Raw genomic sequence first — 230,686 nt, 5'->3', positions numbered from 1 at the left:
AAGGCGATACGTCAACTCGGCGTGTCAATCACGCACGACCGGCCGGACCTTGCCCACAAGGTCCGGCCGGATGTGTGTATGGTCACTTTGCGGCACTCGGTCAACTCGCCTCGAACGTAACCCTTCGACCGATTCGCACACCGGTGAAACCTGTCGTGCGACGGCCGTACGCCCTTGACAGCGGGATGTTTCATTGCCGACACATCGGGCCGGGTCCGGCGGATTGTGTTGCTGCGGACGCCCGACACGCCATAGAGTCGCCAACCGTCGGCATGGTGCCACGCTGACCTTGTCTAGAAGTTTCCTGGTCACCAAGGAGGTAAGACGACTTGTGAATGAGTCGACATTTGCTCCCGGGGGTGGTCAACCAGGAATGCCTACGCGGGGCCCGGGTTCCGCGGGGCTCGAGGCTGTCGGCTCCGTCGCTGTCCGAACCTTCGCAGCCCACCAGAGCCAGACCAGCCCCCACATGGCTCTGTCAGCACACCAGAGCATGGACGGTCATCACGTGAACGCCATGGCCGGCGACGGAAGTGGCGCGCCCCACAACCACTTCGCCGACTACGACGAACTGCCCGACGGGCACTTCTACGACCCCGACGCCGAGTACGAGCCCGACCCGGAGTACGCGGCCACCCTCGCGCCCGACGCCGCACGGCAGCGCCGTGAACGCGTCGGTCCGACCGGGCGCCCGCTGCCGTACTTCCCGATCCCGGGACCGCTGACGGACCACGGCCCCGCGAAGATCATCGCGATGTGCAACCAGAAGGGCGGCGTCGGCAAGACCACGTCGACCATCAACCTGGGTGCCGCGCTCGCGGAGTACGGACGCCGGGTGCTGCTCGTGGACTTCGACCCGCAGGGCGCGCTGTCGGTCGGCCTCGGTGTCAATCCGATGGAGCTCGACCTCACGGTCTACAACCTGCTCATGGAGCGGGGCATGTCGGCCGACGAGGTCCTCCTGAAGACGGCGGTCCCCAACATGGACCTGCTGCCCAGCAACATCGACCTGTCCGCCGCCGAGGTGCAGTTGGTCTCGGAGGTCGCGCGCGAGTCGACCCTCCAGCGGGCGCTGAAGCCGCTGATGGACGACTACGACTACATCGTCATCGACTGTCAGCCCTCGCTCGGTCTGCTGACCGTGAACGCGCTGACGGCCGCGCACAAGGTGATCGTGCCGCTGGAGTGCGAGTTCTTCGCGCTGCGCGGGGTGGCGCTGCTGACCGAGACCATCGAGAAGGTCCAGGAGCGGCTCAACCCCGAACTGGAGCTGGACGGCATCCTCGCGACGATGTACGACTCCCGCACGGTGCACAGCCGTGAGGTGCTGGCGCGGGTCGTCGAGGCCTTCGACGATCACGTCTACCACACGGTCATCGGGCGCACGGTCCGCTTCCCGGAGACCACGGTCGCCGGTGAGCCGATCACCACGTACGCATCCAACTCCGTCGGCGCCGCCGCCTATCGTCAGCTCGCCAGGGAGGTGCTCGCCCGGTGTCACGCCGAGTGAGTCTGCCGGGGGCCGACGAACTCTTCCGTACGACAGGGGGAACGGCGCTTCAGCCGTCCGCACCCCGGCGCCAGGCCAACGGCGAGGCCCGGGTGCCCGCGCCGGCGGGCGAGAGCGACGGGACGGCCGCGGGCTCGGCCTCGGGTGAGGACGCGCCCCAGTCCGTGCCCGCGCAGGCCGGGGACGGCGAGGGCGCGGAGCATGTGGCGGCCGACGCGGAGCAGAGCGACGCGGAGTCCCGCAGCCGGGGCGCGGAGCGGTCCGCGCGCCGGCAGGGGGTACCGCCGCAGGAAGGTTCTGCCTCCGCCTCAGCCTCAGCCGAGGGGCAGTCGCGCAAGCGGGGCCGGGCGGCGGCCCGCCGGCCCAGCGGCCGTGAGCGCCACGACGAGAAGATCACCGTGTATGTCTCCGCCGAGGAACTGATGGACCTGGAGCACGCCCGGCTGGTGCTCCGCGGTGAGCACGGCCTGGCCGTGGACCGGGGCCGGATCGTGCGCGAGGCGGTCGCCGTGGTCCTCGCCGACCTGGAGACCCGCGGGGACGCCAGCATCCTCGTACGACGGCTGCGCGGGCGGTAGCGGTAGCCTGCGAGGGCCATGACCTCGAACAACGCCCCCACCCCCGGCCCCCGCCGCCGCACCTTGGGCCGGGGCCCGGGCACGGCGCCTCCGGAAACGGGTCCAGCCGTTGCCCCGACGCCGGAAACGGCCCCGGCGCCCGAAGCGGGCCAGGCGGCAGAGGGCAACCCTGGGCCCGAGTCGGCCCCCGAAGCGGGCCCGGCGGCAGGGGCCGACCCGGTACCCGAGACCGGCCTTGCGGCCGAGACCGAGTCCGGGGTCGAGTCGGCGGGTAGAACCGCGCAGGTCCCTGGGCCCGGGCCGGCCCCCGGCGTCGAACCGGCGGCCGAGGGCAAGGCGGCCGCCCCCGAGCCCGAACCGGTCCCTCTGCCCGGCAGGCTCCCCGAAGGGGGGCCGACTGCTGAGGCAGGGATTGCACTTGAACCCGATCTGGCTGCCGAGGCCGAGTCGGCCACTGGCACGGGGCCGGCCGCAGGGGTCCAGCCGATCTTTGAGGCTGGGCTGATTCCTGAGGTCGGGTGGCGCACCCAGGCCGGGGCGGCATCCGGGGCCGAGCCGGCCGCCGACGTCGATCTGGCTGCCGAGGCCGAGTCGGCCACTGGCATGGGGTTGGCCGCCGGGGCCCAGCCGGTCTTTGAGACTGGGTTGATCCCTGAGGCCGAGCGGGGCACTGAGGCCGGGGCGGCACCCGGGGCCCGGTCGGTCTTTAAGGCTGGGCTGATCCCTGAGGTCGGGCGGGGCACTGAGGCCGGGGCGGCACCCGGGTCCGAGCCTGCCGCCGACGCCGGTCTGGTCGCCGAGGTCAGGTCGGCCCCTGAAGTCGCTCCAGCGCCCGCAGCAGACCCCTCGTCCGAGCCGCGCCCTGAGGCCGGGGTGGTCCCCGGGGCCGAGTGGGCCGGTCAGGCTGGGCCGGGTGTCGAGTCCGGGAAAGTTTCTGAGGCCAAGTCGGGTGCGGGGACCAGGCCGGGCCCCGAGGGCGAGTCGGCCGCTGGAGCCGCGTCGATCCGCGAGTCCGCACCGCCCCTGGAGGCCACCGGCCTGGCTGCCGAGCCCGAGCTGGTCGGGGTGTCCCCGGCGGGCACTGGTGCCGATGTGCCCGACGGTGTTTTCAAGGTTCGGTTGGCGAACTTCGAGGGGCCGTTCGATCTGTTGCTTCAGCTCATTTCCAAGCACAAGTTGGATGTCACCGAGGTCGCGCTGTCCAAGGTGACCGATGAGTTCATGGCGCACATCCGGGCGATGGGGTCCGACTGGGATCTGGATCAGACGACCGAGTTCCTCGTGGTCGCGGCCACGCTGCTCGATCTGAAGGCGGCGCGGTTGCTGCCCGCCGCCGAGGTGGAGGACGAGGCCGATCTCGCGTTGCTGGAGGCGCGGGACCTGTTGTTCGCGCGGCTGCTCCAGTACCGGGCGTACAAGCAGGTCGCCGACATCTTCACGCATCGGCTCGACGTGGAAGCCCGGCGCTACCCCCGTACCGTCGGGCTCGAACCGCATCACGCCGAGCTGCTGCCCGACGTGGTCATCAGCATCGGCCCGGAGGGCTTCGCGCGGCTCGCGGTCAAGGCGATGCAGCCCCGGCCCAAGCCGCAGGTGTACGTCGACCACATCCACGCGCCGCTGGTCAGCGTGCAGGAACAGGCCGTGTTCGTGGTCGCGCGGCTGCGGGAGCTGGGCGAGGCCAGCTTCCGGACGCTGGTGGCGGACACCGACGACACCCTCACCGTCGTCGCCCGGTTCCTGGCGCTGCTGGAGCTGTACCGGGAGAAGGCGGTCGCCCTGGACCAGGAGACCGCGCTCGGGGAACTGCTGGTGCGCTGGACCGGAGGGGAGAGCGGCGAGACCCCGGTGGTCACCGACGAGTTCGACCGGCCGCCCGAAGAGCCCGAGAAGGAGAAGAAGCCGTGAGCAGCAGTGAGGAGACCGTCGCCGCGCTCGATCTCAAGCCCGCCCTCGAAGCCGTTCTCATGGTCGTGGACGAACCCGCGACCGAGGAGCACCTCGCGAAGATCCTGGAGCGGCCCCGGCGCCAGATCGGGGACGCGCTGCGGGAACTGGCCGACGAGTACACCGCACAGGGCCGCGGCTTCGAGCTGCGGTTCGTCGCCGGGGGCTGGCGTTTCTACACCCGCGCCGGGTACGCGCGTGCCGTCGAGCGGTTCGTGCTGGACGGGCAGCAGGCCCGGCTCACCCAGGCGGCCCTGGAGACGCTGGCCGTCGTCGCCTACCGGCAGCCGGTCAGCCGCAGCAGGGTCTCGGCGGTGCGCGGAGTCAACTGCGACGGGGTCATGCGCACCCTGCTCCAGCGCGGACTGGTCGAGGAGGCGGGCACGGAACCCGAATCAGGTGCGATCCTGTACAGGACGACGAACTACTTCCTGGAGCGGATGGGCCTGCGCGGTCTGGACGAGCTCCCGGAGCTCGCGCCCTTCCTCCCGGAGGCGGAGGCGATCGAGGCCGAGACCCAGGAAGCCGTACCGTCGTTCGATCCGGACGCCCCGGACGAGGACGACGGTCCCGGGGCGACCATGCCCAACACGACGACGACGGAACTTTGATGCGAAGCAGTGGCAGCGGTAGCGGAAGCGGTAGTGGTAAGAGCGGTGGGCGCGGTAACTACCGCGGGGCCGGGAACGGCAGGGACCAGAAGCAGGGCCAGGGTCAGGGCCGTCCCCGCAAGCCCCGTCCGGAGGAGCGCCGCTACGACGTGGGCCCCGGCGCGTCCCCGGACGGCCCCAAGTCCGGCCGCGGCGGCTCCGCGCGCGGTGGCGCCAAGGGCGGCCCCAAGCAGTCCCAGGGCGGCGGGCGCGGCCGTACCGCCCCCGCGCGCTCCCGTGAGTTCGACACCCGGGCCGAGGAGCGCAACCGCGAGCGGTACGCCGGCAAGAAGGACGTGAAGCTGCCCAAGACGTTCCCCGGCGCCGAGCAGGAGGGCGAGCGGCTGCAGAAGGTCCTGGCCCGCGCGGGCTACGGCTCCCGGCGCGCCTGCGAGGAGCTGATCGAGCAGGCCAGGGTCGAGGTCAACGGCGAGATCGTCCTGGAGCAGGGCAAGCGGGTCGACCCCGAGCGCGACGAGGTCAAGGTCGACGGCCTGACCGTCGCCACGCAGTCGTACCAGTTCTTCTCGCTGAACAAGCCCGCCGGTGTCGTCTCGACGATGGAGGACCCCGAGGGCCGGCAGTGCCTCGGGGACTACGTCACCAACCGCGAGACCCGGCTCTTCCACGTCGGCCGGCTCGACACCGAGACCGAGGGCGTCATCCTGCTCACCAACCACGGCGAGCTGGCCCACCGTCTCACGCACCCCAAGTACGGCGTGAAGAAGACCTACCTCGCGCACATCGTCGGCCCGATCCCGCGCGACCTGGGCAAGCAGCTCAAGGACGGCATCCAGCTCGAGGACGGCTACGCGCGCGCGGACCACTTCCGCGTCGTCGAGCAGACCGGCAAGAACTACCTCGTCGAGGTCACCCTCCACGAGGGCCGCAAGCACATCGTGCGCCGGATGCTGGCCGAGGCCGGCTTCCCGGTCGACAAGCTGGTGCGGGTCGCCTTCGGTCCGATCACCCTGGGCGACCAGAAGTCGGGCTGGCTGCGGCGGCTGTCCAACACGGAGGTCGGCATGCTGATGAAGGAGGTCGACCTCTAGGAGCGCCTCCAGCGGGGTCGTGACGGCCGGTACCGGGTTTTCCGGTACCGGCCGTCCCCGTTCCCGGTCCGGGGGCTCACAGGGGCTTGTGGGGACTCGACGCGAGCTTTATAGTCGTGGCGACTCTTAATCGCGCCGACTGTGGCGTCCCGAAGGAGGCGATTCCCCGATGGAGGGCTACGACAAGTACGCCCACGAGCCCTTCGCCGTCACCGTCGACCTCGCCGTGCTCACCCTGCGCGCGGGCGTGCTGCACGTGCTGCTCGTCGAGCGGGGGCAGGAGCCGTACGCCGGACAGTGGGCGCTGCCCGGGGGCTTCGTGCTGCCCGACGAGTCCGCCGAGAGCGCCGCCCGGCGGGAACTCGCCGAGGAGACCGGCCTCGCCGACGTCTCCGGGCTGCACCTGGAGCAACTGCGCACCTATAGCGAGCCCGGCCGCGACCCCCGGATGCGGGTCGTCTCCGTCGCCTTCGCCGCGCTGCTGCCGCACGGCCCCGAACCGGTCGGCGGCGGCGACGCGGCCCAGGCCCGCTGGCTGCCGTACGACAGCGCGGGGCCGCTCGCCTTCGACCACGACCGGATCCTGGCGGACGCCCACGACCGGGTCGGCGCCAAGCTGGAGTACACCTGCCTCGCCACCGCCTTCTGCCCGCCCGAGTTCACCCTCGGCGAGCTCCAGCGGGTCTACGAGACCGTGTGGGGGACGGCGCTCGACCGCCCCAACTTCCGCCGCAAGGTCCTCGCCACCCCGGGCTTCGTCGAACCCGTCCCCGGCGGCACCGCCCGGCTCACCGGCGGCCGCGGCAAACCCGCCGCCCTCTACCGCGCGGGCACCGCCACCGCGCTCCACCCGCCCCTGCTCCGCCCGCCCCGGGAAGGACACCCCGCATGACCGTCACGACCGACACCGGCGAACGCGCCACCGGATCCCTGATCGGGCTGGCCCTGGGGGACGCACTGGGGTTCCCTACGGAGTTCAACGACGTCCCGCAGATCCTCGCCAAGTGCGGGCCCTGGCGGGAGATGGAGCTGCCGGCGCGCGCCGTCGTCTCCGACGACACCCAGATGACGCTCGCGGTGGGGCGGGCCCTGCGCACCGCCATGGACCGGGGGCTGCTCGTGCCCTCGCGCCTCGTGCGGCCGCTGCGCGAGGAGTTCGTGGACTGGTACCAGTCACCGGAGAACAACCGCGCACCGGGCCGCACCTGCCTGACCGCGTGCAACCTGCTCAAGGACGAGCGGCTGGCCTGGCAGGACGCCAGCCAGATCGGCTCCAAGGGCTGCGGCGCCAACATGCGCGTCGCCCCCGTCGGCCTGGCGCCCGGACTCGGCGACGAGCAGCGGGCCGGGGCCGCCCAGCTCCAGTCCGCCCTCACCCACGGACACCCCACCGCGCTCGCCGCCTCCGACCTCACCGCCCACGCCGTACGGCTGCTCGCGCAGGGCACCGCGCCGTCCGCGCTGGTCGGGCTGCTGCGCACGTACGCGCTGGACAACCGCCGCGTCTACCACGAGCGCTGGCTCGGCGACCTGTGGACCCGCGCGCACGACCCGAGCGCGGAGCACTTCGTCGCGCGCGGCTGGGACGAGTGCCTCGGGGTGCTGGACCGGCTGGAGGCGGCGCTGCGCGCGCCCGATCCGGAGAGCGACCCCTGCCTCGCCACGGGGGAGGGGTGGATCGCGGAGGAGGCCATGGCCACCGGGCTGCTGTGCTTCCTGCTCTTCCCCGACGAGCCGGTCACCGCGCTGCGCCGGGCCGCCTGCTCCTCGGGCGACTCCGACTCCCTCGCCTGCCTGGCCGGCGCCTTCGCGGGCGCGTACGCCGGTGCCGGGGCATGGCCGAGGGCGTGGGCCGACCGGATCGAGTACCACGGGGAACTGGTGACGCTCGGGGCGCTCTGGGACCAGTGAACGGGCGCCTGGGTGTCAGGCCAGCGTGATCGAGCCGTCCGCGACGGTGATCTCCCTGGCCGGCAGCGGACTCGGCGCCGGACCGGCCACCACCGAGCCGTCGGCGATCCGGAACTCGCTCTTGTGACAAGGGCAGTTGATCGTGCCGTCGGCCACCGCGGCGACCGTGCAGCCCGCGTGGGTGCAGACGGCCGAGAACGCCTTGAAGTCGTCCTTCGCGGGCTGGGTGACGACGATCTTCTCGGCCGTGAAGATCTTGCCGCCGCCGACCGGGATCTCCGACGTCCGCGCCAGCACCTGGCCGGCGGAGGCGCTCGCGGCGCCCGAGTCCTGGTCCTGGCCGGAGCCGCCGGAGTCGCCGTCGCCGCACCCCGCGACGAGCGCCGCGGTCGCGCCGCCCGTCGCGAGGAGAACCGTGCGCCGGGTCGCGTCGAGGGTCATGTCGTCACTCCGAGGGTCGAAGGTGGTGGCACAGCAGGAGAATCTTCCCAAAGCGTACAGACGGCATGTCTCAGCGGGCGGTCGGCGGGCACGCCTCCCGGCGCGGGCTGACTAGGCTGGATGCGCAGCAGTCGTCCATCAGCACAAGGAGCAGCGCCGTGGCGGTACGAGCGGTCCGGGGAGCCGTCCAACTCGAACGCGACGAGGCCGGGCACATGGACGAGCAGGTCGGAGCGCTGCTCACCGCGGTCCTGGAGCGGAACTCCCTCGGTGTGGACGACCTGATCAGCATCTGGTTCACGGCCACGCCGGATCTGCACAGCGACTTCCCGGCGGCCGCCGCCCGCAAGCTGGGCATCGTCGACGTCCCGCTGATCTGCGCGCAGGAACTCGACATCGCCGGTGCCATGCCGCGGGTGGTGCGGATCCTCGCGCACGTCGAGTCCGACCGGACCCGCGCCGAGATCAGCCATGTCTACCTCGGTGCCGCGGCCGCCCTGCGCAAGGACATCGCCCAGTGAGGACCGCGCTCGTCATCGGAACCGGGCTCATCGGCACGTCCGCCGCCCTGGCCCTGGCCCAGCGGGGCGTCGTCGTCCATCTGGAGGACCACGACCCTGAGCAGGCCCGTACGGCCGCCGCGCTGGGCGCCGGCACGGACGAGGCGCCGGCCGGGCCGGTCGACCTCGCGGTGATCGCCGCGCCGCCGGCCCATGTGGCGGCCGTCCTCGCCGACGCGATGCGCCGGGGGGTGGCCCGCGGCTACCTCGACGTGGCCAGCGTCAAGGGCGGGCCGCGCCGGGAGCTGGAGGCGCTCGGCCTGGACCTGTCGGCGTACCTCGGCACCCATCCGATGTCCGGCCGGGAGAAGTCCGGGCCGCTGGCCGCGACCGGTGACCTCTTCGAGGGCCGCCCCTGGGTGCTCACCCCGACCCGGGACACCGACACCGAGGTGCTCAACCTCGCGCTGGAGCTGGTCTCGCACTGCCGGGCCGTGCCGGTCGTCATGGACGCCGACGCCCACGACCGCGCCGTCGCCCTGGTCTCCCACATGCCCCACCTGGTGTCCAGCCTGGTCGCGGCGCGCCTGGAGAACGCCGAGGAGGCCGCCGTACGGCTGTGCGGGCAGGGCATCCGGGACGTCACTCGGATCGCCGCGTCCGACCCCCGGATGTGGATCGACATCCTCTCCGCGAACCCCGGGCCGGTCGCCGACCTGCTCACCGATGTCGCCGCCGACCTGGACGAGACCGTGCGCGCGCTGCGGGCCCTCCAGTCCGCCGACGACGTCAAACGGCGCGAGGGCACGAGCGGCATCGAGGACGTGCTGCGGCGCGGCAACGCCGGCCAGGTCCGGGTCCCGGGCAAGCACGGGGCGGCACCGCGCGTGTACGAGGTCGTCGCGGTGCTCATCGACGACCAGCCGGGCCAGCTCGCCCGCATCTTCGCGGACGCCGGCCGGGCGGGCGTCAACATCGAGGACGTCCGCATCGAACACGCCACGGGCCAGCAGGCGGGCCTGGTCCAACTCATGGTCGAACCAAAGTCGGCCCCGACCTTGTCGGCGTCCTTGCGGGAGCGGGGTTGGGCGATCCGCCAGTAGGGCGGGCTGGCGGTGGTCCGTCCGGTGGTGGACCAGCGGGCCAGTGGACCGGCCCGCCAGGGGCTCGGCTGGCGGTGGCTCGGCCGGGCAGTGGTTCGGCCTTGCGGTGGAGAGACCTACCGGGGGGCTGGCGGTGGTCCGGCCCGGCGGCGGTGGTCCGGCGTGCCGGGGGCCCGGCTGGCGGCGGACCGGCCCGCCGATGGACTGGCCTGCGGTGGATCGGCCCGTCGGGGGACCGGTCGGCGGTGGCCCGCCAGGGCAACGGACCGGCCTTGCAGCAGACCGGCCCGCCAGGGGCTCGGCTGGCGTTGGTCCGGCCCGCCAGTGGACCGCCCCGGCGGCGGGCCAGCGGGCCAGTGGCCCGGACCGGCGGTGGTTCGGTCCGTCAGGGGAGCGGTCGAGGGTGGTCCGGGCGGGCAATAGGCCGGACCGGCAGTGGAGCGGCTCCTGGTGGGCCGGTGCGGCCGTGGAGCGGTCGTCGGTGGCGGTGCGGACCGTGGGCGCGGGCCATGGGGGCGGACCACGGCCGGGAGGGGGAGCGGTGGCCGGTAACCTTGTGCGGGGCACGTTTGCGCCCCGTACTCCCACCGCCCCGCACCAGGAAGGTGTCCCTCCGTGGAAAACGGCGCCGCCCAGCCCGTGATTGTCGCCATCGACGGCCCCTCGGGCACGGGCAAGTCGAGCACGTCCAAGGCCGTGGCCGCCCAGCTCGGGCTGAGCTACCTGGACACCGGCGCCCAGTACCGCGCGATCACCTGGTGGATGGTGACCAACGGCATCGACATCGAGGACCCCACCGCGATCGCCGCCGTCGCCGGCAAGCCGGAGATCGTCTCCGGCACCGACCCGGCCGGGCCCACGATCACCGTCGACGGCGTCGACGTGGCCGGCCCGATCCGCACCCAGGAGGTCACCTCGCAGGTCAGCGCGGTCAGCGCGGTCCCCGAGGTGCGCACCCGGATCACCGAGCTGCAGCGCTCGCTGGCCACCGCCGCCGAGCGCGGCATAGTCGTCGAGGGCCGCGACATCGGCACCACCGTGCTGCCCGACGCCGATCTGAAGATCTTCCTCACCGCCTCCCCGGAGGCCCGCGCCGCCCGCCGCAGCGGTGAGCTGAAGGGCGCGGACGTGCAGTCCACCCGCGAGGCCCTGATCAAGCGGGACGCGGCCGACTCCTCCCGCAAGACCTCCCCGCTCGCCAAGGCGGACGACGCCGTCGAGGTGGACACCACCGAGCTGACGCTGGCCCAGGTCATCGAGTGCGTCGTCACCCTCGTCGAGGAGAAGCGGGCCGCGAAGTGAGCGAGCTGCCGCCCTCCGTCAAGGGCGCCGAGGTCGGCAGACGCATCGGCGTCGGCCTGATGTACGGGCTGTGGAAGCCGCGGGTGCTGGGCTCCTGGCGGGTGCCCGCCACCGGCCCGGTGATCTTCGCCGTCAACCACTCCCACAACATCGACGGCCCGATGGTCATGGGCGTGGCGCCCCGGCCGACGCACTTCCTGATCAAGAAGGAGGCGTTCATCGGCCCGCTCGACCCGTTCCTGACCGGCATCGGCCAGCTCAAGGTCGACCGGCACAGCGCCGACCGCACCGCGATCACCCGCGCGCTGGGCGTGCTGGAGAACGGCGGGGTGCTCGGCATCTTCCCGGAGGGCACCCGGGGCGAGGGCGACTTCGCCGCCCTGCGCGCGGGCCTCGCCTACTTCGCGGTGCGCAGCGGCGCCCCGATCGTCCCCGTCGCCGTCCTGGGAAGTTCCGAGCGGCGCGGACGGTTGATCAAGGCGCTGCCCCCGCTGCGCTCCCGGGTCGACGTCGTCTTCGGCGACCCCTTCGAGGCGGGCGACGGCAGCGGCCGGCGGACCCGCAAGGCGCTGGACGAGGCGACCGAGCGCATCCAGAAGCAGCTCGCCGCCCATCTGGAAAACGCCAGGCGCCTGACCGGCCGCTGAGCGACACTGAATCAGTAGTGGACCAACCCGGGGAAAACGGACGTCCACCGATCACCACGATGAACGAGGTACGCACTTCATGAACGACGACCACCACTCCGAGGGCTCGGCCGAGCACGACCACGGAGCGCTTGGCGACGCCGAGTACGCGGAGTTCATGGAGCTCGCCGCGGAAGAGGGCTTCGACGTCGAGGACGTCGAGGGCGCCATCGAGGAGGCCGGTCACGGCCCGCTCCCGGTGCTCGCGGTCGTCGGCCGGCCCAACGTCGGCAAGTCGACCCTGGTCAACCGGATCATCGGCCGCCGTGAGGCGGTCGTCGAGGACAAGCCGGGCGTCACCCGCGACCGCGTCACCTACGAGGCCGAGTGGGCGGGCCGCCGCTTCAAGGTCGTCGACACCGGCGGCTGGGAGCAGGACGTCCTCGGCATCGACGCGTCCGTGGCCGCCCAGGCCGAGTTCGCGATCGAGGCCGCCGACGCGGTCGTCTTCGTCGTGGACGCCAAGGTCGGCGCCACCGACACCGACGAGGCGGTCGTACGGCTGCTGCGCAAGGCCGGCAAGCCCGTCGTGCTGGCCGCCAACAAGGTCGACGGCCCGAGCGGCGAGGCCGACGCGGCCTATCTGTGGTCCCTGGGCCTCGGCGAGCCGCACCCGGTCTCCGCGCTGCACGGCCGCGGCACCGGCGACATGCTGGACGCCGTCCTGGACGTGCTGCCGGACGCCCCCGCGCAGACCTTCGGCACCGCGGTCGGCGGCCCGCGCCGGATCGCCCTCATCGGCCGCCCGAACGTCGGCAAGTCCTCGCTGCTCAACAAGGTGGCGGGCGAGGAGCGCGTCGTCGTCAACGAGATCGCCGGCACCACCCGCGACCCGGTCGACGAGATGATCGAACTCGGCGGCGTCACCTGGAAGTTCGTCGACACCGCCGGTATCCGCAAGCGGGTCCACCTCCAGCAGGGCGCCGACTACTACGCCTCGCTGCGCACCGCGGCCGCCGTCGAGAAGGCCGAGGTGGCGGTCATCCTGATCGACGCCACCGAGCCCATCTCCGTGCAGGACCAGCGGATCGTCACGATGGCCGTCGAGGCGGGCCGCGCGATGGTCATCGCCTACAACAAGTGGGACAACCTCGACGAGGAGCGCCGCTACTACCTGGAGCGGGAGATCGAGACCGAGTTCGGCCAGGTCGCCTGGGCGCCCCGGGTGAACGTCTCGGCGCGCACCGGCCGCCACATGGAGAAGCTGGTCCCGGCGATCGAGACCGCCCTGGCCGGCTGGGAGACCCGGGTGCCGACGGGCCGGCTCAACGCCTTCCTCGGCGAGCTGGTCGCCGCCCACCCGCACCCGATCCGGGGCGGCAAGCAGCCGCGCATCCTCTTCGGCACCCAGGCCGGCACCAAGCCGCCGCGGTTCGTGCTCTTCGCCTCCGGCTTCATCGAGGCGGGCTACCGGCGCTTCATCGAGCGCCGGCTGCGCGAGGAGTTCGGCTTCGAGGGCACCCCGATCCACATCTCGGTGCGGGTGCGCGAGAAGCGCGGCAAGAAGAAGTAGCCGCGCGGGCGGACGACATGACGAAGGGCGGTTCCCCCTGACGGGGAGCCGCCCTTCGCCGTGACCGGTGCCGCCGTCGGCTCACAGGCCCCGGCGGGTGCCCGGCGGCAGCGCCGCGGGGACCGGCACGGGCACCATGGCCGTCGGGGTGTGCGCGGGCGCGTGGGACTGTGTCTGTGTCTGTCCCTGGGAGTGCGCCGGGGAGTGCTGCTGGCCGATCTGGCCGAGCTGGCCGACGCGCTGCCACTGCGACTGCTGCCGTGCGCTCTGCGCGCCCGCGCTGTAGGCGCTGTAGGAGTGGCTGAACGACCCCGGCCGGTGGTCGCCGTACGAGCCCGTGCTCTGCGGGATGCTGCCGAACGCGGTGAACCCCAGATCGTCCTCCCCGCTGCGGTCGCCCGGCAGCGAACGGAAGGTCTTGACGTACTCGGCGTAGAGCGCGTCGTAGATCGGCGTGGCCGATGGGCCGCCCTGGGGGTCCTGGGCCGGTCGCGCGGAGGGGACCGACGGGAGGGCCGGGCGGCGGGGAACGTCGTAGGTGTGCACACAGGTCCAAACGACCGCGCCCGGCAAGGGATGCGGCCGGGCGGCGGGGCGGGCGTCGCGAAGGGGGCGCGGGGAACCGCGCGGTCGGCCGGGGCGGCTGCGCGCCGGCGTGCGATCCGCGGTTCCCCGCCCCGGGCGCGGACTCAGGTCCCGGCGAGCGGCATCGCCGCGCCGACCAGCTTGCCGTTGGCGGCGGCCTTGTCGAGGGCGTCGCGCAGCAGGTCCTCCCGGGGCTGGCGGCCGATTGAGCCGACCGGCGCCGCGAACATCAGGACCTGCTGGTGCTTGTTGGCGGCCGCCCGCCAGCCCTCCGTCACCTGGAGCGGCTGGTGGGCCTGCCACCAGGCCACCGGCTGACCGCCGTTCGCCGAGGGCTGGAGCACGGCGTGGAGCTGGCCCATCGCGAGCAGCACGGACCAGCCGTGCTGCACCGGCGGCACCTCGGACAGCTCGCTGAGCGGCATGAAGCCCTGCTCGATGAGGAGCGGCAGGAAGTCGTCGCCGATCCCGACCGAGCCGGGGCGCACGATCGGCGAGGTCGGCTCGACCACCAGCGCCGGGTGCAACTCCCCGGCGATCAGGACGAGTCCGCTGGTCACGCCGAGCACGGCCTGTTCCGGGGCGACCTGGTTCGGGGCCATGTCGGCGCTGTCGCCGCTGATGGAGCGGACCGCGCCCTGGAGCTGCTCCTCCGTCACCTGGACGACCTGCGAGGGCAGACAGGTGGCGTGGGCGAAGGCGAGGACGGCGGTCTCGTCGCCGATGAACAGGACGGTGCTGGTGCGCTCGTGCTCGGAGTCGCCCGGGGTGCGGCAGGAGGTGCAGTCGTAACTGCCCGGGGCGTTGTCTCCGGCGAGCAGCCGGTTGGCTTCTTCGTCGCCGATCTCGGCGCGTACCTCGTCGCTGACGTCGAGCATGCGCGGCACGGGTGACTCCCTCGGAAGGCGGGGCGGTGGCGGGGCCGGGAGGGTCCCCGGCTCATGCAGACACAACGGGGGAGCTGTGGTGGGAGTCACGCTGCACACCCCAGGAAATCGAACCGCCGAACGCTGTCGGTCACGATCGGTGCGGAATCGGACACTCTTGGTCAAGTAACGGGGAGGTCACGGGAGTTGGTCCCGTGAGGTGACTCACAGGGCGGGCGCGGAGCGGTCCGACAAGTCCGGAAAACGAGGGATGAAGTAGGTGACGGAAATTGCCTATTACCTGCGGTAACGTTCAACTGACCTGCGACAACGGGGAGTTGGTTGATAACGGCTCGTCAGGCTCCCTAGATTGCTCCGCCGTGTGCAGCGAGCACCGCCCGGGAACGTCCGCCGGCCGCGCAGAGCCAGACAGCGCGCAGCACCATCGCCGGCGGACGGGGACGGAGCGCCACACCCGCGCAGATGTGCGGGAAGCGCCCCGCCCTGGGGGAGACCCGGGTCCGTAGAGAGGGAACCACATGTCCGAATGTGCCGATACCACCCGCGAAAGCACCCGCGAGACCACGCGCGCCACCGGAAGCACGGCGCGTACGACGGCGGTCCTGGCCGGGGCGGCGCTGCTCGCCCCCCTCGGACTGCTGGCCGCCACCGGCAACGCCGCGGCGGCCGACAGCGGGGTGTGGGACCGCATCGCCCAGTGCGAGAGCGGCGGCAACTGGCACATCAACACCGGCAACGGGTACTACGGCGGGCTCCAGTTCTCCGCCTCGACCTGGCGCGCGTACGGCGGCACCGCGTACGCGCCGACCGCCGACAAGGCCGGCAAGGCGCAGCAGATCGCTGTCGCCACGAAGGTCCAGAAGTCCCAGGGGTGGGGCGCGTGGCCGACCTGCTCGGCACGGGCCGGAGCGACCGGCAGCGCACCGGCGTCCGGAGCCTCGACCGCGTCGAAGCCGTCGAACGCGTCCAAGGCACAGAAGTCGCAGAAGCCGCAGAAGTCGCAGTCGTCCAAGCCGGCTCAGCGGTCCGCGCCGTCGAAGGCGCCCGAGCGGACCACCGGGAACACCTCCCGGGGCGCCTCGCGCGGTGACTACACCGTCCGCGCCGGCGACACCCTCAGCATCATCGCGGCCCGGCACGGGACCACCTGGCAGCGCCTGTACGCCGCCAACAAGGCCGTCATCGGCGGCGACCCCGACCTGATCATGCCCGGCCAGCGCCTCGCACTCTGAGCCCTCGCCCTCAGGGCCTCTCTTTCGGATCTTGCCGGGGGTCGCGGGGTCTGGCACGCACATCTGCGGCGTTGTCGTCGGTTGCCAACTCCCCCACGCTCGGCTGCGCTCGCGCGGGGGGACCCCCATCGCGTTGCCGCCCTCCTCCGCCTTGCAGCTGCACGCACCAGACCCCGCTCGGGCCCGCCGAGACGCGCCGCTGCTTGGAGCCGGCCAGATCCGAAAGAAAGGCCCTCGGGGCGCCGTAACGCCCCGTCCCGGTGTGCCCGCCGGGCGGGGCGTTCAGGTCGTCGGACCCGCCTGGTGCTTCTTCGGCTCGGGCTGCGGGATCTGCGCCGCGAACTCCGGGTAGCGCAGGTCGAACGCGGGGGACTCCGAGCGGATCTTGGGCAGCGCGGTGAAGTTGTGCCGCGGCGGCGGGCAGGAGGTCGCCCACTCCAGCGAACGGCCGTAGCCCCAGGGGTCGTCCACCTCGACCTTCCGGCCGTAGCGGGCGGTCTTCCAGACGTTGTAGAGGAACGGCAGGGTGGAGACGCCGAGCAGGAACGCGCCGATCGTGGAGACCGTGTTGAGCGCGGTGAAGCCGTCGGCGGCGAGATAGTCGGCGTACCGGCGCGGCATGCCCTCGGCGCCCAGCCAGTGCTGCACCAGGAACGTGAGGTGGAAGCCGACGAACAGCGTCCAGAAGTGGACCTTGCCGAGCCGTTCGTCCAGCAGCTTCCCGGTGAACTTGGGCCACCAGAAGTGGAAACCGCCGAAGACCGCGAAGACGACCGTGCCGAAGACGACGTAGTGGAAGTGGGCGACCACGAAGTACGAGTCGGAGACGTGGAAGTCCATCGGCGGCGACGCCAGGATCACCCCGGTCAGACCGCCGAACAGGAACGTCACCAGGAAGCCCGTCGCCCACAGCATCGGGGTCTCGAAGGAGATCGAGCCCTTGATCATGGTGCCGGTCCAGTTGAAGAACTTCACGCCCGTGGGCACCGCGATCAGAAAGCTCATCAGGGAGAAGTACGGCAGCAGCACCGCGCCCGTGACGAACATGTGGTGCGCCCACACGACGATCGACAGTCCGGTGATCGTCATCGTCGCGCCGACCAGCGTGAGGTAGCCGAAGATCGGCTTGCGGCAGAAGACCGGGATGATCTCGGTGATGATCCCGAAGAACGGCAGCGCGATGATGTAGACCTCGGGATGCCCGAAGAACCAGAACAGGTGCTGCCACAGCAGCGCCCCGCCGCTCGCCGCGTCGAACACCTGGGCGCCGAACCGCCGGTCCGCCTCCAGCACCAGCAGCGCGGCCGCCAGCACCGGGAACGCCATCAGGATCAGGATCGACGTGAAGAGCGTGTTCCAGACGAAGATCGGCATCCGGAACATGGTCATCCCGGGGGCGCGCATCCCGATGATCGTGGTGATGAAGTTGACCGCGCCGAGGATCGTGCCGAACCCGGCCAGCGCGAGCCCCATGATCCACAGATCGGGGCCGACCCCGGGTGAGTACTGCGCGCTGTTGAGCGGCGCGTAGGCGAACCAGCCGAACGACGCCGCGCCGCCCGGGGTCAGCAGCGAGCCGAGCACGATGAGCCCGCCGAAGAGGAACAGCCAGTACGAGAGCATGTTCAGCCGGGGGAAGGCGACGTCAGGGGCGCCGATCTGGAGCGGCATCAGCTCGTTGGCGAAGCCCGCGAAGGACGGGGTCGCGAACAGCAGCAGCATGATCGTGCCGTGCATCGTGAAGAGCTGGTTGAACTGCTCGTTGGTCACGATCTGGAGGCCGGGGCGGGCCAGCTCGGCCCGCATCAGCAGGGCCATCGCACCGCCGATCAGGAAGAACCCGAACGACGTGATCAGGTAGAGATGGCCGATCTTCTTGTGGTCGGTGGTGGTCAGCCAGTCGACGACCACCCGGCCCCGGGGCCGGCGTCCGGCCGGTGCGGGTGGGGCGGTCGCCGCCGCGGTGTCCGTCCGCATCGCCTCGCTCATTTCCTATGGGCCGTCAGCTCACGCGGACCCCTGCGGAATCCGGGAACAGGTGCCGGGGAGGGTTCTCCGGGCACTTTCCGCCGGGTTTATCGAGGGCGCCCGGCGACACGCGGGAATTACGTTCGAATACGCGCGGAAGGACTACGGGAACGGCTCGGAACCGATTGTCCGTGTGACGCTCGACGGGGTGTCCGAAGATGTCGTCCCGGCCGAAACGTGTGTCGTGATCCTGTGACAGAAGTGTGACCGGAGTGATCCACATCGCCGTTCCGGGTTCCCCGGCCGGGGTCCGCCGCCTAGCGTGGCGGTATGGCACCGATTCCCACTCCGCCAGCGGAGCCGAAGGACAGTCCGGACGGATATGTCGGCCTCGATGCCGACCGGGCCGAGCGGCTCGCCCGGGAGCGTGGCTGGTCCACGGTCCGCTCGCTCGCGCCGGGGACGATCGTCACCATGGAGTACCGCTTCGGGCGGCTGAACCTGGAGGTCCAGGACGGGCGCGTGGCCCGCGCCTGGAAGGGCTAGGACACCGCAGGACGGCTCAGGACGGCTCAGGACACCTCAGGGACACGGAGGCACGACGAAGGCCCCGGCATCCGGCGTCGTAGGGACGCCGGGGCCGGGGCCTTCGCGGTGCGGGACCTGGTGGTGCGTACCGGTGGTCCCGCCGTTCGTGGAGGTCAGCCGCCGGTCAGCGGGCGGGCCGTGGAGGCCGTGCCGCGCGGCAGCCGGTCGGGATGGGCCAGCCGGTCGGGGTGCGGGGGCCGGCGGCTGCCGACCGGGGTGACCGGGCTGCGTTCCGAGCGGCTGGTGTGCGGGCCCGGGGCCAGATAGACGGGGGAGCGGGCCGAACGGGCCGCCGTGAGCGACTCGCGGGCCGCCGTGGTCTCGTCCTGGACCGCGCCAAGGGGCGGGAACGGGACGGCGACCGGGACGGGTGCCGGGAACGTGCCGCGGGCGCGGTCGCGCAGCCGGTCGCGCAGGTCGAGGATCCGGGCCTCGGCGCGGGCGATCAGCGGCTCGCACCAGGGCAGCGCCAGCAGGATCAGCAGACCGGCGGCCCAGCCGAGGACCACGTCGCTCAGCCAGTGCGTGCCGAGGTAGACGGTGGTGAGGCCGACGCCCAGCGAGACCACCGCGGAGAGCGCGGACAGCCAGCGGCGGGCTCTCGGGGTGGAGGCCAGATAGGCCAGGATCCCCCAGGTCACGACCGCGTTGGCGGTGTGGCCGCTGGGGAATATATCGCCGCCCAGACCCATCTCGTTGGAGCCGATGGTGGTGGCGTAGTGCGGTCCGAGACGGCCCATGCCGATCTTGGCGGCGCCGACGGTGAGGTTCAGCAGCAGCAGCGAGACGCCCAGGGTGAGCAGCGGGCGCAGGGTGTGCTGCCGCCAGGATCTCCAGCCCAGCCAGGCCGCGACCATCACCGCGGTGGGGCCGCGCTGGCCGAGCACCACGTAGTAGTCCAGGAACGCGTGGATCTCGGGCCACTGCTGGTACGGCCGGAAGAACATGACCTGCCAGTCGAGGCGGACCAGCCACGAGGTGACCACCACGAGCCACACGATGGCGAGATAGAAGCCGAGGGTCGCCGAGAACAGCGCGACCCGGTGCCGGCTCATCTTCGGCACATCGATGTGGGCCGGTCGTTCCGGCTCACGGTCGAGCCTTGCGAACACCCGGTCCAGACGGGTGAGGTTTCGTTCGGTACGCACCTAAACGACGTTACAGCGAGTGAGCTGTGAACCCGGCCGATTCCGCGGCTTTGTGATGACGATGTGATGTGGGATTGCTCTCAGAAGGGCGCTAATTCCTGCGAAATCGCTAATGCTCGAACACCCTTCCCTTCAATTCCTTTGATCATTCGGGGGGTCGGTTTTAGTGTGCGTAGGAATTCGTTCACCAGAATCACGGGTTGAATTGCCCGGCCGTACGCCGGCGTCACGGCGGCCCCGAGCCGTTCAGCCACCACGCCCCGTACACGGCCGACGCCAGCGCGAGCCCCGCCGCGACCGGCACCGACCGGGAGGTCCGCAGCCGGGCCAGGGTCAGGGCCAGCGGGAACAGCAGCGGGAAGGCCGGCAGCAGCAGGCGCGGCTTCGAGCCGAAGTAGCTCGACGCGCACAGCGCCAGCGCCAGCACCGCGCCCGAGTACACCAGCAGCGGGAGCGGCTGACGGCCGCGCACGCAGACGACGTACAGCCACAGCAGCAGGGCGACGCCGACGGTCAGGCCGAGACCGGCCAGGGCGGACGGGAACGACGTGAACTTCTCGGCGACGAAGCGGGCGAAGGCGTACCCGCCGTCGAAGCCGTTGCGCCACCCCGCCTGGACGTCGAGATAGCCGAGCGGACCGTCGCCGGTGCGGTGGCCGACCCACAGGACGTACCCGGCGGTGCCGATGGGCGCGAGGAGCATGCCCAGGGCGCGCACGGCCGGACGGGCGCCGTCGGCTTCCCCTTCGCGCGGGAGCCGGGCTCCGGCGGGCTCGCCGGGGGCGTGCAGGGAGGTCCGCGCGCCGGACGCGCGCGCCGCGCTGCGGCTGCGCCCGAACGGGGCCGACGGCAGCGCACCCCGCTCCCGCAGGACGGACACCGCTCCCGCCGCCCAGACCGCCGCGACCACCGCGAGCCCCACCGGACGGGTCAGCCCGGCCAGCGACGCGAGCAGACCCGCGGTCACCCAGCGCCCGGTCAGCACCGCGTACAGCGACCAGGCGGCCAGCGCCGTGAACAGCGACTCGCTGTACGCCATGGACTGCACGATCCCGACCGGCAGCAGCGCCCACACGGCGACCGCGCAGACCCCGGCCCGACGGCCGTACAGCCGGTCGGCGACCGCGAAGATCCCCCAGGCCGCCGCGAACGAGGCGACCAGCGAGACCACGAAGCCCGCGCCGGCGTACGACAGCGGGGTCACCGCGTGCAGCGACCGCTCCAGCCACGGCAGCAGCGGGAAGAAGGCGAGATTGGAGTGGACGTCGCCGTTCGGCAGCCGGACCTCGTAGCCGTAGCCCAGCTCGGCCACCCTCGTGTACCACAGGGCGTCCCAGCGGGCGGTGAGCAGCGTGAACGCGCTCTTGTCGCGGGCGGCGCTCCACAGGAAGAGGGCGAGCAGGCCCAGGCCCCGCACCGCCGCGTACGCCAGCAGGGCGGGGGCCGCGCGGCGCAGGGCCGGGCGGCCGGGCGGCGCGGCACGGGTCTCAAGATCGGTCACGGGCTCGATTATCGGCGGGGGCCCGCGGCGGCCCGCCGGGCGGCCCGGAACGAGTGGCGTACGCCACATGAGTTCCCCGTGGAGTGTGAGAGGTCCGCCACGTGGCCGTGGCGCGAACTCGCGTACGCTGCGTTCCACTCGTGTTCGTTTGCGCGGGCCGGAGACCACCGCTCCTCTCCGGCCGAGCCGCGGGGAGTCCCCACCTCGTGAGCCCGCCGGACCGAGGGACACCTGGGAGGTACGTACATGTCCGGGACGACCACGGCCGCCGCTGGGCTGCGCCGTCGGGCGGCCGGGGCCGGTGCCAACCGCTGGGTCGTGCTCGTGGTGCTCTGCGTCAGCCTGCTCCTGGTCGCCGTCGACGCGACCGTGCTGCATGTCGCGGTGCCCGCCGTCACCGAGGACCTGCGACCCGGCGCCATCGAGCTGCTCTGGATCGTCGACACCTATCCACTCGTCTGCGCCGCCCTGCTGATCCTCTTCGGCACGCTCGGCGACCGCGTCGGCCGCCGAAGAGTCCTGCTGCTCGGCTACGCCCTGTTCGGTGTCGCCTCCGCGCTCGCGGCCTTCGCGCCCAACGCGCAGGTGCTGATCGTCGCGCGGGGGCTGCTCGGCGTCGGCGGTGCGATGATCATGCCGGCCACGCTGTCGATCCTGCGGCACGTCTTCCCCGACCGGCGGGAACGCGCGCTGGCCATCGGCATCTGGAGCGCGGTCGCCGCGGTCGGCGCGGCGGTCGGACCGCTGCTCGGCGGCTTCCTCCTCGAACACTTCTGGTGGGGTTCGGTCTTCCTGGTCAACATCCCGCTGATGCTGGTCAGCCTGCCGGTGGGGCGGCTGCTCCTGCCGGAGTCGCGCGGGTCCGTGGGCGGCCCCTGGGACGTGATCGGCGCGCTGATGGCGGCGGCCGGCCTGTTCGCCGTCGTCCTCGGCGTCAAGCGGCTGGGCGGCGGTGAGCTGGACGTCTTCACCGCGGTGCCGCTGGCGGTCGGCGCGGCGCTGCTGGTGCTGTTCGTGCGCCGTCAGCGGCGGCGGACGTACCCCCTGGTGGACCTGCGGATGTTCGCGCGGCCCGCGTTCAGCACCTCGGTGTGCTGCATCGTGCTCGCCATGCTGGCGCTGGTCGGGCTCGAACTGATCGCCGCGCAGTACCTCCAGCTCGTGCTGGGCCTCTCGCCGCTGGAGACCGGACTGCGGCTGCTGCCGCTGACCTTCGCGGCGATGGCCGCGGGCCTGGCCGGCGCCAAGCTGCTGCGCCGCTTCGGGCCCCGGCGGATGGTGAGCGGCGGTTTCTGTCTCACGGCCCTCGCGGTGCTGACGCTGACCGCGATGGGCCAGGCGGACAACGCCACCCTGCTGCTGCTCGGCTTCGTGCTGCTCGGGTTCGGCCTGGAGACCACGCTCTTCGCGGCCTACGAGTCGATGCTGAGCGAGGCCCCGCCGGAGCAGGCGGGCGGCGCGGCGGCGATCGGCGAGACCTCGTACCAGCTCGGGGCCGGGATCGGGATCGCCCTGCTCGGAAGCGTCATGAACGCGGCGTACGCGCCCGGACTCAGCTCCGTGCCCGGGGTGCCGGCGTCGGCGTCGGCCTCGGCGGGGCACTCGCTGGGGGAGGCGTACGAGGTCGCCGCACAGCTCGGCGGCCCGGCCGGGGCGGCCCTGCGCCGGGCGGCCCGGGAGTGCTTCGTGCACGGCCTGCACGTCACGCTGCTGGTGAGCGCGGGACTGCTGCTGCTTGGCGCGGTGATGGCCCTGCGGCTGCCCCGCGTGATGGTCTGCGAGCCCCCCACGGCGAAGACCGAGCCGGAAACGGAACGAGAGGTCGGCCTGCCCGCACCCCGGGAGGTCGTGGAGTCCCGCGTCTCGGCGTGATGCCCCCGCCTCCCGCGCGGCTCACCGGCCGTGGCGCACTGGACGTCCAAGGGGACGCGTCGTAACGTCGGGCGGGCATCGTGACTAGCGGTGCTAGTTTTCGTTTTCGCCGGAGGCTGTCGTATGTCCGCGTCCCCGAAGTCGCCGTTCGACCCCGTCGATCCGCTCGGCATCGACGATCTGCTGGAGCCGGAGGATCTCGCGGTCCGTGACACCGTGCGGAGCTGGGCGGCCGACCGTGTGCTGCCGTACGTCGCCGACTGGTACGAGAAGGGGGAGCTGCCGGGCATCCGGGAGCTGGCCCGGGAACTCGGCGGGATCGGGGCGCTCGGGATGTCGCTGAGCGGATACGGGTGCGCCGGGGCGAGTGCCGTGCAGTACGGGCTCGCGTGTCTGGAGCTGGAGGCCGCCGACTCCGGGATCCGTTCGCTGGTCTCCGTGCAGGGCTCGCTCGCCATGTACGCGATCCACCGGTTCGGCAGCGAGGAGCAGAAGCGGCGGTGGCTGCCGTCGATGGCCGCCGGTGAGGTCATCGGATGCTTCGGGCTGACCGAGCCCGACCACGGCTCCGACCCCGCCGGGATGCGCACCTTCGCCAAGCGGGACGGCTCGGACTGGGTGCTCGACGGCCGCAAGATGTGGATCACCAACGGCTCGGTGGCCGGTGTCGCCGTGGTGTGGGCACAGACCGAGGCGGGCGTCCGGGGATTCGTCGTCCCCACCGACAGCCCCGGCTTCTCGGCGCCCGAGATCAAACACAAGTGGTCGCTGCGGGCCAGCGTGACCAGCGAACTGGTGCTGGACGGCGTACGGCTGCCCGCCGACGCCGTGCTGCCCGAGGTCGTCGGGCTCAAGGGCCCGCTCGGCTGTCTGAACCACGCCCGCTACGGGATCGTCTGGGGCGCCATGGGGGCCGCGCGCGCCTGTTTCGAGACCGCCGTCGACTACGCGAAGACGCGCGAGCAGTTCGGGCGGCCCATCGGAGGGTTCCAGCTCACCCAGGCCAAGCTGGCGGACATGGCGGTCGAACTGCACAAGGGGATTCTGCTCGCCCACCATCTGGGGCGGCGCATGGACGCCGGCCGCCTGCGTCCCGAGCAGGTCAGCTTCGGCAAGCTCAACAACGTACGGGAGGCCATCGAGATCTGCCGTACGGCGCGGACGATCCTGGGGGCGAACGGGATCTCGCTGGAGTATCCGGTCATGCGGCACGCGACCAACCTGGAGTCCGTGCTCACCTACGAGGGCACCGTCGAGATGCACCAGCTCGTGCTGGGCAAGGCGCTCACCGGGCTCGACGCCTTCCGCTGACCCGCGCTCACCCCGGAGCGGGGCAGGGCCGGCGAGCGGCCCTGCCTCAGCTCTGGTTGAAGAAGCCGTCCGAGCGGCGGGCCGCCGGATCGCCGCTGACGATCTCCGTGTTGGACGGGGTCAGCAGGAACACCCGGGTCGAGACCCGCTCGATCGAACCGCGCAGTCCGAAGATCAGCCCGGCCGCGAAGTCGACGACGCGCTTGGCGTCGGCGGCCTCCATGGCCGTGAGGTTCATGATGACCGGCACGCCCTCGCGGAACAGTTCACCGATCGCCCGCGCGTCCCGGAAGCTGTCCGGGGTCACCGTGCCGATCCGGCGGCCCTTCTCCTCGGCCGTGTCCGAGGCGACCTTGACACGGGGGTCGGTCACCCACGCGTCTCCGGAGTCGGTCCCCTCGGAGTAGTCGTCGTCGTAGTAACGCTCGTCATCGTTGTCGTCGACGAGGCCAAGCCAGGCACTCGCCTTGCGCACCGATCCCATGGACGCCTCCTCTCACAGCGGTCTTTTCTGCTTTCCGCATCCCCATGGTCGTCCATGATGCGGATGTCGCGCCAAGTGGATAGACGCCGCGCGGGGGGTTTGTGACGGTACTGGTGCACGGCTCGTACGTCGAGAGCCCGCGTCCCCCAAGGGTCCTACCGTGCACGGCTGCTGACTGAGAGTGAAATATGACTCTTCATGGCGTACGGGTGAAGGTCGGGGCGTACGGGTGAACAGGACGGGCGGTTCCGGGGTGATGATCGGTCGATACGATGCGGCAGCCATGCGCACGTGACAGCAGCTTGCGGTTACCCGCATTTCCATCGTAGAACCCCGGGGGATCGTCGTGTTCGGAATCGTCAGGCCCTGTACCCACCGGCTCGGAGAGGGTCTCAAGGCCCAGTGGATGGCCCATCTGTGCGGCCTCTGTCTCGCGCTGCGCGGGGATCACGGCCAGTTCGCGCGGATCGTCACCAACTACGACGGCCTGCTCATCTCGGTGCTGACGGAAGCTCAGACCGAGCGGACCACGGCCGGCGGGCTGCGGCGTACGGCGGGACCGTGCCCGTTGCGCGGGATGCGCACCGCCTCCGTGGCCCAGGGCGAGGGCGCCCGGCTCGCGGCCGCCGTCTCGCTGGTGCTGGCCTCCGCCAAGGTCCGCGACCACGTCGCCGACGGGGACGGGCTGCTGAGGCGCCGTCCGGTCGCCGTCGCCGCCCGCCGGGTGGCCGCGAGCTGGGGCAGGGCGGGGGAGCGCAGCGGGGCCGCCGTGGGCTTCGACACCGCCGTCCTCGTCGACGCCGTGGACCGGCAGATCGGCATCGAGTCGCTGGCCGGGCCCGGCACTTCGCTGCTGACCGTCACCGAGCCCACCGAGACCGCCACCGCCGCCGCGTTCGCGCACACCGCCGTCCTGGCGGGCCGTCCCGGCAACGCCGTTCCGCTCGCCGAGGCGGGGCGGCTCTTCGGACGGCTGGCCCATCTGCTGGACGCCGTCGAGGACCGGGAGGCGGACGCGGCCGCCGGCGCCTGGAACCCGCTGACCGCGACCGGGACCCCGCTCACCGAGGCCCGGCGGCTCGCCGACGACGCCCTGCACGGCATCCGGCTGGCGCTCAAGGACGTCGAGTTCACCGACCGCCGCCTGGCACATCTGCTGCTCGCGCACGAGCTGGAGCGGTCCGTGGACCGGGCCTTCGGCACCCGGTCGTGCGGCCACGCGCACGGCCCCGACGGCGCCTTCGGACCCCCGACCGGCCCCTACGCCCCGCAGCAGCCGGGGGGTCCCGGCATGCCCGGCAACCCCTTCGGGGGCGAGCCGCCGCACCGGGACAAGCGCGGCCTGCTCGCCGGATGCGCCGTCGCCCTCGGGCTCTTCTGCACCTGCCAGGTGTGCTGCGCCGACCAGTACGAGGGTCCCTGGTCGCGGCGGAAGCGCGACGGCTGGTGCGGCGACTGCTGCAACTGCGACGGCAACTGCTGCGAGTGCGGCAACTGCTGTGACGGGTGCGACTGCTGCGACGGCTGCTGCTGCGACTGCTCGTGCTGACCGGGTGAGCAATCGGCGGCCCGCGGCCGTATCTCCTGTTCGAGGAGACGAACACCGCGCGGCCGCCGAGGCCCGGCGCGGTGCCGTCTCGGCGCGTAGCAGTGCGAAAGGAGCGGGGCCATGTCCGGGTGTGCGGACGACACCGTGCCCGTCGCCCTGAAGATCGTGGTGAGCGGGGGGCTCGGGGTGGGCAAGTCGGCCTTCGTCGGGGCCGTCTCCGAGATCGAGCCGCTCGGCACGGAGGCCCCGCTCACCCAGGTGCCGGTGGACATCGGGCCGTCGGACGCCGGGGGGCAGCGGGCGACGACCACCGTCGCCCTCGACTTCGGGCGCATCACCTTCGGCCCGGCCATCACCCTCTATCTGTTCGGCACGCCCGGGCAGTCCCGGTTCCGGTTCCTCTGGGACGACCTGGTGGACGGCGCCCTCGGCACGGTGGTCCTCGCGGACCCGCGCCGGATCGAGGAGTGCTCCTGGGCCGTCGACTACGTCGAGGCGCGCGGGGCGCCGTACGTCCTTGCCGTCAACCGGTTCGACGGCGCCGAGCGGACCGGCCCGGACGAGGTCCGCTCGGCGCTGGGGCTGGGCGCGGAGGTGCCCGTGCTGGAGTGCGACGCCCGCAGCGCCGACTCCGTACGGGAGGTGCTGGGCGCCCTGATGACCCGGGTGATCGGCGTCGTCGGCGACGACCCCGGGCGGCGGCCCGTGGCCGTGCGCTGACCCGACCGCCGGCGCACGGCCACGGACGCGGTCAGGAGGTGCCGATCTCCGGCGGGGAGATTTCCGACTTCGTCAGCGCCGAGTCCGTCGTCCCCCACTTCTTGAGGATCTTGGCGTAACTGCCGTCCTCGATCAGCTTGTTGACCGCGGCCTGGAAGGCCGGGGCCAGCTTCGTGCCCTTCTTGAAGGCGAAGCCGACGTCCAGACGGTGGAACTCGTTGAGGAACTTCACGCCCTCCTGGTGGTCCACCGCGTAGCGCAGGCCGTTGATGGTGGACATCACGACATCGCTGCGGCCCTGCTGGAGCGAGGACCAGATGGCCCCCTGCTCGCTGTAGGTCTGCACCCCGTACGCCTTCTTCCCGGCGTCGGCGCAGACGTGCTTGTTCTCCTCCAGCGTGGCCTCGAAGGTGGTGCCGGCGCCGGTGGCGATGTTCAGACCGCAGAGCTGCTTGAGGTCGGTCACCTCGCCGAGCTTGCTGTCCGCGCGGGTGGCGAAGCCCTGGCCGTCGTTGATGTAGGTGACGAAGTCGATCGTCTTCAGACGCTCGGTGGTGACGCCGAAGTTGCTGACGCCGAGGTCGTACTTGCCGCTGTCCAGCGCGGGCAGGATCGCCTCGAAGCTGGCCTGCTGCGTCTTGACCTCGATGCCGAGCACGTTCGCCACGGCCTCGGTGAAGTCGACGTCCTGGCCGGCGAGCGTCTTGCCGTCCTCCAGGAAGCCGGTGCCGGGCGGGGTGCTGCCGATGCTGATGCCGACGGTCACCTCGGTCACCCCGGACGGCAACAGGGCGGCCGCCGCCGGGTCCTTGCGGATCGCCGAGACGACGTCCTGGGTGGGGATCGCGTCCGGCTTCGCCGCCGTCTGCTCCTTGTCGTCGCCGGACGAGCCGGAGCCGCAGGCGGTGAGCAGCAGGGTCACCGAGGTGATCAGGGCAAAGGGGGTGAAAACGCGAGAACGGGCACGCGAAGGCATACGCATGAGGTGCGGTCTCCTGGCGGCAGAGTGAGCAACAGCAAGGCAGAAGAAGGGGTGTGCGCGAGGGGAGGGGTGCGCGTGTGAAGGCGGGGGGAGAACGCGAAAGGCGCCCGTCCGGTCAACGGAACGAGGCGCGCAGGGGGTCAGCTCAACAGGAGGAGGACCACACTCGACCGAAGTCGATGTGGGAGCGCGTGACCAGCCACTGCTGCGGATGCATGGGCCAAGTGGAACAGGTCCCCGGTTGCCCGTCAACCGAGTTGAGATGTACGGCTCACAGTGTGGACAGCCTTGACAGCGACGGGAAACGCCACCGTACTCTCGCTGTACGGCCCTGCTGAGGGGCTCGGCCGTAACTGCGCCGCGCGGCGCTCCGGCGCCTGGTGCGCCCGGTGTGTGAAGGCACCGACCCGTGTTCGACCTGACGCATCACGGAGCCTTCACATGTCTTCCGACACCCTCGCCAAAGCACCCGCGGCACCGGATCTGCCACGCGACACGGACACCCTGCCGATCGTCCCCCGACGCCGGTTCGGCCAGTGGGCGGCCGCCGTCGCCGTCCTCGTCCTCCTCGCGCTCGCCGTCAACTCGGTACTGCGCAACGAGGCGTTCCGCTGGGACGTCGTCGCCGACTACTTCACCTCCGACGCGGTGCTGCGCGGACTGTGGCTCACCCTGTGGCTGACGGCGGTGGTGATGGCGCTCGGATTCGCGCTGGGCACCCTGCTCGCCGCCGCCCGGCTCTCCGCCAACCCGGTGCTCAGAAGCGTCGCCTGGGGATACGTCTGGCTCTTCCGGTCCATCCCGATCCTGGTGCAGCTCCTGCTCTGGTTCAACATCGGGGCGCTGTACCCGCAGGTGTTCGGCGTGCGCACCGTCGACCTGTTCACACCGATCGTCGTCGCGATCATCGGACTCACCCTGCACGAGGCCGCCTACGCCGCCGAGGTGGTGCGCGGCGGCATCCTCTCCGTCGACCGCGGACAGATCGAGGCCGCGCAGGCGCTCGGGCTGAGCCGGTGGCGCCGCTGGTGGCGGATCGTGCTGCCGCAGGCCATGCGCGCCATCGTGCCGCCGGCCGGGAACATGCTGATCGGCACCCTCAAGGGCACCTCCATCGTCAGCGTCATCGCCGTCCAGGACCTGCTGTTCTCCGTGCAGCTCGTCTACCACCGCACCTACCAGGTCATCCCGCTGCTGATGGTGGCCACCGTCTGGTACACCCTCGTCACCTCGGTGCTCAGCGTCGGCCAGTACTACGTGGAGCGGCACTACGCGCGCGGGACGGGGACCGCGCGATGAGGCAGTCCCTGGTGATCGTCGGGGCCGGTCCGCGGGGGACCGGTCTCATCGAGCGGATCGCCGCCGGAGCGCCCGAACTGTACGCGGGTGAGGGCCTCGACATCCATCTCGTGGACCCGCACCCGCCGGGCGCCGGACGCATCTGGCGGGCCGCGCAGTCCCCGCTGCTGTGGATGAACTCGCACGCCGAGGACGTCACCATGTTCACCGACGAGACGGTGACCATGGACGGGCCGGTGCGCCCCGGGCCCACGCTCCACCAATGGGCCGGTGTCGACGGACGCCTCTTCGCCGACCGGCAGCTCCAGGGCGCCTATCTGCAATGGGTCCACGAGCGGGCCGTCGCCGCGCTGCCCCCGCAGATCACCGTCCATCACCATCCGCGCCGCGCGCTGCGGGTGAGCGGGCCGCGCCTGGGCCGCCAGCGGGTCTGGCTGGAGGGCGAGCCCCGGCCGCTCCTCGCCGACCTCGTCGTCCTCACCCTCGGCCATCTCGACGCCGAACTCGACGACGAGCAGCAGGAGTTGGCGGCCTACGCCGATGCGCACGGGCTCACCCATCTGCCGCCCGACTTCACCGCCGACAGCGATCTGTCCGCGCTGCGGCCCGGCGAACCCGTCCTGGTGCGCGGCTTCGGCCTCGCCTTCGTCGACCTGATGGTGCTGCTCACCGAGGGCCGCGGCGGCCGCCACGAGGGCGACACCTATGTGCCCTCCGGTCAGGAGCCGGTGCTGTACGTCGGATCGCGGCGCGGAGTGCCGTACCACTCGAAGATCGGTTACGACTGGACGGGGGAGCGGCCGCCGCTGCCGAGGTTCCTGGGGCCCGCCGAGATCGACGCGCTGCTGGCCCGGCCCGGCGGCTACGACTTCCGGCGGGACGTCTGGCCGCTGGTGGAGAAGGAGTTGGGCTTCGCCCACTACCACCGGCTGTTCACCGCCCACCCCGAGCGGACCGCGATGGCCTGGACGGACTTCGAGGAGAAGTACGCCGCCGGGGCCGGGGCGGCCGAGCGGGAGGCCCTGGTCGCCGCCGCCGTGCCCGACCCGCGCGACCGGCTCGACCTCGCCGCCCTCGACCGCCCGCTGGACGGCGTGCGCCACACCTCCCACGAGGAGTTCCAGGACGCGCTGCGCGCCTACGTCGAGAACGACCTCGACCGTCGCCACGACCCCGAGCACAGTGCCGACCTGGGCGTCTTCCTCGGACTGCTGTCCGTCTACGGGCAGTTGGTGCGGCTCGACGGCATCGGGTCCGGATGGCACGGGTTCTTCAGCTACCTCGCCTCCGGGCCGCCGGGACCCCGGCTGCGGCAGTTGCTCGCGCTCTCCCGGGCCGGCGTGCTGCGGTTCGTCGGCGCCGACATGACCGTACGGGCCGAGGACGGGGTGTTCCGGGCGTCGAGCCCGACCGTGCCCGGCTTCTCCGTCGAGGCGCGGGCGCTCGTCGAGGCCCGGCTGCCCGAACCCACCCTGCGGCGCGCCCTCGACCCGCTGCTGCGCGAACTGCACGCCGAGGGCGCCGGGGAGACGCCGGACGGTCTGCTCCGGGTGGACCGGACCGACGGCCGGATCCTCGACCGGGACGGCCGGCCGCACCCCCGCCGCTTCGCGCTCGGCCCGCACACCGACGCCCGCACCCCGGGCGCCTTCACCCGGCCCCGCACCGGCGGGCCCGCCTTCCGGCAGAACGACGCCACCGCACGGGCCGTCCTGGTGTTCCTGCGGGACCTCGGCACCGAAGCCGTCGCGTGATGAGCGTGATGAGCGTGATGAGCGAGACGCGTGTGACGCGTGTGACGCGACGCGTGAGGCGAACCCCCCACCAGCAGAAGGAATCCCCGCGATGAGCGTCATGGTCGACATCAGGTCCGTGCACAAGAGCTTCGGCTCGCTGGAGGTGCTCAAGGGCATCGACCTGTCGGTGCGCGCCGGCGAGGTCACCGTCGTCCTCGGTCCTTCCGGCTCCGGCAAGTCCACCCTGCTGCGCACCATCAACCATCTGGAGAAGGTGGACCGGGGCGCGATCAGCGTCGACGGCGCGCTGATCGGCTACCGCAGAGTGGGGGACAAGCTCCACGAACTGTCCGAGCGCGAGGTGCTGCGGCAGCGCACCCGGATCGGGTTCGTCTTCCAGAACTTCCATCTGTTCCCGCATCTCACGGTCCTCGACAACGTCGTCGAGGCGCCGGTGTCCGCGCTCAAGCGGCCCCGCCGGGTGGTGGTCGAGAGCGCGCGCCGGCTGCTGGACCGGGTGGGGCTCGCCGACAAGGCCGACGCCTACCCCCGCCATCTGTCCGGCGGTCAGCAGCAGCGGGTCGCCATCGCGCGGGCGCTCGCCCTGGAGCCGAAGCTGCTGCTCTTCGACGAGCCGACCTCCGCGCTCGACCCCGAACTGGTGGGCGAGGTCCTCGACGTCATCAGGGACCTGGCCGGGCAGGGCACCACGATGATCGTCGTCACGCACGAGATCGGGTTCGCCCGCGAGGTCGCCGACACGGTGGTCTTCATGGACGACGGCCGGATCGTCGAACAGGGCCCGCCGGGCGAGGTCCTGGACCGGCCGCGCGAGGACCGCACCCGGGCGTTCCTCTCCAAGGTCCTCTGAGATGGCGTCCGCACCCGGCCGGGGCCTGCTGCACCTGGCCGCCGCCGTCGACCTGCCCGGCGCGTACGACGCCGAGCCGTACGTGGAACTGACGCGGCTCGCCGAGCGCGGCGGGCTGGACTTCGTGACGCTGGACGACACCTTCGCCCGGCCCGGACCCGACGCGACGGCCGTTCTCGCCCGGGTGGCGCCCGCCACCCACCGGGTCGGCCTGGTGCCCACCGTCGCCGCCGCCGACCCGGACCGCGCGCGGGCGGCGATCACCACGCTGGACTGGATCAGCCGGGGACGCGCGGGGCGCCGGATCGACCTCGCCGCCGAGGGCGGCGAGCGGGAGGCGGGATCCTCTCCGCCCGGGGAGCGGCCGGTGCTGGTCGTCGACGCCACCGAGGAGGCCGTACGCCGGGCCGCCGCCCGCCATGCCGACGTGGCACTGGTGCGGGTGACGAGTCCCGCGCAGGCCCGTGCCGTGCGCGAGCAACTGTGGTCCGAGGCAGCGGAGTTCGGCCGGGATCCGGGCGGGCTGCGGGTCCTGGTCAGCCTGCTCGTCGACCTCGGGGCCGGCGAGCACGCCGCCGAACCGGGCCACGGCGGGGGCGGCCCCCGGCCCACGCCACGGGGTCCGCTCTACCGCGGCGGCCCCGTCGACCTCGCCGAACTGATCGCCTCCTGGCACCAGGAGGGCACCGCCGACGGCTTCCACCTCACCCCCGTCGAACCCCACCGCGATCTGGAACGCCTGGTCAACGGCACGGTCGCGCTGCTCCAGCACCGCGGACTGTTCCGCACCTTCTACCCGGGCAGCACCCTGCGCGAGCACCTCGGCCTGACCCGGACGAACGCCGGGCCGCGCACTCCGAGAAAGGACTCACTTCTATGACGACGGACGCGGCAGCCTCCTGGCGGCGGTGGCACGAGGACCGTACCGCCGCGGTCGCGGCGCCCTACGGGCCGCTGGCGCTCGCCGGTACCTGGTGGCTGGAAGACCATCCGGAGGGGCGACTTCCGGACATCCCCGGGACCTGGGTGGCCGAAGGGGAGGAAGTGGTGCTCACCGCGGCCGAGGGCGACGGGCTGAGCGTGGACGGAAAGCCGTTCGCCGGGACCGTACGGCTCGGTGCCGACACCGGAGCGCCGGAGGCGTCCCGGGTCGCGCTCGGCGGGCGGCGGCTGGTCGTGCTGGTGCGCGAAGCTGTCTGGGGCGTACGCGACTTCGACCCGGACGCCGAGGCCAGGCGCCGGTTCGCCGGGATCGAGGCCACCCCGCACGAGGACCGCTGGTCGGTGTCGGCCCGCTTCACCCCGTACGCCGAGGACCGCACCGTCCGGGTGCCGAACGCCGACGGGCGGGAGCGCGGGCTCGGGCTCGGCGGAGAGGTGGCCTTCACCCTCGACGGGCGGGAGCACACGCTCCAGGTCACCGTGCAGGGCGACGGTTCGCTGTGGGCGGTGTTCGCCGACGCCGGGAGCGGGGTGAGCAGCCATCGGTTCCGGTTCCTGTACCCCGGGGCGCCGGACGCGGACGGCCGGACGACGGTCGACTTCAACCGGGCCGTCCTGCCGCCGTGCGCCTTCTCCGACGCCTTCATCTGCCCCTTCCCGCCGCCGGGGAACACGCTGCCGGTGGAGATCGGGGCGGGGGAGCGCACCCTGCGCTGACCCTGCGCTGACCCGGCACGGGCGGATGCCCGACTCATGTGGTTCGTCCCCGAGGCCGGCGGCCGAAAGGTGCCCTTGCGCCTACCGGCCGTTCGGCCGAATACTCCCCCTCAGCGCTTGTCAGGTTCACGGCATGTCCGGAATCCGGGCGAACCCGCGGTCCTGGCTGCGCCTCACGGGCCCCGACCCCACGCGGGCCCCCGAATTCCCCTGGGAGGGAACGACACGTGAGGATCAAGCGCACCACCCCCACCAGTGGCATCACGAGACGGAGCCGGCTGATCGCCGTCACCACCGGCCTCGTGGCCGCGGCCGCCTTCGCCATCCCCCACGCGAACGCGGCGGACTCCCCCACCTTCAGCACCGCCCAGCTCAAGAGCGCGGGCGACGCGGTGCTCCAGGCCGACATCCCGGGCACCGCCTGGGCCGTCGACGCCAAGACCAACCGGCTTCTGGTGACCGTCGACAGCACGGTCTCCGACGCCGAGATCGCCCGGATCAAGGAGCAGGTGGGCGGCGACGCCGACGCGCTCACGATCAAGCACACCCCGGGCAAGTTCAACAAGCTGATCGCCGGCGGCGACGCCATCTACGGCGGCGGCTACCGCTGTTCGCTCGGCTTCAACGTGGTCAGCGGAAGCACCTACTACTTCCTGACCGCGGGACACTGCGCCGAGGTGGCCTCGACCTGGTACTCCAACTCCGGTCAGAGCACCGTGCTGGGCACCAACAGCGGCTACAGCTTCCCGACCAACGACTACGCGCTGGTCCGCTACACCAACTCCTCGGTCGCCAAGTCGGGCACCGCGGGCAACACCGACATCGTCAGCGCCGGCAACGCCAGCGTCGGCCAGTCGGTCATCCGGGACGGCTCCACGACCGGTATCCACACCGGCCGGGTGACCGCCCTGAACGCCACGGTCAACTACGGCGGCGGCGACGTGGTCTACCAGATGATCCAGACCAACGTCTGCGCCGAGGGCGGTGACTCCGGCGGCGCCCTCTACACCTCCGGCGGTGTCGCGCTCGGTCTGACCTCGGGCGGCAGCGGCAACTGCACCACGGGCGGCACGACCTTCTTCCAGCCCGTGACCGAGGCCCTGAGCCGCTACGGCGTCAGCGTCTTCTGATCCCTGAGCATCCGGCCCGGCCGGCCATCGGGTGAGCCCTCGCACGCAACCGGCGTGCGGGGGCTCACCCTTGCCCGCGGCCACGGGCGCCTTCGGGGGTGACACCGGATCTCCCCGGTGGTGAAGGGGGGTGAAGGTGCGGAGGGCGCGCGGTGGTCACCCTGTGCGCTTCCTCGGGGCGACCTTGTGTGCTCCCTGTGCAGTTGGGAAGAGTGGCTGCCCGTCAACCATCCTTCCGGCCCGTTCGGTTTCTTTGACCGACCGGCCGATCCCCCACAGGAGGACGCGAGTTGAAGCATCGACGCATACCCCGGCGACGGGCCGCCGTGACGGCCGCGGGCATAGCCGCGCTCGTCGCCGCGGGAGTCACCTTCCAGACCGCAAACGCCAGTGAGCCCGCCGGGACTTCACGGCCCACCACGCTCTCGGCGCTCGCCGCCGGACAGCTCGCCTCGACCCTCGGCGCGGATCTCGGCGCCGACGCGGCGGGTACCTACTACGACGCGAAGAGCCGCAGCCTCGTCGTGAACGTGCTCGACGAGAGCGCCGCCCGGGTCGCCGAGGCGGCCGGGGCCCGCGCCAGACTCGTCCAGAACTCCCTCGCCGAGCTGAAGAGCGCCCGGGCGACCCTCGCGGACGACGCGGCCGTGCCCGGTACCGCCTGGGTGAGCGACCCGCGCACCAACAAGGTCGTCGTCACCGCCGACCGCACCGTCTCCGACGCCGAGTGGGCCCAGCTCACCGAGGTGGTCGAGGGGCTCGGTAAGAAGGCCGAACTGCGGCGCACCAAGGGGGAGTTCAAACCCTTCGTGGCCGGCGGCGACGCCATCACCGGCGGCGGTGGCCGCTGCTCGCTCGGCTTCAACGTGGTCAAGGGCGGCGAGCCGTACTTCCTGACCGCGGGGCACTGCACGGAGTCCATCTCGACCTGGTCGGACTCCTCGGGCACCCGGATCGGCACCAACGAGTCCTCCAGCTTCCCCGGTGACGACTACGGCCTGGTCAAGTACACCGCCGACGTCGCCCACCCGAGCGAGGTGAACCTCTACAACGGCTCCACGCAGGCCATCACCGGCGCCGCCGAGGCCACCGTGGGCATGAAGGTCACCCGCAGCGGCTCCACCACCCAGGTCCACTCCGGCACGGTCACCGGTCTGGACGCCACCGTGAACTACGGCAACGGCGACATCGTCAACGGCCTGATCCAGACCGACGTCTGCGCCGAGCCCGGCGACAGCGGCGGCTCGCTCTTCTCGGGCAGCAGCGCGGTCGGCCTGACCTCCGGCGGCAGCGGCGACTGCACCTCGGGCGGGGAGACGTTCTTCCAGCCGGTGACGGAGGCACTGTCGGCGACCGGGACCCAGATCGGCTGACATTCCGCAGCATGTAAGGCTTTTGTGGAGGTCCCGCCCCGCGCGCGAGGGGCGGGACCTCGGCGTGTACGGGGTTCAGGCGGGTGTCCGGCGCCGGTCGCGTACGGCGGCCGCCAGCAGGGTGAGGGCGATCCCGCCGACCGCCCAGGCCGACAGGACGAGCAGCGAGGCGGTCATGTCGTTGCCCTCGAAGTAGGCGAGGGAGCGCGCCGACCAGGTGCCCGCGCCCGGGGGCAGCGCCGGGCCGATCGCCTTCCAGAACGGCGGCAGCAGCGGCGGCGGCAGGGCGCCGCCCGCGCTCGGGTTGCCCAGGATCACCACGAGCAGGATGGCCAGCCCGATCCCGGCGAGCCCGAAGAGGCCCTGGAAGGCCAGGGTCGCCGCGCCCACCGCGAAGACGATCAGCGTGCCGAGCCCCCACAGGGCGGCGAGGCTGCCCGGCAGGGCGCCCAGGACGGGTCCGACGATCAGCGCGCCGCCCAGTCCGGCCACCAGCGCGACGACGGCCATGGAGGCGAGCCGGATCACGGCGCGCCGGGGGGTGGAGCGGGTCGCGCCCGAGCTGATCGTCATGATCGACGCGCAGAGATAGCCGCCCACGCACCAGCCGACGGTCACATAGAAGGACGACAGTCCGTTGGCGTCCTGGCTGTCGGCGGGGGCCACGTCGACGGTGCGGACCGTGCGCGCCTCGGACTTGGTCAGGGTGGTGACGAGCGACTCCAGGGTGGCGGCCAGCACCCGTCCGCCGCCGGTGGCGACGAGCAGGGTGTCGGTGGTGCCGGACGGGTCGACGATCAGGGCGCCGTCGATGCTCCGGTCCATGATCTGCGCGCGGGCGCTCGCCCGGTCCGCCACCACGCGCGGGTCCAGGGGGTCGCCGGGCAGCCGCTCCAGACGGGTGACCGTCTGCTGGGCGGTGACCTGGGGCGCGACGACTCCGAAGGGCACGTCCTTGGGCCGCGGGTCGTGCAGCGCGCCGACGTAGGAGGCGATGAACAGCAGGGAGAGCGCGACCACGCCGATGACCAGGAGGGTGGCCCGGGGGGTGACGGCGTCCTTCACCTCGTCCAGGAAGGAGGGGGAGGGCGGGGGAGGAGAAGGGGCGCCGGTGCTCTGTGTCATGTCCCCACGGTCCGGGTGGGCGGTCGTTCCCGCAGGTGGGAGGCGCCCGAACGGCTGTCGTACAGATGTTCGGAATTTGGTCTATGGTGGGGGAGGGAGAGTTGGGAACTGATGTTCGATAGTGGAGGTGTGGATGCCCGGCTTCACACATCTGCACACCGTCTCCGGGTTCTCCCTGCGGTACGGCGCCTCGCATCCGGAGCGGCTGGCCGAGCGTGCCGCCGAGCGGGGCATGGACGCCCTCGCCCTCACCGACCGCGACACCCTCGCCGGTGCGGTCCGCTTCGCCAAAGCCTGTGCGAAGGCCGGAATCCGACCGCTCTTCGGGGTGAACCTCGCGACGGCCCCGCCCGAGCCCTCCCCCCGGGAGAGGCGCCGTGTCCCCGTGCGCGGCGGCGCCTTCGTCGACGAGTCGGCACCCCGGGTCACCTTCCTCGCCCGCGACGGCGCCCGCGGCTGGAGCGACCTGTGCCGGCTGGTGACCACCGCCCACGCCGACGCGGCCGCGCCCACCCCCCTGCTGCCCTGGTCCGGCAACCACGGTGACGCGCTGACCGTCCTGCTCGGCCCCGCCTCCGACGTCGGCCGCGCCCTCGCCGCGGGCCGCCCGGACCGGGCCGTGAGGCTGCTCGCCCCCTGGCGCGAGACCTACGGCGACGCCCTGCGGCTGGAGGCCGTCTGGCACGGCCGTACCGGCACCGGGCCCGGCTCCCTGCGGCTGGCCGCCCGCACCGTCGGCTTCGCCGCCGAGCAGCGGATCCGGCCGGTGCTCAGCAACGCCGTCCGCTACGCCGACCCCGGCCAGGGCCCGGTCGCCGACGTGCTGGACGCCGCCCGCCGGCTCGTCCCCGTCGACCCGGCCGGGGAACTCGACTCCGGGGAGGCGTGGCTGAAGGACGCGCCGGCCATGCTCGCGGCGGCGGAGCGGATCGTGGAGGCCGCGGGCTTCCGCCGGGACACCGCCCACCGGCTGCTGGAGCAGACCCGGGCGAGCGCCGCCGCGTGTCTGGTCGACCCGGAGGACGACCTCGGCATGGGCGCCGTCCACTTCCCCGAACCGCATCTCGTCGGCGCGGGCCGGCGCACCGCCCAGCGGGCGCTGGCCTCGCGGGCGGTGGCGGGCATGGTGCGGCGCGGCTACGACCGCTCGGCGGGGGCCCGGCGGTACTGGGAGCGGATGCACCACGAGCTGGACGTCATCGCCCACCACGGCTTCGCCTCCTACTTCCTGACGGTCGCTCAAGTCGTGGACGACGTACGGGACCTGGGTATCCGGGTCGCCGCGCGCGGCTCCGGCGCGGGCTCCCTGGTCAACCATCTCCTCGGCATCGCCCACGCCGATCCGGTCGAGCACGGGCTGCTGATGGAGCGCTTCCTGTCCAAGGAGCGGGTGGTGCTGCCCGACATCGACATCGACGTGGAGTCCGCGCGCCGGCTGGAGGTCTACCGGGCGGTCATCGGCCGCTTCGGCACCGAGCGGGTCGCCACCGTCGCGATGCCGGAGACGTACCGGGTGCGGCACGCCGTCCGGGACGTCGGCGCGGCGCTGTCCATGGACCCCGCCGAGATCGACCGGATCGCCAAGTCCTTCCCGCACATCCGCGCCCGCGACGCCCGCGCCGCGCTGGAGGAACTGCCCGAACTCCGGGAGCTGGCGGGGGAGAAGGAGAGGTACGGCAGGCTCTGGGAACTGGTCGAGGGCCTGGACGCGCTGCCGCGCGGGGTCGCCATGCACCCGTGCGGGGTGCTCCTGTCCGACGCCTCCCTGCTCTCCCGTACGCCGGTGGTGCCGACCAGCGGCGAGGGGTTCCCCATGGCGCAGTTCGACAAGGAGGACGTGGAGGACCTCGGGCTGCTCAAGCTGGACGTGCTGGGGGTGCGGATGCAGTCGGCGATGGCGCACGCGGTCGCGGAGGTGGCGCGGGCGACGGGGGAGCGGATCGACCTGGACGCGGTCGCGGACGGCGACCCGGCGACGTACCGGCTCGTGCGGTCCACCGAGACGCTGGGCTGCTTCCAGATCGAGTCGCCGGGTCAGCGCGATCTGGTGGGGCGGCTCCAGCCGGCCGATTTCCACGATCTGGTGGTCGACATCTCGCTCTTCCGGCCGGGGCCGGTCGCCGCCGACATGGTGCGGCCGTTCATCGAGGCCCGGCACGGGCGGGCGCCCGTCCGCTACCCGCACCCCGACCTGGAGGAACCGCTGAAAGGGACGTACGGGGTCGTCGTCTTCCACGAGCAGATCATCGACATCGTCGCGATCATGACCGGCTGCGGGCGCGGCGAGGCGGACCGGGTGCGGCGCGGGCTGTCCGACCCGGAGTCGCAGGGGCGGATCAAGGTGTGGTTCGCGCAACGCGCGGCGGCCCGCGGCTACGACGCGGAAACGATTCAGCGCACCTGGGAGATCGTCGAGGCGTTCGGGTCGTACGGCTTCTGCAAGGCGCACGCCGTCGCCTTCGCGGTGCCGACCTATCAGTCGGCGTGGCTGAAGGCGCACCACCCGGCCGCCTTCTACGCCGGGCTGCTCACCCACGACCCCGGGATGTACCCCAAGCGGCTGCTGCTGGCGGACGCGCGGCGGCGGGGGGTGCCGATCCTGCCGTTGGACGTGAACCGGTCGGGCGTCGCCCACCGTATCGAACTGGTGTCTGAATCAGGGGGGTCGGAGAGGTCGGGGAGTTCGAAGGGATCGGGGAGTTCGAAGGGATCGGAGGGGTCGGAGAGTTCGGAGGGCGCTCCGGGGCGCTGGGGGCTGCGGCTCGCCCTCTCCGACGTGCACGGCATCAGCGAGGCCGAGGCGGCCCGGGTCGCGGACGGGCAGCCGTACGCCTCGCTGCTGGACTTCTGGGAGCGGGCCCGGCCGAGCCGTCCGCTCGCCGGGCGGCTGGCGCAGGTCGGCGCGCTGGACGCGTTCGGCGCCAACCGGCGCGACCTCCAACTGCATCTGACCGAACTGCACCGGGGCGCGCGGGGCGCGGGCGGCGGCCAGCTCCCGCTGTCCGGCGGGCGGCGGACGGCCTCCGCCGGGCTGCCCGACCTCTCCCCGGCCGAACGGCTCAGCGCCGAGCTGGGCGTGCTGTCGATGGACACCTCGCGCCATCTGATGGACGACCACCGGGCCTTCCTGCGCGAGCTGGGAGTGGTGTCGGCGCGCCGGCTGCGGGAGACCCGGCACGGGGAGACCGTGCTGGTCGCGGGCGCCAAGGCGGCCACCCAGACGCCGCCGATCCGGTCCGGCAAGCGGGTCATCTTCACCACCCTCGACGACGGCACCGGCCTGGTCGACCTGGCCTTCTTCGACGACTCCCACGACGCCTGCGCCCACACCGTCTTCCACTCCTGGCTGCTGCTGGTGCGCGGGGTGGTGCAGCGGCGCGGGCCGCGCAGCCTCAGCGTGGTGGGCGCCGCCGCCTGGAACCTCGCCGAACTCGCCGAACTGCGCGACGGCGGCGGGCTGGACGAGGTGGCGGCCCGGCTGGCGGGGACGGACGGGGCCGAGGGATCCGACGGTGATCCGACCGGCGGCAGGCGCATCCGTCTGTCCACCGGATACGAACTGCATCCATGGGCCGATCTGCGCCCCGCGGGCGAGAACCCCGCGAAGACAAGGAAGTTGTGGCACCAGAGTCCGGGGAGTGCGGGATGACCATCCTCTGTGTACGGTTCGACCTGTCCGCGGCGCGGACAGCCGTCCTGCCGGAACTGCTCGGTCTGCTGGAGGAGTTCACCCCGGTCGTGGAGGCACTGCCGCCGGACGGGGCGCTGGCCGATCTGCGGGGCGCCGAACGGTACTTCGGGCGCGGCGCGGTCGAACTGGCGTCGGTGATCCGGGTCCGGGCCCTCGCCCGGTACGGCGTGGACTGCGCGATGGGCGCGGGGCCGGGCCCGATGCTGGCCCGGATGGCGCTGCGGGACGCCCGGCCGGGGGTGACCCGCGCGGTCCCCCGGGAGGGCGGACGGGACTTCCTCGCCGCGAAGCCGGTCGGCGCGCTGCCCGGCGTGGGCACCGCCACCGCCCGCACACTGTGCGAGTACGGCCTCGACACCCTGGGCCGGCTCGCCGACGCGCCCCTGTCCACGGTCCAGCGGCTGGTCGGCGCCCGCACCGGCCGGGACCTGCACGAGAAGGCGAACGGCGTCGACCGGGGCCGGGTCGTCCCGAACGCCGTCGCCGCCTCCCTGGCCACCGAACGCACCTTCGACCGCGACGAGTTGGACCCCGTCCGGCACCGCCGCGCCCTGCTGTCGGCCACCGAGGAACTGGGCACCCGGCTGCGCGCGGTCGAGAAGGTCTGCCGCGTCCTGACCCTCACCGTGCGCTACGCCGACCGCTCGTCCACCGTCCGCGGCCGCACCCTCAGGGAACCCACCGCGCACTCATCAGCCCTGACGGCGACGGCGTACGGCCTGTACGAGGCCCTCGGTCTCCAGCGCGCCCGGGTCCGCGCGCTCGCCCTGCGCGCCGAGTCCCTCACGCCCGCCGAACACGCCTCCCACCAGCTCACCTTCGACCCCGCGGACGAGAAGACCCGCCGCGTCGAACAGACCGCCGACCGCATCCGCGCGAAGTTCGGACCGGGAGCGGTGATACCGGGGGCGCTGGCGGCCTGACACACGCCTGCCGGGTGACGGTACGCCAGAAGGGCGTCACTTCGAACTAACACTGGAAGTTTTTACTGACGCGTAACTTCACACTTCTGCTACTCGTCCGTAACTTGATGATTGGACATCATCCTCGTGATCCGGATCACAGGGCGCTAGGTCATCGCATTCCCCTTGAGCCGCAAGGAGATCACACGATGCTGCCCTGGAAGCGTGTGCTCAGACCACTCGCCGCACTGCTGCTGGCCGCCGCCGCGGTCACGGTTCCCGCCTCCGCCGCCCACTCCGCACCCGCCGCCGCGACCACGTCGAGCGGCTGGAACGACTTCTCCTGCAAGCCGTCCTCCGCGCATCCGCGCCCCGTGGTTCTCGTCCACGGCACCCTCGCCAACTCGGTCGACAACTGGCTGGTCCTCGCGCCCTACTTGAAGGACCGCGGCTACTGCGTCTTCTCCCTGGACTACGGGCAGCTTCCCGGAGTCCCGTTCTTTCACGCCCTGGGCCCCATAGACAAGTCGGCCGCACAGCTTTCGGCCTATGTCGACAAGGTCCTCGCCGCGACGGGCGCCGCCAAGGCGGACCTCGTCGGGCACTCGCAGGGCGGCATGATGCCCCGCTACTACCTGAAGTTCCTCGGGGGCGCCGCCAAGGTGAACGCCCTGGTCGGCATCGCTCCCAACAACCACGGCACCACGCTCGGCGGCCTGACCAAGCTGCTGCCGTTCTTCCCCGGCGCCGAGGACCTCCTCAACGCCGCCACCCCGGCCCTCGCCCAGCAGGTCGTCGGCTCCGACTTCATGACCAGGCTCAACGCCGGCGGCGACACCGTCCCCGGGGTCCGCTACACCGTCATCGCCACCAGGTACGACGAGGTGGTGACGCCGTACCGGACGCAGTTCCTGACCGGTGACAACGTCAGGAACGTTCTCCTCCAGGACCTGTGCCCGCTCGATCTGTCCGAACACGCACTGATCGGGCTGGTCGACAAGATCGCCTTCCACGAGGTGGCCAACGCGCTCGACCCGGCCCGCGCCACCCCCACCACCTGCGCGTCCGTGCTGAGCTGACGGCGGGGGTTCCGCCGGGGCCTGTCCGGCCTGAGCCGCCGGTCAGGCCCCGGAGTCCACAGGGGCGCGGGACGCGTCAGGAGCGCGTCGCGCGCCGCCGCACCGAGGCGAACAGCAGCGCCGAGCCCAGCGCCAGGACGGCCGCGCCGCCCGTCGCGAGGTACGTGGTGCTGCTGTCGCCGCCGGTCTCGGCGAGGTTCTTGCCCGCGCCGGCGGCCTTCGGGGCATTGGGCTCCGCGGCGGCCGGGCTCTCCGTGGCTCCGGCGGCCGCGGAAGGGGTGGGGTCGGTCGTCGTGGTGGCGTCGTCGTCGCCGTGACCGCCGTGCTCGATCGTCGACTTGTCCGCGCCGTCCTCGATCTGCTCCTCCGAGGGGGCGGACGCCTCCGGCGCGGCACCCGAGCCCGAGCCGGAACCGGATGCGGAACCCGAGCCGGAGCCCGAACCGGACCCCGAGCCCCCGCCCGAGCCCCCGCTCGTGGCGCCGCCGAACGCGACGTCCGAGCAGGAGTAGAAGGCCTCCGGGCTGTCCGAGCGCTGCCAGACCGCGTACAGGAGCTGTCGGCCCGAGCGCTCGGGAAGCGTGCCGGAGAACGTGTAGAAGCCGCCCGCCGCGGCCGGGTCGGTGGCCGAGGCCACCGGGTGCTCCAGATCCAGGTCGGACCAGGCCAGCGGCCGCGCCGGGTCGTAACCGGCCTTGGTGAGATACACCTTGAAGGTGCCCTTGTGCGGCGCGGTCACCCGGTACTTGAACGTGTACGATCCGGCGCTCACGCTCGTCGCCGGCCAGTCGGCGCGGGCCAGGTCGAGCCCCTTGAACTCCGCGTTGTTCGCGCTGCACAGTTTGCCGTCCGGGATCAGCTCCTGGTGGCGGCCGTTCGCGTCGCCGATCCGGATGCCGTTCCAGTCGTACAGCGCCTGTGTCCCGCCGGCCGCGACCGCCGCCCGGCACGCGTCCGACTTCGGGCTCTCGGGACCCTCCGCGTAGCACTGCGCCACCCGGCTGACCGGGTCGCCCATCGACCCGTGCGCGGCCGCCGGCGTGGCGGACAGCGCGGTCAGGGCCAGCGGGGTCAGACCGAGGGCGGTGACGGCGGCGGCCGTGCGGCGTGCGGACATGGGGGAACTCCTCGGAACCGGGACCAGGGGTGGTGGGGACGGCACCGAGGTGCCGCCCGCCGGAACCAAGAAACCCCGAAAACGGCTGCTGGAGGAGGGCCGGAGCGATCTTTAGGGTGGGCTTAAGGAAGCGCTGAGACTGGGATCAGGAAGGTGACGTGCTGTCGTGGAGCAGTGACTCCAGGCCGCCCGCGACGGTCGCGAGCACCTCCAGTTCGTCCAGGGCGGTCACCGCGGCCGCCGCCGCGGCGGGGTCGCGGCCGGCCAGCCCGCTCTCCGCGAACTCGTCCTCGTCCAGCCGGAGCACCTCCGTGCCGTCGGCGGACCGCCACAGGTCGAGATCGAGGTCCTCCACGACCAGTTGGGCGCCCGAGAGCGTCGCGGGGCGGGTGACGTCGCAGTACCAGCCCTTCAGCGCGCCCGTCGCGGCCCGGACCTCCTTGACCGCGTACCAGCGGTCCCGCCAGTAGTACTCGGTGAACACGTCACCGGGTTCGAAGCGTACGAAGCCGAAGTCCCGTACGCCGTCCCCCGCCCAGGGGGCGCGCACCGCGATCCGGTTGCCGTCGTCGGAGAGCAGCTCGGCGGAGTAACGGATCTTCGTGCGGCCGCCCTTGACGAGGACGACCTCCAACGAGCCCACCGGCTCAGCCGAGTTCGCGGACATGGCGTACCTCCGATGCGTGGATCTCGTACCCGAACCAGGAGTTGATCGCGAGCATCGGCGCGTTGTCCGCGTCGTTGCCCGTGTGCGCCCGGGTGTACCCGGCCGCGCGGGCCCGGTGCAGGGAGGCGTTCTTGACGAGCTTGGCCAGGCCCCGGCCGCGGAAGGCGCGGGCCGTGCCGGTCATGCCCGTGGTGTAGGTGCGGGCGCCGTCGGTGCGGGCCGCGCTGAAGGCGACCGGGCGGCCGTCGGCCACGGCGACCGAGGTCAGCTCATGGTCCAGCAGGGGGTGCCGCCAGGTCTGCGCGAGCCATGCCTCGTAGTCCGACAACTCGGTGTCGATGTCGCCCGGTTCGTCGGACGCCGTCTCCGCGTCCAGCGCGAACAGCGGGCGCGGGTCGTCCGCGAAGTCGGCGGCCGTACGCAACTCCACACCGGGCGGCGGGTCTTGCAGCGGCGGCAGCTCGGCCCGCGCCAGGTCGAGGACCAGGAAGTGGGCGCGGCGGCTCGCCCGGTAGCCGTGCCGTTCGGCGAAGGCCCGGTTCCCCGGCTCGTCCAGGACCCAGGCGAACAGCTTCGTCGCCCCGTGGGCCGCGAGGTGCTCCTCGGCCGTCCGCGTCAGCAGGGTGCCCGCGCCCCGGCCGGTGCGCGCCGGGTCGACGTACACGTTGAGGAAGCCCTGGCCGGGCTCCGGGCTGTCGTGGACGAGCCCGATCTGCGCCGTGCCGACGATCTCGCCGTCCACCTCGGCGACCAGGGTGCGGACGTGGGCGTCCGGATCGGCGTGGGACAGGTCGTGCCGTACGGACCGCGCGGTGAAGAGCACATGGGGCAGCGCGCGATGGCGGACCCGGACGAAACCCTCGACGTCGGCGGTCGTGTCGGGGCGCAGAGCGCGCACGATGACGGTCATGTCGGCGCACGCTACGGCCGGTGCCGTCCCCGTGCCTCTCATTTTCCGCCCGGTGCGGGAGAATCGGACCGTGACCTTGAAGATCCACATCGATGAGGGTGTCGCGCCGTACGAGCAGGTGCGGGCGCAGATCGCGGAGCAGGCCCGGTCCGGAGCGCTGCCCGTCGGCTACCGGTTGCCGACGGTCCGGGGGCTCGCCGAGTCGCTGGGCCTCGCGGCGAACACCGTCGCCAAGGCGTACCGGGCGCTGGAGACCGACGGCGTGATCGAGACTCGCGGCCGCAACGGCACGTTCGTGGCGGCCGTCGGCCCCGCCGCCCAGCGGGAGGCCGCGGAGGCGGCGCGGACCTACGCCGAGCGGGCGGTGCGGCTGGGGCTCAGCGAGGAGGAGGCGGCGGCCGCGGTCCGGGACGCGCTGCGGGCGGCGTACGGCGACTGAGCCGGCGTACGGCGACCGAGCGGTGTATGGCGACCGACACGAGAAGCGGCGGGTCAGCGGCGGGACGCCAGCGCCCTCGGCGTGCGGGTCACCGTCAGCCGGGCCCGCCCGGCCGTCCTGCCGAAGAGGGCCGCGTCGCCCACCGCCGCGCCGCCGGGGTCGTTGTTGAAGTACGCGTACACGTCCTCGCCGTGGGACCAGGTGGTCGCGATGCGGTCGATCCAGGTCTCCAGGGCGTGCTGGCCGTAGCGCGGCCACGGCTGGGCGCGGCCCTCGTGGAAGCGGACGTAGCCGAAGCCGGCGGTCCGCCACAGCGGTCCTGCCGGGCGGGCCCGGACGTCGGCCCAGCACAGGGCCGCGCCCCGGGCCTCCAGGACCCGCCGCACGGCCGGGGTCCACCAGGACGGGTGCCGCGGTTCCACGGCGACCCGGGTGCCCTGCGGGAAGGCCGCCAGGCAGGTGTCCAGCAGCTCGGGGTCGGCGCGCAGGGTCGGCGGGAGCTGGAGGAGGACCGGGCCGAGGCGGGCGCCGAGGCCGGCCGCGTGGGTCATCAGGCGGTGGACGGGTTCCGCGGGGTCGTGCAGCCGTTTGATGTGGGTCAGATAGCGGCTGGCCTTGACCGCGACCACGAAATCCGGCGGCAGCCGCCCGGCCCAGGACGCGAAGGTCTCCCGGGACGGCAGCCGGTAGAAGGCGTTGTTGATCTCCACCGTGGCGAAATGCTCGGCGTACTCCTCCAGCCAGCGCCGCACGGGCACGTCGGCCGGGTACAGGACCTCACGCCAGTCCTTGTACTGCCAGCCGGAGGTGCCGACATACAGGGTCATACCTCCATGGAACCACTCCGGGCTCCCCTACAGGTAAAGCCCCGCGTCCGCCCCGGCGCGCGGCTCCGGCAGCGAGGTCGGAGACGTGCCCCGGCGCAGCGCGTACAGCTCCGCCAGCGTCGCGCCCTCGCGGCCGACGCCCTCCTCGGTGCCCAGCCAGTCGACGGCCTCCCGGCGGGTCAGCGGGCCGACCTCGATCCGGGCCAGACAGCGGCCCGGGCGGACCACGGCCGGGTGCAGCCGCTCCAGGTCCTCGTTGGTGGTGACGCCCACCAGGACGTTGCGGCCCTGGCCGAGCAGGCCGTCGGTGAGGTTCAGCAGCCGGGACAGCGCCTGGCCCGCGGTGTGCTTGGCCTCGCCGCGGATCAGTTCGTCGCAGTCCTCCAGGAGCAGCAGCCGCCAGCGGCCCTTGCCCGAGGAGTCCTCCTCGCCGATCGCGATGTCCATCAGATAGCCGACGTCGGAGAAGAGCCGCTCCGGGTCCAGTACGCAGTCCACCTGGCACCAGTCCCGCCAGGACCGGGCCAGGGTGCGCAGCGCCGAGGTCTTGCCGGTGCCGGGCGGGCCGTGCAGCAGGAGCAGCCGGCCCGCGATGCTCTCGGGGGTGGTGCCCATCAGGCGGTCCATCGCCTCGGCCACCGGTGCCGTGTAGTTGGGGCGGACCTCCTCCCAGGTGCCGGCGGAGATCTGGCGGGTCGTGCGGTGCGGGCCGCGCCGCGGGGAGACGTACCAGAACCCCATCGTCACGTTCTCCGGCTGGGGTTCGGGCTCGTCCGCCGCGCCGTCCGTCGCCTCGTTCAGCACCTGGGCGGCGAGTTCGGCGGTGGTCGCGGTGACCGTGACGTCCGCGCCGCGGTTCCAGCGGGAGATCAGCAGGGTCCAGCCGTCGCCCTCGGCGAGGGTGGCGCTGCGGTCCTCGTCGCGGGCGACGCGCAGCACCCGGGCGTGCGGCGGCAGCAGGGTCGCGCCGGAGCGGACCCGGTCGATGTTCGCCGCGTGCGAGTACGGCTGCTCGCCCGTCGCGAAGCGGCCGAGGAACAGCGCGTCGACGACATCGGACGGCGAGTCGGAGTCGTCGACGGTGAGCCGGATCGGCAGAGCGTCGTGTGGGAGCGCAGACATGCCGCCATGATCCGCCACGGGACCGCCCCGCGCACCCGGTTTCCGCAGTGCGCGCGGTGTGTCGCTTGTGCCGGATGAATCCGACGTTGCCCGATCGGTCCCGGCGGCCGCGCCGATCGGCTCCGCCGGGCGAGTTGAGACCGCTGCGGCAGTCGCCTGGGCAGGTCCTGGCGGACGCCGCCGCCGGGACCGACGGCGGCGTCCGCCGACAGAGACGGCCATGCGCCTGCTGCGGGGACCGGCCGCGTGCTCGCCGCGGATCGGTGCGCCCGCTGCGGGGCCCCGCTCACTCGCCGCGTGGGCTGCACGCGCTGGCGTGCTGGCCACCGTTGCCGGGGTCGGTCAACCGCTCGTCGCCGGGACTGGCTACGGGGGTTGTCCGCCGCCGGTCCCGGCCGCGTGCTTGCCGCCGCGAACAGACCTCCGCCCATCAGACCTCCGCCCATCCCCGCGAACGGCCCTGCGCCCGGTGCCGCGAAGAGCCCGCCGTCCGTCACCGTGAACAGCCCGCCGCCCGGCGCTCGGGCTCTGTCCGTCCGCGCGGCGCCGGGGCGATGGTTCAGCCGAAGCCGGCCGTCGCCCTGCTCCCCAGTCGTCGGGTGCGGCGGATCACCGCGTAGCCCTTGGTCAGGGTGCGGTCGCGGGCGAAGAGGTGGGTGAGGGCCCGGCCGTCCAGGAGGCGGGCGAACTCCTCGCCGGTGGTGGTGCGGCGTACGGTCACCCGGTGGAGGGCGTACGGGCCCTGAGCGCGGCGGGCGAGCGTGTTGCCGACGGCCAGGGCCTGGGCGAAGCCCAGTCGGCGCACCGCCGTGCGGACCCGGCGGCTGGAGTAGCCGTACGGATAGGCGAACGACAGTGGCGGCGTGCCCAGTTCGGCGGTCACGACCTCCCGGCAGCGGATCAGCTCGGCGCGCAGGTCCGCGTCGTCGAGCTGGTCGAGCTGCGGATGGGTGTGGCTGTGACCGCCGATCTCCACGCCCGCGTCCGCGAGTTCGCGCACCTGCGGCCAGTCCAGCATGGTGTCGAGCCCGCCGCCGGTGTCGTGGGCGCCCCGGATCCAGCCGGTGGAGACGAACAGCGTGGCCGGGAAGCCGTGTTCGGCGAGGGCGGGCAGGGCGTGCCGGTGCACGCCCTCGTAGCCGTCGTCGAAGGTGATCAGCACCGGGCGGCCGGGCAGCGGCCGTCCCGCCCGCCAACGGGCCGCCAGGTCGGCCGTGGTGAGCGGGGTGAGACCCCGCTCGGCGATCACCGCCATCTGCTCGGCGAACGCCTCGGGGGTGACCGACAGGGCACGGGTGGCGTCGTTCGGTTCGGCGGCTATCGCGTGGTACATGAGGATCGGAACGCGAGCCTCCGTCATGCCGCGTCACCCCGTTCCCGCGCCCCTTCCCGCGCCCTTTCCACCTCCGGTGCCGGTTCGATCCGTACGACCTCGAACGTCGTCCCGGCCCGGCGCGCCCGCAGGCTGCCGACGACGTACCCGCCGGCCGCCGTCAGCACCCCGGCGACGATCGCGCCCGCCCGCCGGGCCCCGCCGGGCCGGGCCAGCACCTGGTCGCGCAGCCCGCGCACCACCCCGGCAGGCAACACCCGCGTGGCGTACCGGCGTTCGGACTCCAGCCCCTTGTCGGTGCCGACGCTGCGCGCGACGAGCGCCTTGGACAGGCCCTCCGCGTAGGTGCGGGTGCGGAAGTAGCCGAAGTGCTCGCGCGCCTCGGGCACCTTGTGGTGGATCACCGCGCGGTCGTCCATCAGCAGGATCGCGTCGGGTCTCGCGCGGGTGAGCCGGATGCACAGGTCCGTCTCCTCGCCGCCCATCGGGCGTTTGTCGCCGTCGCGTCCGATGCCGGTGGCGAAGCCGCCCACGACGTCGAACGCGCTGCGCCGGAAGGAGGCGTTGCCGCCGAGGATGTTGCGGACCCGGACCCGGCCGTGCGGCAGGCCCCGGTAGGAGCAGCCCACCACCCAGTCGAACTCCTCGGGGAACCAGTCGGGCCGCCGGCCCGAGGACCACACGGGTTCGGCGCGGCCGCCGACGGCCAGCACCCGGGGATCGGAGTAGGGGTCGGCGAACCGCCGCAGCCAGTCCCGTTCGGCCACGGCGTCGTCGTCGAGGAAGGCGATGACCTCGCCCCGCGACCGGGCGATCCCGGTGTTGCGGCCGGCCGACAGACCGCGCGGGCCCGCGTTGGGCAGCACCCGCACCCCGTCGTCGTGCGCGTACTCCTTCGCCAGCCGGTCCAGGAGCGTCGGGTTGTGGTCGACGACCAGCAGGGTCTCCAGGGCCGGGTGGGACTGGGCGGCCACCGAGGCGACCGCCGCGAGGATGTCCTCCCAGCGGTCCTCGGTGTACACACAGATGACGACGGAGATGCCCAGCCCGGTGCCCGACTCGGTGCCCGACTCGGTGCCCAACCCGGTACCCGATTCAGTGCCCGGCGCGCTGTCCTGCCCGCTCAAGACACCTCCCCCCGGGCCGAGTCGAGCATCGGGGAGCGCCGGGCCGCGCGGCGCAGCGCACGCCGGTTGGACCGCTCCTTGAGGATCACCCGCAGCACCCGCAGCCCGTCGCGGACGGCGCGCAGATTGCTCACGCCGTGGATGCGCAGGTACTCGTGGCTGGGGATCTCCTGGACCTTGAGGCCGGCCTTGACGACCCGGATGTTCATCAGGGTCTCGACCTCGAAGCCCGTGCAGTCCAGCTCGATCTTGTCCAGGCAGTGCCGCCAGAACGCGTTGTAGCCGTAGCACAGATCGGTGTAGCGGGCGCCGAACTTGCGGTTGACGACGGCGCACAGCGCCCGGTTGCCGAGCCGCCGGATGAACGTCATGTCGTCGGTGCCGCCGCCGTTGGCGAAGCGGGAGCCCTTGGCGAAGTCCGCGCCGGAGACCAGCGCGGACACGTACGACACGATCTCGTTGCCGTCGGCCGAGCCGTCCGCGTCGACCATCACGATGATGTCGCCGCTGCACGCCTCGAACCCGGTGATCAGGGCGTCCCCCTTGCCGCGCCCCTGCTGTCCGACCACCTTGACGCCCGGCCACAGCTCCCGGGCCACCTCGACGGTGCCGTCGGTGGAGTTGCCGTCGACCAGGACCACTTCGTGGATCCAGTCCGGCAGGGTCTTGAAGACGTACGGAAGGTTCTCGGCCTCGTTCATCGCGGGGATGACCACGCTCACGGGCGGCGTGATGGCCAGATGCGAGGAGATGGGCCGGTAGGCGCCGACGGTCGTCGGAGCGTCGAGATCCCGCTCCGACTCCTGCTCCGATGTCGCCGGCTGAAGAACGGAACTCATGAGTCTGGTCCCTCTCGTCCGGTGGGCCGCCCGCCCCTGGGCGGCCCGGATCCACGTCCGGTTCGAAAGGGGGGTTTCTCACCCATGGCGGAACGGTCTCCGCACACCTGCCGGGTGAGCTGGCAAAGCTGACCGGCCACCGGCGAACGACGGCGGCCGACCGCGCGGCACGGCCCGGTCACCAGATGGCCACCGAGCACGGCACCCCCCTACCGCGCTCCCGCTCCGGATGCCGCCGCGGTCCCTGAGCCCTCCCCTGGAGCCGTTACCGACGGTCCGATGCGAGTGAGATGTATGACGGTATTGATGATTAAGCCCGGATGGCAAGACCTTGGCGGTCCTCTGACCGTTTTGTTCGTTTGACCGTTACACACGGGTGTGCCCGCCCGGGGACGGGTGTGCGGTGCTCGGACACAGGTGTTCCCCGGAGGCGGCGGACGCCTCCGGGGAACGGGGGGAACGACAGGCCGGATCGGTCAGATCACGACCACTGGGGTCACGGGACGAGCTTCAGCAGCCGGTTCGGGGAGCCGGTGCCGGGGCTGGTGACCTTGCCGGTGGTCGCGCCGCTCGTCAGGGCGGTGGCGACCTGCGCCGGGGTGGCCGAGGTGTGGCCGGCCAGGTAGACCGCGGCCGCGCCCGCGACGTGCGGCGTCGCCATCGACGTACCGGAGATGGTGTTGGTGGCGGTGTCGCTGGTGTACCAGCCGGCCGTGATGGAGGAGCCGGGGGCGAAGATGTCCAGGACCGAGCCGTAGTTGGAGTAGCTCGCCCGGGCGTCGGTGCTGGTGGTGGCGCCGACGGTGATGGCCTCGGTGACCCGGGCCGGGGAGTACGAGGAGGCGTTGGCGCTGCTGTTGCCGGCCGCGACCGCGTAGGTCACCCCGCTGGCGATGGAGTTGCGCACCGCGGTGTCCAGGGTGCTGGAGGCGCCGCCGCCGAGCGAGAGGTTGGCGACCGAGGGCCCGGAGTGGTTGCGGGTCACCCAGTCGATGCCGGCTATCACACCGGCGGTGGTGCCGGAGCCGTTGTTGTCGAGCACCCGGACGGCCACGATCTTCGCCTTCTTGGCCACGCCGTAGGTGGAGCCCGCGATCGTGGTGGCCACATGGGTGCCGTGGCCGTTGCCGTCGGAGGCGGTGGTGTCGCCGTCGACGGCGTCGTAGCCGTAGGAGGCGCGGCCGCTGATCTGCGAGTGGGTGATGCGGACGCCGGTGTCGATGACGTAGGCCGTGACCCCGCTGCCCGCGCTGTCCGGGTAGGTGTACGTGCCGGACAGCGGCAGGGACGTCTGGTCGATGCGGTCCAGGCCCCAGGGGGCGTTGGACTGGGTGGTGTCGGTGACCCGGACGGTCTGGTTCTGCTCGACGGCGGCCACCGCCGGGTCGGCCGCCAGTCTGCGGGCCTCGGCGGCGGAGAGGGTGGCGGTGTAGCCGTTCAGCGCGGCGCCGAACGTCTTCTTGACCGTGCCGCCGTACTCCTTGATGAGGTCCTTGCCGGTGGCCGAGGACGCCTTGAAACCGGCCTGGGACTTCAGGGTGACGATGTAGCTGTCCTGTACGGCGGTGGGGGAGTTCGCCGCGAGGACCCGGCCCTCGGCCGGGGCCGCCTGGGCGGGCAGTGCGGTGAGCCCGCCGACGAGGGCGGCGGCCGCCACCGTGGTGACGGCGGCGGTGCGGATCCTGGTGCTACGCAGGTGTGCCATGACGAGGAAGTCCTCCATCGGGCGCCGCGCGACCCGGGTGGGGCGCGCGTCTGTGGGGGGTGCGCGCGGGGTCGCGCGCACGGCCTCGAACGTCGCGTTCCGTTCTCGGCTGAGGTAAAGCCTCGGTCGACTACAGGCGTAGAACAAGGGAGTTGACGATACGTCAACAACTTTGACATGACCACGCAACGTCGCGATCAAAAAGGGGCGCCTCCCGGCCCCGGTAGGACCGGAAAAGTCTTGGCATGGACACTTCCGGTCAACACGCGTAGTTGCTACGACAGTTATGGCAGAGATCCTGCTAAAGGGAGGTTCCATGAGACGTTCCCGACTTGTCGTATTCGTCAGCTCACTCCTCCTGGCCGCCGGCGCAGCCCTCACCGGGGCGAGTGCGGCACAGGCGTCCGCGTCCCCGCTCGCCGCCGCCGGCGGGTACGTGGCCCTCGGCGACTCCTACTCCTCCGGGGTCGGCGCGGGCAGCTACATCAGCTCCAGCAGCTCCTGCAAGCGCAGCACCAAGGCGTACCCCTACCTGTGGAACGCCGCCCACACCCCCACCTCGTTCACCTTCGCCGCCTGCTCGGGCGCCAAGACGGGCGACGTCCTGGCCAACCAGCTCGGCGGCCTCTCCTCCACCACCGGCCTCGTCTCCATCACCGTCGGCGGCAACGACGCGGGCTTCACCGACGTCATGACCACCTGCGTCACCAGCTCCGACAGCACCTGCGTCAGCCGCATCAACACCGCGAAGGCGTACGTCGACTCGACACTCCCCGGCAAACTCGACACCGTCTACTCGACGATCCGCTCCAAGGCGCCGAACGCCCGCGTCGTCGTCATCGGCTATCCCCGCTTCTACAAGCTCGGCACGGTCTGCGTGGGCCTGTCCGAGACCAAGCGCTCCGCCATCAACAACGCGGCGGACCACCTGGACACCGCCCTGGCCAAGCGCGCCGCCGCCCACGGCTTCGCGTTCGGCGACGTCCGCACCACCTTCGCCGGCCATGAGATCTGCTCCGGCAGCTCCTGGCTGCACAGCCTCAACTGGCTGAGCATCGGCGACTCCTACCACCCGACGGCCTCCGGCCAGTCGGGCGGCTATCTGCCCGCTCTCGAGCGCAACGCCTAGCCGCTACTCCGAGGGCGAAGGCGAAGCGGAGGCTCCGTCCGTCGGGGCCTCCGTGGCACACGTGACCGAGAACGGCACGTACTGCGAGGTCGCCTTCACCGGATCGCGCACCTCGACCCCGATCGCGTTGCTGTACGTCCCGTCCTCCGCGTACGTCGACACGATCACCCGGTCCTGCTTCGACTTCCCGCCGCCCGAGGGGAAGTCCAGCGTCTTCCAGGTCTGCCCCGACAGCTCGCCCTCCCGCGACACCCAGCGGTACGACACCTGTGCGGGCAGCGTCCCCACCGTGATCGTCGCCGTGAAGGCCGGTGCGGCCGAGTCCGGCGGCGGACACGTCCCCGAGTAGTCGGTGTGGCTGCCCACCACATGCACCGTCACCGTCTGCCGCGGCGCCTCGCTGGAGGCGCTCGCGCTCGGACTTGCCTTCGACGGCTCGGCCGTCGGCCCCTCGCTCTCCTCCCGCGTCGGCGACGGACTCACGCTCTCCGTGCGGCCGGCGGTCACTCCCGCGCTGTCGCCGCCCTTCTTGTCGTCGTCCCGGTTCAGCAGCCCGTACGTCAGCCCGGCGATCGCCAGCGCCAGTACGGCCACGCCCGCCACCAGCGCGACCCCGCCCCGGCGGTGCTGCCGCGGCTCGGTCGTCGTGGTGCCCGTCCACGGCGGGCCCCCGGCCGGAGGCGTCGGCGTGACGGCCGTACGGTCCCGGCCCACCGGCTCGGCGGGGGCCGCGACCGTCGGCGGGAACGGCGCGAACGGCACCCCGCGCGAGGTGTCCGGCCGCGGCGTGCCGCCCGCGGCCACCAGCCGCAGATCCCGCTCCGCCACGTCGGCCGGCAGCCGCTCCGCCGGATCCTTGCGCAACAGCCCCTCGATCACCGGCGCCAGCGGCCCCGCCCGGTACGGCGGCGGCAGCTCCTCGTCCACGATCGCGCGCAGTGTGCTCAGCGGAGTGTCGTGCCGGAAAGGGGAGTTGCCCTCCACCGCCGCGTACAGCAGCACGCCCAGCGACCACAGGTCCGACTCGGGACCCGGGGTGCGCCCGAGCGCGCGCTCCGGCGCGAGGAACTCCGGCGAGCCGATCACCTCACCGGTCATCGTGAGCGCGGAGGTGCCCTCGACGGTGGCGATCCCGAAGTCGGTCAGCACCACCCGGCCGTCGTTCGACATCAGCACGTTGGCCGGCTTCACGTCCCGGTGCAGCACCCCGGCGTCGTGCGCGGCCCGCAGCGCGGAGAGCACCTCGGCGCCGATGTGCGCGGCCCTGGCCGGCTCCAACGGGCCCTCGGCGTCCAGCAGATCGGCGAGCGAGACCCCACGCACCAGCTCCATCACGATCCACGGCCGGCCGTCCTCCACGGCCACGTCGTACACCGTGACCACGTTCCGGTTGGCGACCCGGGCCGCGGCCCACGCCTCGCGCTCCAGGCGCGCGTACATCCGCTCGATGTCGGAGGCCGGCAGCCCGGCCGGGGCGCGCACCTCCTTGACGGCGACCTCGCGGTGCAGCAGTTCGTCCCGCGCCCGCCACACCGTGCCCATGCCGCCCTCACCGAGCGGGGTCAGGAGCCGGTAGCGGCCCGCGATCAGCCGCTCACCGCCCGCTTCTTCGGACACCGCGTCCCCCATTCGCACATCGCATCCGGGCGAAAACCCACGCAACCCCACCAACGTAGCTCAGCCCAGTACGGATGCGGCCCCCTTGAGCACAAGGCCGGCCCCGAGAGCCACCACGAGCAGCGCCGACCAGACCGGCAGATTCCGCCGGACCAGCGCCACGGCGGGCCGGGTGGTCCAGCGCGGCTGCCGGTCGAGCAGCCGGGTCGCGCCCGCGCCGAGCCGTACGACCGCGTACCCGGCCGCCGTGAGGGTCAGCGCCAGCCCGACGCCGTACGCGACGACGAGCAGCAGCCCGAACCAGGCGTGCCCGAGCGCCGCCGCGCCGACCAGCACGACCACGGCCGAGGGACTGGGCACCATGCCACCGGCGAACCCGAGCAGGATCGTGCCGCGCAGGGTGGGGGCGGTGGCGTGGGTGTGGGTGTGACCGCCGTGGGTGTGGGTGTGGCCCGCGTGGGTGTGCTCGTGGTCGTGGTCGTGATGGTGGTCATGGTCATGGTGATGGTGGGTGTGTTCGTGGGTGGGGGCGCTGGTGGGGGCGGGGGCGTGCGGTCCGGTGTGCGCGCCGGCCAGTACGAGGGGGCGGGCGGGGGCGGGCTGGTGGTCGTGGTGGTCGTGGCCCCCGGGGTCATGGGGGCCGTGGGTGTGCGTGTGCCCGCCGTGGCTGTGGGTGTGTCCGGGCCCGTGCCCATGCCCATGCCCGTGCCCATGGCCGTGCCCATGGCCGTGCCCATGGCCGTGCGACCGGTTGCGCCAGGCACGGCGGGCGAGCGTGACGCCCGCGACGAGCACCAGCGCGCCGCTGGCGAGGCCCAGCCAGGCGATCACCGAGGGGGCCGCGGCCGAGCCCGCCGTCACCAGCAGGCCGAGGGCGACCACGCCCAGGGTGTGGGTGACGGTGACCGACGCGGCCAGCGGCAGTACGTCCTTCATCCGGGCCCGGCCGCCCCGCGCGGCGGCGGTCGCGGCCATGATGGTCTTGCCGTGGCCCGGCGCGACCGCGTGCATCGCGCCCAGGCCGACGGCGATCACCAGCGCCAGCGCGGCGAAGCCGAGGGTGAGGTCCTGCCGGGCGACCAGACCGTCCAGGGCGCGCGTCCACCGGTCGGCGCCGCGCGGCAGCACGGACGCGGCGGGCGCGTCCCGCCGGTCGTCCTCGGTCAGCGCCGGACCGCCGGGCCGCACCCGCAGCGACGCGGTCGCGGTGTCGGCGGGGGAGGAGAGCAACTCCTGCGGGTACGAGGTCAGTTCGCCGGAGATCGAGGTCTTGGGTACGTCGGACGCGGTGAGCGTCGTCCGGTCGCCGCGCGCGGTGATCTCGCGCCAGCCGGGCCCGGAGTCGGCGCCCGCGCTGTGGAAGGCGACGGTGACCGTGTCGTCGGCGGGCAGCGGAGCCGTCAGCCGGCACTCCACCCGCAGCGTGTCGAGCCCGGCCTGCCCGGGCCGTACGACCGCCTGGGCGGCGCCCGCCGCGAGCGGGACGGCGCGGCCGTCCACGGTGACCTTGCTGCCGGAGGCGGCCGTGGCGCAGCGCTGCCGCGCCCACTCGGTCATGCCGAGGCGCTCGATGTCCGGCTTGGCCTGGGTCGCCGGGATCTCGGCGAGGTCCTCGACATGGTCGACCCGGAGCTGTCCGGGGGCGGTGACGAGACCGTCGTACCGGTTGACGGTGAAGTTGCCGAGCGGGTGCGCGCTCGCGGTGGCCGCGGGGAGCAGCGCGAGCGCGCAGCCGGCCGTGAGCACGGCCGCGCCGGACGCGAACAGCCGACGCGGGTTCAGCCGACGGGGGTTCACTTGGCCGCCTCCAGTGCCTTGAGTGCCGTACGGGCCGCGCGGGCGCCCGGCGGGGAGAAGCCGGGGTTCAGCTTCAGGGCCGCCGTGAGGTGCGTGCGGGCGTCCTTCGCGTTGCCGGTGGCCTGCTCGATCACGCCGCGGTGGTAGAGGAAGGAGGCGTTGCGGTAGCCGGTCGCGGTGGCCCTGCGGGCGTAGGGGAGGGCCTCGGCGTCCTTTCCGTTGACGTGCAGGGCCCAGGCGAGGGCGTCCGCCGTGTGCACGGTCCGGCGGCGGTCCCACTCGGCGCGGGCCGCGCGCAGTGCCGCCGTCCGGTCGCCGTGGTCGGCGGCGGCCAGCGCGGTGTCCAGGTCGGCGTTGACGCCGTTGGCGCGGGCCAGCGCCGTCCAGGCGTCGACCAGGGTGTACTGGTCGTCGGCCTTCGCCCGGTCGCCCTCGGCGCCGCGGGCCTCGTACAGCTCGCCGAGTTCCACCAGCGGTCCGGGGAGCGGGAAGCGGGCGACGACGTTCTCCAGCCCGGTCAGCGCCTCGGCCCGCCGGCCGCTCGCCGCCTGGGCGCGGGCCCTGCCCTCCAGTGCCGGGAGGTAGTTCTCGTCGGCGGCGAGGGCGCGGGCGTAGTGGGTGAGGGCGTCCTCGTAGTCGCCCTGGTTCCACGCCAGTTGGCCGATCTGGGTGGCCACGTAGGCGATGTCGCCGGGCGTGGTGGCCGAGTTGAGCGCCTGGTCGAGGACGCGGCGGGCGGTGGTGACGTCGCCGCGCAGTTCACGGACGTAGGCGTAGCGCGTGAACACCGGTACGCCCGGACGCCGTTCGTCCGCGAGGTCGGCGGCACGCGCGGCGTCGTCGTAGCGGCCGAGTTCGACGAGGGCGTCGATCCGGGAGCACAGGGCGCGTTCGCTGTACGGGTTCTGCTTCAGCGCCTGGTCGGCGTACTTCAGGGCGTTCGGGAAGTCGTGGCGGGCGGCGGCCAGGGCGGCGCGGCCCGCGAGCGCCTGGTCGTTGTCCGGGCGCAGCGCGAGGGAGCGCTTGAGGGCCTGCTCGGCCTGCGGGTAGCGGGACGGGTCGCCGTTGGTGCGGGCCTGCTCGACGTAGGCGAGGCCGAGGGTGGCCCAGCCGCCGAAGTCCCTCGGCTGGGCGCGGAGATGGGCCTGGAGCGCGGTGATGCCCTCGCCGAGGTCGGCGCTGGCGAGCAGTCCGGGGGTGACCGCGGCGGCCGTCACCACGGGGGTGTTCCGGGTCTCGTGGGTGGCCCCGACGGCGATCGCGCCGGCGGTGAGGGCCACGGCCAGCATGGCGGCACAGGCCCCGAGTTCGACCACCCGCCGGCGCCGCCCGGCGGCGGCGACCCGGCGCACGGCGGCGACCCGCTCGTCGGACACCGGTTCGCCGGCCACCGGTTCGTCGGCCACCGTTTGGTCGGCCACCGGTTCGTCGGTCGCGGCGGCTTCGGTGGCCTTGGCCTCGGTGTCCTGCCCGGCGCCCGCGTCCGCGCCCGCGACCGTGACTGTGACCGCGTCCGCGTCCGTGTCCTCGGACCGCCGTCCGGATGCCGGGAGTTCGCGCTCCGGCTCGCCGTCGTTCGTACGCGGGGACATGCCTCTCCTCGGTCGCCTGGGTGGATCGTCCTGCGGTGGTGTGGCGCGGCCCGCGCCGTGGGGGATGGGTTACGCGGGCCGCGCCGGTCGATGGGGGCGGGCCGGGGAGCGCAGGTTTCTCCCCGGGCCCGCCCGGACGAACGTCCGGGAGAAAAGGGCCTAGTAGCCCCGGTGACCCCGGCCGCCCGTCCCGCGGGTGGCGCGGCGCCACCACATGAGGCCGCCGCCGATGAGGAGGACGCCGGCCGCACCGGCGCCGGCGGACGCGGCGATCAGGTTCGTGTTCGTCTCGGTCGAGGAGGCCGGCTGGAGGGCGTCACCGAGCTGGCTGCGGACGTCGGTGCCGCTGCTGACACCCTTGGCGAGCGGACCGCGCGAACCCTCGGTCGGCAGGGCGACGTACGGGAAGGCCTTCTCGAAGGTCTTGTCGTTCTTGTCGACCGCGTCACCCAAGTCGTTCTTGGAGCCGACCAGTTCACCCTCGACGACCTGGAGCGAGACGTCGATGACGTCGTCGGTCAGCCGCCGGCCGTTGGGGAAGCCCGCGTTGTCGCCGTCCAGCACGCCCAGCCGCTTGGGGCTGGCGGTCGGCTTGATCGAGGTGTTGAGGCGGAGCTGCTCCGAAGGCTTCACGTACGGCGGCTGGTTGAGCCCCTTGACGCCCTTGAGGAACACGTCGACCAGGTCGTTGCGCGGCTCCGCCGGGGCCTTGATCTTGTAGATCGCCTCGATGAGCTTCGGCAGCTCGGGGTTGGTGACGTTCTTCAGGAACTGGGCGTCCTCCCAGGGCGCGGACGCGTTGAACTTGTCCTTGTCCTTGAGGGGGTTGACGACCTCGTTGACCAGCGGCATGCCCAGACGCGACACCTGGGAGTAGTAGCCCTGCGCGTTACGGCGCTGGGTGGTGGACCAGATGCCGACGATCGGCTGGTCCTTCGACTCGGTGATCATGTCGGTGGGCACCTGGAGGGCGATCGAGTTGACGTTGTAGCCCTTGAGGGTGTCGTTACCGACCTCGGACAGGTTGCCGCCGTACAGCAGGTCGAAGACGCGCAGGTCCAGGAAGAACGGGTCGTCGGCCTGGCCGGCGAAGGTCTTCGCGCCGCCGGGGAGCTTGTAGATCGCCTGGTCGCGCAGCTTGGCGTAGTTCGGCATGGACGCCTTGCCCACGTTCGACGGCGCCACCGGCACGTCGTCCGCCAGCTTCGTCTTGTGCACGACCTTCTGGTTCTTGAGCTTGACCAGCTCCAGGTCGTAGGTCTGGGTGACGTTGAGGTCCTTGTCGTCCAGGCTCTCGACCGCGCCGGTGTTGTAGAGGAACGTCTTCTTGTTCTTCACATGGGTCTTGAAGGTGTAGCGGAAGAGCAGCTCGCCCTGCGCGTCACCGTTGTTGTCGACGTGGATGTCGTACTGGGCGTCCTCGGCGAACGGGAAGAAGTTCGGGCCGCCGGCCGGTTCCTCGAAGGGGATCCAGTTCGCGACGATCGTCGTCGTGTCCGGATGGTCCGGGCTGACGAACGCGTACAGGTCCGTGTTGTCGTACTGCGGGGTGCCCGAGATGAGCGGGGCCTCCCGGTGGCTGGAGGCGTGGGCCGCCCCCGGCGCCAGAGTGGCCATACCGGCGGCCGCGAGCCCCCCGGCGGCCAGCGCACCGCATATGAGAGTCGCGACGCTCCTGCGTCCCGCGCCGCTGCTGGAGATAGCTGTCATGCCGTCCGTCCTCTTGCCGACCTCTGTGCCAACTTGCCTGACTGGACAGTGATACGAAGCGGACGGCGGATCGGATTGGTCGGGATCCAAAAAGTTTTTCCCGCTGCTCGACCCGCGTTTTCGGATCTATGATCCGTAACCCATCCGGAGGTGTGTCCGTTGCGAATGCCTGGTGTGAGGGGTCGGCCCGGGTGCGGCCGTGGAGAGGGGGACCGGATGGAGGCGGACGAGCTGCTGGTGCTCGTCGCTGGAGGCGATCAGCGAGCCTTCGAGCAGTTGTACGGACTGGTGTCCGGACCGGTGTTCGGGCTCGTGCGCCGGGTCGTGCGCGACCCCGCGCAGTCGGAGGAGGTCACCCAAGAGGTGCTCCTGGAGGCATGGCGCTCCGCAGCACGCTTCGATCCCGGGCGCGGCAGCGCCCTCTCCTGGATCCTCACCCTCGCCCACCGGCGGGCGGTCGACCGGGTGCGCAGCGCGCGGGCCGCCGTCGACCGGGAGCAGCGCGAGGGCCGGCGCTATCACGATCCGGCCTTCGACCAGGTGTCGGAGGAGGTCGAGGCGGGCCTGGAACGGGAGTTGGTGCGCCGCTGCCTCAACCGGCTGACGGCTCTCCAGCGTCAGTCCGTGACGCTCGCCTACTACGACGGGTACACCTACCGTGAGGTGGCGGAGCGGCTGTCGCTGCCGCTCGGCACGGTCAAGACGCGCATGCGGGACGGGCTCACGCGGCTGCGCCACTGCCTGGGAGGTGCCGCATGAGCGTCCTCGGTTCGCTGTTCCGCCGTGAGGACCGGCACTCGCTGGCCGCGCCCTACGCGCTGGACGCCCTCGACGCCGATGAGCGCCGCCGGTTCGAGAAGCATCTGCGCTCCTGCGACCGGTGCGCCGCCGAGGTGCGCGAACTGGCCGAGGACGCGGTCCGGCTGGCCTGGTCGCAGTCCGCGCCGCCGCCGGCCGCGATGCGCGAACGGGTGCTGGCCGCCGTCCAGCGGACCCCGCAGGAGCCGGTGCGTGCGCCGGTGCGTGAGCGCGCGCCCCAACTGCCTCCCCATGTCTGGGGCACGGAACCACCGCCCGGACGCTCCCGTGCGCCCCGTGCGCGCCGCCCGCTGTTCGTGCCGTTCGCCACGGCCACCGCGGCGGCGGCCCTCGTGGTCGCCGGGCTCTTCGCCGTCCAGGCGAACCGCGCCCAGGACGAGTTGGCCGCCGAACGCGACCGGGCACGTGAGATCGCCCACGTTCTCGCAGCTCCGGACGCGCGCGCGACGACCGGGGCGGATCAGCGGGGCCGCAGTATCGGAGTGATCGCTTCCGCATCGGAGGGCGAGGCGGTCGTCACGTTGAGCGGATACGGCGAGCTGCCCACCGGACAGGTGCATCAGCTCTGGCTCATGCGCCCCGACGCGCAACCGCGCTCCCTCGGGCTCTTCGCGGGCGACACGCCCTTGGTCGCGACCGGACTCGACACCGCGGCGACGTCACTCGCTGTGACCGTCGAGCCCGACGGTGGGTCAGCTCAGCCCACCAGCCAGCCGATTGTCCAACTCACCCTGAAATCGGTTGGATTCGGAGAGTGATCGAAGAGGGGTCGTCAACCCCCTTATGGGGAAGGTGATTCCCGTGAGCTCGATACACGCGTGCCCGGCCGGGGCGATAGGGTTACCCTGCCCGGGCCGGGTGGACTCGTACGGGTGGGGAGTGACATGGAACAGATAACGATGCGCAGCAGGGCGAGGGTCCCTGCGATCACCTGCGGGAGTACCGCGACCAGTTCGCGGCTCGACCGTCATCTCGCGGTGCTGGGCGGCCCCGCCATACCGCAGCGCGAGACGCTGGAGGCGACCACGCTGATGCGTGAGCTGACCGCCCGTGAGCCCCACGAGCGCAGCTCGCAGGGTGTGCGGGTGAGCCGGGTCTCGCTCTTCGCGCCGCTGCGCCGACTGCGCCGTTCGCTGTTCGGCGGACACCGGCACTGAGACCCGCGCTCAGGCGGCCACACCGTCCCGGCGCAGCGCTGCGATCTCCTCGTCCGTCATCCCCGCGGCACGCAGCAGCGCTTCGGTGTGTTCCCCGAGCGCGGGTACGTCCCCCATCCGCGCCTCCGACCCGCCCGGCAGTGTGATCGGAGGCAGCAGCGCGCGCAACGGCCCGACCGGCGACCCCACTTCCCGCCACCGCTCACGGGCCGCGAGCTGCGGATGCTCGTTCAGTTCCCGCAGGTCCCTCAGGCGTGCGCAGGCGATGCCCGCGGCCTCCAGGAGCGCCAGCGCCTCGTCGGTGCCGAGCGCGCCCAGCGCCTCGGTCACCAGTGCGTCCGTGCGCTCCCGGCGCGCCACCCGGGCCGCGTTCGTCGCGAACGCCGGGTCCGTGCCCAGCTCGGGCCGCCGCATCACCTGTTCGGCCAGCCGCCGCCACTCGCGGTCGTTCTGCACCGACAGCAGCACCCGGCCGCCGTCGGCCGTGGGATAGGCGTCGTAGGGCGCGATCACGGCGTGCGCGAGACCGGTGCGCTCGGGCGGCGTGCCCCCGTGGATGGTGTGGTGCAGCGGATGCCCCATCCACTCGGCGAGCGCCTCCAGCATCGACACCTCCACCGGACCGCCCCGCCCGGTCGTGCCCCGCCGCACCAGCGCGGCCAGCACCCCCGAGAAGGCGTACATCCCGGCCGCGATGTCGGCCGCCGGGATCCCCGCCTTCACCGGCTGCCCGGGCGTCCCGGTCACCGACACCAGACCCGCCTCGCACTGCACGAGCATGTCGTACGCCCGCTTGTCGGCGTACGGGCCGCCGGCGCCGTACCCCGAGACGTCCACGGCGATCAGCCGCGGATGCGCCGCACACAGCGTCGCGGCGTCCAGGCCGAGCCGGGCCGCCGCCCCCTGCGCCAGGTTCTGCACGAACACGTCCGCGTCCGCGATCAGCCGCCGTACGACGTCCAGGCCGCGCGGGTCCTTCAGGTCCAGGGCGATGGACTCCTTGCCCCGGTTGCACCACACGAAGTGGGAGGCGAGGCCGCCGGCGGCGGTGTCGTAGCCGCGCGCGAAGTCACCGCCGTCGATCCGCTCCACCTTGATCACCCGCGCGCCCAGATCGGCGAGCTGCCGGGTGGCGAACGGGGCCGCGACGGCCTGCTCGACGGCGACGACGGTGACGCCCTCCAGGGGCGGGGGAAGTCCATCCATGGAACGGATCATGTCACCGACCGGGTACCGCACCCCGTACGGCCCGGGCGGCGCACCGCCGACGGCACCCGCCTACAGCAGGGCGAACTGGCCCTCCGGGCCCTCCTCCTGGTGGTCCAGGACCGTTGCCGGGCGGCGGGAGGTGTCCGGCGGTGGGAGGACGCCCGATGTCCGCAGGTCCGCCGTGGTGAGCCCGTCGTTGACGGTCAACTCCTTCTGCTGCTCCCGGACTTCGGCGAGCAGCGCCAACACCGTGATCAGTTCCAGGAGTTCGGAGGTCCAGGTCTGCCGCCAGGCGGTGGGGAGGATCGCCGCGAGGGTGCCGGGCTCGGCGGCCGGTGCCGTACGGGCCGCGAACCACCGCTCCAGGACCCGGGTTCCGGCCGGTGCCTCCATGTCCCAGGCCTCCGGCGGGACCGGGGAGATGCGGCCCTCGTCGAGGTGCAGGGTCTCCTCCTCACGGTCGTAGCGCAGGGTCAGCGGGCGGGCCGGCAGCGGGGCGCGGACGTAGGGGCGGCGCCCGCCCGGGAGCTTGGGGCGCTCGCCGTCGCGGCGCAGCAACCACAGGGCCCGGTGGCCGAGTTCGACACCGCGCGCCCAGAGCGAGGGGTCGCGGGGGAGCGGCACCGTGAGGTCGGGGCCGACCGTGACGAGCGTCCAGGCCAGGAAGTCCAGCGGGTCGAGGGAGTGGCCGAGCCGCTCCAGCAGACCCGGCGCCAGATTGGGTTCCGCGCCGCCCGGACGCCGGTACAGCGGGCGGACCCGGCCGCCGCGCGGGACCGGCAGCAGCCGGGTCGCCAGCGGCGGCGCGTCCGCCGACTCCACCAGGAACACCTGGTGCGCGTCGGCCACCCGCCACAGCTCGGGGCGGGCCGCGTCGATCAGCCGGTGGTCGGGGAGGAGCCACTGCTCGTCGAAGGGAGCGGCCAGCACCCGTACCGGCTCGGGGCAGGGCCCCGCCGCGCGGACCAGCCGCTCGGTGCCGCCGGCCTGCCCGGGGAGCTGCGCCACCGCTGAGTGCGCGGTGCGCGAGCGCGTCGGCTCGAACAGCGCCTCGCGGTCCGGGCCCTCCGCCGCCACCAGCGCGGCCCAGCGGTCCCTGAGCGCGGCCGGGTCGGGGGCCAGCGGCCAGGCCCGGCCGAGGCGCGGCGCGGCGACGGACCACGGCATGAGGTCCGCCAGCGGTGGGGCGTCGGCGTGCGTCACGGTCGGCATGGTACGTCCTGCTCAGGTGGCGTCGAGCGTGACCGTGAAGGAGAAGCGGTCGCCCCGGTAGTGGATGACGGCCGCGTCCAGCACCCGCCCGGCCGTGTCGTAGGTGACGCCCGTGTAGTGCAGGATCGGGCTCAGCAGCGGCACCCGCAGCAGCCGGGCCGTCTCCGGATCGGCCAGCCGGGCCTCGACCGTGTCCGTGATCCGGCTGATGTCGGCGCCCACGACGTCCCGCAGCACCTTGGTCATCGGCCAGCGCACCAGATCGTCCGGGTCGATCTGCGCGGCCAGTTCGGGACGGACGTAGTTGCGGGCGTGGTTGGTCGGCTCGCCCGTCGTGTCGTCGCCGCGCAGCCGGTGGTAGGCCGCCACCTCGGTCAGATCCGGGAAGTGCTCGGCGAGTTCGGCGGGCACCGCCGCCGTGCCGTGCTCCAGCAGTTCGGTCGTCATCCCGGACTGCTGGGCCACGATCGCGTCGACCGAGCCCAGCAGCCGCACCGGCGCACCGCGCCGCACGTCCGGCTCGATGAACGTGCCGCGCCTGCGGTGCCGGGTGATCAGCCCCTCGTCCTCCAGCTCCTTCAGCGCCTGCCGCATGGTCAGCACGCTCACCCCGTAGTGCCCGGCGAGCTGCTCCTCGGTGGGCAGTCGCAGCGGGTCCCGGGGCGAGCGGCCCAGTATCGAGGCGCGCAGCGACTGCGACACCTGGTACCAGAGCGGCAGCTTGCGGTTGAGGACGATCGAGTCCGGGGCGAAGGAGGTCACGGGCCATCCGTACCCTTCGGGCATCTTTCAGTGCAAGGGGCGGAAGTGCCGTTCCAGGCCGTTCCACACGTCGTCGTACCCGTGCTGGAGATGGTCGGCGCCGGCCGCGTGCGGGGTGAGGGTGAGCGGCCAGCGCGTCTCGAACATGAACGCGAGACCGTCGTCCACGCGCTGCGGGCGCAGTTCCGCCGCGCTGGCCCGGTCGAAGGTCTCCCGGTCCGGGCCGTGCGCCGACATCATGTTGTGCAGCGAGCCGCCGCCCGGCACGAAGCCGCCCTTCCCGGCCGTCTTCGCGTCGTAGGCGCCCTCGATCAGGCCCATGTACTCGCTCATCACGTTCCGGTGGAAGTACGGCGGCCGGAAGGTGTCCTCGCCCACCAGCCAGCGCGGCGCGAACACCACGAAGTCGACACCGGCGAGGCCCGGGGTGTCCGAGGGCGAGGTCAGCACCGTGAAGATCGACGGGTCCGGGTGGTCGTACGAGATCGTGCCGATGACGTTGAAACGGCGCAGGTCGTAGACGTACGGGACATGGTTGCCGTGCCAGGCGACCACGTCGAGGGGGGAGTGGTCGTAGCGGGCCGTCCAGAGGTTGCCGCAGAACTTGTTGACGACCTCCACCGGCCCCTCGGTGTCCTCGTACGCGGCGACCGGCGCCAGGAAGTCACGGGGGTTGGCGAGGCCGTTGGCGCCGATCGGGCCGAGGTCGGGGAGCTGGAAGGGGGCGCCGTAGTTCTCGCAGACGTAGCCGCGGGCTGTCGGGCTCTGCCCGCCGTCCGACGCAGTGTCGAGCAGCTCGACCCGGAAGCGCACCCCGCGCGGGATCAGCGCCACATGGCCCGGCTCGGCACGCAGCAGGCCGAACTCGGTGCGCAGCAGCAGCCCGCCCCGCTCGGGGACGATCAGCAGCTCGCCGTCCGCGTTGCTGAACACCCGCTCCATCGAGGTGTCGGCGTGGTAGAGGTGCACGGCCATGCCGGTGCGCTGGGCGGCGTCGCCGTTGCCGCCGAGGGTCCACAGGCCGGCCAGGAAGTCGGTGCCCGCCGCGGGGTCCGGCAGGGGGTCCCAGCGCAGCCGGTTCGGGTCCGGCACGGTCTCCGTGAAGGGCGCGGTGCGCAGCGCGCCGTTGCCGGTGCGGGTGAACGCCGGGTGGGCGGCCGACGGGCGGATCCGGTACAGCCACGAGCGGCGGTTGTGGGCGCGCGGCTCGGTGAACGCCGATCCGCTGAGCTGCTCCGCGTAGAGACCCAGGGGCGCGCGCTGGGGAGAGTTGCGGCCCTCCGGCAGGGCGCCCGGCACGGCCTCGGAACTGTGCTCGTTGCCGAAGCCGGTCAGATGGGTCAGCCCCTCGGCGGTCTTCCGTGCGTCCCCGCGGTTCATCGTCACTCGCTTCCTTGCGGCCAATTCCTATGCATCACCGTAGGATTGCGGTTTCGTCGGCGCAAGAGGTGCGCCGGTCGTCCTTCGTAAGGACGATCATCGGCGACCGGAACCAGACCCCAGGGGGATCCGTCCGTCGGACCGTTGCTCTAATGTCACCGGCATGTCGTGGTCGCGTGGAGCCGTCGCCGCGCTCGCCGTCTCGGTCCTGCTGCTGACCGGATCCGCGGGCTGCGGTTCCGACGGTGCCCAGGACAAGGGTGACCTGCTGTCTCCCTCCCCCGTGGGCAAGGTCCTCGCCGACACGGACCTCGACGGACGCCACTACCGCGAGGTCGACGCCGAGGGGGCGCCCGCGGTCGGCCTGGAGGTGCAGCCCGACGCCGACGGCGGCTGGGACGTCCGCCTCAAGCTGGCCAATTTCCGCTTCTCGCCCGACGGTGTGAAGGCCCGCGCGGTCACCGGCCGCGGCCTTGCCCGGCTCTACGTCGATGAGCGGGCCGTCGCCGATCTGCGGACCCCGTCGTACCGCATCCCGGCCGGCTACCTCCCGCACGGCACCCACCAGGTCACCGTCCGGCTGTACGCGGACGACGGCACGGTGTGGGCCGTCGACGGCAAGGCCGTGGAGAGCACCGCCGACATCACCGCCTCGGAGTCGACCGGCAGGGCCGCCTGGTCCTCGCCCTCGGAACCCTGAGCGGCTGTGAACGGCCGTGCCCGCCCGGCCATGAGTGCATCGGGCATCCTTCTCCGTACTGAGGGGCGAGGTTCACCCGGCCCCGGCGGAAAGGCATCATGAAGCCCGTGCCCCCAGCGACATCGCTCCGTCGTGCGCCCGTCCAGCGGCGCAGTGCCGAACGGCTCACCAGGATCCTGGACGCCTGCGCCGACCTCCTCGACGAGGTCGGCTACGACGACCTGAGCACCCGCGCCGTCGCCCAGCGCGCGGGCGTGCCCATCGGCTCCGTCTACCGCTTCTTCGGCAACAAACGGCAGATGGCGGACGCGCTCGCGCAGCGCAACCTGGAGCGGTACGCGGAACGGGTCACCGCACGGCTGGCGGGCGCCCGGCCCGGTGACTGGCGGGCCGCCATGGACGCCGTCCTGGACGAGTACCTGGCCATGAAGCGCACCGCGCCCGGCTTCTCCCTCGTCGACTTCGGCAACCAGATCCCGGTCGGCGTCCGCCAGGCCGAACCCAACCACCGGGTCGCCGACCGTCTCACCGAGCTGCTCTCCGGCTACCTCGGCCGCACCCCCGACGAGGACATGAGCCGGATCTTCCTGATCGCCGTGGAGACCGCCGACACCCTCGTCCAGCTCGCCTTCCGGGTGGATCCGCAGGGCGACCCCAAGGTGATCGACGAGACGCGGGAGCTGCTGCGGGCGTATCTGGCGCGGGTGCTGGACTGACCGTCGCCCCGTGCCGCAGGTCGCGTCGCCGTGACCCTCCCCAGGATGCATACCGGTCGGTATGCTCGGCCGGGTAAGGCGACGCCGCCGTCACCGGGAGGACCCGTGCCCCGCACCGCCCTGCGAATCTGCCCCCTGTGCGAGGCCACCTGCGGGCTGACGCTCACCATCGAGGGGACTGCGGTCACCGGCGCCCGCGGCGACCGGGAGGACGTGTTCAGCAAGGGGTTCATCTGCCCCAAGGGCGCCTCCTTCGCCGCCGTCGACGGCGACCCCGACCGGCTGCGCACCCCGCTCGTCCGCCGCGACGGCGAGCTGCGCGAGGCCACCTGGGCGGAGGCGTTCGACGCCGTCGCCGCCGGCATCCGGCCCCTGATCGAGCGGTACGGCCCGCACGCCGTGGGGATCGTCCTCGGCAACCCCAACGTGCACACCGTGGCCGGCGCCCTCTACCCGCCCCTCCTGGTCGCCGGGATCGGCACCCGCAGCCTGTTCACCGCCTCCACGGTCGACCAGATGCCCAAGCACGTCTCCAGCGGACTGCTCTTCGGCGACGCCAACGCCATCCCGGTGCCGGACCTCGACCGCACCCACCATCTGCTCCTGATCGGCGCCAACCCCCTGGAGTCCAACGGCAGTCTGTGCACCGCCCCCGACTTCCCCGGCCGGCTCAGGGCCCTCAAGGCGCGCGGCGGCACCCTCACCGTCATCGACCCGCGCCGCACCCGCACCGCCCGGCTCGCCGACCGGCACGTCGACATCCGCCCCGGCACCGACGCGCTGCTCCTCGCCGCGATGGCCCACACCCTCTTCGAGGAGGACCTGACCGACCTCGGCGCGCTCGCCGACCACGTCGAGGGCCTGGACGAACTCCGCGCCGCCATGGCCGACTTCACCCCCGAGGCGGTAGCCCCCGCCTGCGACGTCGAGGCCGCCACCATCCGCGCGCTCGCCCGTGAACTCGCCGCCGCCCCCACCGCCGCCGTCTACGGCCGCATCGGAAGCTGCACCGTCCCGCACGGCACCCTCGGAAGCTGGCTCGTCGACGTCCTCAACATCCTCACCGGCAACCTCGACCGCCCCGGCGGCGCCCTCTTCCCGCAGGCCGCCACCGACCGCACCCCGCGCCCGGCGGGACCCGGCCGCGGCTTCCGGCTCGGCCGCTGGCACTCCCGGGTCGGCCGCCACCCCGAGGCCAAGGGCGAACTGCCGCTCTCCGCGCTCGCCGAGGAGATCGACACCGCCACCGAGGACGGCGAACCGATCCGCGCCCTCCTGGTCGTCGCCGCCAACCCCGTGCTCTCCGCGCCCGACGGCGACCGGCTCGACAAGGCCCTCGGCTCCCTGGACTTCATGGTCAGCGTCGACCCGTACCTCAACGAGACCGCGCGCCACGCCGACGTCGTCCTGCCGCCGCCCCCGCCCTCGCAGAGCCCGCACCACGACTTCGCCTTCAACACCCTCGCCGTCCGCAACCAGGTCCGCTACAACCGCCCCGCCGTCCCGCTGGAGGACGGCAGGACCGCCGAGACCGAGATCCTCGCCCGGCTCGTCCTGGCCGTCACCGGCATGCACGGCGCCGACCCCGCCGCCGTCGACGACCTCGTCATCGCCCAGACCCTCGGCAAGGCCGTCACCGAGACCCACTCACCCGTCCACGGCCGCGACCCCGAGGAACTGGCCGCCCTCCTCACCGGCGACAACGGCCCCGAACGCCGCCTGGACCTGATGCTGCGCCTCGGCCCCTACGGCGACGGCTTCGGCGCCCGCCCGGACGGGCTCACCCTCGACCGGCTGCTCGACCACCCGCACGGCATCGACCTCGGACCCCTGCGCCCACGGCTGCCGCAGCCCCTGAAGACCCGCAGCGGACGCATCGAGCTGCTGCCCGCGCCGATCGCCGACGATCTGCCCCGGCTGCGGCAGGCACTGCGCGAACGGCCCGCCGGACTGGTCCTCGTCGGGCGGCGCCATCTGCGCTCCAACAACAGCTGGCTGCACAACGTCCCGGCCCTCACCGGCGGCACCAACCGCTGCACCCTGCACATCCACCCCGAGGACGCCGAACGGCTCGGGCTGCGCGACGGCGGCGCGGTACGGGTCAAGGGCGCCGGGGGAGAGGTGACCGCCCCCGCCGAGATCACCGACGGCGTCCGGCGCGGCGTGGTGAGCCTGCCGCACGGCTGGGGCCACGACCGCCCCGGCACCCGCCTCGGCCACGCCGCCACCGACCCCGGCGTCAACGTCAACCAGCTCCTCGACGGCAGCCTGCTCGACCCCCTGTCGGGCAACGCGGTCCTCAACGGCGTACCGGTCTCGCTCACGCCCGTGACCTGAGCAAAGCTGTGACCTGGACTTTTGCGCTTATTGCTCGCGTGCAGACGGGTTGCTGAGCGTGTTCGGGCGCACCTAACGTCATCGCACCGCCGACCACCGGCCGGATGTCCGGCGGATGTTCAAGGGCGAACGTCAAACGTTAGGTGTCCACTCATGCTGACCGTCCTCGGCTTCGCCATGATCGCGACCTTCCTGGTCCTGATCATGCTGAAGAAGATGTCGCCGATCGCGGCACTCGTGCTGATCCCGGCACTGTTCTGCGTCGTCGTCGGGAAGGGCGCCCGGCTCGGTGACTACGTCATCGACGGCGTCACGAGTCTCGCGCCCACCGCGGCGATGCTCATGTTCGCGATCGTCTACTTCGGTGTGATGATCGACGTCGGCCTCTTCGACCCGATCGTCCGGGCCATCCTGCGGTTCTGCAAGGCCGACCCGCTCCGGATCGTCGTGGGCACCGCGTTCCTCGCCGCGATCGTCTCGCTCGACGGCGACGGCTCCACCACCTTCATGATCACCGTGTCGGCGATGTACCCGCTCTACAAGCGCCTGAAGATGAGCCTGGTCGTGATGACCGGCGTGGCCGCGATGGCCAACGGCGTGATGAACACCCTGCCCTGGGGCGGCCCGACGGCCCGCGCGGCCACCGCGCTGAAGCTGGACGCCGGCGACGTCTTCGTACCCATGATCCCGGCCCTGGCAGCGGGCCTGGCCTTCGTCGTCGTCCTCGCCTACGTCCTCGGCCGCCGCGAGCGCAAGCGGCTCGGGGTGCTGACGCTGGACGAGGCGCTGGTCGAGGAGCGGGAGACGGAGACCGTGCTGGTCGGCGGCGGCGCGGACAAGTCCGGCTCCGCGGGCGGCGGTTCGGGCGCGGCGACCGCCCCCGGCGACGACACGGACGACGACTTCCAGGGCGGCCTGGACCCCGAACGGCCCACCCTGCGGCCCAAGTTGTACTGGTTCAACGCGCTCCTCACGGTCGCCCTGCTCACCGCCATGATCATGGAGCTGCTGCCGATCCCGGTGCTGTTCCTGCTCGGCGCGGCCCTGGCCCTGACCGTCAACTTCCCCCACATGCCCGACCAGAAGGCCCGCATCGGCGCCCACGCCGAGAACGTCCTCAACGTCTCCGGCATGGTCTTCGCCGCCGCCGTCTTCACCGGCGTCCTCCAGGGCACCGGCATGGTCGACCACATGGCCCGCTGGCTGGTCGACAACATCCCCGACGGCATGGGACCCCACATGGCCTTCGTCACCGGCCTGTTGAGCCTCCCGCTCACCTACTTCATGTCCAACGACGGATTCTACTTCGGTGTCCTGCCGGTCCTCGCCGAGGCGGGCCAGGCCCATGGGGTGTCCTCCCTGGAGATCGCCCGCGCCTCGCTGGTGGGCCAGCCGCTGCACATGTCGAGCCCGCTGGTCCCGGCCGTCTACGTCCTCGTCGGCATGGCCAAGGTCGAGTTCGGCGACCACACCCGGTTCGTCGTCAAGTGGGCCGCCCTCACCTGCCTGGTGATCCTGGGGGCGGGCATGCTGTTCGGGATCATCTGACCGCCGTCGTATCGCCGTTGCATTGCCGTCGTAGCGGCTCGGGAAGGACTGTGCCCATGGGGCCCGGGAGGAACCGCGGCTGGCTGCTGCGCCTCGTCATCGCCTTCGGCTTCGCGCAGGGGGCGGTGTCGATGGCCCGGCCCGCCGTCTCCTACCGGGCCCTCGCGCTGGGCGCGGACGAGCGCGCGATCGGTGTCATCGCCGGGGTGTACGCCCTGCTGCCGCTCTTCGCCGCGGTCCCGCTGGGCCGCCGCACCGATAACGGTCGCTGCGCGCCCCTGCTGCCGGTGGGGGTGCTGCTGATATCCGGCGGCTGCGCCCTCAGCGGCCTGGCCGGCTCCCTGTGGACGATGGCCCTGTGGAGCGGGGTGATGGGGCTCGGCCATCTCTGCTTCGTCATCGGCTCCCAGTCGCTGGTGGCCCGCCAGTCGGCGCCGCACGAACAGGACCGCAACTTCGGCCACTTCACCATCGGCGCCTCCCTCGGCCAGTTGATCGGCCCGATCGCGGCCGGCCGGCTGATCGACGACGCCGACCGGGCCGGCGGCAGCGCCCTCGCCCTGCTCGTCGCGGGCGCGGGCTGCGCGGTGGCGTTCACCTCGCTGTGGCGCATCGAGCACCGGGACACGGCACCCGCACCCCGTACGGGATCCGGCGCGCGCGTCCCGGTCACCCGCATCCTGCGCACCCGTGGCGTCCCGGCGGGCATCCTGGTCAGCCTCGCCGTGCTGTCCGCCACCGACATCCTCACCGCCTACCTCCCCGTGGTCGGCGACCAGCGGGGCATCGCGCCGTCCGTCGTCGGCGTCCTGCTGAGCGTCCGCGCGGCGGCCACGATCGCCTGCCGGCTCGTCCTGACGCCCCTGCTGCGGCTGTGCGGCCGCACCCCGCTGCTCACCGCCACCTGCCTTCTCGCGGCCCTGCTGTGCGCCGGGATCGCCCTGCCGGTGCCGGTGCCCTGGCTCGCCGTGATCCTCGCGGTCCTCGGATTCTGCCTCGGGGTCGGCCAGCCGCTCTCCATGACGACGGTCGTCCAGGCGGCGCCCGACGGCGCCCGCTCCACGGCCCTCGCCCTCCGTCTGACCGGCAACCGCCTCGGCCAGGTGGCCGCCCCCGCCGCGGCGGGCCTGACCGCCGGCCTCGCGGGCGCCGCCGCGCCCTTCGTGATGCTGGGGGCGCTGCTCCTGCTGTCGTCGGGGGTGGCACTGCGCTCACCGGGGGAGCAGGTGGGGAACAACAGCGCGCGCAGGAAGGCGAGTTCGGCTCCGGCGCGGAGAACGTGACGACCGGGGGCCCCGTTTGACGGGCCCCGGCCCGGCTCTGCCGCGGCCCCCGTGGCGCTCGCCGGGGGGTGTCGGTCGGCTACAACACAGCTCAGCGAAGGGCGAGTTGGGCTCCCGCGCGGTGCGCGCGGCGTCCACCGGCACGGCGTCCGCGGCATCCGTCGGCGCCCGCTCCACGGTCCCCGCGCTCCGCCTGACCGGCAACCGGCCGAGCCAGGTGACCCCGCCCCCGCCCCCGCCCCCGCCGCGCCCGCGCCCGGCGCTCACCGGGGACGCCGGCCGGGCACAACAAGGCTCGCCTGAAAGCGAGTTCGGCGTCGGCGCCGTGAAGCGGGCCGCCCCTTCGAGTCGTCCCGCCCCGTCCCGAATGTCCCGGCGCGCCTTCTCATCTGTCGGACCGTCGCCCCCGATGTGGCCGAGTCTCTTCCCTCCGCCGCCTACGGTCCGTTAACTTCCGTGACTCAGAAGCCTCGTGCGCCGCGCTCCAGCGCTCAGGAACCTGCCCGAGAGCCCCCGGGGACACTTCTCATGACACGCGCCATCTCCCTGCACGACGTCAGCAAGGTCCACGCCAAGGGCGTCCGGGCCGTGGACCGCCTGTCGCTGGACATCGCGCCCGGCGAGTTCCTGGTCCTGCTCGGCCCCTCCGGCTGCGGCAAGTCCACCGTGCTGCGGATGATCGCCGGCCTGGAGCACATCACCGAGGGCGAGTTGCTCCTCGACGGCGCCTACGCCAACGACCTGCCGCCGTCCCAGCGGGACATCGCGATGGTGTTCCAGAACTTCGCCCTCTACCCGAACATGACCGGCCGCGACAACATCGGTTTCCCGCTGCGTATCGAGGACCCCGGCAGCGACCCGGCCCCCCGCGTGGACGCCACCGCCCGGATGCTCGGCATCGAGGAACTCCTGGACCGCTACCCCGGCCAGCTCTCCGGCGGGGAACGCCAGCGCGTGGCCATGGGCCGGGCCATCGCCCGCCACCCCTCCGCCTTCCTGATGGACGAGCCGCTGTCCAACCTGGACGCCAAGCTCCGCAACCGGCTGCGTGCCGAGATCTCCCGCCTCACCCGCTCGTTGGGCGTCACCACCGTCTACGTCACCCACGACCAGGCCGAGGCGATGTCGCTCGGCGACCGGGTCGCCGTCCTGCGCGGCGGGGTCCTCCAGCAGGTCGATTCCCCGCGCGCGGTCTACGCCCTGCCCCGCAACGTCTTCGTCGCCGCCTTCATCGGCACCCCGCGCATCAACCTCCTGCGCGGTGTGATCCGTGCCCCGCTCGACGGCGCCATGACCATCAGCCTCGGCAAGCAGGCCCTGCGGCTTCCCGAACCCCTCTCCCTGGACCACCGGCTGCTGCGGGTGCAGCAGGGCCGGGAGGTGATCGTCGGGCTGCGCTCGGAGGCGGTCCGGATCGCCACGCCCGCCGAGGCCCGCCCCGAGGAGACGCACATCACCGGCCTGGTGGAGCACGTCGAGTTCCAGGGCCACGAGGTGCTCGTCCACTTCAACACCGGCTCCGTCCCCGCCGTCGTCCCCGAACTGGAGGCACCCCGCCCGGCGCCCCGCCCGACCCGGCGGCACCGCGAGGGCGGGTTCCTCGACCGGCTGCGGGAGCGCGCGGGGAGCCGCCGGGCCGGGCCGGCCGTGGCGGAGGCGTCGAACGGGCCCCAGCCGATGCCCGAGCCCCAGGACACGTCCCCCGACGGCCGGATCCCCGGTGACCTCGTCGTCCGCACCACCCCCGACTTCGTCCTGCGGTACGGCATGCAGGTCCCGCTCCTCGTCGACACCGCCCACCTGTACGTCTTCGACCAGCACGGCGACCGCGTCTCCCCGGCCCCGGCCCGCCTCCCGGACCTGGAGGAGTGGGAGGTGTAGGGCCGCGCTCGGCCGGACACCGCCGGGCCACCGTGGCGGGCGGCACTGCGGTGACCCCTGGTGCCGGAAAACTAACGGCGCTAGTTTGGGCCGGACGACGCGGACCGCCCGGAAGGAACGTGATGAAGGCACACGACGGCATCTACCTCGACGGGGCCTGGCGCCCGGCCGCGAGCCGGGACGTGATCGAGGTCGTCGACCCGGCCGACGAGCGGGTGATCGCCCAGGTCCCGGCGGGCGGCGCCGAGGACGTCGACGCCGCCGTACGGGCCGCCCGCGCCGCGCTCCCCGCCTGGGCCGCCACCCCGCCCACCGAGCGCGCGGCCCGGCTGGCCGCCCTGCGGGACGTGCTGACGGCCCGCAAGGACGAGATCGCCGAGACCGTCACCGCCGAACTGGGCTCCCCGCTCGCCTTCTCCCAGGCCGTCCACGCGGCCGTGCCGATCGCGGTCGCCGCCTCCTACGCCGACCTCGCCGCGCGCCACCCCTTCGAGGAGCAGGTCGGCAACTCGACCGTCCTGCACGAACCGGTCGGCGTGGTCGCCGCGATCACCCCGTGGAACTACCCGCTGCACCAGATCGTCGCCAAGGTCGCCCCCGCGCTGGCCGCGGGCTGCACGGTGGTCCTCAAGCCCGCCGAGGACACGCCGCTCACCGCCCAGCTCTTCGCCGAGGCCGTGCACGAAGCGGGCGTCCCGGCCGGGGTGTTCAACCTCGTCACCGGCCTCGGCCCGGTCGCGGGGCAGGCCCTCGCCGAGCACCCGGGCGTGGACCTGGTCTCCTTCACCGGCTCCACCGCCGTCGGCCGCCGCATCGCCGCCGTCGCCGGTGCCGCGATCAAGAAGGTCGCCCTCGAACTCGGCGGCAAGTCCGCCAACGTCATCCTGCCGAGCGCCGACCTCGCCCGCGCGGTGAACGTCGGCGTCGCCAACGTGATGTCCAACTCCGGTCAGACGTGCAGCGCCTGGACGCGGATGCTGGTCCACCGCGACCGGTACGACGAGGCCGTGACGCTGGCCGCGGCGGCCGCCGCCAAGTACGCGGACCGTATCGGCCCGCTGGTCAGCGCCGCCCAGCGCGACCGGGTGCGCGGGTACATCGAGAAGGGCGTCGCCGAGGGCGCCCGGCTGGTCGCGGGCGGACCCGAATCCCCGCGTGAGCGCGGCTGGTTCGTCGCCCCGACGGTCTTCGCCGACGTCACCCCGGACATGACGATCGCCCAGGAGGAGATCTTCGGCCCGGTCCTGTCGATCCTGCGCTACGAGGACGAGGAGGACGCCCTGCGCATCGCCAACGGCACGGTCTACGGACTGGCGGGCGCGGTCTGGGCGGGGGAGGAGGCGGAGGCGGTGGCCTTCGCCCGCCGGATGGACACCGGGCAGGTCGACATCAACGGCGGCCGCTTCAACCCCCTTGCCCCCTTCGGGGGTTACAAGCAGTCGGGCGTCGGCCGGGAACTCGGCACGCACGGGCTCGCCGAGTACCTCCAGACCAAGTCCCTCCAGTTCTGAGGAGTCTGCCCGCCATGGTCCGTGCCGCCGTGCTGCCCGCCGTGGGCGCCGCCCTGGAGATCACCGACATCGACCTGCCGGACCCCGGACCCGGCCAGGTCCGGGTCCGGCTCGCCGCCGCCGGGGTCTGCCACTCCGACCTGTCCCTGTCCGACGGCACCATGCGGGTACCGGTCCCCGCGGTGCTGGGCCACGAGGGCGCGGGCACGGTCGTCGCCGTCGGCGAGGGGGTCACCTCGGTGGCGCCCGGCGCTCCGGTCGTCCTCAACTGGGCCCCGTCCTGCGGCCGTTGCCACGCCTGCTCGCTCGGCGAGGTGTGGCTGTGCGCGGACGCGCTCACCGGCTCCGCCGCCGTGTACGCGCGCACCGCGGACGGCCGTGACCTCCATCCCGGGCTGAACGTCGCCGCGTTCGCCGAGGAGACCGTCGTGTCCGCCTCCTGCGTGCTGCCGCTGCCCGACGGCATCCCCCTCACCGACGCGGCCCTCCTCGGGTGCGCGGTCCTCACCGGGTACGGCGCCGTCCACCACAACGCCCGGGTGCGCCCCGGCGAGACGGTCGCCGTGTTCGGCGTCGGCGGGGTGGGCCTCGCGACCCTCCAGGCGGCCCGGATCGCGGGCGCCGCCACGATCGTCGCCGTGGACGTCTCCCCCGAGAAGGAGGAGCTGGCCCGCGCGGCGGGCGCCACCCACTACCTGATCGCCTCCGACCGCACCCCCCGCGAGATCCGCGCCCTCACCGGCGGACAGGGCGTGGACGTGGCCGTGGAGTGCGTGGGGCGCGCCGTCACCATCCGCACGGCCTGGGAGTCCACCCGACGCGGCGGCCGCACCACGGTGGTCGGCATCGGCGGCAAGGACCAGCAGATCACCTTCAACGCCCTGGAACTCTTCCACTGGGGCCGCACCCTCTCCGGCTGTGTCTACGGCAACAGCGATCCGTCCACCGACCTCCCCGCCCTCGCCACCCACATCCGCACCGGCCGCCTGAACCTCTCCACCCTGGTGACCGAACACATCACCCTGGACGACATCCCGACAGCCTTCGACAACATGCTGGCGGGCAAGGGCGGCAGGGCCCTGGTCGTCTTCTGACCGGACGGCCCCGGTCACTCCCGGACATCGACCCCCTCGGACCGTCGCGCCGCCGCCGTCGTGTCCCGAGGGGGCCGGGACCGGCTCACCGCCACGCCCGCCAGGCACAGCGCGCCGCCCACCAGGGTCAGTGCCCCGGGGACCTCGCCCAGGGCCAGCCAGGACATCAGGACGACCAGGGCGGGGACCGCGTACGTCGTCGCGCCCATGCGGCTGACCGTCGTACGGGCGAGGGCGTAGGCCCAGGTCGTGAAGGCCAGCGCGGTGGGGAACACGCCAAGGTAGATCATGTTGAGCGTGGCGGAGAGCGGGGCGTCGGCCGCGTCGCGGATCAGTTGGCCGGTGAAGGGCAGGCACAGGACCGTGCCGGTCAGACAGCCGAACGTCGTCACCTGGAGCACGCTCGCCCGGCCCAGGGCCGGCTTCTGCGCGACGACTCCCGCCGCGTAGGCGATGGCAGCGACCAGACACAGCACCACCCCGAGCACCGACGAGCCGCCCCCGCCCGACATCGACAGGCCGACGGCGACCGCCCCGGCGAACGACACCGCCATCCCCGCCAGCAGCCGCGGCGGCATCGGATCACCGAGCAGCCGTACGCCGAGCAGGGCGATCAGCAGCGGTCCGATGTTCACCACCAGGGCCGCCGTCCCGGCGTCCACCTGCTGCTCGCCCCAGTTCAGGACCACCATGTAGACCCCGAACCACAGCAGCCCGGACAGCGCGATCCCGGGCCAGGCGGCCCGCGGCGGCCACCCCTCCCGCCGTAGCAGGCAGAGCACCCCCAGCGTCACCGACCCCGCCGCCAGCCGCCCGAGCGCCAGCGCCCCCGGCGCGTACGCCGCCCCGGCGCTGCGGATCGACACGAAGGCCGAGGCCCACAGCACGACGGTGACGACGGCGGCCCCGGCGGCGAGCAATCCGGTGCGAGAGGTGGCGGTGTTCATCATGATCCCGAGGCTAGGAGGGGTGAGGGTTCAGGGGCTGGCGGGTTTCGGACGGGGTGCCGCTCAGCGCAGGGCGGTGGCGTCGATCCCGAGCAGCTCGCTCAGGGCGCGTTCGCCCGTGGGCGTCACCTTCACCGCCCGTTCGCTGCCGATCCGTACGCACCACCCCGTGTCCAGGGCGTGCCGGCACAGTGCCGCGCCCGCGACCCCGGCGAGATGGGGGCGGCGTTCGGTCCAGTCGAGGCAGGCGCGGGCCAGCGGGCGGCGGGAGGCGCGGTCGAGCGGGATGCCGGTGCTCGCGAACCACCGCAGTCCCGGGTCGGTCAGCGCGAACCCGGTGTCCTGGCGCAGCAGCCCGCGCGCGGTGAGCGCGTCGGTGACGGCGATGCCGAGGCGCCCGGCGAGATGGTCGTAGCAGGTGCGGCCGCGGGCCATGGCGGAGCCGGCGGTCGCGGCCCGCAGGGTGCGCGGCGCCGGGCCGGTGTCCGGGCAGGCCTGCGCCACCAGGTCCTCGACGAGCTGGGCGATCCGCGGCCCGGCGAGCCGCACGTACTGGTGCCGCCCCTGCCGTTCCCCGGCGAGCAGTCCGCCCGCGACCAGCTTGCCCAGGTGCTCGCTGAGCGTCGAGGGGGCGACCCCGGCGTGCCGGGCCAGCTCGCCCGCGGTCCACGCCCGTCCGTCGAGCAGCGCCAGCAGACAGGCGCCCGCGTCTCGTCGGCCAGCAGCCCGGCCAGCGCGGCCAGCCCCGGCGCCCGTACGTCCCTGGTGGTCATGGCTCCCAGCATGCGCCCGGAACGTTTCGGCCCTCGCCGAAGTGTCCCGGCCCCGGGCCGCCTACGCGTTCTCCCGCAGCCGCTCGTACTGGAGCGCCAGCCCCTCCAGCAGGGCCGTCAGACCGGTCTCGAAGGCCCGCTCGTCGATCTTCTCCTGCTGCTCGGCGAGCCGGTGCGCCTGCCCGAGATGGGGGTAGTCGGCGGGGTCGTAGGCGCTCTCGTCGGCCACGAAACCCCCGGCGAACGAGCCGAGCGCGGAGCCCATCACGAAGTACCGCATCAGCGCGCCCACCGAGGTGGCCTGCGCGGGCGGCCAGCCCGCCGCGACCATCCCGCCGTACACCGCGTCGGCGAGCCGCAGTCCGGCCGGGCGGCGGCCGGGGCCCCGGGCGAGGACCGGGACGATGTTCGGATGGTCGCGCAGGGCGCCGCGGTAGGAGACGGCCCAGTCGTGCAGGGCGGCCCGCCAGTCCCGGACGTCGTCGAACATCGACAGGTCGACCTGGGCGCTCACCGAGTCGGCGACGGCCTCCAGGATCTCGTCCTTGGTGCGGAAGTGGTTGTAGAGCGAGGGCCCGCTGACCCCCAGTTCGGCGGCGAGCCGGCGCGTGGAGACGGCCGCGAGGCCCTCCGCGTCCACCAGCGCCCGGGCGGTCTCGACGATCCGGTCGGTGCTGAGAAGGGGCTTGCGCGGTCGGGCCATGGCGCACATAGTAGGGCTGCACTCCGAAACTAGCAGTGCTAATTTAAATGTCCGGCTTTCAAAGGCTGAAAGGGTGCCGAAAGGCCCCCGAAAGGGCGAGGTGATCGCGTGGTGAACCTGGGGCTCAGCGAGGAGCAGGAGGCCGTCCGACGGCTCGCCCGGGACTTCGTGGACCGCGAGATCACCCCGCACGTCGTCGCCTGGGACCGTGCCGAGGAGGTCGACCGGGGCATCGTGAAGAAGCTCGGCGAGGTCGGCTTCCTGGGCCTGACCGTCGACGAGGAGTACGGCGGCAGCGGCGGCGACCATCTCACGTACTGCCTGGTCACCGAGGAGCTGGGCCGCGGCGACTCCTCCGTGCGCGGGATCGTCTCGGTGTCGCTGGGCCTGGTCGCCAAGACCGTCGCCGCCTGGGGCAGCGAGGAGCAGAAGCGCCGGTGGCTGCCGGGCCTCACCTCCGGCGCGTCCGTCGGCTGCTTCGGCCTCACCGAGCCCGGCACCGGCTCGGACGCCGGCAACCTCGCCACGCGCGCGGTCCGCGACGGCGACGAGTACGTCGTCAACGGCACCAAGATGTTCATCACCAACGGCACCTGGGCGGACGTCGTCCTGCTCTTCGCCCGCTCCACGGACGCCCCCGGCCACCGGGGCGTCTCCGCCTTCCTCGTCCCCACCGACACCCCCGGCCTCAGCCGCAGGACCGTGCACGGCAAGCTCGGACTGCGCGGCCAGGCGACCGCCGAACTGGTTCTCCAGGACGTCCGGATCCCCGCCTCCGCCCTGCTCGGCGAGGAGGGCAAGGGCTTCTCGGTCGCCATGTCGGCGCTGGCCAAGGGCCGGATGTCGGTCGCGGCGGGCTGTGTCGGCATCGCCCAGGCCGCGCTGGACGCGGCGGTGCGCTACGCGGGGGAGCGCGAGCAGTTCGGCAGGACCATCGCCCACCACCAGCTCGTCCAGGAGCTGATCAGCGACATCGCCGTGGACGTGGACGCGGCCCGCCTGCTGACCTGGCGCGTCGCCGACCTGGTCGACCGCGGTCTGCCCTTCGCCACCGAGTCCTCCAAGGCCAAGCTGTTCGCCTCGGAGGCCGCCGTCCGCGCCGCGAACAACGCCCTCCAGGTCTTCGGCGGCTACGGCTACATCGACGAGTACCCGGCGGGCAAACTGCTGCGGGACGCCCGGGTGATGACCCTCTACGAGGGCACGAGCCAGATCCAGAAGCTCGTGATCGGACGGGCGCTGACCGGAGTCTCCGCGTTCTGAGTACCCACCTGAGTATCCGCGCGGATATGGCGCGCGCCACGTCGGCCGGATGCTTTCCCCATGAGTGACACACCCGTCAAGCAGCAGAGCACGGCCGCCTTCTACGGCCAGTCCGTCGCGTCCTTCTCCGTGGCCATGGCCGCCACCGCCGTCGGCATCTTCAAGCTGAACGCCGACGCCTGGGTCCGGGCCTTCCTCGCCATCGCCGTCCTGTACCTGGTCACCTCGGCCTTCACCCTCGCCAAGGTGATCCGGGACCGGCAGGACGCGCAGGCCCGTGCCTACAGCCCCTTCGAGAAGCTCTGAGCGCCCGCCCCGCACCGGCTGCCTAAGCGGCCGCTCACCTCGGGCGGTATGGTGGGTGGCTCCGGTACCGAGAGGGGCGAGCGAGCGATGAGTACGGCGGAGGAGACGTCCGGCGGCGAGATCGAGCCGTGGGACGAGGTCACCCCTGACGCGGCCCGGCGACTGCTCGTCGCCGCCGTGGAGGCTTTCGCCGAGCGCGGCTACCACGCGACCACGACCCGGGACATCGCGGGCCGGGCCGGAATGAGCCCGGCGGCGCTCTACATCCACTACAAGACCAAGGAAGAGCTGCTCCACCGGATCAGCCGCATCGGCCACGACCGCGCGCTGGCCATCCTGCGCACGGCCGCCGAGGGCGAGGGCACCGCCTCCCAGCGGCTCGCGGACGCCGTCGGCTCCTTCGTCCGCTGGCACGCCGGGCGGCGCACCACCGCGCGGGTGGTGCAGTACGAGCTGGACGCGCTCGGCCCGAGCGCCCGCGCCGAGATCCTCGCGCTGCGCCGGCAGGTCGACGCCCAGGTCCGCGGGATCATCGAGGACGGGGTGGCCTCGGGGGAGTTCGACGTCCCGGACGTGCACGGCACGACCCTCGCCGTGCTCTCGCTCTGCATCGACGTGGCCCGCTGGTTCAACGTCGACGGCCCCCGCACCCCCGACGAGGTCGGCGCGCTCTACGCCGACCTCGTGCTGCGGATGGTGGGCGCGGCCGAGTAGGGCCGCACACCTCCCCGACGTATCAGAGGTAGTAGCGCGCGACCGACTCCGCGACGCACACCGGCTTGTCCCCGCCCTCGCGCTCCACGGTGAACGCGAGGGTGAGCTGGACCCCGCCGGTGACGTCCTCGACGCCGCTGATCACGGCCGTCGCCCGCAGCCGGGAGCCGACCGGGACGGGCGCCGGGAAGCGCACCTTGTTCACCCCGTAGTTGACGCCCATCTTCACGCCCTCGACCGAGATGAGCTGGGGTCCGAAGAGCGGCAGCAGCGACAGGGTGAGATACCCGTGGGCGATGGTCGTCCCGAACGGGCCCGACGCGGCGCGCTCGGGGTCGACATGGATCCACTGGTGGTCGCCGGTGGCCTCCGCGAACAGGTCGATGCGCTTCTGGTCCACCTCCAGCCAGTCGGTGTGGCCCAGTTGCTCGCCCACGGCCGACCTCAGTTCGTCGGCGGACGTGAAGATCCTCGGCTCTGCCATGTGTCCCGGCCCTCTCGCGCGATGTCCTGCGATGTCCTGCGAAGCTTTTCTAAGCGACTGCTTAGCATGGTCGGGTGGGCGGCCGCTGTCAACGGACCCGGGCCGTGACACGGTCGGTAGGCTTCGAGGGGTGCCCCAGATTCCAGAGAAGATCCACGAGCTGACCGTCGGCCAACTCGCCGCCCGCAGCGGCGTCGCCGTCTCCGCCCTGCACTTCTACGAGTCCAAGGGCCTGATCAGGAGCTGTCGCACCGCCGGGAACCAGCGCCGCTACCACCGGGACGCGCTGCGCCGGGTCGCGTTCGTCCGCGCGGCCCAGCGGGTCGGCATCCCGCTGGCCACGATCCGCGAGGCCCTCGCCGAACTCCCCGAGGAGCGCACCCCGACCCGCGAGGACTGGGCCCGGCTGTCCGAGGCGTGGCGCGCCGAGCTGGACGAGCGCATCAAGCAGCTCAACCGCCTCCGCGACCACCTCACCGACTGCATCGGCTGCGGCTGTCTCTCGCTCGACACCTGCGTCCTGTCCAACCCGGACGACGCCTTCGGCCAACGGGCATCGGGCTCCCGCCTGCTGGTGGAACGACGCAAGCCCACGCGGTGAGGCGGGGCGGGGCGCGCAACGCACCCCGCCCCGCCTCACCCGGTCACCCGGGCCACCCGGTCACTCGTACTCGGTCCCGCCCTTGCGGGTCAGATACGCGCCGCTGACCGCCTTGGCTATCGCCCGGCCCCCGGTCACCGGGCTGTACCGCTCCACGGCGGGCCGGATCACGACACCCTCCCGCAGATGCAGCTCGCGCCCCGACACCGTCTCCCGGCCCGTCGCGATCCCCAGCACCCGCTCGCTGTCGTACGGTCCCGTGAACAGCCGTGGCACCAGCGGCAGTTCGCCGTCCAGCAGCTCGGCCGCGTCCAGCCACCGGACCTCGCCGTCGATCTCCGCGGACACGTCGAACACCGCGTACCCGAGGCTCTCGCGCCGTCCGTCCGCGCCGTACGTCAGGTCCTGGACCCCGGCGCCGAAGACCTCGCCGAAGATCCCGACCCGGCGCGCGCCCAGCCGGTCGGCGAGCCGGGCCGCCGTCTCGGCGACGCCGTGGCCGCGCACGGCCCGCCAGTAGAGGTTGCGCGGATCCTCCCGCAGCGCCAGCGACTTCGCGCCGAACCCCTTCGAGGAGACGTACACCCGCTCCTCGTCCGCCACATACGTCAGCAGGCACGCCGAGCCGTGCAGCTTCTCCGTGAGGACGACCGGCTCGCCCGGTTCGAAGATGCCGGGGTGGCGCTGGATGTTCTCGATGTCGACCCACGGGAGCAGATCCGGCGCCGCCTCGACGTCGCCGTTCATGGTCGGCGGGATCGGCGGCACCCACTTCACGATGCCGAGCCGCTCCGCGAAGTCGGTGCCCTCGGCGGCCGCCCGCGCCCAGTCGACGTCGGCCAGCGCCCGCGGCCGGCACACGATGCCCTGCGACAGCTCGCCCCGCAGCCGTACCGCCTTCACCCGGTCCGAGTTGCCGCCCGCCAGCCGTCCGGTCAGCCCCAGCTCCTCGACCAGCGCGAGGGGCAGCACCGCCTGCTCGGGAATGTAGAGCGCGGCCTCGCCGGTGCGGTAGGCGCCCTTGGCGACGACGGCCCGGTACAGGCCGACCTGGGCCAGTTCCAGGGCGTCGGCGTTCGGGTGCTCATGGACCGTCAGCACTTCTGCGGTGACGCGCAGCGTCGACATACGGGTGACTCCTTCGGTGCCTCAGCTCGGTTTCATCACCGCCAACTCTGCGGACGGGAAAGGGGTGGAGCCACGGAATTTCCGGCTGCTAACGTCACGCTCCGGCAGGGACAGGGGGTGCGGCATCCCCGGCGCACCCCCGCCTCGCTCTCAGCGGCGCCGTTCTCCCGGGCCCCCGGTCAGGCCGACATCAGCAGGCGTCCGCGGCGGGCGTCCGCCAGCGCCTCGGGGGTGAGTACGGGGCGCGGGACGAGGATCCCGCAGTCCGAGCAGACCGGGCCCGCCGACGGCTCGTGGTCCAAATCGTACTTCCACAGCAGCCGTTCGCCGCCGCAGCCGGGGCAGGAGGAGCCCGGTGCCCGCTCCAGCGCGGCGATCAGCCGGCGCAGCACCTCGGCCAGCGGTTCACGGGGGTGGACCCGCGGGTCGTCGCACCAGGCCACGCCGAAGCCGCCCCAGGTCATCCGGTGCCAGTCGTCGACACTGCCCGGCCTGCGCAGCCCGTCGTGCTTCTCCTTCCTGCGGCGCTCGGCGAACCCGGCCTCGTAGGCCAGCCACACCGCCCGCGCCTCCTCCAGCTCGTCCAGTGCGGCCACGAGCCGCGCCGGATCGGGGGAGCGGTCCTCGGGTCCGAACCCGGCCCGGGAGCACAGATGGTCCCAGGTCGCCCGGTGCCCGTACGGGGCGAACCGCTCCAGGCACTTGCGCAGTGAGTACCGCCGCAGTGCCAGATCGCACCGCGGATCCCGCACCTGTCTCGCCAGACTCCGGAAACCGGCCATCGCCTTGCACCTCCGTCACATCTGCACCTGTACTTCGGTCAACTCGGCGTCGTCGTACGGACGTCGTCGAGTAGACGTATCGACTCGCGATTCGGCTCCCTTCGATCTCGGTCGATCTCCCCCGGGGCCTCCTCCTGCCCCGTCGCGCCGAAAACTTGACGCATGTTCATCTTCAAACTCGGGGATACCGGCGGTAACCTTCCGGCCACCCCCGTCGCTAGGAGCAGCCGATGCCACGGCGAACCTCCCCCACCCCTCTCGTCAGACTGAGAACTCCCGGCGGATTCCCGGGGTTCCCCGGGTTCCTGAAGACCGCGTCCGTATGCGCGCTCGTCGCCGCCCTTCTGTCGCCGTTCGCCCCCACCGCCCGCCCGGCGTCCGCGGCCGAACAGATCACGGCGGCCGACGACCACTGCGGCGGACAGTGCTCCGACATCCTGCCGCCCGGCCAGAACGGCAACGCCACCCTCGCCCAGATCCTGCTCAACCAGATCTTCGGCACCCAGCCCGAGCACGCCGAGGACCAGTTGGGCCCCTACGCCAACCTGGCCAAGGGCTACCCCGCCCTCACCAACGCCACGGTCAACACCTTCTTCAACGACGCGTCCTTCGGGGTCCCGGCCGATCAAGTCGCCTCCACCCTCAAGCCCGCCGGCCGCACCGACGTGACGATCGTCCGCGACAAGAAGACGGGTGTGCCGCACATCACGGGCACCACCCGGTACGGCACCGAGTTCGGCGTCGGATACGCGGCGGCCCAGGACCGGCTGTGGCTGATGGACGTCTTCCGCCATGTCGGCCGCGGACAGCTCACCGCGTTCGCGGGCGGCGACCCCTCCAACCAGGGCCTCGAACAGCAGTTCTGGCGCAACGCTCCGTACACCGAGGCAGACCTCCAGGCCCAGATCGACAACGCCGTCGCCACCAACGGCGAGCGCGGCCGGCAGGCCCTCGCCGACGCGAACGCCTACCTCGACGGCATCAACGCCTACATCGACGCCTCCGACAGCGGCCGGTACTTCCCCGGTGAATACGTCCTGACCGGACACAAGGACTCAATCACCAACGCGGGCACCATCGAGCACTTCAAGGTCACCGACCTGGTGGCGCTCGGCTCGGTCATCGGCGCGCTCTTCGGCTCCGGGGGCGGCGGAGAGGTCGACAACGCCCTCTCCCTGCTCGCCGCGCAGGAGAAGTACGGTGTCGTGGAGGGCACCGCGCTCTGGGAGGCGTTCCGCGAGCGCAACGACCCCGAGGCCGTCCTCACCGTCCACGACGGCCAGAGCTTCCCCTACGCCGGCAAGCCCGCCGACCCACAGGGCGCGGCCCTCCCCGACCCCGGCTCGGTCGTACGGGAACCGCTGATCCACGACGCCACCGGCACCGGCGGCCCGCAGGCCGGCGCCGCCTCCGCCGCCGTCGGCTCCGCGAAGCGCGGTATGTCCAACGCCCTGGTGGTCAGCGGCCGTTCCACCGCCGGCGGCCACCCCGTCGCCGTCTTCGGACCGCAGACCGGCTACTTCGCCCCGCAGCTCCTGATGCTCCAGGAGATCCAGGGCCCCGGCCTCAGCGCCCGCGGCGCCTCCTTCGCGGGCCTGAGCATGTACGTCGAACTGGGCCGCGGCCAGGACTACGCCTGGAGCGCCACCACCTCCGGCCAGGACATCATCGACACCTACGCGGTCGAACTCTGCCAGGACGACCACCACTACCTGTACCGCGGCACCTGCACCGCCATGGAGAAGGTCGAGCAGAAGAACTCCTGGAAGCCCACCACGGCCGACGGCACCGCCGCCGGCTCGTACACCATGCGGGTCTGGCGCACGAAGTACGGCCCCGTCGAGTACCGGGCGACCGTCGGCGGCAAGAAGGTCGCCTACACCACCCTGCGCTCGTCGTTCATGCACGAGGCCGACTCGATCATCGGCTTCCAGATGCTGAACGACCCGGACCACGTCAAGGGCCCGGAGTCCTTCCAGACCGCGGTCCAGCACATCAACTACACCTTCAACTGGTTCTACGCCGACGCCACGCACACCGCGTACTACAACAGCGGCGACAACCCGGTGCGCGCCCCCGGCGTCGACTCCGAGTTCCCGGCGTGGGCGCGGCCCGCGTACGAGTGGCGGGACTGGGTGCCCGCCACCAACACGGCCCGCTACACCCCGCCGTCCGCGCACCCCAACTCCGTCGACCAGGACTACTACGTCTCCTGGAACAACAAGCAGGCCCTGGACTACTCGACGGCGTCCTGGGGCGACGGCTCGGTCCACCGCGGCAACCTGCTCGACGACCGGGTGAAGAAGCTGGTCGCGGCCGGCGGGGTCACCCGCGCCTCGCTGGTGAAGGCGATGGCGGAGGCGGCCCTCGCCGATCTGCGCGCCGAGAACGTCCTGCCGGACCTGCTCAAGGTGATCGACAGCGCCCCGGTCACCGACTCCACCGCGGCCGCCGCCGTCGGCAAGCTGCGGACCTGGCTGGCGGCGGGCGGCCGGCGCACCGAGACCGCCGCCGGATCGAAGAAGTACGCCGACAGCGACGCGATCCGGATCCTGGACGCCTGGTGGCCGCTGCTGGTGAAGGCGGAGTTCGAACCGGGCCTCGGCACCGGCCTGTACACCGCGTTCACCCGCAACCTTCCCGTCGACGAGTCCCCGTCGGCCGCCCACGGCCCGACCGGCGCGCACGCCGGCAGCGCCTTCCAGTTCGGCTGGTGGAGCTATGTCGACAAGGACATCCGGGCCGTGCTCGGTGAGCCGGTGCGAGGCGGGCTGACCCGCACGTTCTGCGGCGGCGGCACCCTCACCGGCTGCCGGGACGTCCTGCTCACCACCCTGAAGGAGGCGGCGGGGAAGACCGCGGCCCAGGTCTACCCCGGCGACACGCTGTGCGCGGCGGGCGACCAGTGGTGCGCCGACTCGATCGTCCAGCGCACCCTGGGCGGCATCAAGCACGGCAACATCAGTTGGCAGAACCGGCCCACCTACCAGCAGGTCGTGGAGTTCACCTCCCACAGATGAGCGGGTGCACCGCGGTGGGACGGGTCAGCCGATCCGGCCCGCCGCCAGCACCAGCCGCGCCAGCTCGGGGTGCACGATGTCACTGTGCGCCCCGGCCGGCGCGCCCCCGCGCCGGACCACCGCCGAGGCGTCCACGTTCACACACCCCGACGCGGGCAGCCGCCCGGTCAGCGCCTCGGCGAGCAGGAACCCGCGCGTCCCCGGCACGGCCCGCACCCCGTTGCGCCCGAGCGCCCCCCACTTGGCGTCGAGCAGATCCCCGGCCCCGAACCCGGCGGCGGCCCCGCGCGCGTCGCCCGCCATCCGGGACGCCAGCGGATACATCGTGCCGAGCGCCGAGTCGTGCCGGGAGTGACAGCACACCAGGGGACCGTCGATCCGGTTCTGCTGCCCCTGCAACACACCTCCCGCGCGCGGGTCGTGCGGCAGCCGCCCCGCGAACGCGTAGTGCGAGAAGGCCCCTTGGAGCAGGGTCACGGACTTCACCGACCGCACCCCGCGCGGCAGCCCGCGCAGCGCGAACGACACCAGCCGGGCCCCGAAGCTGTGCCCGACCAGATGCACCCGGACCCCGGGCGCCACCGCCGCCAACCGCCCGGCCAGCGGCCCGAGTCCGCGCTCGCCGACCGTCCCGGCCCGCCGTTTCATGGTGTAGTACGTCGCCTGCCGCAGCAGTTCGTGCGCCCCGTCCCACGGGTCGAGCGGCCCGAACCCCGGCCCCTCACCCCCGGCTTGAGACCCGCGGAGCGCCGCCGCGAAGGCTTCACAGACGTCGGCGGTCGCCCCGGTGAACATCTCCGGCTCGTCCTGCGGCACCCCCTCCGCCACCGTGTCCGCCGCGAACAGCGCCTGTGGCCCCGGCGGCACGACCTCCACCAGCAGCCGCACCAGACGGCCGAACTCCGCCAACTCGCCTTCCTCGGGCGGTCGTTGCTCCAACATCCGGGCGATCTGCTCGACCAGCACGGCCCGTCCGGGAAAGGTCTCGAGGAGCGCGTGCCGGGTCCCCTCGTCGAGCACGGGACCGCCGGTCGCCGTCACGGGTACGGCGGTCCGCGGGAGGTCGGGGATCGGCTCGTCCGCGAACCGCATCGACGGCCACAGCACCCCCACGTAACCCGTCCGGGCGGTGGGCGCGAGACGCGGGAACGGCTCGAGGAAGCGGCTGTAGAGCAGGGTGGCGCCGGCCCGGTCGTTGTTCCAGCCGTGCGCGAAGACGATCAGGTCACGGACCCCGCGCTGCCGCACCCCCGCGAGCAGCCGGTCCCGCTGCGCGCCGTCGACGTCCCCGTCCGCGTCGAAGGTCAGCTCCCAGTAGGGGGCCACGCTCATTGCCGGCTGTGCCATGACAGGCTCCCGTCCCCCGGGGCGACGCGCGATCTGGGCGCATCGTCCCGCCGACGAGGGACTTTGGCCATACGTCCCGGCTCATCCGCACCACAGATGTTTCCGTCCGGTCTCACCCGTACAGCAGATACTCCCGCCGTACCCGCCGGAACGCCCCCAACTCCTCCTGCCAGCCCGCCACGACGTCCTCGACGCCGGCGCCCGCGTCGATCGCGGTGCGCACCCACGCCGAACCGGTCAGCTTGTCGATCCAGCGGTCCGACCGCCAGGCGAAGCCGCTCCACACCCGCCGCGCGGTCACCAGCAGGCCGATCCCGGTGCGCACGGGATCGAAGGCGTCCCGGTCGTGCACATGGAGCTGCACCCCGCCCACGGTCGTGCCCTGGAACTTCGAGAAGGCGGGCGCGAAGTACGCCTCCCGGAACCGCACCCCCGGCAGGCCGAGTGCGTTCGCGGCGGCCGCCCAGCGCCCGTCGATCCCCTCGGCGCCCAGCAGTTCGAACGGCCGGGTCGTGCCGCGCCCCTCCGACAGATTGGTGCCCTCGAAGAGACAGGTCCCCGCGTACACCAGCGCGGTGTCGGCGGTCGGCATGTTCGGGCTCGGCGGCACCCAGGGCAGCCCCGAGGCGTCGAACCAGTCCGTGCGCCGCCACCCGCTCAGCTCCACGGTCTCCAGCTCCACCGACGCCTCCAGGAACTCCCCGGCGAACAGCCGGGCCAGCTCCGCCGCGGTCATCCCGTGCGCCTGCGCGATCGGCCGGCGTCCGACGAAGGTCGCGAACTCCGGGTGCAGCACGGGCCCGTGCGCCGCCCGGCCGGTCACCGGGTTGGGCCGGTCCAGCACCATGAACCGCGTCCCGGCCAGCCCCGCCGCCTCCAGGCAGTCGTAGAGCGTCCAGATGTAGGTGTAGAAGCGGGCGCCCACGTCCTGGATGTCGAAGACGACGGTGTCCACGCCGGAGGCGGTGAACACGTCGGCCAGCGCCCGCCCGCTCTTGAGATAGGTGTCGTACACGGGCAGCCCGGTCGCCGGATCGTCGTGGCGGCCCTCGGAGCCGCCCGCCTGAGCGGTGCCCCGGAAGCCGTGCTCCGGGCCGAAGACGGCGGCCAGGTTCACCCGGTCGTCGGCGTGCAGCACGTCGACGACGTGCCGGGCGTCGCGGGTGATCCCGGTGGGGTTGGTGACGACGCCGACCCGCCGGCCGCGCAGCCGCCGGTAGCCCTCGGCCGCGAGCCGCTCGAACCCGGTGCGCGTCACGGACCGGTCCCGGCCTGCCGCGACGGCGGGAGCGGCAGCGGTGGCGGGCAGGGCGGCGCCGGCGGCGAGCAGGGTTCTGCGGGACGGACGCATGACACTCCCACGGGCCGGAGAGGAAGGTGAGGACGGGTGGACCTCGCGCCCCTTACGGTGCTGCCGTCGCCCTTTCCTCAAACATACCGACCGGTTAGTCTGGCGCGGAGCCGATTCATGTCACGTCGCGTCGCGTCGAAGGAGACCGAGGGTGGAAGCCGTGCAGGATGCCGGAGTGGTCGTCACCGGAGCGGGAGGCGGGATCGGGGCCGCGCTGGCCCGCAGGTTCGCCGCCGAGGGCGCGCGCGTGGTCGTCAACGACCTGGACGCGGGACGGGCCCGGGCCGTCGCCGAGGAGATCGGCGGGATCGCGCTCCCCGGCGACGCCGCCACGGTCGTCGAACCGGCCCGCGAGGCGCTCGGCGGCACGGTCGACGTCTACTGCGCCAACGCCGGCGTCGGCTCCGGCGGTTCCGAGGCCGCCGCCCCCGAGGTCTGGGCCCAGGCGTGGGACGTCAACGTCATGGCCCATGTCCGCGCGGCCCAGGCCCTGCTGCCGGACTGGCTGGAACGCGGCCGGGGCCGGTTCGTCTCCACCGTCTCCGCCGCCGGACTGCTCACCATGATCGGCGCCGCCCCCTACAGCGTCACCAAGCACGGCGCCTACGCCTTCGCCGAGTGGCTGTCGCTGACCTACCGTCACCGGGGCGTCTCGGTGCACGCGATCTGCCCCCAGGGCGTGCGCACCGACATGCTGGCCGCCACCGGCAGCGCGGGCGACCTGGTGCTCAAGCCGACCGCGATCGAGCCGGAGGACGTCGCGGAGGCCCTGTTCAAGGGCATCGCCGAGGACCGCTTCCTGATCCTGCCGCACCCCGAGGTCGCCCGGTACTACCAGCTCCGCGCCGGCGACCCCGACCGCTGGCTGACCCAGATGAACCACCTCCAGCGCACCTGGGAAGCCAACGGCTGACCGGTGCGCCCCGCCGGCCCGGGGACCTGCGGCCTTACGTCGGCCTGCGTCCCGGCGCCGGCCGGGATGCCGGTACGCTCACCGCCTACCGCAAGGTCAGAACCGGCCACGGCCGGCAGGGCGGTACCCACGACACGAAAGGCAGGTGGCGGCAGTGCCCAGGACGACGGACGGCGCCGAGACCCCGGTCCCGCAACGGCTCCTTGCCGCCGCCACCCGGCTCTTCGCCGAGCAGGGCTACGACCGCACCTCGGTGCAGGAGATCGTCGAGGCGGCCGGCGTCACCAAGGGGGCGCTGTACCACTACTTCGGCTCCAAGGACGACCTGCTGCACGAGGTGTACGCGCGCGTGCTGCGCGTCCAGCAGGAGCGCCTGGACGCCTTCGCCAACGCCGACGAGCCGATCGAGACGCGGCTGCGGGGCGCGGCCGCCGACGTCGTCGTCACCACCATCGAGAACCTCGACGACGCGTCGATCTTCTTCCGCTCCATGCACCATCTGAGCCCCGAGAAGAACAAGCAGGTCCGCGCCGAGCGCCGGCGCTATCACGAACGCTTCCGCGCGCTCGTCGAGGAGGGCCAGGACAGCGGTGTCTTCTCCCGGGCCACCCCGGCCGACCTGGTCGTGGACTACCACTTCGGCTCCGTGCACCATCTGTCGACCTGGTACCGCCCCGACGGCCCGCTCAGCCCCCAGGAGGTCGCCGACCACCTGGCCGACCTGCTGCTGCGCGCCCTGCGGCCGTAGGGCCGCGGCACCCACGCGCGCGTGAGGGGGCGGCCGCCCCTGGTCGGCGGCCGCCCCCTTCGCGCGTCACCTCACAGGTACCGCTTCAGCTCCCGGCGGGCCAGCGACCGCTGGTGCACCTCGTCGGGGCCGTCGGCGATCATCAGCGTCCGCGCCGACGCGTACAGGTCGGCCAGCGGGAAGTCCTGGCTGACACCGCCCGCCCCGTGCAACTGGATCGCCCGGTCGAGGATGCCCACGACCGCGCGCGGCGTCGCGATCTTGATGGCCTGGATCTCCGTGTGCGCGCCCCGGTTGCCGACCGTGTCCATCATCCAGGCGGTCTTCAGCACCAGCAGCCGCAACTGCTCGACGGTGACCCGCGCGTCCGCGATCCAGTTGTGCACCACGCCCTGCTGGGCCAGCGCCTTGCCGAACGCGTCCCGCGCCACGGCCCGCCGGCACATCAGCTCGATGGCCCGCTCGGCCATGCCGATCAGCCGCATGCAGTGGTGGATCCGGCCCGGACCCAGCCGCGCCTGCGCGATGGCGAAGCCGCCGCCCTCCTCGCCGATCAGATTCGTCACCGGCACGCGCGCGTGGTCGAAGACCACCTCGGCGTGGCCGCCGTGGGAGTGGTCCTCGTACCCGAAGACCTTCATGGCGCGCTTCACGGTCACACCGGGCGTGTCGCGCGGCACGAGGACCATCGACTGCTGACGGCGCACATCGGCGCCGTCCGGGTCCGTCTTGCCCATCACGATGAAGATCGCGCAGTCCGGGTTCATCGCCCCGGAGATGTACCACTTACGGCCGGTGATGACGTACTCGTCGCCGTCGCGCTCGATGTGCGTGGTGATGTTGGTGGCGTCGGAGGAGGCCACGTCCGGTTCCGTCATGGCGAACGCCGAGCGGATTTCACCGGCGAGCAGCGGCTCCAGCCACTGCTTCTTCTGCCGCTCGTCGCCGAACTGCGCCAGCACCTCCATGTTCCCGGTGTCCGGCGCCGCGCAGTTCAGCGCGGGGGGCGCGAGATGCGGGGAGCGGCCGGTGATCTCGGCGAGCGGCGCGTACTGGAGGTTGGTGAGACCGGCGCCGTACTCGGAGTCGGGCAGGAAGAGGTTCCACAGGCCCTGCCTGCGCGCCTCCGCCTTCAGCTCCGCCACGACCGCCGGGGTGTCCCAGGGGGAGGCCAGCGCGGCCCGCTGCTCCTCGGCCACCGGCTCGGCGGGGTAGACGTACTCGTCCATGAAGGCGAGCAGCCTGCCGCGCAGTTCCTCGGTGCGTGCGTCGAACGCGAAGTCCATGCCGGTCAGCCTTCCTGGAGGGTGGTCAGTCCGTGCTCGATGAAGACGGGGACGAGATCCCCGATGTGGTCGAAGCCGCGCCCGACCGTCTGCCCCAGCGTGTACCGGTAGTGGATGCCCTCCAGGATCACGGCGAGCTTGAACCAGGCGAACGCCGTGTACCAGGAGACGGCGGACACGTCCCGCCCGGAGCGCGCCGCGTACCGCTCGACCAGCTCGGCGGGCGCCGGGTGGCCGGGCGCCGAGGCGGTCGTGGAGACGGGGGAGTCCGTCAGCTCCAGCGGCACGCTGTACATCACCAGCAGACCGAGGTCGGTCAGCGGGTCGCCGAGCGTCGACATCTCCCAGTCGAGGATCGCCCGGATCGTGTCGTCCGGGCCGATCAGGACGTTGTCGAGCCGGTAGTCGCCGTGCACCACGGCCGGCGCGGGCGAGCCGGGCAGCGCGCGGCCGAGCGCCGCGTGCAGTTCGTCGATCCCGGCCAGGTCGCGGCTGCGGGAGGCGTCCAGTTGCTTGCCCCAGCGGCGGAGCTGCCGGTCGAGGAAGCCCTCCGGGCGCCCGAAGTCGGCCAGGCCCACCTCGGCGGGGTCCACCGCGTGCAGTTCCACCAGCGTGTCCACCAGCGACAGCACCGCGTCCCGGGTGCGCTCCGCGCCGAGCGGGGCGAGCTGGCCGGCGGTCCGGTACGGGGTGCCCTCGACGAACTCCATGACGTAGAACGGCGACCCGGTCACGTCCTCGTCCTCGCACAGCAGCACCGGGCGCGGCACCGGCACACTGGTCGGGTGCAGCGCGCTGATCACCCGGTGCTCGCGCTTCATGTCGTGCGCGGTCGCCAGGACGTGCCCGAGCGGGGGCCGCCGCACCACCCAGCGGCTCGTGCCGTCCCCGACCTCGTAGGTGAGGTTCGACCGGCCGCCCTCGATCAGCCGGCCGGTGAGCGGGCCGCCGACCAGGCCGGGGCGCTCGCGGTCGAGCAGGGCGCGCAGCCGGTCGAGATCGAGACCTGGCGGGTGGTCGGGGCTCATACGGGGCTCCTACGGACGGGTGAACAAGACCCCCACAATGATGCCGACCGGTCGGTATGTAGTCCAGTGGCCGCACCCAACGTGATCCGGGCCACCCTAAGGCGACGGCTCCCCACGCAGAAGCGCGGGGAGCCGTCGGGCGGTGTTTTCCGGACGTGCGCGGACGTGCGCGGACGTGCGCGGACGTGCGCGGACGGTCAGTGATCGTCCCAGTGGCCGTCGTGCCGGGCGTGCCGGTGTCCGTCGTGCAGATAGTCCACATGATCGCCGTGGAGCACGCTCTCGTGTCCGCACCCCTCGCCGTGCGCGTGCTCGTGGCCGGAGTGCGCGACATGCGCGTCCGGCTCGCACTCGTCCCAGTGCCCGCCGTGCTCGCGGTGCAGATGCCCGTCGTGGGCGTAGTCGACGTGGTCGCCGTGCGGCACCTCGGTGTGCCCGCAGGACGGGCCGTGGCTGTGCTGGTGGACGGGGTGCTCGTGGTGAAGGGTGGTCATGGCGCTCACCTTCGCGGTACGGGATTGCGGTATGAGGGGACGACGTCGCACAGGGTGCCACGCGAACGGCGCATATCGGGGCATCCCGCTTGCGTGGCGTCCGAGTACCCCGGAGGGTCGAAGGCATGAAGGCCATCAGCTACAGCCGGTACGGCGGCCCCGAGGTCCTGGAGTACGGCGATCTGCGCGACCCGAAGGTCGGCCCCGACTCGGTGCTGGTCAAGGTACGGGCGGCGGCCGTCAACCCGGTCGACTGGAAGGCCCGCCAGGGCTATCTCGCCCCGGTCCTGGACGCCGTCTTCCCGGTGGTCCCGGGCTGGGACGTCGCGGGCGTGGTGGTCGGCCTCGGCGCGGGCGTCGTGGAGTACGCGGTCGGGGACGAGGTCATCGGCTACGTCCGCGAGGACGTCCTGTCCCGGGGCACCTTCGCCGAGTACGTCGCCGCCCCGGTGCGCACCCTGGCCCGCAAGCCGCGCACCCTCACCTGGGAGGAGGCGGCCGGACTGCCCCTGACCGGCCTCACCGCGTATCAGGTGCTCCACCGGCTGCTGCGGGTACGGCGCGGCGACACCGTCCTGGTGCACGCGGCGGCGGGCGGCGTCGGCTCGATCGCCGTCCAGCTCGCCCGCCACCTGGGCGCCCGGGTCATCGGCACGGCGAGCGAGGCCAACCACGACTACGTCCGCTCCCTGGGCGGCGAACCGGTGACCTACGGCGAGGGCCTGGCCGAACGGGTGCGCGGGCTGGCCCCCGAGGGCGTGGACGCCGCCTTCGACACGGTCGGCGGCGAGACCCTGAAGATCTCCGCCCAGCTCCTCGTCCCGGACGGCCGCCTCGCGTCCATCGCGGACGGGGACGTCGTCTCCTACGGCGGCCACTACTGGTTCGTCCGCCCCGACACCGAGGACCTCACCCGCCTGGCCGAACTGGCGGAACAGGGCACGGTCCACGTCCACGTCTCCAGGACGTTCCCCCTGGACCGCGCGGCGGACGCCCACCGCCACAACGAGAAGGGCCCCACCCGCGGCAAGACCGTGGTGACGGTCCCCTGGGAGACGTGAGGCCGGGGGAGCGGTCGGAACGGCGGACCGGGCGCCGCCCTCACACGACCAGCATCGCCGCGCACACCGCCGTCGCCACCGCGCACAGCGCCGCCCCGGCGGCGAGCCGCGGGGTGAGCGGCGCCGGGGCCGTGCCCGCGGTCAGGGCGCGGATGCGGTGGTGGGCGAGCAGCAGGAAGGCCAGCCAGAGACCGCAGCACAGGGCGCAGGCCAGGATCCCGATGGCCGTGGCGCCGCCGTGCAGGGTCGTCTTCACGGCGAGCACCGCCGCGATGGTGCCCGACAGCGTCGTACGCCGCCAGGCCAGCCGGGTCCGCTCCGGCTGGAGCCCCGGATCCCGGTCCCGCACCGGCCCGGCGGTCACCCGGCCCAGCCCAGCAGCACGACGACGACCATCGCCACGGCCACCACCGCCACGACGATGCTCAGCAGCGCCGGGAACCGCGACGCCGGCAGGTCCTCGCCCCGCCGCATCGCCCGCTCGCAGCGCACCCAGTGGTTCACCGCGCGCAGTGAGCACAGCACGCCCGCCGCGAGCAGCGCGAGCGCCAGCCCGACCCGCCAGCCCCAGCGCAGATCCGGCAGGAACTGGTCCACCGCGAAGCCCCCGCCGATCAGCGCGAGGGCGGTCCGCAGCCAGGCCAGGAACGTCCGCTCGTTGGCCAGCGAGAACCGGTAGTCGGGCGTGCTGCCCTCCGCCCGGATCCGGGCGGGCGCGAACCACACCCCGACGTTCCGCACGAACTTGATCACGAGAGCGACCCTACCCGGGGCCCGCCCGGCGGGCCCCTCCGCGTCACCGCCGCCCGGACGCCCGGTCCTCCCGGTACTCCCTGAGCCGCTCATGGGCCGCGAGGCCGTCCGGCACCCACTCCCAGTCGGACAGCCGCCGCTCGACCTCCGCGTCCGGCAGGAAGTCGTACCAGGCGACCTCCTCCGCCTGCGGCCGCACCGGCAGCTCGCAGCGCACCTCGTACACCGCCGACCACCAGCTCCCGCGGTCGCCGCCGTCGTAGAGGAACTTGAACAGGAACGCGGGCCGCGGCAGTCCGCTCACGCCCAGCTCCTCCTCGGCCTCCCGCAGCGCCGCGTCGTCGTAGGACTCGCCCGCGCCGACGACCCCGCCCACGAACATGTCGTACAGCGAGGGGAAGACCAGCTTGGTGGGGGTGCGGCGGTGGACGAAGAGGCGGCCCTCGGCGTCCCGGGCCCGGATGAAGACGCACCGGTGGCGCAGGCCCTCGGCGTACGCCCGCCCGCGCGGGACCTGCCCGATGACCTGGTCGTTCTCGTCGACGATGTCGAGGATCTCGTCAGCAGCGCTCATACGCCCATCCAAGCAGGCACGGCGCGGCCGCTCGGGTCACTGGGTCTGGAGGCTCGGCAGCCGCTCCCGGGGCGCGACGCCCTTCGGCATCGCCGGGTGCAGTCCGAGCAGCACGATCCCGGCGACGATCGCGGCGAGCCCCGCCGCCTCCCAGGCCAGCGCGCCGGTGTCGGTGCGCAGCCGGTCACCGAGGAAGCCGACCCCGCAGATGATCCCGGCCAGCGGCTGGGCCGCGGTCAGGGCGGGCAGCGACATCCGCAGCGGCGCCGTCTCGAAGGCGCTCTGCACCAGCACCAGCCCGGTCACCCCGAGGGCGAGCACGGCGTACGGCTGCCAGCCGGTGAACAGCTCGGCGAGACCGCCCTCGCTGAAACGCTGCCCGCTGACCCGGGTCAGGGCGTCCTGGACGCCGTAGAGCAGACCGGCGGCGAGGGCCAGCAGGACGGGGCCGGAGCTGAGCCGGGAGCGTTTGGCGTACGTGGTGAGCAGCAGGGCGAGTCCGATCATCACGCCGATGATCAGCCAGTGCCGGAGGGGATCGGTGAGCGCGGTGCCGCCGCGCGGCTCGCCGGCCACGATGAACGTCGTCACCCCGCCCGCGAGCAGGACGAGACCCGCCCAGCCCTGCCGCCCCAGCGGCTGTTTCGTCTGGTGCCGCGAGAGCGCGAGGGCGAACAGCAGGTTCGTCGCGAGGAGCGGTTCCACCAGGGAGATCTCGCCCTGGCCCAGCGCTATGGCGCCCAGCACCATGCCGGCCACCATCAGCGCGATCCCGCCCAGCCAGCGCGGCACCCGCACCAGGTCGATCAGCAGCCGCAGCGACAGGAAGTCGCCGAGCGGTGCCCGCTGGGCCGCGTTCTGCTGGAGGACGAACCCGAACCCCAGGCAGCAGGCGGCGCCGACGGACAGCACGAGAACCAGAACCGACACGCTGCGTACCTCGATCATCCGGTGCGTTCCGGGAGCGGGGGAGCACCCGGAACCGGGCGGTTGACTCGGCCGGTCGCGGCACCCGGTCCAGGCCGGGAGCGACGGGCGACCTACCGCCATGGTGTGGGCTCCGGACGGCCCGCGCCATGGCGTACGCCACATCAAATGTGTCCGCGGTGCCGCCCCGGGGTACCTCACCAGCGGCGGGGTGCCATCAACTTCCTTGGTGACACGCTCGGTTGACACCTGTCACGGCGCGGCGTCACTTGACGCGGACCTTGGCTGGGGATTTGCTGTGCGTGATCGGCCGATCGCGGGCCGATGATCAGAACAGTCACCGAGGAGGATGAGGAAGTCCCGCGGTGCCCCAACCCCCGCTCTCCCACGGCCGAGGCGGCGACGACCGCGCCCGCGACGGCGCGGCCCGCCCCGGACCGGACCCGGCCCTCGACGACGCCGAGGCCGGTGCCGCCCGCGCCGCCCTGGCCCAGGGCCGCCGGCAGGCCGCCCGCGCCCTGCTCCTGCGCACCGGCGACGACTGGGACCGCCGCGCCCACCGGATCACCGTCCTCGCCCACGAGCCGTACGCCGCCGCCTGGGCCCACGCCTGGCTGCTCGACGATCCCGGCACGGCCGACGCAGCCGTCCTGTACGCCCTCGCCCAGGTCCGGCGCGCCATGCTCGGCAAGGAGGACCGCGACCTCGCCCGCGAGGCGTGCCGGTCGGCCGCCGCGCTCGCGCCCGCCGACCCCACCCCCTGGCTCGGCCTGCTGATGCTGGAGCGGGACGCCGGCCCGGAAGCCGTCCGGATCTTCGAGGAGATCAGGGCCCGGCACCGCGACCACCACCACGCGCACCATCTGATGGTCGCCCGGCTCGCCGAGCGCCGCGCCGGCACCGGCCCGGACCCGCTCCACGAGGTGTACGACTTCGCCGCCTGGGCCGCCGAGCAGGCCCCCGCGGACTCGCCGCTGGCCATCCTCCCGGTCGTCGCGCACGCCGAGCGCTACCGCGTCCTGGCCGCCGGCGGCTTCGTCCCGTGCGACCCGGTGGCCTCCGCGCACTGGCGCGGCAGCCGGGCCCGGGACGTGATGAAGGCCGCCTTCGACTGGCTGCTGGAGTGGGAGCACGACGGCCACCCCCGCCGCCTCGTCGACCTGAACCACCTCGCCCACGCCAAGGTCTGCGAGGGCCGGGGCGCCGAGGCGGCCGCCCTGTTCCGGCACATCGGTCCGCACCTCACACCGGAGCCGTGGTCCTACCCGGACCGCGACCCGCACGACGCCTTCCGGGCGGCACGGGCCGACGCCCTCGGCCTCCCGGACCGGCCGGAAGAGGCGTGAGAAGTGATGACGGAAGTCTGACGGCGGCCCGGAATCCCTGGCCCCGCCCGCCCCCTGAGTGCTCGAATGGACAGGTGAATCCCGAACCACCGGCCGGACCGTCCGGGGAGGGGCGCGGCACCCCCGTCGGCCGCCGGGTCTTCCTCGGCACCCTCGCCCTCGGCGCCCTGGGCGTCGTCGCCGCACCACCGCTCCAGCGCGGCCTGGAGAGCTTCCTGGGCGCCGCCGCCGACAAGGACCCCACCGGCCTGACCGGACTGCTGCCCAACGGCGGCGGCTTCCGCTACTACTCGGTGGCCTCCTCCGTGCCGCACCGCGACGCCACGGACTACCGCCTCACCGTCGACGGCCTGGTCGACCGCCCCGCCACCCACACCCTGGCCGGCCTCAGGGCGCTGCCGCAGACCCGGATGGTCAGGGACGTCCAGTGCGTCACCGGCTGGCGGGTCCCCGACACCGCCTTCGAGGGCGTCCGGCTGTCCGTCCTGCTGGACGCGGCCGGGGTGCGGTCCGGGGCCGGCGCCGTCCGCTTCACCTGCTTCGACGGCACCTACAGCGAGAGCCTCACCCTCGACCAGGCCCGCCGCGCCGACGTCCTGGTCGCGCTGCGCATGCAGGACAAGGACCTCGGCCACGACCACGGCGGCCCGGTCCGCCTCTACGTGGCCCCCATGTACTTCTACAAGTCCGCCAAGTGGCTCTCCGGCATCACCGTCACCGAGAAGGTGCGCCCCGGCTACTGGGAGGAGCGCGGCTACGACGTCGACGCCTGGGTCGGCCGGTCGAACGGGCGGGACGATGCGCCTACCGACTGAGGCGCCGCCGACGGCCCGGATCCCCCGCTTCACCCGCGCCGAACGCTGGATCCACCGCACCACCGCCCTGCTCATGGGCGTCTGCGTGGTGACCGCCGCCGCGCTGTACGTTCCGGAGTTCGCGCAGCTCGTCGGCCGCCGTGCGCTGGTGGTCCGGCTGCACGAGTGGGCCGGTCTCGCCCTGCCGGTGCCCGTCCTCGCGGGCCTGGCCTCCCGTGCCTTCCGCGGCGACCTCGGCCGGCTGAACCGCTTCGGCCCGCACGACCGGCGCTGGCTGCGCGCCGCCCTGCGCCGGGACCGGCGGCGCGCGGAACGCCCGGCGGGCAAGTTCAACGCCGGGCAGAAGATCTACGCGGCCTGGATCGCCGGGGCGACGCTGGTGATGCTCGGCACCGGGCTGCTCATGTGGTTCACCCACCTCACCCCGGTCCAGTGGCGCACCAGCGCGACCTTCGTCCACGACTGGCTGGCCCTGACGATCGGGATCGTCCTCGCCGGCCACATCGGCATGGCCCTCGGCGACCCGGAGGCGCGCCGCGGCATGCGGACGGGGGCGGTGAGCCGGGAGTGGGCGGAGCGCGAGCATCCGCTGTGGCGGGACTGAACCGGCCGCGCCCACTCCCCGTGGTGATCCGCCGCTACAGAATCAGCGACAGCAGCAGGACGAAGCCGCCCGCGACCACCGAGATGATCGTCTCCATCACCGACCAGGTCTTGACGTTCTGGCCGACCGTGAGCCCGAAGTACTCCTTGACCAGCCAGAACCCGGCGTCGTTGACATGGCTGAAGAAGAGCGAGCCGGCGCCGATGGCGAGGACCAGCAGGGCCGTGTGGGTCGTGGACATGTCGGCCGCGAGCGGGGCGACCAGACCGGCCGCCGAGATGGTCGCCACCGTCGCCGAACCGGTCGCCAGCCGGATCGCCACCGCGATCAGCCAGGCCAGCAGCAGCGCCGGGATCGACCAGTTCTCGGAGATCTCCAGGACCATCCGGCCCACACCGGAGTCGATCAGCGTCTGCTTGAAGCCGCCGCCCGCGCCGACGATCAGCAGGATGCCCGCGATGGGCGCGAGCCCCTTCTCCACGACCTGCGCGACCCGCTCCTTGGAGAAGCCGGCGGGCCGGCCCAGCGTGAAGATGCCGAGGAGCACGGCGGCGAGCAGGGCGATCATCGGGGAGCCGACGACGTCGAAGACGCGCTGCACGGTGTGCGTGGGGTCGTCCACGACGATGTCGACCAGGGCCTTGGCCAGCATCAGCACGACGGGCAGCAGGATGGTGACCAGGGTGGCGCCGAAGCCGGGCCGCTTGTCCAGGTCCTCGGAAGGGCGCTGCGGGATCATCCGGTCCGGGGCGGGGACGTCGACCCAGCGGGCGGCCGTGCGGGAGAACAGCGGGCCCGCGATGACGACCGTCGGGATGGCGACGAGCACGCCCAGCGCCAGGGTGACGCCGAGGTTGGCGCCGACCGCGTCGATCGCGACCAGCGGACCGGGGTGCGGCGGCACCAGGCCGTGCATCACGGACAGTCCGGCCAGCGCCGGGATGCCGATGCGCATGAGCGAGTAGTTGCCGCGCCGGGCGACCATCAGCACGACGGGGATCAGCAGCACCACGCCGACCTCGAAGAACAGCGGCAGGCCGATCACCGAGGCGATCAGCACCATCGCCCACGGCATCGAACGGCCGCCGGCCCTGGCGAGGATCGTGTCGACGATCTGATCGGCGCCGCCGGAGTCGGTGAGCATCCGGCCGAGGATCGCGCCCAGCGCGATCAGCACGCCCACACCGGCGACCGTGGCGCCGAGTCCGGTGGTGAAACTGAGGATGACCTTGTCCAGCGGTGCCCCGGCGAACGCGCCGAGCGCGAGCGAGCCGATGGTCAGCGCCAGGAAGGCGTGCAGCTTGAACTTGGTGATGAGCAGGACGATGACGGCGATGCCCGCCACAACGGCGAGGCCGAGCTGAGCGTGGCCGGCTGAGGTGATCGGCTCGACGGTGTCCGCTGCCAGCATCTCGACGCTGAGTCTGGTCACGGGGATTCCCTTGCGATACGGGGGACGGGGGAGGGCGTGGGGGGTTACCCGACGGGTTCGGGTTCGGGAAGATCGCCGAGCGCGCCCGCGGCACGGGCGGTGATCTCCTCCGGGCCGCCGGTGACATCGACGGTGACGCCCGCCTCGTCCGCCGTGAGCGGTTCGAGGGTGGCGAACTGGGAGTCCAGGAGGGCGGTCGGCATGAAGTGGCCCCGACGGTGCCCCATCCGGTCCTCGATCAGCTCCCGGGAGCCACTGAGGTGCAGAAAGACCAGTCCGGGGGCGGCGGCCCTGAGCCGGTCGCGGTAGGACCGCTTCAGCGCCGAGCAACTGACCACCCCGCCGAGCCCGGTCCGCTCCTGCGCCCAGCCGCCGATGGCGTCCAGCCACGGCAGCCGGTCCGCGTCGTCGAGCGGGATGCCCGCCGACATCTTGGTGATGTTGGCCGGCGGGTGGAACTCGTCGCCCTCGGCGTAGGGGACGCCGAGCCGGGCGGCGAGCAGCGGACCGACCGTGGTCTTGCCCGTTCCGGCGACGCCCATCACGACGACGACGTGGGGGGTGTGCATCACTACCTCGCTGTCCTGTCGACACCTGATGTCGACGCCACTGAAACGCATTAGGTACGACTATTCAAGAGTGTGTGACATATAAGTCTGACTTTTTAGCGGGGTGACGCACCCCGTACTCTGAGTGCATGACCACTCCGGGCCGAGGTCTGCACGGCCATGTACTGGAAGCACTCGGCCCCGCCATCACCGCCGGTGAGTACCCGCCGGGCAGTGTGCTGCGCACCGACGAACTGGCCCAGCGCTTCGAGGTCTCCCGCTCCGTGATGCGCGAGGCGGTCCGCGTCCTGGAGTCCATGCACCTGGTCGAGTCGCGCCGCCGGGTCGGCGTCACCGTCCGCCCCAAGGCCGAGTGGAACGTCTACGATCCCCAGGTCATCCGCTGGCGGCTGGCCGGCGCCGACCGCCCGCACCAACTGCGCTCGCTCACCGTGCTGCGCTCCGCGATCGAACCGGTCGCCGCGGGTCTGGCCGCACGGCACGCCACGGCGGCGCAGTGCGCCGAGCTGACCGAATGCGCGCTGGGCATGGTCGCCCACTCACGCGGCCACCAGTTGGAGGGCTACCTCCTGCACGACGTGGCCTTCCACCGGGTGATCCTCACCGCCTCGGGCAACGAGATGTTCGCCCGCCTCGGGGACGTGGTCGCCGAGGTCCTCACCGGCCGCACCCATCACGAGGTCATGTTCGAGGACCCCGACCCGGCCGCCGTCACCCTCCATGTCGACCTCGCCGAGGCCGTCCGGGAGGGCGACCCGGCCCGCGCGGAGGCCCTGACCCGCCAGATCACCGCCGGTGCCCTCCAGGAACTCGACATCCTGGCCCCCTGAACCGGCCCTACCGGTGCTCCCCGTCCACGTACACCCAGGCCCCGTCCACCCGCTCGAAACGGCTGACCTCGTGCAGGGCGCCGCCCCGGTAGGACGCCCGGAACTCCACCGTGCCGTTCGTGTGGAAGGCCGTCCCGCCGTCCACCGCGAGCACCTCCAGCCCCGTCCACCGCGTCCCGGGATCCAGCTCCAGCCCCTCCGGCCGGGTCCGCGGATGCCAGGTCCGCACCAGATACCCGACGTCCCCCTTCACGAACGCGCAGTACCGCGACCGCATCAACGCCTCGGCCGTGGGAGCCGCAGCCCCCGAGTGATACCGCCCGCAGCAGTCGTCGTAGGCCCGGGGGAGACCACAGGGGCAGGAGAGCCCGGCCTTCGAGGCGGCGGCGGAGGAGGAGACGGGACGGCGGGTACGTCGTGACATGCCCACCATTGTGCCGAGAGCGGCCCGCGGGCTACGCCACCCGCGCGTCCTGCGTGGGCAGCGGCGGCAGTTCGGGCCGGTCCAGCCACGCCGTCAGCAGGCCGTCCAGCGGGTCGTCGGCGTGACGGGCGACGTGGGAGCGGAAGGTGGCGGTGGAGACCGCGCCGCCGCGGTGCAGGCCTGCCCAGGCGCGCAGCATCCGGAAGAACGGCTCGTCGCCCATCGCGCAGCGCAGCGCGTGCAGGGTGAGGCCGCCGCGTTCGTAGAGCCGGTCGTCGAACATCGACTTGCGGCCGGGGTCGGCGAGGCGCAGGTCCTGCGGCTGACCGGACAGCAACCGGTGGGCGGCGGCGGCCAGTTGCTGGGCGGTCCGGCCGCCCGAGCGCTCCGACCACAGCCACTCCGCGTACTTGGCGAAGCCCTCGTTCAGCCAGATGTGCCGCCAGTCGGCGATCGACACGCTGTTGCCGAACCACTGGTGGGCCAGCTCGTGCGCCACCAGCCGCTCCGAACCACGGGCCCCGTCCACATGGTTGACGCCGAACAGCGACAACCCCTGGGCCTCGACGGGGACATCGAACTCCTCGTCGGCCACGACCACGGCGTACTCGTCGAACGGGTAGGGCCCGAAGAGCCGTTGGAAGAGGTCCATCATCGCGGGCTGCCGGGCGAAGTCCCGGGAGAACTGCGGCAGCAGATGCGCGGGGATGTGCCCGTGCATCGGCACCCCGCCGAGCCCCGGATCGCCGAGGAGCACCGTCTGGTACTTGCCGATCGACAGCCCGACGAGATAGCTCGACGTCGGCGCCGCCTGCTCGTACACCCAGGTCGTGGTGGACGCCTTGGTGGTGCGGGTCAGCAGCCGGCCGCCCGCCACCACCGAGTACGCCGAAGGCGTGGTGATCGAGATGAGGTAGGTCGCCTTGTCGGCGGGGCGGTCGTTGCAGGGGAACCAGGAGGGCGCGCCGGTCGGCTGGCTCGCCACCAGCGCGCCGTCCGTCAGCTCCTCCCAGCCGAGCCCGCCCCAGGGGCTGGACACCGGCTTGGGATTGCCCGACCAGTGGATCTCCACGGTGAACGCGGCCCCCGCGCGCAGCGGCTTCGCGGGCCGCACCCGCAGCTTGCCGCCGCGGTGGGTGTAGTTCGCCTGCCGTCCGTCCACCCGGACCCGGCCGATCCGGAAGTCGGCCAGGTTGAGCTGGAACTCGGGCAGCGGCGCCCGGCCCGCGATCGCGTTGATCCGGGCCGTGCCGGAGAGCCGGTTGGGGCCGGGCCGGTAGTCCAGCGTGAGTTCGTAGCGATGCACCCGGTACCGGGGATCGCCGTTGTCCGGGAAGTACGGGTCCGGACCCACTGACTGCTGCACTGCCACTTCCGCGTCCGCTCCCTGCGCTGTGCTCCAACCGCCGCCGACCCACCCGCCGTCGACCCACCCGCCGTCGGCACACCGTCCGTCGGCACACCGCCCGCCGGGTCCGGGGTGCCCGCTCTCAGGGGCGCCACGCCTCGATCGGGTTGCCCAGCCACCGGGTGTCGTCCGGGACGGACTCCGCGGCCATGACGAGCGACGCGGGACCCAGCGTCGTACGGGCCCCGACCGTGCTGCCGGGCAGCACGATCCCGCCAGGGCCCAGCGTGGCACCCTCACGGAGGACCACAGTATCCGTCCGCAAGATCCGGTCGTGGAAGAGGTGAGTCTGGAGCACACAGCCCCGGTTGACCGTCGCCCCGTCCTCCAGGGTGACCAGGTCGGCCTCCGGCAGCCAGTAGCTCTCCACCCACACCCCCCGGCCGATCCGCGCCCCCAGCCCGCGCAGCCACACCGCCGTCACCGGCGTCCCCGGCACGGCGGCCCCCAGCCACGGCACGGCCAGCACCTCGACGAAGGTGTCCGCCAGCTCGTTGCGCCACACGAAGGAACTCCACAGCGGATGCTCCCCGGCGCGGTGCCGCCCCACCAGCAGCCACTTCGCCACCACCGACACCGCCCCGGCCGCCGCACCCGCCCCGAGCAGCACCGGGCCGCCCAGCAGCGGCGCCCAGCCGCCCAGCGCGCACAGCGCCGCCACCGTCAGCACGGCCAGCGCCGCCGAGCAGAACACCGGCACGATCCGGCACAGCTCCACCAGGGCCCGCGCCCACAGCAGCCGCGCCGGCGGCTCGTAGGTGCGGCTCCGGTCGCCGTCGGCCGCGCTCCGCGGCAGTTTCACCGGCGGCAGCCCCAGATAGGAGCTGCCCTTCTTCGCCTTCTTCGGCGTCGCCGACAGCACCCCGACCAGCCCGCCGTCCGGCACCGACCGGCCCGGCGCGGTCATCCCCGAGTTCCCGAGGAACGCCCGCCGCCCGATCTCCGCCCGCCCGATCCGCACCCAGCCGCCCCCCAGCTCGTACGGCGCGGTCAGTGTGTCGTCCGCGAGGAACGCGCCCTCGCCGACCGTGGTCAGACTCGGCAGCGCCAGCACCGTCGACACCTCGGCGCCCCGCCCGATCCGCATCCCGAGGAGCCGCAGCCACAGCGGGGTGACCAGCCCCGCGTACAGCGGGAACAGCGTCTCGCGGGAGCGGTCCATCAACTGCGTCACCGTCCACGCCTGCCAGCCCACCCGGCCGTGCGTGGGATGCGTGCCCTCCCGCAGCCCGACGCTGAGCAGCCGTACGGCGGCCAGCAGCAGCACCGCGTACGCCAGCCCGTAGGCCAGCGTCGCCGGGACCAGCGCGAGAACCGCCCCGCGCAGCGCCCCGCCGAGCCCGAGACCGGGGGTGACGAACACCCGGGCCACCAGCAGCGCGGCCCCGGCCGCCGCCACCGGCAGCAGATTCAGCGCGACGCCGGTCACGCCGTACATCACCCGCCAGTACCGGCCGCGCCCGGGCCGCTCCTTCGGCCAGTTGCGCTTGGCCTTGCCGAGCTTGACCGCGGGCGCGCCCGCCCAGCGCTGCCCGGTCGGGACCTGCCCGGTGACCGCCGAACCGGGCGCCACCTCGGCCCGCTTGCCGACGCGGGCGCTCGGGAAGAGCAGACTGCGCGTGCCGACGACGGCGTGCGCGCCCACCTTGACCGCCCCGATCTCCAGCCGGTCGCCGTCCAGCCAGTACCCGGACAGATCCACCTCGGACTCGACGGCGGCGCCCCGGCCCAGCTTCAGCAGCCCGGTGACCGGCGGCAGCGAGTGCAGATCGACGTCCGGCCCGATCCGGCAGCCCAGCGCCCGCGCGTACCGCTCCAGCCACGACCCGGTCAGCGAGGTCGCCCCGGTGGACTCGGCCAGCCGCTCGGCCGCCCACAGCCGCAGATGCGCCGACCCGCCCCGCGGATACCGTCCGGGCGTCACACCCCGCAGCAGCAGCCGCGCCCCGCCCGCCGCGAGCGCGATCCGCCCGGGCGGAGTGAACAGCAGCAGTACACCGGCACCGAGCAGCCACCAGGGCGCCGTCGGCAGCCAGGCGTACCCGGGCAGCAGGTTGCCCAGCACGGCCAGTGCGACCCACCAGCGCAGCCCCAGCAGGGCGGCGAGCGGCACCAGCACCAGGAGCTGGACGAGCTGCGCCCGTCTCGGCACCGGCGCCACCGTCCGGCGGTCGCCCGCCTCGCGCACCGACGCCTCCAGCCGGCGGGCCAGCTTGCGCAGGGTCGGCTGCTGGTAGACGTCCAGCACGGCGGCGGCCGGATAGCGGGTGCGCAGCCGGGTGGTGAGCTGGGCGGCGGCCAGACTGCCGCCGCCGATCGCGAAGAAGTCGTCGCCGGCCGAGCCGACCGGGAGGCCCAGCACCTCGGTCCACTGCTCGGCGAGCCACGCCTCGGTGCCGTACAACCGCTCGCCCGGGGCCTCCACGCCCTCCAGCGGCCAGGGCAGCGCGTCGCGGTCGACCTTCCCCGAGGTCCGGGTCGGCAGCTCCGCCACCGGCGCGAGCAGCGGCACCAGGGCGGCGGGCAGCTCGGCGCGCAGCTTCTCCACCGCCGCGGACCGGTCCCAGCCGTCCTGCGTCACCACATACCCGACCAGCAACTGATTGCCGCCGCGCGCGGTCCGTACGGCGGCCGCGGCCCCCGCGACCCCGGGCAGCGCCTGGAGCGCCGCGTCCACCTCACCCAGCTCGATCCGCCGCCCGCCGAGCTTGATCTGCTCGTCGGCCCGCCCCAGGAACACCAGCCCCTCGGCGTCGGCCCGCACCAGGTCACCGCTGCGGTACGCCCGCTCCCAGCCCAGCGAGGGCAGCGGCGCGTACTTCTCCGCGTCCTTCCCGGCGTCCAGGTACCGGGCGAGCCCGACCCCGCCGATCACCAGCTCACCGCTGCCGCCCAACGGCACCGGCTCCCCGGCCTCGTCGACGACGGCCAGCTCCCAGCCGCGCAGCGGCAGCCCGATCCGCACCGGCTCCGCGCCCGACATCAGCGCGGCGCAGGCGACCACGGTGGCCTCGGTCGGCCCGTAGGTGTTCCACACCTCCCGCCCCTCGGTCACCAGCCGCTGCACCAGCTCGGGCGGGCACGCCTCACCGCCGAAGATCAGCAGCCGGACGTCGTTGAGGGTCTCGGGCTCCCAGAGCGCGGCCAGGGTCGGCACGGTGGAGACGACGGTGATCTCCTGCTCCACCAGCCAGGGACCGAGGTCCGCGCCGCTCCTGACCTGCGCCCTGGGCACCGGCACCAGACAGGCGCCGTGCCGCCAGGCCAGCCACATCTCCTCGCAGGAGGCGTCGAAGGCCACCGACAGCCCGGCCATCACCCGGTCGCCGGGCCCGATCGGCTCCTCGGCGAGGAACAGCGCGGCCTCGGCGTCCACGAACGCGGCGGCGCTGCGATGGCTCACGGCGACACCCTTGGGCCGCCCCGTCGAACCGGAGGTGAAGATGATCCAGGCGTCGTGCTCGACCCCGGGCCGCCCGGCCCTCTCCCGGCCCTCCGCCGCGCTCCGGGTCGGGGCGATCCCGTGCCCGGCCCCGATCACCGCCCGCACCCCGGCCTCGCCGAACACCAGCTCGGCGCGCTCGTCGGGGTCCTCGGCGTCGACCGGGACATAGGCGGCGCCGGCCGCGAGCACGGCCAGGATCGCCACGTAGAGATCGTTGGTGCCGGACTGCACCCGCACCCCCACCCGGTCGCCGAGGCCGACCCCGGCGGCGGCGAGCCGGCCCCTGAGCCGCTCCACCTCCACCGCGAGCGCCCGGTAGGTCAGGGGCGTGGTGCCGTCGTCCAGGGCCCACTCGTCCGGGTACGACCGCACGGACGCGTCGAACACGTCGACCAGGGTCCGTGGGGAGGCGGCGGGGCCGCCGGAGAAACGTGCCGTGTCACCGAGCTGTACGCGGATGTCGTCGTCGAGCAGGCCGAGAGCACTGCTCTCGTCAATGGCTGCCATCGGTCCTCGCGTCTCGATCCCGGAAGCCTCCGGGGCGCCGGCGGGCCCGCAGGTCTGCCTGGGGTTGTCCGGGCCGGCTCCGTAACAAGCCGGAAATTTTAGTACGACGCTAAGGACGTCCCTTTGCGGCAGCCACCGGACGGACCCGTCCGGGGGACCCGTGACGAGCCGTGCGCCCACCGTGACCTGCGCGACCTTCGCACGGAACGGGGCCAGGGAGACATCGGCCACACCAAGGGTTCCGGCAGTCATTTGGTTCGGGGTGATTTATGGTGACTCAAGGAGTATGCCCCTACCGGAGGTGCAATGATGCGCGCCGCGGCAGCGATCGTCTCTCTGGCTGTCGGTGTGGCGCTCATCGTCGCGACATCGGCGTGCGACCAGAACGGCTCGAAGTCGTCGAACGCCCACTACGGCGACTGCCCCGTCTCGGGACAGTACGGCGAGTTCCATCTGACGCCCGAGACGGCGGGCGCGCTCACGGTCAAGACGACGCTGCCCGCGCCCGGCTGGTGGAACGGCGACACCGCGGACACCGTCAAGAGCGGCTACGAGTACTGCATGGCCGCCAACATCGCCTACCGCTCCGGACTCGACCGGGTGAAGGTCCTGAACGCCCCCTTCCCGCAGGTCGTGTCCGGCCGCACCTCGGACTTCGACCTGGCCCTGGCGCAGATCACCATCACCCCGGAACGGAGCAAGGTCGCCGACTTCTCCCCGCCCTACCTCTCCTCGACCCTCGGCGTGCTGATCAGGGACGGCGAGAAGATCGACCAGAACAACATCCGGGACGTCCGCATCGGCGTGGCCGAGGGCACCACGGGCGAGGAGTTCGTCAAGGACCGCATCAAGCCGACCCGGCCCGTCACCGCCTTCGCCAACGACCCCGAGATGATCACCGCGCTGGAGGACGGCCGGATCGACGCGGTCGTCCACGACACGACCATCCTGCTCGCGTACCCCCAGAAGCAGGAGAGCCGGGTGAGCCTGGTGGGCCAGTACCGGACCGACCAGGGCTACGGCGCCCTGTACCCGAAGGGGTCGCCCGACCGGGACGAACTGGACCGGATCATCCGGCAGCTCATCGACGACGGGACGCTCGCCAAGCTGTCGGCCGTCTACCTCGGCGCCGCCTTCGGCCGGGACCCGGCCAAGATCCCGTACTTCACGGTGGACGACAACTCCTGAGCGTGTCCCGAGGGCTCCCGCCGCGGTTCACAGGTCCGCAAGGAGCAGTCCGCTCAGATCTCCCGCCGCGCCCGCGTCGAGCGCCTGCTCCGCCCAGATGATCTTGCCCCGGTCGGTGTACCGGGTGCCCCACCGGCGGGACAACTGCGCGACGAGGAACAGACCGCGGCCCCCCTCGTCGGTGGAGGCCGCGCGGCGCAGATGCGGGGAGGTGCTGGTGCCGTCGGCGACCTCGCAGATCAGGCTGTCGCGGTCGCGCAGCAGCCGCAGACCGATCGGGCTCGCCCCGTACCGGATGGCGTTCGTGACCAGTTCGCTGAGGATCAGCTCGGTGGTGAACGCGGCCTCGCCGAGCCCCCACGCCTCCAGCCTGCGGGTGGCCTCGGCGCGGATCCGGGGGACGGCCGCCGGATCGTCGGGCACCTCCCACTCCGCGACCTGGTCCGGGTCGAGCAGCCGGGTGCGCGCGACGAGCAGCGCGACGTCGTCGCCCGACCCGGCGCGCAGCATCGCGTCGAGCACCGTCCGGCAGGTGTCGTCCAGGTCGTCGTCGTACGTCTCGGCGAGCACCTCCCGCAGCATGCCGAGCCCGACGTCGATGTCCCGCCCCCGGGCCTCCACCAGGCCGTCGGTGTAGAGGACCAGCCGGCTGCCGGCGGCGAGCCGCAGGTCGGCCGTCTCGACCGGCAGCCCGCCGCCCACGCCGAGCGGCGGCGCGACGGGGATCTCGGGGAAGGTCACGGCGCCGTCGGGCGTGACCAGCGCCGGACCGGGATGACCGGCCCGGGCCAGCACACACCGCCCGGAGACCGGGTCGTAGACCGCGTACAGACAGGTGGCACCGCTGACGGCCTCGGTGTTGCCCTCGGCCGCCGCGTCCTGGTCGATCCGGGCGACCAGATCGTCCAGGTGCGCCAGCAGCTCGTCCGGGGGCAGGTCCAGGGCGGCGAAGTTGTGCACCGCGGTCCGCAGCCGGCCCATCGTCGCGGCCGCGTGCAGACCGTGCCCGACGACATCACCGACCACCAGCGCCACCCGGGCCCCCGGCAGCGGGATGACGTCGTACCAGTCGCCGCCCACCCCCGCCTGGGCGGGCAGATACCGGTGCCCGACCTCCAGGGCGGACAGCTCCGGGAACGTGCCGGGCAGCAGGCTGCGCTGGAGGGTGACGGCCGTGGTGTGCTCGCGGGTGTAGCGGCGCGCGTTGTCGATGCACACGGCCGCCCGGGTGGCGAGTTCCTCGGCGGGGGACAGGTCGTCCGCCTCGAAGGGCTCCTGCTCCGACCGCCAGAACTCCACGATCCCCAGCAACTGGCCCCGCGCCTGGAGCGGCACCGAGATCATGGAGTGGATGCCGTACTCGACGACCCGCCGGGCCCGCTCCGGGTCCTGGGCCTGCCAGCCGTCGGCGACGGAGAGGTCCGCCACCAGCACCGGCCGGCCGGTGGTCATCCCGGTGGCCACCGGGTTGCCGGGCACGTACCGCAGCAGCGTCCCGACGGGGTTGAGGGGCGCGTCGCCGAGGATGCCCGCGGACGCGACACGGCGCATCTCCGTGCTCGCCCCCGTCGGCTCACCCCCGTGCAGCACGGGCTCCACCAGCTCGACGGTGGCGAAGTCGGCGAACCGCGGGACCGCCACCTCGGTCAGCTCCTCGGCGGTGCGCCGGATGTCGAGGGTGGTGCCGATCCGGGTGCTGGCCTCGTAGAGCAGTTGCAGACGCCCGCCCGCCACGTCCGCCCGGCCGGCGAGGGCGCGCAGCTCGGTGGTGTCCCGCAGGGTGGCCACGCTGCCGCCCTTGTGACCCACCGGCCGCACATTGACCGCGAGCAGGGTGTCCCCGGCCAGGAAGACCTTGTCCGTGGCCGCCCGGCCCGACCCGAGCAGCGCGGCCAGGGCCGGGTTCAGCCCGAGCCCGGTGACCGGCTTGCCCTCGGTCTCGGCCGGCAGGGCGAGCAGCCGGCGCGCCTCGTCGTTGACGAGCAGCAGCCTGCCGTCGGCGTCCAGGATGATCACGCCTTCGCGGACGGCGTGCAGCACCGCGTCGTTGTGCTCGTACATCCGGGTCATCTCGACCGGGCCCAGGCCCCGCGTCTGCCGCCGCAGCCGTCCGCTGACCAGCGCCGATCCGCCCGCGGCCAGCAGCAGCGCGACACCGCCGGCCGCGAAGATCACCGGCAGTTGGTGCTGCACCACGCTGGTCACCTTGTCCACCGTGACGCCCACGGTGACGAGGCCGACCGCGTCGCCCTTCTCGTCGAAGACGGCCACCGTCGAGTCGACCGCCTTGCCCAGACTGCTGTCGAACGTGGTCTGGTGGGGCTCGCCCTCCAGCGCCTCACCGTAGGACGTGGAGACGTGCTTCCCGATCTGGTCCGGGTCCGGATGCGTCCAGCGGAAGCCGTACGGGCTCAGCGCCACGACGTAGTCGACGCCCGTCTTCTTGCGCACCGCCTCGGCGTGCGGCTGGAGCGCCGCCGTCGGGTCGTCGCTCTGCATCGCCTCCGCCGTGCCCGGCGCGTTCGCGAACGACTCGGCCGCCACCAGGGACCGGTCGCCGGCCTCCTGGATCGCACGGCTGCGGTCCTGGATCACGAGCACCGTCACGGCCGTGGCGATGAGCAGCAGGACGACCACCAGTTGCAGCAGGAAGACCTGACCGGCGACGCTGCGCGGCCTGCGCCACGACAGCCGGCGTCGTCCGGCCGCGGGGTGACGGGCCGTCGGACCGGCGCCCGGCGGCCCGGCCGGCGGCGGTGCGCGGTCGTCCTGCCGGCTCACTGGGGCATATCGCCCGAGTCTGCCCATTTCCTCAGTATCGGTGACCTGCCCGAACGGCGCGGCTCAGAAGCGGCCGGACGGGCGGGGAGGGGGCAGGGACGGCCTCGGGGCGGGCTCGGGACGCCTCCCGGAACAACGAATCGCCGGTGAGTCATACGACTCACCGGCGATTCATGAAAGGATCGGGGACGATCTCGCGGATCTTCCCGCTGGTGTCCGAGGGGGGACTTGAACCCCCACGCCCGATAAAGGGCACTAGCACCTCAAGCTAGCGCGTCTGCCATTCCGCCACCCGGACAAGGTGTCTGTCGCGTGGGGTTTCCCCCGCGGCGACGTCGTAAACATTACCAGGCTTTCCGGGGTGCCCGATCACACCGACCGGCCCGGGCGCGGTCGGCGTGAACGGCGTGTGACGGGCGGGGACCGCTCTTGGGAAGGGGGACACGGCGGGGGAGGATGAGGGAAGACCCGGTCGCCGTGCGTCACGGCTCCGGGGGCCACCAGCAGTGACAGCGGGAGGAACAGCGTGAGCGCGACGGACACGGGCAGGAGCGTCACCGGTGAGGACGAGGTCGTGGACCTCTGCCGCGAGCTGATCCGGATCGACACCAGCAACTACGGCGACCACTCGGGCCCGGGCGAGCGCAAGGCGGCGGAGTGGGTCGCCGAGAAGCTCGCCGAGGTCGGGCTCGAACCCAAGATCTTCGAATCGCACCCGGGGCGCGCCTCCACCGTGGCCCGGATCGAGGGCGAGGACCCGTCCCGGCCCGCGCTGCTCATCCACGGCCATCTCGACGTCGTCCCGGCCAACGCCGACGACTGGACCCACCACCCCTTCTCGGGCGAGGTCACCGACGGCTGCGTGTGGGGGCGCGGGGCCGTCGACATGAAGGACATGGACGCGATGACCCTGGCGGTCGTCCGCGACCGGCTGCGCTCCGGGCGCAGGCCGCCCCGCGACATCGTCCTCGCCTTCCTCGCCGACGAGGAGGCCGGCGGCACCTACGGCGCCCGCCACCTGGTCGACCACCACCCCGACCTCTTCGAGGGCGTCACGGAGGCGATCAGCGAGGTCGGCGGATTCTCCTTCACGGTCAGCGAGGAGCGCAGGCTCTATCTGATCCAGACGGCCGAGAAGGGCATGCACTGGATGAAGCTGACCGTCGCCGGCACCGCCGGCCACGGTTCGATGATCCACCGGGACAACGCGATCACCGAACTGTCCGAGGCCGTCGCCCGCCTCGGCCGCCACACCTTCCCGGTGCGGGTCACCAAGACGACCCGGGCCTTCCTCGACGAGCTGGGCGACGCCCTCGGCACCGAGCTGGACCCGGAGGACATGCAGTCGACGCTCGCCCGGCTCGGCGGCATCGCCAAGCTGATCGGCGCCACCCTGAGCAACACCGCCAACCCCACCCAGCTCGGCGCCGGTTACAAGGTCAACGTCATCCCGGGCGAGGCCACCGCGCACGTCGACGGACGCTTCCTGCCGGGCCACGAGGAGGAGTTCCTCGCCGACCTCGACCGGATCCTCGGCCCGAAGGTGCGCCGCGAGGACGTGCACTCCGACAAGGCGCTGGAGACCTCCTTCGACGGGGCGCTCGTCGAGGCCATGCAGTCCTCGCTGCTCGCCGAGGACCCGACCGCCAAGGCGATCCCGTACATGCTCTCCGGCGGCACCGACGCCAAGTCCTTCGACGACCTCGGTATCCGCGGCTTCGGCTTCGCCCCGCTGAAGCTGCCCCCGGAGCTGGACTTCGCGGGCATGTTCCACGGGGTCGACGAGCGGGTGCCGGTGGACGGTCTGAAGTTCGGCGTCCGGGTCCTCGACCGGTTCATCGACGCGTCCTGAATTCGGGCGCCTGTACGGTCGTTACTGGGAAGAGTGAATGCGCCGATAAGCGCGTAGCCTCATTAATTCCTCCTCGTTACTGGTGTTGCGGTCGGCTGATGCGGACCGCTTTTGCCAACAAGGAGGAATAATGATCAAGAAGGTCGTCGCTGCTGCGGCTGCCACTGGTGGGCTGGTTCTCGCGGGCGCGGGCATGGCCGTCGCCGACGCCGGTGCCCAGGGTGCCGCGGTGCACTCCCCGGGCGTCCTGTCGGGCAACGTGATCCAGGTCCCGGTGCACGTCCCGGTGAACGTCTGCGGCAACACGATCTCGGTGATCGGGCTGCTGAACCCCGCCTTCGGCAACGCTTGCGTCAACAAGTGACGTCGACCCGTTAGAGGGGTCGTCCACACCGTCGGCCCCGGAGCGCTCCCCATGCGCTCCGGGGCCGACGGCTCTTTTCCGAAGGAATGGCCGAAAACTCGAACGGCTCGAACCGAACCAAGAGCTGTAATGATGCGGGGAATTCGGGCCGAGGACCAGAGGACCAGAAGGAAAGCAGGGATTCAGCAATGCGACACGTCACCCGCAAAAGGCTTATGACCGTGGCGGCGGCGACGGGGGTGATCGCCGCCGCGGGCGGCTACGCCCACGCCGACTCCGGGGCGAACGGCGCCGCCACGGACTCGCCCGGGGTGCTGTCCGGCAACTCGGTGCAGGCGCCGGTCAACGTCCCGGTCAACGCGTGCGGCAACACCATCGACGTCGTCGGGATCCTCAACCCGTCGTTCGGCAACTCCTGTGCCAACAAGGGCGGGGGAGGCTCGGGCGGCTACGGCGGCGATCAGAGGAGCCACGGCGGCCACAAGGGCCAGGGCCAGGGCCAGGGCAAGGGCCACGGTCAAGGCCAGCACAGCGGCAGCAGCAGCGGCAACCACGGCGGCCAGGGCGGGAACGGGGGCCGGGGCGGCAACGGCGGCCATGGCGGTCACGGCGGCTCCGGCGCGCAGGCCGGCGGACACACCGGCGGATCGCCCGGCGTGGGCTCCGGCAACAACGTCCAGGTGCCGATCGACGTGCCCGTCAACGTCTGCGGCAACAGCATCGACGTCGTCGGGATCCTCAACCCGACGTTCGGCAACGACTGCGCGAACGGCGACGTCCCCCGGGACCGTCACCCGGGCAAGCCGCCCGTCCGCGGCCACGAGAACCCCGGCCACCAGGCCCCCGGCCAGTCCAGCCCGACCGTGCCCGAGGGCGTCCCGGCCGCCCCGCAGCAGGTGACGCCCGCCCACACCGTGAGCCAGAACCGGACCGTCGCCGCCCCGCAACTCGCCGAGACCGGCAGCGAACTGCCCCTCGGCCTCGCCCTGCCGACCGGCGCGGGCGCGCTGCTCGCCGGCGCCCTGCTCTACCGCAAGGCGCGGCCCGCCGCGTGACCTCGCGCGACCGCGTGAACGACGGAGCGGGCCCCGCGTCGGCGGGGCCCGCTCCGTATGTGTCGATTCCGTATGTGTCGACTCGTCTCACCACGTGGCGCGCGCCTGGCGGATGATCCGCCGTCGCAGACGCACCCTGCGGCTGCCGTCACGCATCAGGCTGAGGCGGTGCAACTCCCAGTGTCCGTACTCGGCATGGTCGGTCAGCAGTCGTGTCGCCTCCTTGCGGGAGACCCCGCGCGGTACGTACACGTCGACAAATTCGTATTCCGGCATCGCATCTATTGTGCGGGCTGGGGCCCGGTACGGATAGCGTCTGCACTATGTCTGATGCTGCGCAGCCCACCGCTGCCGAGGTACGTGCCGCCGCCGAGGCGGTCAAGACCGCGCTCGACCGTCACCTGGCGGCGGTCGAACGCAGGACGGGGGAGGACGACCCGGGCGTCTACGAGGCGTTCAACGAGCTGGCCGCGGCCGCCGAGGTGTACGACGAGCTGCTCTACGACCGTTTCGACGAGGTCACGCCCTTCGAGATCCCCGGCACCGAGGACCTGCCGCCCTACGCGGGACCGGAGGAGCCGAACGCGGTGAGCGTGCTGCTGCGCCGGGACTACGCCGTCGCGGAGCCGCAGCGGCTGCTGGCCCAGGCCCAGCGGATCGAGGCGGCGGACGACGAGGGGGGCGCGGAGGTGGCCGGCACGGTGCACGGCGCCCTGGGCATCCTGTTCGGCGAGTTCGAGCCGGACGAGATCGCCTCCCGGCACAAGGAGTTCGGCCTGGAGGAGGGCGACTCCACGCTGTGGGTGCTGGCGGCCGACGAACCCGCCGACCCCGGCGAGTGGCTGGAGGCGCCCTTCGACCAGGCCGACCCGGAGCGGGTGATCTGCCGCTTCGACGTGAGCGCGGTCTTCGACGACGACCTCGACGACGAGGCGGACGACGGGGACGACACGGACGAGGCAGACGACGGGGACCTCGAAGCCGATCTGGACGAGCTGGAAGAGGACGAGGACCTGGAACCGCTGGACGCGGATCGCTGACGGGCACAGACAGAGGGCGGCGGCCGCCGGGGACGACACCCCCGGCGGCCGCCGCCGTTCCGTGTGGCGACCGCGCCGGTCTCTAGCCGGCCGGGGGCACCTGGGTGCGCAGCAGCAGCGGCAGCCGGGTCGTGCGCGGCTTCGCCGGGACCTCGGCGACCGCGCGCGGCAGGGCCTGGTCCACGCCGTGCACCACGGACAGATGCCGCTCGGCCCGGCCGAAGGCCGTGTAGACCCAGGGGCGGGACAGCGACTGCGCCGCGTCGCCGGGGAGCACCACGACCGCCGCGGGCCACCGGCCGCCCACCGCTTGGTGCGCGGTCAGCGCCCACCCGTGCCGCACGGACCGCTCCACCCGCTCCTTCGCCACGACGACGGGGCCGTCCGCGCAGGTCAGGTGCAGTCCCTCCGCGTCGGCGTCCACCACCCGGCCCGGCACCGAACGGCCCGGCGCGGGGGAGTGGACGACCAGGTCACCGGGGTCGAAGCCGCCGAATCGGCCCGGGCCGGGGTTGAGCCGCTCCTTGAGCGCGGCGTTCAGCGCGCGGGTGCCGGCGGCGCCGCCGTGCCCCGGAGTGATCACCACGGTCTCCCCGGGGGCGAAGCCGAAGGCGCGGGGCACCGAGTCGGCCACGAGCTGCACGGTCCGGTGCACCGCCTCGCCCGCGTCCCGCACCGGCACGATCACGATCTCCTTGCCGGGCGCCTCGACCTGGTTCAGCTCGCCGACGCCGATCCCGGACACCAGCTCGCCGAGCGGACCCGGGTCGGGGGTGCGCGAGGCGACCTGCGGGCACACCCGCGCCGCCAGCAGATCGGCGAAGACCCGGCCGGGACCGGCGGACCACAGCACCGCCGGGTCACCGCTCAGCACCAGCCGGGCGCCGTCCGGCAGCGACTCCGCGACCGTCGCGGCGGTCTCCACGTCGAGCAGCGGGGCGTCCGTCAGGACCAGCAGATCCAGGGCGAACGCGCCCTCCGCGTCCCGGCCGGGCCCCTCGGCGCCGGTGAGCAGGCCGGAGAGGGTGACCACGGCGCCCTCCGCCCCGGCGCCGTCCGCCCCGGCGCCGTCCGCATCGTCCGGCAGGAGCGCCGTGAACCGGTCCCGCCCGTCCGGTGTGTGACAGGCGGCCACCGCGCGCAGCCCCTGGGCGCGGGCCGCCGTGAGCAGGGCGGCCGGTTCCGCGCGGGCGGCCTCACCGCCGGTGTGCAGCACCAGTCCGTGCCCGGCGACGGCCCGGACCAGTTCGGCCGCGCTGCCGGACAGACCCTGCGGCTCCCACTCCGGGGAGACCTCCTTGGCGAGGGAGTTGACGATCCGGGCCAGCGCGTCGGCGAGGCTCTCCTCGGCGAGGGCGTACCGCTCCAGACCGACCAGGACCCGGACCGGACGGGACTCCTCGGCGTCCTCGTCCTCGTCCCCGCCTTCGGCGGCCTTGGTGGGAGCGCCGCCGGGCTCCTCCAGGGCGTCCTGGAAGGCGAGGACGTCACCCTCGGCCAGCGCGCTCTGCACGGCCGCGTCCGCGTCCGGCACGGCCTGCCGGCCGAGCGCGGCGGTCAGCGCGGGCAGCTCCAGTGCGGTGTGACCGGCCAGCGCGGCCTGCTCCAGCAGCCAGACGGTGACGGCCCGGCCGCGTCGTTCGTCGTCCGGGGCGCACTCGGGGCCCAGCAGCGCGCGGGCGAAGCCGTCGGCCTGCTCGGGCCGCACCCCGGTGACCCGCAGCAACTGCCAGGGGTCCTCCCGCAGCAGCTCCCCGGCACCCTCGCCGAGCGCCGCCGCGGCCTGCGACGCCAGGTTCTCCGGGGCGCCGCCGTCGGCCAGCACGCGGCGTACGGCGTCCACGGTGTCCGGGGCGGGCGCCGGGGGAGCGGTGGGCTCGGCGACCACCGGACGCGCGGGCCGTACGGGCTCGGGGGCGGGGCGGCGGGGGGCGGGCTCCGGGTCGGGGAAGGCGCTGGCCGGAGGCTTGGCGCCGCCCTCGACGGCCCGCACGGCGGCGAGCAGGTCGGCGGCCTTGCCGCTCAGCTTGGTGCCGGCGGCGATGGGCTCCGCCCGCTCGGCCTTGCGCCGCTCGATCCGCTCCCGCTCCCGCTTCTGCGCGGCCAACTCGGCCTGCGCCTCGGTGAGCTGGGCGGCGGCACTCCCACCGTCACCCGCACCGTCGGCGCCTTCCGCACCGGCGCCGTCCGCCATGTCGGCCGCTTCGCCTGCGCCGGGCTCCTCGGCGGCGGGCTCCGTCGCGGGCCCGCCCCCCTCACCGTCCGCCGCCCCCGGCCCGGTGCTCCCCGGCCCGGTGTTCTCCGTGGTCTCCGGCTCGGTGCTCACAGCGTGCTCCAGTCGTGATCGGGGTAGCGGTGCACGGGCGCCGACACGTCGTCCAGAGCCCGGCAGATCTCGTCAGGAAGACTAAGCGCCTCCACTGACAGTGCCGCCGCGAGCTGCTGCGCGTTGCGCGGGCCGATGACCGGCGCGGCCACCCCGGGCCGGTCGCGGACCCACGCGAGGGCGACCTGGAGCGGGGTAACGGCGAGGCCGTCCGCCGCGGTCGTCACGGCGTCCACGATCCGGGCGGCGGTGTCGTCGAGATACGGCTCGACGAAGGGCGAGAAGTGCTCGGACGCGCCGCGCGAGTCGGGCGGCAGCGCGTCGCCCCGGTACTTGCCGGTGAGCACGCCGCGGCCCAGTGGGGAGGAGGGCAGCAGCCCGATGCCCAGGTCCAGCGCGGCCGGCAGCACCTCGCGCTCGATGCCGCGCTGGAGCAGCGAGTACTCCATCTGGGTGCAGGCCAGCCGGGTCCGGGTGCCCGGCGCGGAGAGCTGCCAGGTGGCGGCCTTGGCGAGCTGCCAGCCGCAGAAGTTGGAGACCCCGGCGTACCGGGCGCGGCCGCTGGCGACAGCGATGTCCAGGGCCTGGAGCGTCTCCTCCAGCGGGGTGTCCGGGTCGAAGGCGTGGACGTGCCACAGGTCGACGTAGTCGGTGCCGAGGCGGGCGAGGGAGGCGTCGAGCGCGGCGAGCAGATGGCCCCGTGAGCCGTCGAAGCGGCGGTCCGGGTCGGGCACGCTGCCGGCCTTCGTGGAGACGATCAGGTCGCGCCGGGGCACCAGGCCGTCCATCAGCCGCCCGAGGAGGTACTCGGCGTCCCCGTCGCCGTACACGTCCGCCGTGTCGACCAGGGTGCCGCCGGCCTCCCAGAACGTCTTCATGAGGTCCGCGGCGTCGTGCTCGTCGGTGTCACGCCCCCAGGTCAGGGTGCCGAGCCCGATGCGGGACACACGCAGGCCGGTGCGGCCGAGATGCCTCTGCTCCATGGACGCCGAGATTACTGGCCAGAACTGGGCCGTGGGTTGCCTGTGGATAACCGAATTTCCCCGCGTCAGCCCCCCGATCCCGCACCTCCGACCGCGCGATGCTCACCACACCGGCCTCCCCGACCTCCCGGGCCCGCGCTAAGGTCGGGACAACAGCGTCGTTACTGATCAGTAAGGGGAATCGGCCATGCAGCTCGGGATCAACCTCGGCTACTGGGGCGCGGGAATGGACGCGGACAACCTCGCCGTCGCCCAGGAGGCCGACCGGCTCGGGTACGCCGTCTGCTGGGCCGCCGAGGCTTACGGGTCGGACGCCGCCACGGTGCTCACCTGGGTCGCGGCCCAGACCGAACGGATCGACGTCGGCTCGGCCATCTTCCAGATCCCGGCGCGCCAGCCCGCGATGACCGCGATGACCGCCGCCACCCTCGACTCGCTCTCCGGCGGCCGCTTCCGTCTCGGCCTCGGCGTCTCGGGCCCGCAGGTCTCCGAGGGCTGGTACGGCGTCAAGTTCGACAAGCCGCTGTCCCGGACCCGGGAGTACGTGGAGATCGTCCGCAAGGCGATGACCCGTGAGCGGCTGTCGTACGAGGGCGAGCACTGGACGCTGCCGCTGCCGGGCGGTCCGGGCAAGCCGATCAAGCTGACCGTGCACCCGGAGCGCGAGCACATCCCGCTCTACATCGCCGCGATCGGCCCGAAGAACCTGGAGCAGACCGGCGAGATCGCCGACGGCGCCCTGCTGATCTTCCCGTCCGCCGACCACCTGGAGGACACCGCGATCAAGTACCTGCGGGCCGGGCGCGAGAAGGCGGGCAAGACCCTCGACGGCTTCGACGTGTGTCCGACGCTGCCGCTCGCCGTCGGCGACGACAAGGACGTCGAGAAGCTCGCCGACACCTTCCGCCCGTACACCGCGCTGTACGTCGGCGGCATGGGCAGCCGTAAGCAGAACTTCTACAACCAGCTCGCCCAGCGGATGGGGTACGAGCAGGCGGCGGCCGAGGTCCAGGACAAGTACCTGTCGGGCGACAAGCAGGGCGCCGCGGCGGCGGTCCCGCACGACCTGATCGACGGGACCACGCTGCTGGGCTCGGTGGAGCGGATCGCCGACCGGATGAAGGCGTACGCGGCGGCCGGTGTCACCACCCTGACGCTCGCGCCCGCCGGTTTCACCCTCGACGAGCGCCTCGCGTCCCTGCGGGCCGGCACCGAGGCCCTGGAGCTGGCCGGCCTCGCCTAGAAAGTCGGGCCGACGGCCCGGAAGTTACCGCGGCCGTGGTGGGGGCTCGGGGGTCTTCCCCGCCACGGCCGTCATCGAGAACAACGCGCCGGGAGGCGCGCGGTTACGCCTCCGGCGCGACTCGGCGCATCCTCCTTTTGGCGCAGTTGTCCGACCAAGCTGTTGCAGCACCCCTCCGGCCGCATTTGACTCGTTGTTCGCGGAGTCCCGCGCCACGCGGAACCCCGCGGCTACGCGGAGAGGGGTCCCCCGATGCTTACGGCCAAGAGCCTGTTCCAGGAGATCATCGACAACGACGAGTCCTTCGCGCTGTTCTGCTCCATCGCCGCGGGCGGGGAGTCGCAGGGCGGCTGGGAGAACGCCCGGATCGCCGCGCTCGTGCCGCCGGACGAGCGCGATCTCGCCCCCCGGATCGCCCGCCACGGCGCTGACGAGGACAAGCACGGGCGGATCTTCAACGCGCTGATGAAGAAGCGCGGCCTCAAGCCCGTCCCGGTGCCCTCCGACACCGACTACACGATGCTCCTGGAGCGCGGCGGCATCGGCCTCGCCCACGACCGTCTCAAGGCCGACGAACCGCTCACCGTGCAGGACATCGTCACCTACCTCTCCCACAGCCGGGTCACCGAACAGCGCGCCTCCGAGCAGATGGAGCTGCTGCGCAAGCACTTCGGGGACGACCCCGACCTCGGCCGCGCCGTGAAGATGATCTCCCACGACGAGGACAACCACCTCGCCTACTGTCACGAGGAACTCCTGCGGTTCGCCCGCGCGGGACACGGCCGCGCCATCCAGCGCACCCTGCGCGCGTGCGCGCTCGCCGAGATCCGCGTCTACCGGGACGTCAGCCTCGCCGTCATGGCGCACATGGGCCGCATCCTGGGCTGGTCGCGCCCCAAGGCCGCCGTCCTCGCGGCGGGCATCCACGCCGTGTACGCGTGGGAGCGGTTCGCGGGCTGGCGGCGCATGGTGTCCCTGGAGATGCCGGAACGGCGCGACGCCCTCGGCGGACCCGCCACCCCCGCCGCCGAGTTCGCCTGAGCCACAGCCACAGCCGCAGCCCACACCACAGCCACGCGCGCCCCTAAAGCCAGCCCCGCCGCTTGAACAACCGGTACAGCAGCACCTCCAGCGCGGCCATCACCCCGATCACCGCCGGGTAGGACCACACCCAGTGCAGCTCCGGCATGTGGTCGAAGTTCATGCCGTAGATCCCGGCGATCATCGTGGGAACGGCCGCCATGGCGGCCCACGCCGAGATCTTCCGCATGTCGTCGTTCTGCCGGACGCTCATCTGCGCGAGATGAGCGGACAGCACGTCGGAGACCAGCCGGTCCAGGGCCTCCACGGACTCGTTCACGCGCGTGAGGTGGTCGCTGACGTCCCGGAAGAAGGGCCGCGCCCGCTCGTCCACGAAGGGCACGCCCGAGCCGGGCGCGCCGGTGTCCGCGAGCCGGGTCATCGGCGGCGCCAGCGGCCCGGTCGCCCGGCGGAACTCCAGCACCTGCCGCTTGAACCTGTAGATCCGCGACGCGGTGTTCCGGGAGCCGCCGCCGTCCGGTGAGAACACCTCCGCCTCCAGCTCCTCCAGGTCCGTCACCAGCTCGGTCGACACCTCCAGATAGTGGTCCACGGTGGCGTCGGCGATCGCGTACAGCACCGCCGTCGGCCCCTTGGCCAGCAGCTCCGGCTCGTCCTCCAGGCGCCGCCGTACGGCGGTCAGCGGCGAGCCCTCGCCGTGCCGCACGGTCACCACGAACGCGTCGCCGAGGAACACCATGACCTCGCCGGAGGACACCGCGTCGCTCTCGGGCTCGTACACCACCGGCTTGAACACCAGGAACAGCGAGTCGTCGTAGACCTCCAGCTTGGGCCGCTGATGCGCGTGCAGGGCATCCTCCACGGCCAGCGGGTGCAGCCCGAACTCGCGGGAGACGTGCTCGAACTCGCTCTCGGACGGCTCGTGCAGCCCGAGCCACACGAATCCCCCCTCCGCACGTGCTTCGGCCAGGGCGTCCGACAGGTCCTTCGGGCCGTCGGTACGCCGTCCGTCCCGGTACACGGCACAGTCGACGATCACGGAGCGCATTCTCCCCTCAGGTGACGGCCGGCGCACACGCGTGTGCGCCTACGCTGGGCCGCATGCCCACGCTGATCCTCGTCCGGCACGGACGTTCGACCGCCAACACCTCCGGAGTGCTCGCCGGCTGGACACCCGGTGTCAGTCTCGACGAGCGGGGCACCGCGCAGGCCGCCGCGCTGCCGGGCCGGCTCGCCGGGCTGCCGCTCAGCGAGGTCGTCGCCAGCCCCCTGGACCGCTGCCAGGAGACCGTACGGCCCCTTCTGGACGCCCGCCCCGGGCTGCCGCTGCACACCGACGAGCGGATCGGGGAGTGCCACTACGGCGACTGGTCCGGACGCAAGCTCGCCGAGCTGAAGGACGAACCCCTGATGGAGGTCGTGCAGGCGCACCCCTCCGCCGCCGCCTTCCCCGGCGGCGAGTCCATGCGCGCCATGCAGACCCGCGCCGCCGAGGCGGTGCGCGAGTGGAACGCGCGCGTGGAGCGCGACCACGGCGCCGACGCCGTCTATCTGATGTGTTCGCACGGCGACATCATCAAGTCGCTCGTGGCGGACGCTCTCGGGCTTCATCTCGACCTCTTCCAAAGGATCTCCGTAGAACCTTGTTCCGTCACAGCGATCCGTTACACCCGGCTGCGGCCCTTTCTCCTGCGGCTCGGCGACACCGGCGACTTCGCCTCCCTGGCGCCGCGCGAGGAACCGCCCACCGGTGACGCGACGGTCGGTGGCGGCGCGGGCGCACCGTGATCGTCCGCCGCAGTAGGGTGAAGCGGTCCACACACGCGCGTACACGCATGGACGTTTCCGAAACCCCGACTCCCATGGAGACAGGACGTGTCCCGTCAGGTGTTCCTCTACGACCCCCCGGACCGCTTCGTGGCCGGTACGGTCGGACTGCCCGGGCGCCGTACCTTCTTCCTCCAGGCCACCGCGGGCTCCCGAGTGACCAGCGTGGCCCTGGAGAAGACCCAGGTCGCCGCGCTCGCCGAGCGCATGGACGAACTGCTGGACGAGGTCGTACGCCGTAGCGGCGGCAGCGCCGCCGTGCCCGCGATGGCGCCCGCCGACAACCCCGACACCGGCCCCCTCGACAGCCCCGTCGAGGAGGAGTTCCGGGTCGGCACCATGGCCCTCGCCTGGGACGGCGAGGAACAGCGCATGATCGTCGAGGCGCAGGCCCTCGTGGAGCTGGAGGCCGACTCCGAGGAGGACCTCGCCGAGGCCGAGGAGCGGCTCCTCCAGGACGAGGAGAACGGCCCCCCGATGCTGCGGGTCCGCCTCACCGGCGCCCAGGCCAGAGCCTTCGCCAAACGCGCCCTCGACGTCGTCAACGCCGGCCGGCCGCCGTGCCCGCTGTGCAGCCTGCCGCTCGACCCGGAAGGACACGTATGTCCGCGCCAGAACGGATACCGTCGCGGGGCGTGACCACCACCGACCCGGCCCACGCCGACCTGCTCGCCCACGGCGAGCTGACCGTGCGCGGCCGTATCCGCGACGCCTCCAACGCCGCCCTCTACTGCACCGTCGCGCACGAGGGCCGCGAGGCGGCCTGCGTCTACAAGCCCGTCGCCGGCGAGCGGCCGCTGTGGGACTTCCCCGACGGCACCCTCGCCCGGCGCGAGGTCGCCGCCTACGAGGTGTCCCGGGCCACCGGCTGGGACCTCGTCCCGCCCACCGTGCTGCGCGAGGGCCCCTACGGCGAGGGCATGTGCCAGCTCTGGATCGAGGCGGCCCCCGGCACCGAACTGCTCGCCCTGGTCGACGCGGAGGAACCGGAGCCCGGCTGGAAGGCCATCGGGTTCGCCGAGACCGGCGAGGGCCGCACCGCGCTGCTGGTGCACGCCGACGACGCGCGGCTGCGCCGGCTCGCCGTCCTCGACGCGGTCATCAACAACGCGGACCGCAAGGGCGGCCATCTGCTGCCCACCGCCGACGGCCGGCTCTACGGCATCGACCACGGCGTCACCTTCAACGCCGAGGACAAGCTGCGCACCCTGCTGTGGGGCTGGGCGGGGGAACCCCTGACCGCCGAGGCCGTCGACGTCCTCCAGGGCCTCCAGCGCGCCCTGGAGGCCCCCGGACACCTCACCGGCACCCTCGCCGCCCTCATCACCCCCGCGGAGCTGGACGCCACCCGCGCGCGGGTCGACGCGCTCCTCGCGTCCGGAAAGCACCCCGAGCCGGGCGGGGAGTGGCCCGCGATCCCCTGGCCGCCCGTCTGAACCACCACTTCACACCCCCACAGCACCCCCTGCACATCGGCCGCGATCCGGCAAGAGCGCCTTCCCGGCCATCCGGTGCGCTCCGGTTCGTGACCGGGACAACGGTCCGGTTACGCTCATGTACATGCATGCCTGGCCCGCTTCCGAGGTCCCCGCCCTGCCTGGTCAGGGCCGCGACCTGAGGATCCACGACACCGCGACCGGTGGTCTCGTCACCCTCGACCCCGGTCCCGTCGCCCGTCTCTACGTCTGCGGCATCACGCCGTACGACGCGACCCACATGGGTCACGCGGCGACCTACAACGCGTTCGACCTCGTTCAGCGCGTGTGGCTCGACACCAAGCGGCAGGTTCACTACGTCCAGAACGTCACCGACGTCGACGACCCGCTGCTGGAGCGCGCCGACCGCGACGGCATCGACTGGGTCGCCCTGGCCGAGAAGGAGACGGCGCTCTTCCGCGAGGACATGACCGCCCTGCGGATGCTCCCGCCGCGCCACTACATAGGCGCGGTCGAGGCGATACCCGGCATCGTCCCGCTCGTCGAGCGGCTCCGGGACGCGGGCGCCGCCTACGAACTGGACGGCGACATCTACTTCTCCGTGGAGTCCGACCCGCACTTCGGCGGCGTCTCCCACCTCGACGCGGCCGCCATGCGGCTGCTGTCCGCCGAGCGCGGCGGCGACCCGGACCGCCCGGGCAAGAAGAACCCGCTCGACCCGATGCTGTGGATGGCCGCCCGCGAGGGCGAGCCGAGCTGGGACGGCGGCTCGCTGGGCCGCGGCCGCCCCGGCTGGCACATCGAGTGCGTCGCCATCGCCCTGGACCACCTCGGCATGACCTTCGACGTCCAGGGCGGCGGCTCCGACCTCGCCTTCCCGCACCACGAGATGGGCGCCTCGCACGCCCAGGTGCTCACCGGCGAGTTCCCCATGGCCAAGGCGTACGTCCACGCCGGCATGGTCGCCCTGCACGGCGAGAAGATGTCCAAGTCCAAGGGCAACCTCGTCTTCGTCTCCCGGCTCCGCGCGGACGGCGTCGACCCCGCCGCGATCCGGCTCACCCTGCTCGCCCACCACTACCGCTCCGACTGGGAGTGGACCGACCAGGTCCTCACCGACGCCGTCGCCCGGCTGGACCGCTGGCGTGCCGCCGTGTCGCGGCCGGACGGCCCGCCCGCCGAGGCGCTGGTCGAGGAGATCCGCGAGGCCCTCGCGCACGACCTCGACGCCCCGGCCGCGCTGGCCGCCGTCGACCGCTGGGCCGCGCTCCAGGAGGAGCGGGGCGGCACCGACATCGGCGCGCCCGGGATCGTCTCCCGGGCCGTGGACGCCCTGCTCGGCGTCGCGCTGTAACCCGAGGACGAGGGGAGTCCACCGCGCTCGACGCGGCGGGCGCCCCTCGCTCGCGTTCGCTGTCGAGGTGCTGTCGACCGGCTGTCCGCGGCTGCGGCAGCGGGCCGCGTGTGGTGGGCTGGACGCCCGTCGACCGTCCACCGGCGCGATGCGCCGGTCCCTACGCGGAAGGACGCTCCGTGGCACCCACACACGGTTCCTTCGCACGGCCCGCACACCCCCTCTCGCGCCGCGGGCTCCTCGCGGCCGGCGCCGCCGGCCTGGGCGCCGCAGCCCTCGGCACACCCGCGCACGCGACCGCCCCCACAGCACCCGATGTGATCGCCCTGCCCGACGGCTTCCGCCCCGAGGGCATCGCCGTCGGCCGCGGCCCCTACGCCTACCTCGGCTCGCTCGGCGACGGCTCGATCTACCGCGCCGACCTGCGCACCGGCCGCGGCCGGATCGTCTCGCCCGGCCCCGGCGCCCCCGCGGTGGGCCTCGAACTCGACGGCCGCGGGCGGCTGTTCGTCGCCGGACGCGACACCGGCGCCCGGGTCGTCGACGTGCGCAGCGGCGAGATCCTCGCCTCCTACCGGCTCGCCGCCACCACCCCCACGTTCACCAACGACGTGTTCCTGACCCCGCGCACGGCCTGGTTCACCGACTCCCACCAGCCCACCCTGTACGCCCTGCCGCTCGGCCGGCGCGGTGAACTCCCGGACGCCGACGCCGTCGTACGCCTGCCGCTGACCGGCGACTGGACCCAGCAGGGCCCCGAGGGCACCGTCAACGCCAACGGCATCACCCGCACCCCCGACGGCTCGGCGCTGCTCGTCGTGCAGTCCGGCGCCGGACTGCTGCACCGGGTCGATCCGCGCACCGGCGTCACCCGGCTGGTCGATCTGGGGGACGCGGCCCCGCTCACCAACGGCGACGGGCTGCTGCGCGTCGGACGGACGCTGTACGTCGTGCAGAACCGGCAGAACGCGATCGACGTGTTCACGCTCGCCGCCGACGGGCACCGCGGGGTCTTCCGGCGGCGGATCACCGACCCCGACTTCGACGTGCCGACCACGGTCGCCCGGTACGGCGACCGGCTCTATCTGCCCAACGCGCGGTTCACCACCCCGCCGACGCCGGACACGGCCTACTCGGTGGTCGCCGTGCCGGCCTGACGCGCCGGTTCGGTCCTCCGCCGGTTCAGTCCTCCGACGAGTCCTCGTCGTCGTTCTGCGGCTTGGGCGGCTTCGGCGGGCGGGTCCGCTCCCCGGGACCGGGCGGGCCCCCGCCGTCGCGGCGCCGCAGATAGCGCTCGAACTCGCGCGCGATCGCCTCGCCGGACGCCTCCGGCAGCTCCGCGGTGTCGCGGGCCTCCTCCAGCGTCTGCACGTACTCGGCGACCTCGCTGTCCTCCGCCGCCAACTGGTCCACGCCGACCTGCCAGGCACGCGCGTCCTCGGGCAGCTCGCCCAGCGGGATGCGCACGTCGATCAGGTCCTCCAGCCGGTTCAGCAGGGCCAGGGTCGCCTTCGGGTTCGGCGGCTGCGAGACGTAGTGCGGCACGGCCGCCCACAGCGACACCGCGGGCACGCCCGCGTGCGTGCAGGCTTCCTGGAGGACACCGACGATGCCCGTCGGACCCTCGTACTTGGTCTCCTCCAGGTCCATCCGCCGCGCCAGGTCGGCGTCGGACGTCGTACCGCTGATCGGGACCGGACGGGTGTGCGGGGTGTCGCCCAGCAGCGCGCCCAGGATGACCACCAGCTCCACACCCAACTCGTGCGCGAAGCCCAGCAGTTCGTTGCAGAACGACCGCCAGCGCATGGACGGCTCGATCCCGCGCACCAGCACCAGGTCCCGCGGCTTGTCGCCGCCGACCCGCACCACCGACAACCTTGTCGTCGGCCACGTGATCTTGCGCACGCCGGCGTCCATCCACACCGTGGGCCGGTTCACCTGGAAGTCGTAGTAGTCCTCGGCGTCCAGCGCCGCGAACACCTCGCCCTTCCACTCCCGTTCCAGATGCGCGACCGCGGTGGAGGCGGCGTCGCCGGCGTCGTTCCAGCCCTCGAACGCGGCCACCATGACCGGGTCGATCAGCTCGGGTACCCCCTCGAGCTCGATCACCCAGCGCCTCCTTCCGACGTGCCCTCGCCTGACCACCCAACCTTACGGCGTTTCGCGGGGGCGCCCGCAGCCCCCTTGCACGGGGGAGTGAACGGATCACTGCCCCGATCCTCACCCCCGGACACCCCCGGACGCCGCCCGGCCCGGACGTCCTCAGCCCGGCACGTCCGCGGTCCGGCCGGGGTGCCCGCGCACCAGCTCCTCCAGGCCGGCGATCGCGGCCCGCTCGTCCAGCGTGGTCAGTACGCGGTCCCGCATCAGCACCCGGCCGTCCACCACCGTGTCCCGCACGTCCGAGGAGTGCGCCGCGTACGCCAGCGTCGACCACGGATCGTGCGCCGGACGCAGATGCGGCGCGGCCAGGTCGAGCACGACGAGGTCGGCGCGCTTGCCCACCTCCAGCGACCCCAGCCGGTCGCCGAGACCCAGCGCCCGCGCCCCCTCGACCGTCGCCATCCGTACGGCCTGCTCGGCGCCGACCGCCGTCGGGTCGCCGCCGGCCTTGTGCACCAGCGCCGCCTGCCGCACCGCCCCCAGCACGTCCAGGGAGTTGGAGCTGACCGCCCCGTCGGTGCCCAGGCCCACCGTCACGCCCGCGCTCAACAGCCGTGGCACCGGCGCGATCCCGCAGCCCAGCTTCAGGTTCGACACCGGACAGTGGGCGACGGCCGTCCCGGTGCGGGCCAGCGCCGCGATCTCCGGGCCGGTCAGATCCACCGCGTGCGCCAGCAGCACGTCCGGGCCGAGCAGCCCGAGCGAGTCCAGCAACTCCACCGGCCGCTTGCCGTACTTGACCTCGACGGTGGCCACCTCGGTGGCGTTCTCCGCCGCGTGGATGTGCACCAGCGCCCCGAACTCCCGGGCCAGCGCGAACACTTCGGTGAGCTGATCGGGGGAGAGGGTGTACGCGGAGTGCGCGAACACCACCGGCCGCTCCCCGTCCCGCACCGACTTCACGCGCGCGGCGAGGTCCTGGCGCGCCCACGCCGTCCGGTCCTCGTAGGGGAGGCCGTCGGGCGGCTCGGGCACGTCCATGAAGGTCGGCCCGGTCAGCAGCCGCCAGCCCGCCTCGCGCGCGACCCGCTCGGCCGCCTCGTGGAACCAGTACATGTCCAGCGCCGACGTCACCCCGGCCCGGACGCTCTCGGCGACCGCCAGCCGCACCGCCGCCGTGACCGCCTCGGGCGCCAGCAGGTCCGCCTCCCAGCGCAGCACCCGCTCCAGGAACCCCTGGAGGGTGACGTCGTCGGCGCGCCCGCGCAGCAGCGTCATCGCCAGATGCGTATGGGTGTTGATCAGCCCGGGCAGCACCAGGCAGCCCCCGGCGTCGATCTCCGTCCGCGCCGCGTACCGCGTCCTGAGATGGCGGGCCGGGCCGACGGCGACGATCTCGCCCCCGTCCACCGCGACCGCCCCGTCCCGCAGGACCGTCCCGGCGTCGTCCACGGTCAGGACGTCACCGCCGTGCACCAGCAGGTCGACGCTCACGCCCCCGCCTCCTCGGCCAGCAGCCGCAGCGCCTCCAGGGACACCACGGCGCCGCGCTCGACACCGGCCGCGACGACCTCGCGGTGCGGGTCGTAGCCGCCGGTGGCCTCCTCGTCGACCAGCTCGTCGGCGTTCGCCCCGTCGATCACCAGCACACCGCCGGCGACCAGACCGCGCAGCGAGGCCGTGACCAGCAGCGCCGACAGCTCCATCTCGATGGCGGCGAGCCCGGCGCCCTCGTAGGAGAACAGCGGGAGCAGCCCCGGCTGGAAGGCCGCCCGGGTCCACACCACACCGCGGTGGTGCGGGGCGCCCTGCTCGCGCGCGGCACGCTGGAGCGCGAACACCGCCTCGGGGGCGGCGACCGCCGGGTACTCCGGGGGCAGGAGCTGGTGGGTGACGCCGTCGTCGCGGACAGCCGCCTCGGCGACGACCAGATCGCCGTCCGCGACGCCCGGCCGGATCGCGCCCGCCGTGCCGAACCGCAGGAAGGTGCGCACGCCCGCGTCGGCCAGCTCCTGGAACAGCAGGATCGCGCCCGGCGCGCCCACCCCGTGCGAGGCGACGACCACCGGCACGCCCTTCCAACTGCCGCTGAACACCCGGTACTCGCGGTGGTACGACACCTCCTCGGCGCCGTCCAGCAGCGCGGCGACGGCCGCCGCGCGCGCCGGGTCGCCGACGACCACGGCGTGCGCGGGCAGCCCGGTGCGCGGTATGCGGGTGATGGGCAGGAGGTCGTGCGTCATGAACGTGCTCCAGAGGGACGGGGACGGCGACGGCGGCGGGCCGTCGTGAGGAAGAGCGCGCCGAGCGTGACGACGTACGGCGCGGCGTCGGTGGCCTGCTGCGGCAGACCGAGGCCCTGGAGCCGGAAGCCGGCCGCCTCGGCGAGCCCGAAGAGCAGCGCGGCGAGCAGCACGCCGAGCGGTGCCGCCCGGCCCAGCATCACGGCCACGACCGCGATCCAACCACGCCCCGCGGTCATGTTCTCGGAGAACAACGTCACGTTTCCCAGGGCGAGTTGGGCGCCCGCGAGACCGCACAGCACCCCGGACAGCAGGATCGCGCCGTACTGGTAGGACGCAGGGCGTACGCCGAGCGTGGCCGCGGCGTCCGGCGCCTCGCCCACCCCGCGCAGCCGCAGCCCCCACACATGCCGGGACAGCAGCACACCGGCCACGGCGACCGCCACCCACGACAGATAGGCGAGTGGGGTGAAGCCGCCGATCAGCGGCAGCCCGGCCAGCGACGGATCGTCGAAGGTGCCCTGCACCCCGAAGACCGTCCGCAGCAGGAAGCTGGTCAGACCGACGGCCAGCAGGTTCATCGCGATGCCGAGGACGACCGCGTCGCCGCGCAGGGTGACCGCGCCGACGGCCAGGACCAGCGAGTACCCGGCCGCCGCGAGCGCGGCCGCGAGGACCCCCAGCCAGGGGCTGCCGGTGAACCAGCTCGTCGCCACCGCCGTGAAGCAGCCCATCAACATCATGCCTTCGAGGCCGATGTTGAACACGCCCGCCCGCTCGCACAGGGCACCGCCGAGCGCGGCCAGCAGGATCGGGGTGAGGGCGCGCAGCGCCGACAGCAGCAGATCGGAGTCGAGGAACATCAGACTGCCTCCCTCTCGCGGGAACGGCGGCGCAGCAGACGGCCGGGAAGGCGCAGCCGGGCCGCCAAGAACACGATGACGATCGCCTGGAGCACCTGGGTCAGCTCGCGCGGCACCTCGGTGGTGCGCTCCATCGCCAGGCCGCCGACCTGGAGGACGGCGAAGAAGAACGCGGCGACCAGCGTGCCGAGCGGCGCCGCGCCGGCCAGCAGGGCCGCCGTCAGACCGGTCCAGGTGTAGCCGGGCGCGGTGAGCGAGCCGTCCACGAACCGGTACGGGAAGCTCAGCACGCCGATCGCGCCGACCAGTCCGGCGAGCCCGCCGGAGACCGCCATCAACCGCAGGGTCAGGCCCCGGCGTTCGACACCGGCATAGGCGGAGAACCGCGCGTTGAGGCCGGTCATCCGGATCTCGTAGCCGACGGCGGTGCGCCGGTCGGTGAACCAGTAGACGGCCGCCGCGAGGACGACCAGCACCAGGCCGAGCGTGACGGTGGAGTCGCCGAACGCGGGCAGCGCCACCCCGTCGGGCAGGGCGCGGGTCTGCGGAAGGCTGGAGCCCGGCTCCTTGAGCGGATAGCGGGCCAGATAGGAGGCCAGCGACACCGCCGGGTAGCTCAGCAGCAGACTGCTGACCAGCAGCGGCACACCGAAGTGGTTCTCGCACAGGGCGGCCAGCACCGCGTACCCGGCGCCCGCCGCGACGCCCGCGAGGAGCGCCAGGGCGACGGTGAGGGGCGCGGGCAGCGGCGAGGTGAGCCCGGTGACCGCGGCGGTGATCCCGCCGAGGACCATCTGTCCGTCGCCGCCGAGGTTGATCAGTCCGGCGCGCAGCGGGATGGCGAGCGCCAGCGCCAGGCCGAGCACGCTGGTGCCGGTGGTCAGGGTCGCGCCGATGCCGTCGCCGCCGAGCGCGCCGGTCAGCACGGCCCCGTACGCGGTGAGCGGGTCCGCGCCGGTGCCGACGAGGAACAGGGCGCCGATGAGCAGGCCGGCGAGCACGGAGAAGGTGAGGGGGGAGCGCAGGGCTCCGGATATGCGTGTCATGTCAACGGGTCCGCGTGTCATGGCCGTTCGGCCGCCTCCGTGGTCGTCGCGGCCGTCCCGGCGCCCGCCATCGCGAGGCCCAGGGTCCGCTCGTCGGCGTCCTCCTTGGGGTACGCGGCCGCGATCCGGCCCTCGTACATCACCAGGACCCGGTCCGCGAGCCCCCGGATCTCGCTGAGTTCGGCCGACACGAGCAGGACGGCGTGACCGGCGTCGCGGTAGGCGATCAGTTCGTCGTGGATGGTCTGGACGGCGCCGATGTCGACCCCGCGGGTGGGCTGTTCGACGAGCAGCAGCGGGGCGTCATGGGCGAGTTCACGGCCGATCAGCAGCTTCTGGAGGTTGCCGCCGGACAGCGCCGAGGCGGGCACCTCGGTGGTCGCCGCCTTGATCCCGAACCGTTCGACGAGCCGCCGGGCGTGGGCGCGCACCGCCGCCGGGGGCAGCAGGCCGCGGGCGGACAGGGAGGTGCGGTGGTGGCCCATGGCCAGGTTCTCGGCGACCGACGCGGCCGGTGCCGTACCGACCGCGTGCCGGTCCTCCGGCACGTACGCCAGGCCCTTCGCGCGGCGTGCGGTGGCCGAGGCGTGCGTGATGTCGTCACCGGCGAGCGCGACCCGCCCGGCGGTGACGGGACGCAGCCCGGCCAGCGCCTCGACCAGCTCGCTCTGCCCGTTGCCCGCGACGCCCGCGATCCCGACGATCTCCCCGGCGTGGACGGTGAGGTCCACATCGTGGACGGACGCGGTGTGCAGCCCGGAGACCTTCAGCACCTCCGCGCCGGGGGTGCCCGGCGGGTGGACGCGGTCCAGCTCCACCGCGCGGCCGGTCATCGCGGCGGCGATCGCGTCGGCCGTCGTCGCGGCGGTGTCCAGCCGGGCGACCACCCGGCCGTCGCGCAGCACGGTCACCCGGTCCGAACCCTCCAGCACCTCACGGAGCTTGTGGGTGACCAGGACGACCGTACGGCCCTGCGCGGTCAGCGACCTGAGGACGGCGAACAGGGCGTCCGCCTCCGCCGGGGTGAGCACCGCCGTCGGCTCGTCCAGGACGAGCGTGCGGGCGCCGCGGTGCAGCAGCTTGAGGATCTCCACCCGCTGCCGCAGCCCCACGGGCAGATCGCCCACCCGGGCGTCCGGATCCACCGACAGGCCGTGCTCCTCGGCGAGTTCACGCACCCGGCGGCGGGCGGCGGCCCGGTCGACCAGACCGAAGCGGCGCGGCTCGGCGGCGAAGACGACGTTCTCGGCGACCGTCAGCGAGTCGAACAGCTTGAAACTCTGGTGGACCATGCCGAGTCCGGCCGCCATCGCGTCCGACGGGCTCGTGAAGCGCACGTCCCGCCCGTCGACGCGCACCGATCCGGCGTCGGCGCGCTCCATGCCGTAAAGGATCGACATCAGCGTGGACTTGCCCGCGCCGTTCTCGCCCATCAGGGCGTGGATCTCGCCGCGGCGGACGGTCAGGTCGACGGCGTCGTTGGCGAGCGTGCCGGGGAACCGCTTGGTGATCCCCCGCAGCTCGACGGCGAGTTCGGGTTCAGCTCGCGGCGGGGTCATCGACCTTCAGCTCTCCGGCCACGATCTGGTCGCGCAGCGCCTCGACCTTCGTCAGGACGTCCTTGTGCTCGGCGATCACGCACTGCGAGGACTCCACCCCGTCCTCCAGACCGGTCAGGCTGATCCCGCCCTCCTTCAGGCCGTACGACACCGTGGTGCCCGTGGTGCCGCCGAGGACCGCCTCGACACCCTTCGCCACGGCGACGTCCGTGCGCTTGATCACGTTGTCGACGACCGTGCCGGGCGCCGCCGTGCACTGGTTGACGTCCACGCCGTACGCGAACGCGCCCTTGGCCTTGGCCGCCTCGAAGACGCCGTAGTTGCCGGCCGCGGCGGCCGCCATCAGGTGGTCGTACCCCTTGGAGAGCAGGGTGTTGGCCTGCTCCTTGGCGCGGGCCGAGTCGTCGAAGGGGGACTGGCCGCCGACGAAGCGCGTCGACGTCTCGGTCTTCGCGGCGACCTTCTTGGCACCGGCCGCGAACGGGTCGCTGTAGCGGCGGAACTGGGGCGTGTCGAGCACGTCCACCGCGCCGACCTTGCCCGACTTGCTGAGCAGGCCCGCCTCGGCGCCGGCGAGGAAGACGCCCTCGTGCTCGCGGAACACCGCGCAACTGACGTTCGCGAACGTCTTGGTGGTGCAGGCGTCCACGATCAGGAACTGCTGCTTGGGGTGCTTCTGCGCCTGCTGGGCGACGACGTCGGCGAACTCGAAGCCGACCAGCACGATGACGTCCGGCGCCGCGTCCACCGCGGCCTGCACGTTCTGCTGCTGGGAGGCGGCGTCGGTGGACTCGTAGACCTTCCGGGTGCCCTGGTGCTGCTTCGCCGCACTCTCGATGCCGGTGACGGCGAGCTTGAGGAACTCGTTCTGCCCGACCGCGTCCGGGGTGACCAGGGTGAAGGACGTCCCGCTGCCGCCGTCCGCGCTGTCGGACGTGTCCTTCTTCGCGGCGGCGTTGCACGCCGTGGCGGCGCCCACGAGCAGGGCGGTGGCGGTGACTGCGTGCAGGGTACGGCGGGTTCTGCGGGACATCGGGGAGACCTTCCGGGGATACGGCGAACCACGCTCGACGGCGAGCGGGTGAAGAGGTGGCGAGAGCCTGAGGGGTGACGGGGCGCTGGGGCGGAGGTCAGCGTCGACAGCCGTCGCCGCAGCACCGGCCGAAGTCGAGGAAACGGCGCTTGGTCAGCATCACGGTCTCCTCCTTCGTCTCGGTCCGCGGACTGGGTTCTGGACAGTACCACCCGTTTCCAGACAGGCGTACGGCTGTCTCGAACTATGGTTCTCCCAGGTCATGTACGGTGTCGGACACCACAGGAACATCAGGAGTGTCCCGTTATGTCCCAGGAACTGCGCGCCGTCGCATGGACCGGAACCGGCCTCGCGCTGATCGACCAGACCGTCCTCCCGCACCGCACCGAGACCGTCGACGTCCGCGATGTGGACACCCTCGTGGACGCGATCCGACGGCTCGTCGTGCGCGGCGCCCCCGCCATCGGCGCGGCCGGCGCCTACGGCGTCGCCCTCGCCCTGCTCCAGGGCGCGCGCGAGGGCTGGACCGAGACCGAGGTGCGCGCCGCCGTCGCCCGCGTCCGCGAGGCCCGCCCCACCGCCGTCAACCTCATGGTGTGCGTCGACCGGGTCATGACCCGCTTCCCCGAAGGACTCGACGCCGTACTGGAAGAGGCGGCCGCCGTCCAGCGCGAGGACGTCGAGGCCAACCGCGCCATGGGCGCCCACGGCGCCGACTGGCTTCTCCAACGCGTCGGCGGGGAACGGCCGTTGCGCATCCTCACCCACTGCAACACCGGCGCCCTCGCCACCGCGGGATGGGGCACCGCCCTCGGCGTCGTCCGCGAACTCCACGCCCGCGGCCGCCTGGAGGTCGTCTACGCCGACGAGACCCGCCCGCTGCTCCAGGGATCCCGGCTCACCGCCTGGGAGTTGACCCAGGAGGGCATCCCGCACTACGTCCAGGTCGACGGGGCCGCCGCCGGCACCATCCTGCGCGGCGAGGTCGACGCGGCGATCGTCGGCGCCGACCGGATCGCGGCCAACGGCGACACCGCCAACAAGGTCGGCACGGTCGGCGTGGCCCTCGCCTGCGCCGACGCGGGCATCCCCTTCCTGGTCGCGGCGCCCACCACCACGGTCGACCTCGCCACCAAGACCGGCGACGACATCCACATCGAACTGCGCGGCGAGGACGAGGTGCTGGAGTGGGCCGGCGTCCGCACGGCACCCGCCGCCTCACGCGGGCACAACCCCGCCTTCGACGTCACACCGGGACGCCTGGTGACCGGACTGGTCACCGAGCGCGGCGTCCTGGAGGTGTCGGCGGGCGAACTGCCCGGCGAGCGACTGGGATAGCCGGGCAGCGGCGGACGGGGGAGGGGCCGGTCAGCGCCTGGTCAGCTCCAACTCCAGCAGCCACTCCACCACTTCGGTGTGATGACGGGCCTGGCGCGGGCTGTCGCCCCACACGTACAGACCGTGGCCCGCCACCACCACCGCCGGCATCCGGGGCTCACGGGCCGCCTCCAGACGGTCCCCGAGCACCTTCATGTCCTGGCTGTTGGCGATGACCGGCAGCGTCACCTCGACGTCGTGCGCGGGCTGGCCCACGCCCTTGAGCATCTCCAGGTCCTTGAACACGATCCCGCCCGGATGCCGGTGACCGAGCGCCACGGACGCCACGGTGTGCACGTGCACCACCGCGCCCGCACCCGTCAGCGCGGCCACCCGCGCGTGCAGCTCGGCCTCCGCGGACGGCCGCCCGTCGCCCACGGCCGCGCCCCGACCGTCCACCAGCACCACGTCCGCGGGCGTCAGTTCACCCTTGTCGTGGCCGCTGGCGGTCACCGCGAGGCGCAGCGGCTCGCGCGAGAGCACCACGGACAGGTTGCCCGAGGTGCCCCGCATCCAGCCGAAGGACGCGAAGCGGGCGGACTCGGCGGCCAGGACCGCGCCCGCCTCCTCCAGGTCGAGTGCGCTGATCTCGGCGGTCATGCGGTGCTCCCGGTGGTGCCGGCGGTGCTGATGGTGATCTCGTCGAACGTCCCCGCCTGCGGGTGGTCGCCGACGCCCTGGTCGTAGTACGGCTCCCCGGGCCGCCGGATCCCGGCGGTGTGCCAGCCGGCCGCACGCGCGGCGTCCAGCTCGCCGGGCCGGTCGGAGAGGAAGAGCAGCCGGCCGCCCGCGATCCCGGCCGACTCGGCGATCCGGTCGTAGGACGCCGGGTCCTGCTTGGGGCCCGCGTTCTCGGTGTCGTACAGGCCCGAGAGGAGCGGGGTGAGGTCGCCGTCCGGGCTGTGGCCGAACCACGCCCGCTGCGCCGGCACCGAGCCGGACGAGTAGACGTACAGCCGCAGCCCCGCCGCGTGCCAGGCCCGCAGGACGGGGACGACGTCGTCGTAGAAGTGCGAGACGAGGTCGCCGCGTGCGAAGCCCTCCGCCCAGACGATGCCCTGGAGCGTCTTGAGCGGGGTCGCCTTGCGGTCGTCGTCCAGCCAGGAGTTGAGCGTCTTCTCGATCGCGGCCGGACCGGCGTCCGGGTCGCCGCTCAGCTCCCGCACCTGGTCGACGGCGCGCGCCACGGCGGGTTCGGCGGCGCGCTCGGTGAGCAGGCCGGCGAAGCGGGCGCGGGAGTACGGGTACAGCACGTCGACGACGAAGCCCGTGGCGCTCGTGGTGCCCTCGATGTCGAGCACCACGGCGTCCACGTCGAACGTCAGCGCGCGCAGGCTCACGCGGCGTCCAGGTCGCGGTCGTATCCGGCCGCGATCGTGTCGTAGTCCGGGAAGCGGGAGGCGATGGTGGAGCCGGTGAAGCTGCCGATCCAGCCGTCCTCCTCGTGGAAGAAGCGGATCGCGGTGAACGACGGCCGGGTGCCCATGTCGAACCAGTGCGTGGTGCCGCGCGGGACGCCGAGCAGATCGCCCTTCTCGCAGAAGACGGCGTGCACTTCGCCGTCGACGTGCAGATAGAAGATGCCGGAGCCGGAGACGAAGAAGCGGACCTCGTCGTCGTCCTCGTGGGTGTGCTCCTGGAGGAACTTCTCGCGGGCCGCCTTCGCCTTCGCGGGGAACTCCGGGTCGTCACTGGGGTGCAGGCCGAGGACGTCGACCGTGGTGAAGCCCTCCTCGGCGTTCAGCTTCTCGATCTCCGGGCCGTACGCGGCGAACACGGTGTCGCTGTCGGCGTCGGCCGGCACGTCCTCGCGGACCGGCCACTGCTCGTAGCGCACGCCGAGCGGCTTGAGGGCCTCGGCGATCTCGGCGGGGTCGGAGGTGCGGCGGACCAGGGTCTCCGGGCCGGTCTCGGGCCAGGTCGTCAACAGGGTCATGGAGGCAACTCCGTGAGTCTGGAAGGGGTGGGGGTTCCGTGATGGTAGCTCCGGATGCCGTGTACACCGACCGCGATCAGGGCGTTGTCTCATATCGCGAGATTCATGTCCATTTCATGTCGGGAGTATGTCCTGACCGGCGAAAACGCCGCGCGCGAAGGGGGCATGCGAAAGGGGCGGCGTGCGAAAGGGGCGGCTCCACCGGAGTGGAGCCGCCCCTTCCCGGTTCGGGCCCCGGGTACGGCGGGGCCCTCCCCTGTCACCCCGCGCCGGTCAAGGGGAGCAGACCGGGACGGGGGAGGCATGCGGACGCGTCACTTCTTGTCGAGCACGTCCTGCACCTTCGCGCGCACGTCGTCCGTCGCGAGACCGCGGATCGTCAGCGTCGTACGGCGGCGCAGCACGTCGTCCGCCGTCTCGGCCCACTCGTTGTCCCGGGCGTAGACGACCTGCGCCCAGATCTCGGGAGCGTCCGGGTGGACCCGCTCGCCCAGCCGCGGGTCCTCGTTGGCCAGCCGGGCGATGTCGAAGGCCAGCGAACCGTAGTGGGTCGCCAGGTGCTTGGCGGTGTCGGCGGCCATCCGCGGACCCGGCGCCGGATGGTCGACCAGCAGCCGGTGGGCCACCGCGCGCGGGTTGGCGACACCGGGCAGCGGCAGCTTCTTCGGCAGCGAGGAGATCGGCTCGAAGTCGTCGCCGAGCGGATGCCCGGGCAGCGCCTCCAGCTTCTGCATCACGGTGCGGCCGATGTGACGGAACGTCGTCCACTTGCCGCCCGCCACCGACAGCATCCCGCCCCGGCCCTCGGTCACCACCGTCTCGCGCTTGGCCTTGGCGGTGTCGCCGGGCCCGCCCGGCAGCACCCGCAGACCGGCGAAGGCGTACGTGATCAGGTCCCGGTCGAGCTGCTGGTCGCGGATGGAGAACGCGGCCTCGTCGAGTATCTGCGCGGTGTCCTTCTCGGTCACCGACACGTCCGCCGGGTCGCCCTCGAACTCCTCGTCGGTGGTGCCGAGAAGCAGCATGTCCTCCCAGGGCAGGGCGAACGTGATCCGGTACTTGTCGATCGGCGTCGCGAGCGCGGCCTTCCACGGCGAGGTCCGCTTCAGGACCAGGTGCGCGCCCTTGGACAGACGGATGGACGGCGCCGCGTTCGGGTCCTCCATCCGGCGCAGGTGGTCGACCCACGGGCCGGTCGCGTTCAGGACCAGACGCGCGTTCACCCCGAACTCGTCGCCGGTGAGACGGTCGCGCAGCTCGGCGCCCGTCACCCGGTTGCGGGTGAAGCGCAGCCCGCTGACCTCGGCGTGGTTGAGGACCACCGCGCCCGCCTCGACGGCCGCGCGGACCGTCATCAGCGCCATCCGCGCGTCGTTCATCTGGTCGTCGCCGTACACGGCCACGGCCCTGAGATTGTCGGTGCGCAGCTCGGGCACGTCCTGGGCGGCCTTGGCCGGCGAGAGCAGATGCCCCACGCCGTCACCGAAGGCCGACAGGGCGGAGTAGGCGAAGACGCCCGCCCCGAGCTTCGCCGCGCCGTGCGGCCCGCCCTTGTACACGGGGAGGTAGAACGTGAGCGGGTTCGCCAGGTGGGGGGCCACCTGGCGGGAGACCGCACGGCGCTCGAAGTGGTTCTCCGCCACCAGCTTCACCGCGCCGGTCTGCAGGTAGCGCAGACCGCCGTGGAGCAGCTTGGAGGAGGCGGAGGAGGTGGCGCCGGCGAAGTCGCCGGCGTCGACCAGAGCCACCCTGAGGCCGGACTGCGCGGCGTGCCAGGCGGTGGAGATGCCCAGGATGCCGCCACCGATCACGAGAAGGTCGTACGACGCCTTGGAGAGCTGCTCCCGGGTCTCGGCGCGGCTCGGGTTGGAGCCGGAGGCCGGGCGCGTACCGAGGGCAGGCACGGACTGCAGGGTGGGACTGGTCATGTCGGGTTCTTACTCCTCTTCAGAGCTGTCGGGACGGGTTCCGCGTCAGCTCTCGTCCTCGTCGAGCCAGCCCATGGTCCGCTCCACGGCCTTGAGCCAGCTCTTGTACTCACGGTCGCGGGTCTCCGCGTCCATGCGGGGGGTCCATTCGGCGGCCCGCCGCCAGTTGGCGCGCAGGTCGTCGGTGCTGGTCCAGAAGCCGACGGCGAGGCCGGCGGCGTAGGCGGCGCCGAGGCAGGTGGTCTCGGCGACCATCGGGCGCACCACGGGGGCGTCCAGGAAGTCCGAGAGCGTCTGCATCAGCAGGTTGTTGGAGGTCATGCCGCCGTCGACCTTGAGGGCCGCGAGCTCGACGCCGGAGTCCTTCGTCATGGCGTCGGTGATCTCACGGGTCTGCCAGGCCGTGGCCTCCAGGACGGCGCGCGCGAGGTGCGCCTTGGTGACGTACCGGGTGAGGCCGGCGATCACACCGCGGGCGTCGGAGCGCCAGTACGGGGCGAACAGTCCGGAGAAGGCCGGCACGAAGTAGGCGCCGCCGTTGTCCTCGACGGAGAGCGCGAGCGTCTCGATCTCGGCGGCGGTGGAGATCAGGCCCATCTGGTCGCGCATCCACTGCACCAGCGAACCGGTGACGGCGATCGAGCCCTCCAGGGCGTACACCGGCTTCTCGTCGCCGATGCGGTAGCCGACCGTGGTCAGCAGCCCGGAGTAGGAGTTGATGATCTTCTCGCCGGTGTTCATCAGCATGAACGTGCCGGTGCCGTAGGTGGACTTGGCCTCGCCCTCGGCGAAACAGGTCTGGCCGAACAGGGCCGCCTGCTGGTCGCCGAGCGCGGAGGCGACCGGGATGCCGCCCAGCAGGTCGCCGAGCTTGCCGCCGGTGACCTCGCCGTAGACCTCGGCGGAGGAGCGGATCTCGGGCAGCATCGACAGCGGGACGCCGATGGACTCGGCGATCTTCTCGTCCCACTCCAGCGTGTGCAGGTTCATCAGCATGGTGCGGGAGGCGTTGGTGACGTCGGTGTAGTGCTTGCCGCCGTCGACACCGCCCGTCAGGTTCCAGATGACCCAGGTGTCCATCGTGCCGAAGAGGATGTCGCCGGCCTCGGCGCGCTCGCGCAGGCCCTCGACGTTGTCGAGCAGCCAGCGGGCCTTGGGGCCGGCGAAGTAGGAGGCCAGCGGCAGGCCGGTCTCGCGGCGGAAGCGGTCCTGGCCGACGTTGCGGCCGAGTTCGCGGCACAGGGCGTCGGTGCGGGTGTCCTGCCAGACGATGGCGTTGTGGACCGGCTCACCGGTGTTCTTGTCCCACAGCAGCGTGGTCTCGCGCTGGTTGGTGATGCCGATGGCCTTGATGTCGTCGCGGGTGATGCCGGCCTTGGCGACGGCTCCGGCGACGACCTCCTGGACGTTGGTCCAGATCTCGTTGGCGTTGTGCTCGACCCAGCCCGGCTTGGGGAAGATCTGCTCGTGCTCCTTCTGGTCGACCGAGACGATCCGGCCGTCCTTGTCGAAGACGATGCAGCGGGAGGAGGTGGTGCCCTGGTCGATCGCGGCGATGAAGGGGCCGGCGGTGTGGGCGTCGGTCACGGTGTGCTCCTGGGGTGTTCCGTGGAAGAGGGCTGTCTGGACGGCGCGGTGCGTGGTGCTCGGTGCGTGCTGCTCGGTGCGTGGTGCGTGCGGTGGAGGCCGGGGCGGTTCGGGCTCGGCCTCCACCGTGGTCTCGCGTGCTCCTGAGCGAAAGCTCCTAGGCGAAGGCGACGTTGTAGATGCCTGCCGCGACGGCGCCGCCGATCAGCGGTCCGACCACGGGGATCCAGGCGTAGCCCCAGTCGGAGCCGCCCTTGTTGGGCAGGGGCAGAAGGGCGTGGACGATGCGCGGACCGAGGTCACGGGCCGGGTTGATCGCGTAGCCGGTCGGGCCGCCGAGGGACAGACCGATCGAGACGACGACGAGTGCGGTGATCAGGGCGCCGAGAGTGCCGAGGCCGTTGCCGTCGGCGTTGAGGCCCTGGGTGAGGACGGCGAGCACCAGCACCACGGTGCCGATGATCTCCGTGGCGAGGTTCTGCCAGACGACGCGGATCTCCGGGCCGGTGGAGAAGACGCCCAGCACCGGGCCGGCGCCCTGCTCCTGGGCCTCGACGGCCTTGGCGGCGGTGGCCTGCGCGCCCGGACCGCCGACGATCTCCTTGTCGGTGAGGTGGGCGTGGAACTGCCCGTAGTAGGCGACCCAGACCAGGGCCGCGCCGATCGCGGCGCCGAGGATCTGGCCCGCCCAGTAGACCGGAACGTTGCTCCAGTCGTCGTCCTTGATCGCGAGCGCGAGTGTCACGGCCGGGTTGAGGTGGGCACCCGAGAGGGGGGACGAGGTGTAGACGGCCGTCAGTACGGCGAAACCCCACCCGAAGGTGATGGCCAGCCAGCCGGCGTTGCGGGCCTTGGAGGCCTTCAGCGTCACGGCGGCGCAGACGCCGCCACCGAGCAGGATGAGTATGGCGGTACCGATGGTCTCGCCGATGAAGATGTCGGAGCTGGACACCCGCGACTCCTTTGTCGTTCGTCCAAGGGGCCGAACACCGGGTCCCGCCGGTGTTCGAACTGCCCTCGGGGTGAGAGCTGTGCCGGCCCTTGGCGTTGCCACACTCTAGCGCTTATTGCCGGTAGGTGTTCGACAATGCCGACCGATGGACGGGAGTCTTGCTCCGGCCTCACGAGTGCGTCAAGGGTTCTGTTATCCAAAGTGCGATCGTTATTGATCGAGGCTGCTTATCGGTGTTCCGGTGGCTTCGGACGGTGAGCGCCACTCTGCCGCAAATGTCCCGGTGAGTGGAGATTTCAGCGTAGGCGGGCATGCCGAAAGCCGGAACGCCCACGGCGTCCCGGTGTCTTCGCTGTACCGCTGTGTTCGCCGTACCGCTCAGAAGCGTCCGGCGCCCAGGTCCCGCGACACCGCGCGGGCGCAGTCCCGCACGGCCGCGATCAGCTCCGGGCGCAGCTCGCCGTCCCTGGCCAGCCGCTCCACCGCGCCGGTGACGCCGACCGCGCCCACCGGCATCCGCCGCCGGTCGTGGATGGGCGCGGCGATGGACGCGACGCCCTCCCAGGTCTCCTCCACGTCCGCCGCGTACCCGCGCGCGCGGGTGAGATCGAGGAGCTGCTCGAAATCGTCCAGGTCGCACACCGTGCGGTCCGTGAACGCCTTGCGGTCGGCCTCCACCACCTCGCTGTGCGCGACCGGGTCGTAGGCGGACAGCACCTTGCCGAGTGCCGTGGAGTGCAGGGGCTGCATGGCCCCGATCTCCAGGACCTGCCGGCTGTCGTCGGGCCGGAAGACGTGGTGCACGATCAGCACGCCCTGCTGGTGCAGCACTCCCAGGTGCACGCTCTCGCCGCTGGAACGGGCCAGGTCGTCCGTCCAGACCAGCGCCCGCGCGCGCAGCTCGTGCACATCGAGGTAGGTGGTGCCCAGGCGCAGCAGCTCGGCGCCCAGTTGATACCGGCCGGACGGCTCGTCCTGCTCGACGAACCCCTCCTGCTGGAGGGTGCGCAGAATCCCGTGGGCGGTGCCCTTGGCCAGGCCCAGCGAGGACGCGATGTCCGACAGGCCCAGCCTCCGCTCGCCGCCCGCGAGCAGCCGCAGCATCGCGGCCGCCCGTTCGACCGACTGGATGTTCCGTGCCATCGCCCGTCCCGCCTCCGTCCCCTACCGCCGTTCGGCAATGTCGAACACTACCGGTCGATGCCGACCTCCCGCCAATGCCCAGCCGACATGTCTTACGCCACCTGGGCCCCGAACGACAGCCCCTGGGGCCTCGTTCGTCACCCGTCTGGACGGTACGGGGGACCCGTCCGGGACCTTCCGGAACCCGTCCGGGACCTTCCGGAACCCGTCCGGGCCCGTCCGGGGGCCTGCCCCCGACCCCGCCGGGGCCCCCGACCCCGCCGGGGCCCCCGACCCCGTCGGGGCCCCCGACCCCGCCGAGGACCCGCCCGACTCCATCGGGGACTCGTCCGGTCCCCGGCCAGGGATTCAACCAGCCGCCGCCGGGGATCCGCCTGACTACTGTCGGGGCCCCGTCCGGCCCCTGCCGGGGACCCCTTCGTGTCCCTGGAGACTCATTCGGGCCCCGCCCGGGCCTCATTTGCGACCCGCCCGGTGGTGCCGCTCGCGACCCGTCCGGACCCCGCTCGGGTGCCGTTCGGGTCTCGCTCGTGCCCCGCCAGGGACCTGATGGGAGCCGGCCCGTGGCCCGGTAGGAGCCCGCTCGCGCCCCGGTGGGGGACCGTTCGCGCTGCGGCAGTAACCCGTCCGACGCCCGTTCCAACCCCTCCGCCGGCCGTGCGGCGCCGTCGTCCGGCACATGGACGGGCTGACCATACTGCGGCCCGCCCGGCTACCCTGGCGGCGTGCGTACTCCTCGGGCGGAGCCCGGGGTGGCGTAAAGCCGACAGCCGTCGCATTCGAGGGAGCCCATCCATGGCCTCTGTGCCGCCGACCCCTTCCGCCGACAGCCGGACCCGTGTGTCCGCGCTCCGAGAGGCCCTGGCCACCCGAGTGGTGGTCGCCGACGGAGCCATGGGCACCATGCTCCAGGCCCAGGAGCCCACGCTCGAGGACTTCGAGAACCTCGAGGGCTGCAACGAGATCCTCAACGTCACCCGGCCCGACATCGTCCGCTCCGTGCACGAGGAGTACTTCGCCGCCGGCGTGGACTGCGTCGAGACCAACACCTTCGGCGCCAACTTCGCCGCGATGGCCGAGTACGACATCCCCGAGCGCGTCCATGAACTCTCCGAGGCCGGTGCCCGCATCGCCCGCGAGACCGCCGACGCCTTCGCCGCCCGCGACGGACGCACCCGCTGGGTCCTCGGCTCCATCGGCCCCGGCACCAAGCTGCCCACCCTCGGCCACGTCGCCTACGGCACCCTGCGCGACGCCTACCAGCAGAACGCCGAGGGCCTCATCGCCGGCGGCGCCGACGCCCTGATCGTCGAGACCACCCAGGACCTCCTCCAGACCAAGGCCGCCGTCCTCGGCGCCCACCGCGCCCGCACCGCCGCCGGCCTGGACGTCCCGCTCGTCGTCTCCGTGACCGTCGAGACCACCGGCACCATGCTCCTCGGCTCCGAGATCGGCGCCGCCCTGACGGCCCTGGAGCCGCTCGGCATCGACATGATCGGCATGAACTGCGCCACCGGCCCCGCCGAGATGAGCGAGCACCTGCGCTACCTCGCCCGCAACGCCCGCATCCCGCTGGCGTGTATGCCGAACGCCGGTCTGCCCGTGCTCGGCAAGGACGGCGCCAGCTACCCCCTCACCGCCTCCGAGCTGGCCGACGCGCAGGAGAACTTCGTCCGCGACTACGGCCTCTCCCTGATCGGCGGCTGCTGCGGCACCACCCCCGAGCATCTGCGCCAGGTCGTCGAACGCGTCCGCGACCTCACCCCCGCCCCGCGCGACCCCCGCCCCGAGGCCGGCGCCGCCTCCCTCTACCAGAGCGTCCCCTTCCGCCAGGACACCTCCTACCTGGCCATCGGCGAGCGCACCAACGCCAACGGCTCCAAGAAGTTCCGCGAGGCCATGCTGGAGGGCCGCTGGGACGACTGCGTCGAGATGGCCCGCGACCAGATCCGCGAGGGCGCGCACCTCCTCGACCTGTGCGTCGACTACGTCGGCCGCGACGGCGTCGCCGACATGGAGGAACTCGCCGGCCGCTTCGCCACCGCCTCCACCCTGCCGATCGTCCTGGACTCCACCGAGGTCGACGTCATCCGCGCCGGCCTGGAGAAGCTCGGCGGCCGCGCCGTGATCAACTCCGTGAACTACGAGGACGGCGACGGCCCCGACTCCCGCTTCGCCAAGGTCACCCGCCTGGCCCAGGAGCACGGCGCCGCCCTGATCGCCCTCACCATCGACGAGGAGGGCCAGGCCCGCACCCCCGAGAAGAAGGTCGAGATCGCCGAACGGCTGATCGACGACCTCACCGGGAACTGGGGCATCCGCGAGGAGGACATCCTCATCGACACCCTGACCTTCACCATCTGCACCGGTCAGGAGGAGTCCCGCGGCGACGGCGTCGCCACCATCGAGGCCATCCGCGAGCTCAAGCGCCGCCACCCCGACGTCCAGACCACCCTGGGCCTGTCGAACATCTCCTTCGGCCTCAACCCCGCCGCCCGCATCCTGCTGAACTCCGTCTTCCTCGACGAGTGCGTCAAGGCCGGCCTCGACTCCGCGATCGTCCACGCCTCCAAGATCCTGCCGATCGCCCGCTTCAGCGAGGAGGAGGTGACGACCGCCCTCGACCTGATCCACGACCGCCGCTCCGAGGGCTACGACCCCCTCCAGAAGCTGATGCAGCTCTTCGAGGGCGCCACCGCCAAGTCCCTCAAGGCCGGCAAGGCCGAGGAACTCGCCGCCCTGCCGCTGGAGGAGCGCCTCAAGCGCCGCATCATCGACGGCGAGCGCAACGGCCTGGAGGCCGACCTCGACGAGGCCCTCCAGGACACGCCCGCCCTGGACATCGTCAACAACACCCTGCTGGACGGCATGAAGGTCGTCGGCGAACTGTTCGGCTCCGGCCAGATGCAGTTGCCGTTCGTCCTCCAGTCCGCCGAGGTCATGAAGACCGCCGTCGCCCACCTCGAACCGCACATGGAGAAGTCCGACGCCGAGGGCAAGGGCACCATCGTGCTGGCCACCGTCCGCGGCGACGTCCACGACATCGGCAAGAACCTCGTCGACATCATCCTGTCCAACAACGGCTACAACGTCGTCAACCTCGGCATCAAACAGCCGGTCTCCGCGATCCTCGACGCCGCCGAGGAGCACCGCGCCGACGTCATCGGCATGTCCGGTCTCCTCGTCAAGTCCACCGTGATCATGAAGGAGAACCTGGAGGAGCTGAACCAGCGCGGCCTCGCCGCCGACTACCCGGTCATCCTCGGCGGCGCCGCCCTCACCCGCGCCTACGTCGAACAGGACCTCCACGAGATCTACGAGGGCGAGGTCCGCTACGCCCGCGACGCCTTCGAGGGCCTGCGCCTCATGGACGCCCTCATCGGCGTCAAGCGCGGCGTGCCCGGCGCCAAGCTGCCCGAGCTGAAGCAGCGCCGGGTCCGCCCCGCCGCCGGCGCCGTGGTCACCGAGGAGCGCCCCGAGGAGGGCCACGTCCGCTCCGACGTCGCCGTCGACAACCCGATCCCCACCCCGCCGTTCTGGGGCACCCGCGTCATCAAGGGCATCCAGCTCAAGGAGTACGCCACCTGGCTCGACGAGGGCGCCCTCTTCAAGGGCCAGTGGGGTCTGAAGCAGGCCCGCACCGGCGACGGCCCGACCTACGAGGAACTCGTCGAGACCGAGGGCCGCCCGCGCCTGCGCGGCCTGCTGGACAAGCTCCAGACCGAGAACCTCCTGGAAGCCGCCGTGGTCTACGGCTACTTCCCGTGCGTCTCCAAGGACGACGACCTCATCCTCCTCGACGAGCACGGCAACGAACGCACCCGCTTCACCTTCCCCCGCCAGCGCCGCGGCCGCCGGCTCTGCCTCGCGGACTTCTTCCGCCCCCAGGAGTCGGGGGAGACCGACGTCGTCGGCCTCCAGGTCGTCACCGTCGGCAACCGCATCGGCGAGGAGACCGCGAAGCTCTTCGCCTCCGACTCCTACCGCGACTACCTCGAACTGCACGGCCTGTCCGTCCAGCTCGCCGAGGCCCTCGCCGAGTACTGGCACGCGCGCGTGCGCTCGGAACTCGGCTTCGCAGGCGAGGACCCCGCCGCCATCGAGGACATGTTCTCCCTGAAGTACCGCGGCGCCCGCTTCTCCCTCGGCTACGGCGCCTGCCCCGACCTGGAGGACCGCGCCAAGATCGCCGAACTGCTGCGGCCCGAGCGGATCGGCGTCCACCTGTCGGAGGAGTTCCAGCTCCACCCCGAGCAGTCCACGGACGCCATCGTGATCCACCACCCCGAGGCCAAGTACTTCAACGCACGGTGACCACCGGACACCGCGCAGCACTCGCCGTATAGATCGGCGTACTGATCGGACAAGTCGTACACTGGTCGGTCCACAGCAGGCCGGTTCCCGCCCGGGAACCGGCCTGCTCGTCCCTCACAGGAGGTACGTGGATGACCAGTACGGTTCCCGCGCCCACAACCCGCACGGCCCAAGGCTCGGCCCTCCAGGCCGTGCTGCTCGACATGGACGGCACCCTCGTCGACACCGAGGGCTTCTGGTGGGACGTCGAGGTCGAGGTCTTCGCCGGCCTCGGACACGCGCTCGACGACTCCTGGCGCCATGTCGTGGTCGGCGGCCCGATGAGCCGCAGCGCCGGGTTCCTGATCGAGGCCACCGGAGCCGACATCACCCTCGCCGAACTGTCCGTCCTGCTCAACGACGGCTTCGAGGACCGCATCACCCGCGCCCTGCCCCTGATGCCGGGCGCCGCACGGCTGCTCGCGGAACTCGCCGCGTACGAGATCCCCACGGCCCTCGTCTCCGCCTCGCACCGGCGCATCATCGACCGCGTCCTGACCTCGCTCGGCCCCCAGCACTTCTCCCTCACGGTGGCCGGGGACGAGGTGCTGCGCACCAAGCCGCACCCCGACCCCTATCTGTTCGCCGCCGCCGGGCTGGGCGTGGACCCGGCCCGCTGCGCCGTCGTCGAGGACACCGCCACCGGTGTCGCCGCCGCCCACGCGGCCGGCTGCCAGGTCGTCGCCGTGCCCTCCGTCGCGGGCATCGAGCCGGGCGCCCGGTGCACCGTCGTGCCCACCCTCGAAGGCGTCGATCTGGCCTTCCTGCGCGGCCTCATGCCGCTGGGATGATCACCTTCGTCATCGCGTTCGTGACCGCCTTCATGACCGCCTTCATGACCGTCTTCGTGATCGTGTTCGTGATCGCCGGAGAACGTTTCGATGACAGAAATGCGATAGCGCGTTCACCCAGCGTGCACCGCCGATAGCAAAGGAATTCGGCGGCCGTGTCCACAGACGAATTCCTTCCGTCACGCATCCGTCACCGCAGACGGAATTCCGGTCGGTCACCCCTGTCCCGCGTGTGACGTTCCCCACCCCGCGGGGGGTCGACAGTTGCCCCGGCATGTGCCGGATCCCGGCATACCGGGTGCCCCGGCACGTCCTTGTGTCCCGATTGATGGACTGCTGCACGAATCCTTCCCCGGGCGTCTGTTCCGTGCGTCCACGCCCGGTTCCGCAGCGTGATGGGCATTCAACTCCGGTCGCCGTCAACCGTCCTGCCGGAAGCGGACTAATCTCGTTACACGAACATCGCCCCTGCCCCGTGATCCGCTGCGACACCCCTGCTTGCCGGGTACACGGACTCGACAGCTCTGGAGAAACTCGAGCATGAACCGCAAGACTTTGGTGCTGCCGGCCGTGGTGGGTCTGCTCGCGCCCGTACTCGCCGCCTGCGGCGGGGCAGACAGCGGGAGCGGCGGCGGCGACGCCATCGTCGTGGGCACCACCGACCGGTTCACGGCCACCAAGGACGCCCCCGCACCCCTCGACCCCGCCTACGCCTACGACGTCGGCACCTGGAACATCCTGCGCCAGACCGTGCAGACCCTGATGATCCAGCCCAAGGGCGAGGGCGAGCCGGTCCCCGAGGCGGCGCAGTCCTGCGGCTTCACCGACAGCGGCAACGAGCGCTACGCCTGCAAGCTCCGCAGCGACCTCAAGTTCTCCGACGGCAACGCGGTCACCGCCGAGGACGTCAAGTTCTCCATCGACCGGGCCCGTTCCATCAAGGCCGACTCCGGCGTCTTCGCCCTGCTCTCGACGATCGACACCATCGAAACGCAGGGTGACAACGAAGTCATCTTCCACCTCAAGACCGCGGACGCCACCTTCCCCTTCAAGCTGTCGACCCCGGTCGCCGGCATCGTCAACCCCGACGACTACGAGAAGGACAAGCTGCGCGAGGGCTTCTCCGTCGACGGCTCGGGCCCCTACACCCTCAAGGCCGAGACCGACGGCGACGAGATGACCAAGGCCGTCTTCACCAAGAACCCCCACTACAAGGGCGCGCTCGAGGTGAACAACGGCGAGGTCGACATGGTGTCGTACGAGGACGCCGACGACATGGGCACCGCCCTCGAAAAGGGCGACATCGACCTGATGACCCGCTCCATGTCGCCCGAGCAGATCCAGAAGCTCTCCGAGGCCACCGCCGACAGCGACATCGACCTGATCGAGCTGGGCGGCCTGGAGATCCGCTACCTCGCCTTCAACACCAACGCCCCCGAGGTGAAGACGAAGGCCGTGCGCCAGGCGATGGCCCAGGTCATCGACCGCGACCACCTGGTCTCCGAGGTCTACGGCTCCCAGGCCGAGCCGCTCTACTCGCTGGTCCCCGCCTCCATCACGGGCCACTCCAACTCGTTCTTCAACAAGTACGGCGACCCCAGCGTCAGCAAGGCGAAGGAACTCCTCGCCAAGGCGGACATCACCACGCCCGTCAAGCTGACCCTGAACTACACGACCGACCACTACGGTCCCGCCACCAAGGACGAGTTCGAGCTGCTGCGCAAGCAGCTCAACGACAGCGGCCTGTTCGACGTGACCGTCAAGGGCACCGCCTGGGACACCTTCGTCCCGGCCGAGCGCAAGGGCGAGTACGAGGTCTGGGGCATGGGCTGGTTCCCCGACTTCCCGGACGCCGACAACTACGTCGCGCCGTTCCTCGACAAGGACAACTTCCTCAACTCCCCGTACCGCAACAGCGACATCATCAACGACCTGATCCCGCAGTCCCGTCGTGAGGCCGACCGCCTCAGCGCCGGAAAGAGCCTGACGGAGATCCAGGACATCGTCGCCGACGACGTGCCGGTGCTCCCGCTGTGGCAGGGCAAGCAGTACGTCGCCGCCAGCACCGACATCACGGGCACCGCGTACGTCCTGAACTCCTCCGCGACCGTCCAGCTCTGGGAACTGGGCCGCGGCGTGAGCAGCTGACGCACGCACCTTTCTTGTCGGGTTCTGGTCGTTTCTGGTCGGGTTCCGCTCGGGTGATACGTCTTTGCGGTCGAGTGGTACGTTCGTCGCGGCCGGGGCCCGCGTCGACGGGACCGGTATGACGGGACCCGACGACAAAGGTAATTCGTGAACATGCGCAACCAGTGGCCAGTCCTGCCGATCGTGGCGGGACTGGCCTCCGGCCTGTTGACCGGCTGCGGCTCCCAGACCGGGGGCTCCGGCGGCGACGGCTCCGCCGTGGTGCTGGGGATGTCCGACGACGTCCTCGCCACGGACCCCGCCTCCGGCTACGACCCCGGCTCCTGGATGTTGTTCAACAACGTCTTCCAGTCGCTGCTCAGCTTCCCCAAGGGCGGCACCGAACCCGAGCCCGACGCCGCCGAGGAATGCTCCTTCACCGACACCAGGACCACGGTGTACCGGTGCACGCTCAAGGACGGCCTCACCTTCAGCAACGGCCACCCGCTCACCTCGAAGGACGTCAAGTTCTCCTTCGACCGCATGCTGAAGATCGACGACGACTCCGGCCCCGCCATCATGTTCCCCATGCTGGACAAGGTCGAGACCCCGGACGACTCCACCGTCGTCTTCCGGCTCAAGGTCCCCGACGCCACCTTCCCCAGCAAGATCGCCTCCGGTGCCGGCGCCATCGTCGACCACCAGGAGTACGACGCCGACGCCCTGCGCGAGGACGGCGGCGCCACCGGCTCCGGCCCCTACAAGCTGGAGTCCTTCGAGGACGACAAGGCCGTCTTCACCGTCAACGAGCACTACAAGGGCTCCGCCGGAAAGCCCCGCAACAACGGCGTCACCCTCACGTTCTTCAACGGCGACCAGAAGGCCCTCGAAAAGGCCCTCCTCGACAACGAGATAGACATCGCCTACCGCGGCCTCAGCGCCGGCGACATCACCGACATCGACGAGAGCACCACCGACTCCGGCGTCGACGTCATCGAGGGCAGCAGCGCCGAGGTCCAGCACCTCGTCTTCAACATGGACGACCCCGTCGCCGGCAAGCTCGGCGTCCGCCGCGCCATCGCCCACCTCGTCGACCGCGAAGCCCTCATCCGCGACGTCCACCAGGGCACCGCCGACCCCCTCTACTCGATCATCCCGGCCGGGATCGCGGGCCACAACACCGCCTTCTTCGACCGCTACGGCGCCCGCCCCTCCCGGGCCAAGGCCGCCGCCGCCCTCCAGGACGAAGGCATCACCGGCAAGGTCGACCTCACCCTGTGGTCCACCCCCTCCCGCTACGGCCCCGCCACCGACCAGGAACTCAAGGCCATCGCCGAACAGCTCAACGCCAGCGGCCTGTTCGACGCCAAGGTCAAGTCCGTCCCCTTCGGCCAGTACGAGAAGGACATCGCCGACGGCAAGTACGGCGTCTACGTCAAGGGCTGGGTGCCCGACTACCCCGACGCCGACAACTTCACCGCCCCCTTCTTCGGCGAGGGCAACGTCCTCGGCAACAACTACGCCAACGACAAGATCACCGACACCCTGATCCCGCGCACCGCCGCCCAGAGCGACCGCTCCGCCACCGGCACCGACTACGCGAGCCTCCAGGACACCGTCGCCAAGGAACTGCCCCTGCTGCCCATCTGGCAGGCCAAGCAGTACGCCGTCGCCCGCGAGAACGTCTACGGCCTGGAGAACTGCCTCGACGCCTCGACCGTGTTCCGCTTCTGGGAACTCAGCAAGGGCTGACCCACCCCCGAACACCGACGGGCGCCCCCTCTTGCACGAAGGGGGCGCCCGTCGCCGTACTCACACCCGGCCCGTCACTGCGCGCCCGGACGCACCAGACCGCTCTCGTACGCGTACACCGCAGCCTGCACCCGGTCCCGCAGCCCCAGCTTCGTCAGCACATGCCCCACATGCGTCTTCACCGTCGTCTCGCTCACGAACAGATCCGCGGCGATCTCCGCGTTCGACAACCCGCGCGCCACCAGCTTCAGCACCTCCACCTCACGGTCCGTGAGCGTGTGCAGCGTGTTCGGCACCGGCTCGTCACCCGACGGCAGATGCGTCGCGTACTTGTCCAGCAGCCGGCGCGTGATGCTCGGCGCCAGCATCGCCTCACCCGACGCCACCACCCGGATCGCCTGCACCAGTTCGTTCGCCGGCGCGTCCTTCAGCAGAAAACCGCTCGCCCCCGCCCGCAACGCCTCCACCACGTACTCGTCGAGATCGAACGTCGTCAGCACCAGCACCTTCGCCGGCCCGTCCCGCCCCGGCCCCGAGATCTGCCGGGTCGCCTCCACCCCGTCCATCCGGGGCATCCGGATGTCCATGAGCACCACATCGGGCTGAAGCGCCCGCACCTGGTCCAGGGCCTGAAGCCCGTCACCGGCCTCCCCGACGACCGCGATGTCCTGCTCCGCCTCCAGAATCATCCGGAAGCCCGTGCGCAGCAGCGGCTGGTCGTCGACCAGTAGGACACGGATGGCCACGTAAGTCTCCTTCGCTAGTCCGGCCCCATTCTGCCCTGCGCATCCGCCTCCGACGCGGCCGCCCTCACCGCCAGCGGATACGGCGGGGGAGTACCACCGAACTCCGGACAGTGCGCCTGATGATCACACCAGCCGCACAGCTTCGTCGGCCGCGGCCGCCACTCCCCGGTCTCCGTCGCCTCCCGGATCGCCTCCCACAACGCCAGCAACCGGCGCTCCACCCGCTCCAGATCCGCCAGATCCGGGTCGTACGTCAGCACATCGCCACTGCCCAGATACACGAGCTGAAGACGGCGCGGGATCACCCGCTTCAACCGCCACACCACCAGCGCGTAGAACTTCATCTGGAACAACGCCCCGTCCGCGTACTCCGCACGCGGCGCCTTGCCCGTCTTGTAGTCGACGATCCGCACCTCACCCGTCGGCGCCACGTCCACCCGGTCGATGATCCCCCGCAACCGCAGCCCCGACTCCAGCTCCGCCTCCACGAACAGCTCCCGCTCGGCCGGCTCCAGACGCGTCGGATCCTCCAGCGTGAACCAGCGCTCCACCAGCCGCTCCGCCTCCGACAGCCAGCCCGCCAGCCGCTCACCCTCCGGATCGTCGGCGAACAGCTCCACCACCTCCGGCCGCGACTCCCTCAGCCGGTCCCACTGCCCCGGGATCAGCGCCTTCGCCCGCGGCGCGGTCCGCTCCGCCGCCGGGGCGTCGAACAGCCGCTCCAGCACCGCGTGCACCAGCGTGCCCTTCGTCGCCGCCGCGCTCGGCTTCTCCGGCAGCCGGTCGATCACCCGGAACCGGTACAGCAACGGACACTGCATGAAGTCCCCGGCCCGCGACGGCGACAACGAGGTAGGGGCTATGGCCACCCGCGCCCCGCCCACCGGCTCCGGCACCCGCCCCGCCACGACACCACCCTCGCTGCTGCTCTCCATGCCTCAGACCATACGGCCCACCACTGACAGTCACCCAGTCCCCGGCACCGACGGGCACCCCGCTGTGGGTGCCGGGGCGGAAGGTGCCACGACGGCCGCATACCATCGGTCACAGACCCTTCCGCCCGGCAGGGGCGGAAACGCTTGGACCGAGGGGACACCGTGGTGGAAAGCGGCGCGAACGAGCGGCCGCGGCCGGACAACACAGACCCGGCCGAGCCCCCACGCCCCCCTCTGCCCAACAACACCCCACCCGCACCCTCGACGAACCCCCCAGCAGAGCCCCCCACTGTGACTCCGACGGAGCCTTGGCCAGAGCCCCCCACGGAAACCCACACCGAGCCCTCGGCCGAGCCGACCACCGGGCCTCCGACTGAGCCCGTGACGGAGCCTTCGGCCGAGCCCGCCGCAACGCCGACCGAGGACTCGGCCGAGCCCGCCGCCGGGACTCCGGCTGGCCCCGCAGCCGTGGCCCCCGCTGATCCTGCCGCCCGCCCCTCGGCGAAGCCGTCGGCCGGTACTGCCTCCGAAACTTCGGTCGAGCCTGCCGCCGGGCAGCGCGCCGAGACCCCGGCGGAGACTCCCGCCAGCACGTCGGCCGAGCCCTCCGCGGAGGCGTCCACCGGAAATCTGGCCGCGCCCTCGTCTGAGACTTCTGCCGAGCCTGGCTCCCGGTCCTCGACCGGGCCCGCCGCCGCGACGCCGTCCGAGCCCCTCGCCGGGCTGTCGGCCGAGCCCTCTTCCGCCAGGACTCCCGCGGAGCCCGCAGCCCATCCCTCAGCCAAGCCCACCGCCGACCTCGCCGCAGAGGCATCGGTCGAGCCCCCTGCCGGGCCGAGGGCCGAGAGTCCGGCCGCGCCTTCGTCCGGGACTCCGACCGAGCCCGCCGCCAAGACCTCGGCTGAGACCCCGGCCGAGGCTCCCAACGTGCCGTCGCACAAGACCCCCGCCGCGCCGTCGTCCGGTGCCCGGGACGTGCCCCCGCACGGCCCCCGCTCCGAGGCCACCGCGGACCAGCACCCCCACGGCCCGGACACCCCGTCGAACCAGCCGGCAGCCGTGCCGCCGGGCGGCGCCGAGCACCGGCACGACGAGCACCGGGCCCACGCCGACACCCACGACGGGCATCACGATCCGTCGGGCACCGGGGGGCGTCGGGCCCGGGGTAAGGGGCGGCCGCCGCGGCGGGCCCCGGAGCAGCCGCGTGGGGGGCTGCTCATGGGGCGGCCCTTCGGGGTGCCCGTCTACGTCGCGCCGAGCTGGTTCCTCGTCGCCGCGCTGATCACCTGGGTCTTCGGCGGCCAGCTCGACCGCGTGCTGCCCGAACTCGGCGCCGCCCGCTACCTCGTCTCCCTCTTCTTCGCCGTCGCCTTCTACGCCTCCGTCCTCATCCACGAACTCGCCCACACCGTCGCCGCCCTCCGCTTCAAACTCCCCGTCCGCCGCATCCAGCTCCAGTTCTTCGGCGGCGTCTCCGAGATCGAGAAAGAAGCCGAGACCCCCGGCCGCGAATTCTGGCTCGCCTTCGTCGGCCCCCTGCTCTCCCTCGCCCTCGCCGGCGTGTTCTACCTCGCCATGCAGCCCGTCGAACCCGGCACCGTCCCCGGCGTCCTGCTGGCCGGCCTGATGATCTCCAACCTCATCGTCGCCGTCTTCAACCTCCTCCCCGGCCTCCCCCTCGACGGCGGCCGCATGCTCCGCGCCGTCGTCTGGAAGATCACCGGCAAACCCATGAGCGGCACCGTCGCCGCCGCCTGGGTCGGCCGCGCCCTCGCCGTCTCCGTCCTCATCGGACTGCCCCTCCTCACCCAGTCCGGCGCCCTCGGCGCCGGCGCCGAGGACAGCGTCGGCATGGACACCGTCACCGACGCCCTGCTCGCCGCCATCCTCGCCGCCATCATCTGGACCGGCGCCGGCAACAGCCTCCGCATGGCCCGCCTGCGCGAACACCTCCCCGAACTCCGCGCCCGCACCCTCACCCGCCGCGCCGTCCCCGTCGAGACCCACACCCCCCTCTCCGAAGCCCTCCGCCGCGCCAACGACGCCGGCGCCCGCGCCCTCGTCGTCGTCGACGCCCACGGCGAACCCCTCTCCCTCGTCCGCGAGGCCGCCATCGTCGGCGTACCCGAACACCGCCGCCCCTGGGTCGCCGTCAGCGGCCTCGCCCAGGACCTCACCGACGGCATGCGCGTCTCCGCCGAACTCGCCGGCGAAGACCTCCTCGACGTCCTGCGCGCCACCCCCGCCACCGAATACCTCGTCGTCGAGGAGACCGGCGAGATCTACGGCGTCCTCTCCGCCGCCGACGTGGAACGCGCCTTCGTCAAAGCCATGGCCCGCCCCAACTGACCACCACCCCCGCCCCACCGTGGTCGGCGGCCCCGCCAAACGCCGGTAGGCTGGTCACATGTCCGAACCGACCGGTGCCGCCCGCAGGCGCGGGCCCTTCAAGGTCGGGGACCAGGTTCAGCTGACCGACCCCAAGGGCCGCCACTACACGTTCACGCTCGAAGCCGGGAAGAACTTCCACACCCACAAGGGTTCCTTCCCGCACGACGAACTGATCGGCGCTCCCGAGGGCAGCGTTGTCCGCACCACCGGGAACGTCGCCTACCTCGCGCTGCGCCCCCTGCTCCCCGACTACGTCCTGTCCATGCCCCGCGGGGCAGCCGTCGTCTACCCGAAGGACGCGGGGCAGATCCTCGCCTTCGCCGACATCTTCCCCGGCGCCCGCGTCGTCGAAGCCGGCGTCGGCTCCGGCTCGCTCAGCAGCTTCCTGCTGCGCGCCATCGGCGACCAGGGCATGCTGCACTCCTACGAGCGCCGCGAGGACTTCGCCGAGATCGCCCGGCAGAACGTCGAGCGCTACTTCGGCGGCCCCCACCCCGCCTGGCAGCTCACCGTCGGCGACCTCCAGGACAACCTCAGCGACACCGACGTCGACCGCGTCATCCTCGACATGCTCGCCCCCTGGGAATGCCTGGAAGCCGTCTCCAAGGCACTCGTCCCCGGCGGCATCCTGTGCTGCTACGTCGCCACCACCACCCAGCTCGCCCGGACCGTCGAGTCCATCCGCGAGATCGGCAGCTTCAACGAGCCGACCGCCTGGGAGACGATGATCCGCAACTGGCACATCGAGGGCCTCGCCGTCCGCCCCGACCACCGCATGATCGGCCACACCGGCTTCCTCCTCACCGCCCGCCGCCTCGCGGACGGCGTCGAACCGCCCATGCGCCGACGCCGCCCCGCCAAGGGCGCCTACGGCGAGGACTACGCCGGCCCCAACGCCGACGGCGGCACCGGCCGCTGACCCGGCCCGCACCCCCTCCAACGACAGGGCGCCGTGCCCGAGTTCCCCGCACCACCCGGGAACTCGGGCACGGCGCCCTCACGTTCACCCCGACCGGCACGGACCGCCCGGACCGCCCGGACTCACCCCCGGCACACCCGTCCGAAATCCCGCACCCCCGCCGTTCCGCCGCCCTGTGACGTATGGCACGATGCTGGCCACTCCACCCCCACCGGCACAGCCACCCCAGGAGACGCTCCTAGTGCAGCAGTCCGCCGTACCGGAACTGGCCCACAGCCACACCCGGCCCATCCACTGGGTCGCCACCGCCACCGCCGTGGCGGGCGTCGTCGTCCTCTCCTCGCTGCTCCAGCCGAGACCGGCCACCGCCGCCCAGCCCGGCACCGGAACCGGCACCCCGGACGACCGGCCGGCAGCCACCGCCCCCGCCACCACCGGGATCGACTTCCCCCTCGACTGCGGCCCCGTCGACGAACTCGTCATCCACAAGGCGAGCGGCGACCTCGACGGCGACGGCAGACCCGAAACCGTCGCCGCCGTCCACTGCGACGCCCCCATGGGCACCCCGCCCGACGGCGTCTACGTCCTCACCCAGGGCCCCACACAGACCCACGCGCGCGTCGTCGCCACCCTCGTCGACCCGAAGGACCGCACCACCGTCACGAGCCTCACCGTCACCGACGGTGCCGTCCTCGCGACCTACCTCGGCTACTCGTCGTCAGACGTGCCCAGTTGCTGCCCCGACCTCAAGGACACCGCCAAGTGGCAGTGGAAGGACGGCGTGTTCGTCCGCTCGACACCCGCCGGCGCCCGCAGCGCCTGAAACCGGCCACCCGCGGTTGTGAGAAATCAGACAACCGTCACGAGGCGTACCCGCACGCTCACTCCGCGTCCGGGCCGTACACCTCGACCCTGTCCGAAACGCGACGCACATGGATACAGTCACCCGGACACTCCCGCGCCGAATCCACCACGTCCGTCAGCAGCGGCAACGGCACCGGAGCCGTCGCCCCCTTGTCCTGAAGCAGCTCGTCCTGCGGGCTCTTCACATACGCCAGCCCGTCGATGTCCAGCTCGAACACCTCGGGCGCGTACTGCGCGCAGATACCGTCACCGGTACAGAGATCCTGGTCGATCCAGACCTCCAGCGCCTCACCGCCGGCCCCGGCCTCCTGCTGCACGCCCATCTCTCCTGCCGATAGTTGCCGATAGTTGCCGAGCCGCACGGGAACGATGCAGGCTCTGACGGGTGTTGAACACTTCGACCCTACCCCCGGCCGCTTTCCAATCATGTTCGGTGGGTATTCCCCTGGCGTGAGGGAGAGCGCAAGGGTGAAGATCGGACACACCCCTACAGTCTTTGTGATCTAGGGGTTTCAATCGACACCCACCCAGGTAGGGTCTGGAAGCGTCCAGCTCCCCTTGGAGGAGGTGAGGACCGTGGCAGCCCACGACGACGACATGAACCGCGGCATCCGCCCGGGACGAGGGTCCGACGACCCCGCCGGGCAGATTGCCTACCTTGAGCAGGAGATCGCCGTCCTGCGACGCAAGCTCGCCGACTCTCCGCGGCACACGAGGATTCTCGAAGAGCGGATCGTCGAGCTACAGACCAACCTGGCCGGCGTGTCCGCCCAGAACGAACGACTCGCGAACACGCTCCGTGAGGCCCGCGACCAGATCGTGGCCCTCAAGGAAGAAGTCGACCGGCTCGCCCAGCCGCCGGCCGGCTTCGGTGTCTTCCTCACGGCGAACGAGGACGGCACGGCCGACATCTTCACCGGAGGCCGCAAACTCCGCGTGAACGTCAGCCCCGGCGTCGAGCTCGAAGAGCTACGACGCGGCCAGGAAGTGATGCTCAACGAAGCGCTCAACGTGGTCGAGGCCATGGAGTACGAGCGGGTCGGGGACATCGTCACCCTCAAGGAGATCCTCGAGGACGGCGAGCGCGCCCTGGTCGTCGGGCACACCGACGAGGAACGGGTGGTCAGGCTCGCCGAGCCGCTGCTGGACGTCACCATCCGCCCCGGCGACGCCCTCCTGCTCGAACCCCGCTCCGGGTACGTCTACGAGATCGTCCCCAAGAGCGAGGTCGAAGAGCTCGTCCTCGAAGAAGTCCCGGACATCGGCTACGAACAGATCGGCGGCCTCGGCGGCCAGATCGAAGCCATCCGCGACGCCGTCGAGCTCCCCTACCTCTACCCCGACCTGTTCAAGGAGCACGAACTGCGGCCGCCCAAGGGCGTCCTGCTGTACGGGCCCCCCGGATGCGGCAAGACGCTCATCGCCAAGGCCGTCGCCAACTCGCTGGCCAAGAAGGTCGCCGAAGTCACCGGCCAGGCCCAGGGCAAGAGCTTCTTCCTCAACATCAAGGGCCCCGAGCTCCTCAACAAATACGTCGGCGAGACCGAACGCCAGATCCGCCTCGTCTTCCAGCGAGCCCGCGAAAAGGCCAGCGAGGGCACCCCCGTCATCGTCTTCTTCGACGAGATGGAATCCCTCTTCCGCACCCGCGGCTCCGGCGTCAGCTCGGACGTGGAGAACACCATCGTCCCCCAGCTCCTCGCCGAGATCGACGGCGTCGAGGGCCTGCAGAACGTGGTCGTCATCGGCGCCTCCAACCGCGAGGACATGATCGACCCCGCCATCCTGCGCCCCGGCCGCCTCGACGTGAAGATCAAGATCGAGCGCCCGGACGCCGAAGCGGCCAAGGACATCTTCGGCAAGTACCTCACCGAACGCCTCCCGCTGCACTCCGACGACCTCGGCGAACACGGCGACGACAAGACCACCACCGTCCAGAGCATGATCCAGACGGCCGTGGAACACATGTACGCCGAATCCGAGGAAAACCGCTTCCTGGAAGTCACCTACGCCAACGGCGACAAGGAAGTCCTCTACTTCAAGGACTTCAACTCCGGCGCCATGATCGAAAACATCGTGGGCCGCGCCAAGAAAATGGCGATCAAGGACTTCCTCGAAAAGAACCAGAAGGGCCTCCGCGTCTCCCACCTCCTCCAGGCATGCGTGGACGAGTTCAAGGAGAACGAGGACCTCCCCAACACCACCAACCCCGACGACTGGGCCCGCATCTCCGGAAAGAAGGGCGAACGGATCGTCTACATCCGCACCCTCATCACCGGAAAGCAGGGCGCCGACACCGGCCGCTCCATCGACACGGTGGCGAACACCGGACAGTACCTGTAAAAAACAGGGGCGGCTGCGGATGCCCACACCGGGCACCCGCAGCCGCCCGCTTTTCAGGCCACCGCTGGACCAAGGCAATGACGCAAATGATCTCCCCACCAGCGCAGAGGCGTTCTAGGCTCTTCCGTACCGCCGGGTCGCTAGTCGCGGGGACGGGCACCGCACACGCACCGGAGCACCACCGGTATCTGAGCGGCGCCCACGACCGAGGGTGCCGCCGGGCAAGGAGGGCCGCATGACCGTACGGCGAGTAATGGGCATCGAGACGGAGTACGGAATCTCCGTCCCCGGCCACCCCAATGCCAATGCCATGCTCACCTCGTCCCAGATCGTCAACGCCTACGCGGCGGCGATGCACCGGGCCCGCCGGGCCCGCTGGGACTTCGAGGAAGAGAACCCGCTACGGGACGCACGAGGCTTCGACCTCGCCCGCGAGGCCGCCGACTCCAGCCAGCTCACCGACGAGGACATCGGCCTCGCCAACGTCATCCTCACCAACGGCGCCCGCCTCTACGTCGACCACGCACACCCCGAATACAGCGCCCCCGAAGTCACCAACCCCCGCGACGCCGTCCTCTGGGACAAGGCCGGCGAACGCATCATGGCCGAAGCCGCCGAACGAGCCGCCCAGCTCCCCGGCGCCCAGCCCATCCACCTCTACAAGAACAACACCGACAACAAGGGCGCCTCCTACGGCACGCACGAGAACTACCTCATGAAGCGGGAAACCGCCTTCTCCGACATCGTGCGCCACCTGACCCCCTTCTTCGTCTCCCGCCAGGTCTTCGCCGGCGCCGGACGCGTCGGCATCGGCCAGGACGGCCACGAACACGGCTTCCAGCTCAGCCAGCGCGCCGACTACTTCGAAGTCGAGGTCGGCCTCGAGACCACCCTCAAGCGCCCCATCATCAACACCCGCGACGAACCCCACGCCGACGCCGAGAAGTACCGCCGCCTCCACGTGATCATCGGCGACGCCAACCTCTCCGAGATCTCCACCTACCTCAAACTCGGCACCACGGCCCTGGTCCTCTCCATGATCGAGGACGGTTTTATCGCCGTCGACCTCGCCGTCGACCAGCCCGTACGCACCCTCCACCAGGTCTCCCACGACCCCTCGCTCAAGCGCCTCGTCACCCTGCGCAGCGGCCGCACCCTCACCGCCGTACAACTCCAGATGGAGTACTACGAACTCTCCCGCAAATACGTCGAGGAACGCTTCGGCGACGACGCCGACGACCAGACCAAGGACGTCCTCGCCCGCTGGGAAGACACCCTCACCCGCCTCGAGAACGACCCCATGAGCCTCGCCGGCGAACTCGACTGGGTCGCCAAACGCGAACTCATGGAGGGCTACCGGCGCCGCGACGACCTCGACTGGGACGCCGCACGCCTCCACCTCGTCGACCTCCAGTACGCCGACGTACGCGCCGAGAAGGGCCTCTACAACCGCCTCGTGGCCCGCGGCCGCATCAAGCGGCTCCTCGACGAGACCGAGGTCGAGCGCGCCCGGTCCAAGCCCCCGGAGGACACCCGCGCCTACTTCCGCGGCCGCTGCCTGGAGCAGTACGCCGACGACGTCGCCGCGGCCTCCTGGGACTCGGTCATCTTCGACCTCCCCGGCCGCGACAGCCTCCAGCGCGTCCCAACCCTCGAACCGCTTCGCGGAACGCGAAATCACGTCAAGGCGCTCCTGGACCGCTGCCGCACGGCAGAAGACCTGGTCAGGGTCCTGTCGGGCGGCTGAACGAGCCACAGCACGCACCCTTGCGGACAGGGTGGAAACCCCGCCGCGAGGGAATCATCGAGATGGCCCTCGTACGTTGGAACAACTGCGGGGCCGATGTCGGACCCGCCTTGTAGGGTCTGATCATCACCGATCGGCAGGAATGCCGACCTGTCGACCATGTCGGGCGAACTGAGCGGGGTGAAGGTTATGGCGACCAAGGACACCGGCGGCGGACAGCAGAAGGCCACGCGCTCCACGGAAGAGACCGAGGAGCAGACGACCGAGGCACAGGGCTCCGAAGACCTCAAGGAGCGCCAGGAAAAGCTGAGCGACGACGTGGACTCCGTTCTTGACGAAATTGACGATGTACTCGAAGAGAACGCCGAGGATTTCGTGAGGTCCTTCGTGCAAAAAGGTGGCGAGTAGGGACTAGTAGGTCGCTTTCGCCTTCGAAATGAAGGTGCGGGGGTAAGGGTGACGGACGAGCCGGACGCGAAGCACTGCCGGAAATGCGAGCGGGACCTGCCGCCTGCGGCGTTCGCGCGCGACCGGAACCGGCGGGACGGCCTCCAGGTGCACTGCCGGGAGTGCGTGGCGGAGTACAGCGCCGCGCACTACCGGCGGCGCCGGGAGGCCCTGGGGAAGAAGGTCCGGGAGAAGGTGGACGTCCCGGCGGGCCACAAGCTCTGCCGGACCTGCGGAGAGATCAAGCCGCACGACGCCTGGCACCGCAACGCGACCGCTTCGGACGGACTGTCGACGCGGTGCAAGGCGTGCCGGGCCGAGCGGGGGCGGCGGGATCATCTGATGCGCCAGTACGGCATCACCGAAGCCCAGCGCGACGAATTGATCGCCTCTCAGGGCGGCGTCTGCTGTATATGTCTGGCCGCTCCGGCCGAACATGTGGATCACTGCCATCAGACGGGTAGGGTCCGAGGCGTACTGTGCTTCAGCTGCAATGCCGCACTGGGGCAGTTCAAGGATCGGCCCGATGCCATAAGGCGGGCTGCGACATACGTGGAAGGAAACGCGTGGAAGCCAACACTCGTAGCACCGGGCGTCTACCGGCTGCCTTCCTGACGCCTGGGTCGTCCTCGTTCATGGACTTTCTCTCCGAGCATCAGCCCGAGATGCTGCCGGGCAACCGGCAGTTGCCCCGTACGCAGGGTGTGATCGAGGCGCCGCACGGGACGACCATCGTCGGTGTGACGTTCCCGGGCGGTGTGGTGCTCGCCGGTGACCGGCGGGCGACCATGGGCAATGTCATCGCGCAGCGGGACATCGAGAAGGTGTTCCCGGCGGACGAGTACTCGGCCGTCGGTATCGCCGGCACGGCGGGTCTCGCCGTCGAGATGGTGAAGCTGTTCCAGTTGGAGCTGGAGCACTTCGAGAAGGTCGAGGGGGCGCAGCTCTCGCTGGAGGGCAAGGCGAACCGGCTGTCGACGATGATCCGTTCCAACCTGGGCATGGCGATGCAGGGGTTGGCGGTGGTGCCGTTGTTCGCGGGGTTCGATGTGGACCGTGGCAAGGGGCGGATCTTCTCGTACGACGTGACGGGCGGTCGTTCGGAGGAGCACAACTTCGCGGCGACGGGTTCGGGCTCGGTGTTCGCGCGGGGTGCGATGAAGAAGCTGTTCCATGACGCTCTGACCGAGGAGCAGGCGACCACGTTGGTGGTGCAGGCTCTGTACGACGCGGCGGACGACGATTCGGCGACGGGTGGTCCGGATGTCGCGCGCCGGATCTATCCGATCGTCACGGTGATCACCGAGAGTGGTTTCCGTAGGCTGACGGAGGAGGAGTCCTCCGAGATCGCCCGCGCCATCCTTGCGCGTCGGCTGGAGCAGCCGGACGGGCCGCGTGCCGCTCTGCTGTAGGGCGGGGCCGTTTCTCATCGCAGGTGATCCAGTGACTTCGACAGAAAGGGACGGATAACCGGTGTCGACTCCGTTCTATGTCTCTCCTCAGCAGGCGATGGCGGATCGCGCGGAGTATGCGCGCAAGGGCATCGCTCGTGGCCGCAGTCTGGTGGTTCTCCAGTACGCCGACGGCATTGTGTTCGTGGGCGAGAACCCGTCCCGTGCGTTGCACAAGTTCAGTGAGATCTATGACCGGATCGGTTTCGCGGCCGCCGGTAAGTACAACGAGTACGAGAATCTTCGGATCGGTGGTGTCCGGTACGCCGATCTGCGGGGTTACACCTATGACCGGGACGATGTGACCGCGCGGGGTCTGGCGAACGTGTACGCGCAGACGCTGGGGACGATCTTCTCGTCGGCGGGTGAGAAGCCGTACGAGGTGGAGCTGGTGGTGGCCGAGGTGGGTGCCACGCCGGACGGGGATCAGATCTATCGGCTGCCGCACGACGGTTCGATCGTGGACGAGCACGGTTCGGTGGCGGTCGGTGGTAACGCGGAGCAGATCAGCAGCTATCTGGATCAGCGTCATCAGGACGGTATGACGTTGGCGGAGGCGTTGAAGCTGGCGGTGCAGGCGTTGTCGCGGGACACCAACGGTACGCAGCGGGAGATTCCCGCGGAGCGGCTGGAGGTGGCGGTGCTGGACCGGACGCGTCCGCAGTCGCGGAAGTTCAAGCGGATCGTGGGTCCGCAGTTGTCGCGGTTGCTGGCCGTGGGGGGTGCCGAGTCGGAGGCGGAGAGCGCCGAGGAGGAGGGTTCCGGCGAGGAGTGACGCGGCGGGGGCCGTCGTGTCCTGTTGTTGAGTGTTTGTCTGGTGTGTCCTGTGCCTCGGTCGTTCGTCGGCCGGGGCACGGGGCGTTTCCGGGGCCGCTCGCGCCTCAGGGGGCGCTGGGCGGGGCTGTGGAGCCTCGGACGACGAGTTCGACGGGGATGTCTCCGGCGTCGGGTTCGCGGCCGTCCAGGACGGCGAGGAGGGCGTGCATGCCGCGTTCGCCGAATTGTTCGGCGTCGAGTCGGACGGTGGTGAGTTCGGGGTCGAGGGCGGTGGCGAGGGCGAGGTCGTCGAGGCCGGTGACGGAGAGGTCGTCGGGGACGCGCAGGCCGAGGCGGCGGAGGGCTTTGTAGGCGCCGGCGGCGAGTTTGTCGTCGTCGCAGACGATGGCGGTGGGGCGGGGTCCCGGTGTGGTGAGGGCGGTTTCGGCGGCGCGTCGGGCGTCGTCGATGGTGATGGCGGCGGGGGCGGTGCGCAGGGTGGTGCCGGGGACGGCGGTGAGGCGGCGGGCGAGTTCGTGGGCGCGGACGTGGAAGGTCCAGGAGGGGATGTCGGCGGCGAGGTGGAGGAAGTGGCGGTGGCCGAGGCCGAGGAGGTGGTCGGTGATCTGGCGGATGCCGTCGGTGATGTCGAGGTTGACGGTGGCGGCGCCGAGGCTGCCGGTGGGGTCGCTGTCGAGCATGACGAGGGGGAGCTGGTCGCCGCGGATGGCGGTGAGGGCGTCGGCGGCCATGGAGGAGGCGATGACGCCGTCGAGGGCGGCCTGGGCGGAGGCGAAGGGGTCGCGGGCGGGGCCGACGCCTTCGGGGGAGGGGTAGAGGACGACGCCGAAGCCGTGGGCGGCGGCGACGCGGGCGGCGCCGGTGTAGACGCCGGCGAAGAATTCGGTGGTGAGGGCGGGGACGACGAGGAGGACGGTGCGGGTGTGGCCGAGGCGGAGGTTGCGGGCGGCGAGGTTGGGGCGGTAGCCGAGGTCGCGGGCGGCGTCGCGGACGCGTTGTGCGGTGGTCTCGGAGACGCGGCCGCGCCATTTGTCGCCGAGGACGAGGGAGACGGCGGCCTGGGAGACGCCGGCGGCCTGGGCGACGTCGCGGCTGGTGGGTCGGGTGCCTCGGGCCACCGGGGTGCTGCTCCTTCGTCTGGACTGGTGAACAGCGCACATGGTACGTATGGCAAGAGACGTTATACGTAAAACCCCGGGTCGGTCCGCCGTCCCGGGCGAGCCGACGGAGGCGGGCCGGTGGCCGCTGGTTTCGCGGGGTACGGGGAGATCCTGAGGGCGCGGCATGCCGCGCGGCTGCTGGGCGGGACGCTGGTGGGCCGGCTGCCGAACGCGACGTCGGCGATCGCGATCATGCTGTTCGTGCGGGCCGAGGGCGGTACGTACAGCCTGGGCGGGGCGCTGGTGGCGGTGTACGGCGTGGCGAACGCGGTGGGGCAGCCGTTGCTGGGCCGGCTGGTGGATCTGTGCGGGCAGCCGCGGGTGCAGTTGCCGGCGGCGGTGGTGTCGGCGCTGGCGATGGCGGTGTTCGCGTTCACGGGGCTGGATCCGCTGCTGCTGGCGTATGCGGCGGTGGGGGCGGCGGGGTTGTTCACGCCGCCGTTGGAGGGCGGTCTGCGGGCGTTGTGGCCGTCGGTGCTGCGCCGGGAGGATCAGGTGCACACGGCGTATTCGATGGACGCGGTGGCGCAGGAGGTCATGTTCACGGTGGGGCCGCTGCTGGTGACGTTGTGCGTGGCGCTGGGGTCGGAGCGGGCGGCGTTGCTGGTGCTGAACGGGGTGGGGGTGCTGGGGGCGTTGTCGGTGGTGGTGTCGGCGCCGTCGCGGGCGTGGCGGTCGGCGCCGCGGGAGGCGCACTGGCTGGGGGCGTTGCGGTCGCCGGGGTTGCTGGTGCTGTTGGGTGCGTTGCTGTGGGTGGGGATCGCGATGGGGTCGATCACGGTGGCTGCGGTGCCGTACGCGGACGCTCATGGCGGTGATGTGGTGTACGGCTGGCTGATGGCGGCGCTGGGTCTGGGCGCGCTGCTGGGCGGTGTGGGGTACGGGGCGCGGCGGTGGAGCGGGGCGCCGGAGCGGCGGCTGCGGGTGCTGGTGGCGTTTCTGGCGGTGTGTTATCTGCCGTTGACGCTGATGCCGGGTGCGGTGGCGATGGTGGTGTTGGCGGTGCTGGCGGGGGTGTTCCTGGCGCCGGTGCTGGCGTGTGCGTTCGTGATCGTGGACCGGCACGCTCCGCGGGGGACGGTGACGGAGGCGTTCTCGTGGCTGGTGACGATGTTCACGGTGGGGGCGTCGGTCGGGACCGCTCTGGCGGGTCCGGTGGTCGAGGCGGGCGGGGCGCGGTGGGGGTTCGCTCTGCCGGGTGCCGCGGGTGCGGTGGCTTTGGTGGTTTTGCTGGTCACGGGCAGGGTACTGGGGGTGCCCGTGGAAAGCGGGGTCGTTGCGGCTTCATCGGAAAATGATCCAAACCGTGCTGTCGAACCCCGTTTCAGTTCAGGGGATCGGGCGTAATGTTCAGTCATGGACCGCCGCATTTTCGGGCTGGAGAACGAGTACGGCGTCACGTGCACGTTCAGGGGACAGCGCCGCCTGTCGCCTGACGAGGTGGCGCGGTACCTCTTCCGCCGTGTCGTGTCATGGGGCCGTAGCAGCAATGTCTTTCTGCGGAACGGCGCCCGCCTGTATCTCGACGTGGGTTCGCATCCGGAATACGCGACACCGGAATGTGACAATGTGACCGAACTGGTCACCCACGACAAGGCCGGCGAGCGCATTCTCGAAGGACTCCTGGTGGACGCGGAACGACGCCTGCACGAGGAAGGAATCGCGGGCGACGTCTACCTCTTCAAGAACAACACCGACTCGGCGGGCAACTCTTATGGTTGCCACGAGAACTACCTGGTGGCCCGGCACGGGGAGTTCTCCCGGCTCGCGGACATCCTGATCCCGTTCCTGGTGACCCGGCAGCTTCTGTGCGGCGCGGGCAAGGTGCTCCAGACGCCTCGTGGGGCCGTCTACTGCGTCAGCCAGCGCGCCGAGCACATCTGGGAGGGCGTCTCCTCGGCGACGACCCGCTCGCGACCCATCATCAACACCCGTGACGAGCCGCACGCGGACGCCGAGCGGTACCGGCGGCTGCATGTCATCGTCGGGGACTCGAACATGTCCGAGACGACCATGCTGCTCAAGGTCGGTGCGACCGATCTGGTGCTGCGCATGATCGAGGCGGGCACGGTGATGCGTGATCTGACGCTGGAGAACCCGATCCGGGCGATCCGTGAGGTCAGCCATGACATCACGGGCCGGCGCAAGGTGCGGCTGGCCAGTGGCCGTGAGGCGTCGGCGCTGGAGGTGCAGCGCGAGTACTACGAGAAGGCCGTGGACTTCGTGGAGCGCCGCGGGATCCGTACGGGGACGGTCGATCAGGTCCTGGAGCTGTGGGGCCGGACGCTGGACGCGATCGAGGCGGAGGATCTCGACCGGATCGGCACCGAGATCGACTGGGTGATGAAGTACAAGCTCATCGAGCGGTACCGGGCCAAGCACAACATGACGATGTCGCATCCGCGGGTGGCGCAGATAGACCTCGCCTACCACGACATCCACCGTCGTCGTGGCTTGTACTACCTGCTGGAGCGCAAGGGGCAGGCGACCCGGATCTGCAACGACCTGAAGATCTTCGAGGGCAAGTCGGTGCCCCCGCAGACGACGCGGGCGCGGTTGCGCGGGGACTTCATCCGCCGGGCGCAGGAGCAGCGCCGGGACTTCACGGTGGACTGGGTGCATCTGAAGCTCAACGACCAGGCGCAGCGCACCGTGTTGTGCAAGGACCCGTTCCGTTCGGTGGACGACCGGGTGGAGAAGCTGATCGCCGGTATGTGAGCCGGCGGGTGCGTGTGTGAGTCGGTGCCGGCCCGGTGCCCGGAGGTGTTCGTCGCCTCCGGGCACCGGGCTTTTCTGCGCGTCCCTGTCGATTCGGGTGCAGGCGGGGCGAGTTGGTGTTAATTTCTGGCCAGTCGTCATGGCCATGACCGGGCTGACGGCTCGCTGTGATGTCCCGACGGGGGACGTCAGAAGCACCGACACACAACGGGGGCTCATTGTGCGATCTGTCACGACACATGCCCGTACGGCGGCCGTCCTCGGGACGGCGGGACTCGTCGCCGCGACCGCGCTGGTGGGAGTGACCGCCTCGCCCGCCGAGGCGTACTGCCGTACCGGCATGACGAAGTGGAACAGCACCGCCAACGCGAAGACCATCGGCGCCAACACCACGTTCCCCAGCGGGCTGAGGAGCGGGCTCAGCGGCGGGCTGGCGCAGTGGAACCGCAGCGGTTCCGCGTTGCGCTACAACGCGCCCGTCTACACCAGCGGCTGGCAGATCTACGCCTGGCGCGCGTCCTACAGCTACACCAGCCTCATGGGCAGCGCGCCCGGCTACGCCGCCGCCCAGCGGTCCGGCAGCACCCACAGCGGCGGAACGCTGTACCTGTCCAACCGGTTCACCTGGGTCAACGGCAGCCAGGACATCAACGCCGGCAAGGCGGACGTGCAGACGGTCGCCGTGCACGAGATCGGTCACTTCACCGGACTCGCCCACCCCTGGTCGCCGCACTGCACCGACGGCACGGCGTACACCGACGCCGAGAAGAAGTCCGTCATGACGGCGATCAACACCGGTACCCGGCGCTCGCTGAACAGCGACGACATCGCCGGCGTCACGGCCATCTACTGAACGGGGGAGACCAAGAGATGAGTGCAGTTCGCACGATGAGGCCGCGCGCCGCGGCCCGCGCCGCGGCCGCCGTCGCCCTGCTGGTGCTCGGCGCCACGGCGTGCGCGGGAACCGGCGACGGCAGCGGGTCCGGTGCCGCGAAGAAGGACGGGGCCGAGCCCGTCCGGGTCATATCCGGCCACCCGTACGCGGTCGACAGCAGCCCCGAGGCCGCCCTGGCGTTCCCGCTCAACGAGAACGTCTTCGAGGGCACGGTCGTCAGGACGCGTCCCGATGTGTACGCCGAGGACGTGCTCGACGACGGATCGACGTTCGAGGTCGTCTACACGCCCGTCGTCGTCCGGGTCGACGAGGTCCACAAGGGCGGCCTGAAGAAGGGCGCCGAGGTCGTCCTGCGGTCGATGGGCGGCACCGCCGACGGCGTCCGCTACGAGATCGAGGAGGCCCCGGCGAAGAACGTCTTCACCAAGGGCGCCGCGCTCGTCGTCTTCGGCAGCGCGTACGAGGCCGTCGACTCCGAGAGCGCCCCGGCGCTGACGCCCAACTTCCTCTACCGGGAGGCGGGCGACACCGTCGTCGACGCCACCTACGCGGACGGCGCGCACGACGGCGGTCCGGCCGCCCGCGCGGACCGGGCGAAGTTCCTCGGCGAACTGCGCTCGCTGGACGGCGACTCGGCCTCCTGACCCACCGCACCCTCCGCTCCGCGGAGCCGTGCACACGTGAACGCCGCCCGGGCCGGACACCGGTCCGGGCGGCGGCGTGTCGCGGGGTGATCCGTCGAGGGCGCGCACAGGTCGTAGAGTGGCGGCCATTGCCCCCACCCCCGATCCCAGTTGGACGGATGAACCACACCATGAAACGACGCCTGGCCGCGATGCTGGCCGTTCCCGCCCTGCTGTTCACCGCCGCCGCGTGCGGATCGGACGACGGGAACAACGGCGACACCTCGGGAGGCGTCGCCGAGGTTTCGGGCAAGGCCGGGGCGAAGCCCGAGATCACGATTCCCAAGGACACCGACCCGTCCGAGAAGACCGTCGTCAAGACGGTCACGCCGGGCAGCGGAACGGCGATCAAGGACTCCGACTTCGTCCGGCTGGACTGGACCGTCGAGAAGTGGGGCGACGACCAGCAGCTCGGCGGCACCTGGACCGACGCGGCCACCGGTGACACGCCCCGCAGGCAGGCCGTCGAGCAGATCGGCAAGCCGAGCCAGCAGTTGCCCGAGAAGGTCCTCGACGCGGTGAAGGGGAAGAAGCCCGGCAGCCGGATCCTGGTCCAGGGCACCGCGGGCGACCTGATCGGCGAGAACCTGAACACGGCCTCCGGGATCTCCGCCGACGACGTGCTGATCTGGGTCGTCGACCCGGTCGGCGGCACCGCCGTCGACGCCAAGGCCGAGGTCAAGGGCGAGCAGGCGCCCCCGGCCGCCGGTATGCCCGAGGTCGAGGCCAAGCCGCAGCAGGCGGCCACCATCACCATCCCCAAGGGCGTCAAGGCACCCACCACGCTCAAGGAGCAGGTGCTGATCAAGGGCGACGGCAAGAAGGTCGAGGCCGGACAGGGCCTGATCGCCCAGTACACCGGGGTCAAGTGGGAGGACGGCAAGAAGTTCGACTCCTCCTGGGACCACGGCGGCGCCACCGCCTTCCAGATCGGCACCGGCTCCGTGGTGGAAGGCTGGGACAAGGGCCTGGTCGGCAAGAACGTCGGCGACCGGGTGCTGCTGGTGATCCCGCCCGCGCTCGGCTACGGCGCCAACCCCAGCAGCGAGCTGGCCAAGAACACGCTGGTCTTCGTCGTGGACATCCTCGGCACGGTCTGACCCCCGGGTCTGACAGGCTGTTCCCGACGCACGTCACGCAACAAGGAGAGAAGAAGTGAGCATCGACAAGCCCGAGATCGACTTCCCCGAAGGCGAGCCCCCGGCGGACCTGGAGATCAAGGACATCTGGGAGGGCGAGGGCGCCGTCGCGGAGGCCGGGCAGAACGTCACCGTCCACTACGTGGGTGTCGCCTTCAGCACGGGCGAGGAGTTCGACGCGAGCTGGAACCGCGGCACGCCGTTCACCTTCCCGCTCGGCGGCGGCCGGGTCATCAAGGGCTGGGACCGCGGTGTGCAGGGCATGAAGGTCGGCGGACGCCGCCAGCTCACCATCCCCGCCCACCTCGCCTACGGCGACCACAGCCCCACCCCCGCGATCAAGCCCGGCGAGACGCTGATCTTCGTCGTGGACCTGATCAAGGTCTGATCGTCACGGTCTGATCGTCAAAGGCTGATCGTCACGGTCCGATCGCCCGGCGACCGTCGTACGACCGGGACACGACCGGAGCGCGACCGGTCGCGACCACCTGGGGCCCATGCCTGTCCGGGCATGGGCCCTCGGCTTTTGTCAGGACACCGCGGAGCGGTACGGTCGTCGCTCGTAAGCACCGCGTCGTCGGGTCGTGAGCACCGGGAAGAAGGCGAAGGGCGTCGATGGCCATTGCCAAGGCAGAGCGGCTGATGAACCTCGCGCTGTGTCTGCTCGGGACGCGCAGGCCGCTCAGCAAGCGGGAGCTGCGCGAGTCCGTCGAGGCGTACCTCGAGGCCGGCTCCGACGACTCGTTCAACCGCATGTTCGAGCGCGACAAGGACGATCTGCGCGAGCTGGGCCTGGTCATCGAGACCGTGGAGAGCCTCGACGGCGAGATCGGCTACCTCGCCCGCCGCGACAGCAACCGGCTGCCGCCCATCACCCTCGACGCCGAGGAGGCCGCCGCCCTGGGGCTCGCCGCCAAGGTGTGGCAGCAGGCCCGGCTCGCCGGCGCCGCCAGCGGCGCCCTCCAGAAGCTGCGCGCCGCCGGCCTGCCCGAGGACGTCGACCCCTACGAGGCGCACGGCGCGCTGGAGCCGCGGATCCCCGTGCACGAGGCGGCCTTCGAGCCGCTGATGCTGGCCTTGCGCGACCGCCGCCCCGTCGTCTTCGACTACCGCAAGGCCACCGCCGCCCGGCCCGAGCCCCGGCTCGTCGAGCCCTGGGCGCTGGAGTGCTGGCGCGGCCACTGGTACCTGGCCGGCTTCGACCGCGACCGGGGCGCCGAGCGCGTCTTCCGGCTGTCGCGGATCACCGGCAAGGTCCGCTCGCGCGGCACGAGCTTCACCGCGCCCGTCCCGGACGTCGTGACCGTCCGTGAGACCGTCGCGAGCTGGGCCGGGGAGAGCGCCGACCGCAGCGCCCTGATCCGGCTGCGCGCGGGCGCCGGTTACCCCCTGCGGGCGAAAGCCACCGCCGTCCGGGAACTCGGGAACGGCTGGGACGAGTTGGAGATTCCGTACGGACACGGGCTGGACGCCTGGCTGGTGGAGTTCGGGCCGGACGTGGTGGTGCTGGAGCCCGCCGAGCTGCGGGCGGACGTCGTGGACCGGCTGCGAGCCGTGGCCAAGGGCTGAGGGGGAGCGAGCAACACAGTGGCAGGCAAACCGGTCAGGCCGGCGAACGCGATCGACCAGACCCGGCGGATGCTCTCCCTGGTGACCTACCTCAGGGAACGCCCCGGCGCGCGGATCGAGGACGTGGCACGCGCCTTCGGCATCACCGAGGACGAACTGGTCTCCGACCTCGACGTGCTGCCCATGTGCGGCACCAGCTTCCGCGGCGGCGATCTGCTGGACATCGACACCGACGGCGAACGCATCTGGTGGCACAACCCGGCCGCGCTCGGCGCCGAGGCGGCCGAACCGCTGCGGCTGGCCGCCGACGAGGCGACCGCGCTGCTGGTCGCGGCCCGCGCGGTGGCGACGCTTCCGGGCCTGCGCGAGAGCGACCGGCAGGCGCTGCTGCGCGCCACCGCCAAGGTGGAGACCGCCGCGGGCGAGGCCGCCGGGGCCAGCGCCCGCCTCTCGGTGACCTTCGAGTCCGAGGGCGGGGTCTTCGCCGACGTCGACCGGGCGATCTCCGAGCGCCGCCGCCTGTGGATCCGCTACTACTCGCCCGCCCGCGACGAGCTGTCCGAGCGCGAGATCGACCCCATCCGCCTGGTCTCCGTCGGCCACACCTATGTGGAGGCGTGGTGCCGGCGCTCCGAGGCCCGGCGCACCTTCCGGCTGGACCGCGTCGCCGAGATCAAGATCCTCGACGAGCCGTCCGCGCCGCCCGAGATCGAGCTGCGGGACCTGTCGGAGGCGCTGGTGCAGCCGGCCGCCGAGGACCCCGAGGTCGTCGTGGAGGTCGGTCCCGGCGGGCGCTGGGTCGCCGAGTACTACCCGCACGACAGCGCCGATGAACTTCCCGAGGGCGGGCTGCGTATCACCCTGCGCACGCCCGACCCGGCCTCGCTCAGACGCCTCGCCCTGCGGCTCGGCCGCGACGGCCGGATCGTCTCGCCCCCGGAGCTGGCCGACAGCGCCCGCCGGGCGGCCCGCGAGGCGCTGACGGCGTACGACGGCATGGACGCGGGGGAGCGGGACGGGGCCGCCGGGGGGCGGCACGAGAGTCCGATCGAGAGGCGGGAGCAGCAGCGGTGAGCGAGACGATGACGTCCGGTACGCGGGGCATCTCGGTGGCCTCGGCGTTCGCCGGGATGAGAAGCGTGGGCCCGGTCCTGTTCCGGGCCGGCTGCCCGGACTGCCGGGGCCGCTTCGAGCTGGGCGCGAGCGCGCTGCTCCTCGCGATAGGCGCGAGCAGCCGCACCACGTTCTACTCGTTCACCTGCCCCGAGTGCGGCGCGGCCGTCCGCAAGCCGGCCGGCGAGCGGATCGTCGAACTGCTCACCGGCGGCGGGGTGCGGACCCTGCGCCTGCACACCGCGTAACACGGTCTAGGCTCGGCTCATGTTCTGGCCGATGTTCGCCGTTGCCATGGGTTTTCTGGGTCTCGCCGTCCTCACGGTGTTCGCCGTCCGGGTCTTCCTGGAGGCCCGCCGCCTGGGCCACCAGGTCACGGAATCGGCCCGCCGCATCAACCGAGCCGCGGAGGACCTGGAGCGGGCGGCGGTGAGCGCGGCTCGGACGGCCGACACGTTGTGACTCCGTCGGCGAGGCAGGTGGCAGACCCGGCACCGGCACGCCGCGTGCCGCGTCGGTTCGCGGCGCGGTGGGTGCGGGTGCCCTGTGTGGGCGGTGGCCGGAGCTTGTGAGTCCGGTGAGGAATGCGTTTTGGGGCACTTCGCCCTCCCGATCGGGCGGCGGGGGCGGGTACGCTGCTGATCGCGGGCCGAAGAGCGAGGCGCGGACCGCGGACCGGGAGTACGCACGGGGATTGCCGGACGTTCACCCCTGAGCGTTACGATCGTTGCCAGCACGGTCGTTCGGACGCCTGTCCGACCGGTCGGACAGCACCCCCACCCAACCGCCTCGGTGAGAAGGTAAAGACTTATGTTCGGAAGGCTCGGCGCCCCCGAGATCATTCTCATCCTCGTCGTCATCATCCTGCTGTTCGGCGCGAAGAAGCTTCCGGACATGGCCCGCTCGCTCGGCAAGTCGGCGCGCATCCTCAAGAGCGAGGCCAAGGCGATGAAGGACGACGGCAGCAACTCCACCACCGCCCCCGCCGACCCGCCGGCCCCCGGTGAGCAGGCCCCCTCGCAGCGCACCATCCAGGCCGCCCCCGGTGACGTGACCAGCTCGCGCCCGGTCGCCGAGCCCACGGACACGACCAAGCGCTGATGCAGGGCCGGTGACCTCCGGCCCGCCGCACGAGATGGGAACGTGGGTTGCTCAAGTCTGCCCGCAAGCAGGAGAAGGACCCCGAGGGGCGGATGCCGCTCGCGGAGCATCTGCGTGAGCTGCGCAACCGGCTCGCGAAGGCGATGCTGGCCATCGTCCTCGTGACGATCGTCGCCGCCTTCTTCTACAAGGACATCATCGAGTTCTTCACGAACCCGATCCTCAACGCCGTGGGGTGCGACGCCACCTTCTCCGAGCTGGCGAAGCAGGACACCGGCAACTGCGCCCGCATCGTGCTCAACGGTCTGCTGACCCCCTTCACACTCGCCCTCAAGGTCTCCCTGATGGCCGGTGTGATCTTCGCGTCGCCGGTCTGGCTCTACCAGCTCTGGGCCTTCGTCGCGCCCGGACTGCACCAGCACGAGCGCAAGTACGCCTACGCGTTCGTCGGCACCGGCGTCCCGCTCTTCCTCGGCGGCGCGTTCTTCGCCTACAAGACGCTGCCCACCATGGCGAAGGTCCTCCTGGAGTTCTCCCCCGCGGACCTGGACAACCAGTTGCCGCTGGACGACCTGCTCGACCTGATCGTCCGCATGGTGCTCGTCTTCGGCCTCTCCTTCGAGCTGCCGCTGCTGCTGGTGATGCTCAACCTCACCGGGGCGCTGACCGGCAAGCGCATGCTCGGCTGGTGGCGCGGCATGATCATCGGCATCACGGTGTTCGCCGCGGTCGCCACCCCCAGCACCGACCCGCTCACCATGCTGGCGCTCGCCGGACCCATCTGGATCCTCTACTTCTTCGCCACCGGCTTCTCCCTGCTCAACGACCGCCGCAGACGCCGCCGGGACGAACTCGGCCCCGCCGACGACGAGGCGTCCGAGCTGGACCTCACCCCCGAGGACATCGGCGAGGTCGAGAGCATCGGCACCACCCGCACCCTGCCCGAGCAGACCAGCACCGAGCGCGTCAACGGATACGACGACGTGACGTGATGTGACGCTGGCCTGACCTGCCCCTGCCGGGCCCGATCCGGATAATGATCGTCCCGTTGTCAGTGGCGCCCGGTACGCTCGAAAGCACGATGACAGAGGATCTCTCACCGGCCGAGCGGTACGCGGCGGCGCGCATGCGTGCCGTCGAGCAGGCCACCGCACTCGCGTCCTTCCGCGAGATGTACGACTTCGGCCTCGACCCCTTCCAGATCGAGGCGTGCCAGGCACTCGAGGCGGGCAAGGGCGTCCTGGTGGCCGCCCCCACCGGCTCGGGCAAGACGATCGTGGGCGAGTTCGCCGTCCACCTCGCCCTCCTGCAGGGCAAGAAGTGCTTCTACACGACCCCCATCAAGGCGCTGTCGAACCAGAAGTACAACGACCTGTGCCGCCGCTACGGACAGGACAAGGTCGGCCTGCTCACCGGCGACAACAGCGTCAACTCCGACGCCCCCGTGGTCGTGATGACCACCGAGGTGCTGCGGAACATGCTGTACGCCGGCTCGCAGACCCTGCTGGGCCTCGGCTATGTGGTGATGGACGAGGTGCACTACCTCTCCGACCGCTTCCGGGGCGCCGTCTGGGAAGAGGTGATCATCCACCTGCCCGAATCGGTCACCCTCGTCTCGCTCTCCGCGACCGTCTCCAACGCCGAGGAGTTCGGCGACTGGCTGGACACCGTCCGCGGCGACACCGAGGTGATCGTCTCCGAGCACCGGCCCGTGCCGCTGTTCCAGCACGTCCTGGCCGGCCGGCGCATGTACGACCTCTTCGAGGAGGGCGAGGGCCACCGCAGGGCCGTCAACCCCGACCTCACCCGGCTGGCCCGGATGGAGGCCAGCCGGCCCTCCTACCAGGACCGCAGACGCGGTCGCGGCCTGCGCGAGGCCGACCGCGAGCGCGAGCGCCGGCAGCGCTCCCGGGTGTGGACCCCGGGCCGCCCCGAGGTCATCGAGCGGCTCGACGCCGAGGGCCTGCTGCCCGCCATCACCTTCATCTTCAGCCGCGCCGCCTGCGAGGCCGCCGTCCAGCAGTGCCTGTACGCCGGACTGCGGCTCAACGACGAGGACGCGCGCGCCGAGGTCCGCGCCCTCGTCGAGGAGCGCACCGCCGCCATCCCCCGCGAGGACCTGCACGTCCTCGGCTACTACGAGTGGCTGGAGGGCCTGGAGCGCGGGATCGCCGCCCATCACGCGGGCATGCTGCCGACCTTCAAGGAGGTTGTCGAGGAGCTGTTCGTGCGCGGCCTGGTCAAGGCCGTGTTCGCCACCGAGACCCTGGCGCTCGGCATCAACATGCCGGCGCGCTCCGTGGTCCTGGAGAAGCTCGTCAAGTGGAACGGCGAGCAGCACGCCGACATCACCCCCGGCGAGTACACCCAGCTCACCGGGCGGGCCGGCCGGCGCGGCATCGACGTCGAGGGCCATGCCGTCGTGCTGTGGCAGCGCGCCATGAACCCCGACCACCTCGCCGGGCTCGCCGGCACCCGCACCTATCCGCTGCGCTCCAGCTTCAAGCCGTCGTACAACATGGCGGTCAATCTGGTCGAGCAGTTCGGCCGGCATCGCTCGCGCGAGCTGCTGGAGACGTCGTTCGCGCAGTTCCAGGCGGACCGCTCGGTCGTCGGGATCTCCCGGCAGGTCCAGCGCAACGAAGAGGGACTGGAGGGCTACAAGGCCTCCATGACCTGCCACCTCGGCGACTTCGAGGAGTACGCGCGGCTGCGCCGCGACCTCAAGGACCGCGAGACCGAGCTGGCCCGCCAGGGCGCCAGCCAGCGGCGCGCCGAGGCCGCCGTCGCGCTGGAGAAGCTCAAGCCGGGCGACGTCATCCACGTCCCCACCGGCAAGTACGCGGGCCTGGCCCTGGTCCTGGACCCCGGTCTGCCGGCCGGGCGGGCCAACGGCCACCGCGGATTCGAGGCGCACGACGGCCCGCGCCCCCTGGTGCTCACGGCCGAACGCCAGGTCAAGCGGCTGGCGTCGATGGACTTCCCGGTGCCGGTCGAGGCGCTGGAGCGGATGCGGATCCCCAAGTCCTTCAACCCGCGCTCACCGCAGTCCCGCCGCGACCTCGCCTCCGCGCTGCGCACCAAGGCCGGGCACATCACGCCGGAGCGGGCCCGCAAGAAGCGCTCCCAGGCCGCCGACGACCGTGAGATCGCCCGGCTGCGGACCGCCCTGCGCGCCCACCCCTGCCACGGCTGCGCCGAGCGCGAGGACCACGCCCGGTGGGCCGAGCGCTACCACCGGCTGCTGAAGGACACCTCGCAGTTGGAGCGGCGCATCGAGGGCCGCACCAACACCATCGCCCGCACCTTCGACCGGATCGTCGCCCTGCTCACCGAGCTGGACTACCTCCGTGGCGACGAGGTCACCGAGGACGGCAAGCGCCTCGCCCGGCTCTACGGCGAGCTGGACCTGCTGGCCAGCGAATGCCTGCGGGCCGGTGTCTGGGAGGGCCTCGGCCCGGCCGAACTCGCCGCCTGTGTCTCCGCCCTGGTCTACGAGGCCCGGGTCGGCGACGACGCGATGGCACCCAAGCTGCCCTCCGGGGCCGCCAAGGCGGCGCTGGGCGAGATGGTCCGGATCTGGGGCCGCCTCGACGCTCTGGAGGAGGACTTCCGGATCAGCCAGACCGAGGGCGTCGGACAGCGCGAGCCCGATCTCGGCTTCGCCTGGGCCGCCTACATGTGGGCCTCCGGCAAGGGGCTGGACGAGGTGCTGCGCGAGGCGGAGATGCCGGCGGGCGACTTCGTGCGCTGGTGCAAGCAGGTCATCGACGTGCTCGGGCAGATCGCCGCGGCGGCCCCCCAGGGCTCGACGGTGGCGAAGTCCGCGCGCAAGGCGGTCGAGCAGGTGCTGCGCGGGGTCGTCGCGTACTCGTCGGTGGGGTGAGCCGGTGAGCCGGCTCCCGGCTCACCGTCCGTCCAGGTAGGACCGCCAGCCGCCGTAGCGGGTGATGTCCTCGGCGTCCGCCAGCGCGCCGGGCTCGCACAGGAAGCCCGGCACGCCGGCCCCGTCCGACAGTTGCACGCTGCCCAGCGTCATCGGGCGGGGCAGGGACGCCACCAGTCGGCCCAGGCCCTCGGCGGGCAGGCGCCAGATCTCCACCTCGATCCCGGCGCCACCGTCCCCCGCATGTTCCAGGCCCGGCTTCGGCGGGCTGGTCCGCAGCGCGTGCAGCCGGTACACCGGCGCCGTCGTGGCCGTCCGCTCCAGCACCGCGCCCAGCGCCAGGAGTTGGGGGTTCAGGGGCTGCCCGGTCAGATGGGCGCCCGCCACGGCCAGTCGGACGTCCGGTCGCAGCAGGGCGGCGATGCGCGCCAGCCGTTCGTCCGTGAACGCCGCGCCGATCAGCATCACCCCGAACGGCAGCCCGGCCACCTCACCGGCCGGGACCGCCACCGCGGCCAGACCGAACAGGTTCGTGGAGTTGGTGAAGCGTCCCAGGCGGGCGTTGGCGCCGAGGGGATCGGCGGCGACCTCGGCCAGGGTCGGATGCCCGGGAGTGGTGGGCAGCAACAGCGCGTCCGCACCGGCGAGTTCGGCCAGCGCGCGGGTGCGCAGGGCCGCCAGCCGGTCCTGGTCGGCGAAGAGGCGGTGGGCCGGAATGTCCCGGGCGCGGGAGATGATGCCGGCGACCGTCGGATCGAGGTCCGTACCGCCCTCCGCGCCCGCCTCCATCGCCTTGTCGACAAAGCTCCCCACGGCGGTGTAGCGCTCGGCGACGAACGCGCCCTCGTAGAGCATCGCCGCGGCCTCCGTGAACGGGGCCAGGTCGAGGGTGCGGATCTCGGCGCCGGCCGCCTCCAGCCGCCGTACCGCCGCCTCGTAGGCCGTGGTCCAGCCCTCGTCCAAGGCGCCGAGCTGGTCGAGTGGCGGGACGGCGATCCGCCAGGGGCCGGGGGCGCGGCCGGGGACTGCGGGGACCGTGCCCGTGGTCATGTGCGCCAGGGCGCGCTCGGCCTCCGGGAGGGTGCGGGCGAACACGGTCACGCAGTCCAGGGACGCGCAGGCCGGGACCACGCCCTCGGTCGGGACCAGGCCCCGGGTGGGCTTGAGGCCGACGATCCCGTTGAAGGCCGCCGGCACCCGGCCCGAGCCCGCCGTGTCGGTGCCGAGCGCCAGGTCCACGATGCCGAGGGCCACCGCGACCGCCGAACCCGAGCTGGAGCCCCCGCTCACCCGGTCCGGGTCCACGGCACAGCGCACCGCGCCGTAGGGGGAGCGGGTGCCGACCAGGCCGGTCGCGAACTGGTCCAGGTTCGTGGTGCCGAGGACCAGCGCCCCCGCCGCCCGCAGCCCGGCCACCACCGGTGCGTCGGCGGCCGGACGGTAGGCGTACGAGGGGCAGCCCGCGGTGGTCGGCAGGCCCGCCACGTCGATGTTGCCCTTGACGGCCAGCAGCCGCCCGGCGAGCGGGAGTCGCTCGCCCCGCGCCACCCGGGCGTCGATCGAGCGGGCCTCCGCCTCGGTCTCCTCCCGCGGGCGCAGATCGATCCAGATCTCCGGGCGGTCGACCGCGTCGATGCGGTCGTAGGCGGCGCGCAGCCGGGTGAGCGTGGTGGTCATGTGCTGTTCCTCTCTCAGCCGGCGGCCGGGGCCAGGACGACCAGGGCCGTCCCCGCCTCCACCTGGTCGCCGGGCCCGGCCAGGATCTGTGCCACCACGCCGTCGGCCGGCGCGTGCACCCGGGACTCCATCTTCATCGCCTCCAGCGCGAGCAGCGGCTGACCCGCCGTCACCCGGTCGCCCGGCGCCACGTCGACCTGCCACACCGAGGCCGTGAACTCGGCCTCGACCAGCCGGCCGCCCGCCGGGACGCGCACCTCGGCCGGGGGAGCGGCCGGGGCGGCCGCGGCCTCGGCGCGGGTGAACTCGCCCGCCGCCTCCCACGCGTCGCGCTCGGCGGCGAACGCGGCGCGCTGCCGGGTCCTGAACTCGTCTATGGAACCGGCGTGTTCGTCCAGGAAGGACTGGTAGGCGCCGAGGGAGAAGGTGCCTTCCTCGACGCGCGGTACGAACCGTCCGGAGATGATGTCGGCCCGCAGTTCCAGGAGTTCGTCCGCCTCGACCGGGTACCAGCGGATCCGGTCGAAGAAGCGCAGCAGCCAGGGCGAGCCCGGCTCGAACGCGCCGCGCTGCTGCCACGCCGACCACACCTGGGTGGTGCGGCCCACGAACTGGTAGCCGCCGGGGCCCTCCATGCCGTAGACGCAGAGGTAGGCGCCGCCGATGCCGACGGAGTTCTCGGCGGTCCAGGTGCGGGCCGGGTTGTACTTGGTGGTGACCAGGCGGTGGCGGGGGTCGAGGGGGGTGGCCACCGGGGCGCCGAGGTAGACGTCGCCGAGGCCGAGGACCAGATACTCGGCGGCGAAGACGGTGTCGTAGACCTCGGCCACCGTGTCCAGGCCGTTGACGCGGCGGATGAACTCGATGTTCCACGGGCACCAGGGGGCGTCGTCGCGGACGCCCGCCATGTAGCGGGCGATCGCCTCGCGGGTCGCCGGGTCGTCCCAGGACAGCGGGAGGTGGACGGTGCGCGACGGCACCACCAGCTCGTCGGTGGGCGGCAGGTCGGCCACCAACTGCCGCACTTCTGGGAGGAGTTCGCGCGGGGAGAGGCGCCGGGGGTCGGTGCGGATCTGGAGGGAGCGGATGCCCGGGGTGAGGTCGGTGACGCCGTCCGGCGCGGTCCGGGTCACCGCCTCCATCAGGGCGTGGACCCGCATCCGCAGGGCGAGGTCGAGCTGCATCGGGCCGAACTCGACGAGCAGGTTGTCGTCGCCGCTGCGGCGGAACGTGACGTCGCCGTCCCGGGCCAGGACGCCGCCGTCCACGATCCGCGGGCGCGGGGCGCCGTCCTCGTCGACCGGCTCGAAGCGGACCGTGTCGCCGGGGCGCACCTGGCCCAGTTTCCAGCGCTCGGAGCTGAGCACGGTCGCGGGGCAGACGAATCCGCCGAGCGAGGGGCCGTCGGGGCCGAGCAGCACCGGCATGTCACCCGTGTAGTCGACGGCACCCACCGAGTAGGGGGTGTCGTGGATGTTGGAGGGATGCAGGCCCGCCTCGCCGCCGTCGGTGCGGGCCCAGCGCGGCTTGGGGCCGACCAGCCGCACCCCGGTGCGGGCGGAGTTGAAGTGGACCTTCCAGTCGGCGGCGTAGAAGTCGAGGATGTCGTCCTCGGTGAAGAACTCCGGTGCGGCGTGCGGGCCTTCGACGGCGCCGAGCCGCCACAGCGAGCTGAACTCCGGGCGGTCGGTGACCGGGGTGCCTTCGGTGACGGTGCCGCCGTGCAGGACGTCGCCGGTGCGCAGGGCCCGGCCGCCGTGGCCGCCGAACCGGCCCAGCGTGAAGGTGCTCGCGCTGCCCAGGAACGCGGGCACGTCCAGACCGCCCGCGACCAACACGTAGGTGCGCAGCCCGTGTTCGCCGGGCGCGCCGATCTCCAGCAGGGACCCGGCGGGCACGGTCACCGGCTCCCACTGGGGGACCGGTGTGCCGTCGACGGTGACCGGGGCCGGGGCGCCGGTGACGCACACGGTGGTGGGGTGGGTGAACCGCAACGACGGTCCCTGGAGGGTGCATTCGAGGCCGGGGGCGCCCTCGGGGTTGCCCAGGGCCCGGTTGCCTAGGCGGAAGGAGCGGTCGTCCATCGGGCCGGACGGCGGCACCCCGACCTGCCAGTGGCCGGTGCGGCCCGGCCAGTCCTGCACGGTGGTGAGTGTGCCGCCGGAGACCACCTCGACGCGCGGTGTCGGGTCGTGCACCTCGGCGAGGGTCGCGGTCGAGTGCGCGGCCGTCGTGAACCGGGGGTCGGCGAGCGCCGCCCGCACCAGCCCGAGGTTGGTCTCGATGCCGTCGATCCGGGTGCGGGCCAGCGCCTCGTCGAGCCGGCGCAGCGCGTGCTCGCGGTCCGCGCCGTACGCGATCACCTTGGCGAGCATCGGGTCGTACGACGTGGTCACCTCGGTGCCGGTCTCCACCCAGCCGTCGACGCGCACCCCGGCGGGGAACTCGACCCGGGTGAGCAGGCCCGCGCTGGGCCGGTGGTCGCGGCTGGGGTCCTCGGCGTACAGACGGGCCTCGACGGCGTGACCGCGCGGCGGACCCGGATCGTGTACGACGTCCCGCTCGCCGCGCGCCAGGCGCAGCATCCAGGCGACCAGATCGACGCCGTAGATCTCCTCGGTGACCGGATGTTCCACCTGGAGGCGGGTGTTGACCTCCAGGAAGTACGCCTCCTCGCGGGCGGCGTCGTACACGAACTCGACGGTGCCGGCGGAGCGGTAGCCGACGGAGGCGCACAAGTCCCGTGCGGCCGAGGCGAGTTCGGCGCGGACACGGTCGGGCAGGCCGGGGGCGGGGGCCTCCTCCAGGACCTTCTGGTTGCGGCGTTGGAGCGAGCAGTCGCGGTCGCCGAAGGTGACGACGCGGCCCGCGCCGTCGCCGAAGACCTGCACCTCGACATGGCGGGCGTGCTCGACGAGGCGTTCCAGGAACACGCCGGCGGTGGCGAAGGAGGCGGCGGCGACGCGCTGCACCCGCTCCCAGGCGTCGGTCAGTTCGGCGGCCGAGCGGCAGGCCGACATGCCGATCCCGCCGCCGCCACCCGTCGCCTTGAGCATGACGGGGTAGCCGATGGCCTCGGCCTCCGCCAGGGCCACGGCGAGGGACGGCAGGAGCCCGGTGCCCGGGGCCAGCGGGACACCGGCCGCCTCGGCGGCGGCGCGGGCCGTGTGCTTGGCGCCGAACAGTTCGAGCTGCTCCGGCGTCGGGCCGACGAACACGATCCCGGCGTCGGCGCAGCGGCGGGCGAACACCGCGTCCTCGGAGAGGAAGCCGTAGCCGGGGTGGATCGCGCCCGCGCCGGTGTCCTTGGCGGCCCTCAGCACCAGGTCGGCGTCGAGGTACGACTCCTTCGCGGGCGCCGGGCCGAGCCGTACGGCCTCGTCGGCGAGGCGGACGTGCGGGGCGGAGCGGTCGGGGTCGGAGTACACCGCGACCGTGCGCAGGCCCAGTTCGCGGGCGGTGCGGATGATCCGTACGGCGATCTCGCCCCGGTTGGCGACCAGCAGCGTGTCGAACGTCATCCGGCGTCTCCGATCGTCATCTCGACCGCCGTCGGCTCGAAGCCGTTGCACGGGTTGTTGATCTGGGGGCAGTTGGAGACCAGCACCAGCACATCGCGTTCGGCGCGCAGGGTGAGGGCGAGGCCGGGTGCGGAGAGGCCGTCGACGATGCCGAGGGTGCCGTCCTTCTCGACGGGCACGTTCATGTACCAGTTGATGTTGGAGACCAGGTCCCGTTTGCCCAGGCCGTGCTTGGCGCCCTCGGCGAGGAAGTTGTCCACGCAGGCGTGCTGGGCGTAGGTGTGGTGGCCGTAGCGCAGGGTGTTGGACTCCTTGGAGCAGGCGCCGCCGACGGTGTCGTGGCGGCCCACGGCGTCGGCGGTCACCGTCATCAGCGGGGTGTGCTCGTCGGACAGCAGCACGCTGCCCGTGGTGAGGAAGATGCCGCCCTGGGCCTGGATGGTGTCGGGGGCGCTGTAGCGCACGGACGTGTCGTGGGCGTCGTACACGAGGAAGTCGACGGCCTGGTTGCCGTGCAGGTCGGTGATGGTGAGCGAGGCGCCCTCGGGGACGACGGCCGACCAGGCCGAGCGGGCGGGAATCACGGTCCTGACGCTCATGCGAGCCCCCTCGCGGTGAGGAATTCGGCGGTGTTGAGGAAGGCGCGGCGGCCTTCGGGGGTGGCGTCCCACAGCGGATCGCCGGGCCGGGTGGGGTCGGCGCGCCAGGCGAGGACCTCCAGCGGGGTGCTGACGTAGTCGGGGCGGGGGTCGGCCGGGTGCGGCACGTTGGCGATCAGCACCGTCAGGTCCTGTTCGGCGCGCAGGGTGACGCTCGCGCCGGGTCCTGCCGAGCCGGTGAAGTCGAGGGAGCCGTCGTCGCGGATCTCCACGCCCTGGAAGAAGGAGAGGGAGGGCGGCAGGTCGCGGGCGGTGAGGCCGTTCTTGGCGGCGGCCAGCTTGAACAGCTCGCGCCCGGCGGGGGAGGGGCTCTGCGGGGTGCCGTCGCCGTAGCGGGCGGTGTTGCGGACGAGGGTGGAGGTGCCGCACAGCGCGTCGTGCCGTCGGGAGGTGTCGGCGATCACCGAGGCCAGCACCCGGCCCTGGTCGGAGAGGAGCAGGACGCCCTCGCCGAGGTAGGCGTTCCACTGCACCTTCACCGTGTCGGCGACGTTCAGCCGCTCCCAGGGGCGGCCGTCGACGTACAGCAGCAGATGGGCGCAGGCGTCGCCGCGCAGGTCGGTCAGGCGCAGTTCGGTACCGCGCGCGAGGACCCGGTGGGTGTAGTTGCCGCCCGCCACGGTCTCCGCCCACACCAGATGCCCCGCCTCACAGGGCGGCGCCGGCCAGTCCGCGGCCGGCACGACGGGCATGGCCTCGACCCGCGCCCCCTCCTGCGCCCGGGCATGGGCACGCGCTCCGTAGGTGGTCGCTGTCGCCATCACGGGACCTCTTCTCCTCCGGCTCGGCATCAATTTCTGTCGCCCGACAGAAATTAGGGGCGGGCGGGGTCGGGGCGGTTGCTCGGGGGTTGCGGGGGTGTTACTGGGTGCTCACGGGGGTGGGGAGGGGGTCGGGTCGGGGGCGGTGGTTGTTGATCGGGGGCCCGTGGTGGTGGTTGGTGGATGCGGGCGGTGGCGGGGATCGGGGTTCGACAGTCGGCCGGTGGCCGGTGGCCGGTGGCCGGTGGCCGGTGGCCGGTGGACTCGGGCGCCGGGCGGTGGCTCATGACCGGTTCGGTCGATGCGTGGTCAGTTGCCGGGACGGCAGACGGTCGGTGGAGGGGATCGGTGGCTGCCCTGCGGCCGATGGCTGCGGCCCGTGGTCGATGCCCGACGTTGGTCGTCGGGGATCGGGAGCCGACCGACGGTTGTCGATCGGTACCCCGTGCCATGCGGTCGCAGGCGGCGTCCGATGGTCGATAGGTGGTCGGCATCCGGGGCGGCGGTCGGTCGGTGGCGGGATCTGTAGTCGTCTCGTGGCTGATGGCCGCGGTCCCTGACTGGCGACCGGTGGCCCGTGGGCGCGGGCGATGACCGAGTAGGTGGTCGGCGGTCGGTCGGTGGCGGAGATCGGTGGTCGCTCCGTGGCTCACGGCCGCGGCCTGTGACCGGTGGTCCGGGGCCGGTGGATGTCGCGTGCGGATGGCGAGCGGTGGTCCATGGCGGCGCGGGCGATAGCCGGGCGGTGCGGCCGGGCTGAGCCGGGCCCGGCCGGGCCGTGGTCGGGATCGAGGACCAGGGACCAGGGGCCAGGGGTCAGGGGCCAGGGGCCAGGGACCGGGGACCGGGTCGTGGCCGGTGGCGCCTCGGTGCCGCCTTGCCGTTCGACGTCGTGTGCGAGGATCGGGTGTATGGGCACGAGTGGTGGGCGTCGGGTGGGTCGGCCTCGGGTTGTGCAGCGGGTGGAGAGTGGGCTGGATCCGCGGGACGAACTGCTGGCCGCCGCGGCCGAGTTGTTCACCACGCGGGGGTACGCGGCCACCACCACCAGGGCCGTCGCCGAGCGGGCCGGGATGCGGCAGGCGTCCATGTATCACTACGTCTCCGGCAAGGAGGAGCTGCTCGCCCGGCTCCTGGAGTCCACGGTCACGCCCTCGCTCACCTGCGCCCGCGCCCTGCTCGCCGACGACGCCCGGTCCGCCGAGGACCGGCTGTGGGAGCTGTGCCGCACCGACGTCGAGCTGCTGTGCGCCGGGCCGCACAATCTCGGCGGGCTCTATCTGCTGCCCGAGGTACGCACCGAGCGCTTCGCCGGCTTCCATGCCGTACGCGCCGAACTCAAGGACGGCTACCGGCAGTTGATCGCCGCGACGACGGCGGGCGCGGCGCTCGCCAAGGGTGAGCTGGATCTGCGCACCGATCTGGTCTTCGGGCTGATCGAGGGCGTCATCCTCGTCCACCGCTCCGATCCGGAGCGCTCCGTGGGGGAGTTCGCCCGCGCCACCGCCGACGCGGCGCTGCGGATCGCCGGGGCCTGAGAACGGGACACGGGAACCTCGCTCACCCGTCCCGGTGAGCAACTTCCGTGCGCCCGGCCGCCGTTACTCCATGTGTTCGAGTGGTGTCTCAGGGTGTAAATGGGGCTGAGGGTACTCCACTCGCCGGGGCGGTTTCAGGCGGTTGCCGAATATGACACAGCGATGATCCGGTCGGACTAAGCTCGCCCGCGGCGCACCGAGTTGCGCTGAATTCGTGCGCTTGTTCCCAAAAATTCCGAAGATGCCGACAGATCCCTACAGAGGGTGCCCACATGGCGAGAGTTCAGTCCCCACCCGGTCGCCGAGAACTTCCCTTCGCCCGCCTGATGCTGCTCCCCGCGATACTGACGGCCGCGGCGACCGGCGCCGCCGTCGCCCTCGTGGCGACGCCCGCCCGGCTCGCCGTCGGCGTCTGCGGAGCCGTCGCCACCCTGCTGGTCACCGCCGCCGGCGCCCAGGCGGTGCGCCACGCCCGGCTGTTCGGTGAGCGGCGCGTCCAACTGGAGCAGCAGGCCGCCCAGTTGGAACAGCGCGTCGCCCGCGCGGAACAGCGGGTCGCCGCCCACGAGGAACAGAACCGCCGTATCGCCGACGAGTACGTGCCCACCGCCGTCCTCTGGCTGCGCGGCGGCAACACCACCCGGGACGTCCTGCGGCACCTGAACGAGACCGACGCCTACTTCCGTGAACTGGCCCCCGCCCAGCACGCGATCGTCGCGCGGATGCTCAAGATCGTCGACCATGAGATGGCCCTGCGCGACTCCTCCCAGCGCGCCTTCGTCAACATCGCCCGCCGCGTCCAGGCGATCGTCCACCAGCAGTCCGCGGAACTGCGGGAGATGGAGGAGGACCACGGCCGCAACCCCGAGGTCTTCGACGACCTCCTCCGCGTCGACCACGGCACCTCGATGATCGGCCGGCTCGCCGACTCCATCGGCGTCCTCGGCGGCGGCCGCCCCGGCCGGAGCTGGCCCAACCCGGTCCCGCTCTACAGCGTGCTGCGCGGCGCCATGTCCCGGATCCTGGAGTACCGGCGCATCCAGCTCGACTCCATCGCCAAGGTCAACATCCGGGGCCTGTCGGTCGAGCCGCTCATCCACGCGCTCGCCGAACTCCTCGACAACTCCACCCGCTTCTCGCCGCCGCAGACCAAGGTGCACGTCAACGCCACCGAGGTGCAGACCGGTATCGCCATCGAGATCGAGGACGCCGGCGTCAGCCTCAGCGAGGAGTCCCGCCGCAAGGCCGAGAAGATGCTGGAGGACGCCATGCAGGGCGTCGACCTCCAGGACATCGGCGGCGCCCCGCGCCTCGGCCTCGCCGTCGTCGGCCGGCTGTGCACGTCCTTCAACATGCAGGTGTCGCTGCGGGCTTCGGCGTACGGCGGCGTGCGCGCCGTGCTCATCGTGCCCAGCGAGATGATGACCGGCGACCCCGCCCCCGGCTTCGCGCACGGCATCGGCGCCACCGCCATCCCCAAGGCCGAACTGGGCGCCCTCGAAGGCCCCAAGCGCCCGCCCAAGCGGCGCCGCCCCACCAACCCCAAGATCCCGGCCAACGTCTCGATGCAGGACGACGTCCCCGAGGTCACCGAGTGGACCGAGCAGGGGCTGCCCCAGCGCCGCAGCAAGGCGACCATCTCCATCACCCAGCGCTACCGCGAGGCGTACGCCGCCCAGGCCGCCGAACGCGCGGGCGAACCGGACCCGTTCGCCCGGCCCGAGCCGGAGCCCGCGCCCGAGAAGAAGAAGCCCGAGCCGGGGCTGGCGTTCGAGGCGTTCTGGGAGGGCCTGAAGAAGGAGGCCCCGCCGGGAGTGCACCCCACCGACTTCACCCGCAACCCCACCGCATATCTGCACCTGCTCGAGGACAAGGCCAAGTCCGAGGCCGACGATGAAGGGGACCTCACGTGATCCAGCAGCGCCAAAACTTCGACTGGCTGCTCAAGGAGCTGTACGACGGCGTTCCGGGCATCGAGATGATCGTCGTGCTCTCGGCCGACGGCCTGCGGATCGCCCGCTACGCCGGTGACCCCGACGCCGCCGACCGCGTCGCCGCCGCCTGCGCCGGCCTCCAGAGCCTGGCCGGCGCGGTCGCCCAGGAGATCCACTCCAGCGACGGCGAGATGAACCTCGTCATGATCGAGCTGAACGGCGGCTACTTCTACCTGATGTCCGCGGGTGCCAACGCCTATCTCGCCGTCCTCGCCGACGTGCGCTGCGAGGCCGGCCGGATGAGCGGCATGATGCGCGACCTCGTGGTGCGGATCGGCGCCCATCTGACCAGCCCGCCCCGGCGGAACGGGCAGACCGTATGACCCCTCCCCAACGCCGGCGGCGACAACCCCTGCCCGCACCCTCCCCGCCGCCCGACCCGCCCCCACGAACCGGCCCGGCCCCCGAGCGCACCGGCCCCCCGTCCGCGGCGACCGCACCGGAATCCGCCGGACAGCCCGCCGCGCAGCCCGGCGTTCGGTCCGCGGCACCGTCCGGCGCCCCGTCCGGGACGCCCGAGAAGGACGGCGAGAACAAGAACCCCGAGCGGTTCTACGTCATCTCGGAGGCCGACGGCGAGCGCGCGCCCCTCGATCTGGTGACGCTGGTCGTGGCGCGCGCCCAGGCCCCGTCGTCCGCGAGCCCCGAACAGAGCGCGGTGCTGCGGATGTGCGGCGCCCCGCTGTCGGTGGCCGAGGTGTCGGCCTATCTCAGCCTGCCGTTCAGCGTGGTGACGGTGCTGCTCACCGAGATGCTGGCGGCCGAACTCGTCCAGGCCCGCGCCCCGATCGTCCGGCAGAACCTCCCCGACCGATCCCTTCTCGAAGCGGTGATGCATGGACTTCAACGCCTCTGACACGATCCCCGGCCCACGGTCCGAGGACCGGCTGCCGCAGACCACCACGGCCGCCGCCAAGATCGTCATCGTGGGCGGTTTCGGCGTCGGCAAGACCACCATGGTCGGCGCGGTCAGCGAGATCAAACCGCTGACCACCGAGGAGACCATGACCCAGGCCGGGATCGGGGTCGACGACGACTACGGCTCGGAGACCAAGACCGCCACCACCGTGGCCATGGACTTCGGCCGTATCCGGATCACCGACGAGGTCGTCCTCTACCTGTTCGGCACCCCCGGCCAGGAACGCTTCTGGTTCCTGTGGGAGGGCCTCTTCGAGGGCGCCCTGGGCGCGGTCGTCCTGGTCGACACCCGCCGTCTGGAGGTCAGCTTCGAGGTCATGGGACGGCTGGAGGAAGGCGGCGTGCCGTTCGTCGTCGCCGTCAACAAGTTCCCCGACGGGCCCCGTTACCGGCTCGACGATCTGCGGGCGGCGCTCGATCTGGCGCCCGAGATCCCGATCATTGAGTGCGACGCCCGCCGCCGGGCCTCCAGCCGTGACGTCCTGCTGACCCTGATGCGCTTCCTGCACTCCCTGGCGCTCAGCAACAGCCTCATCTGAACCGCCGCCGCCCCCTGCCCCCCGTTTCTTCAGCCCCCGACACCGGATCCAGCACGCTTTCGGAGCGACTCCTGTGACGTCTGAACACCCCACCCCCAGCGGCCCGCACGACCTCGCCCTCGACCCGCCGCCCGGCTGCCCCGCGCACGGCCGCGTCCCCGGCACCCCGGCCCGGCTCTACGGCCCCGGCGCGGAGGACCTGGGCGAGCTGTACGAGCAACTCCGCGAGGAGTACGGCCCCGTGGCCCCCGTTCTGCTCCACGACGACCTGCCGATGTGGATGGTCCTCGGGCACGCCGAGAACCTGCAACTGACGCGCTCCCCCTCGCACTTCACCAAGGACACCCGTATCTGGGCGCCGCAGCGCGACGGCCGGGTCAGGCCCGACCACCCGCTGATGCCGCACATCGCCTGGCAGCCCATCTGCGCGCACGCCGAGGGCGACGAGCACCGGCGGCTGCGCGGCGCCGTCACCGCCGCCATGGTGACCATCGACGACCGCAGCACCCGCCAGTACATCCACCGCGCCGCGCAGACCCTCGTCAACCGCTTCTGCGAGAAGGGCACCGCGGAGCTGGTCGGCCAGTTCGCCGAACACCTCCCCATGGCCGTGCTGTGCCAGATCCTCGGCATGCCCGAGGAGTACAACGACACGATGGTGGCCGCCGCCCGGGACGCGCTCAAGGGCAGCGAGACCGCCGTCGCCAGCCACGAGTACGTCGTCGGCGCCCTCAGCAGGCTCACCAGCCGCCGCCGCGCCCAGCCCGACGAGGACTTCGCCAGCCATCTCATCGCCGACCCGGCGGGACTCACCGACGACGAGGTCCGCGAGCATCTGCGCCTGGTGCTCTTCGCCGCCTACGAGGCGACGGTCAACCTGCTCTCCAACGTGCTGCGCATGATCCTCACCGACCCGCGCTTCCTCGCCCAGCTCAACGGCGGCGAGATGACGGTGCCGGAGGCGGTCGAGCAATCCCTGTGGGACGAGCCGCCGTTCAGCACGATCTTCGGCTACTTCGCCAAGCAGGACACCGAGTTGGGCGGCCAGCGCATCCGCAAGGGCGACGGCCTGTTCTTCGCGCCCGCCCCCGGCAACGTCGATCCCCGGGTGCGCCCCGACCTCTCCGCCCATATGCGCGGCAACCGTTCGCACCTCGCCTTCGGCAGCGGTCCGCACGAGTGCCCGGGCCAGGACATCGGCCGCGCCATCGCCGACGTCGGCGTGGACGCGCTGCTGACCCGGCTGCCGGACATCCAGCTCGACTGCGACGAGGAGGAGTTGCGCTGGACGACGTCCATCGCCTCCCGGCATCTGGTGGAGCTGCCGGTGCACTTCGAGCCGCGGTCCCAGCAGGACGTCAAGCTCAGGCCGAGCCACGCGCACGTCCCGCCGCAGCGGATGGTCCCCCCGATGGTCATGGAGCCCCTGCCGGCACCGTCGGCGCCCCCGGTGCCGACGCCCGAGCCTGTGCCGCAACCGGTCGCCGCCCCGCCGTTTGACGCGTCCACCGCCCTGCCGCCGCGCCGGCCGAACGCCTGGCGCCGGTTCCTGGCGTGGTGGCGCGGCTACTGAGGCCCTGACGGCTCTACGACGTCAGGTCCTCCGGCCGCCCAACGGCCGTACGCCGCCCACGCGTCGAGGGCCCGGCCGCTGCGCAGCCGGTGCTCCCTGCCCGTGACCGGATCCGTGAACTCCAGCTCCCGCGCGAGCAGTTGCAGCGGGCGCCGGAAGTCGCCGGGCGGCACGGGCGGGGCCACCTCGGGGTAGAGCGGATCGCCGAGGATCGGAACGCCGAGCGCGGTCATGTGCACCCGGAGCTGATGGGTCTGCCCGGTCTCCGGCACCAGCCGGTACCGGGCGAGCCCGTCGCCCCGGTGCTCCACGGGCTCGACCACGCTGACCGCGTTCGGTTCGCCCGGCACCTCGTACGCGGCGAGCCGCCCGCGCTCCTTCACGATCCGGCTGCGCACGGTCACCGGCCACGCGCGTGTGGCGTCGTACGGGGCGACCGCCTCGTACACCTTGCGCATCCGCCGCTCGCGGAACAGGCCCTGATACGCGCCGCGTTCCTCGGGCCGCACCGTGAACAGCACCAGCCCGGCGGTGAGCCGGTCCAGCCGGTGCGCGGCACCGAGCGCGGGCAGATCCAGCTCACGCCGCAGCCGGGCCAGCGCGGTCTCGGTGACATGGCTGCCGCGCGGGGTGGTGGCGAGGAAGTGCGGCTTGTCGACGACGACGATGTGCGCGTCGCGGTACACGACCTCCAGCGGGAACGGCACCGGCACCTCGGCGGGCAGCTCGCGGTGGAACCAGACGAACATCCCCGGCACGTACGGCGCGTCCGGCGCCACCGCCCGCCCGTCCGCCCCGACGATCCGCCCGTCCCGCAGCATCCCGTCGACCACCCCGGCCCCGGCCCCGCTCAGCCGCTCGACCAGATGCTCACGAACGGTCCCCCAGGAACCCTCCCCCGGCAACCGCACCCGCACCGCATCGATCCCGTCACGCTGAGGCAGGGGAGAGGGCGGAGGAACAACACGACGTCTCATCCCGCCCCAGCCTACGGCCCCGCACCTGCCCCACCGACCGCCCCACACAGCCACTCCGGAGCTGAAGCCCTCCGGTCTGTCCGCCCGGCCGCCAACGGGCTGATCCGGCGTCCCTGGGGCGGCCCATCCGGCCCCAGCGACGTCGTGCGGGTGGGGTGTCGCGGCCCGTGGCACGACCACCTGCGCTCCGCGCTCCGTGGTCCCGGCGCGGCTGAGGAGCGGTCCTGCGTCCTTGGGGCGGCCCCTGAAAACGGTGGCGTCCTGCGGTCGGATGCCACGGGGCCCGTGTCACGACGACCCGCGGTCCCGGCTGTCGACGGGCTGCTCCCGCGTCCGTGTGGTGGGCCGCTTGGCCCCGCGGCGTCGTGCGGGCGGGGTGTCGCGGCCCGTGTCACGGCCACCCGCGCCCCGCGGTCCCGGCTGTCGACGGGCCGGTCCTTCGTCCTGGGGTGGCCCCCGGCAGCGGCGGCGTCCCGCGGTTGGGTGTCGCGGGGTCCGTTGCCAGGACTACCCGCGCCTCGGGGGCCGTGCTGCCGACCGCCGACGGGCTTGTCCTGCGTCTCTGCGGCGGTGGACCACCTGGCCGCGGTGGCGTCGCGCGGTCCGGGGCGCGGGACCTGTGCCACGACTATCCCCGCCCTGCGGTCCCGGCTGCCGACGGGCCGGTCCTGCGTCCTTGCGGTGGCCCACCTGGCCCCGGCGGCGTCGCGCGGGCAGGGTGGCGGCCCGTGTCACGGCCACCCGTGCCCCCCGCAGTCCCTGCTCCCGACCGCCCACGGGCTGATCCAGCGTGCCTGCGATGGTCCACCTGGCCCCGGCGGCGTGACGCGGCCGCGTCTCGATCACCTTCGCCCTGTGGGTCGTGGTCCCGGCCGCTGGCGGGCTGGGCCTTTGTCCCTGAGGTGGCCCCCGGTCCCTGCGCCGTCCCGCAGGTGGGGTGTCGCGGTCCGTGCCACGACACCCACCCTCGCCCCACGCGCCCAGGGGCGGCCCCCGGGCGCGCAGCTCACGCGGTCGCCGCTTCCGGTGCGGTGGTCGGTGTCGGTGCCGTGCGGCGGCGGTATGCCCGGAAGGCCAGGCCCGTTGTCACCGTGGCGGTCAGGAACAGGACCGTGAACCACTGGAAGTACCAGTGCCCGCCCGCCGGGTCGTACACCGCTGCTCGGGGCCAGGCCAGGTTGACGGTCATCAGGAGGCCGTAGAGGAGGGCGAGGGCGTTGACGGGGATGCCCCAGCGGCCCAGGGAGAAGAGGGGGGCGCCGGTCTCGTCGTGGCCGGACGTGGAGAACTCGCCGCGCAGGCGGCGCACCAGCAGCGGGCCGGTGACCATCGCGTACGCCAGGTACAGCATGACGATGCAGGTGGTGCCGATGGCCAGGAAGGCTTCGGGGGAGGCGAAGTTGAGGAGCAACAGGGCGGCTGCGAGGGTGCCTACGACGATCGCCGGGGCGCTGGGCATGCCGGTGCGGGGGTTGACCCGGGCTAGGCGGGCCGAGAAGGGGAGCTGTCCGTCGCGGGCCATGGAGAACAGCATCCGGCAGGCCGACGTCTGGATGGCGAGGGTGGCCACCGCGATCGCCACCACCACGTCGGCGAGCAGCAGCTTGCCGACGCCGTCGCCGAGGCTGCTGGTCAGGACGTAGCTGAGTCCGTCGGTGGCGAGCCGGCCGTCGGTGAGGCTGGGGGCGGCCAGCAGACCGCCGAGCACGATCAGGCCGCCGAGCAGACCGGCCGCGCCGAGCGCGGTGAGGATCGTGCGGGGCGCGGTGCGGCGCGGATGATGGGTCTCCTCGCTCATCTCACCGGCGCTGTCGAAGCCGATCATCACATAGGCGGCGGTGAAGGATCCGACGAGCAACGCCCCCAACAGGCCGTTCTGCGCGGCGCCTTCGGTGTGGAAGGTGATGGTCGGGGTGCGCTCGGAGTGGGTGAGCAGCAGGACGACGATGAGCACCGCGCCGATGATCTCGGCGGTCACCCCGACCCGGTTGATCACGGACATCACCCGGTTGTCGACCACGTTGACGAGGGTCGTCAGGGCCAGCAGGACCACGCCGAGCAGGGCCGCGTTGGCCGCGCCGTCCGGTGAGGTGGGGGCGGGGTCGGTGCCGATGAGCTGGAAGCCCGGCCAGATCGCGGGCAGCACCATCTGGAGCGCGAGGGCGGCCGCGGCGACCACCACGATCTGCCCGATCACCATGATCCAGCCCGCGAACCAGCCGAAGGCGGGCGTGGAGAGCCGCGACGACCACTGGTAGATCGCGCCCGAGATCGGGTAGCGGGCGGCCAGTTCGGCGAAGCAGGCGGCCACCATGAGCTGTCCGGCCAGGACGACCGGCCAGGCCCAGAAGAAGACGGGGCCGCCGAAGGCGTATCCGAAGGCGAAGAACTGGAAGACCGTCGTCAGGACGGAGATGAAGGAGAACCCGGCGGCGAAGGAGGCGTACCGGCCCAGGCTGCGGTGCAGTTCCTGGGGGTAGCCGAACTCGGCGAGCGAGGCGTCGGCGGGCCCGGGGGAGTGCGGCGGATCGGGACGTACGTCGGTGGGTGAGGTGGTCGTCACGGCGGCACCTGCCTTGGAGGCGAATTCCTGTCGGGCGACAGAAATTAGGTACCGCCTGTTTCGTGCGCGTCACGCCATGGTGTCCGCGACGGGCCCAAGTGCTCACTCCCGCACCGGTTCCACCCGATCGCGATACGTCGCGTCAGGAGTCAGAGAGCAGCCGATGCGGGGGCGGGCCGGTCACGCGGCCAGGGACGGGTGCGTCACGCGGCCGGGAAAGGGCGCGTCACGCCGCCGGGGCCGCGCCCTCCTGTTCCTGCTCCACGCGCGCGTTCCACTCGCGCTTGGACGCCTGCCAGCCGTCCTCGTTGTGGCCGAGCCGCCAGTAGCCGGAGATCGACAGGTCCTCGCGCGGGATCTGCAGCTCGACCCGGAGCAGCCGGCGCAGTTCCTTCACGGCCGCCGCCTCGCCGTGCACGAACGCGTGCACCCGGCCCTCGGGGAACTCCAGCGCGCGCACGGCCTCGACGAGCCGCTCGCCGACGGGCCGGTCGCCGCGGTGCAGCCAGGTGACCTCCACGTCGGAGTCGATCTTCTGCTCCTCCTCGGGGCCCGCGATCTCGATGAAGGCGTGCGTCACGGCACCGGCCGGGAGCGACTCCAGGGCCGCCGCGATGGCCGGCAGGGCGCTCTCGTCACCGGCCAGCAGATGCCAGTCGGCGGCCGGGTCGGGCGCGTAGGCGCCGCCGGGGCCCAGGAAGCGCACGGTCTCGCCCGGCTGGACGCGTGCCGCCCACGGCCCGGCGAGGCCCTCGTCGCCGTGGACGACGAAGTCCAGGGTCAGCTCGCGGTGTTCGGCGTCCCAGTGCCGCACGGTGTACGTCCGGGTGACCGGCCACTGCTCGCGCGGGAACTCCTCGCGGATCCGCTCCATGTCGAACGGCTCCGGGTAGGTCACACCCTCGGGGCCGAAGAGCAGTTTCACGTAGTGATCGGTACACGTGTCCGCCTCGAACTCGGCCAGACCCTCACCACCGAGCACCACGCGCTGCATGTGCGGGGTCAGCCGTTCGGTGCGGACGACCTGCGCGGAATGCGGCTTCCGGGGCTTCCGTGCCGGACGTTCTGCCATGACGGCCTCCCATCAGTATGGTTAGGTTTACCTAAGTTAGCATCCCCTCCCCTGGTTACGCTCACCCTCCGAGAAGCCGGTCGGCCTCTCCCTCCCGGAGGGCGGTCCCGGCGGACGATCCCGGTGCGCGGTCCCGGTGCGTGGTCCCGGTGGGCGGCGCCTACGCGCCCAAGGTGCCCAGCAGCCGCTGGAGCGACCCGCCGAGCCCCCACCGCCGCGCCAGTCCCTCCAGTGTCTCCCCGTCGCGCGGGGAGTGCGGCAGCGCGGTCTCCACGTCCGGCAGCGGCACGTCCGCGGCCACCCGGACCACCGTCGGCGCCACTGCCAGATACGGCCGGGACTCGTCGAGCCGCTTGCGCTGCGACGGCGTCAGCCGCGCCGCCGGGTCGTCGACCGCCGCCAGGATCCCCGCCAGATCGCCGAACTCCGCCAGCAGCTTGGCCGCCGTCTTCTCGCCGATCCCCGGCACCCCGGGCAGCCCGTCGCTCGGATCGCCCCGCAGCAGCGCCAGATCGGCGTACCCGCGCCCGTCGACGCCGTACTTCTCGCGCAGCCAGGACTCGTCGGTGAGCTGGAGGATGCCGACGCCCTTGAGCGGATACAGCACCCGCACCTCGCGCGCGTCGTCCACCAGTTGGTAGAGGTCGCGGTCGCCGGTGACGATGTCGACCGGACCGCGCGCCCGCGCCGTGAAGGTGCCGATCACGTCGTCCGCCTCGTACCCGGCGACCCCCACCCGCGCGATGCCCAGCGCGTCCAGGACCGCCTCGATGACCGGCACCTGCGGCGAGAGCGTGTCCGGCACCTCCTCCTCGTCCGGACCGGCCGCGCGCTCCTCGGCGACCCGGTGCGCCTTGTACGAGGGGATCAGGTCGACCCGCCACTTCGGACGCCAGTCGGCGTCCATGCACGCCACCAGCTCGTCGGGCCGGTGGTCCTTGACCAGCCGGTCGATGAAGTCCAGCAGACCGCGCACGGCGTTGACCGGGGTGCCGTCCGGCGCCCGCACCGAGTCCGGCACCCCGAAGTAGGCGCGGAAGTACAGCGAGGCGGTGTCGAGGAGCATCAGTCGTCCGGTCACGCCTCGCATCATGCCTCACGGGTGCCCATGTGACCCGCCGGTATTCACTCCCGTGGCACGCGCGGATCTCCGCTCAAACCCGCTGTGAGGAGGACCACTCGTACGTTTGACCCCTTCGGACCAGGGCAGGCGCCGCCCCGGAGCGGCGCCGGGCACCCTTCGCCCGTGCCGCTCCCGTCCTGTCCCCGAACGATGAGGTACGCGTGTCCACCAGGCTTGAGGCCGAGCATCTGTTCAAGGTGTTCGGCGGACGAGAGGAAGAGGCGGTCGAACGGCTGCGCGGCGGAGCCGACCGGGAGGAACTGCGCGCCGACGGCACCACCGCCGCCGTCATCGACGCCTCCTTCACGGTGGACCCCGGCCAGATCTTCGTCGTCATGGGCCTGTCCGGCTCCGGAAAGTCCACCCTGCTCCGCATGCTCAACGGTCTGCTGGAGCCGACCGCCGGACGCGTCCTCTTCGACGGGCAGGACCTCACCGCCCTCGACGCCCGCGCCCTGCGCGAGGTCCGCGCCCGCAAGATCAGCATGGTCTTCCAGCACTTCGCGCTCTTCCCCCACCGCAGCGTCCTCGACAACGCCGCCTACGGCCTCGCCGTCCAGGGCGTGCCCCGCCCCGAGCGCGAGGAACGCGCCGCCGAGGCGCTGCGGCTGTGCGGCCTGGCCGGCTGGGAGACGTCCTGGCCCGACGAGCTGTCCGGCGGCATGCAGCAGCGCGTCGGCCTGGCCCGCGCCCTCGCCACCGACGCCGATCTGCTCCTGATGGACGAGTCCTTCAGTGCCCTGGACCCGCTGATCCGCCGCGACATGCAGGACCAGCTCCTCACCCTCCAGCAGACCCTGAAGAAGACCATCGTCTTCATCACCCACGACCTCAACGAGGCCATGCGCCTCGGCGACCGCATCGCCGTCATGCGCGACGGCCGCATCGTGCAGACCGGCACCGCCGAGGACATCCTGCTGCGCCCCGGCGACGACTACGTCTCCTCCTTCATCCAGGACGTCGACCGCACCCGCGTGCTCACCGCGGGCGCCGTCATGGACACCCGCACCGACGGCGACGAGGCCGACTGCGGCTGCGAGACCGCCACCCCGGACACCCCCTTCACCGCCCTGTGCGCGCTCAGCGCCCGGCTGCCGCACCCGGTGGCCGTCGTCGACGGCGCCCGCGGGCTCGTCGGCGTCGTCCCGCGGCAGCGCCTGGTCCGCTTCCTCGGCGACACCCGCTCCGGAACCTGGACCGACACCCGGGCGGACGCCCTGGACATCGGCCTGCCCTGCGACGGGACGAAGAAGGTGACCGCCCGTGCCTAGGTTCCACCTCGGCGACCACGTCGACTCCGGCGTCGACTGGCTTGTCACCCACCTGTCCTGGCTCTTCGACGCGGTCAAGACCGTCGTCGAGGGCCTCTACGACGGTCTCGACGCCGTCCTCACCGCCCCCGAGCCGCTGCTCCTCGCCGGCATCCTCGCCGTGCTCGCCTGGTGGCTGCGCGGGCTCGCCGCCGGTGTCCTCGCCTTCGCCGGATTCGCGCTGATCGACTCCCTCGCCCTGTGGGACGAGGCGATGTCGACGCTCTCCCTGGTGCTCGTGGCGACCCTGATCGCCCTGGTGATCTCGGTCCCGCTGGGCATCTGGGCCGCCCGTTCCAAGGCGGTCGCCACCGCCCTGCGGCCCGTCCTGGACCTGCTCCAGACCATGCCGTCGATGGTGCTGCTGATCCCGGCCATCCTGTTCTTCGGCATGGGCGTCCCGGCCGGTGTCGTCGCCACCCTGATCTTCGCGCTCGCCCCCGGCGTCCGCATGACCGAGCTGGGCATCCGCCAGGTCGACGCCGAACTCGTGGAGGCCGCCGAGGCGTTCGGCACCCGGCCCCGCGACACCCTGCTGCGGGTGCAGCTCCCGCTGGCCCTGCCCACCATCATGGCGGGCGTCAACCAGGTCATCATGCTCGGCCTGTCGATGGTCGTCATCGCCGGCATGGTCGGCACCGGCGGCCTCGGCGGCGCCGTCAACGAGGCCATCGGCCGGCTCGACATCGGCCTCGGCTTCGAGGCGGGCCTCGGCATCGTCGTCCTCGCGATCTACCTGGACCGGATGACCGGCGCCCTCGGCACCCGCATCTCCCCGCTCGGCCGCCGCGCCGCCGCCAAGGCCCGGACGACGATGTGGACGTACCGCCCGCGCGCGGCCGTCGCCGTCGTCGGCGTGGTCGTCCTCGCGCTCGCGGCCGGCGGCCTCGGCCTGACCGGCTCCAAGGGCGGCCCCGCCGACACCTCCGCCACCAACGTCGGCCGGGGCGAGAAGATCACCATCGGCTACATCCCCTGGGACGAGGGCATCGCCTCCACCTACCTCTGGAAGGAACTCCTGGAGCGGCGCGGCTTCGAGGTGACCGCCACCCAGTACACCGCCGGCCCCCTCTACACCGGCCTCGCCACCGGCCGGATCGACTTCCAGACCGACGCCTGGCTCCCCACCACCCACGCCGAGTACTGGAAGAAGTACGGCGATCAGCTCGCCGACCTCGGCAAGTGGTACGGACCCACCTCCCTGGAGCTGACCGTCCCCGCGTACATGAAGGACGTGAACACGCTGGCGGACCTCAAGGCCCACGCCTCCGAGTTCGGCGGCCGCATCACCGGCATCGAGCCCAGCGCCGGAATGATGGGCCTGCTCAAGGACGAGGTCCTCCCGCGCTACGGCCTGGAGGACGCCTACGAGGTCGTCGACGGCTCCACCCCCGCGATGCTCGCCGAACTCAAGCGCGCGTACGCCAAGAAGCAGCCCATCGCCGTCACGCTCTGGTCCCCGCACTGGGCGTACAGCGAGTACGACCTGAAGAAGCTCAAGGACCCCGAGGGCGCCTGGGGCCAGGGCGACGGCGTGCACACCATCGCGCGCCGGGACCTCGCCGCCGACCGGCCCGAGGTCGGCGCCTGGCTGAAGGACTTCTCGATGACCGAGGAACAGCTCACCGGTCTGGAGGCGCGGATCCAGCAGGCCGGCAAGGGCGGGGAACAGGACGTGGTCCGTACCTGGCTGAAGGAACACCCCGGTCTCGTCGAGAAGTGGGTACCGGTGGCCGAATCGGGGGAGAAGAGCGGGGCGGGCCGGTGACCTGACAGCACCGCGGCCGCCCGACGAGGGGCGGGCGCCGGAACACGTTCTCGGACGTGGACCGGTGCCCGCCCCTCGTGCCGTCCGGCCCGCCCCGCGGCCCGCCCCGTCCGCCCCGCCGCCACGGCACAGATCCGGCCAACCACGCAGAGCCATGCCCAGCCCCGGGCCTGAGTCTTGCGCGGGCGGCCACGAGCGGGAACACTCGCGGCCGTCCGCGCATTGAACCGAGAACGAACCGGGCGGGCGCTCGCCCGCCGCGCCGGCCGCCCCGTCGGCTGGCGTGAACTGTCGGGTCGCGCGCCACCCCGCGCGCCCTCGATGCGACGGGCACATGAAACGGTTTGCCGAACATGCGTAGGGTGCAGAGAACTCCTCGGAGAGAACACAGCGGACGGACGTGAGGGCGCGAGGCGCCGGGACGACGAGCGAAGGAGGGAGCCGGAGCGATGGGCGACCACAAAGAACAACCCTTGCGCGTGGGCGCGGCCGTGCGACGGCGCCGCCGCTCCCTCCAGCTCACCCTCGCCGTCGTGGCCGAGCGCAGCGGCCTGTCGGTGCCGTTCCTGAGCCAGATCGAGAACGACCGGGCGCGGCCCTCCACCGGCTCCCTGGAGAAGGTCGCCGACGCGCTGCGCACCACCGCCGTGGAACTCCTCGCCGCCGCCGACCCGGCGTGCAGCGTCGACGTCGTGCGTGCCGACGTCACCGAGGCCACCGGGCCGGGACCCGAGCCGCGCTCCCGGTCCCTGGTGCGCGGACACCACCAGATGCACGCCTCCGAGTTCACCGGCGAGCAGGACCCGGGCCGCGAGTTCCAGTACCGCAACGACCAGCTCCTGTACGTCGCCGACGGAGCCGTCGAGATCGAGGCCGAGGGCCGCGCGTACCGTCTGGGCCGCGGCGACACCCTGTACCTGACCGGCGGCGTCCGGCACCGCTGGCGCGCCACCGAACCGGACACCCGGGTGGTCGTCGTCGCGGTCGCGGAACACATCGAGGCGGTCCGGGACCGGGACCGCGGCCGGAAGCGCTAGTGCGGGTCGTCTCGCTGGTGCCCTCGCTCACCGAGGCCGTCGCCGTGTCGGTGCCGGGGGTGCTGGCCGGGGCCACCGACTGGTGCGGCCGTCCGGCGGGCCTCGACGTCACCCGGATCGGCGGCACCAAGAACCCCGACCTCGAACGGATCACCGCGCTCCGCCCCGACCTGGTGATCGCCAACGAGGAGGAGAACCGCGCCCCCGACCTCGACGCGCTGCGCGCCACCGGCACCGAGGTGCTGGTGACCGAGGTGCGGGACGTCCCCGCGGCCTTCCGGGAACTGGAGCGGGTGCTGAGGGCCTGCGGTGCCGCCACCCGGCCGCGCTGGCTGGACGAGGCCCAGGAGCGCTGGGAGCGGCCGGACCCCCTCACGCCCCGGGCCACGGCCGTCGTACCGATCTGGCGCCGCCCGTGGATGGTGCTGGGCCGTGACACCTTCGCCGGGGACGTGCTCGCCCGCCTCGGCGTCGACCATCTGTACCGCGGCCATCCGGAGCGCTATCCGAGGATTCCCCTGGAGGAGCTGCGGGCCGCCGGGCCCGGCCTCGTGGTGCTGCCCGACGAGCCCTACCGCTTCACCGAGGACGACGGCCCCGAGGCGTTCCCCGGGCTGCCCCACGCGCTCGTCAGCGGACGGCACCTGACGTGGTACGGACCGTCGCTGGCCGAGGCGCCGAGGGTGCTGGGCGAGGCCCTGCGAGCAGCTCTCCGCTGACCAGCCCGCGCACGGTGTGCGCCCCGACCACCAGCCAGGCACCCACCAGGACGGCGTACAGCACGCCCGCCAGGACGTCGAAGGCCGCGAGGCCGGTGTGCCGGGCCAGCGCCGCCGCGCCGGTCACACAGGTGCCCACCGGGAACGTGAACGCCCACCAGGTCATCGCGAACCCCATGCCCCGCCGCCGGGCCCGCACCACATGGGCGGTCGCCAGCGCCGCCCACAGCAGCGCGAACCCCGTCACGGGCACCCCGTACAGCACGGCGAACACCGCGAAGCCCCGCCCGTCCGGGCCGGGCACCACGCCCGGGGCGACCTCGGCGAACTTCCCGGCCGCGGTGGTGGACTGCCCCAGCGGCCCCAGCACCAGGAAGAGCGTCGGGACCAGCACCGTCGGCAGCGGCCCGCCCGTCAGCAGCCGCCCGAAGACCAGCGGCAGCATCAGCAGCGTCGCGCACAGGCTCAGCCCGAACAGCGCGACACAGCCGAACAGCAGCGTCTGCCGGGCCTGCCCGGCCGGCAGATACGGCACCAGCGACGGCCCGAGCGCCGCCGACACCATGGGCGCCACGAGCGGCAGCAGCCACACGGGCGTCGCCTCCGCGGCCGCCACCCGATGCCGTACGGCCATCAGGTACGGCACGGCGACCGCGGCCGTGAGCGCCACGGCCGTCCCGGCGGTGAACAGCACGGCGTCGAGCAGGACCGCCGCCCGGACGCCGATCCAGTCCCGGCCGACGGCGAGCGCGCCGCCGCCCACGGCCAGCAGGGCCATCGCGAGACAGCCGTAGAAGGGCGCCGTCGCCGGGTCCAGCAGATGGGCGCGGGCCCGGTCGCGGTGATGGCGCCAGTGCAGGGCACGGGCCGTCAGCAGGGTCACCAGCAGGGCCAGGGACAGCGCCCACACGGCCGCGCACAGCGGGCGCAGCCCCGGCACCGGGAACGGCAGCGCGGCCCCCGCGGTGGCCACGATCGCCGTGCCCATGACGGTGGCGTACCAGTTCGGTCCGAGGTGCCGGACGGCGGCTGCGCGGGGCCCGGGGTGGGGGCCGAGGTGCGCGGGCAGGGGATGGGCTGCGGTGACCATGGCTCCACGGTCGCCCGGCCGGACCGCCGCGACCAGGGAGGATGACTCTATGGGGGCATAAACTGGCCTTATGGGGAGTGCGCAGGAACAGCCCGAGGTCGTCGGTTCGCTGGCCCATCGGGTCCCGGACCTGGGCGCGCTGGAACTGCTGCTGGCCGTGGCCCGGCTGGGCAGCCTCGGCCAGGCCGCGCGCGAGCTGGGCATCACCCAGCCCGCCGCGAGCAGCCGGGTGCGCTCCATGGAACGCCAGCTCGGCGTGGCCCTCGTCGACCGCTCACCGCGCGGCTCGCGGCTCACCGACGCGGGCGCGCTGGTCACCGACTGGGCCCGGCGGATCGTCGAGGCGGCGGAGGCGTTCGACGCGGGCGCCCAGGCGCTGCGGGACCGGCGGGACTCCCGGCTGCGGGTGGCGGCCAGCATGACGATCGCCGAGTACCTGCTGCCGGGCTGGCTCCTCGCGCTGCGCGCCCAGCGCCCCGACACGGCCGTCTCGCTGCTCGCCGGGAACTCGGCGGCGGTCGCCGAGCGGCTGCTCTCCGGGGAGGCCGACCTCGGGTTCGTGGAGGGGCTGACGGTGCCGGGCGGCCTGGACTCGACGGTCATCGCCCACGACCACCTCGTCGTGGTGGTCGCCCCCGGGCACCCCTGGGCCCGGCGCCGACGCGCCCTGCCCGCCGCCGAGCTGGCGTCGACCCCGCTGATCCTGCGCGAGAAGGGCTCCGGCACCCGGCAGGTCCTGGACACCGCGCTCGGCGGGCTGGCCCGGCCGCTGATCGAGCTGTCCTCGACCACCGCGGTCAAGGCGGCCGCGGTGAGCGGGGCGGGCCCCGCCGTCCTGAGCGAACTCGCGGTGGGGGAGGAGCTGGCGCTGCGCCGCCTGGTCGACATCCCGGTGGACGGTGTGACCCTCGCCCGCGACCTGCGCGCGGTCTGGCCCACGGGCCACCGCCCGACGGGACCGGCCCGGGAGCTGCTGTCCCTGACGCGGGGTTAGGACCGGTCACGCCCAGGGTTCGCGGATTCAGCGGGCGGCCGCCGCCCGTACCAGTGCCCGCATCACCCGCAGGTCCCGGCCCATCTCCGGGTGCCACTGCACGCCCAGCACCCATCCGGCGGCGGGCAGTTCGATCGCCTCCACGGTGCCGTCCGCCGCGTGCGCCGACGCGAGCAGGCCCGAGCCGAGGCGGTCCACCGCCTGGTGGTGATAGGTCGGTACGTCGCTCTCCTCCGGCACCGCCTCCGCGTAGAGCGTGCCGGGGACGGGCTTGACCGGGTGGTGGCCGAAGACGCCGACGGTCTCCACGTGCCCGTCGATGTGCTGGGTCAGCGTGCCGCCCAGCGCCACGTTCAGGAGCTGCATGCCCCGGCAGACGCCGAGCAGCGGCACGTCCGCCGCGAGCGCCGCGTCGATCAGCGCCAGCTCCCACGCGTCCCGCTCCCGGGCCGGGGGGCCGGTGCGGGGGTCGCGCTCGGCGCCGTAGTGCACCGGCTCCACATCGGGCCCGCCCGCGACGACCAGGCCGTCCAGCCGGGCGACCGTCGCCGCGGCGTGCTCCGGGGCGTCCGGCGGGAGCATCGCGGCCAGACCGCCCGACCGCTGCACCAGCCGCGGGTAGCCGGCCGGCAGCAGCGCGGCCTCCAGCTCCCACACGCCCCAGCGCGTACCGGCCTCCAGATAGGTGCTCACACCGATCAGCGGCCGTCCGCCGTTCACCATCCGCCCTCCCGCCCACCGCTCGTCATCCCAATGGACTCTACGCATACCTTTTCACGTCAGGAACCCCCGAAGCAGGGCCGCCGTCCCCGCGCAGTGCTCGCGCGCGATCTCCCGCGCCCCGTCCGCGTCCCCGTCGAGGACCGCCTCCACCAGGGCGGTGTGCTGGCGCTGCGAGTGCTCCAGATTGCGCACCAGCAGCGGGATGCAGTCGAGCAGGTCGTTCACCGTCGCCCGCACCGCCGCGTACCGCGCCGCCAGCGAGGGCGAACCGCACAGCTCGGCCAGGGTGAGATGGAGCAGGGTGTCCCGCCGCCGGTAGTCGGCCAGCGGGGCGTCCGCGGTCCGGGCCAGCGCCTCACGTAGCCGGTCCGCGCGCTCACCGGTCAGCCCGTGCGCCGCGCACAGCCCCGCCGCGCCGGACTCCAGCACCTCCCGGAACCGCAGGACGTCCTCGACGTCGACCTCGGCGATCCGGCGCCGCAGCGCGGCCTCGCCTCCGCCCCCGTCCGGCCGGGGCAGCACGAACGTCCCGCCGTACCGGCCGCGCCGGGACTCCAGCAGGCCCTGGTCCTGGAGCACCTTCAGCACCTCGCGCAGCGTGACCCGGCTGATCCCGAGCCGCTCCGCCAGCTCCCGTTCGGCCGGCAGCCGCCCGCCCGCCGGGACCAGGCCCAGGCGGACCACCTGGAGGATCTGCTCCAGCGCCTCCTCGAAGCCGTTGCCGGCCCGCACCGGGCGCAGCACCTGCGTCAGCCGGTCGCCGTACGACCCGCTCGCCGATCCGTCCGCGTCCACCGACACCGGCCGTGCCCCCTTCCCAAGCAATGGTTCTCCGCAATACCTTATGGCTCCCGGCCGCCCGGAAACAGCCGAGGAAAGCCCCGAAGGAGGCCCTCCCGTGGCAGACCGCACACCCCCGCTCGGTGTCGAGGAACTGCACGCCCTCGTCGCGAGCGGTGAGATCGACACTGTCGTCCTGGCCTTCCCCGACATGCAAGGGCGGCTCCAGGGCAAGCGGTTCGCCGCCCGCTTCTTCCTCGACGAGGTCCTGCGGCACGGCACCGAGGGCTGCAACTACCTCCTCGCCGTCGACACCGAGATGAACACCGTCGACGGCTATGCCATGTCCTCCTGGGACAACGGCTACGGCGACTTCGCCATGCGCCCCGACCTCACCACCCTGCGCCGCGTCCCGTGGAACGCCGGCACGGCCCTGGTGATCGCCGACCTCGCCTGGAACGACGGCGCGCCCGTGGTCGCCGCCCCCCGCCAGATCCTGCGCCGCCAACTGGAGCGCCTCGCCGAGCACGGACTGACCGCCCAGGTCGGCACCGAGCTGGAGTTCATCGTCTTCAAGGACACCTACGAGGCCGCCTGGGACGCCGGCTACCGCGGGCTCACCCCGGCCAACCAGTACAACGTCGACTACTCGATCCTCGGCACCGGCCGGGTCGAGCCGCTGCTGCGCCGGATCCGCAACGAGATGGCCGGCGCCGGCCTCACCGTCGAGTCCGCCAAGGGCGAGTGCAACCCCGGCCAGCACGAGATCGCCTTCCGCTACGACGAGGCGCTCGTCACCTGCGACCAGCACGCCGTCTACAAGACCGGCGCCAAGGAGATCGCCGCCCAGGAGGGCGTCTCGCTCACCTTCATGGCGAAGTACAACGAGCGCGAGGGCAACTCCTGCCACATCCACCTCTCGCTCACGGACGCCGACGGCCGCAACGCCTTCGCCGCCGCCGACGGCGGCATGACCGACACCATGCGGCACTTCCTCGCGGGCCAGCTCGCCGCGCTGCGCGACTTCTCCCTGCTCCACGCCCCCAACATCAACAGCTACAAACGGTTCCAGCCCGGCTCCTTCGCCCCCACCGCCGTCGCCTGGGGCCACGACAACCGCACCTGCGCCCTGCGGGTCGTGGGACACGGCCGCTCGCTGCGGTTCGAGAACCGGCTGCCCGGCGGGGACGTCAACCCGCACCTCGCGGTCGCCGCGCTCGTCGCCGCCGGACTGCACGGCATCGAGCAGAAACTGGACCTGCCCGAGCCCTGCACGGGCAACGCCTACGCCGCCGGACTCGCGCACGTCCCCACCACCCTGCGCGAGGCAGCCGAACTCTGGTCGGCCAGCCCGCTCGCGGCGGCCGCGTTCGGCGAGGACGTCGTCGCCCACTACCGCAACATGGCCCGCGTCGAGCTGGACGCCTTCGACGCCGCCGTCACCGACTGGGAGCTGCGCCGCTCCTTCGAACGCCTGTGAACCGTCCAGTGACGCCCGGGAAAGGTCCGTCCGTGTCCGACCAGTCCGACCAGCACCCGCACGAGCTGATCGTCCTCGACCCCGCCACCGAGGAGGTCGTCGCCACCGTCCCGGCCGCCGACGCCGCCGACGTGGACCGCGCGGTCGTCCGCGCCCGCGCCGCCCAGACCGGCTGGGCCGCCGCGGCCCCCGCCGACCGGGCCCGGCTGCTGCGCCGCTTCGCCGACACCGTCGACAGCCACCTCGAAGAGCTGGCCCGCCTTGAGGTCCGCGAGGCCGGGCACCTCCTCGGCAACGCCCGCTGGGAGGCCGGCAACGCCCGCGACCTGCTGCTCTACGCGGCCGGCGGCGTCGAACGCCTCACCGGCCGGCAGATCCCCGTCCCCGGCGGCTGGAACATCACCTTCCACGAACCGCTCGGCGTCGTCGGCGTGATCGCCCCCTGGAACTTCCCCATGCCGATCGCCGCCTGGGGCTCCTTCCCGGCCCTCGCCGCCGGCAACGCGGTCGTCCTCAAACCCGCCGAGACCACCCCGCTGACCGCGCTCAGACTGGCCGAACTCGCCCTGGAAGCGGGCCTGCCCGAGCATCTCTTCCAGGTGCTGCCCGGTCATGGCGCGGTCGCCGGACGGGCGCTCGTCGACCACCCCGACGTGGCGAAGATCGTCTTCACCGGCTCCACCCGCACCGGCCGCGAGGTCATGGAGCGCTGCGCCCGCCAGGTCAAGCCCGTCACCCTCGAACTCGGCGGCAAGAGCCCGAACATCGTCTTCGCCGACGCCGATCTGAAGTCCGCCGTCGACCCCTTCTCGTTCCTCGACAACTCCGGCCAGGACTGCTGCGCCCGCACCCGGATCCTCGTCCAGGAGACCGTCTACGACGAGGTCGCCGACCTGCTCGCCCGGGAACTGTCGGCCGTCGTGGTCGGCGACCCCGCCGACGAGGCGACCCGGATGGGCCCGCTGATCTCCCGTCAACAGGTCGACCGTGTGCGGTCGTTCGTGCCCGACGACGCCCCCGCCCTGCGCGGCACGGCACCCGAGGGGCCCGGCTTCTGGTTCCCGCCGACCGTCCTCACCGGCGCCGCGCCCGACTCCGACGCCGCCCGCGAGGAGATCTTCGGCCCCGTGGCCGTGCTGCTCCCCTTCACCGACGAGGCGGACGCGATCCGGCTCGCCAACGACACCCCCTACGGCCTCTCCGGATCCCTGTGGACGCGGGACATCGGCCGCGCCCTGCGCGTCTCGGGTGCCGTGCGCGCCGGGAACCTGTCCGTCAACTCCCACTCCAGCGTCCGCTACTGGACCCCCTTCGGCGGCTACAAGCAGTCCGGGGTCGGCCGTGAGCTGGGCCCGGACGCCCTGACCGCCTTCACCGAGACCAAGAACGTCTTCATCAGCACGGAGGGCCCCGCACAGTGACCGCATCCACCGAGGGCATCGTCTGCCGTCGCCTCGTCGGCCGTACGGCCGTCATCACCGGAGCCGGCAGCGGCATCGGCCTCGCCACCGCCCGCCGGCTCGCCTCCGAGGGCGCGCACGTCGTCTGCGCCGACATCGACGAGGACGCCGGCAAGGCGGCCGCCGAGGAGGTCGGCGGACTCTTCGTCAGGACCGACGTCACCGACGCCGAGCAGGTCGAAGCCCTCTTCAGGACGGCGTACGACACCTACGGCAGTGTCGACATCGCCTTCAACAACGCGGGCATCTCCCCGCCCGACGACGACTCCATCCTCGACACCGGCCTCGACGCCTGGAAACGCGTCCAGGAGGTCAACCTCACCTCCGTCTACCTGTGCTGCAAGGCCGCCCTCCCCTACATGCGGCGCCAGGGCAGGGGCTCCATCATCAACACGGCGTCCTTCGTGGCGAGGATGGGCGCCGCGACCTCGCAGATCTCGTACACCGCCTCCAAGGGCGGCGTGCTGGCGATGTCCCGCGAACTGGGCGTGCAGTTCGCCCGCGAGGGGATCCGGGTGAACGCGCTGTGCCCCGGACCGGTCAACACCCCTTTGCTGCGCGAGCTGTTCGCCAAGGACCCCGAGCGGGCCGCCCGCCGCCTGGTCCACATCCCGCTCGGCCGGTTCGCCGAGGCGGAGGAGATCGCCGCCGCCGTCGCCTTCCTGGCCAGCGACGACTCCTCCTTCGTCAACGCCAGCGACTTCCTGGTGGACGGCGGGATCTCGGGCGCGTACGTCACCCCGCTGTAAGGCCGTTCTCCTGTCCTGCTATCGGAAGGTGTGGCCCCCTGCCCTGCTAGAGGAAGGTGTGGCCCTCGCCCCGGTACGTCGGGACGGTCGCCGTCACCCGGTCGCCCTCGACGAGGTGCAGCACCTCGAACCGCTCGCACAGCTCACCGGCCTTCGCGTGCCGGAACCACACCTTGTCGCCGATCAGCAGATCGTCGGCGGGGGAGCCGAGCAGCGGGGTCTGCACCTCGCCCGGCCCCTCCTGGGGGTCGTAGCGCAGGCCCTCCGGCAGATACGGCACCGGGAGCCGGTCCGGGCCGGCGGCACCGGAGGCGGGGTAGCCGCCGCCCAGCACCGTCACGACCCCGACCCCCGGCCGCCGCACCACGGGCTGCGCGAACAGGGCGGCCGGACGGCCGCTGAACGACGTGTAGTTGTCGAACAGCCGCGGCACGTACAGGCCGGACCCCGCGGCGATCTCCGTCACCGAGGACTCGGCGGCGGTGCTCTCCACACTGCCGGTGCCCCCGCCGTTGACGTACTCCAGATCCGGTACGACGGCCCGCACCGCGCGCACCACCGCGGCGCGCCGCTCCGCCAGCTCACGCCGGGCGGTGGCCTGCATCAGCCGGATCGCCCGCGAGCGCAGCGGCCGTCCCGCGAGCGAGTCGCCGACGCCCGCGACATGGCCCTCGTACGCCATGATCCCGACGATCTTGAAGCCCGGCCGGCGGCTCACCGCCCGCGCCAGGTCCGCCACCTGGGACGGCGAGTGCAGCGGTGAACGCAGGGCGCCGACCCGCACCCGGCCGCCGAACAGCTTCAGCGCGGTGTCCAACTCCAGGCAGACCCGCACCACTTCGGTGCCGCCGGCCCGGGAGGCGTCGATCAGGTCGAGCTGCGCCACGTCGTCGATCATGACGGTGACGGCGCCGGCGAGCTTGGGGTCGACGGCCAGCTCGGCGAAGCCGGAACGGTCGGCCGAGGGGTAGGCGAGCAGGATGTCCTCGAACCCGGAGCGCGCGAGCCACAGGGACTCGGCGAGGGTGAAGGACATGACACCGGCGAAGCCGTCCCTGGCGAGCACACGCTCCAGCAGGGCCCGGCAGCGCACCGACTTGCTCGCCACCCGGATCGGCTTGCCGCCGGCCCGCCGCACGAGATCGGCGGCGTTGGCGTCGAAAGCCTCCAGATCGACGATCGCGACGGGGGCGTCGAGATGCTCGGTGGCCCGGTCGTACCGGGCCCGGTCGGCGGCGCGCGCAGTCATGAACGAAGCCTGCCAGACTGGATTACCGCAGGGTAGGGGGACGATCCGGGCAGATGCCCCGGGGCCGCGGACTGGTTCCCGTTCGCGCCGGAACAAGCCGTAGAGTGACGCGCACACGGAGGACGGCTCCGGCCGGGAAGCCACGTCGGGATGCCGGCCGGGTCGTGCGGGTATGCGTGCCCAGGACGGACCACGACGTCCGCACCGGGCCGCCGCGGCACACACGCGGGCCCGCGTACGAGAACGACGGCCCGGGCACGAGGAAACGGGGGGCGCATTGAGCACGGAAGCACGCCGCGCCTCGATCCCCCCACGCCCGGAGGTCCCCCCACGCCCCGCCCAGGCCCCGCCGGCCTCCGACCCCGCCGAGAACCCGAACTGGTCGGCCTCCGACCCGGCCGGGGACGTGAACTGGTCGGCCCCTGATCCGGCCGGGGACGCGAACTGGTCGGCCTCCGACCCGGCCGGGGACGCGAAGTGGTCGGCCTTCGACCGCCCGGCCCACACAGCCAACCGTGCGGACACCCCGCCCCCGCCCCCCGCATCGGCCCGCTTCCCCGACACCCCGCCGCCTCCGGCACACCCGGCGCCGGGCGCGGCGTCGTCGGCCCATCCGGCACCGGGCTCCCCGTCAGCGGCTCACCTGACCCCGGGTGCTGCGCCGCCTGCTCACCCGGCACCGGGCTCCCCGTCAGCGGCTCACCTGACCCCGGGTGCCGCGGCGCCTGTTCACCCGGCCCCGGGTGCTTCGTCAGCGGCCCATCCGGCACCGGGCTCCCCGTCAGCGGCCCACTTGGCCCCGGGTGCCGCGGCGCCTGTTCACCCGGCCCCGGGTGCTTCGTCAGCGGCCCATCCGGCACCGGGCTCCCCGTCAGCGGCCCACCTGACCCCGGGCTCACCGTCGCCTGCTCACCCGGCCCCCGGTGCGTCGTCGTCGGCCCACCTGGCACCGGGTCCTGCTGCGTCGGCCCACCTGAGCCCGGGTGCCTCGTCGCCTGCTCGCCCGGAGCCGCCCGTCGCGCCGCCGACCCGCCCGGCGGCGGCCGACGAGCCCCGCACCCCGGCGCCGAGTGCCTCGTGGCCGCCCCGCCCGGAGACGGCTCCCGGGGCCACCGGGGCCCGGGACGTCCCGGGTTCGGCCGAGGGCCCGGGTACCCAGGGTTCGAATCACGCCTCGGACGTCCCCCGCCCCGCTGCCGCTCCCGGCGGCCTGCACGACTTCCGCCGTCCCGGTTGGACGGGTCCGCGCCAGACGGGCCCGGACGGCTCCCGCCCGGCCGGTCAGGACGCGACCCGCCCGAGCGGGCCGGCCACGGCCCGTCCGACGTCTGCCGACTCGACCGGCCCGCGCAGCGGCGGCCCGGCCGGCTCCGGTTCGGCCGGCCTGGACGACGGCTTCCGCCCGAGCGGCCCGGCTGGCCCGGACCCGTCCGGCTCGGTCGTATCGACCGGCCTGGACGGTTCCCATGCGGCTGGCGCGGACGACGGCTTCCGTCCGTCCGGTCAGGGCCCGGCCCGCCCTCCGGTCGGGCCCGACGCCTTCCGCCCGAATGGCCCGAACCCCACCGGCGTGGTCGCTCCGACCGGCCTGGACGACTCCCGCCACACGGGTCCCGACGCGCCCCACGCGAGTGGTCCGACCCCGACCGGCGCGGTCGCTCCGACGGGCCTCGACGGCTCCCGTCCTGCCGTCCCGGCCGAGGGGTTCCGTCCGAGCGGCCAGAGTCCCGCCCGCCCTGCCGGTCCCGAGGCGCCCCGTCCGAGCGGCCCGACCCCGACTGGGGCGGTCGCTCCGACCGGCCTGGACGGGTCCCGTTCCGCCGACTCGGCCGACGGTTTCCGTCCGAGTGGCCAGGCCCCCGCCCGCCCTGCCGGTTCTGACGCGCCCCGCGCGAGTGGTCCGACCCAGACCGGCGCGGCCGCGGCCCGTCCGGCAGGACCTGACGCCCCCCGCGCGAGCGGCCCGACCCCGACTGGGGCGGTCGCTCCGACCGGGCTGGACGGCTCCCGTCCTGCCAGCTCGGCCGACGGTTTCCGTCCGAGCGGCCAGAGTCCCGCCCGCCCTGCCGGTCCCGACGCGCCCCGCGCGAGTGGTCCGACCCCGACCGGTGCCGTCGGCCCGAACGCCCCGCGTGGTGCCGGTGCCGATGTCCGTCGTGAGGCCCCCGCCCCCGGGGCGACCCCGCGTTCCTCCGGGCGGGACGACGTGCGTGCCGGTGACTCCGAGTCCTCCTACCTTCCCCCGGCGTCCGACAGCGCCTGGAGCCCTCTGCCCCGCGGCTGGGTTCCGCCGCCCAGCGCCGCGCCCCCCGGCACCGGGCACCGCGACCCGGCCCCGGAACGCCCCGCCGGCAGCGGCACGGCACCCGGTCACGAGGCCCGTCCGATCCCCGGCCAGCGCCCCGCTCCCGCCCCCGGCAACGGAACCACCACCGGCCCACGCCCCGCCGCGCCCGCCAACTCCCCCTTCGCGCCCCCCGCCACCGGCACCCCCGACTCCCACCCCGCCTGGACCCCCGTATCCCCCGTCTCGCACCCCGACTTCTCCGCCTCGGCCGGGCCCGACCCCGCGCTCTCCTGGAGTGCGCCGCTCGTGCCCGGTGGGGCGCCGGGGGCCACGCGGCCCGTGGTGTCGTTCGCGGAGCCCGAGGGGTTCGGGGAGCCCGTGCGGCAGGGGATGGGCGCGCGTCAGCGGGCCGTCGTCGCGGCCGCCTGTGTCGTGCTCGGGCTCGGGCTGATCGGCGGGGCCGTCACCGGGAGCTGGCTCGTCGGCGGCTCCGCGGACGCGGCCGAGCGGACCTCGTACGCCACCGCCGGCGGCCTGTGGCACAACGTCCCCGTCGACGACCTCTTCCCCCGCACCGTCGACGGACAGGGCGCCGGCCCCGGCGGAGCCGACCGCACCTGGACCCGGATCGGCGTCGCCCCGGACGGCGACTGCGCCGAAGCCCTCGACCCGCTCCTGCGCACCGCCCTCGCCCCGGTCGGCTGCCGCAGGCTCCTGCGCGCCACCTACACCGACGCCACCCAGAGCTACGTCACCACCGTGGGACTGCTCTTCACCACCGCCGACGCGACGGCGATGCGCGCCCTCGACGCCCGTTTCACCAAGGAGGGCCTCGCCAAGCGCGACGACCTGATGCCCAGGCCGTACGCCGTGAAGGGCACCGTCGCCGCCGGCTTCGGCGCCAAGCAGCGCGCCTCCTGGACGATCTCCGTGCTCACCGACGCCCCGGTCGTCGTCTACACCGTCTCCGGCTGGGCCGACGGCCGCGCCGTCGACACCCCCCAGCCCGCCGCGGAGGCCACCGCGTCCGGCGCCACCACCGCCCCCGGCCAGGCCGGACTCGGCCACGAGGCGCAGGGCCTCGCCGACCGCGTCGAGCGCGGCCTGCGCAGAACCGCCGCCTCGCCGCCCCCGGAGCAGTCCCGATGAGCCGCCGCCCCACGACCCGCCGGGCCGGGATCCTGTGCTGCCTCCTCGCCGGCGCCGTCGCCCTGCTGCCCGCCGCCCCCGCCCACGCGGACGGCATACGCGGCCAGCAGTGGGCCCTGGACGCCCTCCACACCCAGGAGATCTGGCAGACCACCAAGGGCAAGGGCATCACCGTCGCCGTCCTGGACACCGGCGTCGAGGCCGACCACCCCGACCTGGAGGACAACGTCCTGCCCGGCAAGGACATGGTCGGCTTCGGCGCGAAGGAGGGCGACCGCGCCTGGGCCCGCCACGGCACCGCCATGGCCGGCATCATCGCCGGTCACGGACACGGCTACGCCGACGGCGACGGCGTCCTCGGCATCGCCCCCGAGGCCAAGATCCTCCCCGTCCGGGTCATCCTGGAGGACGGCGACCCGCAGCGCGCCAAGGCCCGCAGCACCCGCGGCAACGCCCTCGCCGAAGGCATCCGCTGGGCCGCCGACCAGGGCGCCGACGTCATCAACCTCTCCCTCGGCGACGACTCCGCCTCCGCCCACCCGGAACCCGCCGAGGACGAGGCCGTCCAGTACGCGCTGAAGAAGGGCGCCGTCGTCGTCGCCTCGGCCGGCAACGGCGGCGAGAAGGGCGACCACATCTCCTACCCGGCCGCCTACCCCGGCGTCATCGCCGCCACGGCCGTCGACCGCTACGGCACGCGCGCGTCGTTCTCCACCCGCCGCTGGTACGCCACGGTCAGCGCGCCCGGCGTGGACGTCGTCATCGCCGACCCGGACCACAAGTACTACCAAGGATGGGGGACGAGCGCGGCCTCGGCGTTCGTCTCCGGCGCCGTGGCCCTGGTCAAGGCCGCCCACCCCGGGCTCACCCCGGCGCAGATCAAGAAGCTCCTGGAGGACACCGCCCGCAACTCCCCGGAGAGCGGCCGCGACGACTCCCGCGGCTACGGCTTCATCGACCCCGCCGCCGCGATCAGGGAAGCCGACGGCCTGAAACCGCAGGGCCTCAAGTCGGTGCCGTACGACGAGGAGTACTTCGGCCCGGGCCCCGACGCCCCCCGCTCCGACACCGCGGCGGACGGCTGGGCGGCCCCCGTCGCCGGTGCCGTCGGCGTGGTGCTGCTGGTGGCGGCCGTCGTGGTCTGGCGCGCCCGCCGCGAGCGCTACGACACCTACTGACCCGCCGTCGCCGACGCCTCCCCGCCCCCGGCGACCGCCGTCACCGCCGCCCGCGCCGCCGCCTCCACCAGCGCGATGCCGGCCGCCTGCGTGGCGCTGCCGTTCGACACCACGGCCACCAGATAGTCCGACCCGCCCGAGGTCACCCGCCCGATGCTGTTCACGTCCCACAGCCCGGTCGTGCTCCGCGCCAGCCAGCCGTTCTTCAGCCGCCACGCGGAACCGTCGGCGGCCGCCGAGACCCCCCACCGCTGCCCGGCGGCTATGGTCCCCATCAGCTCCTGGACGTACGACCGCGAGTCCGCGCTCAGCGCCGAGTCAGAGTCAGAGCCCGAGTCCGATGCAGAGTCCGTCCCGAAGATCTGCCTGAGCAGGGTGAGCTGGTCGGCGGCCGTCGTCTGGGTCAGCCCCCACAGCATGCCGGCGCCGCCCTCGGTGGCGGTCAGCCCGAGCCGCTCGTTCGCCGCGTCCAGCCCCTCCGCCGCGCCGATGGACCGCCACAGCGCCGACGCCGAGTCGTTGTCGCTGTTCCGGATCATCGCGGCGGCGTACGTCTTCTCGGCCGTGGTGAGCCGCCGTCCCGCGTCCTGCGCCCGGAGCAGCAGCGCCGCCAGGATGTCGACCTTCACGATGCTCGCCGTGTCGAAGGCGGAGTCGCCGTACGTGGCCCCGGCGCCGCTGTCCAGCGCGAGCACGGCCACGGAGACCCGCGCGTCGCCGGGGACGGCCACCGACTCCATCGCCTCGGCCAGCAGCGCGTCGTGATCCACCTCGGGCACCGTCACCTCGTCCACCGACACCTCCCCGCCCGCCGCCTCGTACGCCGACACCGACGCCGAGGGCGTCGCGGTCGCCGACGATACGGGCTCGCCGCCGGAGTGCTCCCGTGCCTGCACGTAGACGGTCCCGCCGGCCGTGACACCCACCACGGCGACGGCGGCGATCACCACGGCGAGGAGCGGCCGTGACCGACGGCGGCGCCGGGACGAGCGTGCGCGGGGAGACTCCATGCCCGTGATGGTGGGCGCACCGACTGTGCGGGCCGTTAGACGGACGTTAGAGCCGCGTCAGCGATGTCTGAGAATCCTGTGAATCCCGTGTCCGCCGGGTTACCGGCCCCGCACAAGCCCAGCAGCATCCCCCCGATAGGGTCGGGGACCGTGGCGAACAAGAACATTCCCGACCCCGGCTACTCCGACGACGACGGCTCCGCCGACCCCCGGCTGAGCGCCGCGCTCGCCGCCTGGGCCGAGGACCGCACCGCCGTGAGCCCGGTGCTGGAGGCGCTCAAGGGCGCCCGGCTCCTGGTCCCCGTGGTGGCCGTGCTCGGCGAGGTGGAGGAGGACGAGAACGGGCTGCGCCGCGAGAAGACCAGCGACATGGCCGTCCCCACCCTGAAGGCCGGCACCCGCACCGCGCTGCCCGCCTTCACCTCCACCGACTCCCTCGCCCGCTGGGACCCGGGGGCGCGCCCCGTCGCCGTCCCCCTGCACCAGGCGCTGCGGGCCGCCGCGCACGAGAAGGCGGACACGGTCGTCCTCGATCTGGCCGGTCCGGTGGCGTTCGAACTGACGGGCCCGGCGCTGCTCGCGCTCGCCGAGGGCCGTACGACGGCGGACCCGCTCGCCGATCCGGCGGTGCGGGAGGCGGTCCGGGCCGCGGTGGCCGCCGAGCCCGCCGTGGTCAGCGCCCATCTGGGACCGGGCCAGGCCGACGGCACGCTTGCCCTCGTCCTCGACCCGGCGGCCGTGCCCGCCGAGACGGCCCGGGCGGTCGCCGGACGGCTCGCCGCCGACGAAACACTGAGGGCCCGCCTGGTGCGCGGCCTCGACCTGGCACTGCTGCCGGCCGGGACGACGCCTCCGGGCGAGCCCCTGTACGTACGGGACTGAGTCAGCCGTAGACCGGGCCCGTGTACTTCTCGCCCGGGCCCTGACCGGGCTCGTCCGGGATCAGGGACGCCTCGCGGAAGGCGAGCTGGAGCGACTTCAGGCCGTCCCGCAGCGGGGCCGCGTGGAAGGAGCTGATCTCGGTCGTGCTCGCGTCCAGCAGCCCGGCGAGGGCGGTGATCAGCTTGCGGGCCTCGTCCAGGTCCTTGTACTTGTCGCCCTCCTCGGTGAGCCCGAGCTTCACGGCGGCGGCGCTCATCAGGTTGACGGCGACCGTGACGATCACCTCGACCGCGGGGACCTCGGCGATGTCGCGGGTCATCTCGTCGAAGTCGGGGCCGTCGGAGGAGCCGGGGGAGTCCGCGGGGCCGGCGGGGGAGGTGTCACTCATGCGGGACACGATAGGCGCAGGCCGGACCGGGGTCCCAGTCGGCCCGGATTGGCCGTTCCCGGCACGGGCTGCTAATCTCGTGTAACGACCGGTCGGACACGCGTGCCCCTCAGCAGGCGGGTTCGGCCCACAAGTGGAGGCTCCGATCTCCCACCCGACCACCCTCCGGGGCGGCGGGTCACCCCGGTCAGGCGGCCGCCATCGTTCCGTACGGACGATGGAGTCGCCCGGTAGTGCGCCCCGCGATCCCTCGCGACGGTGCTCCGGTAGTGCTTGGAGCCCCGCATGTGATCGTTCGGGGCATTTTTTTGTGCTTCGGCGTGGTTATAGGTCTAACGACACAGACGTTACGTGGCCGTCCGCCAGGCTGCCGCGTGGTGCTACATAGGAGGATCCATCAGCGCCGAGCCCCGCATCAACGACCGGATTCGCGTTCCCGAGGTGCGACTTGTCGGTCCCAGTGGCGAGCAGGTGGGCATCGTCCCCCTGGCCAAGGCACTGGAGCTTGCCCAGGAGTACGACCTGGACCTGGTCGAGGTCGCGGCGAACGCCCGTCCGCCGGTCTGCAAGCTCATGGACTACGGGAAGTTCAAGTACGAGTCGGCCATGAAGGCCCGTGAGGCGCGCAAGAACCAGGCGCACACGGTCATCAAGGAGATGAAGCTCCGGCCGAAGATCGACCCGCACGACTATGACACCAAGAAGGGTCATGTCGTCCGGTTCCTCAAGCAGGGCGACAAGGTCAAGATCACGATCATGTTCCGCGGTCGTGAGCAGTCCCGTCCCGAACTGGGATACCGACTGCTGCAGCGTCTCGCGGAGGACGTCCAGGACCTCGGGTTCGTCGAGTCGAACCCGAAGCAGGACGGCCGAAACATGATCATGGTTCTCGGTCCGCACAAGAAGAAGACCGAGGCGATGGCCGAGGCCCGCCAGGCGCAGGAGGCCCGCAAGGCCGAGGCGAAGGCCAACCCCGGCCGCTCGCAGAACGCCGCGGACGCCGACGCCGTGAACGCCGAGGCGGACGTCGAGGTCGACGCCGAGGCGTGATCCACCGGGGGCGCGAGCCCCCGAAGGACACCATCCATACAAGAGCGACGCTCCACCCCGTGCCCGGTTTCACGACCGGGCACCGGAGCGCCACCGACGAGGAGAGAACGGCGCTATGCCGAAGAACAAGTCGCACAGCGGTGCCAGCAAGCGCTTCAAGATCACCGGCTCCGGCAAGGTGCTCCGCGAGCGCGCCGGCAAGCGCCACCTGCTCGAGCACAAGTCGTCCCGCGTGACGCGTCGCCTCACCGGCAACGCCGAGATGGCCCCGGGCGACGCCGCGAAGATCAAGAAGCTTCTCGGCAAGTGACGTGCCCGGCGCTCGCCACGAGCGCCGCACGTCGGAACCGGGACCCAATCGATTCCGGGCCGTGTGAGTCCAACCACGGCCCCGCTACAAGGAGTTAAAAAGTGGCACGCGTCAAGCGGGCAGTCAACGCCCACAAGAAGCGCCGGGCGATCCTCGAGGCGGCCTCCGGCTACCGCGGTCAGCGTTCGCGCCTGTACCGCAAGGCCAAGGAGCAGGTCACCCACTCGCTGGTCTACAACTACAACGACCGCAAGAAGCGCAAGGGCGACTTCCGTCAGCTGTGGATCCAGCGCATCAACGCCGCTGCCCGCGCCAACGGCATCACGTACAACCGCTTCATCCAGGGTCTGAAGGCCGCGAACGTCGAGGTCGACCGCAAGATCCTGGCCGAGCTGGCCGTCAACGACGCGGGTGCGTTCGCCGCGCTCGTCGAGGTCGCGCAGAAGGCGCTGCCGGCGGACGTCAACGCGCCCAAGGCCGCGTGACGCTGCGCTGGCTTTGAGCCGACGTGACTGTAGGGACCCGCAGGTTTCGCGCCTGCGGGTCCCGTCGCGTTGACGCCGTCGTCAGGCCGCGGGCCGGCGGTGGCCGCTCGCGCAGTTCCCCGCGCCCCTAGGGACACACCCGCACGCCCGCCCTGAGAGTTGCCGAAGGTGAAGCAGAACATGGCCCCCGCCAGCCCCGAGCTGATCTCCCCCCGTTCTCCCCGGGTCTTGGCCGCGCGGCGGCTCGCTCGGCGGAATTTTCGGGGGAAGGAGCGGCTGTTTCTCGCCGAGGGGCCGCAGGCCGTGCGGGAGGCGGCCGGGTACGGGGACACGCTCGTCGAGCTGTTCGCCACCGTGGAGGCCGCGGAGCGGTACGCCGACATCGTCGGTGAGGCCCGGACCGCCGGGGCCCGCGTCCACCTCGCCTCCGAGGACGTGATCGCCGACATCTCCACCACCGTCACCCCGCAGGGGCTCGTCGGGGTGTGCCGGTTCGTCGACTCGCCGTTCGAGGACATCCTCGCCGCCCGGCCCAGGCTGGTCGCCGTGCTGGCGCACGTGCGCGACCCCGGGAACGCCGGGACCGTCCTGCGGTGCGCCGACGCCGCCGGCGCCGAGGCCGTCGTGCTGACCGACGCCTCCGTGGACCTGTACAACCCCAAGGCCGTGCGCGCCTCCGTCGGCTCGCTGTTCCATCTGCCCGTCGCCGTCGGCGTCCCCGTCGAGCAGGCCGTGACCGGGCTCCGTGACGCCGGGGTGCGCATCCTCGCCGCCGACGGCGCCGGCACCGACGACCTCGACGCCGAACTGGACAAGGGCACCATGGGCGGCCCCACCGCCTGGGTGTTCGGCAACGAGGCATGGGGGCTCCCCGAGGAGACCCGCGCCCTCGCCGACGCCGTCGTCCGCGTCCCGATCCACGGAAAGGCCGAGAGCCTGAACCTGGCGACCGCCGCCGCCGTATGTCTCTACGCATCGGCCCGTGCACAGCGCGCCTCCGGAGGGTGCCGCTCCGTCACCGAGAGCTAGTAGGGTGACGTGCCCTGGGCCTCGTCCGTACGGGATGGGAGGTGGGGTACGGGGATGAGTGTCGGCACGAGCAGCGCACCGGGAGCGGCCCGACCGGCCGGTGACCTCGCCGAACTCGGCATCGACCCCGACGACCTGCCCGACGGGCTCGTCGTCGCCGACGAGCAGGGCCACATCGTCTGCTTCAACGCGGCCGCCGCGCGCATCACCGCCGTGTCCGCCGCGGAGGCCCTCGGGCAGCGGCTGGACAAGGCGCTGCCGCTGGAGGACCTCGAAGGGCGCCGCTGGTGGCAGCTCACCGACCCCTACGGCGGCCTCGCCATCCGCACCGGCCAGCCCGAGCGCAATCTGCTGCTGCCCGGCGGCCGTGAGGTCCTCGTCTCCGTGCGCTACGTCCGCACCGCGCCCACCGGCCCGGTCCGGCGGGTCGTCGTCTCGCTGCGCGACACCGAGGCCCGCCGCCGCACCGAACGCAGCCACGCCGAGCTGATCGCCACCGTCGCGCACGAACTGCGCTCGCCGCTCACCTCCGTCAAGGGCTTCACCGCCACCCTGCTCGCCAAGTGGGAACGGTTCACCGACGACCAGAAGCGGCTGATGCTGGAGACCGTGGACGCCGACGCCGACCGCGTCACCCGGCTGATCGCCGAACTCCTCGACATCTCCCGGATCGACTCCGGGCGCCTCGAGGTGCGGCGCCAGCCCGTCGACATAGGGGCCGCCGTCGGACGGCACATCCAGGCGTACGTCGCCTCGGGACAGCCCGCCGACCGGTTCCTGCTCCGTATCGAGCAGCCGCTGCCCGACCTGTGGGCCGACCCCGACAAGGTCGACCAGGTGCTCAGCAACCTGCTGGAAAATGCGGTGCGCCACGGCGAGGGAACCGTCACCATTGACGTCACGCCCTCGGCGTCCCCCCGCGAGGGGGAGGACGTCGCCACCTCGGTGACCGTGAGCGACGAGGGCGCCGGCATCCCGGAGGAGTCCATGAACCGCGTCTTCACCCGCTTCTGGCGGGGCAGCAAGCGCGGCGGCACGGGCCTCGGGCTGTACATCGTCAAGGGCATCGTCGAGGCCCACGGCGGCACCATCACGGTCGGCCGCGCCCCCGGCGGCGGCGCCGAGTTTCGATTTACGTTGCCCGTGGGCGCCCCGGCGTATCTCGCCTGACGGCCCGCGGGCGCGTTCGCCCGTCCACACCCCGTTAGACTCGGCCTTTGGCACTTCTGTGTCCCACGCACGCCAGATCCGCGAGCCGGTCACGGGGACCTTCAGCCAGCCAATCGGAAGCACGGGAAGAGATGTCGGCACCGAATAAGTCGTACGACCCTGTCGAGGTCGAGGCGTTGAAACCGGAAGAGATCGAGCGCATGCGGGACGAGGCGCTCGCCGCCTTCGCCGCCGCGGACTCCCTCGACGCGCTCCAGGAGGCGAAGGTCGCGCACACCGGCGGCACCTCGCCGCTGGCGCTCGCCAACCGCGAGATCGGCGCCCTGCCCCCGCACGCCAAGGCCGCCGCCGGCAAGCTGGTCGGCCAGGCCCGCGGCGCGGTGAACAAGGCCCTCGCCGGCCGCCAGGAGGAGCTGGAGGCCGAGCGGGACGCCCGGGTGCTGGTCGAGGAGGCGGTGGACGTCACCCTGCCGTACGACCGGGTCCAGGCGGGCGCCCGCCACCCGCTCACCACGCTCTCCGAGCGCATCGAGGACGTCTTCGTGGCCATGGGCTACGAGGTCGCCGAGGGCCCGCAGGCCGAGGCCGAGTGGTTCAACTTCGACGCCCTCAACATCGGCCCGGACCACCCGGCCCGCGGCGAGGCCGACACCTTCTTCGTGCAGGGCCCCGACGGCGGCACCGAGTCCGGTGTCGTGCTGCGCACCCACACCTCGCCGGTCCAGATCCGCTCCCTGCTCGGCCGCGAGCTGCCGGTGTACGTGATCTGCCCCGGCCGCGTGTACCGCACCGACGAGCTGGACGCCACGCACACCCCGGTCTTCCACCAGGTCGAGCTGCTGGCCGTGGACGAGGGCCTGACCATGGCCGACCTCAAGGGCACCCTGGACCACATGGTCCAGTCGCTGTTCGGCGAGGGCATGAAGACCCGGCTGCGGCCGAACTTCTTCCCGTTCACCGAGCCGTCCGCCGAGATGGACATGGTGTGCTACGTCTGCCGCGGCGAGTCCGTCGGCAACCCCGACCGCCCCTGCCGCACCTGCTCCAGCGAGGGCTGGATCGAGCTGGGCGGCTGCGGCATGGTCAACCCCAAGGTGCTGACCGCCTGTGGCGTCGACCCGGAGAAGTACAGCGGGTTCGCCTTCGGCTTCGGCATCGAGCGGATGCTGATGTTCCGCCACAACGTCGAAGACATGCGAGACATGGTCGAGGGTGACGTCCGGTTCACCCGGCCGTTCGGGATGGAGATCTGATGCGGGTCCCGCTTTCCTGGCTGCGGGAGTACGTCGACCTGCCGGCCACCGAGACCGGCCGTGACGTGCAGGCCAAGCTGGTGTCGGCCGGTCTCGAGGTCGAGACCGTCGAGCACCTCGGAGCCGATCTGAAGGGCCCGCTCGTCGTGGGCCAGGTGCTGAGCATCGAGGAGCTGGAGGGCTTCAAGAAGCCGATCCGCTTCTGCACCGTCGACGTGGGCACCGCCAACGGCACGGGTGAGCCGCAGGAGATCGTCTGCGGCGCCCGCAACTTCGCCGTCGGCGACAAGGTCGTCGTCGTCCTCCCGGGCGCCGTCCTGCCCGGCGGCTTCGCGATCGCCGCCCGCAAGACGTACGGCAAGACCTCCCACGGCATGATCTGCTCCAGCGACGAACTGGGCATGGGCGACGACGGCACCAAGGGCATCATCGTGCTGCCGCCCGAGACCGAGGTCGGCAAGGACGCCATCGAGCTGCTGGAACTGGTCGACGAGGTCCTCGACATCGCCGTCACCGCCAACCGCGGCGACTGCCTGTCCATCCGCGGCGTGGCCCGCGAGGCCGCCATCGCCTACGGTCTGCCGCTGCGCGACCCCGCCCTGATCGACGTACCGGCGCCGAACGCCTTCGGCTACCCGGTGCAGGTCTCCGAGCCGCTGGGCTGCGACCGCTTCACCGCCCGCACCGTCACCGGCCTGAGCCCGGAGGCGCGCTCGCCGATCTGGCTCAAGCGCCGGCTCCAGAAGGTCGGCATGCGGCCGATCTCCCTCGCCGTCGACGTCACCAACTACGTGATGACGGAGCTGGGCCAGCCGCTGCACGCCTACGACCGCGCGCGGGTCCGGGGCACCATCGGGGTCCGCCGGGCCGCGGAGGGCGAGCAGATCGTCACCCTCGACGGTGTCACCCGGAAGCTGCACGCCGAGGACCTCGTCATCACGGACGACCGCGGTCCCATCGGCCTCGCCGGAGTCATGGGCGGCGCCGACACCGAGATCGCCGACCACGACGACCTCGAGAACTCGACCACCGACGTGGTCGTCGAGGCCGCCCACTTCGACGCGGTGTCCATCGCGCGCACGGCCCGCCGGCACAAGCTGTCCTCCGAGGCGTCCCGGCGCTTCGAGCGCGGCGTCGACCCGGCCGCCGCCGCGGCCGCCGCCCAGCGCACGGTCGACCTGCTGGTGCTCCTCGCCGGCGGCACCGCCGAGGCGGGCGTCACCGAGGTCACCACCCCGTCCGGCCCGCACACCATCGCCCTCCCGGCGGACCACCCGGACAAGGTCGCCGGTGTGCACTACGGCCGCGAGACCGTCGTCCGCCGTCTCCAGGAGATCGGCTGCGACGTCTACGGACAGGACGAGCTGATCGTCACCGTCCCGTCCTGGCGGCCCGACCTCACCGAGATCAACGACCTGGCGGAGGAGGTCATCCGCCTGGAGGGCTACGAGAACCTGCCCTCCACGCTGCCCAAGCCCCCCTCGGGCCGCGGCCTCACCCACCGCCAGCGGCTGCACCGCCGCGTCGGCCGCGCCCTGGCCGGCGCCGGCTACGTCGAGGCGCCGAACTACCCGTTCATCGGCGAGGGCGTCTTCGACCAGCTCGGTCTGGACGCCGACGACCCGGCCCGCCGCGTCGTGAAGCTCACCAACCCGCTCAACGACGAGGAGCCCGCGCTCCGCACCACGCTGCTGCCGGGCCTGCTGGCCGCGCTGCGCCGCAACGACGGCCGGGGCACGCACGACCTGGCGCTCTTCGAGACCGGGCTCGTCTTCCACCCGCGCGAGGGCGCCGGGGCCGCCGGGCACCTGCCGGTCGACCGCCGTCCCACCGACGCGGAGCTGGCCGCGCTCGACGCGGTCCTGCCCGAGCAACCGCGCCATGCCGCCGTCGTCCTCGCGGGCGCCCGCGAGCAGGCCGGCTGGTGGGGCAAGGGCCGCCCGGCCGACTGGGCCGACGCCGTCGAGGCGGGCCGTGCGGTGGCCCGCGAGGCCGGCGCCGAACTCCTCGTGCGCCGGGGCCAGTACGGTCCCTGGCACCCGGGCCGCTGCGCCGAGTTCGCGGTCCTCGTGGACGGCACGGAGCGGGTCGTCGGCCACGCCGGCGAGTTGCACCCGCGCGTGGTGAAGGCGCTCGGGCTGCCCGCCCGCACCTGCGCGATGGAGCTGAACCTCGACGTCCTGGAGGCGGTCGGCGACGACACCCCGCAGGCGCCGAGCATCTCCACCTTCCCCGTCGCCACCCAGGACGTCGCGCTCGTCGTCGACTCCTTCGTGCCGCACGCCGACGTGGAGGCCGCGCTGCGCGAGGGCGCCGGTGAACTCCTGGAGGGCATCCGGCTGTTCGACGTGTACGTCAACGACGACCAGCTCGGCGAGGGCCGCACCTCCCTCGCCTACGCCCTGCGCTTCCGCGCCGCCGACCGCACCCTGACGGTCGACGAGGCGTCGGCCGCCCGGGACGCCGCGGTCGCCCTCGCGGGCGAGCGCACCGGGGCGGTGCTGCGAGGCTGACGCCCACCCCCGGGTTTCGTCACTCGTCCGAGTGGCAATCCGGGGGCACCGGCCCCGACGGGCCGGTACCCCGACAGAATCGGACCGGCCTCTCGGGGCCGGTCCGATTCCGCTGTGCGCGGGCCTGGATGGGCTGCCCGAACGGGCTCTGCGGGCCTGGATGGGGGGCCAGAAGACCATGTTCGGCATCAGGCGACCGCTGCGCCGGGCCGTCTCGCTGGGACTGCCCACGGCCTGGGGCGCCCTGGCGGTCACCTACAAACTGACCTGTCCGCCCGCCCAGCAGCAGGGCCTCGGCGCCAGGATCGTCACCAGCGCCGTGTTCTTCGCCGTCGGCACCGGACTGGTCGTCCAGGTGCGGCGCACCCTGCTGCGCGAGCTGCGGCAGGCCCGCCGGGTCGCCGGAGCCGCCCAGAGCGCCCTGCTGCGGCCGCTCCCGCCGCGCGTCGGCGGACTGGACGTGGCCGTCGCCCGGCTCTCCGCCGACCGCGGCGCCACCGTCGGCGGCGATCTGTACGAGGTCGTCGCCACCG

The 230,686-nt window shown here is 72.5% G+C and carries 200 protein-coding genes, 1 tRNA gene and 1 pseudogene (1 of these 202 only partly in view); 118 read left to right on the top strand and 84 right to left on the bottom strand.

Translation table 11 applies throughout. From position 1 onward, the window contains the following. Window positions 1–373: 373 nt before the first annotated feature. From AFM16_RS09235 to AFM16_RS09205, 7 genes are all read left to right on the top strand, one after another. Complete coding sequence (locus AFM16_RS09235; protein WP_078633012.1) at window positions 374–1,510, top strand: ParA family protein; 1,137 nt, start codon at window positions 374–376, stop codon at window positions 1,508–1,510. Next, window positions 1,495–2,088, top strand: coding sequence for a hypothetical protein (locus tag AFM16_RS09230; RefSeq protein WP_078633011.1), 594 nt, complete (start codon window positions 1,495–1,497; stop codon window positions 2,086–2,088). The genes AFM16_RS09235 and AFM16_RS09230 overlap by 16 nt, the downstream gene beginning before the upstream one ends. Window positions 2,089–2,877: 789 nt before the next feature. Continuing rightward, the gene (locus tag AFM16_RS09225) at window positions 2,878–3,996 is read left to right on the top strand and encodes a segregation and condensation protein A (RefSeq protein WP_078636890.1); all 1,119 of its coding nucleotides are present in this window, start codon (window positions 2,878–2,880) and stop codon (window positions 3,994–3,996) included. Then, window positions 3,993–4,646: an SMC-Scp complex subunit ScpB gene (scpB, locus tag AFM16_RS09220; RefSeq protein ID WP_030796416.1), complete on the top strand. Its 654-nt coding sequence runs from the start codon at window positions 3,993–3,995 to the stop codon at window positions 4,644–4,646. Before AFM16_RS09225 ends, scpB begins: the two co-directional genes overlap by 4 nt. Beyond that, on the top strand, window positions 4,646–5,737 hold the full coding sequence (locus AFM16_RS09215) for a pseudouridine synthase (protein ID WP_078633010.1): 1,092 nt from the start codon (window positions 4,646–4,648) through the stop codon (window positions 5,735–5,737). Before scpB ends, AFM16_RS09215 begins: the two co-directional genes overlap by 1 nt. A gap of 169 nt (window positions 5,738–5,906) precedes the next feature. Beyond that, a complete protein-coding gene (locus AFM16_RS09210) occupies window positions 5,907–6,629 on the top strand; it encodes an NUDIX hydrolase (RefSeq protein ID WP_078633009.1) in 723 nt (240 codons plus the stop codon). Beyond that, window positions 6,626–7,648: an ADP-ribosylglycohydrolase family protein gene (locus AFM16_RS09205; protein WP_078633008.1), complete on the top strand. Its 1,023-nt coding sequence runs from the start codon at window positions 6,626–6,628 to the stop codon at window positions 7,646–7,648. The genes AFM16_RS09210 and AFM16_RS09205 overlap by 4 nt, the downstream gene beginning before the upstream one ends. 15 nt (window positions 7,649–7,663) lie before the next feature. Here AFM16_RS09205 and AFM16_RS09200 read toward each other — a convergent pair whose 3' ends face one another. Further along, a complete protein-coding gene (locus tag AFM16_RS09200; protein WP_078633007.1) occupies window positions 7,664–8,089 on the bottom strand; it encodes a Rieske (2Fe-2S) protein in 426 nt (141 codons plus the stop codon). Window positions 8,090–8,247: 158 nt separating this feature from the next. On the opposite strand from AFM16_RS09200, the gene aroH reads away from it, so the two are divergent. The 5 genes from aroH (at window position 8,248) to der (ending at window position 13,193) form a co-directional block, all read left to right on the top strand. Next, a complete protein-coding gene (gene aroH / locus AFM16_RS09195; RefSeq protein WP_030796405.1) occupies window positions 8,248–8,610 on the top strand; it encodes a chorismate mutase in 363 nt (120 codons plus the stop codon). Continuing rightward, complete coding sequence (locus AFM16_RS09190; RefSeq protein WP_078633006.1) at window positions 8,607–9,692, top strand: prephenate dehydrogenase; 1,086 nt, start codon at window positions 8,607–8,609, stop codon at window positions 9,690–9,692. The genes aroH and AFM16_RS09190 overlap by 4 nt, the downstream gene beginning before the upstream one ends. Window positions 9,693–10,307: 615 nt before the next feature. After that, window positions 10,308–10,994: a (d)CMP kinase gene (gene cmk, locus AFM16_RS09185; protein WP_030796401.1), complete on the top strand. Its 687-nt coding sequence runs from the start codon at window positions 10,308–10,310 to the stop codon at window positions 10,992–10,994. Beyond that, window positions 10,991–11,641 carry a lysophospholipid acyltransferase family protein gene (locus AFM16_RS09180; protein ID WP_030796399.1) on the top strand — a complete coding sequence of 217 codons (651 nt, stop codon included), beginning with the start codon at window positions 10,991–10,993 and terminating at the stop codon, window positions 11,639–11,641. Before cmk ends, AFM16_RS09180 begins: the two co-directional genes overlap by 4 nt. A 79-nt stretch (window positions 11,642–11,720) precedes the next feature. Then, the gene (gene der, locus AFM16_RS09175) at window positions 11,721–13,193 is read left to right on the top strand and encodes a ribosome biogenesis GTPase Der (RefSeq protein ID WP_030796397.1); all 1,473 of its coding nucleotides are present in this window, start codon (window positions 11,721–11,723) and stop codon (window positions 13,191–13,193) included. Window positions 13,194–13,274: 81 nt separating this feature from the next. Here the strand turns inward: der and AFM16_RS09170 are convergent, their stop codons facing one another. Together AFM16_RS09170 and AFM16_RS09165 are read right to left on the bottom strand one after the other, a co-directional pair. Beyond that, a complete protein-coding gene (locus tag AFM16_RS09170; protein WP_078633005.1) occupies window positions 13,275–13,739 on the bottom strand; it encodes a hypothetical protein in 465 nt (154 codons plus the stop codon). A 143-nt stretch (window positions 13,740–13,882) separates the two neighbouring features. Further along, complete coding sequence (locus tag AFM16_RS09165; RefSeq protein ID WP_030796391.1) at window positions 13,883–14,665, bottom strand: DUF8842 C-terminal domain-containing protein; 783 nt, start codon at window positions 14,663–14,665, stop codon at window positions 13,883–13,885. A gap of 518 nt (window positions 14,666–15,183) precedes the next feature. Between AFM16_RS09165 and AFM16_RS09160 the strand changes: the two genes are divergently transcribed. Then, entirely contained in the window at window positions 15,184–15,897 is a 714-nt protein-coding gene (locus AFM16_RS09160; protein ID WP_078633004.1) for a transglycosylase family protein, read from the top strand. Between the two features lie 282 nt (window positions 15,898–16,179). Here AFM16_RS09160 and ctaD read toward each other — a convergent pair whose 3' ends face one another. Then, window positions 16,180–17,874 carry an aa3-type cytochrome oxidase subunit I gene (ctaD, locus tag AFM16_RS09150; RefSeq protein WP_078633003.1) on the bottom strand — a complete coding sequence of 565 codons (1,695 nt, stop codon included), beginning with the start codon at window positions 17,872–17,874 and terminating at the stop codon, window positions 16,180–16,182. Window positions 17,875–18,195: 321 nt separating this feature from the next. Here ctaD and AFM16_RS09140 point away from each other — a divergent pair, with 321 nt between their 5' ends. Next, complete coding sequence (locus AFM16_RS09140) at window positions 18,196–18,411, top strand: I78 family peptidase inhibitor (RefSeq protein WP_030796382.1); 216 nt, start codon at window positions 18,196–18,198, stop codon at window positions 18,409–18,411. Between the two features lie 155 nt (window positions 18,412–18,566). Here AFM16_RS09140 and AFM16_RS09135 read toward each other — a convergent pair whose 3' ends face one another. Then, a complete protein-coding gene (locus AFM16_RS09135; RefSeq protein ID WP_030796379.1) occupies window positions 18,567–19,601 on the bottom strand; it encodes a phosphatase PAP2 family protein in 1,035 nt (344 codons plus the stop codon). Between the two features lie 226 nt (window positions 19,602–19,827). Continuing rightward, entirely contained in the window at window positions 19,828–21,102 is a 1,275-nt protein-coding gene (locus AFM16_RS09130) for a putative hexosyltransferase (protein WP_078633001.1), read from the bottom strand. A gap of 246 nt (window positions 21,103–21,348) precedes the next feature. Between AFM16_RS09130 and AFM16_RS09120 the strand changes: the two genes are divergently transcribed. Together AFM16_RS09120 and AFM16_RS09115 are read left to right on the top strand one after the other, a co-directional pair. Continuing rightward, window positions 21,349–22,974, top strand: a complete 1,626-nt coding sequence (locus tag AFM16_RS09120) for an MFS transporter (protein ID WP_030796373.1) — start codon at window positions 21,349–21,351, stop codon at window positions 22,972–22,974. 123 nt (window positions 22,975–23,097) lie between these two features. Continuing rightward, window positions 23,098–24,285 carry an acyl-CoA dehydrogenase family protein gene (locus AFM16_RS09115; protein ID WP_078633000.1) on the top strand — a complete coding sequence of 396 codons (1,188 nt, stop codon included), beginning with the start codon at window positions 23,098–23,100 and terminating at the stop codon, window positions 24,283–24,285. Window positions 24,286–24,331: 46 nt separating this feature from the next. Here AFM16_RS09115 and AFM16_RS09110 read toward each other — a convergent pair whose 3' ends face one another. Next, window positions 24,332–24,769 (bottom strand): cell division protein SepF, encoded by a 438-nt coding sequence (locus AFM16_RS09110; protein ID WP_030796367.1) that lies wholly within the window; start codon window positions 24,767–24,769, stop codon window positions 24,332–24,334. Window positions 24,770–25,115: 346 nt separating this feature from the next. On the opposite strand from AFM16_RS09110, the gene AFM16_RS09105 reads away from it, so the two are divergent. Next, on the top strand, window positions 25,116–26,318 hold the full coding sequence (locus tag AFM16_RS09105) for a DUF5685 family protein (protein ID WP_078632999.1): 1,203 nt from the start codon (window positions 25,116–25,118) through the stop codon (window positions 26,316–26,318). 120 nt (window positions 26,319–26,438) lie between these two features. Next, entirely contained in the window at window positions 26,439–27,038 is a 600-nt protein-coding gene (locus tag AFM16_RS09100; RefSeq protein WP_078632998.1) for a GTP-binding protein, read from the top strand. A gap of 31 nt (window positions 27,039–27,069) precedes the next feature. Here the strand turns inward: AFM16_RS09100 and AFM16_RS09095 are convergent, their stop codons facing one another. Continuing rightward, on the bottom strand, window positions 27,070–28,020 hold the full coding sequence (locus AFM16_RS09095) for an ABC transporter substrate-binding protein (protein ID WP_030796354.1): 951 nt from the start codon (window positions 28,018–28,020) through the stop codon (window positions 27,070–27,072). Window positions 28,021–28,461: 441 nt separating this feature from the next. Here AFM16_RS09095 and AFM16_RS09090 point away from each other — a divergent pair, with 441 nt between their 5' ends. The 7 genes from AFM16_RS09090 to AFM16_RS09060 all read left to right on the top strand — a co-directional run bounded on the left by AFM16_RS09090 (window position 28,462) and on the right by AFM16_RS09060 (window position 36,088). After that, complete coding sequence (locus AFM16_RS09090) at window positions 28,462–29,319, top strand: amino acid ABC transporter permease (RefSeq protein WP_030796352.1); 858 nt, start codon at window positions 28,462–28,464, stop codon at window positions 29,317–29,319. Continuing rightward, window positions 29,316–31,073, top strand: a complete 1,758-nt coding sequence (locus AFM16_RS09085; RefSeq protein ID WP_078632997.1) for an FAD/NAD(P)-binding protein — start codon at window positions 29,316–29,318, stop codon at window positions 31,071–31,073. The genes AFM16_RS09090 and AFM16_RS09085 overlap by 4 nt, the downstream gene beginning before the upstream one ends. A 91-nt stretch (window positions 31,074–31,164) precedes the next feature. After that, window positions 31,165–31,926 carry an amino acid ABC transporter ATP-binding protein gene (locus AFM16_RS09080; RefSeq protein WP_030796348.1) on the top strand — a complete coding sequence of 254 codons (762 nt, stop codon included), beginning with the start codon at window positions 31,165–31,167 and terminating at the stop codon, window positions 31,924–31,926. Window position 31,927: 1 nt separating this feature from the next. Next, window positions 31,928–32,806, top strand: a complete 879-nt coding sequence (locus AFM16_RS09075; protein ID WP_078632996.1) for an LLM class flavin-dependent oxidoreductase — start codon at window positions 31,928–31,930, stop codon at window positions 32,804–32,806. After that, entirely contained in the window at window positions 32,803–33,585 is a 783-nt protein-coding gene (locus AFM16_RS09070) for a DUF1684 domain-containing protein (RefSeq protein WP_078632995.1), read from the top strand. The genes AFM16_RS09075 and AFM16_RS09070 overlap by 4 nt, the downstream gene beginning before the upstream one ends. A gap of 227 nt (window positions 33,586–33,812) precedes the next feature. Then, the gene (locus AFM16_RS09065) at window positions 33,813–34,715 is read left to right on the top strand and encodes a S1 family peptidase (RefSeq protein WP_078632994.1); all 903 of its coding nucleotides are present in this window, start codon (window positions 33,813–33,815) and stop codon (window positions 34,713–34,715) included. Window positions 34,716–35,005: 290 nt separating this feature from the next. Further along, window positions 35,006–36,088: a S1 family peptidase gene (locus AFM16_RS09060; protein ID WP_078632993.1), complete on the top strand. Its 1,083-nt coding sequence runs from the start codon at window positions 35,006–35,008 to the stop codon at window positions 36,086–36,088. Window positions 36,089–36,163: 75 nt separating this feature from the next. On the opposite strand, the gene AFM16_RS09055 is transcribed toward AFM16_RS09060, so the two are convergent. Further along, a complete protein-coding gene (locus tag AFM16_RS09055; RefSeq protein WP_078632992.1) occupies window positions 36,164–37,213 on the bottom strand; it encodes a DUF3533 domain-containing protein in 1,050 nt (349 codons plus the stop codon). A 133-nt stretch (window positions 37,214–37,346) separates the two neighbouring features. Here AFM16_RS09055 and AFM16_RS09050 point away from each other — a divergent pair, with 133 nt between their 5' ends. The 3 genes from AFM16_RS09050 to AFM16_RS09040 all read left to right on the top strand — a co-directional run bounded on the left by AFM16_RS09050 (window position 37,347) and on the right by AFM16_RS09040 (window position 42,885). After that, window positions 37,347–40,862: a DNA polymerase III subunit alpha gene (locus tag AFM16_RS09050; RefSeq protein ID WP_078636888.1), complete on the top strand. Its 3,516-nt coding sequence runs from the start codon at window positions 37,347–37,349 to the stop codon at window positions 40,860–40,862. Beyond that, entirely contained in the window at window positions 40,859–41,827 is a 969-nt protein-coding gene (locus AFM16_RS09045; protein ID WP_030796331.1) for a DNA polymerase Y family protein, read from the top strand. Before AFM16_RS09050 ends, AFM16_RS09045 begins: the two co-directional genes overlap by 4 nt. A 188-nt stretch (window positions 41,828–42,015) precedes the next feature. Further along, window positions 42,016–42,885 (top strand): esterase/lipase family protein, encoded by an 870-nt coding sequence (locus tag AFM16_RS09040; protein WP_030796328.1) that lies wholly within the window; start codon window positions 42,016–42,018, stop codon window positions 42,883–42,885. Window positions 42,886–42,961: 76 nt separating this feature from the next. On the opposite strand, the gene AFM16_RS09035 is transcribed toward AFM16_RS09040, so the two are convergent. The 3 genes from AFM16_RS09035 to AFM16_RS09025 form a co-directional block, all read right to left on the bottom strand. Beyond that, window positions 42,962–44,002: a lytic polysaccharide monooxygenase auxiliary activity family 9 protein gene (locus tag AFM16_RS09035; protein WP_030796325.1), complete on the bottom strand. Its 1,041-nt coding sequence runs from the start codon at window positions 44,000–44,002 to the stop codon at window positions 42,962–42,964. A 145-nt stretch (window positions 44,003–44,147) separates the two neighbouring features. After that, a complete protein-coding gene (locus AFM16_RS09030; RefSeq protein ID WP_078632991.1) occupies window positions 44,148–44,669 on the bottom strand; it encodes a ribonuclease FAU-1 family protein in 522 nt (173 codons plus the stop codon). Beyond that, a complete protein-coding gene (locus AFM16_RS09025) occupies window positions 44,650–45,579 on the bottom strand; it encodes a GNAT family N-acetyltransferase (RefSeq protein ID WP_030796319.1) in 930 nt (309 codons plus the stop codon). The genes AFM16_RS09030 and AFM16_RS09025 overlap by 20 nt, the downstream gene beginning before the upstream one ends. 70 nt (window positions 45,580–45,649) lie before the next feature. Here AFM16_RS09025 and AFM16_RS09020 point away from each other — a divergent pair, with 70 nt between their 5' ends. Next, window positions 45,650–46,018 carry a GntR family transcriptional regulator gene (locus AFM16_RS09020; protein WP_030796315.1) on the top strand — a complete coding sequence of 123 codons (369 nt, stop codon included), beginning with the start codon at window positions 45,650–45,652 and terminating at the stop codon, window positions 46,016–46,018. 53 nt (window positions 46,019–46,071) lie between these two features. Here the strand turns inward: AFM16_RS09020 and AFM16_RS09015 are convergent, their stop codons facing one another. The 6 genes from AFM16_RS09015 to AFM16_RS08990 all read right to left on the bottom strand — a co-directional run bounded on the left by AFM16_RS09015 (window position 46,072) and on the right by AFM16_RS08990 (window position 52,971). Then, window positions 46,072–46,845 carry a DUF72 domain-containing protein gene (locus AFM16_RS09015; RefSeq protein ID WP_030796313.1) on the bottom strand — a complete coding sequence of 258 codons (774 nt, stop codon included), beginning with the start codon at window positions 46,843–46,845 and terminating at the stop codon, window positions 46,072–46,074. A 27-nt stretch (window positions 46,846–46,872) separates the two neighbouring features. Beyond that, complete coding sequence (locus tag AFM16_RS09010) at window positions 46,873–47,967, bottom strand: DUF5925 domain-containing protein (protein WP_030796300.1); 1,095 nt, start codon at window positions 47,965–47,967, stop codon at window positions 46,873–46,875. A gap of 559 nt (window positions 47,968–48,526) precedes the next feature. After that, window positions 48,527–49,327 (bottom strand): polysaccharide deacetylase family protein, encoded by an 801-nt coding sequence (locus tag AFM16_RS09005; protein ID WP_078632990.1) that lies wholly within the window; start codon window positions 49,325–49,327, stop codon window positions 48,527–48,529. Further along, window positions 49,324–50,382 (bottom strand): glycosyltransferase family 2 protein, encoded by a 1,059-nt coding sequence (locus tag AFM16_RS09000; protein ID WP_078632989.1) that lies wholly within the window; start codon window positions 50,380–50,382, stop codon window positions 49,324–49,326. The genes AFM16_RS09005 and AFM16_RS09000 overlap by 4 nt, the downstream gene beginning before the upstream one ends. Before the next feature lie 41 nt (window positions 50,383–50,423). Further along, window positions 50,424–51,266, bottom strand: coding sequence for a glycosyltransferase family 2 protein (locus AFM16_RS08995; RefSeq protein WP_030796294.1), 843 nt, complete (start codon window positions 51,264–51,266; stop codon window positions 50,424–50,426). A gap of 496 nt (window positions 51,267–51,762) precedes the next feature. Then, complete coding sequence (locus AFM16_RS08990; RefSeq protein WP_078636887.1) at window positions 51,763–52,971, bottom strand: S8 family peptidase; 1,209 nt, start codon at window positions 52,969–52,971, stop codon at window positions 51,763–51,765. Between the two features lie 316 nt (window positions 52,972–53,287). Between AFM16_RS08990 and AFM16_RS08985 the strand changes: the two genes are divergently transcribed. Beyond that, complete coding sequence (locus AFM16_RS08985) at window positions 53,288–54,100, top strand: SGNH/GDSL hydrolase family protein (protein ID WP_078632988.1); 813 nt, start codon at window positions 53,288–53,290, stop codon at window positions 54,098–54,100. A 3-nt stretch (window positions 54,101–54,103) separates the two neighbouring features. Here the strand turns inward: AFM16_RS08985 and AFM16_RS08980 are convergent, their stop codons facing one another. From AFM16_RS08980 to AFM16_RS08965, 4 genes are all read right to left on the bottom strand, one after another. Further along, complete coding sequence (locus AFM16_RS08980; RefSeq protein ID WP_078636886.1) at window positions 54,104–55,717, bottom strand: serine/threonine-protein kinase; 1,614 nt, start codon at window positions 55,715–55,717, stop codon at window positions 54,104–54,106. Window positions 55,718–55,777: 60 nt separating this feature from the next. Further along, on the bottom strand, window positions 55,778–57,499 hold the full coding sequence (locus AFM16_RS08975; RefSeq protein WP_078636885.1) for a sulfite exporter TauE/SafE family protein: 1,722 nt from the start codon (window positions 57,497–57,499) through the stop codon (window positions 55,778–55,780). A gap of 11 nt (window positions 57,500–57,510) precedes the next feature. Next, window positions 57,511–59,106 carry a tetratricopeptide repeat protein gene (locus tag AFM16_RS08970; RefSeq protein ID WP_078632987.1) on the bottom strand — a complete coding sequence of 532 codons (1,596 nt, stop codon included), beginning with the start codon at window positions 59,104–59,106 and terminating at the stop codon, window positions 57,511–57,513. A gap of 159 nt (window positions 59,107–59,265) precedes the next feature. Further along, window positions 59,266–60,816, bottom strand: coding sequence for a DUF4331 domain-containing protein (locus AFM16_RS08965; RefSeq protein WP_078632986.1), 1,551 nt, complete (start codon window positions 60,814–60,816; stop codon window positions 59,266–59,268). A 216-nt stretch (window positions 60,817–61,032) separates the two neighbouring features. On the opposite strand from AFM16_RS08965, the gene AFM16_RS08960 reads away from it, so the two are divergent. The 3 genes from AFM16_RS08960 (at window position 61,033) to AFM16_RS08950 (ending at window position 62,792) form a co-directional block, all read left to right on the top strand. Next, entirely contained in the window at window positions 61,033–61,575 is a 543-nt protein-coding gene (locus tag AFM16_RS08960) for a sigma-70 family RNA polymerase sigma factor (protein WP_030797466.1), read from the top strand. Further along, window positions 61,572–62,393 (top strand): anti-sigma factor, encoded by an 822-nt coding sequence (locus tag AFM16_RS08955; RefSeq protein ID WP_030797463.1) that lies wholly within the window; start codon window positions 61,572–61,574, stop codon window positions 62,391–62,393. The genes AFM16_RS08960 and AFM16_RS08955 overlap by 4 nt, the downstream gene beginning before the upstream one ends. Before the next feature lie 126 nt (window positions 62,394–62,519). Continuing rightward, a complete protein-coding gene (locus AFM16_RS08950; protein WP_078632985.1) occupies window positions 62,520–62,792 on the top strand; it encodes a hypothetical protein in 273 nt (90 codons plus the stop codon). 9 nt (window positions 62,793–62,801) lie between these two features. On the opposite strand, the gene AFM16_RS08945 is transcribed toward AFM16_RS08950, so the two are convergent. From AFM16_RS08945 to hmgA, 4 genes are all read right to left on the bottom strand, one after another. Next, a complete protein-coding gene (locus AFM16_RS08945) occupies window positions 62,802–63,998 on the bottom strand; it encodes a CaiB/BaiF CoA transferase family protein (protein WP_078636884.1) in 1,197 nt (398 codons plus the stop codon). 72 nt (window positions 63,999–64,070) lie between these two features. Further along, window positions 64,071–65,213, bottom strand: coding sequence for a type ISP restriction/modification enzyme (locus tag AFM16_RS08940; RefSeq protein ID WP_107419049.1), 1,143 nt, complete (start codon window positions 65,211–65,213; stop codon window positions 64,071–64,073). Window positions 65,214–65,225: 12 nt separating this feature from the next. Further along, window positions 65,226–65,975, bottom strand: coding sequence for a GntR family transcriptional regulator (locus tag AFM16_RS08935; RefSeq protein ID WP_078632984.1), 750 nt, complete (start codon window positions 65,973–65,975; stop codon window positions 65,226–65,228). A gap of 27 nt (window positions 65,976–66,002) precedes the next feature. Beyond that, complete coding sequence (gene hmgA, locus AFM16_RS08930) at window positions 66,003–67,355, bottom strand: homogentisate 1,2-dioxygenase (RefSeq protein WP_078636882.1); 1,353 nt, start codon at window positions 67,353–67,355, stop codon at window positions 66,003–66,005. Between the two features lie 163 nt (window positions 67,356–67,518). Between hmgA and AFM16_RS08925 the strand changes: the two genes are divergently transcribed. The 8 genes from AFM16_RS08925 to AFM16_RS08890 all read left to right on the top strand — a co-directional run bounded on the left by AFM16_RS08925 (window position 67,519) and on the right by AFM16_RS08890 (window position 78,425). Beyond that, window positions 67,519–68,055 carry a hypothetical protein gene (locus AFM16_RS08925; RefSeq protein ID WP_078632983.1) on the top strand — a complete coding sequence of 179 codons (537 nt, stop codon included), beginning with the start codon at window positions 67,519–67,521 and terminating at the stop codon, window positions 68,053–68,055. A 98-nt stretch (window positions 68,056–68,153) separates the two neighbouring features. Next, complete coding sequence (locus AFM16_RS08920; RefSeq protein ID WP_078632982.1) at window positions 68,154–68,771, top strand: TetR/AcrR family transcriptional regulator; 618 nt, start codon at window positions 68,154–68,156, stop codon at window positions 68,769–68,771. Window positions 68,772–68,876: 105 nt separating this feature from the next. Further along, entirely contained in the window at window positions 68,877–71,108 is a 2,232-nt protein-coding gene (locus AFM16_RS08915; protein WP_078632981.1) for a molybdopterin oxidoreductase family protein, read from the top strand. A gap of 153 nt (window positions 71,109–71,261) precedes the next feature. Continuing rightward, window positions 71,262–72,656 carry a CitMHS family transporter gene (locus AFM16_RS08910; RefSeq protein ID WP_078632980.1) on the top strand — a complete coding sequence of 465 codons (1,395 nt, stop codon included), beginning with the start codon at window positions 71,262–71,264 and terminating at the stop codon, window positions 72,654–72,656. A gap of 56 nt (window positions 72,657–72,712) precedes the next feature. Next, a complete protein-coding gene (locus tag AFM16_RS08905; protein ID WP_078632979.1) occupies window positions 72,713–73,939 on the top strand; it encodes an MFS transporter in 1,227 nt (408 codons plus the stop codon). 528 nt (window positions 73,940–74,467) lie between these two features. Next, window positions 74,468–75,820: an ABC transporter ATP-binding protein gene (locus tag AFM16_RS08900; protein WP_078632978.1), complete on the top strand. Its 1,353-nt coding sequence runs from the start codon at window positions 74,468–74,470 to the stop codon at window positions 75,818–75,820. A gap of 122 nt (window positions 75,821–75,942) precedes the next feature. Beyond that, window positions 75,943–77,331: an aldehyde dehydrogenase family protein gene (locus tag AFM16_RS08895; protein WP_078632977.1), complete on the top strand. Its 1,389-nt coding sequence runs from the start codon at window positions 75,943–75,945 to the stop codon at window positions 77,329–77,331. A gap of 14 nt (window positions 77,332–77,345) precedes the next feature. Further along, window positions 77,346–78,425 carry a Zn-dependent alcohol dehydrogenase gene (locus AFM16_RS08890; RefSeq protein ID WP_078632976.1) on the top strand — a complete coding sequence of 360 codons (1,080 nt, stop codon included), beginning with the start codon at window positions 77,346–77,348 and terminating at the stop codon, window positions 78,423–78,425. 14 nt (window positions 78,426–78,439) lie between these two features. Here AFM16_RS08890 and AFM16_RS08885 read toward each other — a convergent pair whose 3' ends face one another. From AFM16_RS08885 to AFM16_RS08875, 3 genes and pseudogenes are all read right to left on the bottom strand, one after another. Further along, complete coding sequence (locus AFM16_RS08885) at window positions 78,440–79,375, bottom strand: DMT family transporter (RefSeq protein ID WP_078632975.1); 936 nt, start codon at window positions 79,373–79,375, stop codon at window positions 78,440–78,442. 60 nt (window positions 79,376–79,435) lie between these two features. Then, window positions 79,436–80,145: pseudogene (locus AFM16_RS08880) on the bottom strand (ArsR/SmtB family transcription factor). Window positions 80,146–80,206: 61 nt separating this feature from the next. After that, window positions 80,207–80,848: a TetR/AcrR family transcriptional regulator gene (locus tag AFM16_RS08875; RefSeq protein WP_030797430.1), complete on the bottom strand. Its 642-nt coding sequence runs from the start codon at window positions 80,846–80,848 to the stop codon at window positions 80,207–80,209. Between the two features lie 111 nt (window positions 80,849–80,959). Between AFM16_RS08875 and AFM16_RS08870 the strand changes: the two genes are divergently transcribed. The 3 genes from AFM16_RS08870 (at window position 80,960) to AFM16_RS08860 (ending at window position 83,131) form a co-directional block, all read left to right on the top strand. Next, on the top strand, window positions 80,960–82,111 hold the full coding sequence (locus tag AFM16_RS08870) for an acyl-CoA dehydrogenase family protein (RefSeq protein ID WP_078636881.1): 1,152 nt from the start codon (window positions 80,960–80,962) through the stop codon (window positions 82,109–82,111). 60 nt (window positions 82,112–82,171) lie between these two features. Then, a complete protein-coding gene (locus AFM16_RS08865) occupies window positions 82,172–82,417 on the top strand; it encodes a YiaA/YiaB family inner membrane protein (RefSeq protein ID WP_078632974.1) in 246 nt (81 codons plus the stop codon). A gap of 87 nt (window positions 82,418–82,504) precedes the next feature. After that, window positions 82,505–83,131 carry a TetR/AcrR family transcriptional regulator gene (locus tag AFM16_RS08860; RefSeq protein WP_030797422.1) on the top strand — a complete coding sequence of 209 codons (627 nt, stop codon included), beginning with the start codon at window positions 82,505–82,507 and terminating at the stop codon, window positions 83,129–83,131. A gap of 22 nt (window positions 83,132–83,153) precedes the next feature. On the opposite strand, the gene AFM16_RS08855 is transcribed toward AFM16_RS08860, so the two are convergent. Beyond that, the gene (locus AFM16_RS08855; protein WP_030797421.1) at window positions 83,154–83,615 is read right to left on the bottom strand and encodes a MaoC family dehydratase; all 462 of its coding nucleotides are present in this window, start codon (window positions 83,613–83,615) and stop codon (window positions 83,154–83,156) included. A 130-nt stretch (window positions 83,616–83,745) separates the two neighbouring features. On the opposite strand from AFM16_RS08855, the gene soxR reads away from it, so the two are divergent. Next, window positions 83,746–84,216, top strand: coding sequence for a redox-sensitive transcriptional activator SoxR (gene soxR, locus AFM16_RS08850; RefSeq protein ID WP_030797419.1), 471 nt, complete (start codon window positions 83,746–83,748; stop codon window positions 84,214–84,216). A gap of 60 nt (window positions 84,217–84,276) precedes the next feature. Here soxR and AFM16_RS08845 read toward each other — a convergent pair whose 3' ends face one another. Continuing rightward, entirely contained in the window at window positions 84,277–85,344 is a 1,068-nt protein-coding gene (locus AFM16_RS08845) for an RNA ligase (ATP) (protein WP_078632973.1), read from the bottom strand. 179 nt (window positions 85,345–85,523) lie between these two features. Beyond that, window positions 85,524–86,126, bottom strand: coding sequence for a hypothetical protein (locus AFM16_RS08840; RefSeq protein ID WP_078632972.1), 603 nt, complete (start codon window positions 86,124–86,126; stop codon window positions 85,524–85,526). Window positions 86,127–86,356: 230 nt separating this feature from the next. On the opposite strand from AFM16_RS08840, the gene AFM16_RS08835 reads away from it, so the two are divergent. Continuing rightward, window positions 86,357–89,146, top strand: coding sequence for a penicillin acylase family protein (locus tag AFM16_RS08835; RefSeq protein WP_078632971.1), 2,790 nt, complete (start codon window positions 86,357–86,359; stop codon window positions 89,144–89,146). A 24-nt stretch (window positions 89,147–89,170) separates the two neighbouring features. On the opposite strand, the gene AFM16_RS08830 is transcribed toward AFM16_RS08835, so the two are convergent. Both AFM16_RS08830 and AFM16_RS08825 read right to left on the bottom strand, forming a co-directional pair. Next, window positions 89,171–90,493, bottom strand: coding sequence for a serine-threonine protein kinase (locus AFM16_RS08830; RefSeq protein ID WP_078632970.1), 1,323 nt, complete (start codon window positions 90,491–90,493; stop codon window positions 89,171–89,173). Between the two features lie 112 nt (window positions 90,494–90,605). Then, a complete protein-coding gene (locus AFM16_RS08825; RefSeq protein ID WP_078632969.1) occupies window positions 90,606–91,844 on the bottom strand; it encodes a DUF1343 domain-containing protein in 1,239 nt (412 codons plus the stop codon). 151 nt (window positions 91,845–91,995) lie between these two features. Here AFM16_RS08825 and AFM16_RS08820 point away from each other — a divergent pair, with 151 nt between their 5' ends. Together AFM16_RS08820 and AFM16_RS08815 are read left to right on the top strand one after the other, a co-directional pair. Next, on the top strand, window positions 91,996–92,757 hold the full coding sequence (locus AFM16_RS08820; protein WP_030797405.1) for an SDR family oxidoreductase: 762 nt from the start codon (window positions 91,996–91,998) through the stop codon (window positions 92,755–92,757). A gap of 154 nt (window positions 92,758–92,911) precedes the next feature. Beyond that, window positions 92,912–93,505, top strand: a complete 594-nt coding sequence (locus AFM16_RS08815; RefSeq protein ID WP_030797402.1) for a TetR/AcrR family transcriptional regulator — start codon at window positions 92,912–92,914, stop codon at window positions 93,503–93,505. A gap of 71 nt (window positions 93,506–93,576) precedes the next feature. Here AFM16_RS08815 and AFM16_RS08810 read toward each other — a convergent pair whose 3' ends face one another. From AFM16_RS08810 to AFM16_RS08800, 3 genes are all read right to left on the bottom strand, one after another. Further along, on the bottom strand, window positions 93,577–94,791 hold the full coding sequence (locus AFM16_RS08810) for an acyl-CoA dehydrogenase family protein (RefSeq protein ID WP_030797400.1): 1,215 nt from the start codon (window positions 94,789–94,791) through the stop codon (window positions 93,577–93,579). 5 nt (window positions 94,792–94,796) lie between these two features. Then, entirely contained in the window at window positions 94,797–95,819 is a 1,023-nt protein-coding gene (locus AFM16_RS08805; protein ID WP_030797399.1) for a phosphotransferase family protein, read from the bottom strand. Window positions 95,820–96,016: 197 nt separating this feature from the next. Beyond that, window positions 96,017–96,313, bottom strand: a complete 297-nt coding sequence (locus AFM16_RS08800) for a hypothetical protein (protein WP_030797398.1) — start codon at window positions 96,311–96,313, stop codon at window positions 96,017–96,019. A 125-nt stretch (window positions 96,314–96,438) separates the two neighbouring features. Here AFM16_RS08800 and AFM16_RS08795 point away from each other — a divergent pair, with 125 nt between their 5' ends. Then, window positions 96,439–97,374: an NADP-dependent oxidoreductase gene (locus AFM16_RS08795; RefSeq protein WP_078632967.1), complete on the top strand. Its 936-nt coding sequence runs from the start codon at window positions 96,439–96,441 to the stop codon at window positions 97,372–97,374. 40 nt (window positions 97,375–97,414) lie between these two features. Here AFM16_RS08795 and AFM16_RS08790 read toward each other — a convergent pair whose 3' ends face one another. Genes AFM16_RS08790 through AFM16_RS08775 form a run of 4 tightly spaced genes read right to left on the bottom strand, consistent with a single transcriptional unit; the run spans window position 97,415 to window position 99,631 of the window. Then, entirely contained in the window at window positions 97,415–97,738 is a 324-nt protein-coding gene (locus AFM16_RS08790; protein WP_078632966.1) for a DUF202 domain-containing protein, read from the bottom strand. Further along, window positions 97,735–98,127 (bottom strand): YidH family protein, encoded by a 393-nt coding sequence (locus AFM16_RS08785; RefSeq protein ID WP_078632965.1) that lies wholly within the window; start codon window positions 98,125–98,127, stop codon window positions 97,735–97,737. The genes AFM16_RS08790 and AFM16_RS08785 overlap by 4 nt, the downstream gene beginning before the upstream one ends. 43 nt (window positions 98,128–98,170) lie before the next feature. Continuing rightward, window positions 98,171–98,701 (bottom strand): NUDIX hydrolase, encoded by a 531-nt coding sequence (locus tag AFM16_RS08780; protein WP_078632964.1) that lies wholly within the window; start codon window positions 98,699–98,701, stop codon window positions 98,171–98,173. Between the two features lie 36 nt (window positions 98,702–98,737). Further along, window positions 98,738–99,631 carry a DMT family transporter gene (locus AFM16_RS08775; protein ID WP_078636880.1) on the bottom strand — a complete coding sequence of 298 codons (894 nt, stop codon included), beginning with the start codon at window positions 99,629–99,631 and terminating at the stop codon, window positions 98,738–98,740. Between the two features lie 362 nt (window positions 99,632–99,993). Between AFM16_RS08775 and AFM16_RS08770 the strand changes: the two genes are divergently transcribed. The 3 genes from AFM16_RS08770 (at window position 99,994) to AFM16_RS08760 (ending at window position 102,393) form a co-directional block, all read left to right on the top strand. After that, window positions 99,994–100,974 carry a hypothetical protein gene (locus AFM16_RS08770; protein WP_078632963.1) on the top strand — a complete coding sequence of 327 codons (981 nt, stop codon included), beginning with the start codon at window positions 99,994–99,996 and terminating at the stop codon, window positions 100,972–100,974. A 74-nt stretch (window positions 100,975–101,048) separates the two neighbouring features. Continuing rightward, window positions 101,049–101,789: a molybdopterin-dependent oxidoreductase gene (locus tag AFM16_RS08765; protein ID WP_078632962.1), complete on the top strand. Its 741-nt coding sequence runs from the start codon at window positions 101,049–101,051 to the stop codon at window positions 101,787–101,789. Beyond that, window positions 101,773–102,393, top strand: a complete 621-nt coding sequence (locus AFM16_RS08760; RefSeq protein ID WP_030797389.1) for a cytochrome b/b6 domain-containing protein — start codon at window positions 101,773–101,775, stop codon at window positions 102,391–102,393. The genes AFM16_RS08765 and AFM16_RS08760 overlap by 17 nt, the downstream gene beginning before the upstream one ends. Window positions 102,394–102,427: 34 nt before the next feature. Here the strand turns inward: AFM16_RS08760 and AFM16_RS08755 are convergent, their stop codons facing one another. Next, the gene (locus AFM16_RS08755; RefSeq protein ID WP_030797388.1) at window positions 102,428–103,825 is read right to left on the bottom strand and encodes a GntT/GntP/DsdX family permease; all 1,398 of its coding nucleotides are present in this window, start codon (window positions 103,823–103,825) and stop codon (window positions 102,428–102,430) included. A 44-nt stretch (window positions 103,826–103,869) separates the two neighbouring features. Then, window positions 103,870–104,394 (bottom strand): gluconokinase, encoded by a 525-nt coding sequence (locus tag AFM16_RS08750; RefSeq protein ID WP_030797387.1) that lies wholly within the window; start codon window positions 104,392–104,394, stop codon window positions 103,870–103,872. A 128-nt stretch (window positions 104,395–104,522) separates the two neighbouring features. Here AFM16_RS08750 and AFM16_RS08745 point away from each other — a divergent pair, with 128 nt between their 5' ends. Continuing rightward, entirely contained in the window at window positions 104,523–105,224 is a 702-nt protein-coding gene (locus AFM16_RS08745) for a FadR/GntR family transcriptional regulator (protein WP_030797385.1), read from the top strand. A gap of 7 nt (window positions 105,225–105,231) precedes the next feature. Here AFM16_RS08745 and AFM16_RS08740 read toward each other — a convergent pair whose 3' ends face one another. From AFM16_RS08740 to AFM16_RS08730, 3 genes are all read right to left on the bottom strand, one after another. Further along, window positions 105,232–105,648: a YchJ family protein gene (locus AFM16_RS08740; RefSeq protein WP_030797383.1), complete on the bottom strand. Its 417-nt coding sequence runs from the start codon at window positions 105,646–105,648 to the stop codon at window positions 105,232–105,234. Window positions 105,649–105,679: 31 nt separating this feature from the next. Beyond that, window positions 105,680–107,020, bottom strand: a complete 1,341-nt coding sequence (locus tag AFM16_RS08735) for a M1 family metallopeptidase (RefSeq protein ID WP_030797381.1) — start codon at window positions 107,018–107,020, stop codon at window positions 105,680–105,682. A gap of 118 nt (window positions 107,021–107,138) precedes the next feature. Further along, window positions 107,139–111,008 (bottom strand): Pls/PosA family non-ribosomal peptide synthetase, encoded by a 3,870-nt coding sequence (locus AFM16_RS08730; protein WP_078632961.1) that lies wholly within the window; start codon window positions 111,006–111,008, stop codon window positions 107,139–107,141. A gap of 309 nt (window positions 111,009–111,317) precedes the next feature. On the opposite strand from AFM16_RS08730, the gene AFM16_RS08725 reads away from it, so the two are divergent. Beyond that, window positions 111,318–112,196 (top strand): ABC transporter substrate-binding protein, encoded by an 879-nt coding sequence (locus tag AFM16_RS08725; protein ID WP_245177665.1) that lies wholly within the window; start codon window positions 111,318–111,320, stop codon window positions 112,194–112,196. Between the two features lie 27 nt (window positions 112,197–112,223). Here AFM16_RS08725 and AFM16_RS08720 read toward each other — a convergent pair whose 3' ends face one another. After that, entirely contained in the window at window positions 112,224–114,977 is a 2,754-nt protein-coding gene (locus AFM16_RS08720) for a SpoIIE family protein phosphatase (RefSeq protein WP_030797375.1), read from the bottom strand. 210 nt (window positions 114,978–115,187) lie between these two features. Continuing rightward, window positions 115,188–115,275 (bottom strand) — tRNA-Leu (locus tag AFM16_RS08715). Between the two features lie 228 nt (window positions 115,276–115,503). On the opposite strand from AFM16_RS08715, the gene AFM16_RS08710 reads away from it, so the two are divergent. From AFM16_RS08710 to AFM16_RS40455, 3 genes are all read left to right on the top strand, one after another. Continuing rightward, a complete protein-coding gene (locus AFM16_RS08710) occupies window positions 115,504–116,829 on the top strand; it encodes a M20/M25/M40 family metallo-hydrolase (RefSeq protein WP_030797373.1) in 1,326 nt (441 codons plus the stop codon). Window positions 116,830–116,959: 130 nt separating this feature from the next. Next, window positions 116,960–117,193, top strand: a complete 234-nt coding sequence (gene chpH / locus AFM16_RS08705; protein ID WP_030797370.1) for a chaplin ChpH — start codon at window positions 116,960–116,962, stop codon at window positions 117,191–117,193. A gap of 188 nt (window positions 117,194–117,381) precedes the next feature. Next, on the top strand, window positions 117,382–118,248 hold the full coding sequence (locus tag AFM16_RS40455; protein WP_030797367.1) for a chaplin: 867 nt from the start codon (window positions 117,382–117,384) through the stop codon (window positions 118,246–118,248). Between the two features lie 87 nt (window positions 118,249–118,335). Here AFM16_RS40455 and AFM16_RS08695 read toward each other — a convergent pair whose 3' ends face one another. Then, window positions 118,336–118,524 carry a DUF5703 family protein gene (locus AFM16_RS08695; RefSeq protein WP_030381515.1) on the bottom strand — a complete coding sequence of 63 codons (189 nt, stop codon included), beginning with the start codon at window positions 118,522–118,524 and terminating at the stop codon, window positions 118,336–118,338. A gap of 47 nt (window positions 118,525–118,571) precedes the next feature. Here AFM16_RS08695 and AFM16_RS08690 point away from each other — a divergent pair, with 47 nt between their 5' ends. After that, window positions 118,572–119,288, top strand: a complete 717-nt coding sequence (locus AFM16_RS08690) for a hypothetical protein (protein WP_030797364.1) — start codon at window positions 118,572–118,574, stop codon at window positions 119,286–119,288. An 82-nt stretch (window positions 119,289–119,370) separates the two neighbouring features. On the opposite strand, the gene AFM16_RS08685 is transcribed toward AFM16_RS08690, so the two are convergent. Together AFM16_RS08685 and AFM16_RS08680 are read right to left on the bottom strand one after the other, a co-directional pair. After that, window positions 119,371–121,614 carry an ATP-dependent DNA helicase gene (locus tag AFM16_RS08685; protein WP_078632958.1) on the bottom strand — a complete coding sequence of 748 codons (2,244 nt, stop codon included), beginning with the start codon at window positions 121,612–121,614 and terminating at the stop codon, window positions 119,371–119,373. Next, on the bottom strand, window positions 121,611–122,597 hold the full coding sequence (locus AFM16_RS08680) for an aldo/keto reductase (RefSeq protein WP_030795400.1): 987 nt from the start codon (window positions 122,595–122,597) through the stop codon (window positions 121,611–121,613). Before AFM16_RS08680 ends, AFM16_RS08685 begins: the two co-directional genes overlap by 4 nt. Window positions 122,598–122,784: 187 nt before the next feature. Between AFM16_RS08680 and AFM16_RS08675 the strand changes: the two genes are divergently transcribed. Together AFM16_RS08675 and AFM16_RS08670 are read left to right on the top strand one after the other, a co-directional pair. Further along, on the top strand, window positions 122,785–123,840 hold the full coding sequence (locus tag AFM16_RS08675) for an LLM class F420-dependent oxidoreductase (RefSeq protein ID WP_030795403.1): 1,056 nt from the start codon (window positions 122,785–122,787) through the stop codon (window positions 123,838–123,840). Window positions 123,841–124,092: 252 nt separating this feature from the next. Continuing rightward, window positions 124,093–124,881, top strand: a complete 789-nt coding sequence (locus tag AFM16_RS08670) for a ferritin-like domain-containing protein (protein ID WP_030795405.1) — start codon at window positions 124,093–124,095, stop codon at window positions 124,879–124,881. A gap of 43 nt (window positions 124,882–124,924) precedes the next feature. Here AFM16_RS08670 and corA read toward each other — a convergent pair whose 3' ends face one another. Further along, window positions 124,925–125,920: a magnesium/cobalt transporter CorA gene (gene corA / locus AFM16_RS08665; RefSeq protein ID WP_078636879.1), complete on the bottom strand. Its 996-nt coding sequence runs from the start codon at window positions 125,918–125,920 to the stop codon at window positions 124,925–124,927. Window positions 125,921–125,982: 62 nt separating this feature from the next. On the opposite strand from corA, the gene AFM16_RS08660 reads away from it, so the two are divergent. The 5 genes from AFM16_RS08660 to AFM16_RS08640 all read left to right on the top strand — a co-directional run bounded on the left by AFM16_RS08660 (window position 125,983) and on the right by AFM16_RS08640 (window position 130,655). Continuing rightward, window positions 125,983–126,669: a histidine phosphatase family protein gene (locus AFM16_RS08660; RefSeq protein WP_030795410.1), complete on the top strand. Its 687-nt coding sequence runs from the start codon at window positions 125,983–125,985 to the stop codon at window positions 126,667–126,669. An 87-nt stretch (window positions 126,670–126,756) separates the two neighbouring features. Beyond that, the gene (locus tag AFM16_RS08655) at window positions 126,757–127,347 is read left to right on the top strand and encodes a DUF3090 domain-containing protein (protein WP_030795411.1); all 591 of its coding nucleotides are present in this window, start codon (window positions 126,757–126,759) and stop codon (window positions 127,345–127,347) included. Next, window positions 127,311–128,144: an SCO1664 family protein gene (locus tag AFM16_RS08650; protein ID WP_107419047.1), complete on the top strand. Its 834-nt coding sequence runs from the start codon at window positions 127,311–127,313 to the stop codon at window positions 128,142–128,144. Before AFM16_RS08655 ends, AFM16_RS08650 begins: the two co-directional genes overlap by 37 nt. Before the next feature lie 124 nt (window positions 128,145–128,268). After that, window positions 128,269–129,498 (top strand): cysteine--1-D-myo-inosityl 2-amino-2-deoxy-alpha-D-glucopyranoside ligase, encoded by a 1,230-nt coding sequence (gene mshC / locus AFM16_RS08645; protein ID WP_030795416.1) that lies wholly within the window; start codon window positions 128,269–128,271, stop codon window positions 129,496–129,498. Window positions 129,499–129,677: 179 nt separating this feature from the next. Next, window positions 129,678–130,655: an SMP-30/gluconolactonase/LRE family protein gene (locus tag AFM16_RS08640; RefSeq protein ID WP_078632956.1), complete on the top strand. Its 978-nt coding sequence runs from the start codon at window positions 129,678–129,680 to the stop codon at window positions 130,653–130,655. Window positions 130,656–130,680: 25 nt separating this feature from the next. Here AFM16_RS08640 and AFM16_RS08635 read toward each other — a convergent pair whose 3' ends face one another. The 7 genes from AFM16_RS08635 to AFM16_RS08605 form a co-directional block, all read right to left on the bottom strand. After that, the gene (locus AFM16_RS08635) at window positions 130,681–131,607 is read right to left on the bottom strand and encodes a PAC2 family protein (protein WP_030795428.1); all 927 of its coding nucleotides are present in this window, start codon (window positions 131,605–131,607) and stop codon (window positions 130,681–130,683) included. A gap of 153 nt (window positions 131,608–131,760) precedes the next feature. Further along, a complete protein-coding gene (locus AFM16_RS08630) occupies window positions 131,761–133,095 on the bottom strand; it encodes an amidohydrolase (RefSeq protein ID WP_078632955.1) in 1,335 nt (444 codons plus the stop codon). Beyond that, window positions 133,092–133,844, bottom strand: a complete 753-nt coding sequence (locus tag AFM16_RS08625) for a nucleoside phosphorylase (protein WP_030795433.1) — start codon at window positions 133,842–133,844, stop codon at window positions 133,092–133,094. The genes AFM16_RS08630 and AFM16_RS08625 overlap by 4 nt, the downstream gene beginning before the upstream one ends. Continuing rightward, window positions 133,841–134,707 (bottom strand): ABC transporter permease, encoded by an 867-nt coding sequence (locus AFM16_RS08620; protein ID WP_078632954.1) that lies wholly within the window; start codon window positions 134,705–134,707, stop codon window positions 133,841–133,843. The genes AFM16_RS08625 and AFM16_RS08620 overlap by 4 nt, the downstream gene beginning before the upstream one ends. Next, window positions 134,707–135,753 carry an ABC transporter permease gene (locus AFM16_RS08615; protein ID WP_078632953.1) on the bottom strand — a complete coding sequence of 349 codons (1,047 nt, stop codon included), beginning with the start codon at window positions 135,751–135,753 and terminating at the stop codon, window positions 134,707–134,709. Before AFM16_RS08615 ends, AFM16_RS08620 begins: the two co-directional genes overlap by 1 nt. 17 nt (window positions 135,754–135,770) lie before the next feature. Next, on the bottom strand, window positions 135,771–137,312 hold the full coding sequence (locus tag AFM16_RS08610; RefSeq protein ID WP_078632952.1) for an ABC transporter ATP-binding protein: 1,542 nt from the start codon (window positions 137,310–137,312) through the stop codon (window positions 135,771–135,773). Next, a complete protein-coding gene (locus tag AFM16_RS08605; protein WP_078632951.1) occupies window positions 137,293–138,345 on the bottom strand; it encodes a BMP family ABC transporter substrate-binding protein in 1,053 nt (350 codons plus the stop codon). Before AFM16_RS08605 ends, AFM16_RS08610 begins: the two co-directional genes overlap by 20 nt. A 306-nt stretch (window positions 138,346–138,651) precedes the next feature. Between AFM16_RS08605 and mtnA the strand changes: the two genes are divergently transcribed. Beyond that, window positions 138,652–139,683 (top strand): S-methyl-5-thioribose-1-phosphate isomerase, encoded by a 1,032-nt coding sequence (gene mtnA / locus AFM16_RS08600; RefSeq protein WP_078632950.1) that lies wholly within the window; start codon window positions 138,652–138,654, stop codon window positions 139,681–139,683. 30 nt (window positions 139,684–139,713) lie between these two features. On the opposite strand, the gene mtnB is transcribed toward mtnA, so the two are convergent. The 7 genes from mtnB to AFM16_RS08565 form a co-directional block, all read right to left on the bottom strand. Continuing rightward, window positions 139,714–140,322: a methylthioribulose 1-phosphate dehydratase gene (gene mtnB, locus AFM16_RS08595; RefSeq protein WP_030795445.1), complete on the bottom strand. Its 609-nt coding sequence runs from the start codon at window positions 140,320–140,322 to the stop codon at window positions 139,714–139,716. Next, complete coding sequence (gene mtnC / locus AFM16_RS08590) at window positions 140,319–141,062, bottom strand: acireductone synthase (RefSeq protein WP_078632949.1); 744 nt, start codon at window positions 141,060–141,062, stop codon at window positions 140,319–140,321. The genes mtnB and mtnC overlap by 4 nt, the downstream gene beginning before the upstream one ends. After that, complete coding sequence (locus AFM16_RS08585; RefSeq protein WP_078632948.1) at window positions 141,059–141,658, bottom strand: 1,2-dihydroxy-3-keto-5-methylthiopentene dioxygenase; 600 nt, start codon at window positions 141,656–141,658, stop codon at window positions 141,059–141,061. The genes mtnC and AFM16_RS08585 overlap by 4 nt, the downstream gene beginning before the upstream one ends. Window positions 141,659–141,972: 314 nt before the next feature. Further along, complete coding sequence (locus tag AFM16_RS08580) at window positions 141,973–143,586, bottom strand: glycerol-3-phosphate dehydrogenase/oxidase (RefSeq protein WP_030795457.1); 1,614 nt, start codon at window positions 143,584–143,586, stop codon at window positions 141,973–141,975. Window positions 143,587–143,631: 45 nt separating this feature from the next. After that, window positions 143,632–145,173 (bottom strand): glycerol kinase GlpK, encoded by a 1,542-nt coding sequence (gene glpK / locus AFM16_RS08575; protein ID WP_030795459.1) that lies wholly within the window; start codon window positions 145,171–145,173, stop codon window positions 143,632–143,634. A gap of 157 nt (window positions 145,174–145,330) precedes the next feature. Next, window positions 145,331–146,125 carry an MIP/aquaporin family protein gene (locus tag AFM16_RS08570; RefSeq protein ID WP_078632947.1) on the bottom strand — a complete coding sequence of 265 codons (795 nt, stop codon included), beginning with the start codon at window positions 146,123–146,125 and terminating at the stop codon, window positions 145,331–145,333. A 378-nt stretch (window positions 146,126–146,503) separates the two neighbouring features. Further along, window positions 146,504–147,268 (bottom strand): IclR family transcriptional regulator, encoded by a 765-nt coding sequence (locus AFM16_RS08565; protein ID WP_030795467.1) that lies wholly within the window; start codon window positions 147,266–147,268, stop codon window positions 146,504–146,506. Window positions 147,269–148,063: 795 nt separating this feature from the next. Between AFM16_RS08565 and metH the strand changes: the two genes are divergently transcribed. The 5 genes from metH (at window position 148,064) to AFM16_RS08540 (ending at window position 156,291) form a co-directional block, all read left to right on the top strand. Beyond that, a complete protein-coding gene (gene metH / locus AFM16_RS08555; protein ID WP_078632945.1) occupies window positions 148,064–151,582 on the top strand; it encodes a methionine synthase in 3,519 nt (1,172 codons plus the stop codon). 131 nt (window positions 151,583–151,713) lie between these two features. Beyond that, entirely contained in the window at window positions 151,714–152,412 is a 699-nt protein-coding gene (locus tag AFM16_RS08550) for an HAD family hydrolase (protein WP_030795473.1), read from the top strand. Then, the gene (locus tag AFM16_RS39305; RefSeq protein ID WP_167797165.1) at window positions 152,409–152,549 is read left to right on the top strand and encodes a hypothetical protein; all 141 of its coding nucleotides are present in this window, start codon (window positions 152,409–152,411) and stop codon (window positions 152,547–152,549) included. Before AFM16_RS08550 ends, AFM16_RS39305 begins: the two co-directional genes overlap by 4 nt. A 403-nt stretch (window positions 152,550–152,952) precedes the next feature. After that, window positions 152,953–154,560, top strand: a complete 1,608-nt coding sequence (locus AFM16_RS08545; RefSeq protein WP_030795476.1) for an ABC transporter substrate-binding protein — start codon at window positions 152,953–152,955, stop codon at window positions 154,558–154,560. 147 nt (window positions 154,561–154,707) lie between these two features. Next, window positions 154,708–156,291, top strand: a complete 1,584-nt coding sequence (locus tag AFM16_RS08540; protein WP_078632944.1) for an ABC transporter substrate-binding protein — start codon at window positions 154,708–154,710, stop codon at window positions 156,289–156,291. Window positions 156,292–156,365: 74 nt separating this feature from the next. Here AFM16_RS08540 and AFM16_RS08535 read toward each other — a convergent pair whose 3' ends face one another. Continuing rightward, on the bottom strand, window positions 156,366–157,037 hold the full coding sequence (locus AFM16_RS08535) for a response regulator (RefSeq protein ID WP_030795478.1): 672 nt from the start codon (window positions 157,035–157,037) through the stop codon (window positions 156,366–156,368). Between the two features lie 14 nt (window positions 157,038–157,051). Then, a complete protein-coding gene (locus tag AFM16_RS08530; RefSeq protein ID WP_030795479.1) occupies window positions 157,052–157,972 on the bottom strand; it encodes a RecB family exonuclease in 921 nt (306 codons plus the stop codon). Between the two features lie 468 nt (window positions 157,973–158,440). On the opposite strand from AFM16_RS08530, the gene AFM16_RS08525 reads away from it, so the two are divergent. From AFM16_RS08525 to AFM16_RS08515, 3 genes are all read left to right on the top strand, one after another. After that, window positions 158,441–160,321 carry a site-2 protease family protein gene (locus tag AFM16_RS08525; protein ID WP_370628135.1) on the top strand — a complete coding sequence of 627 codons (1,881 nt, stop codon included), beginning with the start codon at window positions 158,441–158,443 and terminating at the stop codon, window positions 160,319–160,321. Window positions 160,322–160,379: 58 nt separating this feature from the next. Then, window positions 160,380–161,282 (top strand): tRNA (adenine-N1)-methyltransferase, encoded by a 903-nt coding sequence (locus tag AFM16_RS08520; RefSeq protein ID WP_078632943.1) that lies wholly within the window; start codon window positions 160,380–160,382, stop codon window positions 161,280–161,282. 241 nt (window positions 161,283–161,523) lie between these two features. After that, entirely contained in the window at window positions 161,524–162,105 is a 582-nt protein-coding gene (locus AFM16_RS08515; protein ID WP_078632942.1) for a hypothetical protein, read from the top strand. Window positions 162,106–162,163: 58 nt separating this feature from the next. On the opposite strand, the gene AFM16_RS08510 is transcribed toward AFM16_RS08515, so the two are convergent. Beyond that, window positions 162,164–162,469: a ferredoxin gene (locus AFM16_RS08510; protein ID WP_030795487.1), complete on the bottom strand. Its 306-nt coding sequence runs from the start codon at window positions 162,467–162,469 to the stop codon at window positions 162,164–162,166. Between the two features lie 253 nt (window positions 162,470–162,722). Between AFM16_RS08510 and arc the strand changes: the two genes are divergently transcribed. The 6 genes from arc (at window position 162,723) to prcA (ending at window position 168,909) form a co-directional block, all read left to right on the top strand. Further along, window positions 162,723–164,489, top strand: coding sequence for a proteasome ATPase (arc, locus tag AFM16_RS08500; RefSeq protein WP_030795489.1), 1,767 nt, complete (start codon window positions 162,723–162,725; stop codon window positions 164,487–164,489). A 235-nt stretch (window positions 164,490–164,724) separates the two neighbouring features. Then, a complete protein-coding gene (gene dop / locus AFM16_RS08495) occupies window positions 164,725–166,236 on the top strand; it encodes a depupylase/deamidase Dop (RefSeq protein WP_348634569.1) in 1,512 nt (503 codons plus the stop codon). Between the two features lie 189 nt (window positions 166,237–166,425). Then, window positions 166,426–166,644, top strand: a complete 219-nt coding sequence (locus AFM16_RS08490) for a ubiquitin-like protein Pup (RefSeq protein ID WP_030795495.1) — start codon at window positions 166,426–166,428, stop codon at window positions 166,642–166,644. 48 nt (window positions 166,645–166,692) lie between these two features. Then, a complete protein-coding gene (locus AFM16_RS08485) occupies window positions 166,693–167,298 on the top strand; it encodes an endonuclease VII domain-containing protein (protein ID WP_078632940.1) in 606 nt (201 codons plus the stop codon). Further along, window positions 167,250–168,095, top strand: a complete 846-nt coding sequence (gene prcB, locus AFM16_RS08480) for a proteasome subunit beta (protein ID WP_030795498.1) — start codon at window positions 167,250–167,252, stop codon at window positions 168,093–168,095. The genes AFM16_RS08485 and prcB overlap by 49 nt, the downstream gene beginning before the upstream one ends. A gap of 61 nt (window positions 168,096–168,156) precedes the next feature. Beyond that, a complete protein-coding gene (prcA, locus tag AFM16_RS08475; RefSeq protein ID WP_030795500.1) occupies window positions 168,157–168,909 on the top strand; it encodes a proteasome subunit alpha in 753 nt (250 codons plus the stop codon). 106 nt (window positions 168,910–169,015) lie between these two features. Here the strand turns inward: prcA and AFM16_RS08470 are convergent, their stop codons facing one another. After that, complete coding sequence (locus tag AFM16_RS08470; protein ID WP_030795504.1) at window positions 169,016–170,029, bottom strand: LacI family DNA-binding transcriptional regulator; 1,014 nt, start codon at window positions 170,027–170,029, stop codon at window positions 169,016–169,018. A 120-nt stretch (window positions 170,030–170,149) separates the two neighbouring features. Here AFM16_RS08470 and AFM16_RS08465 point away from each other — a divergent pair, with 120 nt between their 5' ends. The 13 genes from AFM16_RS08465 (at window position 170,150) to AFM16_RS08405 (ending at window position 183,175) form a co-directional block, all read left to right on the top strand. Beyond that, on the top strand, window positions 170,150–171,418 hold the full coding sequence (locus AFM16_RS08465) for an MFS transporter (RefSeq protein ID WP_030795506.1): 1,269 nt from the start codon (window positions 170,150–170,152) through the stop codon (window positions 171,416–171,418). Between the two features lie 9 nt (window positions 171,419–171,427). Then, on the top strand, window positions 171,428–172,789 hold the full coding sequence (pafA, locus tag AFM16_RS08460) for a Pup--protein ligase (protein WP_030795508.1): 1,362 nt from the start codon (window positions 171,428–171,430) through the stop codon (window positions 172,787–172,789). A 220-nt stretch (window positions 172,790–173,009) separates the two neighbouring features. Beyond that, on the top strand, window positions 173,010–173,642 hold the full coding sequence (locus AFM16_RS08455; protein WP_167797164.1) for a matrixin family metalloprotease: 633 nt from the start codon (window positions 173,010–173,012) through the stop codon (window positions 173,640–173,642). Between the two features lie 17 nt (window positions 173,643–173,659). Then, entirely contained in the window at window positions 173,660–174,328 is a 669-nt protein-coding gene (locus AFM16_RS08450; RefSeq protein WP_143648339.1) for a hypothetical protein, read from the top strand. Window positions 174,329–174,486: 158 nt separating this feature from the next. After that, window positions 174,487–175,467: an FKBP-type peptidyl-prolyl cis-trans isomerase gene (locus tag AFM16_RS08445; RefSeq protein ID WP_078632938.1), complete on the top strand. Its 981-nt coding sequence runs from the start codon at window positions 174,487–174,489 to the stop codon at window positions 175,465–175,467. A gap of 55 nt (window positions 175,468–175,522) precedes the next feature. Then, window positions 175,523–175,894 (top strand): FKBP-type peptidyl-prolyl cis-trans isomerase, encoded by a 372-nt coding sequence (locus AFM16_RS08440; protein WP_030795519.1) that lies wholly within the window; start codon window positions 175,523–175,525, stop codon window positions 175,892–175,894. A gap of 227 nt (window positions 175,895–176,121) precedes the next feature. After that, window positions 176,122–177,075, top strand: a complete 954-nt coding sequence (locus AFM16_RS08435; protein WP_030795521.1) for a helix-turn-helix transcriptional regulator — start codon at window positions 176,122–176,124, stop codon at window positions 177,073–177,075. An 18-nt stretch (window positions 177,076–177,093) separates the two neighbouring features. Beyond that, window positions 177,094–178,149: a helix-turn-helix transcriptional regulator gene (locus tag AFM16_RS08430; RefSeq protein ID WP_078632937.1), complete on the top strand. Its 1,056-nt coding sequence runs from the start codon at window positions 177,094–177,096 to the stop codon at window positions 178,147–178,149. Next, on the top strand, window positions 178,146–178,436 hold the full coding sequence (locus AFM16_RS08425; RefSeq protein WP_078632936.1) for a hypothetical protein: 291 nt from the start codon (window positions 178,146–178,148) through the stop codon (window positions 178,434–178,436). The genes AFM16_RS08430 and AFM16_RS08425 overlap by 4 nt, the downstream gene beginning before the upstream one ends. Before the next feature lie 19 nt (window positions 178,437–178,455). Further along, window positions 178,456–178,650, top strand: coding sequence for a hypothetical protein (locus tag AFM16_RS08420; protein ID WP_078632935.1), 195 nt, complete (start codon window positions 178,456–178,458; stop codon window positions 178,648–178,650). A 348-nt stretch (window positions 178,651–178,998) separates the two neighbouring features. Next, the gene (gene tatA / locus AFM16_RS08415; RefSeq protein ID WP_078632934.1) at window positions 178,999–179,289 is read left to right on the top strand and encodes a Sec-independent protein translocase subunit TatA; all 291 of its coding nucleotides are present in this window, start codon (window positions 178,999–179,001) and stop codon (window positions 179,287–179,289) included. 47 nt (window positions 179,290–179,336) lie between these two features. Next, window positions 179,337–180,281 carry a twin-arginine translocase subunit TatC gene (gene tatC / locus AFM16_RS08410; RefSeq protein ID WP_030795531.1) on the top strand — a complete coding sequence of 315 codons (945 nt, stop codon included), beginning with the start codon at window positions 179,337–179,339 and terminating at the stop codon, window positions 180,279–180,281. A gap of 44 nt (window positions 180,282–180,325) precedes the next feature. Then, window positions 180,326–183,175: a DEAD/DEAH box helicase gene (locus AFM16_RS08405; protein WP_037876581.1), complete on the top strand. Its 2,850-nt coding sequence runs from the start codon at window positions 180,326–180,328 to the stop codon at window positions 183,173–183,175. Window positions 183,176–183,196: 21 nt separating this feature from the next. On the opposite strand, the gene atzF is transcribed toward AFM16_RS08405, so the two are convergent. Genes atzF through AFM16_RS08385 form a run of 4 tightly spaced genes read right to left on the bottom strand, consistent with a single transcriptional unit; the run spans window position 183,197 to window position 189,793 of the window. Beyond that, window positions 183,197–184,852 (bottom strand): allophanate hydrolase, encoded by a 1,656-nt coding sequence (gene atzF / locus AFM16_RS08400; protein WP_078632933.1) that lies wholly within the window; start codon window positions 184,850–184,852, stop codon window positions 183,197–183,199. A gap of 14 nt (window positions 184,853–184,866) precedes the next feature. Next, the gene (locus AFM16_RS08395) at window positions 184,867–188,373 is read right to left on the bottom strand and encodes a 5-oxoprolinase/urea amidolyase family protein (RefSeq protein WP_078632932.1); all 3,507 of its coding nucleotides are present in this window, start codon (window positions 188,371–188,373) and stop codon (window positions 184,867–184,869) included. Next, window positions 188,370–188,972 (bottom strand): urea amidolyase associated protein UAAP2, encoded by a 603-nt coding sequence (locus tag AFM16_RS08390; protein WP_078632931.1) that lies wholly within the window; start codon window positions 188,970–188,972, stop codon window positions 188,370–188,372. Before AFM16_RS08390 ends, AFM16_RS08395 begins: the two co-directional genes overlap by 4 nt. Next, window positions 188,969–189,793, bottom strand: coding sequence for an urea amidolyase associated protein UAAP1 (locus AFM16_RS08385; RefSeq protein WP_078632930.1), 825 nt, complete (start codon window positions 189,791–189,793; stop codon window positions 188,969–188,971). The genes AFM16_RS08390 and AFM16_RS08385 overlap by 4 nt, the downstream gene beginning before the upstream one ends. A gap of 911 nt (window positions 189,794–190,704) precedes the next feature. Between AFM16_RS08385 and AFM16_RS08380 the strand changes: the two genes are divergently transcribed. The 6 genes from AFM16_RS08380 (at window position 190,705) to AFM16_RS08355 (ending at window position 196,355) form a co-directional block, all read left to right on the top strand. Beyond that, entirely contained in the window at window positions 190,705–191,331 is a 627-nt protein-coding gene (locus AFM16_RS08380; RefSeq protein WP_030795543.1) for a TetR/AcrR family transcriptional regulator, read from the top strand. 272 nt (window positions 191,332–191,603) lie between these two features. After that, window positions 191,604–193,244, top strand: a complete 1,641-nt coding sequence (locus tag AFM16_RS08375; RefSeq protein ID WP_179123258.1) for an ATP-binding protein — start codon at window positions 191,604–191,606, stop codon at window positions 193,242–193,244. Continuing rightward, window positions 193,241–193,648 carry a roadblock/LC7 domain-containing protein gene (locus tag AFM16_RS08370; RefSeq protein WP_030795547.1) on the top strand — a complete coding sequence of 136 codons (408 nt, stop codon included), beginning with the start codon at window positions 193,241–193,243 and terminating at the stop codon, window positions 193,646–193,648. The genes AFM16_RS08375 and AFM16_RS08370 overlap by 4 nt, the downstream gene beginning before the upstream one ends. Continuing rightward, complete coding sequence (locus tag AFM16_RS40620) at window positions 193,645–194,181, top strand: DUF742 domain-containing protein (RefSeq protein WP_078632929.1); 537 nt, start codon at window positions 193,645–193,647, stop codon at window positions 194,179–194,181. The genes AFM16_RS08370 and AFM16_RS40620 overlap by 4 nt, the downstream gene beginning before the upstream one ends. Continuing rightward, entirely contained in the window at window positions 194,162–194,782 is a 621-nt protein-coding gene (locus AFM16_RS08360) for a GTP-binding protein (RefSeq protein ID WP_030795551.1), read from the top strand. The genes AFM16_RS40620 and AFM16_RS08360 overlap by 20 nt, the downstream gene beginning before the upstream one ends. Before the next feature lie 73 nt (window positions 194,783–194,855). Further along, on the top strand, window positions 194,856–196,355 hold the full coding sequence (locus AFM16_RS08355) for a cytochrome P450 (protein WP_078632928.1): 1,500 nt from the start codon (window positions 194,856–194,858) through the stop codon (window positions 196,353–196,355). Here the strand turns inward: AFM16_RS08355 and AFM16_RS08350 are convergent. The 4 genes from AFM16_RS08350 to AFM16_RS08335 all read right to left on the bottom strand — a co-directional run bounded on the left by AFM16_RS08350 (window position 196,349) and on the right by AFM16_RS08335 (window position 202,033). Further along, window positions 196,349–197,332, bottom strand: coding sequence for a pseudouridine synthase (locus AFM16_RS08350; RefSeq protein WP_078632927.1), 984 nt, complete (start codon window positions 197,330–197,332; stop codon window positions 196,349–196,351). The genes AFM16_RS08355 and AFM16_RS08350 overlap by 7 nt on opposite strands. Window positions 197,333–198,338: 1,006 nt before the next feature. Continuing rightward, window positions 198,339–199,895 carry an amino acid permease gene (locus AFM16_RS08345; RefSeq protein WP_078632926.1) on the bottom strand — a complete coding sequence of 519 codons (1,557 nt, stop codon included), beginning with the start codon at window positions 199,893–199,895 and terminating at the stop codon, window positions 198,339–198,341. 226 nt (window positions 199,896–200,121) lie between these two features. Then, entirely contained in the window at window positions 200,122–200,967 is an 846-nt protein-coding gene (locus tag AFM16_RS08340) for a siderophore-interacting protein (protein WP_078632925.1), read from the bottom strand. A 160-nt stretch (window positions 200,968–201,127) separates the two neighbouring features. Continuing rightward, the gene (locus tag AFM16_RS08335) at window positions 201,128–202,033 is read right to left on the bottom strand and encodes a 5'-3' exonuclease (RefSeq protein WP_078636875.1); all 906 of its coding nucleotides are present in this window, start codon (window positions 202,031–202,033) and stop codon (window positions 201,128–201,130) included. 218 nt (window positions 202,034–202,251) lie between these two features. On the opposite strand from AFM16_RS08335, the gene AFM16_RS08330 reads away from it, so the two are divergent. The 4 genes from AFM16_RS08330 (at window position 202,252) to AFM16_RS08315 (ending at window position 206,924) form a co-directional block, all read left to right on the top strand. Continuing rightward, window positions 202,252–203,361 (top strand): quaternary amine ABC transporter ATP-binding protein, encoded by a 1,110-nt coding sequence (locus tag AFM16_RS08330; RefSeq protein WP_078632924.1) that lies wholly within the window; start codon window positions 202,252–202,254, stop codon window positions 203,359–203,361. After that, window positions 203,354–205,168: an ABC transporter permease/substrate binding protein gene (locus AFM16_RS08325; protein ID WP_078632923.1), complete on the top strand. Its 1,815-nt coding sequence runs from the start codon at window positions 203,354–203,356 to the stop codon at window positions 205,166–205,168. The genes AFM16_RS08330 and AFM16_RS08325 overlap by 8 nt, the downstream gene beginning before the upstream one ends. Window positions 205,169–205,617: 449 nt before the next feature. Next, entirely contained in the window at window positions 205,618–206,205 is a 588-nt protein-coding gene (locus AFM16_RS08320) for a helix-turn-helix domain-containing protein (protein ID WP_030795567.1), read from the top strand. Then, a complete protein-coding gene (locus AFM16_RS08315) occupies window positions 206,205–206,924 on the top strand; it encodes a helical backbone metal receptor (protein WP_078632922.1) in 720 nt (239 codons plus the stop codon). The genes AFM16_RS08320 and AFM16_RS08315 overlap by 1 nt, the downstream gene beginning before the upstream one ends. Here AFM16_RS08315 and AFM16_RS08310 read toward each other — a convergent pair. Then, window positions 206,836–208,014, bottom strand: coding sequence for a TDT family transporter (locus AFM16_RS08310; RefSeq protein ID WP_078632921.1), 1,179 nt, complete (start codon window positions 208,012–208,014; stop codon window positions 206,836–206,838). The two genes, AFM16_RS08315 and AFM16_RS08310, sit on opposite strands and share 89 nt — an antisense overlap. A gap of 70 nt (window positions 208,015–208,084) precedes the next feature. Here AFM16_RS08310 and AFM16_RS08305 point away from each other — a divergent pair, with 70 nt between their 5' ends. Next, on the top strand, window positions 208,085–209,008 hold the full coding sequence (locus AFM16_RS08305) for a LysR family transcriptional regulator (RefSeq protein ID WP_078632920.1): 924 nt from the start codon (window positions 208,085–208,087) through the stop codon (window positions 209,006–209,008). Between the two features lie 27 nt (window positions 209,009–209,035). On the opposite strand, the gene AFM16_RS08300 is transcribed toward AFM16_RS08305, so the two are convergent. Then, window positions 209,036–209,731, bottom strand: coding sequence for a gamma-glutamyl-gamma-aminobutyrate hydrolase family protein (locus tag AFM16_RS08300; protein WP_078632919.1), 696 nt, complete (start codon window positions 209,729–209,731; stop codon window positions 209,036–209,038). A gap of 51 nt (window positions 209,732–209,782) precedes the next feature. After that, a complete protein-coding gene (locus AFM16_RS08295; RefSeq protein ID WP_078632918.1) occupies window positions 209,783–210,532 on the bottom strand; it encodes a FadR/GntR family transcriptional regulator in 750 nt (249 codons plus the stop codon). A gap of 97 nt (window positions 210,533–210,629) precedes the next feature. Between AFM16_RS08295 and AFM16_RS08290 the strand changes: the two genes are divergently transcribed. The 3 genes from AFM16_RS08290 to AFM16_RS08280 are packed head-to-tail and all read left to right on the top strand — an operon-like array spanning window position 210,630 to window position 214,200. After that, window positions 210,630–211,991, top strand: coding sequence for a glutamine synthetase family protein (locus AFM16_RS08290; protein ID WP_078632917.1), 1,362 nt, complete (start codon window positions 210,630–210,632; stop codon window positions 211,989–211,991). 32 nt (window positions 211,992–212,023) lie between these two features. Further along, window positions 212,024–213,412 carry an aldehyde dehydrogenase family protein gene (locus AFM16_RS08285; RefSeq protein ID WP_078632916.1) on the top strand — a complete coding sequence of 463 codons (1,389 nt, stop codon included), beginning with the start codon at window positions 212,024–212,026 and terminating at the stop codon, window positions 213,410–213,412. Next, on the top strand, window positions 213,409–214,200 hold the full coding sequence (locus AFM16_RS08280; protein ID WP_030795590.1) for a 3-oxoacyl-ACP reductase: 792 nt from the start codon (window positions 213,409–213,411) through the stop codon (window positions 214,198–214,200). The genes AFM16_RS08285 and AFM16_RS08280 overlap by 4 nt, the downstream gene beginning before the upstream one ends. A gap of 46 nt (window positions 214,201–214,246) precedes the next feature. Here AFM16_RS08280 and AFM16_RS08275 read toward each other — a convergent pair whose 3' ends face one another. After that, window positions 214,247–215,449, bottom strand: a complete 1,203-nt coding sequence (locus tag AFM16_RS08275; protein WP_078632915.1) for an amino acid deaminase/aldolase — start codon at window positions 215,447–215,449, stop codon at window positions 214,247–214,249. Between the two features lie 2,206 nt (window positions 215,450–217,655). On the opposite strand from AFM16_RS08275, the gene AFM16_RS08270 reads away from it, so the two are divergent. Together AFM16_RS08270 and mycP are read left to right on the top strand one after the other, a co-directional pair. Then, window positions 217,656–218,885 carry a hypothetical protein gene (locus AFM16_RS08270; RefSeq protein WP_245177663.1) on the top strand — a complete coding sequence of 410 codons (1,230 nt, stop codon included), beginning with the start codon at window positions 217,656–217,658 and terminating at the stop codon, window positions 218,883–218,885. Next, entirely contained in the window at window positions 218,882–220,063 is a 1,182-nt protein-coding gene (gene mycP, locus AFM16_RS08265; RefSeq protein ID WP_078632914.1) for a type VII secretion-associated serine protease mycosin, read from the top strand. Before AFM16_RS08270 ends, mycP begins: the two co-directional genes overlap by 4 nt. Here the strand turns inward: mycP and AFM16_RS08260 are convergent. Then, complete coding sequence (locus AFM16_RS08260; RefSeq protein ID WP_030786176.1) at window positions 220,057–221,073, bottom strand: serine hydrolase; 1,017 nt, start codon at window positions 221,071–221,073, stop codon at window positions 220,057–220,059. The two genes, mycP and AFM16_RS08260, sit on opposite strands and share 7 nt — an antisense overlap. A gap of 150 nt (window positions 221,074–221,223) precedes the next feature. On the opposite strand from AFM16_RS08260, the gene AFM16_RS08255 reads away from it, so the two are divergent. Further along, window positions 221,224–221,955 (top strand): SseB family protein, encoded by a 732-nt coding sequence (locus AFM16_RS08255; protein ID WP_078632913.1) that lies wholly within the window; start codon window positions 221,224–221,226, stop codon window positions 221,953–221,955. A gap of 1 nt (window position 221,956) precedes the next feature. Here AFM16_RS08255 and AFM16_RS08250 read toward each other — a convergent pair whose 3' ends face one another. After that, a complete protein-coding gene (locus tag AFM16_RS08250; RefSeq protein WP_078632912.1) occupies window positions 221,957–222,343 on the bottom strand; it encodes a DUF1844 domain-containing protein in 387 nt (128 codons plus the stop codon). Window positions 222,344–222,694: 351 nt separating this feature from the next. Between AFM16_RS08250 and infC the strand changes: the two genes are divergently transcribed. The 8 genes from infC to AFM16_RS08210 form a co-directional block, all read left to right on the top strand. After that, window positions 222,695–223,393 carry a translation initiation factor IF-3 gene (gene infC, locus AFM16_RS08245; protein WP_167797163.1) on the top strand — a complete coding sequence of 233 codons (699 nt, stop codon included), beginning with the start codon at window positions 222,695–222,697 and terminating at the stop codon, window positions 223,391–223,393. Between the two features lie 115 nt (window positions 223,394–223,508). Continuing rightward, window positions 223,509–223,703 (top strand): 50S ribosomal protein L35, encoded by a 195-nt coding sequence (gene rpmI / locus AFM16_RS08240; protein WP_003977225.1) that lies wholly within the window; start codon window positions 223,509–223,511, stop codon window positions 223,701–223,703. Window positions 223,704–223,804: 101 nt separating this feature from the next. Continuing rightward, on the top strand, window positions 223,805–224,188 hold the full coding sequence (rplT, locus tag AFM16_RS08235) for a 50S ribosomal protein L20 (RefSeq protein WP_018549117.1): 384 nt from the start codon (window positions 223,805–223,807) through the stop codon (window positions 224,186–224,188). 180 nt (window positions 224,189–224,368) lie between these two features. Next, a complete protein-coding gene (locus AFM16_RS08230; RefSeq protein WP_078632911.1) occupies window positions 224,369–225,217 on the top strand; it encodes a TrmH family RNA methyltransferase in 849 nt (282 codons plus the stop codon). Window positions 225,218–225,271: 54 nt separating this feature from the next. Next, window positions 225,272–226,387: a sensor histidine kinase gene (locus AFM16_RS08225; RefSeq protein ID WP_030786155.1), complete on the top strand. Its 1,116-nt coding sequence runs from the start codon at window positions 225,272–225,274 to the stop codon at window positions 226,385–226,387. Between the two features lie 131 nt (window positions 226,388–226,518). Further along, window positions 226,519–227,640 (top strand): phenylalanine--tRNA ligase subunit alpha, encoded by a 1,122-nt coding sequence (gene pheS, locus AFM16_RS08220; RefSeq protein WP_030786152.1) that lies wholly within the window; start codon window positions 226,519–226,521, stop codon window positions 227,638–227,640. After that, complete coding sequence (gene pheT / locus AFM16_RS08215) at window positions 227,640–230,153, top strand: phenylalanine--tRNA ligase subunit beta (RefSeq protein WP_078632910.1); 2,514 nt, start codon at window positions 227,640–227,642, stop codon at window positions 230,151–230,153. Before pheS ends, pheT begins: the two co-directional genes overlap by 1 nt. 160 nt (window positions 230,154–230,313) lie before the next feature. After that, window positions 230,314–230,686 carry the beginning of a PP2C family protein-serine/threonine phosphatase gene (locus AFM16_RS08210; RefSeq protein WP_370628027.1) on the top strand. The gene runs 686 nt beyond the window's last position, so 373 of the gene's 1,059 nt are visible here — the first part of the coding sequence; its start codon is at window positions 230,314–230,316; its stop codon lies beyond the right edge, outside the window.

The sequence above is a fragment of the Streptomyces antibioticus genome (assembly GCF_002019855.1).
Taxonomy (GTDB): domain Bacteria; phylum Actinomycetota; class Actinomycetes; order Streptomycetales; family Streptomycetaceae; genus Streptomyces; species Streptomyces antibioticus_B.
This window is presented reverse-complemented; position numbering and strand designations above follow the sequence as displayed.

Coding starts and splice junctions, on each gene's coding strand:
- AFM16_RS09235 (WP_078633012.1), top strand. CDS start 374: ATGCCTACGCGGGGCCCGGGTTCCGCGGGGCTCGAGGCTGTCGGCTCC.
- AFM16_RS09215 (WP_078633010.1), top strand. CDS start 4,646: ATGCGAAGCAGTGGCAGCGGTAGCGGAAGCGGTAGTGGTAAGAGCGGT.
- AFM16_RS09210 (WP_078633009.1), top strand. CDS start 5,907: ATGGAGGGCTACGACAAGTACGCCCACGAGCCCTTCGCCGTCACCGTC.
- AFM16_RS09205 (WP_078633008.1), top strand. CDS start 6,626: ATGACCGTCACGACCGACACCGGCGAACGCGCCACCGGATCCCTGATC.
- AFM16_RS09200 (WP_078633007.1), bottom strand. CDS start 8,089: ATGACCCTCGACGCGACCCGGCGCACGGTTCTCCTCGCGACGGGCGGC.
- der (WP_030796397.1), top strand. CDS start 11,721: ATGAACGACGACCACCACTCCGAGGGCTCGGCCGAGCACGACCACGGA.
- AFM16_RS09160 (WP_078633004.1), top strand. CDS start 15,184: ATGTCCGAATGTGCCGATACCACCCGCGAAAGCACCCGCGAGACCACG.
- ctaD (WP_078633003.1), bottom strand. CDS start 17,874: ATGCGGACGGACACCGCGGCGGCGACCGCCCCACCCGCACCGGCCGGA.
- AFM16_RS09140 (WP_030796382.1), top strand. CDS start 18,196: ATGGCACCGATTCCCACTCCGCCAGCGGAGCCGAAGGACAGTCCGGAC.
- AFM16_RS09120 (WP_030796373.1), top strand. CDS start 21,349: ATGTCCGGGACGACCACGGCCGCCGCTGGGCTGCGCCGTCGGGCGGCC.
- AFM16_RS09115 (WP_078633000.1), top strand. CDS start 23,098: ATGTCCGCGTCCCCGAAGTCGCCGTTCGACCCCGTCGATCCGCTCGGC.
- AFM16_RS09110 (WP_030796367.1), bottom strand. CDS start 24,769: ATGGGATCGGTGCGCAAGGCGAGTGCCTGGCTTGGCCTCGTCGACGAC.
- AFM16_RS09100 (WP_078632998.1), top strand. CDS start 26,439: ATGTCCGGGTGTGCGGACGACACCGTGCCCGTCGCCCTGAAGATCGTG.
- AFM16_RS09095 (WP_030796354.1), bottom strand. CDS start 28,020: ATGCGTATGCCTTCGCGTGCCCGTTCTCGCGTTTTCACCCCCTTTGCC.
- AFM16_RS09090 (WP_030796352.1), top strand. CDS start 28,462: ATGTCTTCCGACACCCTCGCCAAAGCACCCGCGGCACCGGATCTGCCA.
- AFM16_RS09085 (WP_078632997.1), top strand. CDS start 29,316: ATGAGGCAGTCCCTGGTGATCGTCGGGGCCGGTCCGCGGGGGACCGGT.
- AFM16_RS09080 (WP_030796348.1), top strand. CDS start 31,165: ATGAGCGTCATGGTCGACATCAGGTCCGTGCACAAGAGCTTCGGCTCG.
- AFM16_RS09075 (WP_078632996.1), top strand. CDS start 31,928: ATGGCGTCCGCACCCGGCCGGGGCCTGCTGCACCTGGCCGCCGCCGTC.
- AFM16_RS09070 (WP_078632995.1), top strand. CDS start 32,803: ATGACGACGGACGCGGCAGCCTCCTGGCGGCGGTGGCACGAGGACCGT.
- AFM16_RS09055 (WP_078632992.1), bottom strand. CDS start 37,213: ATGACACAGAGCACCGGCGCCCCTTCTCCTCCCCCGCCCTCCCCCTCC.
- AFM16_RS09050 (WP_078636888.1), top strand. CDS start 37,347: ATGCCCGGCTTCACACATCTGCACACCGTCTCCGGGTTCTCCCTGCGG.
- AFM16_RS09045 (WP_030796331.1), top strand. CDS start 40,859: ATGACCATCCTCTGTGTACGGTTCGACCTGTCCGCGGCGCGGACAGCC.
- AFM16_RS09040 (WP_030796328.1), top strand. CDS start 42,016: ATGCTGCCCTGGAAGCGTGTGCTCAGACCACTCGCCGCACTGCTGCTG.
- AFM16_RS09035 (WP_030796325.1), bottom strand. CDS start 44,002: ATGTCCGCACGCCGCACGGCCGCCGCCGTCACCGCCCTCGGTCTGACC.
- AFM16_RS09030 (WP_078632991.1), bottom strand. CDS start 44,669: ATGTCCGCGAACTCGGCTGAGCCGGTGGGCTCGTTGGAGGTCGTCCTC.
- AFM16_RS09025 (WP_030796319.1), bottom strand. CDS start 45,579: ATGACCGTCATCGTGCGCGCTCTGCGCCCCGACACGACCGCCGACGTC.
- AFM16_RS09015 (WP_030796313.1), bottom strand. CDS start 46,845: ATGACCCTGTATGTCGGCACCTCCGGCTGGCAGTACAAGGACTGGCGT.
- AFM16_RS09010 (WP_030796300.1), bottom strand. CDS start 47,967: ATGTCTGCGCTCCCACACGACGCTCTGCCGATCCGGCTCACCGTCGAC.
- AFM16_RS09005 (WP_078632990.1), bottom strand. CDS start 49,327: ATGACGGAGGCTCGCGTTCCGATCCTCATGTACCACGCGATAGCCGCC.
- AFM16_RS08995 (WP_030796294.1), bottom strand. CDS start 51,266: ATGAGTTCCGTTCTTCAGCCGGCGACATCGGAGCAGGAGTCGGAGCGG.
- AFM16_RS08990 (WP_078636887.1), bottom strand. CDS start 52,971: ATGGCACACCTGCGTAGCACCAGGATCCGCACCGCCGCCGTCACCACG.
- AFM16_RS08985 (WP_078632988.1), top strand. CDS start 53,288: ATGAGACGTTCCCGACTTGTCGTATTCGTCAGCTCACTCCTCCTGGCC.
- AFM16_RS08970 (WP_078632987.1), bottom strand. CDS start 59,106: ATGTCCCCGCGTACGAACGACGGCGAGCCGGAGCGCGAACTCCCGGCA.
- AFM16_RS08965 (WP_078632986.1), bottom strand. CDS start 60,816: ATGACAGCTATCTCCAGCAGCGGCGCGGGACGCAGGAGCGTCGCGACT.
- AFM16_RS08960 (WP_030797466.1), top strand. CDS start 61,033: ATGGAGGCGGACGAGCTGCTGGTGCTCGTCGCTGGAGGCGATCAGCGA.
- AFM16_RS08955 (WP_030797463.1), top strand. CDS start 61,572: ATGAGCGTCCTCGGTTCGCTGTTCCGCCGTGAGGACCGGCACTCGCTG.
- AFM16_RS08950 (WP_078632985.1), top strand. CDS start 62,520: ATGGAACAGATAACGATGCGCAGCAGGGCGAGGGTCCCTGCGATCACC.
- AFM16_RS08945 (WP_078636884.1), bottom strand. CDS start 63,998: ATGGATGGACTTCCCCCGCCCCTGGAGGGCGTCACCGTCGTCGCCGTC.
- AFM16_RS08940 (WP_107419049.1), bottom strand. CDS start 65,213: ATGCCGACCGTGACGCACGCCGACGCCCCACCGCTGGCGGACCTCATG.
- hmgA (WP_078636882.1), bottom strand. CDS start 67,355: ATGAACCGCGGGGACGCACGGAAGACCGCCGAGGGGCTGACCCATCTG.
- AFM16_RS08925 (WP_078632983.1), top strand. CDS start 67,519: ATGTCGTGGTCGCGTGGAGCCGTCGCCGCGCTCGCCGTCTCGGTCCTG.
- AFM16_RS08920 (WP_078632982.1), top strand. CDS start 68,154: ATGAAGCCCGTGCCCCCAGCGACATCGCTCCGTCGTGCGCCCGTCCAG.
- AFM16_RS08910 (WP_078632980.1), top strand. CDS start 71,262: ATGCTGACCGTCCTCGGCTTCGCCATGATCGCGACCTTCCTGGTCCTG.
- AFM16_RS08905 (WP_078632979.1), top strand. CDS start 72,713: ATGGGGCCCGGGAGGAACCGCGGCTGGCTGCTGCGCCTCGTCATCGCC.
- AFM16_RS08900 (WP_078632978.1), top strand. CDS start 74,468: ATGACACGCGCCATCTCCCTGCACGACGTCAGCAAGGTCCACGCCAAG.
- AFM16_RS08895 (WP_078632977.1), top strand. CDS start 75,943: ATGAAGGCACACGACGGCATCTACCTCGACGGGGCCTGGCGCCCGGCC.
- AFM16_RS08890 (WP_078632976.1), top strand. CDS start 77,346: ATGGTCCGTGCCGCCGTGCTGCCCGCCGTGGGCGCCGCCCTGGAGATC.
- AFM16_RS08885 (WP_078632975.1), bottom strand. CDS start 79,375: ATGATGAACACCGCCACCTCTCGCACCGGATTGCTCGCCGCCGGGGCC.
- AFM16_RS08875 (WP_030797430.1), bottom strand. CDS start 80,848: ATGGCCCGACCGCGCAAGCCCCTTCTCAGCACCGACCGGATCGTCGAG.
- AFM16_RS08865 (WP_078632974.1), top strand. CDS start 82,172: ATGAGTGACACACCCGTCAAGCAGCAGAGCACGGCCGCCTTCTACGGC.
- AFM16_RS08860 (WP_030797422.1), top strand. CDS start 82,505: ATGAGTACGGCGGAGGAGACGTCCGGCGGCGAGATCGAGCCGTGGGAC.
- AFM16_RS08855 (WP_030797421.1), bottom strand. CDS start 83,615: ATGGCAGAGCCGAGGATCTTCACGTCCGCCGACGAACTGAGGTCGGCC.
- AFM16_RS08845 (WP_078632973.1), bottom strand. CDS start 85,344: ATGTCGACGCTGCGCGTCACCGCAGAAGTGCTGACGGTCCATGAGCAC.
- AFM16_RS08840 (WP_078632972.1), bottom strand. CDS start 86,126: ATGGCCGGTTTCCGGAGTCTGGCGAGACAGGTGCGGGATCCGCGGTGC.
- AFM16_RS08835 (WP_078632971.1), top strand. CDS start 86,357: ATGCCACGGCGAACCTCCCCCACCCCTCTCGTCAGACTGAGAACTCCC.
- AFM16_RS08830 (WP_078632970.1), bottom strand. CDS start 90,493: ATGGCACAGCCGGCAATGAGCGTGGCCCCCTACTGGGAGCTGACCTTC.
- AFM16_RS08825 (WP_078632969.1), bottom strand. CDS start 91,844: ATGCGTCCGTCCCGCAGAACCCTGCTCGCCGCCGGCGCCGCCCTGCCC.
- AFM16_RS08810 (WP_030797400.1), bottom strand. CDS start 94,791: ATGGACTTCGCGTTCGACGCACGCACCGAGGAACTGCGCGGCAGGCTG.
- AFM16_RS08805 (WP_030797399.1), bottom strand. CDS start 95,819: ATGAGCCCCGACCACCCGCCAGGTCTCGATCTCGACCGGCTGCGCGCC.
- AFM16_RS08800 (WP_030797398.1), bottom strand. CDS start 96,313: ATGACCACCCTTCACCACGAGCACCCCGTCCACCAGCACAGCCACGGC.
- AFM16_RS08795 (WP_078632967.1), top strand. CDS start 96,439: ATGAAGGCCATCAGCTACAGCCGGTACGGCGGCCCCGAGGTCCTGGAG.
- AFM16_RS08780 (WP_078632964.1), bottom strand. CDS start 98,701: ATGAGCGCTGCTGACGAGATCCTCGACATCGTCGACGAGAACGACCAG.
- AFM16_RS08760 (WP_030797389.1), top strand. CDS start 101,773: ATGCGCCTACCGACTGAGGCGCCGCCGACGGCCCGGATCCCCCGCTTC.
- AFM16_RS08750 (WP_030797387.1), bottom strand. CDS start 104,394: ATGCACACCCCCCACGTCGTCGTCGTGATGGGCGTCGCCGGAACGGGC.
- AFM16_RS08745 (WP_030797385.1), top strand. CDS start 104,523: ATGACCACTCCGGGCCGAGGTCTGCACGGCCATGTACTGGAAGCACTC.
- AFM16_RS08740 (WP_030797383.1), bottom strand. CDS start 105,648: ATGTCACGACGTACCCGCCGTCCCGTCTCCTCCTCCGCCGCCGCCTCG.
- AFM16_RS08730 (WP_078632961.1), bottom strand. CDS start 111,008: ATGGCAGCCATTGACGAGAGCAGTGCTCTCGGCCTGCTCGACGACGAC.
- AFM16_RS08725 (WP_245177665.1), top strand. CDS start 111,318: ATGCGCGCCGCGGCAGCGATCGTCTCTCTGGCTGTCGGTGTGGCGCTC.
- chpH (WP_030797370.1), top strand. CDS start 116,960: ATGATCAAGAAGGTCGTCGCTGCTGCGGCTGCCACTGGTGGGCTGGTT.
- AFM16_RS40455 (WP_030797367.1), top strand. CDS start 117,382: ATGCGACACGTCACCCGCAAAAGGCTTATGACCGTGGCGGCGGCGACG.
- AFM16_RS08695 (WP_030381515.1), bottom strand. CDS start 118,524: ATGCCGGAATACGAATTTGTCGACGTGTACGTACCGCGCGGGGTCTCC.
- AFM16_RS08690 (WP_030797364.1), top strand. CDS start 118,572: ATGTCTGATGCTGCGCAGCCCACCGCTGCCGAGGTACGTGCCGCCGCC.
- AFM16_RS08680 (WP_030795400.1), bottom strand. CDS start 122,597: ATGGAGCAGAGGCATCTCGGCCGCACCGGCCTGCGTGTGTCCCGCATC.
- AFM16_RS08675 (WP_030795403.1), top strand. CDS start 122,785: ATGCAGCTCGGGATCAACCTCGGCTACTGGGGCGCGGGAATGGACGCG.
- AFM16_RS08670 (WP_030795405.1), top strand. CDS start 124,093: ATGCTTACGGCCAAGAGCCTGTTCCAGGAGATCATCGACAACGACGAG.
- AFM16_RS08660 (WP_030795410.1), top strand. CDS start 125,983: ATGCCCACGCTGATCCTCGTCCGGCACGGACGTTCGACCGCCAACACC.
- AFM16_RS08650 (WP_107419047.1), top strand. CDS start 127,311: ATGTCCGCGCCAGAACGGATACCGTCGCGGGGCGTGACCACCACCGAC.
- mshC (WP_030795416.1), top strand. CDS start 128,269: ATGCATGCCTGGCCCGCTTCCGAGGTCCCCGCCCTGCCTGGTCAGGGC.
- AFM16_RS08625 (WP_030795433.1), bottom strand. CDS start 133,844: ATGACGCACGACCTCCTGCCCATCACCCGCATACCGCGCACCGGGCTG.
- AFM16_RS08620 (WP_078632954.1), bottom strand. CDS start 134,707: ATGTTCCTCGACTCCGATCTGCTGCTGTCGGCGCTGCGCGCCCTCACC.
- AFM16_RS08615 (WP_078632953.1), bottom strand. CDS start 135,753: ATGACACGCATATCCGGAGCCCTGCGCTCCCCCCTCACCTTCTCCGTG.
- AFM16_RS08610 (WP_078632952.1), bottom strand. CDS start 137,312: ATGACCCCGCCGCGAGCTGAACCCGAACTCGCCGTCGAGCTGCGGGGG.
- AFM16_RS08605 (WP_078632951.1), bottom strand. CDS start 138,345: ATGTCCCGCAGAACCCGCCGTACCCTGCACGCAGTCACCGCCACCGCC.
- mtnA (WP_078632950.1), top strand. CDS start 138,652: ATGTCCCAGGAACTGCGCGCCGTCGCATGGACCGGAACCGGCCTCGCG.
- mtnB (WP_030795445.1), bottom strand. CDS start 140,322: ATGACCGCCGAGATCAGCGCACTCGACCTGGAGGAGGCGGGCGCGGTC.
- AFM16_RS08585 (WP_078632948.1), bottom strand. CDS start 141,658: ATGACCCTGTTGACGACCTGGCCCGAGACCGGCCCGGAGACCCTGGTC.
- AFM16_RS08580 (WP_030795457.1), bottom strand. CDS start 143,586: ATGACCAGTCCCACCCTGCAGTCCGTGCCTGCCCTCGGTACGCGCCCG.
- AFM16_RS08565 (WP_030795467.1), bottom strand. CDS start 147,268: ATGGCACGGAACATCCAGTCGGTCGAACGGGCGGCCGCGATGCTGCGG.
- metH (WP_078632945.1), top strand. CDS start 148,064: ATGGCCTCTGTGCCGCCGACCCCTTCCGCCGACAGCCGGACCCGTGTG.
- AFM16_RS08550 (WP_030795473.1), top strand. CDS start 151,714: ATGACCAGTACGGTTCCCGCGCCCACAACCCGCACGGCCCAAGGCTCG.
- AFM16_RS39305 (WP_167797165.1), top strand. CDS start 152,409: ATGATCACCTTCGTCATCGCGTTCGTGACCGCCTTCATGACCGCCTTC.
- AFM16_RS08545 (WP_030795476.1), top strand. CDS start 152,953: ATGAACCGCAAGACTTTGGTGCTGCCGGCCGTGGTGGGTCTGCTCGCG.
- AFM16_RS08530 (WP_030795479.1), bottom strand. CDS start 157,972: ATGGAGAGCAGCAGCGAGGGTGGTGTCGTGGCGGGGCGGGTGCCGGAG.
- AFM16_RS08520 (WP_078632943.1), top strand. CDS start 160,380: ATGTCCGAACCGACCGGTGCCGCCCGCAGGCGCGGGCCCTTCAAGGTC.
- AFM16_RS08510 (WP_030795487.1), bottom strand. CDS start 162,469: ATGGGCGTGCAGCAGGAGGCCGGGGCCGGCGGTGAGGCGCTGGAGGTC.
- dop (WP_348634569.1), top strand. CDS start 164,725: ATGACCGTACGGCGAGTAATGGGCATCGAGACGGAGTACGGAATCTCC.
- AFM16_RS08490 (WP_030795495.1), top strand. CDS start 166,426: ATGGCGACCAAGGACACCGGCGGCGGACAGCAGAAGGCCACGCGCTCC.
- pafA (WP_030795508.1), top strand. CDS start 171,428: ATGGACCGCCGCATTTTCGGGCTGGAGAACGAGTACGGCGTCACGTGC.
- AFM16_RS08450 (WP_143648339.1), top strand. CDS start 173,660: ATGAGTGCAGTTCGCACGATGAGGCCGCGCGCCGCGGCCCGCGCCGCG.
- AFM16_RS08445 (WP_078632938.1), top strand. CDS start 174,487: ATGAACCACACCATGAAACGACGCCTGGCCGCGATGCTGGCCGTTCCC.
- AFM16_RS08435 (WP_030795521.1), top strand. CDS start 176,122: ATGGCCATTGCCAAGGCAGAGCGGCTGATGAACCTCGCGCTGTGTCTG.
- AFM16_RS08420 (WP_078632935.1), top strand. CDS start 178,456: ATGTTCTGGCCGATGTTCGCCGTTGCCATGGGTTTTCTGGGTCTCGCC.
- tatA (WP_078632934.1), top strand. CDS start 178,999: ATGTTCGGAAGGCTCGGCGCCCCCGAGATCATTCTCATCCTCGTCGTC.
- AFM16_RS08405 (WP_037876581.1), top strand. CDS start 180,326: ATGATCGTCCCGTTGTCAGTGGCGCCCGGTACGCTCGAAAGCACGATG.
- atzF (WP_078632933.1), bottom strand. CDS start 184,852: ATGACCACCACGCTCACCCGGCTGCGCGCCGCCTACGACCGCATCGAC.
- AFM16_RS08395 (WP_078632932.1), bottom strand. CDS start 188,373: ATGACGTTCGACACGCTGCTGGTCGCCAACCGGGGCGAGATCGCCGTA.
- AFM16_RS08390 (WP_078632931.1), bottom strand. CDS start 188,972: ATGAGCGTCAGGACCGTGATTCCCGCCCGCTCGGCCTGGTCGGCCGTC.
- AFM16_RS08385 (WP_078632930.1), bottom strand. CDS start 189,793: ATGGCGACAGCGACCACCTACGGAGCGCGTGCCCATGCCCGGGCGCAG.
- AFM16_RS08380 (WP_030795543.1), top strand. CDS start 190,705: ATGGGCACGAGTGGTGGGCGTCGGGTGGGTCGGCCTCGGGTTGTGCAG.
- AFM16_RS08375 (WP_179123258.1), top strand. CDS start 191,604: ATGGCGAGAGTTCAGTCCCCACCCGGTCGCCGAGAACTTCCCTTCGCC.
- AFM16_RS40620 (WP_078632929.1), top strand. CDS start 193,645: ATGACCCCTCCCCAACGCCGGCGGCGACAACCCCTGCCCGCACCCTCC.
- AFM16_RS08360 (WP_030795551.1), top strand. CDS start 194,162: ATGGACTTCAACGCCTCTGACACGATCCCCGGCCCACGGTCCGAGGAC.
- AFM16_RS08350 (WP_078632927.1), bottom strand. CDS start 197,332: ATGAGACGTCGTGTTGTTCCTCCGCCCTCTCCCCTGCCTCAGCGTGAC.
- AFM16_RS08340 (WP_078632925.1), bottom strand. CDS start 200,967: ATGGCAGAACGTCCGGCACGGAAGCCCCGGAAGCCGCATTCCGCGCAG.
- AFM16_RS08335 (WP_078636875.1), bottom strand. CDS start 202,033: ATGCTCCTCGACACCGCCTCGCTGTACTTCCGCGCCTACTTCGGGGTG.
- AFM16_RS08320 (WP_030795567.1), top strand. CDS start 205,618: ATGGGCGACCACAAAGAACAACCCTTGCGCGTGGGCGCGGCCGTGCGA.
- AFM16_RS08310 (WP_078632921.1), bottom strand. CDS start 208,014: ATGGTCACCGCAGCCCATCCCCTGCCCGCGCACCTCGGCCCCCACCCC.
- AFM16_RS08305 (WP_078632920.1), top strand. CDS start 208,085: ATGGGGAGTGCGCAGGAACAGCCCGAGGTCGTCGGTTCGCTGGCCCAT.
- AFM16_RS08300 (WP_078632919.1), bottom strand. CDS start 209,731: ATGGTGAACGGCGGACGGCCGCTGATCGGTGTGAGCACCTATCTGGAG.
- AFM16_RS08275 (WP_078632915.1), bottom strand. CDS start 215,449: ATGACTGCGCGCGCCGCCGACCGGGCCCGGTACGACCGGGCCACCGAG.
- mycP (WP_078632914.1), top strand. CDS start 218,882: ATGAGCCGCCGCCCCACGACCCGCCGGGCCGGGATCCTGTGCTGCCTC.
- AFM16_RS08260 (WP_030786176.1), bottom strand. CDS start 221,073: ATGGAGTCTCCCCGCGCACGCTCGTCCCGGCGCCGCCGTCGGTCACGG.
- AFM16_RS08250 (WP_078632912.1), bottom strand. CDS start 222,343: ATGAGTGACACCTCCCCCGCCGGCCCCGCGGACTCCCCCGGCTCCTCC.
- rpmI (WP_003977225.1), top strand. CDS start 223,509: ATGCCGAAGAACAAGTCGCACAGCGGTGCCAGCAAGCGCTTCAAGATC.
- AFM16_RS08230 (WP_078632911.1), top strand. CDS start 224,369: ATGGCCCCCGCCAGCCCCGAGCTGATCTCCCCCCGTTCTCCCCGGGTC.
- AFM16_RS08225 (WP_030786155.1), top strand. CDS start 225,272: ATGAGTGTCGGCACGAGCAGCGCACCGGGAGCGGCCCGACCGGCCGGT.
- pheS (WP_030786152.1), top strand. CDS start 226,519: ATGTCGGCACCGAATAAGTCGTACGACCCTGTCGAGGTCGAGGCGTTG.
- pheT (WP_078632910.1), top strand. CDS start 227,640: ATGCGGGTCCCGCTTTCCTGGCTGCGGGAGTACGTCGACCTGCCGGCC.